The sequence below is a fragment of the Bacteroides sp. PHL 2737 genome, assembly GCF_004115325.2.
GTDB lineage: Bacteria > Bacteroidota > Bacteroidia > Bacteroidales > Bacteroidaceae > Bacteroides > Bacteroides hominis.
In genome coordinates this window covers 3171929-3402614 of the sequence record NZ_CP040630.1, presented here as the reverse complement: position 1 = coordinate 3402614, position 230686 = coordinate 3171929, and the positions used below count along the sequence as shown (strand labels likewise).

The 230686-nt window shown below is 44.7% G+C and carries 203 protein-coding genes, 2 tRNA genes, 1 pseudogene and 1 riboswitch (2 of these 207 cut by a window edge); of the genes and pseudogenes, 89 read left to right on the top strand and 117 right to left on the bottom strand.

Annotated features, from left to right (window positions below; genetic code table 11):
- The 5 genes from DBK98_RS13900 to DBK98_RS13880 all read right to left on the bottom strand — a co-directional run.
- Window positions 1–2634 carry the 5' portion of a glycoside hydrolase family 2 TIM barrel-domain containing protein gene (locus tag DBK98_RS13900; protein WP_032536705.1) on the bottom strand. 54 nt of this gene lie to the left of the window's left edge, so only the first 2634 of its 2688 coding nucleotides appear in the window; its start codon is at window positions 2632–2634; its stop codon lies beyond the left edge, outside the window.
- A 63-nt stretch (window positions 2635–2697) separates the two neighbouring features.
- Window positions 2698–4230 (bottom strand): sulfatase, encoded by a 1533-nt coding sequence (locus tag DBK98_RS13895; protein ID WP_032536706.1) that lies wholly within the window; start codon window positions 4228–4230, stop codon window positions 2698–2700.
- Window positions 4231–4411: 181 nt separating this feature from the next.
- The gene (locus tag DBK98_RS13890) at window positions 4412–6424 is read right to left on the bottom strand and encodes a RagB/SusD family nutrient uptake outer membrane protein (RefSeq protein WP_032536707.1); all 2013 of its coding nucleotides are present in this window, start codon (window positions 6422–6424) and stop codon (window positions 4412–4414) included.
- Between the two features lie 10 nt (window positions 6425–6434).
- On the bottom strand, window positions 6435–9947 hold the full coding sequence (locus DBK98_RS13885) for a TonB-dependent receptor (protein WP_032536708.1): 3513 nt from the start codon (window positions 9945–9947) through the stop codon (window positions 6435–6437).
- A gap of 172 nt (window positions 9948–10119) precedes the next feature.
- Window positions 10120–11136: a FecR family protein gene (locus DBK98_RS13880; protein WP_050496814.1), complete on the bottom strand. Its 1017-nt coding sequence runs from the start codon at window positions 11134–11136 to the stop codon at window positions 10120–10122.
- Between the two features lie 146 nt (window positions 11137–11282).
- On the opposite strand from DBK98_RS13880, the gene DBK98_RS13875 reads away from it, so the two are divergent.
- A complete protein-coding gene (locus tag DBK98_RS13875) occupies window positions 11283–11861 on the top strand; it encodes an RNA polymerase sigma-70 factor (protein WP_032536709.1) in 579 nt (192 codons plus the stop codon).
- A gap of 59 nt (window positions 11862–11920) precedes the next feature.
- Here the strand turns inward: DBK98_RS13875 and DBK98_RS13870 are convergent, their stop codons facing one another.
- On the bottom strand, window positions 11921–12157 hold the full coding sequence (locus DBK98_RS13870) for a hypothetical protein (RefSeq protein ID WP_005805556.1): 237 nt from the start codon (window positions 12155–12157) through the stop codon (window positions 11921–11923).
- Between the two features lie 247 nt (window positions 12158–12404).
- On the opposite strand from DBK98_RS13870, the gene DBK98_RS13865 reads away from it, so the two are divergent.
- A complete protein-coding gene (locus DBK98_RS13865; protein WP_005820049.1) occupies window positions 12405–12845 on the top strand; it encodes a hypothetical protein in 441 nt (146 codons plus the stop codon).
- A gap of 255 nt (window positions 12846–13100) precedes the next feature.
- Window positions 13101–13253 carry a hypothetical protein gene (locus tag DBK98_RS13860; RefSeq protein WP_005820048.1) on the top strand — a complete coding sequence of 51 codons (153 nt, stop codon included), beginning with the start codon at window positions 13101–13103 and terminating at the stop codon, window positions 13251–13253.
- Window positions 13254–13856: 603 nt separating this feature from the next.
- Here DBK98_RS13860 and DBK98_RS13855 read toward each other — a convergent pair.
- Window positions 13857–13930 (bottom strand) — tRNA-Asp (locus DBK98_RS13855).
- Window positions 13931–14102: 172 nt separating this feature from the next.
- Here DBK98_RS13855 and DBK98_RS13850 point away from each other — a divergent pair.
- Complete coding sequence (locus DBK98_RS13850; RefSeq protein WP_005805431.1) at window positions 14103–15419, top strand: pyridoxal phosphate-dependent aminotransferase; 1317 nt, start codon at window positions 14103–14105, stop codon at window positions 15417–15419.
- A 71-nt stretch (window positions 15420–15490) separates the two neighbouring features.
- The gene (locus DBK98_RS13845; RefSeq protein WP_005777059.1) at window positions 15491–16081 is read left to right on the top strand and encodes a YqgE/AlgH family protein; all 591 of its coding nucleotides are present in this window, start codon (window positions 15491–15493) and stop codon (window positions 16079–16081) included.
- 2 nt (window positions 16082–16083) lie between these two features.
- On the opposite strand, the gene DBK98_RS13840 is transcribed toward DBK98_RS13845, so the two are convergent.
- Genes DBK98_RS13840 through recR form a run of 3 tightly spaced genes read right to left on the bottom strand, consistent with a single transcriptional unit; the run spans window position 16084 to window position 17730 of the window.
- Window positions 16084–16620 (bottom strand): GNAT family N-acetyltransferase, encoded by a 537-nt coding sequence (locus tag DBK98_RS13840; protein ID WP_005805429.1) that lies wholly within the window; start codon window positions 16618–16620, stop codon window positions 16084–16086.
- Window positions 16621–16623: 3 nt separating this feature from the next.
- Window positions 16624–17073, bottom strand: coding sequence for a hypothetical protein (locus DBK98_RS13835; RefSeq protein ID WP_005805427.1), 450 nt, complete (start codon window positions 17071–17073; stop codon window positions 16624–16626).
- Window positions 17074–17112: 39 nt separating this feature from the next.
- Window positions 17113–17730, bottom strand: coding sequence for a recombination mediator RecR (gene recR / locus DBK98_RS13830; RefSeq protein WP_005787270.1), 618 nt, complete (start codon window positions 17728–17730; stop codon window positions 17113–17115).
- Between the two features lie 464 nt (window positions 17731–18194).
- On the opposite strand from recR, the gene DBK98_RS13825 reads away from it, so the two are divergent.
- The 6 genes from DBK98_RS13825 (at window position 18195) to DBK98_RS13800 (ending at window position 22861) form a co-directional block, all read left to right on the top strand.
- Window positions 18195–18605 (top strand): hypothetical protein, encoded by a 411-nt coding sequence (locus tag DBK98_RS13825; protein WP_005777052.1) that lies wholly within the window; start codon window positions 18195–18197, stop codon window positions 18603–18605.
- 285 nt (window positions 18606–18890) lie between these two features.
- A complete protein-coding gene (locus DBK98_RS13820; protein WP_032536139.1) occupies window positions 18891–19406 on the top strand; it encodes an isoprenylcysteine carboxyl methyltransferase family protein in 516 nt (171 codons plus the stop codon).
- Between the two features lie 253 nt (window positions 19407–19659).
- On the top strand, window positions 19660–19917 hold the full coding sequence (locus tag DBK98_RS13815) for a hypothetical protein (RefSeq protein WP_005820045.1): 258 nt from the start codon (window positions 19660–19662) through the stop codon (window positions 19915–19917).
- A 255-nt stretch (window positions 19918–20172) separates the two neighbouring features.
- On the top strand, window positions 20173–21618 hold the full coding sequence (locus DBK98_RS13810; RefSeq protein WP_005805420.1) for a sodium:solute symporter: 1446 nt from the start codon (window positions 20173–20175) through the stop codon (window positions 21616–21618).
- Window positions 21619–21639: 21 nt separating this feature from the next.
- Window positions 21640–22245 carry a ribosome biogenesis GTP-binding protein YihA/YsxC gene (gene yihA, locus DBK98_RS13805; RefSeq protein ID WP_005777046.1) on the top strand — a complete coding sequence of 202 codons (606 nt, stop codon included), beginning with the start codon at window positions 21640–21642 and terminating at the stop codon, window positions 22243–22245.
- A 16-nt stretch (window positions 22246–22261) separates the two neighbouring features.
- Window positions 22262–22861 (top strand): DUF4923 family protein, encoded by a 600-nt coding sequence (locus tag DBK98_RS13800; RefSeq protein ID WP_005777045.1) that lies wholly within the window; start codon window positions 22262–22264, stop codon window positions 22859–22861.
- Between the two features lie 139 nt (window positions 22862–23000).
- Here the strand turns inward: DBK98_RS13800 and DBK98_RS13795 are convergent, their stop codons facing one another.
- From DBK98_RS13795 to DBK98_RS13785, 3 genes are read right to left on the bottom strand one after another with little or no spacing between them, the layout of a single operon-like run.
- Complete coding sequence (locus DBK98_RS13795) at window positions 23001–23675, bottom strand: ABC transporter ATP-binding protein (protein WP_032536138.1); 675 nt, start codon at window positions 23673–23675, stop codon at window positions 23001–23003.
- A gap of 18 nt (window positions 23676–23693) precedes the next feature.
- On the bottom strand, window positions 23694–26111 hold the full coding sequence (locus DBK98_RS13790; RefSeq protein WP_032536137.1) for an ABC transporter permease: 2418 nt from the start codon (window positions 26109–26111) through the stop codon (window positions 23694–23696).
- 6 nt (window positions 26112–26117) lie between these two features.
- The gene (locus DBK98_RS13785; RefSeq protein WP_032536136.1) at window positions 26118–27464 is read right to left on the bottom strand and encodes a DUF4933 domain-containing protein; all 1347 of its coding nucleotides are present in this window, start codon (window positions 27462–27464) and stop codon (window positions 26118–26120) included.
- Between the two features lie 226 nt (window positions 27465–27690).
- Here DBK98_RS13785 and DBK98_RS13780 point away from each other — a divergent pair, with 226 nt between their 5' ends.
- From DBK98_RS13780 to DBK98_RS13760, 5 genes are all read left to right on the top strand, one after another.
- The gene (locus tag DBK98_RS13780) at window positions 27691–29061 is read left to right on the top strand and encodes a sigma-54 dependent transcriptional regulator (protein WP_005777038.1); all 1371 of its coding nucleotides are present in this window, start codon (window positions 27691–27693) and stop codon (window positions 29059–29061) included.
- Window positions 29062–29081: 20 nt separating this feature from the next.
- Window positions 29082–30401: a PAS domain-containing sensor histidine kinase gene (locus DBK98_RS13775; protein ID WP_032536135.1), complete on the top strand. Its 1320-nt coding sequence runs from the start codon at window positions 29082–29084 to the stop codon at window positions 30399–30401.
- A gap of 184 nt (window positions 30402–30585) precedes the next feature.
- Window positions 30586–30981 (top strand): DUF1573 domain-containing protein, encoded by a 396-nt coding sequence (locus DBK98_RS13770; protein WP_005777034.1) that lies wholly within the window; start codon window positions 30586–30588, stop codon window positions 30979–30981.
- A gap of 130 nt (window positions 30982–31111) precedes the next feature.
- Window positions 31112–33100: an OPT family oligopeptide transporter gene (locus tag DBK98_RS13765; protein WP_005777032.1), complete on the top strand. Its 1989-nt coding sequence runs from the start codon at window positions 31112–31114 to the stop codon at window positions 33098–33100.
- A 114-nt stretch (window positions 33101–33214) separates the two neighbouring features.
- Window positions 33215–33991 (top strand): N-acetylmuramoyl-L-alanine amidase-like domain-containing protein, encoded by a 777-nt coding sequence (locus DBK98_RS13760; protein ID WP_032536144.1) that lies wholly within the window; start codon window positions 33215–33217, stop codon window positions 33989–33991.
- A 590-nt stretch (window positions 33992–34581) separates the two neighbouring features.
- On the opposite strand, the gene lipB is transcribed toward DBK98_RS13760, so the two are convergent.
- Entirely contained in the window at window positions 34582–35247 is a 666-nt protein-coding gene (gene lipB, locus DBK98_RS13755; RefSeq protein ID WP_032536143.1) for a lipoyl(octanoyl) transferase LipB, read from the bottom strand.
- A gap of 65 nt (window positions 35248–35312) precedes the next feature.
- Here lipB and DBK98_RS13750 point away from each other — a divergent pair, with 65 nt between their 5' ends.
- The gene (locus tag DBK98_RS13750; RefSeq protein WP_005777027.1) at window positions 35313–36152 is read left to right on the top strand and encodes a helix-turn-helix domain-containing protein; all 840 of its coding nucleotides are present in this window, start codon (window positions 35313–35315) and stop codon (window positions 36150–36152) included.
- Window positions 36153–36268: 116 nt separating this feature from the next.
- Here DBK98_RS13750 and DBK98_RS13745 read toward each other — a convergent pair whose 3' ends face one another.
- The 4 genes from DBK98_RS13745 to DBK98_RS13730 form a co-directional block, all read right to left on the bottom strand.
- A complete protein-coding gene (locus DBK98_RS13745) occupies window positions 36269–38479 on the bottom strand; it encodes a cation-translocating P-type ATPase (RefSeq protein WP_005805402.1) in 2211 nt (736 codons plus the stop codon).
- 51 nt (window positions 38480–38530) lie between these two features.
- Window positions 38531–38842 (bottom strand): heavy-metal-associated domain-containing protein, encoded by a 312-nt coding sequence (locus tag DBK98_RS13740; protein WP_032536133.1) that lies wholly within the window; start codon window positions 38840–38842, stop codon window positions 38531–38533.
- A gap of 50 nt (window positions 38843–38892) precedes the next feature.
- Entirely contained in the window at window positions 38893–41109 is a 2217-nt protein-coding gene (locus tag DBK98_RS13735) for a TonB-dependent receptor (protein ID WP_032536132.1), read from the bottom strand.
- A gap of 180 nt (window positions 41110–41289) precedes the next feature.
- On the bottom strand, window positions 41290–41685 hold the full coding sequence (locus tag DBK98_RS13730) for a hypothetical protein (RefSeq protein WP_080714529.1): 396 nt from the start codon (window positions 41683–41685) through the stop codon (window positions 41290–41292).
- A gap of 138 nt (window positions 41686–41823) precedes the next feature.
- On the opposite strand from DBK98_RS13730, the gene DBK98_RS13725 reads away from it, so the two are divergent.
- From DBK98_RS13725 to gcvP, 4 genes are all read left to right on the top strand, one after another.
- Window positions 41824–42678: an RsiV family protein gene (locus tag DBK98_RS13725; RefSeq protein WP_005777018.1), complete on the top strand. Its 855-nt coding sequence runs from the start codon at window positions 41824–41826 to the stop codon at window positions 42676–42678.
- A 94-nt stretch (window positions 42679–42772) separates the two neighbouring features.
- Complete coding sequence (rsmG, locus tag DBK98_RS13720; RefSeq protein ID WP_005777016.1) at window positions 42773–43393, top strand: 16S rRNA (guanine(527)-N(7))-methyltransferase RsmG; 621 nt, start codon at window positions 42773–42775, stop codon at window positions 43391–43393.
- A gap of 19 nt (window positions 43394–43412) precedes the next feature.
- Window positions 43413–44051: an MBL fold metallo-hydrolase gene (locus tag DBK98_RS13715; protein WP_005777014.1), complete on the top strand. Its 639-nt coding sequence runs from the start codon at window positions 43413–43415 to the stop codon at window positions 44049–44051.
- Window positions 44052–44093: 42 nt separating this feature from the next.
- Window positions 44094–46943 (top strand): aminomethyl-transferring glycine dehydrogenase, encoded by a 2850-nt coding sequence (gene gcvP / locus DBK98_RS13710; protein WP_032536130.1) that lies wholly within the window; start codon window positions 44094–44096, stop codon window positions 46941–46943.
- Window positions 46944–47058: 115 nt separating this feature from the next.
- Here gcvP and DBK98_RS13705 read toward each other — a convergent pair whose 3' ends face one another.
- From DBK98_RS13705 to DBK98_RS13630, 16 genes are all read right to left on the bottom strand, one after another.
- Window positions 47059–47628 (bottom strand): nitroreductase family protein, encoded by a 570-nt coding sequence (locus DBK98_RS13705; protein ID WP_033572480.1) that lies wholly within the window; start codon window positions 47626–47628, stop codon window positions 47059–47061.
- 27 nt (window positions 47629–47655) lie between these two features.
- On the bottom strand, window positions 47656–48744 hold the full coding sequence (locus DBK98_RS13700; RefSeq protein WP_032536129.1) for an HpaII family restriction endonuclease: 1089 nt from the start codon (window positions 48742–48744) through the stop codon (window positions 47656–47658).
- A gap of 60 nt (window positions 48745–48804) precedes the next feature.
- Window positions 48805–49422, bottom strand: coding sequence for a YigZ family protein (locus DBK98_RS13695; RefSeq protein WP_022012706.1), 618 nt, complete (start codon window positions 49420–49422; stop codon window positions 48805–48807).
- A gap of 25 nt (window positions 49423–49447) precedes the next feature.
- Window positions 49448–49849, bottom strand: a complete 402-nt coding sequence (locus DBK98_RS13690; RefSeq protein WP_005805382.1) for an FKBP-type peptidyl-prolyl cis-trans isomerase — start codon at window positions 49847–49849, stop codon at window positions 49448–49450.
- A 138-nt stretch (window positions 49850–49987) separates the two neighbouring features.
- On the bottom strand, window positions 49988–51235 hold the full coding sequence (locus DBK98_RS13685) for a DUF1015 domain-containing protein (RefSeq protein ID WP_032536128.1): 1248 nt from the start codon (window positions 51233–51235) through the stop codon (window positions 49988–49990).
- 11 nt (window positions 51236–51246) lie between these two features.
- Entirely contained in the window at window positions 51247–52167 is a 921-nt protein-coding gene (locus DBK98_RS13680; RefSeq protein WP_005777001.1) for an NAD(P)-dependent oxidoreductase, read from the bottom strand.
- A 93-nt stretch (window positions 52168–52260) separates the two neighbouring features.
- Window positions 52261–53328 (bottom strand): 3-phosphoserine/phosphohydroxythreonine transaminase, encoded by a 1068-nt coding sequence (gene serC / locus DBK98_RS13675; protein ID WP_005776999.1) that lies wholly within the window; start codon window positions 53326–53328, stop codon window positions 52261–52263.
- Window positions 53329–53818: 490 nt separating this feature from the next.
- On the bottom strand, window positions 53819–55138 hold the full coding sequence (locus DBK98_RS13670; protein ID WP_022012704.1) for a DEAD/DEAH box helicase: 1320 nt from the start codon (window positions 55136–55138) through the stop codon (window positions 53819–53821).
- 19 nt (window positions 55139–55157) lie between these two features.
- Window positions 55158–56282: a BF3164 family lipoprotein gene (locus DBK98_RS13665; RefSeq protein WP_022012703.1), complete on the bottom strand. Its 1125-nt coding sequence runs from the start codon at window positions 56280–56282 to the stop codon at window positions 55158–55160.
- Window positions 56283–56372: 90 nt separating this feature from the next.
- The gene (nqrF, locus tag DBK98_RS13660) at window positions 56373–57644 is read right to left on the bottom strand and encodes an NADH:ubiquinone reductase (Na(+)-transporting) subunit F (RefSeq protein WP_032536127.1); all 1272 of its coding nucleotides are present in this window, start codon (window positions 57642–57644) and stop codon (window positions 56373–56375) included.
- A 22-nt stretch (window positions 57645–57666) separates the two neighbouring features.
- Complete coding sequence (nqrE, locus tag DBK98_RS13655) at window positions 57667–58293, bottom strand: NADH:ubiquinone reductase (Na(+)-transporting) subunit E (protein WP_005776993.1); 627 nt, start codon at window positions 58291–58293, stop codon at window positions 57667–57669.
- A gap of 28 nt (window positions 58294–58321) precedes the next feature.
- Window positions 58322–58954, bottom strand: a complete 633-nt coding sequence (locus DBK98_RS13650; protein ID WP_005787205.1) for an NADH:ubiquinone reductase (Na(+)-transporting) subunit D — start codon at window positions 58952–58954, stop codon at window positions 58322–58324.
- A gap of 16 nt (window positions 58955–58970) precedes the next feature.
- Window positions 58971–59648 (bottom strand): Na(+)-translocating NADH-quinone reductase subunit C, encoded by a 678-nt coding sequence (locus DBK98_RS13645; RefSeq protein ID WP_005776989.1) that lies wholly within the window; start codon window positions 59646–59648, stop codon window positions 58971–58973.
- 14 nt (window positions 59649–59662) lie between these two features.
- Window positions 59663–60841: an NADH:ubiquinone reductase (Na(+)-transporting) subunit B gene (locus tag DBK98_RS13640; protein ID WP_005776987.1), complete on the bottom strand. Its 1179-nt coding sequence runs from the start codon at window positions 60839–60841 to the stop codon at window positions 59663–59665.
- Window positions 60842–60874: 33 nt separating this feature from the next.
- A complete protein-coding gene (locus DBK98_RS13635) occupies window positions 60875–62227 on the bottom strand; it encodes a Na(+)-translocating NADH-quinone reductase subunit A (RefSeq protein WP_005776985.1) in 1353 nt (450 codons plus the stop codon).
- A gap of 534 nt (window positions 62228–62761) precedes the next feature.
- Window positions 62762–64159 (bottom strand): C1 family peptidase, encoded by a 1398-nt coding sequence (locus DBK98_RS13630; RefSeq protein WP_032536141.1) that lies wholly within the window; start codon window positions 64157–64159, stop codon window positions 62762–62764.
- 162 nt (window positions 64160–64321) lie between these two features.
- Between DBK98_RS13630 and DBK98_RS13625 the strand changes: the two genes are divergently transcribed.
- From DBK98_RS13625 to DBK98_RS13550, 16 genes are all read left to right on the top strand, one after another.
- Complete coding sequence (locus DBK98_RS13625; RefSeq protein ID WP_032536126.1) at window positions 64322–65539, top strand: BamA/TamA family outer membrane protein; 1218 nt, start codon at window positions 64322–64324, stop codon at window positions 65537–65539.
- 135 nt (window positions 65540–65674) lie between these two features.
- Window positions 65675–66424, top strand: a complete 750-nt coding sequence (locus tag DBK98_RS13620) for a TolC family protein (protein WP_032536125.1) — start codon at window positions 65675–65677, stop codon at window positions 66422–66424.
- 13 nt (window positions 66425–66437) lie between these two features.
- Window positions 66438–68657, top strand: coding sequence for a hypothetical protein (locus DBK98_RS13615; RefSeq protein WP_032536124.1), 2220 nt, complete (start codon window positions 66438–66440; stop codon window positions 68655–68657).
- Window positions 68647–69996 (top strand): O-antigen ligase, encoded by a 1350-nt coding sequence (locus DBK98_RS13610; protein WP_032536140.1) that lies wholly within the window; start codon window positions 68647–68649, stop codon window positions 69994–69996. The genes DBK98_RS13615 and DBK98_RS13610 overlap by 11 nt, the downstream gene beginning before the upstream one ends.
- A gap of 149 nt (window positions 69997–70145) precedes the next feature.
- Window positions 70146–71036, top strand: coding sequence for a glycosyltransferase family 2 protein (locus DBK98_RS13605; protein ID WP_032536123.1), 891 nt, complete (start codon window positions 70146–70148; stop codon window positions 71034–71036).
- A gap of 43 nt (window positions 71037–71079) precedes the next feature.
- Window positions 71080–72291, top strand: coding sequence for a glycosyltransferase family 2 protein (locus DBK98_RS13600; protein ID WP_032536122.1), 1212 nt, complete (start codon window positions 71080–71082; stop codon window positions 72289–72291).
- 845 nt (window positions 72292–73136) lie between these two features.
- Window positions 73137–73316 carry a hypothetical protein gene (locus DBK98_RS13595; RefSeq protein WP_032530920.1) on the top strand — a complete coding sequence of 60 codons (180 nt, stop codon included), beginning with the start codon at window positions 73137–73139 and terminating at the stop codon, window positions 73314–73316.
- 71 nt (window positions 73317–73387) lie between these two features.
- Window positions 73388–74332: a glycosyltransferase gene (locus tag DBK98_RS13590; RefSeq protein WP_022011779.1), complete on the top strand. Its 945-nt coding sequence runs from the start codon at window positions 73388–73390 to the stop codon at window positions 74330–74332.
- A gap of 122 nt (window positions 74333–74454) precedes the next feature.
- Window positions 74455–75915 (top strand): lipopolysaccharide biosynthesis protein, encoded by a 1461-nt coding sequence (locus DBK98_RS13585; RefSeq protein WP_005776896.1) that lies wholly within the window; start codon window positions 74455–74457, stop codon window positions 75913–75915.
- Between the two features lie 27 nt (window positions 75916–75942).
- A complete protein-coding gene (locus DBK98_RS13580) occupies window positions 75943–77058 on the top strand; it encodes a glycosyltransferase (protein ID WP_032530882.1) in 1116 nt (371 codons plus the stop codon).
- Window positions 77055–78215, top strand: coding sequence for a glycosyltransferase family 4 protein (locus tag DBK98_RS13575; RefSeq protein WP_032536121.1), 1161 nt, complete (start codon window positions 77055–77057; stop codon window positions 78213–78215). The genes DBK98_RS13580 and DBK98_RS13575 overlap by 4 nt, the downstream gene beginning before the upstream one ends.
- On the top strand, window positions 78212–79123 hold the full coding sequence (locus tag DBK98_RS13570) for an SP_1767 family glycosyltransferase (protein WP_005776893.1): 912 nt from the start codon (window positions 78212–78214) through the stop codon (window positions 79121–79123). The genes DBK98_RS13575 and DBK98_RS13570 overlap by 4 nt, the downstream gene beginning before the upstream one ends.
- A 51-nt stretch (window positions 79124–79174) precedes the next feature.
- Window positions 79175–80029: a glycosyltransferase family 2 protein gene (locus DBK98_RS13565; RefSeq protein ID WP_005776892.1), complete on the top strand. Its 855-nt coding sequence runs from the start codon at window positions 79175–79177 to the stop codon at window positions 80027–80029.
- A gap of 19 nt (window positions 80030–80048) precedes the next feature.
- Window positions 80049–81254 carry a glycosyltransferase family 2 protein gene (locus tag DBK98_RS13560; RefSeq protein WP_005805306.1) on the top strand — a complete coding sequence of 402 codons (1206 nt, stop codon included), beginning with the start codon at window positions 80049–80051 and terminating at the stop codon, window positions 81252–81254.
- Window positions 81255–81266: 12 nt separating this feature from the next.
- On the top strand, window positions 81267–83954 hold the full coding sequence (locus tag DBK98_RS13555; RefSeq protein WP_005805304.1) for an ATP-binding protein: 2688 nt from the start codon (window positions 81267–81269) through the stop codon (window positions 83952–83954).
- A 149-nt stretch (window positions 83955–84103) separates the two neighbouring features.
- Entirely contained in the window at window positions 84104–85189 is a 1086-nt protein-coding gene (locus DBK98_RS13550) for an endonuclease/exonuclease/phosphatase family protein (protein ID WP_032536120.1), read from the top strand.
- Window positions 85190–85406: 217 nt separating this feature from the next.
- On the opposite strand, the gene DBK98_RS13545 is transcribed toward DBK98_RS13550, so the two are convergent.
- The 3 genes from DBK98_RS13545 to ettA form a co-directional block, all read right to left on the bottom strand.
- On the bottom strand, window positions 85407–87290 hold the full coding sequence (locus DBK98_RS13545; protein WP_032536119.1) for a choice-of-anchor J domain-containing protein: 1884 nt from the start codon (window positions 87288–87290) through the stop codon (window positions 85407–85409).
- Window positions 87291–87312: 22 nt separating this feature from the next.
- Window positions 87313–90102, bottom strand: a complete 2790-nt coding sequence (locus DBK98_RS13540) for a TonB-dependent receptor domain-containing protein (RefSeq protein WP_022011057.1) — start codon at window positions 90100–90102, stop codon at window positions 87313–87315.
- Between the two features lie 195 nt (window positions 90103–90297).
- Window positions 90298–91986: an energy-dependent translational throttle protein EttA gene (gene ettA / locus DBK98_RS13535; protein ID WP_005776885.1), complete on the bottom strand. Its 1689-nt coding sequence runs from the start codon at window positions 91984–91986 to the stop codon at window positions 90298–90300.
- Window positions 91987–92102: 116 nt separating this feature from the next.
- Between ettA and DBK98_RS13530 the strand changes: the two genes are divergently transcribed.
- Together DBK98_RS13530 and DBK98_RS13525 are read left to right on the top strand one after the other, a co-directional pair.
- Window positions 92103–92175: transfer RNA gene (locus DBK98_RS13530), tRNA-Lys, on the top strand.
- A gap of 242 nt (window positions 92176–92417) precedes the next feature.
- The gene (locus DBK98_RS13525) at window positions 92418–93638 is read left to right on the top strand and encodes a site-specific integrase (protein ID WP_032536118.1); all 1221 of its coding nucleotides are present in this window, start codon (window positions 92418–92420) and stop codon (window positions 93636–93638) included.
- Between the two features lie 282 nt (window positions 93639–93920).
- Here DBK98_RS13525 and DBK98_RS13520 read toward each other — a convergent pair whose 3' ends face one another.
- The 4 genes from DBK98_RS13520 to DBK98_RS13505 form a co-directional block, all read right to left on the bottom strand.
- The gene (locus tag DBK98_RS13520; protein WP_032536117.1) at window positions 93921–94214 is read right to left on the bottom strand and encodes a helix-turn-helix domain-containing protein; all 294 of its coding nucleotides are present in this window, start codon (window positions 94212–94214) and stop codon (window positions 93921–93923) included.
- A 53-nt stretch (window positions 94215–94267) separates the two neighbouring features.
- A complete protein-coding gene (locus tag DBK98_RS13515) occupies window positions 94268–94561 on the bottom strand; it encodes a DUF3876 domain-containing protein (RefSeq protein WP_032536116.1) in 294 nt (97 codons plus the stop codon).
- Window positions 94548–94862, bottom strand: a complete 315-nt coding sequence (locus tag DBK98_RS13510) for a helix-turn-helix domain-containing protein (protein ID WP_032536115.1) — start codon at window positions 94860–94862, stop codon at window positions 94548–94550. Before DBK98_RS13510 ends, DBK98_RS13515 begins: the two co-directional genes overlap by 14 nt.
- Before the next feature lie 196 nt (window positions 94863–95058).
- On the bottom strand, window positions 95059–95901 hold the full coding sequence (locus DBK98_RS13505; RefSeq protein WP_032536114.1) for an AraC family transcriptional regulator: 843 nt from the start codon (window positions 95899–95901) through the stop codon (window positions 95059–95061).
- Between the two features lie 109 nt (window positions 95902–96010).
- Between DBK98_RS13505 and DBK98_RS13500 the strand changes: the two genes are divergently transcribed.
- From DBK98_RS13500 to DBK98_RS13435, 14 genes are all read left to right on the top strand, one after another.
- Window positions 96011–96520, top strand: coding sequence for a nitroreductase family protein (locus tag DBK98_RS13500; RefSeq protein WP_007478802.1), 510 nt, complete (start codon window positions 96011–96013; stop codon window positions 96518–96520).
- Between the two features lie 13 nt (window positions 96521–96533).
- A complete protein-coding gene (locus DBK98_RS13495; protein WP_032536113.1) occupies window positions 96534–97139 on the top strand; it encodes a sugar O-acetyltransferase in 606 nt (201 codons plus the stop codon).
- Window positions 97136–97786: an HAD family hydrolase gene (locus DBK98_RS13490; protein ID WP_032536112.1), complete on the top strand. Its 651-nt coding sequence runs from the start codon at window positions 97136–97138 to the stop codon at window positions 97784–97786. Before DBK98_RS13495 ends, DBK98_RS13490 begins: the two co-directional genes overlap by 4 nt.
- 66 nt (window positions 97787–97852) lie before the next feature.
- Window positions 97853–98134 carry a hypothetical protein gene (locus DBK98_RS13485; RefSeq protein ID WP_032535907.1) on the top strand — a complete coding sequence of 94 codons (282 nt, stop codon included), beginning with the start codon at window positions 97853–97855 and terminating at the stop codon, window positions 98132–98134.
- Window positions 98091–98522 carry an RteC domain-containing protein gene (locus tag DBK98_RS13480; protein WP_080714509.1) on the top strand — a complete coding sequence of 144 codons (432 nt, stop codon included), beginning with the start codon at window positions 98091–98093 and terminating at the stop codon, window positions 98520–98522. Before DBK98_RS13485 ends, DBK98_RS13480 begins: the two co-directional genes overlap by 44 nt.
- A gap of 129 nt (window positions 98523–98651) precedes the next feature.
- Window positions 98652–98984: a helix-turn-helix domain-containing protein gene (locus DBK98_RS13475; RefSeq protein WP_032535901.1), complete on the top strand. Its 333-nt coding sequence runs from the start codon at window positions 98652–98654 to the stop codon at window positions 98982–98984.
- A 284-nt stretch (window positions 98985–99268) separates the two neighbouring features.
- Window positions 99269–99853 (top strand): BfmA/BtgA family mobilization protein, encoded by a 585-nt coding sequence (locus DBK98_RS13470; protein ID WP_032535903.1) that lies wholly within the window; start codon window positions 99269–99271, stop codon window positions 99851–99853.
- 4 nt (window positions 99854–99857) lie between these two features.
- Entirely contained in the window at window positions 99858–100775 is a 918-nt protein-coding gene (locus DBK98_RS13465) for a DUF5712 family protein (protein ID WP_032535904.1), read from the top strand.
- Between the two features lie 93 nt (window positions 100776–100868).
- Window positions 100869–102101 (top strand): DNA cytosine methyltransferase, encoded by a 1233-nt coding sequence (locus DBK98_RS13460; protein ID WP_032535909.1) that lies wholly within the window; start codon window positions 100869–100871, stop codon window positions 102099–102101.
- Window positions 102098–104200, top strand: coding sequence for an ATP-binding protein (locus tag DBK98_RS13455; protein WP_033572634.1), 2103 nt, complete (start codon window positions 102098–102100; stop codon window positions 104198–104200). The genes DBK98_RS13460 and DBK98_RS13455 overlap by 4 nt, the downstream gene beginning before the upstream one ends.
- Window positions 104201–104203: 3 nt before the next feature.
- Complete coding sequence (locus tag DBK98_RS13450; protein ID WP_033572633.1) at window positions 104204–105526, top strand: hypothetical protein; 1323 nt, start codon at window positions 104204–104206, stop codon at window positions 105524–105526.
- Window positions 105523–106278 carry an HNH endonuclease gene (locus tag DBK98_RS13445; protein WP_032536363.1) on the top strand — a complete coding sequence of 252 codons (756 nt, stop codon included), beginning with the start codon at window positions 105523–105525 and terminating at the stop codon, window positions 106276–106278. Before DBK98_RS13450 ends, DBK98_RS13445 begins: the two co-directional genes overlap by 4 nt.
- A gap of 6 nt (window positions 106279–106284) precedes the next feature.
- Window positions 106285–106713: a very short patch repair endonuclease gene (locus DBK98_RS13440; protein ID WP_032536364.1), complete on the top strand. Its 429-nt coding sequence runs from the start codon at window positions 106285–106287 to the stop codon at window positions 106711–106713.
- 477 nt (window positions 106714–107190) lie between these two features.
- Window positions 107191–108108 carry a site-specific integrase gene (locus DBK98_RS13435; RefSeq protein ID WP_032536365.1) on the top strand — a complete coding sequence of 306 codons (918 nt, stop codon included), beginning with the start codon at window positions 107191–107193 and terminating at the stop codon, window positions 108106–108108.
- Here DBK98_RS13435 and istB read toward each other — a convergent pair.
- The 7 genes from istB to DBK98_RS13400 all read right to left on the bottom strand — a co-directional run bounded on the left by istB (window position 108064) and on the right by DBK98_RS13400 (window position 113659).
- Window positions 108064–108906, bottom strand: a complete 843-nt coding sequence (gene istB, locus DBK98_RS13430; protein WP_032536366.1) for an IS21-like element ISBf2 family helper ATPase IstB — start codon at window positions 108904–108906, stop codon at window positions 108064–108066. The two genes, DBK98_RS13435 and istB, sit on opposite strands and share 45 nt — an antisense overlap.
- Complete coding sequence (istA, locus tag DBK98_RS13425; RefSeq protein ID WP_080714551.1) at window positions 108875–110434, bottom strand: IS21-like element ISBf2 family transposase; 1560 nt, start codon at window positions 110432–110434, stop codon at window positions 108875–108877. Before istA ends, istB begins: the two co-directional genes overlap by 32 nt.
- A gap of 637 nt (window positions 110435–111071) precedes the next feature.
- A complete protein-coding gene (locus tag DBK98_RS13420) occupies window positions 111072–111293 on the bottom strand; it encodes a helix-turn-helix transcriptional regulator (protein WP_050503198.1) in 222 nt (73 codons plus the stop codon).
- Window positions 111290–111559 carry a hypothetical protein gene (locus DBK98_RS13415; RefSeq protein WP_032536367.1) on the bottom strand — a complete coding sequence of 90 codons (270 nt, stop codon included), beginning with the start codon at window positions 111557–111559 and terminating at the stop codon, window positions 111290–111292. The genes DBK98_RS13420 and DBK98_RS13415 overlap by 4 nt, the downstream gene beginning before the upstream one ends.
- A 436-nt stretch (window positions 111560–111995) precedes the next feature.
- The gene (locus DBK98_RS13410) at window positions 111996–112211 is read right to left on the bottom strand and encodes a hypothetical protein (RefSeq protein ID WP_032536368.1); all 216 of its coding nucleotides are present in this window, start codon (window positions 112209–112211) and stop codon (window positions 111996–111998) included.
- A 264-nt stretch (window positions 112212–112475) separates the two neighbouring features.
- The gene (locus tag DBK98_RS13405) at window positions 112476–112718 is read right to left on the bottom strand and encodes a hypothetical protein (RefSeq protein WP_175414014.1); all 243 of its coding nucleotides are present in this window, start codon (window positions 112716–112718) and stop codon (window positions 112476–112478) included.
- Complete coding sequence (locus tag DBK98_RS13400; protein WP_032536369.1) at window positions 112715–113659, bottom strand: amidoligase family protein; 945 nt, start codon at window positions 113657–113659, stop codon at window positions 112715–112717. The genes DBK98_RS13405 and DBK98_RS13400 overlap by 4 nt, the downstream gene beginning before the upstream one ends.
- Window positions 113660–114288: 629 nt before the next feature.
- On the opposite strand from DBK98_RS13400, the gene DBK98_RS13395 reads away from it, so the two are divergent.
- Both DBK98_RS13395 and bfmB read left to right on the top strand, forming a co-directional pair.
- The gene (locus DBK98_RS13395; RefSeq protein ID WP_032536370.1) at window positions 114289–114837 is read left to right on the top strand and encodes a BfmA/BtgA family mobilization protein; all 549 of its coding nucleotides are present in this window, start codon (window positions 114289–114291) and stop codon (window positions 114835–114837) included.
- Window positions 114827–115777, top strand: a complete 951-nt coding sequence (bfmB, locus tag DBK98_RS13390; RefSeq protein WP_032536372.1) for a pathogenicity island mobilization protein BfmB — start codon at window positions 114827–114829, stop codon at window positions 115775–115777. Before DBK98_RS13395 ends, bfmB begins: the two co-directional genes overlap by 11 nt.
- A 16-nt stretch (window positions 115778–115793) precedes the next feature.
- Here the strand turns inward: bfmB and bfmC are convergent, their stop codons facing one another.
- The 5 genes from bfmC to DBK98_RS13365 all read right to left on the bottom strand — a co-directional run bounded on the left by bfmC (window position 115794) and on the right by DBK98_RS13365 (window position 122777).
- Window positions 115794–117398, bottom strand: coding sequence for a pathogenicity island mobilization protein BfmC (gene bfmC, locus DBK98_RS13385; protein WP_032536373.1), 1605 nt, complete (start codon window positions 117396–117398; stop codon window positions 115794–115796).
- A gap of 91 nt (window positions 117399–117489) precedes the next feature.
- On the bottom strand, window positions 117490–117843 hold the full coding sequence (locus tag DBK98_RS13380; RefSeq protein WP_009292204.1) for a hypothetical protein: 354 nt from the start codon (window positions 117841–117843) through the stop codon (window positions 117490–117492).
- Window positions 117844–117853: 10 nt separating this feature from the next.
- Window positions 117854–120934 carry a hypothetical protein gene (locus DBK98_RS13375; protein ID WP_032536375.1) on the bottom strand — a complete coding sequence of 1027 codons (3081 nt, stop codon included), beginning with the start codon at window positions 120932–120934 and terminating at the stop codon, window positions 117854–117856.
- 116 nt (window positions 120935–121050) lie between these two features.
- Window positions 121051–122367, bottom strand: a complete 1317-nt coding sequence (locus tag DBK98_RS13370) for a hypothetical protein (RefSeq protein WP_010992529.1) — start codon at window positions 122365–122367, stop codon at window positions 121051–121053.
- 5 nt (window positions 122368–122372) lie between these two features.
- Window positions 122373–122777: a hypothetical protein gene (locus DBK98_RS13365; protein ID WP_010992528.1), complete on the bottom strand. Its 405-nt coding sequence runs from the start codon at window positions 122775–122777 to the stop codon at window positions 122373–122375.
- 560 nt (window positions 122778–123337) lie between these two features.
- On the opposite strand from DBK98_RS13365, the gene DBK98_RS13360 reads away from it, so the two are divergent.
- From DBK98_RS13360 to DBK98_RS13335, 6 genes are all read left to right on the top strand, one after another.
- On the top strand, window positions 123338–123925 hold the full coding sequence (locus DBK98_RS13360) for an RNA polymerase sigma-70 factor (protein ID WP_010992527.1): 588 nt from the start codon (window positions 123338–123340) through the stop codon (window positions 123923–123925).
- An 83-nt stretch (window positions 123926–124008) separates the two neighbouring features.
- Complete coding sequence (locus tag DBK98_RS13355) at window positions 124009–124965, top strand: FecR domain-containing protein (RefSeq protein ID WP_010992526.1); 957 nt, start codon at window positions 124009–124011, stop codon at window positions 124963–124965.
- A 143-nt stretch (window positions 124966–125108) separates the two neighbouring features.
- Window positions 125109–128492 carry a TonB-dependent receptor gene (locus DBK98_RS13350; protein ID WP_032536376.1) on the top strand — a complete coding sequence of 1128 codons (3384 nt, stop codon included), beginning with the start codon at window positions 125109–125111 and terminating at the stop codon, window positions 128490–128492.
- Between the two features lie 10 nt (window positions 128493–128502).
- A complete protein-coding gene (locus tag DBK98_RS13345; RefSeq protein ID WP_010992524.1) occupies window positions 128503–130140 on the top strand; it encodes a RagB/SusD family nutrient uptake outer membrane protein in 1638 nt (545 codons plus the stop codon).
- A gap of 97 nt (window positions 130141–130237) precedes the next feature.
- Entirely contained in the window at window positions 130238–131797 is a 1560-nt protein-coding gene (locus DBK98_RS13340) for a glycoside hydrolase (protein ID WP_032536377.1), read from the top strand.
- Between the two features lie 476 nt (window positions 131798–132273).
- Window positions 132274–132558, top strand: coding sequence for a hypothetical protein (locus DBK98_RS13335; protein ID WP_005797283.1), 285 nt, complete (start codon window positions 132274–132276; stop codon window positions 132556–132558).
- 312 nt (window positions 132559–132870) lie between these two features.
- Here the strand turns inward: DBK98_RS13335 and DBK98_RS13330 are convergent, their stop codons facing one another.
- The gene (locus tag DBK98_RS13330) at window positions 132871–133950 is read right to left on the bottom strand and encodes a linear amide C-N hydrolase (RefSeq protein ID WP_005797284.1); all 1080 of its coding nucleotides are present in this window, start codon (window positions 133948–133950) and stop codon (window positions 132871–132873) included.
- A 618-nt stretch (window positions 133951–134568) separates the two neighbouring features.
- Between DBK98_RS13330 and DBK98_RS13325 the strand changes: the two genes are divergently transcribed.
- Complete coding sequence (locus DBK98_RS13325) at window positions 134569–134772, top strand: hypothetical protein (protein WP_017141570.1); 204 nt, start codon at window positions 134569–134571, stop codon at window positions 134770–134772.
- A 122-nt stretch (window positions 134773–134894) separates the two neighbouring features.
- On the opposite strand, the gene DBK98_RS13320 is transcribed toward DBK98_RS13325, so the two are convergent.
- A complete protein-coding gene (locus DBK98_RS13320) occupies window positions 134895–135836 on the bottom strand; it encodes a DNA adenine methylase (protein WP_005797286.1) in 942 nt (313 codons plus the stop codon).
- Window positions 135826–136068, bottom strand: coding sequence for a hypothetical protein (locus DBK98_RS13315; protein ID WP_005797288.1), 243 nt, complete (start codon window positions 136066–136068; stop codon window positions 135826–135828). The genes DBK98_RS13320 and DBK98_RS13315 overlap by 11 nt, the downstream gene beginning before the upstream one ends.
- Before the next feature lie 497 nt (window positions 136069–136565).
- Between DBK98_RS13315 and DBK98_RS13310 the strand changes: the two genes are divergently transcribed.
- The 3 genes from DBK98_RS13310 to DBK98_RS13300 all read left to right on the top strand — a co-directional run bounded on the left by DBK98_RS13310 (window position 136566) and on the right by DBK98_RS13300 (window position 139571).
- Window positions 136566–137363 (top strand): ParA family protein, encoded by a 798-nt coding sequence (locus tag DBK98_RS13310; protein WP_010992516.1) that lies wholly within the window; start codon window positions 136566–136568, stop codon window positions 137361–137363.
- 15 nt (window positions 137364–137378) lie between these two features.
- Window positions 137379–137657: a hypothetical protein gene (locus tag DBK98_RS13305; RefSeq protein WP_032536378.1), complete on the top strand. Its 279-nt coding sequence runs from the start codon at window positions 137379–137381 to the stop codon at window positions 137655–137657.
- 69 nt (window positions 137658–137726) lie between these two features.
- Entirely contained in the window at window positions 137727–139571 is a 1845-nt protein-coding gene (locus tag DBK98_RS13300; RefSeq protein ID WP_032536379.1) for a fimbrillin family protein, read from the top strand.
- Between the two features lie 229 nt (window positions 139572–139800).
- On the opposite strand, the gene DBK98_RS13295 is transcribed toward DBK98_RS13300, so the two are convergent.
- The 34 genes from DBK98_RS13295 to DBK98_RS13130 all read right to left on the bottom strand — a co-directional run bounded on the left by DBK98_RS13295 (window position 139801) and on the right by DBK98_RS13130 (window position 165801).
- Window positions 139801–141384, bottom strand: a complete 1584-nt coding sequence (locus DBK98_RS13295; RefSeq protein ID WP_032536436.1) for a hypothetical protein — start codon at window positions 141382–141384, stop codon at window positions 139801–139803.
- Between the two features lie 13 nt (window positions 141385–141397).
- The gene (locus DBK98_RS13290; protein ID WP_032536380.1) at window positions 141398–141706 is read right to left on the bottom strand and encodes an HTH domain-containing protein; all 309 of its coding nucleotides are present in this window, start codon (window positions 141704–141706) and stop codon (window positions 141398–141400) included.
- Window positions 141703–142044, bottom strand: a complete 342-nt coding sequence (locus tag DBK98_RS13285) for a hypothetical protein (RefSeq protein ID WP_005800322.1) — start codon at window positions 142042–142044, stop codon at window positions 141703–141705. Before DBK98_RS13285 ends, DBK98_RS13290 begins: the two co-directional genes overlap by 4 nt.
- The gene (locus DBK98_RS13280) at window positions 142028–142579 is read right to left on the bottom strand and encodes a M23 family metallopeptidase (RefSeq protein ID WP_032536381.1); all 552 of its coding nucleotides are present in this window, start codon (window positions 142577–142579) and stop codon (window positions 142028–142030) included. Before DBK98_RS13280 ends, DBK98_RS13285 begins: the two co-directional genes overlap by 17 nt.
- Window positions 142576–143730, bottom strand: a complete 1155-nt coding sequence (traN, locus tag DBK98_RS13275) for a conjugative transposon protein TraN (RefSeq protein ID WP_032536383.1) — start codon at window positions 143728–143730, stop codon at window positions 142576–142578. The genes DBK98_RS13280 and traN overlap by 4 nt, the downstream gene beginning before the upstream one ends.
- A gap of 548 nt (window positions 143731–144278) precedes the next feature.
- On the bottom strand, window positions 144279–144467 hold the full coding sequence (locus tag DBK98_RS13270) for a hypothetical protein (RefSeq protein WP_032536385.1): 189 nt from the start codon (window positions 144465–144467) through the stop codon (window positions 144279–144281).
- A 1-nt stretch (window position 144468) separates the two neighbouring features.
- On the bottom strand, window positions 144469–144924 hold the full coding sequence (locus DBK98_RS13265; RefSeq protein ID WP_032536386.1) for a hypothetical protein: 456 nt from the start codon (window positions 144922–144924) through the stop codon (window positions 144469–144471).
- 43 nt (window positions 144925–144967) lie between these two features.
- A complete protein-coding gene (traM, locus tag DBK98_RS13260) occupies window positions 144968–145948 on the bottom strand; it encodes a conjugative transposon protein TraM (protein ID WP_032536387.1) in 981 nt (326 codons plus the stop codon).
- The gene (locus tag DBK98_RS13255; RefSeq protein WP_009292229.1) at window positions 145945–146586 is read right to left on the bottom strand and encodes a membrane protein; all 642 of its coding nucleotides are present in this window, start codon (window positions 146584–146586) and stop codon (window positions 145945–145947) included. Before DBK98_RS13255 ends, traM begins: the two co-directional genes overlap by 4 nt.
- Window positions 146587–146605: 19 nt before the next feature.
- Window positions 146606–147379, bottom strand: coding sequence for a hypothetical protein (locus tag DBK98_RS13250; RefSeq protein ID WP_032536388.1), 774 nt, complete (start codon window positions 147377–147379; stop codon window positions 146606–146608).
- 5 nt (window positions 147380–147384) lie between these two features.
- Window positions 147385–147906, bottom strand: coding sequence for a hypothetical protein (locus DBK98_RS13245; protein ID WP_032536389.1), 522 nt, complete (start codon window positions 147904–147906; stop codon window positions 147385–147387).
- A 12-nt stretch (window positions 147907–147918) separates the two neighbouring features.
- Window positions 147919–150339, bottom strand: coding sequence for a conjugal transfer protein (locus DBK98_RS13240; RefSeq protein ID WP_033572632.1), 2421 nt, complete (start codon window positions 150337–150339; stop codon window positions 147919–147921).
- Window positions 150308–150649: a hypothetical protein gene (locus tag DBK98_RS13235; RefSeq protein WP_032536391.1), complete on the bottom strand. Its 342-nt coding sequence runs from the start codon at window positions 150647–150649 to the stop codon at window positions 150308–150310. Before DBK98_RS13235 ends, DBK98_RS13240 begins: the two co-directional genes overlap by 32 nt.
- Window positions 150650–150655: 6 nt before the next feature.
- Window positions 150656–150964, bottom strand: a complete 309-nt coding sequence (locus DBK98_RS13230) for a hypothetical protein (protein WP_009292235.1) — start codon at window positions 150962–150964, stop codon at window positions 150656–150658.
- Window positions 150965–150979: 15 nt separating this feature from the next.
- Entirely contained in the window at window positions 150980–151777 is a 798-nt protein-coding gene (locus DBK98_RS13225) for a fimbrillin family protein (protein WP_032536392.1), read from the bottom strand.
- A gap of 18 nt (window positions 151778–151795) precedes the next feature.
- Window positions 151796–153400: a fimbrillin family protein gene (locus tag DBK98_RS13220; RefSeq protein WP_032536393.1), complete on the bottom strand. Its 1605-nt coding sequence runs from the start codon at window positions 153398–153400 to the stop codon at window positions 151796–151798.
- Between the two features lie 13 nt (window positions 153401–153413).
- Window positions 153414–154376 (bottom strand): fimbrillin family protein, encoded by a 963-nt coding sequence (locus DBK98_RS13215; protein WP_032536394.1) that lies wholly within the window; start codon window positions 154374–154376, stop codon window positions 153414–153416.
- A gap of 17 nt (window positions 154377–154393) precedes the next feature.
- Window positions 154394–155275 (bottom strand): hypothetical protein, encoded by an 882-nt coding sequence (locus DBK98_RS13210; RefSeq protein ID WP_009292239.1) that lies wholly within the window; start codon window positions 155273–155275, stop codon window positions 154394–154396.
- A complete protein-coding gene (locus DBK98_RS13205; protein ID WP_009292240.1) occupies window positions 155262–157325 on the bottom strand; it encodes a hypothetical protein in 2064 nt (687 codons plus the stop codon). Before DBK98_RS13205 ends, DBK98_RS13210 begins: the two co-directional genes overlap by 14 nt.
- An 11-nt stretch (window positions 157326–157336) precedes the next feature.
- Window positions 157337–157879, bottom strand: a complete 543-nt coding sequence (locus tag DBK98_RS13200; protein ID WP_009292241.1) for a DUF3575 domain-containing protein — start codon at window positions 157877–157879, stop codon at window positions 157337–157339.
- On the bottom strand, window positions 157876–158169 hold the full coding sequence (locus DBK98_RS13195; protein WP_032496826.1) for a DUF3127 domain-containing protein: 294 nt from the start codon (window positions 158167–158169) through the stop codon (window positions 157876–157878). Before DBK98_RS13195 ends, DBK98_RS13200 begins: the two co-directional genes overlap by 4 nt.
- A gap of 392 nt (window positions 158170–158561) precedes the next feature.
- Complete coding sequence (locus tag DBK98_RS23295; RefSeq protein WP_229067136.1) at window positions 158562–158897, bottom strand: hypothetical protein; 336 nt, start codon at window positions 158895–158897, stop codon at window positions 158562–158564.
- Between the two features lie 112 nt (window positions 158898–159009).
- The gene (locus DBK98_RS13185) at window positions 159010–159384 is read right to left on the bottom strand and encodes a hypothetical protein (protein ID WP_033572631.1); all 375 of its coding nucleotides are present in this window, start codon (window positions 159382–159384) and stop codon (window positions 159010–159012) included.
- A 40-nt stretch (window positions 159385–159424) separates the two neighbouring features.
- Window positions 159425–159700 (bottom strand): hypothetical protein, encoded by a 276-nt coding sequence (locus DBK98_RS13180; RefSeq protein ID WP_009292245.1) that lies wholly within the window; start codon window positions 159698–159700, stop codon window positions 159425–159427.
- Window positions 159701–159708: 8 nt separating this feature from the next.
- Window positions 159709–159993: a hypothetical protein gene (locus tag DBK98_RS13175; RefSeq protein WP_009292246.1), complete on the bottom strand. Its 285-nt coding sequence runs from the start codon at window positions 159991–159993 to the stop codon at window positions 159709–159711.
- A complete protein-coding gene (locus tag DBK98_RS13170; RefSeq protein WP_009292247.1) occupies window positions 159990–160334 on the bottom strand; it encodes a hypothetical protein in 345 nt (114 codons plus the stop codon). Before DBK98_RS13170 ends, DBK98_RS13175 begins: the two co-directional genes overlap by 4 nt.
- A gap of 7 nt (window positions 160335–160341) precedes the next feature.
- On the bottom strand, window positions 160342–160974 hold the full coding sequence (locus DBK98_RS13165; protein ID WP_032496898.1) for a hypothetical protein: 633 nt from the start codon (window positions 160972–160974) through the stop codon (window positions 160342–160344).
- Between the two features lie 130 nt (window positions 160975–161104).
- Complete coding sequence (locus DBK98_RS13160; protein ID WP_009292250.1) at window positions 161105–161833, bottom strand: DUF2786 domain-containing protein; 729 nt, start codon at window positions 161831–161833, stop codon at window positions 161105–161107.
- A 60-nt stretch (window positions 161834–161893) separates the two neighbouring features.
- On the bottom strand, window positions 161894–162802 hold the full coding sequence (locus DBK98_RS13155) for a toprim domain-containing protein (RefSeq protein ID WP_009292251.1): 909 nt from the start codon (window positions 162800–162802) through the stop codon (window positions 161894–161896).
- 47 nt (window positions 162803–162849) lie between these two features.
- Entirely contained in the window at window positions 162850–163392 is a 543-nt protein-coding gene (locus DBK98_RS13150; RefSeq protein ID WP_009292252.1) for a hypothetical protein, read from the bottom strand.
- A gap of 19 nt (window positions 163393–163411) precedes the next feature.
- Window positions 163412–164521, bottom strand: a complete 1110-nt coding sequence (locus tag DBK98_RS13145) for a DUF4373 domain-containing protein (RefSeq protein WP_009292253.1) — start codon at window positions 164519–164521, stop codon at window positions 163412–163414.
- 38 nt (window positions 164522–164559) lie between these two features.
- Complete coding sequence (locus tag DBK98_RS13140) at window positions 164560–165057, bottom strand: DUF4373 domain-containing protein (protein ID WP_175413771.1); 498 nt, start codon at window positions 165055–165057, stop codon at window positions 164560–164562.
- Between the two features lie 138 nt (window positions 165058–165195).
- A complete protein-coding gene (locus tag DBK98_RS13135; protein ID WP_164932423.1) occupies window positions 165196–165369 on the bottom strand; it encodes a hypothetical protein in 174 nt (57 codons plus the stop codon).
- Between the two features lie 216 nt (window positions 165370–165585).
- On the bottom strand, window positions 165586–165801 hold the full coding sequence (locus DBK98_RS13130; RefSeq protein WP_009292257.1) for a hypothetical protein: 216 nt from the start codon (window positions 165799–165801) through the stop codon (window positions 165586–165588).
- A gap of 748 nt (window positions 165802–166549) precedes the next feature.
- Between DBK98_RS13130 and DBK98_RS13125 the strand changes: the two are divergent.
- Window positions 166550–166765: pseudogene (locus tag DBK98_RS13125) on the top strand (site-specific integrase); the annotation flags it as partial.
- A 242-nt stretch (window positions 166766–167007) separates the two neighbouring features.
- Here the strand turns inward: DBK98_RS13125 and DBK98_RS23290 are convergent.
- The 9 genes from DBK98_RS23290 to DBK98_RS13085 form a co-directional block, all read right to left on the bottom strand.
- Window positions 167008–167370 carry a hypothetical protein gene (locus DBK98_RS23290; RefSeq protein ID WP_050503200.1) on the bottom strand — a complete coding sequence of 121 codons (363 nt, stop codon included), beginning with the start codon at window positions 167368–167370 and terminating at the stop codon, window positions 167008–167010.
- 3 nt (window positions 167371–167373) lie between these two features.
- Window positions 167374–168435 carry a hypothetical protein gene (locus tag DBK98_RS13120; RefSeq protein ID WP_050503201.1) on the bottom strand — a complete coding sequence of 354 codons (1062 nt, stop codon included), beginning with the start codon at window positions 168433–168435 and terminating at the stop codon, window positions 167374–167376.
- Between the two features lie 168 nt (window positions 168436–168603).
- Window positions 168604–170220: a fimbrillin family protein gene (locus DBK98_RS13115; RefSeq protein ID WP_032536395.1), complete on the bottom strand. Its 1617-nt coding sequence runs from the start codon at window positions 170218–170220 to the stop codon at window positions 168604–168606.
- 39 nt (window positions 170221–170259) lie between these two features.
- Window positions 170260–171117: a fimbrillin family protein gene (locus tag DBK98_RS13110; RefSeq protein ID WP_370539150.1), complete on the bottom strand. Its 858-nt coding sequence runs from the start codon at window positions 171115–171117 to the stop codon at window positions 170260–170262.
- Window positions 171118–171175: 58 nt separating this feature from the next.
- A complete protein-coding gene (locus DBK98_RS13105) occupies window positions 171176–172135 on the bottom strand; it encodes a fimbrillin family protein (RefSeq protein WP_032536397.1) in 960 nt (319 codons plus the stop codon).
- A gap of 27 nt (window positions 172136–172162) precedes the next feature.
- A complete protein-coding gene (locus tag DBK98_RS13100) occupies window positions 172163–173059 on the bottom strand; it encodes a FimB/Mfa2 family fimbrial subunit (protein ID WP_050503202.1) in 897 nt (298 codons plus the stop codon).
- Window positions 173060–173082: 23 nt separating this feature from the next.
- Window positions 173083–174207, bottom strand: a complete 1125-nt coding sequence (locus DBK98_RS13095; RefSeq protein ID WP_032536398.1) for a DUF3575 domain-containing protein — start codon at window positions 174205–174207, stop codon at window positions 173083–173085.
- Between the two features lie 23 nt (window positions 174208–174230).
- On the bottom strand, window positions 174231–174542 hold the full coding sequence (locus DBK98_RS13090) for a hypothetical protein (protein ID WP_032536399.1): 312 nt from the start codon (window positions 174540–174542) through the stop codon (window positions 174231–174233).
- A gap of 163 nt (window positions 174543–174705) precedes the next feature.
- Window positions 174706–176475 carry a helix-turn-helix domain-containing protein gene (locus DBK98_RS13085; protein WP_032536400.1) on the bottom strand — a complete coding sequence of 590 codons (1770 nt, stop codon included), beginning with the start codon at window positions 176473–176475 and terminating at the stop codon, window positions 174706–174708.
- A 231-nt stretch (window positions 176476–176706) separates the two neighbouring features.
- Between DBK98_RS13085 and DBK98_RS13080 the strand changes: the two genes are divergently transcribed.
- Together DBK98_RS13080 and DBK98_RS23285 are read left to right on the top strand one after the other, a co-directional pair.
- Window positions 176707–176889: a hypothetical protein gene (locus DBK98_RS13080; RefSeq protein WP_032536402.1), complete on the top strand. Its 183-nt coding sequence runs from the start codon at window positions 176707–176709 to the stop codon at window positions 176887–176889.
- A gap of 77 nt (window positions 176890–176966) precedes the next feature.
- Entirely contained in the window at window positions 176967–177158 is a 192-nt protein-coding gene (locus tag DBK98_RS23285) for a hypothetical protein (protein WP_227559618.1), read from the top strand.
- Between the two features lie 369 nt (window positions 177159–177527).
- Here the strand turns inward: DBK98_RS23285 and DBK98_RS13070 are convergent, their stop codons facing one another.
- Window positions 177528–178577: a ribonucleotide-diphosphate reductase subunit beta gene (locus tag DBK98_RS13070; RefSeq protein ID WP_032536403.1), complete on the bottom strand. Its 1050-nt coding sequence runs from the start codon at window positions 178575–178577 to the stop codon at window positions 177528–177530.
- A gap of 19 nt (window positions 178578–178596) precedes the next feature.
- Window positions 178597–181113 (bottom strand): ribonucleoside-diphosphate reductase subunit alpha, encoded by a 2517-nt coding sequence (locus tag DBK98_RS13065; protein WP_022012188.1) that lies wholly within the window; start codon window positions 181111–181113, stop codon window positions 178597–178599.
- A 60-nt stretch (window positions 181114–181173) separates the two neighbouring features.
- A riboswitch (cobalamin riboswitch) is annotated at window positions 181174–181393 on the bottom strand.
- Between the two features lie 326 nt (window positions 181394–181719).
- On the opposite strand from DBK98_RS13065, the gene DBK98_RS13060 reads away from it, so the two are divergent.
- From DBK98_RS13060 to hemG, 4 genes are read left to right on the top strand one after another with little or no spacing between them, the layout of a single operon-like run.
- On the top strand, window positions 181720–183789 hold the full coding sequence (locus DBK98_RS13060) for a TonB-dependent receptor (RefSeq protein WP_032530253.1): 2070 nt from the start codon (window positions 181720–181722) through the stop codon (window positions 183787–183789).
- Window positions 183790–183806: 17 nt separating this feature from the next.
- A complete protein-coding gene (locus tag DBK98_RS13055; RefSeq protein ID WP_022012200.1) occupies window positions 183807–185036 on the top strand; it encodes an MFS transporter in 1230 nt (409 codons plus the stop codon).
- A 5-nt stretch (window positions 185037–185041) separates the two neighbouring features.
- On the top strand, window positions 185042–186406 hold the full coding sequence (gene hemN, locus DBK98_RS13050) for an oxygen-independent coproporphyrinogen III oxidase (RefSeq protein WP_032536404.1): 1365 nt from the start codon (window positions 185042–185044) through the stop codon (window positions 186404–186406).
- A gap of 2 nt (window positions 186407–186408) precedes the next feature.
- Window positions 186409–187797 carry a protoporphyrinogen oxidase gene (gene hemG / locus DBK98_RS13045; RefSeq protein WP_005819792.1) on the top strand — a complete coding sequence of 463 codons (1389 nt, stop codon included), beginning with the start codon at window positions 186409–186411 and terminating at the stop codon, window positions 187795–187797.
- Window positions 187798–187977: 180 nt separating this feature from the next.
- Here hemG and DBK98_RS13040 read toward each other — a convergent pair whose 3' ends face one another.
- Complete coding sequence (locus DBK98_RS13040; RefSeq protein WP_005776720.1) at window positions 187978–188751, bottom strand: class I SAM-dependent methyltransferase; 774 nt, start codon at window positions 188749–188751, stop codon at window positions 187978–187980.
- Window positions 188752–189154: 403 nt separating this feature from the next.
- On the opposite strand from DBK98_RS13040, the gene DBK98_RS13035 reads away from it, so the two are divergent.
- Complete coding sequence (locus tag DBK98_RS13035; RefSeq protein ID WP_005776719.1) at window positions 189155–189997, top strand: aldo/keto reductase; 843 nt, start codon at window positions 189155–189157, stop codon at window positions 189995–189997.
- Window positions 189998–190597: 600 nt separating this feature from the next.
- On the opposite strand, the gene DBK98_RS13030 is transcribed toward DBK98_RS13035, so the two are convergent.
- Window positions 190598–191968, bottom strand: coding sequence for a S41 family peptidase (locus DBK98_RS13030; protein ID WP_005808750.1), 1371 nt, complete (start codon window positions 191966–191968; stop codon window positions 190598–190600).
- A 129-nt stretch (window positions 191969–192097) separates the two neighbouring features.
- Between DBK98_RS13030 and DBK98_RS13025 the strand changes: the two genes are divergently transcribed.
- The 5 genes from DBK98_RS13025 (at window position 192098) to DBK98_RS13005 (ending at window position 197071) form a co-directional block, all read left to right on the top strand.
- The gene (locus DBK98_RS13025) at window positions 192098–192640 is read left to right on the top strand and encodes a hypothetical protein (protein WP_032536407.1); all 543 of its coding nucleotides are present in this window, start codon (window positions 192098–192100) and stop codon (window positions 192638–192640) included.
- 139 nt (window positions 192641–192779) lie between these two features.
- Window positions 192780–194042 carry a carboxypeptidase-like regulatory domain-containing protein gene (locus tag DBK98_RS13020; RefSeq protein ID WP_032536408.1) on the top strand — a complete coding sequence of 421 codons (1263 nt, stop codon included), beginning with the start codon at window positions 192780–192782 and terminating at the stop codon, window positions 194040–194042.
- Between the two features lie 49 nt (window positions 194043–194091).
- The gene (locus DBK98_RS13015; protein ID WP_005808756.1) at window positions 194092–194643 is read left to right on the top strand and encodes an RNA polymerase sigma-70 factor; all 552 of its coding nucleotides are present in this window, start codon (window positions 194092–194094) and stop codon (window positions 194641–194643) included.
- On the top strand, window positions 194640–195485 hold the full coding sequence (locus DBK98_RS13010) for a FecR family protein (protein WP_022012207.1): 846 nt from the start codon (window positions 194640–194642) through the stop codon (window positions 195483–195485). Before DBK98_RS13015 ends, DBK98_RS13010 begins: the two co-directional genes overlap by 4 nt.
- A 26-nt stretch (window positions 195486–195511) precedes the next feature.
- A complete protein-coding gene (locus DBK98_RS13005) occupies window positions 195512–197071 on the top strand; it encodes a carboxypeptidase-like regulatory domain-containing protein (RefSeq protein ID WP_032536410.1) in 1560 nt (519 codons plus the stop codon).
- 13 nt (window positions 197072–197084) lie between these two features.
- Here the strand turns inward: DBK98_RS13005 and DBK98_RS13000 are convergent, their stop codons facing one another.
- Window positions 197085–197984 carry a DMT family transporter gene (locus DBK98_RS13000; protein WP_032536440.1) on the bottom strand — a complete coding sequence of 300 codons (900 nt, stop codon included), beginning with the start codon at window positions 197982–197984 and terminating at the stop codon, window positions 197085–197087.
- A gap of 98 nt (window positions 197985–198082) precedes the next feature.
- Between DBK98_RS13000 and DBK98_RS12995 the strand changes: the two genes are divergently transcribed.
- The 3 genes from DBK98_RS12995 to mtgA all read left to right on the top strand — a co-directional run bounded on the left by DBK98_RS12995 (window position 198083) and on the right by mtgA (window position 201130).
- Window positions 198083–199426: an MATE family efflux transporter gene (locus tag DBK98_RS12995; RefSeq protein WP_005776709.1), complete on the top strand. Its 1344-nt coding sequence runs from the start codon at window positions 198083–198085 to the stop codon at window positions 199424–199426.
- A gap of 154 nt (window positions 199427–199580) precedes the next feature.
- Complete coding sequence (locus tag DBK98_RS12990; protein ID WP_005776708.1) at window positions 199581–200255, top strand: OmpA family protein; 675 nt, start codon at window positions 199581–199583, stop codon at window positions 200253–200255.
- A gap of 128 nt (window positions 200256–200383) precedes the next feature.
- Entirely contained in the window at window positions 200384–201130 is a 747-nt protein-coding gene (gene mtgA / locus DBK98_RS12985) for a monofunctional biosynthetic peptidoglycan transglycosylase (RefSeq protein WP_032536411.1), read from the top strand.
- 176 nt (window positions 201131–201306) lie between these two features.
- On the opposite strand, the gene DBK98_RS12980 is transcribed toward mtgA, so the two are convergent.
- The 4 genes from DBK98_RS12980 to DBK98_RS12965 all read right to left on the bottom strand — a co-directional run bounded on the left by DBK98_RS12980 (window position 201307) and on the right by DBK98_RS12965 (window position 209895).
- Entirely contained in the window at window positions 201307–203196 is a 1890-nt protein-coding gene (locus DBK98_RS12980; protein ID WP_005808766.1) for a SusD/RagB family nutrient-binding outer membrane lipoprotein, read from the bottom strand.
- A gap of 21 nt (window positions 203197–203217) precedes the next feature.
- Window positions 203218–206595, bottom strand: a complete 3378-nt coding sequence (locus DBK98_RS12975; protein WP_022012210.1) for a SusC/RagA family TonB-linked outer membrane protein — start codon at window positions 206593–206595, stop codon at window positions 203218–203220.
- A 769-nt stretch (window positions 206596–207364) separates the two neighbouring features.
- A complete protein-coding gene (locus DBK98_RS12970; protein WP_032536412.1) occupies window positions 207365–209140 on the bottom strand; it encodes an oxaloacetate decarboxylase in 1776 nt (591 codons plus the stop codon).
- Between the two features lie 251 nt (window positions 209141–209391).
- Window positions 209392–209895, bottom strand: a complete 504-nt coding sequence (locus DBK98_RS12965; RefSeq protein WP_005776700.1) for an RNA polymerase sigma factor — start codon at window positions 209893–209895, stop codon at window positions 209392–209394.
- Between the two features lie 290 nt (window positions 209896–210185).
- Between DBK98_RS12965 and DBK98_RS12960 the strand changes: the two genes are divergently transcribed.
- The 3 genes from DBK98_RS12960 to DBK98_RS12950 all read left to right on the top strand — a co-directional run bounded on the left by DBK98_RS12960 (window position 210186) and on the right by DBK98_RS12950 (window position 212496).
- Window positions 210186–210746, top strand: coding sequence for a LemA family protein (locus DBK98_RS12960; RefSeq protein WP_032536413.1), 561 nt, complete (start codon window positions 210186–210188; stop codon window positions 210744–210746).
- 21 nt (window positions 210747–210767) lie between these two features.
- The gene (locus tag DBK98_RS12955; RefSeq protein ID WP_032531373.1) at window positions 210768–211736 is read left to right on the top strand and encodes a M48 family metallopeptidase; all 969 of its coding nucleotides are present in this window, start codon (window positions 210768–210770) and stop codon (window positions 211734–211736) included.
- Between the two features lie 265 nt (window positions 211737–212001).
- The gene (locus tag DBK98_RS12950) at window positions 212002–212496 is read left to right on the top strand and encodes a DUF4251 domain-containing protein (RefSeq protein ID WP_005776696.1); all 495 of its coding nucleotides are present in this window, start codon (window positions 212002–212004) and stop codon (window positions 212494–212496) included.
- Window positions 212497–212509: 13 nt separating this feature from the next.
- Here the strand turns inward: DBK98_RS12950 and DBK98_RS12945 are convergent, their stop codons facing one another.
- Entirely contained in the window at window positions 212510–213136 is a 627-nt protein-coding gene (locus DBK98_RS12945; RefSeq protein ID WP_005776695.1) for a trimeric intracellular cation channel family protein, read from the bottom strand.
- Between the two features lie 84 nt (window positions 213137–213220).
- Here DBK98_RS12945 and wecB point away from each other — a divergent pair, with 84 nt between their 5' ends.
- The 5 genes from wecB to DBK98_RS12920 all read left to right on the top strand — a co-directional run bounded on the left by wecB (window position 213221) and on the right by DBK98_RS12920 (window position 221951).
- Window positions 213221–214306, top strand: a complete 1086-nt coding sequence (gene wecB / locus DBK98_RS12940) for a non-hydrolyzing UDP-N-acetylglucosamine 2-epimerase (RefSeq protein ID WP_005776693.1) — start codon at window positions 213221–213223, stop codon at window positions 214304–214306.
- Between the two features lie 113 nt (window positions 214307–214419).
- Window positions 214420–216981: a DUF5686 and carboxypeptidase-like regulatory domain-containing protein gene (locus DBK98_RS12935; protein WP_005808780.1), complete on the top strand. Its 2562-nt coding sequence runs from the start codon at window positions 214420–214422 to the stop codon at window positions 216979–216981.
- A gap of 39 nt (window positions 216982–217020) precedes the next feature.
- On the top strand, window positions 217021–219615 hold the full coding sequence (locus DBK98_RS12930; protein WP_032536414.1) for a glycoside hydrolase family 2 TIM barrel-domain containing protein: 2595 nt from the start codon (window positions 217021–217023) through the stop codon (window positions 219613–219615).
- Window positions 219616–219639: 24 nt separating this feature from the next.
- Window positions 219640–220911: a replication-associated recombination protein A gene (locus tag DBK98_RS12925; protein ID WP_005808784.1), complete on the top strand. Its 1272-nt coding sequence runs from the start codon at window positions 219640–219642 to the stop codon at window positions 220909–220911.
- Between the two features lie 83 nt (window positions 220912–220994).
- Window positions 220995–221951 carry a D-2-hydroxyacid dehydrogenase gene (locus tag DBK98_RS12920; protein WP_005776688.1) on the top strand — a complete coding sequence of 319 codons (957 nt, stop codon included), beginning with the start codon at window positions 220995–220997 and terminating at the stop codon, window positions 221949–221951.
- A gap of 2 nt (window positions 221952–221953) precedes the next feature.
- Here the strand turns inward: DBK98_RS12920 and DBK98_RS12915 are convergent, their stop codons facing one another.
- The 8 genes from DBK98_RS12915 to DBK98_RS12880 form a co-directional block, all read right to left on the bottom strand.
- The gene (locus DBK98_RS12915; protein WP_032536416.1) at window positions 221954–223465 is read right to left on the bottom strand and encodes an STM4011 family radical SAM protein; all 1512 of its coding nucleotides are present in this window, start codon (window positions 223463–223465) and stop codon (window positions 221954–221956) included.
- 13 nt (window positions 223466–223478) lie between these two features.
- On the bottom strand, window positions 223479–224759 hold the full coding sequence (locus DBK98_RS12910; protein WP_032531378.1) for an STM4012 family radical SAM protein: 1281 nt from the start codon (window positions 224757–224759) through the stop codon (window positions 223479–223481).
- Window positions 224756–225607: an STM4013/SEN3800 family hydrolase gene (locus DBK98_RS12905; RefSeq protein WP_005808788.1), complete on the bottom strand. Its 852-nt coding sequence runs from the start codon at window positions 225605–225607 to the stop codon at window positions 224756–224758. The genes DBK98_RS12910 and DBK98_RS12905 overlap by 4 nt, the downstream gene beginning before the upstream one ends.
- Window positions 225594–226604 carry an STM4014 family protein gene (locus DBK98_RS12900; RefSeq protein WP_005819752.1) on the bottom strand — a complete coding sequence of 337 codons (1011 nt, stop codon included), beginning with the start codon at window positions 226602–226604 and terminating at the stop codon, window positions 225594–225596. The genes DBK98_RS12905 and DBK98_RS12900 overlap by 14 nt, the downstream gene beginning before the upstream one ends.
- Before the next feature lie 4 nt (window positions 226605–226608).
- Complete coding sequence (locus DBK98_RS12895) at window positions 226609–227673, bottom strand: STM4015 family protein (protein WP_032536417.1); 1065 nt, start codon at window positions 227671–227673, stop codon at window positions 226609–226611.
- Between the two features lie 122 nt (window positions 227674–227795).
- Entirely contained in the window at window positions 227796–228944 is a 1149-nt protein-coding gene (gene cydB / locus DBK98_RS12890; protein ID WP_032536418.1) for a cytochrome d ubiquinol oxidase subunit II, read from the bottom strand.
- Window positions 228945–228969: 25 nt separating this feature from the next.
- Window positions 228970–230523: a cytochrome ubiquinol oxidase subunit I gene (locus tag DBK98_RS12885; protein WP_005776681.1), complete on the bottom strand. Its 1554-nt coding sequence runs from the start codon at window positions 230521–230523 to the stop codon at window positions 228970–228972.
- Window positions 230524–230555: 32 nt separating this feature from the next.
- A protein-coding gene (locus DBK98_RS12880) for a DUF4492 domain-containing protein (protein ID WP_005776680.1) crosses the window boundary here: on the bottom strand, window positions 230556–230686 show its 3' portion. It continues 85 nt past the right edge of the window; 131 of the gene's 216 nt are visible here — the last part of the coding sequence; its start codon lies off the right edge, out of view — the gene reads right to left on this strand; the stop codon is at window positions 230556–230558.

Here is a 230686-nt window from a genome sequence, read left to right as displayed (position 1 = left end):
TTCCTGTTGCAGGTCAAGGACACGCTTTTCACAATCAGAAGAGACAGTAATTGCTTTTTCGTTGTTACGCCCGTCTGTTGATTGGGCTTGTGCCAGTTCCTCTTTGTCCGCTATCAGAGTATGCTCTGAAGGAAAAGTGGAAATAATCAATTCTGCCGGAACGGGAGTCTGTTTGCCTTGCCATACCACCGATGCCCGAATTTTGATTTCTCCGGGTGTAGTAGTTGACCTTACCAGCACCGGGGCAGTTCCCCAAAGTACCGGACGGGGATTGGTAAATGTCGCTTCATCGGCAACGAGCTGCCCCTGTCCTTCAATCTCAAATTTGACTTCGTAGTTATTCAAACGTTTGATATTCCCGTTTTCATCTGCGATGGCAGCTATCACTGTCACCATGTCCGAACCATCCGCTTTCATCTGTACTTTCTCATCGTCCGCCCAAAGCAATAATTTCACGGGACGACGGGCAGGCGTTACTTTATGTGTCACAACCACCTTTCCGTTCATTATTCCTTCCGCCAGGAGATAAGAATCCGCCTGTTTGTTTTGTCGTGCCAACTTTTTGTCGTGCATGACATCAAAGACATCCTTAAACATGATAACCGGTGAAGGCATTCCGGCTTCATTCGCCGACTTATGGTAAGTATATCGCTTGCCTCCCTTACAATAGGTAAGGCGAACTTCATCGCAGTTGCTATATACTGTCACATCTTTTGGGGAGAAAGGAGTCATCGCATTGGCTATGTAAACCATCGGTCCGTTATCGGCTATCAGTTCTTTGTTGGGTTCGGCAGGACGCTGGGAACAGAACATATAATAAGATAGCTTGGGTTGCCGGAAAGCATCCATGATTCCCCCGTAGAACGGATCGGGATGATAGCCTCTCTGGTGGTCGAAGGAGTGCCAGAAGCAACCGCCTATATGTTGTCTGGGAGTCCTGTACAGTATATCATAACTTGTAAGCTGATAATCATTCTTAGCATATCCCTGTGCCTGAATCAGCATAGGCACTTCTCCCCAGCTGCGGTTGACCCGGCTCGGTGAGTTATGAGAGTTCCAGTCGTCCACATTATCTCCCCATTCGCGGGTGAAATAACTGATTTTAGGGTCTAAATCTTTGGAATTAAAGGCTCCGCCGCCACCGTTTATCGGGTGGGTAAATTGGACGGGGAAATATTCATGTCCGCGTGCCGTCGCATCACATCCGGCATAACAATACAGATATGGATATTCTTCTTTGAGAACATCTACTACCTTCTTGGCGAAATCCGCTGGATACCAGGTTTCATTCAGGACCGGTTCCCACATCCATACGCAAGGATGATTACGGTCCCGGCGAATCATATTGCGGATATCACTGAATACTCTCCGGGCAAAGATCGGCTTGTCATTCCAAAACTGCCACCCCGGTGTATTGACAATCACAAAGAGTCCTAATTCATCGCAAGCATCCATAAATGCCGGATCTTGCGGACAATGGGCATTCCGGATAACACGCAATCCGGCATCACGCAACTTTTTCGCATCGCGCCAATGCAGGCTGTTGGGCAGGGCATTGCCTATTACAGCATAATCCTGATGACGATTGGCTCCTATCAGAGGATACGGATACGGCTTTCCATTCAACCAGAAGCCATCTTTTCCCTTGAATTCAATGCTGCGGATACCAATACGGCGGCAATATCCGTCAATGATGTTATCGGCTTTGTCTTTCACATAAATGTGCAGTTTGTAAAGGTAGGGAGTGTCGGGTGACCAGAGGTGAGGCTTTTCGACAGTTGCTTTACAGGAAAACTGTCTGGCAATCCCGTTACTCACTGACAAGCCGGTTTCTTTGGTAAGAATGCATTTGTTATCTTGATCATAGAGTTCATACGTTATTTTTCCGCCAAAAGATTTTCCGGAGTTGTTGCGTATATGGGTGTCCAATTTCAACTGTGCAGACAACTCGGACACTTTGTCGAAGGAGACAAACAGCCCGCCTCCGGCAGCCTCGTCTTCATAATTGGGATCGGTAATAAATACCTGGTTGTGGACTATCATCCAGCAGTCGCGGTAAATTCCTCCAAAATAAGCAAAATCCAATGCGTCCTGTGGTTTTCCGGGAGGATAATCGGGATCATCACCATTGTCCGCCCATACGGCAATTACATTATCTTCTCCGTATTTCAGGTATGGAGTGACATCAACGATTACAGGCAGATAACCACCGAAATGTTCCTTCAGCAACTTTCCGTTCACCCATATTCTGGACTTTCCCATAATAGCTTCGAAATGGAGGAATTGCTGTTTGCCCCTCCAACACGGTTCGGGAGTAAAATGTTTCCGATACCAGACCTCACCCTGATAATTGACGCATCCGCTGGCCTCAGTGGGGAGATACTCTATGCCATCCGGCAATGATACGATATTCCAGGCCTTGTCATTGAATCCCGGCCGTTCCGCTCCTTCGATATTTCCTTTATGAAGTCTCCAGGCGGGATTCATACTATACACCGCACGTCCTGTGTTGGGAAGTGAATAAAAGCCGGCAGTGGAATAAGATGGCTGGTAGCCGTCTGCATAAATACCTGTTGCTCCGGTCAACATCAGACAGATAAGCACAATTTTCCAAAAGATTAAAGAATATCTCATAATTCTTCTATTTTACTAAATTAAGTATTTTTTCTTATATCAATGATAGACTATTTTACTTTCTCATAGAACTTCATCCGGCCAAGGCACTAATTTCTCAGTACTTTTAAATCTCGGACGCTGAGCCTTATTCTTTCTCAAATATTTACCTAATTCATCTGATAATCTTTTCACGATATCGGGATGACTTTGTGCGAGATTCTGTTTTTCTGAAAGATCATTGGCTATGTTGAAGAGTTCTTTCTTTTGCGTACCATAGTAGTAGATCAACTTCCAGTCGCCTTTACGGATAGTACAACTGGCTCCGAATCCGGGTCCTTCTTCCCCCCATCCATTGGGGAAATTCCAGAAAAGGGCCCGATTTTTAGAGGTATCCTTTTTACCGGTCAACAACGGGATAAAGCTGATTCCATCCACACGCTGTACCGTATGGTAACGTTTGATTTTTGCCATTCCAAGAATAGTAGGAAAAAAATCCTCTATAATTACATATTTGTCACATTCAGTCTGCGGTTGAGTTACACCAGGCCAATAGACCATCATCGGTTCGCGGATTCCCCCTTCATGGGCCGATCCTTTTCCACTACTGAGCGGAGCATTCTGTACATACAGAGGCGTGTGCCAGTAAGGCTCCGACGCCAGCCCTCCATTATCCGACATAAAAAGTATGATTGTATTATCCATCAGGTCATTCTTTTCCAGATAATCCATCAGATCCCCAAGGCTTTTGTCCATTCCTTCAATGAGTCCCGCGTAAGCAGCATCATTATCTGATAGTCCTTTCTCCTTATACTTCTTATAAAATCGCTTATCTTTTTCCAGTGGCACATGAATGGCATAATGTGCCATGTACAGGAAAAACGGTTGGTTTGCCTGCTTCACTTTATCGAGTACCCTGACCGCTTCCAAGGTAAGTGCCTCAGTCAGAAAAATATCTTTCCCGCGATACTCTTCAAGACCGGGAGTAGCAAATTTTGATGGCGCATGGCCTTCATAGGCATTTCCGAAATGTGTAAGTCCCTGATAAGTGCCGGGAGCCCCGGGAGCTCCACCGGCAATATTAACATCAAACCCCATATTCAGCGGATTTTCACCCGGTGTTGAACGTGCGGCAAAATGTGCTTTACCACAATGTATGGTATAATATCCATTGTCTTTTAATAACTGTGCCAGCGAAGTCGCATAGGTACAATGCTCAATCTTGTCCTGTTGACAGAATCCGTTTACATTCCATTGTGGATAGATGAGTTTGTCACTTGGAGCATCATTGGAAGCATTTCTATCCAGAGTCCAATTGGTAACTCTGTGACAGGTACTGTTCATACCTGTGAATAAACTTACTCGACTGGGCGAACTGATGCTATTGGCATATGCCTGTGTGAACTTCATACCTTTCCGGGCAAGACGTTCCATGTTGGGCGTCTCGTAACGTTCATTAAAAGGTGTCTTCTGATTCCAAAAAGGTACGGAAGTATCCTGCCACCCCATATCATCTACCAGAAAAAGAAGGATATTGGGACGCTTGTCCACTTGTGTAGCCCCTGAATGTATATTGCTTGCAAGACATAACAAAAATAAGGAAGCAATTCTTTTCATTTGTAGTTTGTTGTTAAAGAAGAAGCATTGCAATAGTCTTCTCTCCCCACTTTTCTTTTTAAAGGAGAAAGAGTGGCTACAAGAAGAGTGGTGGTAGGATATATAATAATGACTATTTGCATTTTCACCTACCACCCGGACCCTTGCAATAACTTCTTTTAAATTGAAATTTTATATGTTTCTATTTAATACCAATCGGTCCTTCATTAGCTACAGTTGGCCACCCCGGATTCTGGTAAATAACAGAAGTACTGAGATCGTTAGGGTCTGAAGCAGTAATTCTGAAATGTGTAATAGCAATTGGATCCAGATAATGTGCTTCACACCACGAATATCCGGCATCATACATTAGATTGCTTGTTTTGGTAGTACGATAAGGGCATAGATACTTACCACTATTAGCATAACTTGAAACATTGGAGTTCGTTTCACCTTCCTGTACTAAAAGATTCTGGCCATCCTTCATATACATATCTTTCAAATCAGATTCCCACAGATTGATACCTTCAATAATGTAACCCTTAACTCGGTCCAATGCTCTCCACCGTTTTAAATCCATCATACGAAGACCTTCCGCCATGAGCTCACAACGCCGTTCACGACGTATATTATACAATAAAGGAGAAACTTCTTTTCCTGCCGAATATACCGCCCAATCTCTCTCTCTGGAAAGATCCGTATTATTCACTGTCACTGCATAATCTCTCGGCAACCCGGCTCTTTCACGGAGATCTCCCCAGTAACCGGCTGCTTCTGAGCTGATAGATGTACCGTTATGTTCCATACAGTCGGCTTCTATATAATTCAGATATGCCTCGGCTGCACGATATACCGGACAACCTTCGATCGCCGTATTGCCATCACGATACCAATGATCGGAAAGCCCTTTGCGAACCTGATAACCTGTTACACATTTCGCTTCTGTTATATCCAAAAGATTCGGAGCTTCCGGTAGCAAATCCGGGGTACCATTCATGATAGTCGGACTCAGTGTTTCACTGGGAGTCATCATGAAAAGTTGCAGACGCAAATCTCGGTTTTTACGTACATTCAGTAATGACCCGTCCCCCTTATATTCATCGCTTGCATAAATCGGTTTGCCGTCACGGCAAAGGAAACTCTCCACATAGTTCCGGGTATATCCTGTATTTCCTCCCACTCGAATATAATAAGGAGCCGAATGCATGATTTTATACTCAAGCAGATTATACTGACGCCACATTAATATTTCCGAATATCCTTCCAGGTTATCTGCGGAAAATTGGGCAAAATAAGGATTGCTCATTTTATACACGTCTTCATCTGTCTTAACTATTTCATCCGTGCAGTCTTTCGCTGTATTCTGTACCAGGGCCGCATTGCCGATCACTTCCTTAGCTGCAGCCTTAGCCTCCTTCAGAAAAAATGCAACTTCTGTATCTATATTAAAACCCGTTATATCTTCCGTCTTTCCCGGCCACCCCGGGCCACCCGGAACTAAAGCCGTACCTTTATGATATGTCAGCCAGGAGGCTTCAAATAAAGCAGCTCTTGATTTCAATAATAAAGCCACGTTTTTGGTTATACGGTTCTTTCCACCGGGAATATTATTGCTTAGCATATCGATGGCATTATCCAAGTCTTGCAAAATAAAACGAGCGACTTTATAACGTGGTTCCCGTTTGCTGGCTCCGACCAGAACTCCGCTTTCGTCAGGCAATGTTTTTGTTATGATAGGAAAATCACCGAAAGTCTGTAATTTAGATAAATAATTTTTAGCACGTAAGAAATACATTTCGCCAATATAATGTTTGATATTGGCTTCCGTACCTTCTATTTCTCCTTTTTCAAAACGGGGTATTACTGTTTCAAGGAAATAATTTGCTTCACGAATAGGCGCAAAAGACCAGGGATCGTTATTAGAATTACTATAAGCTTCCGTCACTTTCCATTGACCGGGAATCCACTTATTATCATAACTGGTAGCAGCCTGATTATCGGTTGCATTATCATTTTTCCAAATACCTGCATTCCATCCGTCATGAGTCGTGAAATTGTAATGTTTCACTGCATAAGCTGCCAAGTCACTTTCATTAAAGAAGAAGTTGTCTGGGATCACACTATCCAAAGGTTCTTTATCCAAAAAATCATTGCAAGAAGAAAGAATAAAACTTCCCCCTGCCAACAAAAACAAATATTGAATTATCTTTTTCATACGTCATCAATTAAAAATTAACACTAAATCCTGTGGAGAAAGTACGAGACAACGGATAAGTCTTTCCTGAAGTATATGAACCTGATCCGTATCCGGTACCGATTGTTTCCGGGTCAAATCCTTGCGGCAATCCCGTAAGTGTGAACAGGTTTTCTCCTGAGAAGAATATACGCAGGTTGGAAATACCCATTTTAGACGTTATCCGTGCAGGTATAGTATATCCGATCGACAAATTCTTCAGCCGTACATAAGCGGCATTTTGCAAATAACGGGTCTGCGCCTGTTGGTTCTTAGCATAATTGACAGATAGTGGTCTCGGGAAATAAGCATTTGTATTAGGACTCCAGAAATCATCGCCTTCACGGAAGAAGTCAAGATGAGGAGTAAAACATGCTGATTGCCATATATCGCCTGTAGCTCCCCAGAACATATTATCACCTAACCATGCGTCACGTTTTGCAACTCCCTGGAAGAACAAACGCGCATCAAAACCTTTCCAAGACGCATTCAAATCCAGACCGAATTTGAATCGCGGAGAGTTATTGCCGATAATCTTCCTGTCTCCCGGGTCATTGAGAGTGGCCCCGGAGGAAATCTTACCATCGCCATTCAAATCGCGGTACATAATATCACCCGCACCCCATTTACTGCCTAAAGCATCCTGTCCGCCATTCGGCAGTGAAGCAAGATGGGCGTCCATTTCTTCCTGACTCTTGGCTACACCGATTGTTTCAAATCCCCATATGTTACCGCTGTACTCACCTGCATACCAAGTGTCAATTTTGCCTGTCTTATTAGGATACTTCAAGATTTTCTGACGGTCGTCCGAAAGTAACAGGTGTACTCCATAATTAAATCCTCTGATTTGGTCCCTCCATCCTAAATCCAGTTCAAAACCGGTAGACTGCATATCGGCATTGTTCACTTTAGGAACATTCGCTCCCAAAGTCACAGGAAGTTCGGGAGCCGGTCCCACCATATTAATGGTTTTCCGATTGAACCAGTCAAGGCTTACAGTCAAGCGGTTGCTCAACAATCCCAAATCGAAACCAATATTCCATGACCGCATGGTTTCCCAGCCTAATAACGCCGAGATCAAATCCGGTGCATTCGCCGTGTTGGGACGCTTGTTTTCAATCAGCCAATTAGAGTTAGGATCTTCAGCAACAAACTTCATCAACTGGATATACGGATATAGATTTGTCGTATTCTGATTGCCAAGCTCTCCCCAAGAGCCACGGACTTTCAAATTATTGATAACATCGTTATAAGGTTCCATAAATGCCTCACGCGCCACATTCCATCCGGCAGAGAACGAGGGAAACAAGTTCCAGCGTTTATTCCTTGCAAAACGTGAAGTTCCGTCATAACGCAGATTTATTTCGAACAAATAACGTTCTTTATAATCGTAATTGAATCGACCGAAAAAGCCAGCTGTAGCCCAATGAGTCAGTTGGGATCTATCAATAGTTGATTTTCCCGTAGCAGCATTTATGTTAGGGATAGATTCTGATATTAAATCCAGCTTCGTAGCCTTCAACTGTCTCCATTTGCTTAATTCAGCCTGAAATCCTGCCATCACTTTCACATGATGTGCCTCTGCAAAAGTTCTGCTATATTCACTATAAATGTTAGCATTGAAATAATTAGTCCGCTCGGCTCCCTCCGTAACACTCGACGTTTTCCTATCACCCAAATATGACTCACCAGCTACATTCATCTGTGTCAACTTCAAATTGTCCGTATGAGAAAAATTATCTATCACTTTATAATTGAGTTCGCCGAAAAATTTCCAGTCTTTAATCGGTTCTACTACCATCTGAAACTGTTGGTATAGCCAATCAGTTTGCGAATTACTATCGCCTCCATAAAGAATAGGACGAACCAGAGAGAACGGATATCCGTTAGGATCTACAGTAGGCTCCATCGGCCAACGTTTGGAAATATTCTGATAAAGAGTATTATCGGTCATAGCAGTAGGCTTGGAATAATCCTTTCTCATGTATTTCATACTATAATTCATATGAAGCCAGGGAAAAAGTTCTGCATTAATCTTTCCTGTCACCGAGTAACGCTGCAATTGATCACGACGGATAGCCATCATGCCTTCCTGCCCCATGTAATTTCCCGAAAAATAATACTGTATTTTCTCCGTTCCGCCACTAACACTCAGCGAATGCTCCTGTGAAAATGCCGTTCCTCCGAATACTACATCATACCAATCCGTATCCGTATTGCCGATCCAGTCCCAAATAGTAGGGGTATTCCTATTAGGCTGAGTAGTAGTGGTAATCACTCCCGATGCATAATCTTTGATAGCTTGAAGGCGGGTATCATCAAACTGTACTGCCGTTACACCGTCATTCCGCTGCATAGTATTGAAATACATAGCATATGTGTATGCATCTGCCACATGCGGCAGATTGATAGCCTGCGACCAACGAAAACTGTTATTGTAATTAACGGTTGCCTTCCCGGCTTTTCCTTTCTTAGTTGTTATCAACACTACCCCGAAAGGTGCACGCGAACCATAGATAGATGAGGCGGCAGCGTCTTTCAGAACTGATATGCTTTCAATATCATTCGGATTCAGCATATTCATATTTCCTTCCATACCATCGATCAGGATTAACGGAGCCGCATTGGAACCAGCGCCGATAGTACCTGTTCCACGAATATTGACCTTCATGTCCGCACCTATCTCACCGCCATTGCCATCGGAAGCATAGGAAAAATTCATTCCCGGAACCAATCCCTGTAAAGCCTGGCTTACGTTGGAAACCGGACGCGACAATAATTCATCAGCATTTACCGTAGATACAGAACCGGTCAGATTCACTTTCTTTTGTGTACCGAAACCTACGACCACGACTTCATCCAATGTTTGCATATCCTCTTTCAGAATAATCGACAAAACTTTGTCACCTTGCGCCTTCACAGTCTGAGATACATAACCTACATAAGAAACTGTGATAGTAGCGTTAGGCGAAGAGACATCCAGAGTGAAATTTCCGTTCAGATCTGTTATCACGCCGTTTTTAGTGCTATTCTCCATAACAGTAGCTCCAATCACCGGATCGCCGGATATGTCCGTCACCTTTCCCTTTATATGTATTGTCTGTTTTACGGAAGATGTATCCGGTATCTTCGTGGACAATATTATTTTCTTGTTATTTATAACATATTTTACATTAGTATTTTTAAATACCTCATTCAATATAGTAAAGATGTTATTGTACCCGGTTGATATTGATACCCGGCGGTTAATATCAACATGACTATCATTATAAAAAAAACTAAATTCAGATTGTGACTCAATTTGGGAAAGTACTTCTTTTACAGTCTGATTTTTTGCTTCCACATTGATTATAGTGCGTTGGGCATAACTGTCGCTGGCACATAGTAAACCAACAAAACAAAAAGAAAACACAAAAAGCAATTTCATAGTTAATGGAAATTTTTTCCAAACGGCAGGCATGGGATTATCCGCCCATAATTGTTGGACATAGTTGTTTTTCTTCATATCTTTGCATGAATTAAAGTTAAGAAATAATTTATTCTGTTTGCGCGCAAACAGTTTAAAGGCTTTCACATACAGGCAGATGTTGGCGCATCATGCCTGTATGTCTTTTTAATTAAGGAGGCTTGTAATGTTTCATAATAGTATCAAATTTAGTTAAACATAAGGGTTCTTTCTAATATATCTCTATAACCCGCTTCTTCTGATCGTTATCTTTTGCCTTAATGACCCGCCAACGAATGCATGATGAAATTTTAAAGTTTTCCAAGATTTCGTCTACATATTGATCTGTAAACATACCGGTGAATGTATATTTGTCATACTTAGAAGTATTTACTATAAAGTCTACATTATAACGTTTCCCCAGCATGCGTAATGCATCCCTCATAGGAGTTCGGTCAAATATCATTTTCATATCTTTCCACGACAATTCCGATTCTCCATTCGTACTCTTTAATAAAATTTCTTCGTTCTTTTTGTTATAAATGGTTTTCTGTCCCGGCTTCATTGTCACTTTACGTTTAGTACCTGCCTGCTGATATATAAATTCTACTTTACCTTCTATCAACGTTGTAGTGACTTCATCCATATTGCCGAATGCTTCCAGATTAAAACGTGTACCCAAAACCTCCACTTTAGAATTTTGAAGCGTTGAAACAATGAATTTGCGAGTGGAATCCTTAGTCACATCAAAATAAGCTTCACCATCCAAGCTTACTTCACGAATATCACCAGTAAAAGCTGAAGGATACTTCAAAACTGAACCAGAATTCAAATATACCAAAGTACTGTCCGGTAATCTAAATGAGGTAATCATCCCAGGCTGTGTACGGATTTCGTATAATTGGGTACGGACAGGCGCAGCAGATCCCGATTGATAGAGCAAAATAAAAATAGTAATTGTCATCGGTATAAGTAAAAACACGGCTACGCGCTGCATCCAACTCCACCAAGGAATATGATACTTGCTTCCCTGCATATGCCCTTTCACTTTGGTTAACTCTTCATTCAAATCTATATTTTCAGCGACTTGCTGTGCGTCGGTCATAAGAAGAAGAGTATAAATGTCAATAGCCTTCTTTTTATTTCCATCTGACGACTTGATCCAGGCTTCTATTTCCCGTACTTCATCTGCTGTCGCTTTACCATCATAATAGCTAATGAGCAAGTCTTCTATATTCGAATAATCCATTTCCATGATAAATTTATTAAAGAGACAACCGGGAAATAAAAAATACTAAACTCATTTTCATAATTAACATTACTTAATATTAATAAACTTTATAATTAACAACAGTGATTGTATATATTTAAAATACAAGCATTATCATTGCAGACATGGAACACAGCAATGAAGATGCATATTTATTAATTGCACTGAGAAAAGGAGAAGTAATAGCTTTCGATAGTATATTTAAAAAATACTACCCAATTCTTTGCGCATATGGGAATAGGTTTGTAGATAATGAAGAGTCAAAAGAAATAGCCGGAGACGCAATTTTGTGGTTGTGGGAACATCGCCAGACACTCCAGGTTGAAACTTCATTAGGTCGATATTTACTCAAATCGGTATATCACAGGTCACTCAACTGCATTAAGCAGAAAAATTTGAAAAATCAAGCTGATACCATATTTTATGAAGAAATGGAAAAGCTAATACATGGTGTAGAAGCATTTCAATTTCAAGAGCTTTCCAGACGGATAAAAGAAGCCATAGATGGCTTACCAACTTCTTATCGGGAGGCTTTTCTTATGCATCGTTTTACCAAAAAGAGTTATAAAGAAATTGCTGAGATTTCCGGAGTTTCAATAAAAACCATTGCTTACCGCATACAACAGGCAACAAAGTTTCTTCGTGAGGATCTTGCAGATTTACTAATCACCACCCTCGTTTGTGTATTGACAATCATCCGTTAGCTATTGAATTAGTTTTTCCTCAGTTGCTGAAAAAGAATTCTTAGAGTAAAAAATTACTATCAGAGAAGTCCCCTTCCAACAAAAGTAGAAAACATTTTAACAGAGGAAAGTCTTGGTTCTTGATTTTTCTCGTTTGCAAATGCAGCAGAAACAATATTTACCCCATACTCAATCTCTTTCCGGGTAATTAGCAGAAGAGGGACTTCTGATTCTGCCAAGTTTCTACCAATGAAGAATGATATTGTTTTTTGTTCTTCTTTTGGCATATTGTCTATCACCAGAGGAAGTCTTTTCATAAAAAGATTTATGGTATGGGTTATGTATTCCTTTGTAGGAAAGTGAAAGATTCCTCATCTTTTTTATTCAATCCTAATCATATTACCCAAATTATAATTAAATTTGTCTGAAACCTTAAAGACATACATCCATGGAGCTAACCAATTATATACCAGTTAATACCACAGAAAAATAGATTTGATAATCAAAGAACTTTTGGAAGAGAATCTACTAAACAATAAAGTTTTCCAATTAAGAGTCATGAATATGATTAATAAATATAAGATACAACTCTATTTCCTTGAACAACTGACTGAACTAAGGAAAATTAAACAGGTCACGCAAAAGAAAAAGGAAGCAGTATGCCAAGAGGAAAAGGAACTAATACGCCAAAAGAATTTTTTAGTTCCCAATCCAAACGATTCCTATAGCCGAAAGAAATTCAAGAATCTAGTTGGAATGACTATCGGAGACATTGCCAAAGCATATAATGTAAAAGTAAACGATATATTGGAACTCATCAAAACAAAAAATCCGTATACAAATTCATGTTTATCCACTTCCAAGTTGGAAATAAGAGATTTATTTATCAATAGATCTTACTTTAAAGGAATAATTTCCAATTATTTATCATTCAAAGCACAATGCAAAATACAGAATAACAGTTTTAAAGGTTCTTCTTCAAATTTGGTGGTAAGGGAAGTGTAAGCCCTCGTTTATAGTTGACAAAAAAGCAAGTATCCCGGCTTTCCCCCGAAAAGTCCATCCATGAGGTGAAGAAGCGAATTTTAGAATAAACCATCTGAAAATCAATATCTTTAAAAAGTAAAATTTCCATCTTCAAAAGCTTTGTTTTAACACAGAGTTAAAGCTTGTTCTTTGGATGTGAATAACAAGTTCTTTAAATGCAAAAGCCTTATTATTTGCGCATAAGAATCTGACAAACTGCAAAAGGCATTAACAATGTTAATTGAAGAAAGGGATAAGGATGAAGATACCGGTTCAGACGGCGCAAATTCACTTCCGAAACTTGAGTTATCTTATTCAGCCGGTGTCTATTTTTTCTTATTAAAGCAAGCAAAAAGGACAATTATCAACTTGAAAATAAAGAAATAAAGAATTTACCACCAAATTTGGAGAAGAACCGTTTTAAAGGAAAGAAACACATGGGAATTTATGAACGTAAAGTTGATATGGTAGAACCATTAAAAGCTGTCCTTATCTCCACTCCTATGGGAGGACTAAACAAAGAAAAAGGTAGAAGATAGATAGCTGTGTCTTGGCATGTTACTCAAAAGAAAGGATTAGTCAACAAACTGAAGTGGAATGGGACACCAATAATACCAAAACAAGACAAAGAATGCATTAAATTGCAAGACTGCTCTGAACGAAACTCCATACTGTCTTTTTTGCTTATATGACATAAGGATCTCATCCTTTTACAAAATCACTTTACATGATAAATGATGGACTTAAGATAGAAAAACGTATTCATATAAGACGGAAGGTACAAAATTTAAAAAGTAACCAATATATAACATTCATTAGTTCAGTTAGTTAAAATACATGAATATTACGCATGGATTGGTCGCACGGGTTACTAATAATTGGTCGCATATTATGCACACCATTTTTAAAAGTGTAGCAAAGGTAAGAACATAAAAAAAGCACTAATATATTGAATATCAGTGCTAAATATTTGTTCTCAATTCTCCTTTGCGGTGCGTACGGGACTCGAACCCGTGACCCCATGCGTGACAGGCATGTATTCTAACCAACTGAACTAACGCACCAGAATTTCATTTCTTAATCGCTATCTCTCTCGATTGCGGTTGCAAAGGTAGATATTTATTTTATATCTGCAATAGCTAAGAAAGATTTTTTTTATCTTTCTTATTCATTTGTTGATTATAAGTAGATTATACCTATCTTTGTGACACAAATTATAAAGCAATAAAAAGAAACATGAAAGATACACCTATCAAACGGCATCTTATTGATGAAACTATCGAAGAATTTCAAATAGCCGACTTTTCAAAAGCAACCATCCGTGAAGTAAAAGCCATAGCAGCGAAAGCAGAAGCAACATCTGGAGTTGAATTTATAAAAATGGAAATGGGAGTACCAGGTCTTCCCCCCTCTTCTGTAGGAGTGAAGGCCGAAATAGAAGCACTGCAAAACGGAATAGCAAGTTTATATCCTGATATTAATGGATTGCCGGAACTAAAACTGGAAGCATCAAAATTCATAAAAGCATTTATCAATATAGATCTCAAACCGGAAGGTTGTGTACCTGTCACAGGATCTATGCAGGGTACTTTCGCATCTTTCCTGACTTGCAGTCAATGCGACGAAAAGAAAGATACAATTTTATTCATAGATCCTGGCTTTCCGGTACAAAAACAACAATTAGTTGTTATGGGGCAGAAATACGAAACATTTGATGTTTACGACTACCGAGGGGACAAATTAAAAGAGAAACTTGAAAGTTATCTGAAAAAAGGAAATATTTCAGCTATCATATATTCGAATCCCAATAATCCAAGCTGGATTTGTTTGAAAGATGAAGAGCTGAAGATTATCGGTGAATTAGCGACCCAATACGATGTGATTATCCTTGAAGACCTGGCATATTTTGCTATGGACTTCCGTCAAGATCTAAGCAATCCATATCACGCACCTTACCAACCTTCGGTAGCACACTACACAGACAACTATATTCTACTTATATCCGGTTCTAAAGCATTCAGTTATGCAGGACAACGTATCGGTGTCAGCTGTATCTCTGATAAATTATATCATCGCCATTATCCCGGATTCGACAAACGCTACGGAGGCGGCACTTTTGGTACTGTATTTATCCATCGTGTACTGTATGCTCTCTCGTCAGGAACCAGTCATTCGGCACAATTCGCTATGGCAGCTATGCTGAAAGCAGCCAATGAAGGTAAATACAATTTCCTAAATGAAGTGAAGATATATGGTGAACGTGCCCGTAAGTTAAAAGAGATATTCTTACGCTACGGCTTCCATTTGGTATACGATAAAGATCTTGAAGATCCTGTTGCCGACGGTTTTTATTTCACCATTGGCTATCCGGGAATGACCGGTGGAGAGTTAGCTAAAGAATTGATGTACTATGGAGTGAGTGCAATTTCTTTAGTTACCACAGGAAGCCATCAACAGGGATTGCGTGCATGCACTTCTTTCATTAAAGAGCACCAATATACTCAGTTGGATGAAAGAATGAAATTATTTGCCGAGAACCATCCTATATCTTAAAAAGAGCACACTAAATCGAAAAAAAGAGGAATATTGTTTGTTCGTGTAAAATAAATCTTTAAATTAGGGGCATGAACATCAATTCCGACATATTTAAGATCCAATCGAATAACGTAATGCCGTCGAGAGGAAAGATTCTGATATCAGAACCTTTCCTCCACGACGTAACCTTCGGAAGGTCAGTAGTATTACTTGTTGATCATACTGAGGAAGGAAGCATGGGATTGATTATAAATAAACAACTCCCATTGATGCTCAATGATATTATTAAAGAATTTAAATATATAGAAGATATTCCGCTACACAAAGGTGGTCCTATCGGAACCGATACCCTATTCTATTTACATACTCTACGCGAAATTCCCGGAACCCTTCCAATCAATAATGGATTATACCTCAATGGAGATTTCGATGCTATCAAAAGATACATTTTACAAGGAAATCCTGTAAAAGGAAAGATACGCTTTTTTCTCGGATATTCCGGTTGGGAGTGCGAACAACTAATTCAGGAAATAAAAGAGAATACCTGGATTATTTCAAAAGAAGAAAACACCTATTTAATGAATGAAGATATAAAAGGCATGTGGAAAGAAGCTTTAGGGAAATTGGGTAGCAAGTATGAAACCTGGTCCCGCTTCCCACAAGTTCCTTCTCTAAACTAAAATTACCGCTTAGGATTCATACATTGCACAAGTACTGCATCTTTATAACCTTCGTGTGTCAACAGCCAATCTTTCAATACCCCACATTGGGTAAACCCACAAGAAGTAAACAATCGTAAACTGGCCTCATTATCTATAGCTATATGGGCATACAATTGTTTCACAAATAAAAAATTAAAAGCATATTCACAAAGCAGCTTCAATGCATCGGCAGCATACCCCTCCTGTCTATAATTCCTATGAACGGCAATTCCGACTGCTCCCCTTGAATGCAAGGGCACAAAATCAGTTATATCAACTGTTCCCAAAGCACGATTGTCATTCCGGCGCATAATCATCAACCTCAGCTGTTTATCAGCAAACATGTCGCTCTGTGAACCTTCAATGTATTGTTTCAGCACAAAACGAGAATACGGAACTGTAAAACTACTGATATCCCACATGGAAGGATCATTTTCCATTTCGTACATGATATCCAAATCCTCCGGTTCCACTGCACGGAGGTATATTCGCTCATTGGTTAAGAAAGATTGTTTCATCATTTATTCTTTGTTGATATGTAGCTCGGCACGTAATCTTTTCTCTCCCGGAAGACAGAAAAAGGAAGCCGTCAGGCCTATAAGTGCACATAGCGCACCTGTACTGCTAAGTGTAAAGTAGTAACCTGCCAGATTAAACACCACTACAAATTCCAGTAAAGCCAGCCGAACAGCACTCCAAAGCATATAGCGGCTCAATGCCACCGGAAACGTCAGTTGATCTATTTTCTTTGTCAAAACAAAACTGAATAATTTAAGAGAAAGTGGTATACAGACAGCCGTTATCAAAATACCGGTTGTTTCAAAAACATAAACGGCCCTTACATTGTCTGCTTTTATTCCAACAGGCAACACACCAGCTTCTCCAAGCAATACCAACAGTAACGGAATGATCCAAAAAGAAATATACTGTATCTTCTGGCTTTTCACAACGCGTTTTATTTGTTCTTCCATTTATTATATATAATGATTATCAATTACAGTAATTCCATTTTAAACGGTTCCGGTAAACGTTGTGCGGTTCACGATACTTCTACCTAATGTTATCTCATCAGTGTATTCCAACTCGTCACCAATAGATACCCCGCGGGCAAGCACACTCAGTTTGACACCCATTTTCTCAAGTTTACGGTAAATATAAAAATTTGTAGTATCCCCTTCCATGGTTGTGCTGAGAGCAAGAATGACTTCATTTATTCCGCCTTCGGCTACCCGACGCACCAGGCTTTCTATCTGCAAATCGCCCGGCCCCACCCCATCCATAGGTGAAATTACACCACCCAAAACATGGTATAGCCCACGATATTGCTGAGTAGCCTCTACAGCCATCACATCCCGTATATTCTCTACGACACAAACCATAGAAGCATCTCGCTGCGGATTTGCGCAGATCTGACAAGTCTCTGTATCAGATATATTATGACACACCTTGCAATATTTCACCTCATGCTTTAAAGTTATAATAGAACTTCCGAAAGCTTCTACCACAGATGTATCCTGACGCAATAAATGAAGCACCAGTCTCATAGCTGTTTTCCGTCCGATACCCGGCAATTTAGAAAATTCTCCGACGGCTTTTTCAAGCAACGTCGATGGATATTGTTGATTCATATACAAACAAGTATATCTATTTAATTTTCAATAAAGTATATATCAATACGCATAGAAGCGACAGATTTAATATAAAAGCACTTCAACTCTCTCATAAAGATATTGTATACTTAATGAAGCACAAAGATACGCATATTTTATAAATGGCAAATCTGCCACTGATAAAATAGGAAACTTATTCAATCGGCATGTTCATTTCTTCTATTACAATTTCCGAGACAACCTATCATTACGGAACTATAAAAACAGCTCAGAATAACGATCACAGACACATACCGCAATCAGGTTCGACACCGCCGAACGATCATTTTCAAGTATCAGATGATGAAAATTAATCTCAAATATTCCTAAATGTTCAGATCATATTTCTTACGACATGAACAAGTGCAGTTCCCGATGGCTACCCCTTATACGTTGAACAACCAACGGCACATTTTTGTTATTATAGCTAAATAACTAAAATTATGAACTTACAAAAGACTACTTTCTATCTATTCACCCTCATTAGTTTAGTGCTTACATCCTGTAGCAGCGATGATGAAAACAAAAATGATACGCAGGTATTAGTCACTGTGATCAGTGCTGATGACAAACCCCTGTCTAACGAAATCGTCCAAATGTTCGATGAAAAAACTTATGAAGAGTTCAAAAAGGATAATCGAACGACTCCTACAGCATATGCATTAACCAACTCTAAAGGAGTGGCCACTTTCATTTTTACTTATGATGAGTGGTTCGAGTCAAGTAAAGACAGATTCTTTACTTTCGCCGTTCAATATGGCAGTGGTACGGAGAACTATGAAATATGGTCTTCGGGACGTACCATACGTTCGGGCTCAGTTACACAAATAGAGTTGAAGTTAAAACCTTTGTAAACGGAAAGCGGTTTTATAAGCGGTTCCAGGTTATAATCTCACGGAATTACTTTTAAAACCGCTTTTTAGATTTTATCTTCAGCAAATTCCTTTTTTCACAAATATCAAACAGATCAGAATGAAAGCCGCATATTTTTAACCAGTATTTAAAAACTCCTATGCCCATCCGCCAATTCATAGCTATTCTGAAATGAACTGAGTTTTGGCTCGTTTGTGCCGGGCATTCCTTCGTCATTTTGAGAACGAAAATAAAAAATTATCTTTGCTCCCTAAAATACAAAAACAATGCAGAATATCATTATTACATTTATCGTCTTTTTTACACTCAGATTGTTGTCCTTGTCCTATTCCATTCGTAACGAAAAACGTCTCCTGAAAAACGGAGCTGTACAATATGGTAAAGTTAATTCGTTATTACTGACATTAGCGCATGTCGTTTACTATTTATCCGCCCTTTATGAAGCGTATATTTCGGGAACTACCTTCAACTGTTTCTCCGTGTGTGGTGTTCTTGTAATGGGCTTTGCCTATGCTATGTTATTCTATGTCATCTATAAACTACACGATGTATGGACAGTGAAACTTTATATTGTTCCCGGTCAACGCATTGAAAAGAGCTTTCTTTTCAGGACGGTGCGACATCCCAATTACTATCTGAATATCATACCTGAGCTAATTGGAGTTGGTTTACTCTGTAATGCCTGGTACACGCTATTTATCGGGCTACCTATTTATGTATGCTTGCTGGCTGTACGTATCCGACAAGAAGAGAAGGTGATGAAAAAACTACTGGAAAACTAAATCCATTTCACCACAGACTACACGGATGAGCACAGATTCTTTAATCTTATTCTCAACGAAATTAATTATCAATCCGTTTAATCTGTGGTGAAATCAGAACCATGACAAATCTGAACTGAATCAGCTCCCACTTCTCACCGCTCCCAAAGTGCCTCAAACAGAAACTTTTTATCCGTAACCAGTATTTGAATCGTTCTTTATCCATTATTATTTCTAAATTTGCCGGACTTATTTATAAAGCACCCCAGTCATAATGAAAACGATATCAAGAATCGCTACCGTTCTCGCGCTATTGGCCAGCATTATTCCTGTCTATGCCGTCATGGGCATCGTATTAGATCCCAATGGCGATGGAAATCTGTTAATAACACTCGGCACCCTGACACCTATATTGGGTGGACTTTTGATGGGTATCGTGAAACTCGTGAAGAAATCACCAAAGTCTGCCACTATTTATTCTATAATAAGCCTCTCAGTTTCGGCAGTTGTTTATGCCGTCATATTGACATAAATATGGTTATTCATCATTTGCTTATCAATCGTTAATATCTAAATAAACGCAGCATAGGCGGGTGTTTCAACTGTTACAAGAGGATGTGTTTACCTGCAACAGAGCGGTGCGGATGATTACCAAACTTTTATTATTTATTCGTCTATAAATATTGCTGATCCATATATAAAATTCCATTATAGACCCGTAGAGATAAATATCAAATTTTAATTAGCAATCATCGTTTGCAAAATAAGTGTTACCTTTGTACCCGTTATGATGATACTTGTCACTATTGTATGTTACTTTGCCATTCTCTTGCTGATAGCCCGTATCACCGGACGGAAAGGAGGTTCGAATGCAGCGTTTTTCAAAGGAGAAAACCAGTCTCCGTGGTACATCGTTGCTTTCGGAATGATTGGCGCATCCATTTCGGGAGTGACTTTCGTATCTGTACCCGGCATGGTAAAGGCGATGGATATGACGTATATGCAAACTGTATTCGGATTCTTTTTCGGTTACCTGGCAGTTGCCCATATACTCCTCCCACTCTATTATAAACTCAACCTGACCAGCATATACACTTATCTGGATACCCGTATCGGAAAGCGCGCCTACCGTACAGGAGCTTCTTTTTTCCTTCTTTCGCGTATGCTGGGCACAGCTGCAAAACTATACCTCGTCTGTCTGATTCTATATACCTATGTGTTTCGCGACATGGGCATACCATTCTGGAGTATTGCTGCCGGATCGGTAGCCTTAGTCTGGATATACACTCACAAGAGCGGTATTAAAACTATCGTCTGGACAGACACCTTACAGACCTTCTGTCTGATTGCCGCACTGATCTGTATCCTTGTTTTTGTCACAGCAAAACTAAATCTTGACTTCAGCGGAGTCATACAGACAATCAGTAACAATGAACACAGCCGCATTTTTGTATTTGACGACTGGATGTCACGCCAGAATTTCTTCAAGCAGTTTCTGAGCGGGATTTTCATTGTTATCGTTATGACCGGACTCGATCAAGACATGATGCAAAAAAACCTTTCTTGCCGTAGCCTGCGTGACGCACAGAAAAATATGTATTGTTATGGCTTCGCATTCGCCCCGCTCAACCTGCTGTTCCTCGGCCTTGGCATTTTATTACTGGTCCTTGCTCAAGAGATGCAGCTGGAACTTCCGGCAACCGGTGACGATATCCTGCCTATGTTTGCTACTCAAGGGTATCTGGGAGAAGGAGTGCTGATTCTATTCACAATCGGTATCATTGCCGCCGCCTTTAGTAATTCGGATTCGGCTTTGACCGCCATGACAACGAGTTTTTGCATCGATCTGCTCGACACAGGGAAAGACACAGAAGGAATAGCCCGTAAAAAACGAAACCGGGTACACATCGGGCTCTCCATCCTGCTTGTTTTCTTTATCTGCCTTGTCGATGCATTGAACAATCAAAGTGTTATTGATGCCATTTACATCATAGCTTCCTATACGTATGGCCCTCTTTTAGGAATGTTTGCTTTCGGTTTGTTTACCCGACGGCAAACAAACGATCGGTACATACCGTTTATTGCGATAGTTTCACCGCTGATATGTTACGCAGCCGATAGGCTTGCCCGTCAGGAAACCGGCTATCAGTTTGGTTATGAATTACTGATGCTGAACGGTATGCTTACTTTTGCAGGAATGTGGATCGCATCAAGAAAAGCAACTAAAAAATGAATTTAAAAACTAACAAGAAATATGGAAATAACCAATGCTGAGTTTGTAATTAGTAACACGGACGTGAAAAAATGTCCTGCAGGCACCTTTCCCGAATACGCCTTTATCGGCCGATCCAATGTGGGCAAATCCAGCCTCATCAATATGCTGACCGCCCGAAAGGGACTGGCCATGACTTCCGCCACTCCCGGTAAGACAATGCTTATCAACCATTTTCTGATCAATAACAGTTGGTATCTGGTTGACCTCCCCGGATACGGATATGCCAGACGAGGCCAGAAAGGACAGGAGCAAATACGCACTATCATCGAAGACTATATCCTCGAGCGGGAACAGATGACCAATCTTTTCGTATTGATAGACAGTCGGTTGGAGCCCCAGAAAATAGATATAGAGTTCATGGAATGGTTGGGTGAGAACGGAATCCCCTTTTCCATTATCTTCACCAAAGCAGACAAGCTAAAAGGAGGACGACTCAAAATGAATATCAACGCATATCTGAAGGAGTTACGGAAACAGTGGGAAGAACTCCCCCCCTACTTCATCACTTCATCGGAAGAATGCCTTGGTAGAACAGAAGTATTAAATTACATCGAATCAATTAACAAAGAACTTTATTCAAAGTAAAAACAGAGATATCAAAATGAAAAGAGAACTATTATCATTGGCAGTTCTTGCCACACTGCTGCTTGTACCGGCCACAGGTCGTGCACAATCCATTAAAGATCTATTCAACAAAGACAATATTTCCAAAGTGGTCAATGCGGTCACCGGACATACCGAAACAGTGGATATGACCGGAACCTGGCGTTATACCGGCTCCGCCATTGAATTCGAATCGGAAAATCTGCTGAAAAAAGCCGGAGGAACGGTTGCCGCTTCCGCTGCCGAACAAAAACTGGATGAACAATTAGCCAAACTCGGCATAAAAGAAGGGCAACTGAGCTTTACGTTCAACACAGACAGTACTTTTGTCAGCACTTTAGGCAAACGCAAGCTGAACGGTACCTACTCTTATAACCCCACAACCGGTATGCTCCAGTTGAAGTACATGAAATTGATCCCCATGAACGCAAAGGTCAACTATACGACCCAGCAAATGGATCTTCTGTTTGAAGCAGATAAGTTACTGAAATTAATCACTTTCTTATCCAGTAAAAGCAGCAGTGCCACTCTCAAGGCCATCAGTTCATTGGCAGACAGCTATGACGGCATGATGCTTGGATATGAACTGAAACGATGAGAGCTCTTGAATGATGAACGGTAAACAACGATCAACGATGAATAATAAAGTAATTAGCGAGTAAAATAGGTTATCATAATTCTCTCTGTTAATCACATTATTCATCGTTGATCGCTTATTGCTTATCATTCAAAAACCTTCATCGTTTGCTTTCCGTCAAAATACACCCATCCATCATCCTCACAATACGGTTGGCCTCCCGCGCATTCTCTTCCGAGTGGGTCACCATTACAATAGTTGCCCCATCCTTATTCAACTCTTTCAACAAGGCCATCACCTCATTACCATTGGTAGAATCAAGATTACCTGTCGGCTCGTCCGCTAATATAATCCGCGGATTCGTCACAATGGCCCGGGCTATAGCTACACGCTGCTGCTGACCTCCGGATAGTTGTTGAGGATAATGTTCCGCACGATGGGCAATCTGCATTCTTTCCAACGCCTTGTTCACACGTTTCACACGTTCACGAACCGGTACTCCGGCATACAGCAATGGCAATTCCACATTTTCAAACACAGTCAGCTCGTCTATCAGATTAAAACTCTGGAAGACAAAACCAATATTCCCGTTCCGCATATCCGTCCGATCGTTTTCCGAGTAGCAGGAAACCTCTTTGTCAATGAACCACAGCTGCCCCGAAGTAGGATTGTCCAGCAAGCCCAACATATTCAGCAAAGTTGATTTTCCACATCCCGAAGGCCCCATGATTGCTACAAATTCTCCTTCTGATATTTCGATGCTAATTTCGTTCAATGCGGTAGTCTGCACACTTTCTGTACGGAATATCTTTGTCAATCCAATTGCTTTTATCATAATCTTTCAGTTTTTTTATTATTCATATCTCAATGACTTTACCGGATTTTGTGAAGCCGTCCGCCAAGTCTGGCCAATCACCGTAAGCAAGGTGATACCAGCTATAATCAGTCCCACCAACGGAAACAGCCACCAGCTGATCGCTGTTTGATAGGCAAAATCGCTCAACCAATAGTACATCAGGAGATAACCCGACGGACAAGCAATCACAAAGGCAATGCCCACCCATTTCAGGTATTCCAGACAGAACATCTTTACAATCCGATCCGAATGGGCACCATTCACTTTACGGATACCGATCTCTTTAGTACGCTGCCGGGTAGAGAGTGAAACCAGCCCGAACACTCCCATCATGGCTATAACAATAGCAAGTACGGTAAACGAAAACAGCATCCGGCCTTGTTGTCGCTCTTTCTCGTAATTCCGATTCAAAGCATCTGAAAAAAACTGATACTTAAACTCCTTGACAAACAGGGGAGCCATCTCCTCAAACTTCTTTTGAATAAACGCCAAAGTTTCCTGCTTATGCTCCGGAGAGATCTTAATGTGTATATTCACCAGACATTCCGGACTGTACATCAGGTATGCCGGTTTAATTTTTTCACGCAACGATTGAAAATTAAAATCCTGCACAACGCCCACAATACGTTTCTTAAAACTCCCCACACCAAAACCTCCGCTAATCTCCATACCCACGGGATCAGACACATTCATTGCCTTCCAGGCTGTTTCATTAATAATTATCGGAAAATCATACACTCCACTAAAATAAGCTCCGCCATCTGCCTTTAAAATCTCTCCTTTCAGAAGTTTCAGTCCGAAGGTATTCACAAAATTGCCATCAGCCCAGATACACATCATCCGCAGTGAATCGACCTTTCCTTCCGCATCCGTCCACTGCAATACATCACCCTGCCCCTTGCTATCTTCCATATAATCGGCAATTTCAGCCCCCATCGAAACACTGAGGATATTCGGATTCTTTAGAATTTCTTGTCGGAATCCATCAACGTTATACCATAAACTCGTATAGACAGAAACTATATTCTCTCTATTCAGACCTAAATCTTTATTCTGTAAATAATTCAATTGTTTGAATACAATGCCGGTATACAACAGCAGCGTGATGGCAATAACAAACTGTACGCAAAGCAGACCGCGTATCAGGCCTCCCTTTTTTCCCGACTTTTGTCCTCCTTTGAAAGCCATCAGCGGATTTATGGCCGAGAGATAAAATGCCGGATAACTGCCGGAAAGACATCCCACACCGACAATTCCCACAACAATATAGACCAATACACTCCAGCTGAATTGCAGGGTAATATCTTTACCCATCATCTGATTGAAGAGTGGTAAAAGCAGTTCTGTCAGGGCTAATGCCAACACCAGTGAAATGAACGCCTGCACCAGACTTTCGGAAAGAAACTGCACAATCAGTGTTTTACGCTTGGCACCGGTCACTTTCCTCACTCCTATCTCTTTATAACGTAACGCTGCCCGGGCTGTAGAAAGGGTAGTGAAATTAAATGCCCCCATAAAAACAATCAATACGGCCAAAGCTATAAACAGGAAAATGGAAGTCATATTGCCGTGATTCCGGACAGATACATCCACAAAGTCGGTCTTTAAATGTATATCATTCAAGGGCTGAAACCGTAGTAAACGTTCTGCATGGACACGGTTACTCAACAAACGACTCATTTGGTTCCTGTCTGCATCGGACATCGACGAACCGGAACGCATTTTCACGTAGACATTCGCTTCTCTGCGATCCCAGTCTGTGCCGCTCCGGTAGATGCATACATTCTCGTTCATCTTATCAAATAATGCCTGTCCGACGACAGCATCAAATTGCAGATGACTCTTACGGGGCACTTTTACCACCCCGACTACCGTAAGGCTGTACTCAGTATCCATACCTTCGGTATATATCAGCTGTTGTCCGATTGCCGAAGCTGTACCAAAGAACTTTCGGGCCATTTTCTCGGAAAGTACTATATGGTTGAAGCCCGATTTGAGTTTGGAAGGATCACCTTCTGCCACTTTGAAGGGAAACATATCAAAAAATGTCGTATCGACACATATCATATCGGCAGAAAGATTCCGGTCCTTCAAGCACAAAGACCTTAACTCCCTGGCTTTAACGTATGTTGCCTGTTCCACCTGAGGGAACTCTTTACGAAAAGCTTCGGCCAAGGGTATGGCTGTAAAAGGGCTTTCCACTATTTCCCCACTCTCAGTACAATTGGCTTCAATCACCCGGAATATCCTCCCTGCATCCGGATTATAATCTTCAAATGTCAATTCATCCACTACCCACAAATAAATCAGGAATGCAGCTGCCATGCCCAATACAAATCCCAACATATTAATGGTAGAAAACAGGAAGCTCCGTTTTATCAACCGAAGAGCTACTTTTAAATAATGGCTTATCATATTTACCTATTTAATAATTAACCAGATATTATCAGCCTCACTCAACTTCTCCACTTGCCCATTTTCCCGCATCTGGGCCGGATACAACTCTAACAAAGAACTTTTAGAGAAAAACCGGGCCGGATTGCCTTCTATACTCCGGTTGGGCCAGAAAGGTAAACTTTCCGGCAAATCGGCAATGATAAGCGGCTGCTCCGGATTCACTTTATCAGACACCACAGGCAAGGAGAAAAACTCTCCGCTCCGCTTGTCATACACCAGAGAATAAAGTTTCACACTCCTGTTTTTACGGGCATTTATGCTATCATATCCTTTATCGATACTTAAGAAAAGGAAGCGATCCGTATCAACGCACGAAGTGAGGAAATAAGAGTTACCCACATCAGCCCCACCGACCACCCGGGCCCCTGTCAGGTGGGGCAATGAACCGAAATCGAGTTTATAGGCAACTTCCAGAGTCGAAGCATTTTTTATTCTGTATATCTTACCGCCATACGCATGGTAGAACATGGTGTTGCCTTGATAATAGTAAACGATATCCCCTTCAGCCTCAAAAAGCCGGGCCTTGTACCGCTCGTTATCCCCCAATACGAAATGGCAAAGCGTATCACCTTTCAATCCCATCGTATAAAGTTCATCCGAACAACTGACACGCATTCCATAACCGTCGGGCATGGAAAAAAGATAATTTCTGTCTATCGGGAGCTTACTGCGGATAGACTTTAACTCTACCGGCTGAGGAGATGCCAGCAACTCTGCCCAGGGAGTAACCACTAAATGCGCTTTGCCCGTCTTCATATTCTGGCATGTAAATCGCAATTGTTCCTTGGCAGAATCATAATAAAAATCTCTCAGGAAATATCCTCCTTCAACTTTCACTGAACCACCTCCGCTGTGAATAACCTTTAAATCCGAACGAACCAGCATTTTCTTTTTCTCAAAATCCCGGTCCAGCAACCAAAGTCCGTCTTCGGCAAACACCAGAAAGTCATCATCAATCCTAATCAGTGAGCTCCCATCACATCGGGGTTCCATCTTTTTATAATTCACCTCCTTCCCCAAATCACTGAGCCGGAAAGGGCGGACATTCTTCAATGCCGATTCAACATTCAGCACAATCGCACCTTCAGTCATGATCCGGGGCTGATATTTGATACCCGGAGGAGCCTGATAATCTTCCGCAAACTCCGATGGTGCGCTTTCTTCAACCGGAGAATCCTTTTGAGTTCTGCCTTTGACAAATTCTTTTTTCAGTTCTTCCTTACTGACTCCCGGATTCTTACTGCCACAAGCTGACAAGCAGATAATGCCTGCCAGAAACAAACTTTCAATATAACAACATCTTCTCTTCATACCGTTCTTCTTATTTCCTGTTCATACTCCGATGCCCCAATGCCATGCGTTATTTTAATAAGATAATGACAAGAAGCATACCAAATAAGCACTCCCTTATTTATCAGCCGATTGACGCAAACAGCAAACCGGTATTTTGCACGATACCGTGCACTTTTTGTACGATATCGTACACCGCTTATTCAAACATATTCCCTATCTTTGTCGCTATACAAGACATCCGACTATGACACTAAAGCGAGGAAGAATACTGATTGCGGACGACAATGAAGACATCCTCTTCACGTTGAAGATGTTGTTGCGTCCCATTGCGGAAACAATAACCGTCACCACCGACCCGCGGGAATTGTTGCCGATTCTCTCACGTACCCATCACGACGTAATACTGCTGGATATGAACTTCCGCAGCGATGCCGTAAGCGGACGTGAAGGTTTCCGATGGCTGGAAGAGATTCTGAAACTCGATCCCAAGGCCGTAGTAATATTTATCACCGCATACGCCGATACGGAAAAGGCCGTACAGGCCATCAAACAGGGAGCCACCGATTTTATAGCTAAGCCCTGGCAGAATGACAAGATGATAGCTACGGTATCTGCCGCACTGCAACTCAGTTTCAGCCGCACGGAGGTGGAATCTCTCAAAGAACAGAAAGAGGCTTTGGCAGCACCCTCGCCCGAACCCACCCGCATTATCGGTGAATCGGCCGCCATGCAAACCATCTTCCAGACCATCCGTAAATTGGCCGATACGGATGCCAACCTTTTATTGTTGGGCGAGAACGGTACTGGGAAGGATTTGATAGCCCGATATGTATACGAACAGTCGCCCCGCAAAAACGGGATATACGTACCGATCGATTTGGGTAGTATCCCCGAAACACTGTTCGAGAGCGAACTTTTCGGATATGAAAAAGGAGCATTCACGGATGCACGGAAAAACAAACCCGGCAGGCTGGAAGTGGCTTCGGGAGGTACGTTGTTCCTCAACGAAATCGGCAATCTCAGCCTTCCGCTACAAGCCAAACTGCTTTCGGTCATCGAGCAACGGAAGAGTTCCCGACTGGGAGCCACTGCCTCTTACCCGGTAGACGTGCGGCTGATATGTGCCACCAACACCGACCTCTATACGGCTATCGACAACGGACAGTTCCGGCAAGACCTCCTCTACCGCATCAATACCATCGAAATACGCATCCCTCCATTGCGTGAACGGGGAAACGACTTGTTCCTGCTGGCCGACCATTTCTTGCAACATTACCGGAAGAAGTATAAAAAGGAAGTCCGTACCATCTCGAAAGAAGCCCGCAAGCGCATGCAGCTCTATCACTGGCCTGGCAATGTACGCGAACTGGAACACACCATCGAGCGGGCCGTCATTCTCTCAGGAAGCTCCACCCTGACACCCGACGATTTTATGCTCCGTCCCGCCCTGCAGGAACAGCCCTCCGAAAAAGAGAGATACAACCTTGAACGGCAGGAACGGGAAACTATCGATGAAGTACTCCGCCTTTGTGCCGGCAACATCACAGTGGCTGCGGAAATGCTGGGTATCACCCGTACATCGCTGTACAGGCGCATTGAAAAGTACGGATTATAAGAGCACCAAACAGAAACAACATGAAACAAAAATGGGTGAAACATCCCCTCTTATTAACGGCAGCGTTGCTGCTCTGCTGTTTTATCACCATCTGGCTCGGCATGCACGGGTTTTATATCAGTCTGCTTGTCGCAGGCTGTGTCACCCTTTTCGTGGCTTACACCATTTACCGGTATATCCTCCGTTCCGCACGTGCCATGGCACAACTCATCTGGGCCATTCGTTATTCCGATTTCCTCTCCTTGCCCGCACAGCGAGAAGAGCACCTCCATTCGCTCCCTGCAGAACTTTGGGATGAACTGAACGAAGCCTTGGACTTCTATAAACAGAATCTTCAGAAAAAAGAGAGCCAACTCCAGTATTTTCAGGCTCTGGCCAATCATATCGACCTGTCGGTCCTTGTCTACACCCCTTCCGGAAAGATAGAATGGCTGAACGAAGCCGCCAAAAGATTACTGGGAAAATCCACACTGAAAAGTGTCGAAGATCTGGCCGACTTCCAACCCGAACTTCCTTCGCGGCTCTATTCGCTCAAAGCCGGAGACCTGTCTGTATTGCAGGTGCAAAAGGAAGAAGAAAGAATACAACTCGCACTCTCAGGCATGGAGTTCGTCATACAGGGACGTCCCCTGATCGTAGCAAGCATGAAGAACATACACTCTGTATTGGACAATCAGGAGACGGAAGCCTGGCAAAAGCTGATCCGGGTACTGACGCACGAAATTATGAATTCCATCACTCCGGTCACCTCTTTATCGGAATTGCTGGAACAGCAGATAGGCAACTTCGACGGTGATGCCGAAGAACGGAAAGAAATACTCCAGATGTTACAGACCATCCGCCGGCGGGGCGACGGACTGATCCGGTTCGTGAACAGCTACAGGGAAGTATCCCATCTCCCACAACCGCTCCTGAAAATATATACAGACCGGGAATTACTGGCAGGGATAGCACAACTGATGCATACAGACCGGGATGACTTGCACCTGGTATTGCCGGACAAGCCCCTGCGTCTTATTATAGACAAGGATCTGATAGAACAAGTACTTATCAACCTGATCAGGAATGCCCGCGAAAACGATGCGACCGACATTCGGCTGTCGACCGGATTAAGCTCCGGCGAACGTCCGTATATAAGGATTGAAGACAATGGGACGGGAATCGAGCAGGAAGTGCTCGAACGTATTTTCGTACCGTTCTTCACTACCAAAACTACCGGTTCGGGTATCGGACTGACCATCTCACGACAAATCATGCACCTGCATCACGGCACCATCACCGCTTCGTCCGAAACAGGTAAAGGCAGTAACTTCACCCTCCTGTTTCCACCCCTTTTTTAAGGAGGGTGTAGCCATCCGGGGCATTGGGTGTAGCCATCCGCACCTTAGGGCTACACCCTATACACCGGATGGCTACACCCTCTCCATCAGACGGTTTTTAATACAATTTCACCGTCATACGACACCATTTATCAAAAAAAGCCTTAACTTTGTCGCCCACGAAACCATAAAAAAGAAATAGAAAATGAAGAAAATACTATTTTTTATCACTATGATGGTACTGAGCGTCGGTCTTGTCCAGGCTCAAGGTAAAGCAGAAATAAAGTTTGATAAGACAACACACGACTTCGGGACATTCTCTGAAAACAACCCGATTGTCAGTTGCACATTCAAGTTTACGAATATCGGCGATGGTCCGCTGGTCATCCATCAGGCAGTGGCATCATGCGGATGCACCGTACCCGAATATACCCAGGAACCCATCATGCCGGGAAAAACAGGTACAATTAAAGTGACTTACAACGGAACGGATAAATATCCGGGACACTTCAAAAAGTCGATTACCCTGCGTACAAACGCCAAAACAGAGATGATACGTCTTTTTGTGGAAGGCGACATGACGGCCAAAGACGCAAAGTAAGCAAAAATAAATAACAACAAAGAGGAGAATCTTTCGGGATTCTCCTTTTTTTTTGCTTACTTTGAGGCTGTTTTGAAAAACCAACCGTTTGGAAATCCGATAAACTATACATAAACTACAAAAAACAATTATGAAACAAGAAGAAGACAAATTTACGGGCTTGCCCGAAAACGCGTTCCGGGAACTAAAGCCGGGAGAAGTGTACAACCCGCTGATGAGTCCGACGAAAACGTATCCGGAGGTCACTCTCTGGTCGGTAGCATGGGGAATCGCCATGGCCATCCTCTTCTCTGCTGCCGCAGCCTATCTGGGGCTCAAAGTGGGACAAGTATTCGAAGCAGCCATCCCCATCGCAATCATAGCAGTCGGTGTGTCCGGTGCAGCCAAGCGTAAAAACGCACTCGGCGAAAACGTAATCATCCAGTCCATCGGTGCCTGCTCGGGTGTCATCGTAGCAGGAGCCATCTTCACACTGCCTGCCCTCTACATCCTGCAAGCCAAATATCCGGAAATGTCAGTCACCTTCATGCAAGTATTTATCAGTTCACTGCTGGGCGGTGTGCTGGGTATCTTGTTCCTGATTCCTTTCCGCAAATACTTCGTAAGCGATATGCACGGTAAATATCCTTTCCCGGAGGCAACAGCCACTACACAGGTGCTGGTGTCGGGCGAAAAGGGCGGCAGCCAGGCAAAACCATTGCTGATGGCCGGGTTAATCGGAGGTCTGTACGACTTTATCGTGGCAACTTTCGGCTGGTGGAACGAGAACTTCACCACCCGCGTCTGTGGTGCGGGTGAAATGTTGGCAGAGAAAGCCAAACTGGTATTTAAAGTAAACACCGGTGCAGCCGTACTGGGTCTGGGCTATATCGTAGGATTGAAGTACGCTTCCATTATCTGCATCGGTTCATTGGCCGTATGGTGGATCATCGTACCGGGTATGTCCCTTTTCTTCGGCGACTCTGTACTGAACCAGTGGAATCCGGAAATCACCGCCACTGTAGGTTCCATGAGTCCGGAGCAGATCTTCTCCCATTATGCCAAAAGCATCGGTATCGGCGGTATCGCCATGGCGGGAGTGATCGGTATCATCAAATCATGGGGCATCATCCGCAGCGCAGTGGGACTGGCAGCTAAAGAGATGGGAGGAAAAGGAGACGTGGAGAAAAACGTCATCCGTACGCAACGCGACCTCTCCATGAAGATCATTGCCATCGGTTCCATCATCACGCTGATCCTGGTAGTGCTGTTCTTTTATTTCGACGTAATGCAGGGTAACCTGGTACATACACTGGTAGCCATTTTACTGGTAGCCGGAATTTCATTCCTGTTCACCACCGTAGCGGCCAACGCCATCGCCATTGTAGGTACCAATCCGGTATCGGGCATGACGCTGATGACGCTGATTCTGGCATCGGTTGTAATGGTAGCCGTCGGGCTGAAAGGTCCTTCGGGCATGGTTGCCGCATTAGTGATGGGCGGTGTAGTCTGCACAGCCCTCTCTATGGCAGGCGGTTTCATCACCGACCTGAAGATCGGCTACTGGCTGGGCAGTACGCCCGCCAAGCAGGAAGCGTGGAAGTTCCTCGGAACAATCGTATCCGCTGCCACCGTAGGCGGTGTAATGATTATCCTGAACAAGACATACGGATTCACAAGCGGACAACTTGCCGCACCGCAGGCCAACGCGATGGCTGCTGTAATCGAACCTTTGATGAGTGGTGTAGGCGCCCCCTGGCTGCTGTACGGCATCGGTGCGGTGCTGGCCATCATCCTGACGTTCTTTAAGGTTCCTGCACTGGCGTTTGCGTTGGGTATGTTCATCCCGCTCGAACTGAATGTACCGCTCGTAGTGGGCGGAGCTATCAACTGGTATGTCACCACCCGCAGCAAAGACAGTGCGCTCAACACCGAACGGGGCGAAAAAGGGACGCTGCTGGCATCCGGATTCATTGCCGGAGGTGCCCTGATGGGTGTAGTCAGCGCTGCCATGCGCTTCGGCGGAATCAATCTGGTGAACGATGCATGGCTCAACAATACCCTCTCACAGTTGGCTGCCCTGGTAGCTTACGTACTGCTAATCCTGTATTTCATTAAAGCATCCATGAAGGTAAAATGAAGTATATAGCTGAATTTCATGCATCCGGGAGGAGCGTATGTCAATCCGGCTCCGCGACGGAGTGAAATTCTCCAGATGACATATAAAGAAACTCACGAAACAACATTTATAAAGATGAAAACAATTCGTACACTTTTGTTATGTACCAGCCTATTGGCCGGAACAGTTGCAGCACAGGAGAACAGTCTGGTGCTGAGTAACGGACTCGGGTTCGTTGATACCCCCTATAAGGCAGGTACCCTTGAAGTAGACGATGCAGAAGACCTCATTATCAATTGTGACGAGGTGGACTGCACCACTTTCGTAGAATATGCACTGGCAATGGCACTCTGCCCGCAACAGGGAGACGACATGCAGGAAAGTGACTTTGCCCGTAACCTGCAACGTATCCGCTATCGCGACGGAAAAATTGACGGTTATACCTCTCGTCTGCATTATATATCCGACTGGATCAATAATGGTGTCCGCCAAGGCTTTCTTGAAGACGTAACGGCTGCCCACAGCCCTTTCACGCAGAAACTGTCGATCTCTTACATGAGCACACATCCGCAACTCTACAAATCGCTGAAGAACTCTCCGGAAAATGTAGCGCAGATGGCAAAGTATGAAAAGGCACTGAGCCGTAAAGAGGTTCATTACCTGCCGAAAGACAAACTGGAGCCGGACGGATTGCCCTGGATCAAGAATGGGGACATTATTGCCCTGACCACCAATACTCCGGGGTTGGACGTAAGCCACATGGGCATTGCCATTTACATCAAGGGACAGCTGCACCTGCTGCATGCTTCGTCCAAAGAAGGCAAGGTAATAGTAGACAAGAGTGCACTGAGCCAGATGTTGAAAGACAGAAAATCACTGACAGGTATCAGAGTGCTGAGAATGAAGAAATAAACCGGAAACAAACCATACCGGACTTATCTGATCCCCGAAACCATTTTGATGCGTTTCGGGGATTTTTCTTTTCAGTAAGAAAGAGAATAGCCTTATTTCCTGACAGCCCCTTCTGCTTTTCAACGGCAACGGGAAGCACAGAAGACGGAAAACAGGACTTTTCTTCCCGAAAAGCCGGGGTTTTGCGTCCGGAGAGCCGGGGTCTGCCCCGAAAAAAGCCGGGATTTCTATGAAAAGAAGTAAGCATTCGGCCCGAAAGACGGTTGCATTCCGCTGAAATGCTTACTTCTTTTCAAATTATCTCTATATGTTTTCCCACTTTACATCTGTTGTTATGGTTTTATCGTTAAAAAGAGAAGGATTATTCTCTGGTTGCATACCGTAAACGAACAAGTCCCGACTGTCAAAAAGAAAGCCGTAAGCATCCATTGATACAACTCTTCACGCATTTAGCTTCGCCACACTTACATCATGCCAACTCTTAAAGTCTTTCCGCATCAAACATAAAATCGCCAACCTGTAAGGAGGGCGATTTTATCAGGCAACCGTATCATTGGATGCAAACAGAGCAAACCAGAGAGGTCTGATTATCATTTTGACAAAAGGAAAGTAAGCAGTTCGCTCCCCAGCCTCTCTTTTACCTCGTCCATATCAACACTGTGTCCGAGTTCTTTCTGAAGGGAAGTCACGCCTTTATCAATAAAACCGCAAGGATGAATGTAACTGAAATAGCGTAAATCGGTATTCACATTCAGCGCCAGTCCATGCATCGTCACGTAATGACTGCTCCGAACCCCTATCGCACATATCTTACGGGCACGGGGCGTATCACCTTCCAGCCAGACTCCTGTCGCCTTCTCTAAACGGCCGGCCTCGACGCCGTAAGATGCACAGACACGGATAACGGCTTCCTCCAGTAAGTGTACATATTCCTTCAGCCCCAATCCGAACTCCTCAAGATTAAGAATCGGGTAACACACCAATTGCCCGGGACCATGATAGGTGATATCGCCGCCACGGTCGATGTGATAGAGGGTGGCACCGATAGCCTTCAGTTGCTCCTCTCCCAGCAGCATATTATTTTCCTTTCCGCTACGCCCCAGGGTATAAACGTGCGGATGTTCACAAAAAATGATGCGATTCTCGTACTTTTCTCCGCCCTGCTTGGCATGGACGAGGGCATCGAACCATTCCGTCTGTCGGCTCCATGCTTCAGAATACGGAATAAGTTCCCAATCGGTTGTAATTGTTTTCATACGGACAAAGATAAAGAAATAAAAGAAAATGTGTATATTTGCGTGATTCAAAAAAAGAAAGTAATATGAAGTTTGACTTTCCACAAGTAGATCTCCCATGCGAACTTCTGGCATGGAATGATGTAACTGAAGATATCTTGAATATCTACAAACAATCGTGCAGGCTGAAAGCCGGCATCTTTGCTATTTGTACGGAAGGTAAGATGACCGCAACCATTAACCTGATCGATTACGAAATAAAACCGAACGATCTGATCACACTGCTGCCGGGCACTATCATCCAGTTCCGCGAACGGACAGAGAAAGTACGTTTATGCTTCGCCGGATTCTCGTCGGAATGTGTAGAACGAATCAACCTGATAAAATCGATGGTCAGCTCTTTCTCTAAGATAACCGAGTGCCCGATTGTGGAATTACAGGAGGATATAGCCAGTTATCTAAAAGATTACTTCTCCCTGTTGGCACGAGTGACATGTGATGAAAGGTTCTCTCTTCCCTCCGAGATGACGGAAGTATCTTTGAAATCTATTCTGACCGCCGTCGGACTGATTTATCAGAAATATTCCCGGAAAGATCACAATACGAACCGTAAAGAAGAAATCTGTCGCGAATTGGTAGGATTGGTCACAGAGCATTATGCGGAGGAACGCCGTGCCCAGTTCTATGCAGACAAGTTGGGAATATCACTGCAACACCTCAGTACCACAGTCAAACAAGTGACAGGACGCAACGTACTGGATGTGATAGCCTATGTGGTCATTATCGACGCGAAAGCCAAATTGAAATCGACTCACATGACCATTCAGGAGATTGCCTATTCGTTGAACTTCCCCAGTGCTTCTTTTTTCGGAAAGTACTTCAGGAGATATGTAGGCATGAGTCCGCTGGAATTCAGAAACAGCTGACACCTTTCGTGGCAAAAAGATTTTCACCACAGAGGCCACAGAGTATTCATGTTGATCATCCATGACTTGAAGTTTACTCTGTGTCCTCTGTGGTGAGTTAGTTTTGAAAGGACTTGTTATTTTCTGGCCAGACTCAATGAATTCAGTACTACACTAACACTTGAGAATGCCATTGCCGCACTGGCAAGCATCGGGTTCAGCAACAGTCCGTTGATAGGGAACAGGATGCCGGCTGCAATAGGGATACCTATGAGATTATAGATAAATGCCCAGAACAGATTCTGGTGAATCAGTTTCACAGTCTGTCTTGACAACTCGAAGGCGCGGGGGAGCAACAGCAGGTCGGATGTCATCAACGTAACCATTGCTACATCCATGGCTATATCCGTCCCTTTCCCCATGGCTATGCTGACATCGGCCAGTGCCAACGCCTGTGAGTCGTTAATTCCGTCACCTACCATAGCTACGGTTTTTCCCTGCATCTGGAGTTCACGCACAAACTCTTCTTTATCATCCGGCAAGGCATCTGCCACAAAGCGGTCGATGCCCAACTTACCCGATACGGCAAGTGCCGTGCGTTGTCCGTCGCCGGTCAGCATACAAATGTCGATCCCCTGACGTTTCAACTCTTTCACAGCCTCGGCCGAAGTCGGCTTTATCTGATCGGCAATGGCAATTACGGCAAGCACCTCACTGCCACGGCCAAAGTATACAATGCTGTTTCCATCCGATTCGTATTGCACCATCATTTCGGCAAGCACATCAGAGAGCGAAGCGCTGAAATCTTTCAGTAACTTGTGGCTGCCCACCCAATAAGTCTCCCCTTGATAAACCACCTTGATTCCTTTTCCGGTGATACTCTCAAAGCTGTCCAGTTGGGCAGGAACTATTTTCTCCACTTCCTGCAGAGAAGAGACAATGGCTCCGGCAAGCGGATGTTCGGATTTAAGTTCGGCCGCCAACAGGACATTCTTGAAATGTTCTTCCTGCACCTGTGCCCAAAGCCATCCGGAAACCGTGGGATGTCCCTCGGTCAACGTCCCGGTTTTATCGAGCACCACTACATCTACTTTACGCATCTGCTCAAGGGCAACCGCATCCTTAATCAGGATATGATTACTGGCTGCTTTGCCTATGCCCACCATCAGAGCGGTAGGTGTGGCAAGTCCCAGAGCACACGGACAGGCAATGACCAGTACGGATACTGCCGAAAGCAGGGCATGTGAGAAATAATCGGTACCTCCCACCAAAAGCCAGATAACAAACGTCAGCACGGCAATACAAAGCACGACAGGCACAAAGATTCCGGTCACCCGGTCTACGATGCGCTGTACGGGCGCTTTACTCCCCTGAGCCTCCTGCACCATGCGGATGATGCGTGCCAGCACCGTCTCGCTTCCTACACTCGAGGCTTTAATCACAAAAGAGCCTTTCTGGTTGATAGTTCCCGCCAATACACGGTCGCCCGTTTTCTTTTCTACGGGAATCGGTTCGCCGCTGATCATACTTTCGTCTACATAAGATTCTCCTTCGGACAACCGCCCGTCTACGGGAATCTGCTCACCGGGACGTACCACCACCAAGTCGCCTGCCTGCAACTGGTCTATCAGGATATCTTCTTCAACTCCTCCCCGAAGCACACGGGCCACACGGGGTTGAAGTCCCATCAACTTCCGAATGGCAGTAGAGGTATTCCCCTTGGCACGCTCTTCCATCAGTTTACCGGTCAGCACAAAAGCGATGATGACTACTGCCGCCTCATAGTAAACGTGAGGTTCAAGTCCGCGGTTATACCAGAACTCGGGAAAAAATGTGTTGAAGACGCTGAACAGGAAGGCGATGGAGGTACTGAGTGCCACCAAGGTATCCATATTACTCCTCCCCAAACGTGCCTGCCGCCAGGCATTGACATAGAAAGAACCTCCGAAGAAAATCATCACGGGAAGGGCGAGTATCAACTGAATCTCGTTAGAGAAAGGCACATGCATCAAGACCATAGAAAACAGCAACATGGGGACAACGAAGATCCATGCACCGATGACCTGCCGCTTCAGCAGTCGGTAATGTTTCTCCTGGGCCTCCTCCTGACGCTCCTCTTTCAGGGCCTCTTCCACTATCAGGTCATAACCTGCGGCAAGTACGGCCGCACGGATTTCTCCGGGAGTCAGCTTGTCGGCTTCGTACGAAACGGACAGTGTGTTTGTGGCGAAGTTGACCGATGCGTCTACCACACCGGCCAATTTCTTCACTGTTTTTTCCACATTATTAGCGCACCCCGCACAGTGCATGTTCAGTACAGGAAACGCTTTCTTTATAATATTACCCATAATCTATTATTATATATACTATCTAATAAACAATGAGGTAAAGAACAATGTTCACTTCTTGTCCGTTTCCTTTGCTTCCTTTATGACTACAGCTTCGTATTTAAATTTCCGAAAGCCTTCTTTCAGTTTTTCAACATTCGTCTTTTCCGCATCGTAAGTGATGGTGACGGTTTGAGTTTTCAAATCAGTCTTAAAGTTTTTAAGTCCTTTTTCGAACTTGATATTGTTCTTCACCTTTCGTTCGCAGTTGGCGCACTCCATCTGTACCACTTTGAAAACAACGGTACGAAAGTCTTTTGCCGCAACGGCAGTCACCGAAAGTAAAGCCACCACCAGTGTGGCAATCATTTTTTTAGTCTTCATGAATGTAAGTATTAGTAATCAATAATTTTAGTCGTTCGTTTTACTCTCTTTCAATCTCGTGCCAGGTTAAACCTCACTCCGATATATCCCTTTGCTCCATGTACCGGTCCCCATATCATAGTCGAGTCAAAATGATCTCCCCAAGGATTGGCTGCATCGATAATCGGATTCTTTTGTTTGAAATTTGTCAGGTTCTCACCTCCAATGTATACCGACCAGCGTCGGAAATAGCGCGTCACCTGTGCACTAAGCTGACTAAAGCCTTTATAACGGGCATCCCACGAAGGAGTGCCGTCAGCAAGTGTATACGGATCGGGCATACGTCCTCCTCCATTCATCTGCCAGGTGGCATCAAACTGCCACAAGCCCAGCGGAGTCTGATAAGAAGCGGTTACAAGTCCTTTGTATTTCCCGGTCAGCGGCTTCTCCATCAACCGGTGATTGTAAGTCGTCTTGGCGTCTGTCCAACGATAGGCAGCTGTCAGCGAAAAACCCTGAAAGAACGGATAGGTAGCCTCCACCTGAAACACTTGTGAATACGACCGTCCGTCGAGATTGTAGAATGCCACCTCATGGGGATTCGTATCCATATCGACAACGACCTGTTTCAGGAAGTCGGTGTAATAGTATTCCAGATTCAGGTTCAGCGTTTTCCCGAAAAGCGGAATGTAACCCGATATACTTGCGCCATAGTTCCACGCTTCTTCCTGGTCGAGGTGACCGGCAATACTTACCTTCCGGCTACTTGCCATCAGATAATTGTTTTCGGCAAGCACGTGATTCGTACGATACCCTTTTCCGGCAGAAAGACGGAAATGAACAAAGTCATTGGGGTTGTATTTAATGTGGGCACGTGGAGTCACGAAAAAGCCGTACTCACTGCTATGGTCGCCACGAAGTCCGGCCATCACCACCAGTTTATTCTCCAGATTAAAAGTGTACTGCGCATAAGCTCCTCCTACCGATTCGCGTGCAAAAGCCTTCGTCAGCGGAGTGTCAGCATTGTTGGTCAAACGGTAATGCTGGTCATATCCGTCATAATTATAACTGAATCCCGCCGAAAGACTGTGTTGCTTTGTAAATTCGGTTTCAAACATCAGCGAAGCATAAGCGTTGGACTGGTCAACATCATAAATCTTACGTCCATAAAGCGCATCCTGGTTGTGCAGCGTACCGGACAGAATCAGCGCAAGATTCGTATTCTTCTCCTTATTAAATATATAGGCATTCTTGGCAAAAGCCTCGTAACGGCGGGTTTCAATATCGATAGCATAGCGATCGGCTGCCGGCACGCCGCTATGACTCACCTGACCGCCTTTTCTGCTTTCGTCCAGCGCTTTGATGCCTGCCTGAAACACATAGTGGTCACCCATATAGGCCCAACGGTTCCAAAAATTATACTGCTCTATCCGGGGAATATCGGCAAAGCCGTCATCGTTGCCGTCATGTGCTTTCGTTTCATTTTCGTAATGTGCCAGCAACGAAGTACTCCATCGTTTGGAAAGTTTCACCGTGGCATCCGCATTCGCCTCATAACGATTGGTGGTACTGGCAAAAAGATTGGCCGAAACCCAATCCGCCTCAGGCAGTTGCGGCTTCTTAAATTCAACATTGATCTGTCCGGTAAGGGCTTCATAACCATTCTTCACGGACGAAATCCCCTTGGATACTTGTATGCTGTGCATCCAGGGACCGGGAACATAACCCAACCCGTAAGGAGAAGCAGCACCGCGATAGTTCGGAATATTCTCGGTCAGCATCTGTACATAAGTTCCCGATAGTCCGAGCAACTTGATCTGCTTCGCTCCGGTAGCGGCATCCGAATAGCTGACGTCCACTGAAGGATTGGTGACAAAACTCTCGCCAAGATTGCAACATGCTGCACGACAGAGCTCGTCACTGGTAATGATCTCTTCGTTCATCACGCTGTTGCGCAGCTTCAGTGTGCTCAACTTACGACTGACAATATTCACTTCACTCAGTTCCATCCCCTCGCGAAGTACTACGTCCAGAACGGCGTTCTTGTCTTTCACTTGTATGGTATCGTTTTCATAACCTACAAAACTTACAATGAGATGACTGCCCCTGTCGGGTTTGGATATGGAAAAAGTACCGTCCTCACGAGTGGCTACCCCACCGGGAATATTCTTCCAGAAAACGTTGGCACCGATAATCGGTTCGCCGGCCTGATCTTTCACCGTACCGCTCACTTGCGCTTGTACAGTCAGACTGCCGAGAAGCAGTCCGGTCAATAATATATATTTCATTAAATAACTTCGTTTGTCTTTTTTATTTGGTTTATATTCAATAAGAAATAAGTAGGATTCACCACAGATTACACAGAAGAACACAAGTTGTCCCGCTTCAATAATTAACGGTATTACCCCTTAAATAGTGAAAGCCTGTGCAATCTGTGATGCAATCCAAACAGTAAAATATTGAAGAAACTAAATAAGCAAAGTAGAATAAAGAGCTAAATAATGCCGGGAACTGGTTTTAGGTGGCGGTACTACATAAGGAGTTTCCAACACCCCGTCACGGAAAAGCGCACACAGCAGATCCGATACCTGGTTACAAAGGAATACGCTGACAGGAGCAGGGACAGAAGATTCGAACGCCTGCTTCACCAGGTCAAGTTTATAGATAGTCGCCGTACATCCCTCACCCCGGCACGATTTATGGAATTCAAAATCGAACTTATCACAGAAGCCGCATTTGTCGGCACAACAGCAATTTGCCGTCTCACAACCACTGCAACAATATTGAACGACAGAGACTCCCGCCCCTACATATACTATAAGGAGGGAAAGAATAACAGCAAGTATATAGCGGAATCTCTTCATAACGGTTGCAAAGATAAGCAGATTTAACCAGCTCTCCTCATTCTTTTTTCTTTTTTTATGCTGCCGATTCACTAATATGAACTATATTTGTCGATAGTGAACGATTATATAAATGTTGAATTTAAAGAAGAACCCCTTATGAAAAAACAATATGTCAGTCTGCTTGCGATAATACTTGCTACAAGTGGCTTTTTATTTTCTTGTGGTGACAAGATGAACAAGAATACCGGTGCGCTGGAATTCGACAGCATACAAGTGAACGAAACGGCACATCTCTTCGGAGATACGGCAAAGCCGGCATGTAACCTGACCATCAATTTCACGTATCCGGTGAAGTCATCGGACAACAAATTGAAGGATAGCCTGAACAGCTACTTTATAGCTGCCTGCTTCGGAGAAGGATATATCGGTGAAAAACCGGCAAAGGTGGTAAAGGAATATACTGAACATTACGTAAAGGAATATCGCACAGACCTTGAACCCATGTATGCCGAAGACGAAAAGAACAAAGAAAGCGAAGGGTCCATCGGCGCATGGTATTCGTATTATAAAGGAATAGAGAGCCACGTGCAACTCTATTATAAGAACCTGTTGGTTTATCGCATCAACTACAATGAATATACCGGAGGCGCGCATGGCATTTACATGACAACCTTCCTCAATATGGATCTGATAAACCTGCGTCCACTGAAGCTGGATGACATTTTCACAGGTGATTATAAGGAAGCACTGACCGACCTGTTATGGAACCAGCTGATGGCAGACAAAAAAGTAACGACCCATGAAGCACTTGAAGATATGGGCTACGGTTCTACCGGAGATATCGCCCCGACAGAAAACTTCTACCTCGACAAAGACGGCATTACCTTCTATTATAATGTATACGACATCACTCCGTATGCCATGGGACCGGTAGAAATTAAGATTCCATACGAGATGATGGAGCACATGCTGGGCAGCAACCCGATCATCGGAGAGATGAAAGCTCAATAGATTAACCCTTTTTATTAAAATACAGATATATTACAACCTTATGGATACAACAGAACAAACTTCCTCCCTCCCCTCTACCGGAGGGGAAACCGGAGTGGAGCTTCTTCTTAAATACTTTCCTGACTTGACGGAAGAGCAACGCAAACAATTCGCAGCTCTTTACGAACTTTACATTGACTGGAATTCTAAAATCAACGTAATCTCGCGCAAAGACATCGAAAACTTGTACGAACATCATGTGCTCCATTCACTGGGAATTGCCCGTGTCATTCGTTTCCGTCCGGGTAGCAAAGTTATGGATCTTGGCACCGGAGGCGGATTCCCCGGTATCCCGCTGGCTATTCTTTTTCCGGATACAAAGTTTCACTTGGTGGACAGCATTGGAAAGAAAGTACGTGTAGCAACCGAAGTGGCCAATGCCATCGGTCTAAAGAACGTCACTTTCCGTCATGCCAGAGCCGAGGAAGAAAAACAAACATTCGACTTTGTCGTAAGCCGTGCCGTGATGCCCCTGGCCGATTTGATAAAGATAATCCGGAAGAACATTTCGTCCAAACAGCAAAATGCCCTCCCCAACGGGTTAATCTGCCTGAAAGGCGGCGAGTTGGAACATGAAGCAATGCCGTTCAAGCACAAGACAACCATGCATAGCCTGAGTGAGGATTTCGACGAAGAGTTTTTCCAGACCAAGAAAGTGGTATATGTAACGATTTAAACGATCAAACAACATAGTCATGAAAATAAAGAGATTTGAGTTCAATATGTTTCCCGTAAACTGCTATGTGTTATGGGATGAAACGAACGAGGCAGTCGTGATAGACCCAGGCTGCTTTTATGACGAAGAGAAACAAGCTTTAAAAAACTTCATCGTCACCAACCATCTGAACGTAAAACATCTGCTGAACACTCACTTACATCTGGATCACATCTTCGGTAATCCATTCATGCTCCGTGAGTTCGGACTATCTGCCGAAGCAAACCAGGCGGACGAGTACTGGATAGACGAAGCTCCCAAGCAGAGCCGCATGTTTGGTTTTCAGCTGAACGAGGCACCTGTGCCATTGGGAAAATACCTGCATGACGGGGATATCATAACTTTTGGAAATACAACGCTGGAGGCAATCCATGTACCCGGACACTCTCCCGGAAGTCTTGTATATTATTGCCAGGCAGAAAACTGCATGTTTTCAGGAGATGTATTGTTTCAGGGAAGCATCGGCCGGGCAGACCTGACCGGAGGCAACTTTGATGAACTGAAAGAGCATATTTGTAGCCGACTGTTCGTGCTGCCCAACGAAACAATCGTTTATCCGGGGCACGGCGCACCGACTACCATTGGGATAGAGAAGGCGGAAAATCCGTTCTTCAGGTAAGAGAATATCAACAAACCTTATTATAAATAAATCATTAATAACATGAAAACCGATTTATTAGCCTGCCGTCACATCGGCGTCAACAAAGCGGATGCCGAAGTAATGCTCCGGAAAATTGGAGTTGGTTCGCTCGACGAACTGATTGATAAAACCATTCCAGCCAATATCCGGCTCAAAGCACCTCTGGCACTGCCTGCGCCGATGACCGAATATGAATTTGCCCGCCACATTGCCGAGTTGGCAAGCAAAAACAAGTTGTTCACGACCTATATCGGCATGGGGTGGTACAACACAATCACTCCGGCAGTCATCCAACGCAACGTCTTCGAAAACCCCGTCTGGTATACTTCCTATACTCCTTACCAGACAGAAGTTTCGCAAGGCAGACTGGAAGCTTTAATGAATTTCCAAACCTCCGTATGCGACTTGACTGCCATGCCATTGGCCAACTGCTCTCTGCTTGATGAAGCAACCGCCGCTGCCGAAGCTGTGACAATGATGTACGCTCTGCGTTCACGCAACCAGCAAAAATCCGGAGCCAATGTGGTATTTATCGACGAGAACATCTTCCCACAAACCCTGGCTGTCATCACTACCCGAGCCATCCCGCAAGGAATTGAAATCCGTACCGGAAAGTTCCATGAACTTGAATTTACAGACGATCTCTTTGCCTGCGTCTTACAGTATCCCAATGCGAATGGTAATGCGGAAGATTACCGTGAGTTTACGGAAAAAGCACATGCAGCCAACTGCAAAGTGGCTGTAGCCACCGACATCCTGAGCCTCGCCCTGCTTACACCTCCGGGAGAATGGGGGGCAGACATCGTATTCGGCACTACACAGCGTTTGGGTACTCCGATGTTCTACGGTGGTCCCTCGGCTGGCTATTTCGCTACCCGCGACGAATACAAACGTAACATGCCGGGACGTATCATCGGATGGTCAAAAGACAAGTATGGCAAACTCTGTTACCGCATGGCACTCCAGACGCGCGAACAGCATATCAAACGGGAAAAGGCGACCTCAAATATTTGTACCGCACAGGCATTACTGGCTACGATGGCCGGATTCTATACCGTCTATCATGGACAGGAAGGTATCCGTAACATTGCTTCACGCATCCATAGCATCGCTGCTTTCCTTGAAAAAAATATCGGAAAACTGGGATATAAGCAGGTAAACAAACAATACTTTGATACCCTCCGCTTTATCTTGCCCGATAGCATCTCAGCACAGCAAATCCGCACCATCGCTTTAAGCAAAGAGGTGAATCTGCGCTACTTTGATAATGGCGATGTAGGCTTGAGCATTGACGAAACGACCGATATAGCAGCCGTTAACGTCCTATTGTCTATCTTTGCTATTGCTGCCGGAAAAGACTTCCAGAAAGTGGATGACGTACCCGAAACAAGTACCATCAGCAAAGAACTGAAACGCCAGAGCCCCTATCTGACACACGAAGTATTCTCTAAATATCACACGGAAACGGAAATGATGCGCTACATCAAGCGCCTTGACCGCAAAGATATTTCACTGGCGCAGTCAATGATTTCACTTGGCTCCTGCACCATGAAGTTGAATGCAGCAGCCGAAATGCTACCGTTGAGTTGTGCCGAGTTCATGTGCATGCATCCGCTTGTTCCGGAAGACCAGGCTGCCGGTTACCGCGAACTGATCCACAACCTGAGCGAAGAGTTGAAGATTATCACCGGGTTTGCCGGAGTGAGCCTGCAACCCAATTCCGGTGCTGCCGGTGAATACGCCGGACTACGCACCATCCGCGCTTATCTTGAAAGCATCGGACAAGGACACCGGAACAAAGTATTAATCCCTGCATCTGCCCACGGGACCAATCCGGCATCTGCCATACAAGCAGGCTTCACTACCGTGACTTGTGCTTGCGATGAACACGGAAACGTAGACATGGACGATCTCCGCGCCAAAGCTGAAGAAAACAAGGAGGATCTGGCTGCGTTAATGATCACCTATCCCTCCACACATGGTATCTTCGAAACGGAAATTGTCGAAATCTGCCAGATCATTCACGATTGCGGAGCACAGGTATATATGGATGGCGCCAACATGAATGCTCAGGTAGGATTAACGAATCCGGGATTTATCGGTGCAGATGTTTGCCATCTGAATCTGCACAAAACATTTGCTTCTCCTCACGGTGGCGGCGGTCCCGGTGTAGGCCCGATCTGTGTAGCCGAACATCTGGTACCATTCCTTCCGGGACACGGACTGTTCGGAAACTCACAGAACGAGGTTTCTGCCGCTCCATTTGGCAGTGCAGGCATTCTGCCCATCACTTACGGCTATATCCGCATGATGGGAACCGAAGGACTGACAATGGCAACCAAAATAGCAATCCTGAATGCCAACTATCTGGCAGCCTGTCTGAAAGATACATATGGCATCGTATACCGGGGAGCCAATGGCTTTGTGGGACACGAAATGATCCTGGAATGTCGGAAAGTATATGAAGAGACAGGTATCAGTGAAAATGATATTGCCAAACGTCTGATGGATTATGGCTATCATGCTCCTACCCTCTCCTTCCCGGTTCACGGCACACTGATGATTGAACCGACTGAAAGTGAGAGCCTCGCCGAATTGGATAACTTCATCCATACGATGTTGACCATCTGGAATGAAATTCAGGAAGTGAAGAACGGTGAAGCCGATAAGGGGGACAATGTGCTTATAAATGCTCCACACCCCGAGTATGAAGTAGTAAGCGACCGGTGGGAACACTGCTATACGCGTGAAAAAGCTGCATACCCGATAGAAAGTGTACGTGAAAATAAGTTTTGGGTGAATGTAGCCCGTGTCGATAATACATTAGGCGACCGCAAACTATTGCCGACATGCTATGGCTGTTTCGACTGAAATTAATTTGATTCACCACAGAGTTCACAGAGTATCACAGAGTTTATCTCTTGTAATTTCTACTCCGTGATACCCTGTGTTACTCTGTGGTGAATTTAAACTTGAATCCGATACTCTATTCCACAATGGTTATTGTACCTTCTTTCACCGTTTTTTCCTTCAACGATACACCTTCTGCCTGATATCCCAAAGCTACGCAACCGTAAACTTTATGGTTCTCGGGTACTCCAAGAGAGGTCAGATACGCCCGGACTTCCGGATCATCGCAAGTCGTCCCGAGTTGATTGATCCAGCAAGAACCGATGCCCAAAGAACGGGCTGCCAAAAACATATTCTCAATGGCACAGGCACAGTCCATCCCGGCCCACCACTGGGTAGGGTCATTAGAAACAATGACCAAACTCGGAGCATGATAATAACAACAATAAGTCTCACTATGTCCACGTTCCTGAAGGCGCTTATCGTCACTTTTAGCAAATGCTCCCTTGATACGATTGTTCAGTTCTTCAAGTTTCGCCGCATTACGGACTGCCGTAAAATGCCACGTTTCATAATGCATGCCGCTCGGTGCATAGGTAGCTGCCTCCAGTATGGCATTCAAGTCTTCCGACGGTACCTGCTTTTTATCATAGACACGCACACTACGGCATGCCTTAATCGTTTCTAAAACTTCATTGGTTTTCATCATGAATATCTATTATTATTGTATTCCTTATCTTTTAATTAAACCAATCTTGGCATTCAGTTTGAAATAGTATACACCGTTCTCCCTTTCAAGGAATCCATACTTGTCTTTATCAACCGATCCTTTTTCAAGACGTGAATTCAGATAAAGGAAGTCTTCAAACGTTTTCTTTTCCGACTTATGATAGCACAACACCTCGCCACTGCCATCAACCAGTAATATACCTTCAACAGCCGAGTCCATCCCGTTGTATATCTTTGCCGGACGCATACCCAAAGCGAGCGCCAATAAGAATTGCTTCATTTTAAATTCATAAAAACCATGCTTACTGATCAACTCTTCTTTTATCTTGAGAGGATTTACTGTCTTCATCAGTTCGGTCAGTTCACTGATACGTGTGATGCCGTCCAGATGCATCGTACGCACCATCTCTGCCAACACACGGGGAAAATGCAAGTCAATCATCAGCAAGTTACAGCGAAACACACGGTCTGCCACATCCGAGTATTTCAACACGCCTCCCAGACGTTCGATCATCATCATGCGCTCGGCAACCTCCGTAGGCGATTCGGGAAGGGCATTAATTTTATTTACGGTAGGTGCAGCAAACTTTACACCGGATTGCTCCAATTTCAGGTTTGCAGCACGTCCCCCATCCAGCAACGGATTCATCGCACTCAGACGCGAACGGACATTGAAACCGGCTAACGGAGCTTCGGGATGCCAAAAGGCGATTGAGAAATCGGTACGATCTTCCGTCCGTGCTTCAAGATCAAAGATTCCGGCTTCGTCCAAAAACTCCTCCACCCCATCGGGAGAAGTGACTTCATCGGTAGACGAACCTTTTATCGCATTCAGAATCAGGTCAGCCACCGTTGCAAAATCTTCGCGGGGCAAGCTTTTTCCGACTTTCTCACCTTCCATCCGGATATCTTCTCCTTCGATATAATAACACCGGGTGCCATCATGCTCCTCACGCTGAATCATCGCAATGGGCCAGCACTTTTCATCTTCTTTCTTTGCTTGTGGAGTTCCGAGAGAAACTTTTCCGTCCGCCAGCAGACGAAAAAAAACATATAGCTCACTCCACTCTCTTTTTGTTGCTTCAAATGCCATTCTATCTATCTTTTTATTATGTGTGGGAAGAAAACCTCCCCCCTGTCTTATTTCTTTCTCTTATTCATTTCCTTCTTCTTCATCTAAAATACGTGCAGTCTCCACTTTTTCCAACCGAGACCTTAAGCGAGGCATCGCCGACTGTCGGATGCGAAGTGTCATGCTGCAATCCATATCATACGACTGGGAGAGAATTTCCGGTTCCTCCTCTTTCACAATCCGCATCACATCGTTCATAAACGGATATTCAAAAAGCACGGTTACTTCTTCATCCACCGTTTTCTCTACAACAGTGGCAGCGGCAATAGCCTCGGCGGCGGCGGCTTTATAAGCCACAATCAATCCACTGGTTCCCAACTTGATTCCCCCGAAATAACGAACCACGATAATCAGAATATCCGTCAGTTCGTTGGAATTAATTTGTCCCAGAATCGGTTTGCCGGCCGTACCGGAAGGTTCTCCGTTGTCGTTTGCACGAAAGTTTTTACGTTCGTGCCCCAACATATAGGCATAACAGACGTGACGGGCATCGTAATATTTCTTCTGATACGTCTCCAGATGATTCTTAATCTCTTCCAATGTACGCACTGGAAGAGCAATGGCAATGAACTTACTACGCTTCTCGGTATAGGTACCTTCTGAAACTTCAGTGATGGTTTTGTATGTATCTTCTGACATGATATCCGGAATCATTTTTAGTGGTTCAGGCTATACCTAACAACTGTACTTCAAAAACCAGGGTCGAAAAAGCCGGAATAGGACCACTGGTACGTGTCCCATACCCCATGGTATACGGGATGTAAATTATCCAACGATCTCCCACCCGCATTTTCTGCAAAGCGATCTGCCATCCCTCGATGACCTCACTCAAACGGAAAGCTTCGGGACAGTTCCGTTTCCAGGAATTATCAAATTCCCGTCCATTGATCAGTGTCCCCCTGTAATGGACAGACACCACACTGCCGGGCCGGGGAGTAGCGGTACCACTACCTTCCTCCAAAACCTTATATAATATGCCACAAGGCAATTCGTATACATCCGCTTCGGCACGTAATGCCTGCATGAATTGCTCGTTCTGCAACTTGTATTCTTCTTTTCGTCCCATAGATCTATTCAGATAATAATTACTTCGGTCACAAAGATACGGAAAAACGTACATATTTGGATAGCCCGGAATACAAAACGAGGATGTTCCTCTGTTTTAGAGTAACATCCTCGTTCTTTTTCTACATCGATACGCTCTTTATTCCAACTCGTGTATCACCAGTCCGGAACGCAGTTTCGGCTCGAACCAAGTGGTTTTCGGAGGCATAATGTTTCCCGTATCGGCAATATCCATCAGTTGCTTCATTGAAACGGGATAAAGGGCCAGTGCCACTTTCATCTCTCCGCTATCCACCCGTCTGCCCAGCTCACCCAAGCCACGGATACCTCCCACAAAATCGATCCGTTTGTCCGAACGCAAATCTTTGATACCCAGTATTTCATCCAGAATCAGATTGGAAGAGATCGTCACGTCCAATACCCCAATGGGATCATTGTCGTCATAAGTTCCCGGTTTGGCTGTCAGGCTATACCATTTACCTTCCAGATAAAGGGCAAAATTATGCAATGCAGCGGGTTTATAAATCTCTTTCCCCTTCTCCTCTACCACAAAATTCTTTTCAAGAGCAGTCAGGAATTCGGCAGGTGTCAGACCATTGAGATCTTTCACCACCCGGTTGTAATCAATAATAGTCAACTGGTTCGCCGGAAAACATACAGCCATAAAGTAATTATATTCTTCGTCTCCGCGATGACCGGGATTCTGTTTCGCCTTCTCGGCTCCAACCAGAGCGGCAGCGGCCGAACGATGGTGTCCGTCGGCAATATAAAGTGCCGGCATAGCAGCAAACTCTTTTGTGATCACAGCAATGTCATCGTTATCATCAATCACCCAGAAAGTATGCCCGAATCCGTCACCGGGAGCAATAAAGTCGTATACCGGTTTTTGAGCCGTATACTTCCGGATGATAGTGTCGAGCACTGCATTATCGGGATAAGCAAAGAATACCGGTTCGATATTGGCATTGTTCACACGAACATGCTTCATACGGTCTTCTTCCTTATCACGCCGGGTCAGTTCATGCTTTTTGATAACGCCGTTCATGTAATCGGGCACATAAGCGCCTACCACCAGTCCGTACTGCGTCTTGCCGTTCATGGTCTGGGCATAGATGTAATAATTCTCTTTATCATCCTGCACCAACCACCCTTTATCGCGAAACAGACGGAAGTTTTCTGCCGCCTTGGTATAGACTTTCTCGTCGTGTTCGTCTGTTCCGACCGGAAAATCTATTTCAGGTTTAATGATATGATACAGTGATTTCTCGTTTCCGGCAGCTTCTGCACGAGCCTCTTCTGAGTTCAACACATCATACGGACGTGATGCGACCTGTTCTACCAAGTCCTGTGGAGGGCGGATGCCTTTAAATGGTTTTATTGTTGCCATAAAACTGGGGATTATTTGTTCACTCTAAATTTTTCGCAACCCTCTTTCAGGAAGCCTACAATCTGTTTCGCCGCAGCAATACCTGCATTGATATTTGCCTCGGCAGTCTGAGCACCCATCTTCTTCGGTGTTGAGAAATAACGTCCGGCAAAGAGTTCGGTAAACTTCGCATTGGCAGCAGGCATAATATCGGTGATGTATTTAAAGTCCGGACGTTCTTCCATCAGCTGAATCAGTTCATCCTCATTGATCACCTCTTTACGGGCCGTATTGACCAAAATAGCTCCTTTCGGCATATTCTTCAGTAAATCACGGTTAATGGAATTCTTTGTTTCGGCTGTAGCCGGAATATGCAGTGAGACGATATTACAAATTTTGTAAAGTTCTTCGGCCGAGTCGACGGCTTTCACTCCATCTTTTTCAATCACATCTTTCGGGCAGAAAGCATCGTAAGCGTAAAGCTCCATGCCGAATCCTTTGGCAATACGTGCCACATTGCGTCCCACATTGCCATAAGCGTGGATACCCAGTTTCTTTCCCATCAGTTCCGTACCCGACGTTCCATTATAGAAATTGCGGACGGCATAAACGAGCAGCCCGAACACCAATTCGGCCACGGCATTCGAATTCTGCCCCGGAGTGTTCATTACGCACACACCGTGTGCGGTAGCGGCGTTTAAGTCCACATTGTCATATCCGGCACCTGCACGGACTACTATTTTCAATTCCTTCGCAGCCTCAAGCACTTCCGCATCGATGATATCGCTGCGAATGATAATGGCATTCGCATCTTTCACCGCATCAAGTAATTGAGCCTTATCTGTATATTTTTCAAGCAGAGCCAATTCGAATCCGGCTCCTTCTATTTCTTTCTTTATACCATCTACGGCAATTTTGGCAAATGGTTTTTCGGTTGCAACAAGTACTTTCATTTCCTTTGTTATGTTTTGGGGATAATTCACCACAGAGGGACACAGATTTGTCTTTCTTCTTCAATTATGGCACTCTGTGGTGAAATCACATTATTAATGAAGTTTCTCAAATTCCTGCATGCAGTCAATCAGCGCCTGTACACTTTCCTTCGGCATCGCATTATAACAAGATGCACGGAAACCACCTACAGAACGGTGTCCTTTAATGCCGGACATACCTTTGTCCGTAGCGAATTTCAGGAAATCGGCTTCAAGGTCTTTGTATTCCGGTGCCATTACGAAACAGATATTCATGCGTGAGCGGTCCTCTTTAGCAGCCGTTCCCACAAACATCTTGTTGCGGTCTATCTCGGCATACAGCATATCTGCCTTTTCGGTAGCCCGGCGATCCATCTCTTTCACGCCACCCTGAGCTTTGATCCAGCGCAAAGTCTGCATCGCAGAATATATAGGCAATACGGGAGGTGTATTAAACATAGATCCGCCGTCAATATGGGTTTTGTAATTCAACATACTCGGGATGTAACGTGACACTTTGCCCACTGCATCGTCCTTTACGATAACAAAAGTGACACCGGACGGAGCCAGATTCTTCTGTGCACCACCATAGATACAGATGTACTTCGAAACATCTACCGGACGAGAGAAAATATCAGATGACATATCGGCAACCATCGGAATTGGTGAATCGAGATCTCCCTTCAACTCTGTACCATAAATCGTGTTGTTGGTTGTCACATGGAAATAGTCTGCATCAGCAGGTATGGTAAAGTCTTTAGGGATAAACGTATAGTTTGCGTCAGCCGAAGAAGCTACCTCAACCACTTCGCCAAACCCTTTCGCTTCTTTCATCGCTTTCTTCGCCCAAACACCGGTGTTCAGGTAAGCAGCTTTCTTTTCAAGGAAGTTGTAAGGTACCATACAGAACTGCATACTGGCACCACCGCCCAAAAAAAGTACCGAATACCCTTCGGGAATATTAAGTATTTCCTTAAACAAAGCTACGGCTTCGTCCATGACTGCCTGAAAATCTTTGCCTCGGTGGCTGACTTCCAAAACAGAAAGACCTGAACCGTTGAAATCGAGAATAGCTTTCGCTGTTTCTTCTATTACTTCGCGAGGGAGAATGGAAGGGCCTGCACTGAAATTATGCTTTTTCATTTGATGAGTGTTTTTGGTTATACAATTTCGTTATTTTATGTCTACTGACATGGCGAATTTACGAATTTATTTCCTCTCAACAAACGTTTCTCTATAAAATTACAATCTCAGAGGGCATTTATCTTTCTTTTTAATGGTTTATGCAGGAATTATACACCATTTTGTTATCCATACATGCCAAGATGGTAGAAAAAAGTTCAAACTGATATTATTACAAGGCTATCTGTTTTGAAATGAAAGAGAGAGTGACTAAAAAGTGAATATTTATAAGAAGAAGAGGCAAAGACCGTAAAGAACCGGGGGCGGACAACCGGAGCGCCGGGGTACAATGCCCGGAGCGCCGGGATGTAGGGAAGGAAGAGCCGGGATCCGAAAAGCTGTTTCACCACAGAGGACACAGAGGGCACAGAGTTTTAATCTCCTGTTTAAAGATCTATTCTCTGTGCCCTCTGTGTCCTCTGTGGTAAAATAGCTATCAAATAAATCCGTTTTAATCCGCCTCTTCAATCACCGTCTTCATCCCTTTGATCTTCTCACCGCGTATAAGCGTCAGCAATTGCTTGACCTTAGACCGCCGCACGGCTACAAAAGCATAATGGTCCTTCACATCGATTGCTCCAACATCTTCACGCGCCAGATTTCCTTTCTTATAGAGGAATCCGGCAATATCGATCTTACTCAATTTGTCCTTCTTCCCTTTACCTATATAAATAGTTATCCACTGAGGTTTAGACGGACGGGGCGCGTTCTCCGGTAAGTCAAAGATATCGAGTTCCGAAGGTATATAATCCGGCACGCGTTCCTCCGGATTCAATATCAGATAAGAAGTACCCGTCGCATCCCAGCGGGCAGTACGTCCGTTACGATGAGTAAAAGCTTCTTCATTCACCGGGATATGATAATGAATGATATGCTCCACCTCCGGGATATCAAGTCCGCGGGCAGCCAAGTCTGTAGACACCAGCACCGGACAGCTGCCATTACGGAACTTATACAGTGCCCGTTCCCGATCCGGTTGCTCCATACCTCCATGAAAGCGTTCATTGGAAACTCCTTTTTCCGTTAGTAAGGCACTCACACGGTCCACCGCATCCCTGTGGTTACAGAAAACAATACTCGAACTGCTTCCCAACGTACAAAGCAACTTATAGAGGGTTTCTATCTTATCTTTAGCAGGCGAAACCACCTTCATCAACCGCAAACGTGATTCCTCCACATCGTTTGTCAGGAAATCAAGCTTTATCGTACGGTTCAGTCCTGTAAATTGCGGAATCTCTTCCGCATCTGTTGCCGAAGTCAGAAAACGCCGTTTCAAGTCGGGCAACTGTCCGATAACCGTTGCCATCTCTTCCTGAAAACCAAACTCCAGGCATTTATCAAATTCATCGATCACCAACAGGGCCACTGTGCTTGCATCGAAGTTCTGCTTGGAGAGATGGTCGTTCATACGGCCGGGCGTACCGATGATAACCTCCGGCTGCATTCCTTTCATCGTCCTATGCTCTTCCATTGCCGGACGTCCGCCATAACAACTCATTGCCTTGAACTCTGTTCCCATCGCCTTGAACACCTGCTCTATCTGCAACGCCAACTCGCGCGAAGGCACCAGCACCACAGCTTGTACTCCTTTCACATCAGCCCTCAGACTACCGACCAACGGTAACAAGAAAGCAAGGGTCTTGCCCGAACCTGTGGGCGAAAGCAATATCAGGTCTTCGCCACCTTTATTAAATGCCTCAATAGATGCTTCCTGCATCGGATTGAGCTGTTCTATTTTCAACCTATCGAGTATCTCCTTCAATCCATTCATTGTTTTTTCTTTCTCTTGTTTAATCCTTTAATTGATATATAAAGTAAGGGTCATCATTATAATAAGTAATCAGCATCAGGCGGTTCAACCGTCCGTCCACCATCATAGAAATGCTGAAATTATCCAACTTATACTTTCGGACCGGATTACCATTCCAATCGTACTGCTCTACGTACATATAGCGATTTCCTTTATCATTGTCACTGCCCACTGCATAAGGTGTACGTCCCGAATAGGAAATATACACATAATCTCTCGTCGGAGACACCTGCATATAATGCGTTACGTTCGCATCCAATCCATCAGCAATGTTTAAAGTTTCATCATCAAAACCTTTTTGCTGGAAGTTCAGAGTCCGGACGCTATCACCTTTCATATTCATGAACTTCACTATCTTGAAGTATTTATAAGCATAAACCATCCGATTTCTCTGCGGATTGGCAGCCAAAGATCCCAAAACCGGTGATTTTCGAGCGAACCTCAATGTCAACGGATAGCGTTTTTCTTCTTTCAATGAATCACCCTCCACCTTGATTGTACGTATATAGCGTCCTGACTGATAAACAAATTCATTCTTGCCAATCTCTTGCAAATCGTTTACTCCCCATTTTTCTGTAGGAAATAACGTATAGAGATACGTTTGGTTCAGTTCCTTATCCAACCGATATATCCTTCCATTACTTCTTTCATACAGACAGCATAATGCTTCCTTATCAACCGAAGGCACCACCTCCGGTATAAGAAATTCATCCGGTCCGTTACCCTTTACCCCCACAGTCTTTATGTAGGTCATGGCCGGATAATGGAAAACAAAGTAAGGTGCCCTATAATTTTTCTGCACCAAAATACTGTCCGAGCAGAGTAACATCCTGTCTTCGGACGTCTTGAATATAAAAGTATCGGGCTCAACGATCTGCTGCCCCTTCAGTTCGACAACTTCCCCAAACGGATCCTGATCTTTCAGAAAGACCTCGCCCGTCTCCAGTGGAGCTAAAGAAACGATATCCTTCTCCATTGCTTGGGCAATGACACTGTCCTGCACCTGTACTCCGTCTCCGGCTGCACTTTTCTGTCTTCCGCCACACGATAGTAAGTTCACGCCCAATAGAACGAAACAAACTGAACTGACAACTCTGTTTTTCATAGCTGTTTCAATTTTAATGATGACACAAAGATAAAAAAAAACTGCTTCCGGACAGCCGAAAGCAGTTTCTTTATTATAATTCCCGAAGGATTATCCACCGAAGTTATCAAACATCAGGTTCTTAGCCGGAACACCAAGATCGTCGAGCATCTTCTCAACAGCCTTGCTCATCGGGCCAGGACCACACATGTAATATTCAATGTCTTCCGGAGCTTCATGGTTCTTCAGGTAAGTTTCGTAAATCACGTTGTGTACGAAACCTGCTGTATACTTCACGCCGGCTGCGTCTGCTGCAGGGTCCGGACGGTCGAGTGCCAAGTGGAACTTGAAGTTCGGGAAATCTTTTTCAATCTGCAGGAAGTCTTCCAGATAGAATACTTCGTTCAGTGCACGGGCACCGTAGAAGTAGTTCATCGTACGGTCAGTGATATGCAGTGTCTTCGTCAGGTGCATAATCTGAGCACGCAACGGAGCCATACCTGCACCACCACCAATCCACATCATTTCGTTCTTCGAGTCGAGGATCGGGTGGAAGTCACCGTAAGGGCCACTCATGGTCACCTTGTCACCCGGCTTCAGCGTGAAGATGTAAGAAGAAGCGATACCCGGCATCACATCCATAAAGCCCGGTCCCTGGTCTTTCGGTTTGAAAGGAGGAGTAGCGATACGTACAGTCAGCATGATGCGGTCACCTTCAGCCGGATAGTTGGCCATAGAGTAAGCACGGATAGTCGGCTCGTCATTGCGGCACTTCAAGCCCAGCAGACCGAATTTCTCCCATGCCGGAAGATATTCGTCACCGATCAGGTTCTTATCGATATCCTTATCATAATCCATTGAGAAAGTAGGAATCTTGATCTGAGCATACGAACCCGGCACGAAGTCCATGTGTTCGCCCGGAGGCAGAGCCACGATAAACTCTTTGATAAACGTAGCCACGTTCTTGTTCGAGATCACCTCGCACTCCCACTCTTTCACACCCAGGATAGACTCGTCGATCTTGATAGACATATCCTGTTTCACCTTTACCTGGCAACCGAGGCGCCAGTGATCGGCCTGTTCTTTACGAGAGAAGAAACCGGTTTCGGTAGGCAAAATCTCGCCACCGCCTTCGAGCACCTGGCAACGGCACTGTCCGCACGAACCCTTACCACCACAAGCCGATGAAAGGAACACATTGTTGGCAGACAACGTACCCAGCAGTGTACCACCCTGAGATGTTTTCAGTTGTTGCTCTCCATTCATCGTAATCGTAACCTCGCCCGAAGGAGAAAGATAGCTCTTCGCAACGAGCAGTATAATGACAAGCAGGATGATCACCACAAGGAAGACTCCGATACTTGCTAATATTAAAGACGTCATTGTTTTATTCTTTTTACTTTAGTTATAACTTCAATCCAGAGAAACACATAAAGGCCATAGCCATCAGTCCTACTGTGATAAACGTAATGCCCAGACCTTTCAGCGGAGCGGGAACATCAGAGTAGGCCATCTTTTCGCGGATAGCAGCCAGACCAACAATAGCCAGTAACCAACCGATACCCGAACCGAGCGCGTATACCACAGCACTACCTACACCGGTGATGGCCTGCGGGTTCGACGGATCCATCGTGATTCTCTGCTGCATGAACAGTGAAGCACCCATGATGGCACAGTTAACGGCGATCAGCGGCAGGAAGATACCCAGTGAAGCGTAGAGCGAAGGGCTGAATCGTTCCACTACCATTTCTACCAACTGCACGATACCGGCAATAACGGCAATAAAGAGAATAAAACTCAGGAAGCTGAGGTCAACACCTTCAATGATAGCATTGGCAGCCAGCACCTTTGTCTGAAGCAAGTAGTTGACCGGCAACGTAACGATCAAAACAAAAGTTACGGCGATACCCAGTCCTACAGCAGTTTTCACATTCTTCGACACAGCCAGATATGAACACATACCCAGGAAGAAGGCGAATATCATGTTGTCCACAAAGATGGAGCGGACGAATAAACTTAATAATTGTTCCATAATTTTTCTTTTACTTTCTTAGGTTGTATTACTTTTCCTGGAGTTCTTTGCAACGGCTGCGCTGATACCAGATGATACAAGCACAGATGATCAGTGCCATCGGCGGCATCAACATCAAACCATTGTTGATATAGCCCATCTTGTAGAATGACTCAGGGATAATACGGAAGTTGAGCAACGTGCCCGATCCGAGCAATTCGCGGAAGAAAGCCACGATAATCAGAATCTTGGCATATCCCAGACCATTACCCACACCGTCGAGGAATGACTCCCACGGGCCGTTTGCCATGGCAAATGCTTCCAGACGTCCCATCAGGATACAGTTTGTAATGATCAGACCTACATATACCGAAAGCTGTACGCTTACGTCGTATGCAAATGCCTTCAGCACCTCACTTACTATAGTTACCAACGCAGCTACTACCACCAACTGTACGATGATACGGATACGGTTAGGAATCGTCTTACGCAGCAAAGAGATAACGACGTTTGAGAAAGCCGTAATCACAGTTACCGAAAGACCCATCACGATAGCCGGTTCCAGTTTGGCCGTTACAGCCAGCGCCGAACAGATACCGAGCACCTGCACGGTTACCGGGTTATTCAATCCCAGCGGAGTAGCGAATACTTCTTTATTCTTTTTAGAAAATAATTGGCTCATATTCTATCGTTCCTCCTTAATTATTAGTTAAAAATTTATCGTACTGGCTCAGACAAGCTTTGATCATGGCGTCCACACCTTTCGAAGTGATTGTACCACCCGAAATACCGTCCACCTGATAAGCAGGGTCTGTCACCTTTCCGTTTTTCTCTACAGCCAGTGCAACCTGTCCGTCTTTCAACACCTTCTTGCCCGAGAATTCACCCTGGAAAGCGGTTGTCGCAATTTCGGCACCCAAGCCCGGAGTTTCGCTGGCATGCGAGAAATAAACACCATAAACAGTGTCCTTATCAGCATTTAAAGCCACATATCCCCAGATAGCGCCCCAAAGGCCGGCGCCATAAACCGGTACCACATACTTGGTCTCTCCGTCTACATCACATACGAAAACGTGCAAACGATTGTTTTCCTTTGCTTCTTTTTCGTAGCTGATAGAGAAACCATCCGTATTTTCTGTCAGAGTGCCATCTACGTTCATCAGCATGTCACCCTTTACATATTTATTATATTCAGCATCGGCGTCCTTCACATCTCTGATGTTCAAAGCAGCCAGAATTTGCTTCTTCGTATCCAGCTCCTGATTCTTGTTCTGAATCGCTTTCAGTGAAGAGCTGACGAATGCGAGCAGGAATGCCACGATAACAACCATTACCGAAGCATAAATGATAGTATAAGAATTACTATTTGTATTCATCTTTCTTGTTCGGTTTAATTGTTAGACTTAATAGCGCGTTTTTCACGCAGTTTGATGTTGCTCTGAACCACACAGTAGTCAATCAGCGGAGCGAAGATGTTCATCAACAGGATAGCGAGCATCATACCTTCGGGATAACCGGGGTTCAGCACACGAATGATGATGGCCATCGCACCGATCAGGAATCCGAAGATATACTTACCGGTCTCCGTACGTGCAGAAGTCACAGGGTCGGTAGCCATAAATACGGCACCGAAGCAGAAACCACCCAGCACGAGGTGTTCGTACCAAGGCATGTGAGCCATGGCAGTGTCCGGACCTACAGCATTGAAAATCCAGCCCATAAAAGCACCACCTACGAATACGGAAAGCATCGTTTTCCAGCTTGCGATACCTGTCCACAACAGGATAGCAGCACCAATCAGAATAGCAATCACACTGGTTTCACCGATAGAGCCCGGAATCAGACCGGTCACCATATCCCACGAGAAAGCCGGGAACCCGTTCGGATCGGTAGCAGTAGATGCTACACCCAACGAAGTGGCCGCTGTCAGTCCGTCTACCGTATTACCCAGTCCGAAGATACTGTCTTGCGCCACCCAAACGGCGTCACCCGACATCTTGGTAGGATATGCGAAGAATAGGAAAGCACGGGTAACGAGCGCAACATTGAACACGTTCATACCTGTACCGCCGAATACTTCTTTAGCGAAGATAACAGCAAATGCAGTAGCTACCGCCAGAATCCACAACGGACAGTCCACCGGTACGATCATCGGAATCAGGATACCCGAAACGAGGAAACCTTCCTGAATTTCTTCCTTCTTCCACTGTGCTACGACAAACTCGATGCCCAGACCCACTACATAAGATACGATAATCTTAGGCAGTATGGCCAGGAAACCGTAAATGAACATTTCGATGAAACCACCCTGAGCTCCGGTGTGAGTGAAATGCTGGTAACCTACGTTGTACATACCGAACAGTAAAGCCGGTATCAACGAAATAACCACAATCGACATGATACGTTTGCTATCAATCGAGTCGTGGATGTGCGCTCCCGATTTCGAAGTGGTGTTTGGCACGAACAAGAATGTTTCGAAACCGTCGAACACCGAACGAAACGCGTGGAGTTTGCCGCCCTCTTCAAAGTTCGGCTTTATCTTATCGAGATAATTTCTTAACGCTTTCATTAATTATGAATTATATAAATTATGTGTTATGAATTACATCATTTCAGCACGAAGCATATCGAGTCCGGCACGAACGATGCGTTGCAATTCCAGTTTCGAAGAGTCGACAAACTCACACAAAGCAAAGTCTTCGGGCGCTACTTCGTAGATACCCAGAGCTTCCATGCGGTCGATGTCTCCGGCAATGATTGCTTTAATCAGGAATTCAGGCAGAATGTCCATCGGGAACACCTTGTCGTATTCGCCGGACATGATCATATGGCGTTCGCCTCCCTTGATACGGGCATCGAGCACATACTCTTTCTTATTCCCCATCAACCAGCTGAAATACGAACGGTTCACGCTGAACTGATTGAAACGTGGCATAATCCATCCCAACATTTCGTGGATGTCGTCGCCTTCGGGAATCACGGTCAACTGACTGTCGAAAGCACCGAGGAATCCGTTTGGTTTCACCTGCTTGCCTGTCAGCACATTACCGCTGATGTAACGCAACTCCTTATCTTTTGTCACGTTTCCGGCAAACACATTGGTCAACAATGCACCTACTTTCAGTTTGCAATAAGCCGGTTTCAGGACTTCAGAGCCTGTAACGGCTACAGTGCGTGTCAGATCCACCCGTCCGGAATTGAACAGACGTCCGATGAAGATCACAGCTTCTGCGCCGATGGTCCACACGGTTTCACCTTTCACCACAGGAGCTACATGATTGATTTGCACCCCTACATTTCCGGCAGGGTTCGGTCCGTCAAATACGGTTACCGTGACATTTTTAGCCTGTGTCAAGGCTGTCGTTTTTTGTTTGCTGCTAATACCGAGATACGTCTTGGCGATCTTAGCCAGGGCATCCAGTCCAGTCTGGAAATTAGCTTCTTCCCCTTTCAGAGCGAACTCAAAATCGGGTGCCAGCGGGTTGCTGTCGAAAGCAGAAATGAAAATAGCCCGCGGAGCGACTGTCGGATCGGCAATCACGTCATACGGACGCTGTCTCATAAATGCAAACATACCAGCTTCCAAGAGTGCAGCTTTCACAGCCTCACCGTCGAGTTTGGATACGTCCTTCTTGCCGAATTCTTCATAATCCTGCTCAGCAGCGGCTTCAACCACGATGTTCAGCACCTTACGGCGTGCACCGCGCTCCACGCTTGTTACAACGCCGCTAACGGGCGAAACAAATTTAACTTCAGGATGGTTCTTGTCGATAAACAAGGGTCCCCCGGCCATCACATATTCCTGTTCTTTCACCACCACCTTCGGAGTCACTCCTGGGAAATCATCGGGTACGAGTGCGTAGAATCCCGGTTCTTTCACCGTTGAGAGCTCTTCAGCAGCTTTTCCTTTCAGGTTGATGTCAAGGCCTTTACGTAACTTTATTACATTTGCCATGTGATTATATAAAATAATGGTTTCATAATTTGCCCGCAAAAGTAATAAATAATAATGTGAATAAAGAGGAAATGTGAAAGGAATTAAGGAGATATTTCTTTAATTAGCATCGTTAACGATCACAAAGATACTAAAAAGGCTAAAATTATCACTGATGAACGGTCAACAAAGAACGAGGAACAGGCTATGCTGAATGAATTATTGACGGCGAACAGGGGATGCCGGAAAGTATAAATTATGGGGGGACATAGCCATCCGGAAAGAAGGGTATAGCCTTAGTTGTAAAAGGGTGTAGCCCTATGGATGAAAGGGTGTAGCCCCAACAGCAAAAGGGTGTAGCCATCCGCGGAGGACAGCTACACCCCTTTTTATTTAGCGTCGATCGTTTTGAACCCTTCAATCGATATATAAAGATATGTATTCAATCTCCTCTCCCCCCCAAAGGACGCTCCCCTTATAAACCGGGGGAGAATGAAGGCAATACACAAACCTGTTGACCGTTTATCATTCAGAGTTCATCGGTCAGCGTTCCTTTCACTCTTCCGGAGCAAACATCGGGTCCCAGGCAGGCAAACGAACAGGTTTCTGCTTCAGAACTTCCAACACTTTGGAAGTTGCGAATTTCTTTTCTACCACCAGGCGGAACATATATTCGTTGAACCACTGATCCGTCATAATCAAGTGTCCCTGATAGCCATTGGCAGCTCCCCAACTGTTTTCCACCATCCATTTCACCGGTTTGCCATCCTTAATGTCTACCGCCATCAGAGTCATGGCATGGCTCGATCCACTGGCAAATGTCTGCACACGCTGTTTCTTATCCATACCGAAAGTGGTACCCATCAACGAAGCATAGTCATAGTTGTTCACATCCAGCAACCCGCGTTCCGAGTTCAAGAATTTACCTACATCACACGAAAAATACATCATCGTACTATCCTTCAGCGAAGCGATGGCCATCTCCTTGATTTCATCGGCCGGCAGGTTAACATACGTCCAGTTACGTCCGTCATAACGGTGACGGTCAAAGTCGATTTCATAACACTTATAATATTCACGGCTCGGATCGTTCATCAGCATCACGTAATTGTCCAGCAGATTCTTGTCGCCGTATTTTTCGAGGAACGATATCGGTGTGTATTGTGCAGTCTCCACCGGATTTCCTTTTTCATCTTTACGCGTCCAGGTAAACTCCGTAGGCGGAACCCCCAGATTCAGCACCAGCATGCGGTATACGGTGCCCAGCATTTCCGTTTTACTGTTTTCAAGCGCAGGCAGTTTGTCTCCATTTGCAGCCTGATCACGCAGTTGCAGACCAAATTCACGCAATTTTTCAGCAATCAGCCCAGCCATACGTGATGTATTCTCGCTGCTGTTCGTCTCAGGCATCACCTCTTTGGGCACCAGACCATATTTAGAAACGATGTCGGCTACACCTGTAAACGTACCTCCGTCACTCAGCGGATTACGGAACAGCCACTCCACCATTTTGTCGTCCATCGGCTTCTCACGGGTGTCGATGACACCTTGCAGGAAAAGATTCGCTTTCTCCAGTTGATCCCAGAAGAAGTTGTAATTCTGAGAAAACTCAAACGATCCGAGTCCGTACCGGGCGATGGCTTTGGCGCGCATCACATTCAGGCCGGTGAACAGCCAGCAACGACCGGACGATTTCTGGTCTGTAATTCCTTTTGAGTCTACTTTAATAGAAAAATGGGTATCCATTCCCTTCAGGTTGTCCTGATTCAGAGCCAACTTACGGATATCGTTGTTACCGATCGCGTTACGGATGGCCTTGTCGGTTGTCGTGCCCTGGTAGTTTTGTTTAATCCGGTTCAGCATTTCGGGGCTGATACCTCCCTTGTCCTGCTGTGCATACACACTTAAGAATGCGGCACTCAGAACAAAAACAGATAATATTCGTTTATTCATGTGGTAAAGTAATTTGGTTAATAAAGGAGCCTTCTCCTTTTTCTTTGCAAAAATAGCATCCTTTTCCGGATTTTTTGTCACAGTATTTAGATTTATTATCTATTCGAATGAAAACTAATCCAAATAAAATAGTTTCCTTTGCACCCATATTCGTACAAAGCAATGAAAAAATATATAATAGGTATATTGATGGCGATCATGCCCGCCACATTCACTGTGGCTCAAGAAGAAGGCACTACGCTCAGCACTGACACGACAAATCAAGACAGCATTCCCGCCCTATCCAAGCGCGAACTACGACGTCAGCGGGTGGCCCGCCGTAACCTTCACTACAATATTCTCGGAGGTCCCAGCTACACTCCCGATTTCGGTCTGCTGATTGGCGGCAGCGGGTTGATGACCTTCCGGATGAATCCCAGCGACACCACCCAGCAGCGCTCTGTAGTGCCCGTAGCCATTGCCCTGATGTTCAATGGCGGACTCAACCTGTTCTCCAAGCCGCAACTTTTCTTTAAGGGCGACCGTTTCCGTATTTTCGGACAGTTCAGTTATAAAAACACACAGGAAAACTTTTACGGCATCGGTTACAGTACCAATAAGGATTATGTGCGCAGCGACACCACCAGCCAGTATCGTTACAGCGGATTGCAGATCAACCCTTGGTTCCTGTTCCGCCTGGGCGAAAGCAACTTCTTTGCCGGTCCGCAAGTCGACCTCAATTATGACCACATGTACGATCCGGCCAAATACCTTGTCGACCAACCCTCTTATAAAGCGGCCGGCGGCACAGAGAAAGGCTACAAGAACTTCAGTTCAGGTGTCGGTTTCCTGCTGACTTATGATACACGCGACGTACCCGCCAATGCCTATCGCGGCATGTATCTCGACTTCCGAGGCATGATGTACCAAAAATTCCTGGGAAGCGACAACAACTTCTACCGTTTGGAGATAGACTACCGCCAGTACAAAACGTTGCGCAAACGCGGTGTGCTTGCATGGACCGCCCAAAGTAAAAACGTATTTGGCGACGTTCCACTCAATAAATACGCGCTAAGCGGCACTCCGTTCGACCTTCGGGGATATTATATGGGGCAATACCGCGATAAATCGTCACACGTCGTCATGGCCGAATATCGCCAGATGATCAATACGGACAAGGGCAACTGGGTGAAACGCATGCTCAGCCATGTAGGCTATGTGGCTTGGGCCGGATGCGGATTTATGGGTCCCAATCCGGGAAAAATAGAGGGTGTTCTGCCCAACATGGGCGTGGGTCTCCGCATAGAAGTACAGCCCCGTATGAACGTCCGTCTCGACCTGGGACGCAACATGGTGAACAAACAAAACCTGTTCTATTTCAACATGACCGAGGCATTTTAAATAAATTATATTCAAATTCAATGCTATATTTATAAAAAAAAGGGGTATATTTAGGGCATTAGTTGCAGATTTGTCTTATCTTTGCACAGATTTCACAAGCATACAGACAATATATACAAATAAATATACCCGTTTATGAAAAGAATCCTATTCATATTCATTAGTATACCCCTACTCTTATTTGGTGCAGCTTCTCTTGTATATGCGCAGGAAACCAGCGATTACTCTAAACTGACTACGGAAGACTATACTAATATTTCCCTCCCCCCACTCGACCTTCTGTTCGAAAATGCCAAAGGAGGACCGATCTATGAACTGGCCGGTGTAAAAGAGCAGATAGAGCGCAAACTGCTGGCCAAGGAAAGACGCGCGTTCCTGAAGTTCTTCAGTGCCCGGGGTAGTTATCAGTGGGGAAAAGTAGGTATGGATAATACCTTTACTGATGTATCTACGCCCATCATGTACAACTACAATACATCCAAACAAACCATGTATACGATAGGTGGCGCTATCAACATCCCCTTTGACGAATTATTCGATCTGTCTCCTCGCGTTAAACGCCAGAAGCTGAATGTAAAAGCCGCTGCCTTGGAACGGGAAGTAAAGTTTGAAGAGATGAAGCGGGAAATCATCGAAATGTACGCAACCGCAACCTCTCAACTCAATGTATTAAAACTGCGGGCGGAAGCCTTGGAGTTAGCAACTATGCAGTATGATGTAGCCGAGAAGAATTTTGTAAACAACATCATTGACACGGGAAATTTGTCTGTCGAGAAGCAAAGACAATCCGCTGCATTAGAAGCTTTCGAAAAAAGTAAGTTTGAAGTAACCAAAAGCCTGATGATTCTGGAAGTCATCACCCGTACACCTATTTTAAGAAAATAAACAATTATACATTATGGACTATGTATTTTATCTGCTCCGTTCCCTCTATCGCGTGAAATGGTGGATCCTGTTGGGTACGGCCCTTATTACCGCTTTTGTATATTTCCGTATAGGACGGATGCAGGGAGGTTACAATGTGGAATCCACTCTTTATACAGGGGTTGTATCGGGCTATGGCATTGAAGAAGAGACTAAAGTAGACTGGGCGTTGGCTCAAAACTCAATGGACAACCTGGTCAATATCCTACAATCGGAAAGTACCCTGAAGCGTGTCTCCCTACGTCTTTTCTCACGCGTCCTGGTAAAAGGGAGGCCGGATAAAGACAACGAAGGAATCACCGCCTCCAGCTATAATTATACTTACAATCACATGAAGAACAGCAAGGATGGTAAAGCGCTGGTTGCCTTGATTGATCGGAACAGCGAAGACAAGACCATGGAGAACTTCATGAAATATGAACGTCCGGACAAAGAAAATTACATTTACGGATTGTTTTATTTTCAGCATGTATTTTACAGCTTTCAAGCCCTGAAGAAGATCAAAGTAGAACGTAAGGGAAACAGTGATTTAATCAAGACCAGCTATCAGTCCGGTGATCCGGGCATTGCCTATAATACGATTGACATCCTGATGAAGGAATTTGTCAACGAATATCAGGCACTCCGTTACGGAGGCACCGATAAAGTGATTGAATACTTTGAAGCTGAATTGAAACGCATCGGCAAAGAACTTGCCGGACAGGAAGATAATCTGACTCAATATAACGTGGACAACCGGATTATCAATTATTATGACGAGACCAAAGAGATAGCTGCCATCAATAAAGAATTTGAATTGCGCGAACAAGATGTCGAGTTTGCTTACAACAGTTCGAAAGCGATGCTTATGGAACTCGAGAGACAGATGGATGCAAACTCCAAGCTACTGATCCATAACGTGCAGTTAGTGGATAAGCTAAAGCAGACGAGCAATTTAACCGGAAAAATCACTGAGATGGAAACAATTTCATCGCCAAGTGACAGTACCGGAACCAAGCTCCAAGCCTACAAAGACCGCTTAGCGCAGAATCGGAAAGAATTGTCAAGCATTGCCAGCCGATACGTGAACGGACAACATTCCAAAGAAGGAGTTGCCCGAAACACCATCGTGGAACAGTGGCTCGACCAACTGCTGCTTTTTGAAAAAGCGAAAGCCGAACTGAAAATCGTACAAAAAAGCCGTAACGACCTGAATGCGAAATACACTCACTTCGCTCCGGTGGGCACCACCATTAAGCGCAAAGAACGCATCATCAACTTTACTGAACAGAGCTACCTGACCAATTTAAAGAGCTATAACGATGCCCTATTGCGCAAAAAGAATCTGGAGATGACAGCCGCCATCCTGAAAGTGCTCAATCCGCCTGCCTATCCGATCAATCAAGAATCTGTAGGACGCCGGAAAATTGTAGCGATGGCATGTGTCGGCACCTTTATCTTTTTAGTGGCAGTATTCCTATTGATAGAACTGATTGACCGCACTCTGCGTGACACGACCCGTACGCGCAAGCTGACAGGCGGCATTGTACTGGGCTCCTATCCTGCTCCCATGAAGCCCGGTCCCGTCAATAAACAATGTGAGGATATGGCCACCCGTTATATGGGCACCGCTATTCAACGTTTCTTTACCGGACGAGCAGAAGGGCTTCCTTTTATTCTCAATCTTCTCAGTACCGAAGAAGGCAGTGGCAAGTCCTATTTGGCAGAGCGCCTTAAGAACTATTGGGAATCGCTTGGCCTGAAAGTACGACTGCTGACCGACGGGATTGATTTCGACTCCGGTTCACCCGGCTTCATATTATCCCAAAGTCTGAAAGACATCTATACGCCTCAGTCCGAAGAAATCGTGATTGTGGAATACCGCAATCTGAAGCAAATAAACATACCGACACCCTTGTTGCAAGAAGCTCAATTGAACTTATTGATTGCTTCGGCTATCCTTGGTTGGAAGGCGACTGACAAGGTATTACTCCAAAAGCTCAGGTTACAGATAGGAAAGCCTCCTTATTTCTACCTCAACCGCGCGCCGAAGTACGAAGTAGAGACTTACACCGGTATGCTTCCGCCATATACCTGGATGCGCAAACAGATGTATCGGATCTCTCAACTCGCACTGACAGAAAGGTCTCTATACCGCCTCCGCAGCAAGAAAACCTCCAAAGACAATCTCCAGGATGACGATGATGACGAATGATGAAGAAATCTATAAAGAACGGGATCCGGATACATCCGAGCCCGTTTTTTATCTTTTGTTTGCCTCTCAGTTGATACTGATGTTGATGGGGATGTTCATGTCTGTCAAAATGGGTCTGGTCACTCTTCCGATAGTTACCGTATTGGGTGTGATTGCTTTAGGCAGATGCAGCAGCCGGAGTACAGACTGGAAACGGGGAAGAAACTTAATGGCAGGACTTATCCTGATATGGGGGCTCTATTGCCTGTTCGAAATAGGCAATCCTAACCACGTGCAGGAAGCCTGGAACATAGCCATCACCCAATACTTTTTCTATCCGTTGCTTTGCGCATTCTTAGTGCCCCTGACCATCCGTAACTATAAAGGGATAGAAGCTCTGCTGCTGATTTGGTCTGTTTTCGTTTTAATAGCCACCCTGAAAGGTTACTGGCAAAAAAATCACGGCTTCAACGAACGGGAACTCTATTTTCTTTACGTATTGGGCGGATATCGCACCCATATCATCTGGTCCGGCATCCGCTATTTTTCCTGCTTTTCCGATGCAGCCAACTATGGAGTCCACGCAGCCATGGCCGCCACCACATTCGGCCTGTCCGCCTTCTTCGTCCGTAAAAAGTGGATGAAGATATACTTCGGTGTCATCACCCTTTGCGCTCTTTATTGCATTGGCATCTCGGGTACCCGGGCAGCCGTAGGCGTACCGTTGGGAGGAATCCTGCTGTATGTTTTAATCTCTAAAAACTGGAAAGGATTTGTGCTTGGAGTCGTTTCACTGTTTGCCGTCTTTTCATTTTTTTACTTCACTAATATCGGAGACAGCAACCAGTATGTCCGCAAAATGCGCTCTGCCTTCCGCCCCAACAAAGATGCGTCCTATCAAGTAAGGGTTGAGAATAAGAACAACATGAAAGCATTGATGGCAGTAAGACCCATCGGTTACGGGCTCGGCCTGTCGAAAGGAGCACGTTTTCAGCCCCGGGAGCTGATGCACTACCCGCCCGATTCGTGGTTGGTGAGCGTATGGGTAGAAACGGGAATCATAGGACTGGTGCTCTATCTGCTTGTTCATGGAGTACTCTTTGCCTGGTGTTCCTGGCTATTGATGTTTAAGGTGATGAACAAGCGCTTGAGAGGCTTGTTGGCCGCCTGGCTTTGTATGGCTGCCGGTTTCTTCGTTGCCGCCTATGTAAATGATGTGATGCAATATCCCAACTCCATTATCGTTTATACCGGTTTCGCCCTTTGCATAGCGGGTCCTTATATCGATCCCGTGATGCAGAAAGAAGAAGAGGAACTGAAAAAGAAGAAAAATAAGACAGAGCAAGAAGAATTTTATTAATAATTGAAATAGAAATGAATACGATTCACCACAGATTACACGGAGGACACAGAGTTTTAATCTCTTGTTTATTAAGATGTTTAAGAGAAAGATATTCTCTGTGTTCTCTGTGTCCTCTGTGGTGAATAATACTCAAAACCGTTACATAAATGAAACAAACATCTCCTATCATCTCTTTTATCACCATCTGCTACAACGGCTTGAATGACACTTGTGAGCTGATAGAGTCGCTACGCACTACCATACACTCCGTCAGTTACGAAATCATTGTGGTGGACAACGCGTCCCGGCAAGATGAAGCCCGGATGATACAGGAACGATACCCCTTTGTGCGTACCCTCCGCAGCGAGAAGAACCTCGGATTCGCGGGAGGCAACAACCTCGGGATACAGATAGCGCAAGGACAATACCTGTTCCTGATCAACAATGACACTTACCTGACCGAAGACGGGTTGCCCGCCCTGATAGAACGGTTGGAGAGCAACCCCCGCATCGGGGCCGTATCACCCAAGATCCGCTTCGCCTTCCCACCGCAAAACATCCAGTTTGCCGGCTACACCAAGTTGAGCCCCTATACGATGCGCAACAAGGCTTTGGGTATGGGATGTCCGGACGATGCTACTTTCAGCACGCCCCGCCCCAGCGCCTACCTTCATGGAGCCGCACTGATGCTGAAACGGGAGGTCATCTGGAAAGCCGGGCTGATGCCGGAGATTTATTTCCTCTATTATGAAGAACTGGACTGGTGTACCAGCATGACGCGCGCCGGCTATCAGCTTTGGTACGAACCGCGCTGCACCGTTTTCCATAAAGAGAGCCAAAGCACCGGCAGGCAGAGCCCCCTTCGCGCTTTTTACATGATGCGAAACCGAATGCTTTACGCCTGGCGCAACCTGTCGGGAATGGAACGTTGCCTGTCCATCGTTTACCAGATGCTGGTAGTAGCTCCCAAAGACAGCCTGCGCTTCGCCCTGAAAGGACAGCCCAAGTTAGCAGGGGCCGTCTGGCGCGGAGTGAAGGATTTCTGGACGCTGTGCTGAATCGTCCGTATAAATGTTTAAACAATAACCCAATATCAGACTTATGATACTAACCTTGATCGACTGGATTTTATTCATTCCGCTGGCACTCTGCGTCAGCTATCTGCTGGTGTATGCCATCGCTTCCAAATTCTATCGTTCCCCCATCTATCCGGAAGCGGACAAGTTGCACCGCATCGCCGTATTCTTCCCCGCTTACAAGGAAGACAAAGTCATCATCGACTCCGTACGCTCTTTCCTTGAACAGGACTACCCCAAAGAGATGTACGATGTATACGTCATCTCCGACCACATGCAGGACTCCACCAACGAAGCCCTTCGGCAGCTCCCCATCCGCCTACTGACAGCCACCTACGAAGACAGTTCCAAGGCCAAAGCTCTCCTGCTGGCCATCCGTGCCATCCAGGAGGACGGAAAGGCAAGCGGGCTAAGCGACTACCGGCTGGCTTACATGTATGACATCGCCGTGGTAATGGATGCCGACAACGTAACCGTCCCCGGTTTCCTTTCCGAAGTAAACCGTGCCTACTCTGCCGGAGTAAAGTCGATGCAAGCCCACCGCACAGGCAAAAACCTGAATACGGACATCGCCCTGCTGGACGGGGTGAGCGAGGAAATCAACAACGGATTTTTCAGGAAAGGGCACAATGTCCTCGGATTGTCCGCCGGCTTGGCGGGTTCGGGTATGGCTTTCCAGTATTCCTGGTATTACGAGGCTGTGGATCAACTCAAAACGGCGGGCGAAGATAAGGAGCTGGAGCTTCTGCTGATTGAGTACGAAATGCATACCGTCTACTTGGATCACCTGCCCGTCTACGACGAGAAGACGCAAAAGAAAGAGAACATCAAGAATCAGCGCCGGCGCTGGATGGCAGCACAATTCAGCATTCTGCTCAGGGCGTTGCGCTTCATAAGAGACGTCAAGGAGGATGCGGGATGGTGGCGATGGTGGCCGGAACCGGATTTGACCAATAAAATCGTCCAATGGATGCTCCCCCCGCGCCTGGTGCAACTGACGGCCGTTTTCGGGCTGACACTGCTCGCCACATTAGTGAGCTGGCAGGCGGCACCCAAATGGTGGATATTGTCGGCAGCACAGATGGCAGCCATGTTCATTCCCGTCCCCGCCCGTCTGCTCAACGGCAGACTGCTGAAGGCACTGATGCAAGTACCCTCGCTGGCACTGGGAACCATCGCTAACCTGTTCCGGCTCAAAGGAGCTAACAAGAAATTCATACATACCGAACACGGGTGAGTGATAAATCACCACTCCGTGACACTGAGTTTCACGGAGTTTCAGTTCGCCACAAATTTCACAGATGAACACAAAGAATTTATTTTCTTTTGGATACCCATAAACGAAAGACTGGAACTCTATGAGCTTCTGTGATAAATCATCCTCTGCGAAACTCTGTAAGCCTCTATAGTTAATTATCACTGAGTTTTGCAGTTCCTTCTGTTCCTCGTTCACCGTTCCTTGTTCAAAAACGCTCATCGTTGGTGCAATAGACGCAATCACCGATTTGAGAATCAAGATCCATCTTTTAATCAAAACAGTTTCGGTCAATATGTTCATAAGATTTCATTTTAAAAAGTTGAGAGTATGCCTTCCTTTCGGGGAACGACCGGACAAAGCTAAGCATTGGAAGTAGAGAATACAAAAAAGTGGTGCAGATTGGTGCATTTCGGTGCAAAAGAGCACAGCGCTTTCCCGATGAAACACACCCTCTACCCAGGTTAAACAGAGCCTCTTTTACTCCCTTTTGAACCTTCCATTTCCACCATCCAGAGCCTCCAAAACACCAACACGGAGACCAGCATGCTTTCACACCCGCAATACTCTTTCAATCAGCTGTTTATAAAGACTGCATCGAAACCTGCCAACATGAAAACCTGCACATAAATAAATAATAAACAAAAAAGATATATTAAAATATATCAGCAGAATTTGCGATCGGAGGACGATTTTTCACTATCATCTGATCTCACTGCTCCCGAAACAAATCCAGGGCCCAGCATCATAAATCGCACCAGACTGTCCCGGAACTATTGGCAAGCTTACGAAAAAAAGCGAATTTATCTACCACACAGGCCTCCGAGATGATGGAAATAAGCCGCAGCTTGCTATGCAAACTGGAGCACGGCAAAAACATGTCGACTGAAAAACTGGCAGACATCATCGCTTACTACATTGCTTTCATAGAAGAAAACTCGGAAGTGAAAATCAGTTGCCGGGAGATACTGAACGAAATCATCATGCAGGCCTCACCTTTTTCCTGAAGGAGAAAAAGACTTTATTTAAATCTTTTTGTGTATCTTTGCTCTATTGAACCGTACCTCATACAAACAACATGGAACAACCTAACGGGCACCCCAAGGTGAGTGTCATTATCCCTGTATATAACACCTGCAACTACGTGCAGGAAGCACTTGAAAGCATTTGCCGGCAGACATTGACGGACTTGGAAATAATCGTGATAGACGATGGGTCGACTGACGGAAGCCGGGAAGTTATAGACAAGATAGCTGCCACAGACAGCCGTATCCAGGTATACGGACAAACGAATCAAGGATTGTCTGTCACACGCAACGAAGGCCTCAAATATGCTGTCGGAGAATATATTTATTTCATGGATAGTGATGACCTCTTAGAGCCGGACGCACTTGAGCTTTGCTATAACAAATGTATAGCAGAGGCTCTCGACTTCGTCTTTTTTGATGCGGAAACCTTTAGCGGTGAAGCCAATACAGGCAATAAGCCTTTCGATTATAAAAGAACCTCAGGACTATCTGAAAAAACATATAAAGGCACAGATATATTGAAACAACAATTAGAAACCTACAAGTTTAAGTCATCAGTCTGCCTCAACTTATTCCGACGGGAATTTATCAGCACTGAAAAGCTTTCATTCTATCCCGGAATATTGCATGAAGATCAACTTTTCATGGCACAAGCCTATCTGCATGCTTCACACATAGGATTCATCTGCCGTGCGTTTTTTCACCGCCGTGTCAGAACAGACTCTATCATGACCCGAAAATTTACATGGAAAAACATGGAGGGATACCTTACCGTAACCAACGAACTATTGAATAAAATCCCAACTTATCCCAAAGAATGCCATTACATCATATCCCTCTTTTTGCGACAGATGCTCGATGCTGCCGTATGGCAAGCCCATACATTACCTTTACGACAGCGCCTCAAGCTATGCCTGCTCTGCCTGCGGCATTACAAACGATACGTCAGCACACGGACACTGATGGTGCTGATGCTAAAAAAACAAAAGTTATGAATCCATTTCACCACGGAGGACACTGAGGACACAGAGAATATCTTTCTCTTAATTTTCTTGATAAATAAAAGATTAAAACCCTGTGTCCTCTGTGGTGAACCAAACTCAAAAACACCATAAGAATGACGTCTATCAAACATCAACTTTTCTCCGGAGTATTCTATACCGCCCTTGCCAAATACAGCGGCATAGGGGTGTCACTCGTCGTCGCGGGCGTATTGGCACGCCTGATTTCGCCGGACGACTTCGGCGTGATGGCCATAGCCACGGTGATCATTGCCTTTTTCAACCTGTTCACCGACGTAGGCCTGTCACCCGCCATCATCCAGCACAAAGGATTGACCCGGGAGAACCTGTCCGGACTCTTTTCTTTCACCATCTGGACAGGCATCGGCCTGGCACTGCTTTTCGCCGCTGCCTCGTGGCCCATTGCCGCCTACTACGACCGGGAAATACTGCGGACGCTGTGCCAGCTGCTGGCCGTCAACCTGTTTTTCGCCTCTGCCACCATCGTTCCCAACGCACTGTTCTACCGCAACAAAGAATTCAAATTCATCGCCCTGCGAAGCTTCGTCATACAGATCGCCACCGGTGCGGCAGCCGTAGTGGCGGCTCTGTGCGGAGCCGGATTGTATGCGCTGGTCATCGGGCCCATCCTGTCGGGCATCCTGATTTTCGTGGTCTCCATACGACGCTATCCGCAGCGCCTGAGGCTTACGTTGGGGCTCGACGTGTTGCGCCGGATATTCTCCTACTCTGCCTACCAGTTCCTGTTCAACATCATCAACTACTTCAGCCGGAACCTCGACAAACTACTGATCGGCAAGTACATGGGAATGTCTCCCCTGGGTTATTATGAAAAATCGTACCGCCTGATGATGCTGCCGTTACAAAACATCACACAGGTGATCACCCCGGTGATGCACCCCATCTTCAGCGAATACCAGAACGACCTTGAACGCCTGGCATCGGGTTACGAACGCATTGTCCGCTTTCTGGCCTTCATCGGACTGCCGCTGAGCGTGCTGCTGTACTTCACGGCCGGCGAAGTGACCCTGATCCTGTTCGGTGACCAATGGATGCCCTCCATCCCTATATTCCGGATACTCACGCTGTCGGTAGGCATACAGATCGTCCTCTCCTCCTCCGGATCCATCTTTCAGGCGGCAGGCGATACGAAAAGCCTGTTTGTGTGCGGCCTGTTTTCATCGGTACTCAACGTGGCGGGCATCCTGCTGGGCATTTTCCGGATAGGCACACTCCAAGCCGTAGCCACGTGCATCACACTGACGTTTACCGTCAACTTTGTGCAATGCTACTGGATGATGTACCGGGTGACACTGCACCGCAGCCTGCGGCATTTCGCGGTTCAGCTTGTATCACCATTAGCGGTCAGTGTGCTGCTGATAGCCGTACTCTATCCGCTCAGCCTGCTGACAGAAGGAGGCAACATTTTTCTGACCCTGATTGTAAAAAGCATTATATTTTTCTGTATATTTGGGTGCTACATACAGTTGACCGGTGAATATGACATCATCGGCAAGGCAAAAGGCATCCTGAACAAACGTAAAAGCAGGGGGTGAAAGCCCATCTTAAAAACAAAACAAACAATGAAAGCACTGTTTCTTATCTTCCACGGATTCGAAGAGGCAAACGGGATCAGCAAGAAAATCCGTTACCAGATAAAGGCACTCAAAGCGTGTGGCTTGGAAGTAGATACCTGTTGGCTGGATGACGCCCACGACCACAAACGGCGGATGATAAATAACCATGTCCTCCGGGATTATGGCAACGGAATCCGGGGAAAAATTCTGAAACGCACCGAATTAAACAGCATCGTCCATTATGTAAAGACAAACGGAATGCAACTGGTTTATGTAAGAAGCGACCACAATACAACTCCTTTTTTGATCTGCATGTTGTGGCGCCTCAAGCGGGCCGGCGTAAAAGTTGTCATGGAAATACCCACCTATCCCTATGACCAGGAATACAAAGGTCTTCCATGGGCATATCGGCGTGTATTAATGGCAGACAAGTGCTTACGTGGATTAATGGCCACGCAAATCGATAAGTTTGTCACTTTCTCAGACCACAAAACCATCTTCGGCCGCCCTACGATACAAATATCCAATGGAATCGATTTTGACTTCATTCCCCTCAAACAGAGCACTGCCACTACCCGCGAACTGCACTTGATAGCCGTAGCCACCATACACCCGTGGCACGGATTCGACCGTGTCATCCGGGGATTGACACACTACCTCCGGCACGAGCATCGGGAAGATGTCAAGCTACACATCGTAGGTCAGGGCGTACCGGCAGTCGTCGACGAATACCACGCCCTGGTGGAGGAAGGGGCAATAGAACAAAACGTTATCTTCCATGGCCCCTTGTTCGGAGAACCTCTGAACCGGGTATTCGACCAATGTCAAATAGGAATAGGCAGCCTGGGGCGCCATCGAAGCGGAATCACAGACCTGCGGTCACTGAAAAATCGCGAGTACGCTGCCAGAGGTATCCCTTTCATCTATTCAGAAACAGATGCGGACTTCGAATCGATGCCCTACATCCTGAAGATATCGGCAGACGAATCTCCGGTAGACATCGGACAAGTGGTCCGATTCTACCATTCGGCAAAAGAGATCCGACCGGCTGACATACGAGCCTCCATCCGGAATAAACTTTCGTGGGAAGTGCAAATGAAACATGTAATCGAGGAACTATGAAACAACCCATAAAAATAGCCTACTGTATCCCCGAACTCACTGTCGCAAGTGGCATGGAGAGGGTACTTACATTAAAAATGAACTATCTGGCCGACGTTTTGGGATATGACATATACGTCATCCAGACTGAAAATAAAGAACTGCCTCCTTATTATCCTTTATCAGAGAAAGTCCACATCATCCATCTGGACCTCAATTTCAATCACATATACACAACCGCCAAGTATCTGTGGCAGCGATTGTGGAAATACAGCCAACTGCAAAGAATCTATAAGAAACGGTTGACTGAGGCATTGATGCAAATCCGTCCGGATATTACAATTTCCGTTTTGCGGCGAGAGATTAATTTCTTAACTTCCATCAAAGACGGTAGCCTGAAAATCGGCGAATTCCACTTCAGCCGGCATAATTACCGCAGCCTGGAACACCAAAAGTTCCTTCCACACTTCGTCCGCCGGAAATTATCAGAATTATGGATCGGGCAACTGATTAATAAACTGCGTAAGCTGGACCGTTTTGTCGTGTTGACAGATGAAGATAAAGAGATGTGGCCGGAACTGGACAATGTCATTCGCATATACAACCCGATCTCTTTTAAAGTAGAGCATACAGCCGAAGGGACGGCACACCGGGCTATTGCCGTCGGGCGATACACCTACCAAAAAGGATTCGACATACTGCTGCCTGCATGGCAGATCGTCAGCCGTAAACATCCGGACTGGGAACTGGAGATATTTGGCGCAGGCGACCGAGCTGCTTATCAAGAACAAGCCCGGAAACTGGATATAGAAAAAACATGCCATCTGAACGGCATTACCAATGACATAGCAACAGAAATGCGCCGAAGTTCTATTTTCATACTTTCATCACGTTATGAAGGGTTTGGCATGGTCATAACAGAAGCTATGGCATGTGGAATCCCTCCGGTAGCATTTGCCTGCCCATGCGGTCCACGCGACATCATTACAGACGGAAAAGACGGATTGCTGGCCGAAAACGGCAACATCGAATCCCTGGCCGAAAAAATCATCTACCTGATAGAGCATGAAGCTCAACGACAGCAGATGGGAAAACAGGCACAACAAAGCATACGAAAATTTCATCTGGATACAATCATGCAACAATGGGACGAACTCTTTAAAAAACTACTATCATGAACATAACGCAGCTTATAACCCGGATATACCATAAATTGAAATATGGCAGTACGGTGGAGTGGTATAACTTTTGGTATATAGTTCTCCGCAGACGGCAAAAGATTATCCCTCAAGTGGCATCAATAGATGAAACGATCCGGAAAATAATACAAGACCGATGCTCCGTCAGCCGCTTTGGTGACGGAGAAATGTTATTGACCAACGCCCACAAAAGAATTGGTTTCCAAGAAGGTAATCCCCAACTGGCCCAGCGGCTCAAAGAGGTGTTGACCAGCGATAATGATAAACATTTAGTATGCATATCCGATGTTTTTCAGCATTTGGAACGCTACAACCGGAAAGCGCGAAGATTCTGGCGCACTCACTTCTTTATCTACGGCCCGTGGTGGGACCGGCTATTACTTCCCGGACGAACCTATTATAATACATTTGTCACACGTCCTTATATGGATTTTAAATCGAAAAGAGAATGCGGGAAATGGTTCCATGACATGAAAGGCATTTGGGAAGGCAGAGACATCATATTTATCGAAGGCGAAAAAAGCCGTTTAGGGGTGGGCAACGACCTCTTTGACAATGCACAGAGCATCCACCGGATTTTATGCCCGCCCTGTAACGCTTTCAACTCTATAAATCGCATCCGGGCAGAAGCATGCAAACAAAACAAAAACGTGCTCTTCCTGATCGCATTGGGCCCCACAGCTACAGTATTGGCCTACGATTTGTTCAAAGCGGGATACCAAGCTATCGACATCGGGCACGTGGATGTGGAATATGAATGGTGGCGTATGGGCGCGCGACGCAAAGTGAAACTCGAACGCAAATATGTGAACGAGGCCCTGAATGGAAGCCAAGTAGCCGATGCGGGAGAAGAATATAACAGACAAATAATCACAAAAATAAATTAAGAGAATAAAAAAACATTATTTGAAACATTAAAAGTAACAAAAGAGTAAATGATGAAGTGGTATACAAAATATTTGCAAGTATACGAAAAACCTTTTGCTGAAGCACCGCAAAATGTCATTGACGAAGTTCGTGAGAATTTGAGAAAGCTACAGTCGGATTCTCCGGTTGTTACAGTCTCCGTCATAGGATATAACGAAGAGAAACGTTTATTGGCAAGCCTGTGGTCCTTAAGTGAGATGAAGTGCAAATATCCGGTAGAGATTATCGGGACAGACAATGATTCTAAGGACCGGACGGCAGAAATCTATGAAGCGACAGGGGTACCATATGCGATAGAATATCAACACAGCTGCGGACACGCCCGACTTTGCGGATTAAATCGTGCGCGGGGAAAATATCACATTAATATTGATTCCGATACTTTGTACCCTCCGCACTATGTCGAGACAATGGTTAACGCATTAGAGCGTCCCGGAGTTGTGGCGGTAAGTTCACTATGGAGTTATATACCCGACAAAGAACACTCCCGGACCGGATTAAAAGTATATGAGTTTCTCAGGGATATTCATCTATGGATACAATCAATCAAACGCCCGGAATTAAGTGTAAGAGGACTGGTATTCGCATACCGCACGGATTACGCCCGCCAAACAGGGATACGCACAGACATCAAACGGGGTGAAGACGGATCGTTGGCCTTACGGCTCAAAGAGTATGGAAAAATATACTTTATACGTAAAAAGAAGGCACGTGCGGTCACAGGATATGGCACCATAAGTGCTGACGGATCATTAGCCGGCAGTTTCAAAGTGCGGGCGATCAATGCTCTCAGAAACATAGGAGGAATATTCACCTCCCGAAAAGAATATAAAGATGAAGACGACAACCTGATTCAACCTAAATAAAATTAAAATAAAAAATACTATGATCACCGTACAAATTCTTTTCTGGCTTGCCCTCTTCCTCGTATTCTATACCCACTTGGGATACGGAATACTGCTTTACACACTGGTCAAGCTCAAAGAACTCACTGTGAAACCCGTCAAGCGGCAACTCCCGCCCGACAAGCTGCTGCCGGACGTGACACTTTTTATCACAGCCTTTAACGAAGAAGACGTTGTGGACGAAAAAATGCGCAACTGCCTGAAACTGGACTATCCCGAGGACAAGTTGCACATTGTGTGGACCACCGACGGAAGCAACGACTCTACCAACGAACGACTGAAGGCATGGCCGCAAGCCACCGTCCACTTCCAACCCCTGCGGCAAGGAAAAACCGCTGCCATGACACGGGGGATGACACTGGTGGACACGCCACTTGTGGTATTCACCGACGCCAACACAATGCTGAACCGGGAAGCGATACGCGAAATCGTGTTGGCTTTTGAGGATCCGGGGGTGGGATGCGTGGCCGGAGAAAAACGCATCGCCGTGCAAGAAAAGGATGGAGCCGCAGCCGGTGGCGAGGGCATATACTGGAAATATGAATCGACACTGAAAGCACTGGACGCACGTCTGTATTCGGCTGTGGGAGCCGCAGGCGAGCTGTTTGCCATACGCCGGGAGCTGTTCACGGTGATGGAACCGGATACACTGCTGGATGACTTCATCCTGTCGCTGCGCATCGCCATGCAGGGATACAAGATAGCCTATTGCACCCGGGCATATGCCATCGAAAGCGGATCGGCAGACATGGGCGAAGAGCAGAAAAGAAAGGTGCGCATTGCCGCCGGCGGACTGCAATCTGTCTGGCGGCTGAGGGAACTGCTCAATCCCTTCCGTTACGGAGTGCTGAGTTTCCAGTATATATCACACAGGGTGCTGCGGTGGTCGGTGGCCCCGGTGCTGCTGTTCGCCTTGCTCCCGCTCAACGTTGCCATACTGCTGATGGGGGGCTCTCCTATCTGGTACGGCACCATTCTGGCACTTCAGGTATTGTTCTACATCTTAGCGATGGGAGGCTATTACCTGTCTGCCCGGCAAATAAAAAACAAGCTGTTATTCATCCCATATTATTTCCTGTTTATGAACATTAACGTGATGAAAGGTGTTAACTACCTTCGTAAAATGAAAGGAACAGGAGCATGGGAAAAAGCCCAAAGAACGAAAACAGAATCCTTAAACCAATAAACCAAACGAAGCATGGATAGAATACTGCATGACGTAAACAATGCCCATAAGATATTGCAACTGACAGCTGACACACTGATCTTGGTGGACAAAAACGGCACGTGTCTGGACATCGACCCGCACAGCGATTTGTGGTTTCTGCAAGAAGACAGGCTCTTGGGAAAAAATCTGTTCAATCTGCTTCCCGACCATACCTTCCAGAAACTGCTGCCGGACTTCCGCCGGGTGACCCAACAGGGGATAACGGTGAACCGCAACTACAGGCTGCCGTTGGAAGGAGGCGAAACGTACTACTTCAAATGCATCATGCAGCCGTATGACGGCGACAAGGTGTTGTGCCAATATCGAGACATCACGGCACGGAGCAACGTAAAGCTGCAACTGGAACGTACGAATTACGAACTGAAAGAGATACAAAAAGCGGCACAGATAGGGCAATGGAAATATTCATCGCGCGAAAAGACATTCTATTATCGGGGATACAACGGAATAGTATGTACGGAAGAAGAGCGGAGCATCAACTTTCAGGATTATTACGAGACCATTCTGAGCGAAGATCTGCCTGCCGTGAACACATGGATGGAGGCAAACCGCCGTAAACTGGTAAAGGAGTACATCGAATACCGCATTCTGCTGGAAGGACAGGTATACTATATGCGCCAGCAATGCTACCTGAGGGGTGAAGAAGAAGACGGTAACATCATTCTGGAAGGATATATACAGAACATTACGGACATCCAGCGGAAGAGGAATGACATCAACACGCTGACGCATGCCATCAACAATGCCAAAGAAAGTATTTATGCGGCACGGAAAGACGGCACGCTGATATTTGCCAACAGACAGTTCAGGCTCAACCACCGGATCGCGGAACAGGCGGACCTATCGCAAATACGGATTTTCGACATTGTAGGCGACATGGACAGTCCGAAGGATTGGGAAGAACGTTACCACAGCATACGGGAAGGACAGAATTTCAACTTCCTGGCCTACCACCCGCTGAAGCATGATAAAAGCACATTGGCGTTTGAGGGTACGATGTACAGCGTGACAACGGATGACGGAGAAGAAACCTTTTGGTCGTTTACACACGACATATCGGAACGTATACGGTACGAATCGCAGATAAAACGGCTCAACCGCATCATGGATACCACGATGGAAAACCTCCCGGCGGGGATCGTTGTGAAGGATATAGAGAATGATTTCCGGTATATCTACCGAAACCGGGAATCGTATAACCGGGATATCAGCGCGGAAAACGCCATCGGTATGAACGATTTCGATTATTATCCGCTGGAAATGGCACAGCAGAAACGGAAAGAGGACATGGAAATTGCCAATACCGGAAAAGGGATGCACTGGATCATGGAAGGTAAAGACAAAAATGGCAATCTGCTGATTCTGGACAAACAAAAAATCATAGTAGAAAGTGAAGACTTCTCGCCCATCATTGTCAGCATCGAGTGGGACATTACTCAGCTGGAACTGATGCGCCGCGAACTGATGGAATCGAAAGAGAAAGCAGAGACGTCGGATAAACTGAAGTCGGCCTTTCTTGCCAATATGAGCCACGAAATACGGACACCGCTCAACGCCATCGTAGGATTCTCACGCATCATCTCGGAGAGCGAAAACCCGGAAGAGCGAAAAGAATATTATGAAATAGTGGATGCCAACAACGAACGGTTGCTGCAACTGATCAATGAAATACTGGATCTGTCGAAAATAGAATCGGGCATCGTGGAGTTCACTTACGGACCGGTAAAGCTGCACACGCTTTGCAAAGAGATTCATGATGCACATGTGTTCCGCTGCCCGCAAGGAGTGGAACTGAAATTCGACTCGCCGGACGAAGCTTTGAGCATTCACTCGGACAAGAACCGGATTTTCCAGGTATTCTCTAACCTGATAGGAAATGCATTTAAGTTCACGACACAAGGCAGCGTGAGCTACGGCTACAGGCAAGAAGCCGAAAAAGTGGTGTTTTACGTAAAAGACACCGGACTGGGCATCGAACCGGAGAAGTTGGGACGGGTGTTTCAGCGCTTTGCCAAGCTCAATAACTTTGCTCAGGGCACGGGGTTGGGACTGTCGATATGCAAGACTATCATCGAACGTCTGGGAGGAGAAATATCCGTTTCTTCGGAAGTGGGGACAGGTACTACATTTACCTTCTGGCTACCTCTGGAAAGCGCAATGCAAGATGTGAAGGCCGATAAGGAAGAACATCGGGACGGAGAAACCGACAACCGGCAATATCCGGAAGCCGACGACCGGACAAAAGAGCCGGCGGGAAGCAAGGAGGAACGTAAATCCATGGAAGTAACGGAGGCGGAAACCGATAAGGCTACCATCCTGATAGCAGAAGATACCGACAGCAATTATGACTTGCTAAATGCGATCCTGGGCAGGAAATACCACCTGGTACGTGCCAGAGATGGCATGGAAGCTGTAACCATGTACGATGAAGCGGAACCGGACCTGATATTAATGGATATAAAAATGCCCAATCTGGATGGGCTGGAGGCTACCAGGATCATCCGGCAATTGTCCGCAGATGTACCTATCATCGCACAGAGTGCTTATGCTTATGAATATGACCGGAAAGCTGCCGAAGAGGCAGGATGCAACGATTTCATCTCGAAACCGATTGCTCAGGAAAAGCTGAAGGAGATGATAAAGAAATGGTTGAGATAAAGAACCTCACCACAAGTTCACCACAGAGGACACAGAGGACACGGAGTTTTTATTTTCCAGGTTTATAGAAAGATCTTAAATTCTTCCTCTGTGAACTCTGTGTCCTCTGTGGTGAACTTATGGTGGACTAAAATGCAGAATTTAAAACAATGGGAAAGAAAGCCGTATCCAAATTATTTTATTATACCTCTGTCGCACTGACTTTTGCTTTGGCTGGTGTCACCGTCACCGGTGCATTTGCCGGGCATGTTCCCCCGGAAAGTTCGACTTTAATACCTTTCATCGGGCTCTTGCTGTCGGGGCTCTTGTTAATCAACCTCGCTGCGGCCATCTATTGGGGCATACGCCGCCGGTTCTGGATAGTCATTCCGCTGATAGCCATAGCTGCCAACTGGCAATATCTGGGACGGATATTCCAACCACCCTTTCCGGCGGAAAAAGGAGGTGGAAAAACTTTGAAAATAGCAACGTATAACGTAGACAGTTTCGGTAACGAGCAATCGGGGTACTCGTGCAAAGAAATCGCGAAATACATGGAAGAGCATCAAGTGGACATCGTCTGTCTTCAAGAGTTTGCCGCTAACCGATATTTCACCGCAGACAGCATACGAAACACTTTTGCAAACTGGCAATACGTCATTATCCCGCAAGCTCCGGACAGCATCTCCATCCTGCAGATAGCTTTATTCAGCAAATATCCGGTGAAGGACAGCAAACTGATCACTTATCCGGACTCAAGGAATTGCAGTATGTGGTGCGACCTGGACGTAGACGGACAAACGGTTCGTGTTTTCAATAACCACCTGCAAACAACGGAGGTCAGCCAAAATAAGCGCAGACTGGAAAGGGAACTGGCTAAAAACGAACTGACAGGCAGAGAGGAAGCAGCGGCCAGGCAATTGTTGGAGGGACTCAACGAGAACTTCAGGAAACGTGCGGCACAGGCAAAGACTTTGGAACAATTAATCCGCACCACCCCCTACCCTATACTGGTTTGCGGTGACTTTAACTCTCTCCCATCGTCCTACACATACAGTACCGTGAAAGGTGACAATCTTCAAGACGGATTCCAGACTTGCGGACATGGGTACATGTATACGTTCCGGTACTTTAAACGCCTGCTGAGAATCGACTATATTTTCCATTCCAAAGAATTTAAAGGGGTAGACTACTATTCGCCTGACCTCGATTTGTGCAGTGATCATAATCCGGTAGTGATGGAGGTGAAGATGTAAACGGGAGTGTATCAAAATGCCTTTTCACCACAGATCACACAGATTATCACAGATACCATAGATTAAAAATATTAATAATCAACGAATTAAGCTCACTCTATGTTACTCTGCGTCCTCTGTGGTGCGTTTCACCCCCATAACTCTCTCGTTATAATATAAAAGAAGGCCGTCCTGATTACTCAGAGCGGCCTTTCTTATTATAAATGAATTAGTTTCCTTATTCTACTTTCTTCAAAGAGTCTGCAACATATTCAAACTGTCCTTTACCTGTCACTTTATACTTAATGGTATATTGTGTGGTAGAAGAACCGTCGTAAATGGCGAAGTTAATTGTATAGAACACATCTACGCCTTCTACCACATCAGCACTGCCGTAGATTGCTTTCAATCCCGGAAGGAATGCTTCTGGCAAACGTTCGAACATCAACTTAGTAAGATCGGCATCTGACATCGAGCCATAAGCGGAAGCACTTTGTGCCTTCCATGCGGAGGGACGGAAGTCGAAATTGTTATTGTAAGCCGAACCACCATAATAATAATCGTTGTTACCGTATGAAGTCACATACTCAGGATGGTTCTCTTTCACCCAATCGGTGATGGCCTGATAGAACGCAGCAGACTCCGCATTACCCTTCTCAGCCTTCAACGTGATTACTGTACTCGGGTCAAAGTTCCACTTACCGTCAGACAGTACAAACTGCTCTGTCTTATCAACAATACGTGTATTCAACTCCCATCTCGCTTTTTCGGCAGAATAAGTGTATTCATCACTGTAGATATTCAAAGCTTTGCCGTTATAGAATCTGTAAACTACTACACGTGCATCGCCATCAACAGGATATGCCACCATCTTAGACAAATAAGCAGGCAGATAATTCACAGCCGGAACATCAGAAGTAAAGTAACGTTTGCTCTGTCCCATATCTCCATAATCGGCAAATGTGGGAACATATACGTTATTGTTCTTATCCTTCCAGCTCTTACCATCGTACACTTTCACTGCGTAAGCAGGAGTAGAAAGACTGTTAGCCGGGATAGAAGTACCTACCATGATGTTATCAATCTGATAAGTAGTAGTCTTTTTATTGGCACCATCACCTACATACTTAAAGGCTACATAAACCTTCTTGCCCGCATAAGCTGATAAAGACATCTTACCGGCAGATGCAAATGTACCGTAACCGCTTGTCGGCTTGGTAGGGATGTTGAAATCCGAAGTTACGTCAGTCCAGTGAGCAGCTTTAACATCTTTACCATCAAAATCTTCTGAGATAAGCACTGACAGACAGTTGGCATTGTAATAACCCACAGTTACATCAAAACCAAGATAATCACCGGCAACAACAGAAACAGCAGGGGTAACCATCCAAGCTATACATTCACCTTCCATCTTATTGGCCGAGTATTGCACATACTGATTATCATCATAAGAAGTCACTTTCCACTCGGTTCCACCAACAGAACTGAGAAACCAGCCTTTCAGCTCAGTTAAGTCTCCGGTAGGAAGTGCTTCAAAATCCTGCCACATCAACGGATTCTCCAACTGTCCCTCGCCCAACTTATAGTCAACGAAAACAGCAGTTCCTTTTTCAGCATCTTTAAACTTCTCGTTCAATATCTTATACATTTGGCCTTCAGTCTTTTCATTCAGATAAGGCGCAAACGCATCCTCACCATAAACCAACTTGTATTCGGCATCCGTCGGTTTCAGATATTTCACCGAAGCATACTCAGACAGCAAAGAAGACATCGCTTCTTTGTACTTATAAGTAATCTTTGCACTCGAGCCCTTATCGGCGGTGTAATACTTATCAAGCAAGAAAGCAGGGATATAGGTGGCTCCTGTAATCTTCTCTGTCAGATAAAGATTGGTCTTGATGTTCTCAAGATCTTTAGATACACCACCTGCTTTGGCGATATCTTTATTAGTAGAGTTCGTACTGATAGTTGCATAATCAGCATCAGTCAGCGTATATTCTATCTTCATCAAATTCGTCGGTTGGGTCATCTCGTCCAATCCTTCGAAGTTGTCATCATTATATTTACAGCCGGACAGCAGAATCAACGATACCGCTACAGGCATTAATAGATTTCTATTCATAATTTAAACTTCCTGTTTTAGATTAGAAATTAACTTTTAATCTCAAGCTATAAGTACGGCCAAATCCGTAGAACACATTATAAGCGGTCTTCCAGTCGTGATTGCTACCATCTGTAGCATCAGAAATATAAGTCTGGTCGAATAAGTTGTTCACGTTACCTGACAGCACTGCATTCAACTTACCAAAATTGAATTTATAACTTGCGTTCAAGTCGAATGTGCTTGCTGACGGAATACGCCAGGGAGTAGAAAAGTCTTTTTCACTGTTCATCACCAGGTCGTTTGAGGTTAATGCCCAGTCAGCATAGTTACGTGCGTATAAATTCCAGTCGATACCCAGACGAATGGCCTTATCAATCTTGAAAGTAGCACCCAAAGCAGCAGTAGTCTGTGCCGATCCTCCCACTTTCACATCTTTCAGGTTCAGTTTCATTGTACCCGGTTCCAACCCATTGGCTGCGGCATTAACAAGAACTGTTATATCCTTACCATCATTTCCCTTAATAGATGCACTGTTTACAAATTGACCTTCAACAGTGAAACTTCCTGATGCATTGCTATCCCAGCGCCAGTTACCGATAGAGAACATACCGCTCAAATCCAGCCATTGGAAAGGTCTTGCAACAAAATCAAGTTCAACACCCTGGTGTAAGGCGTTTACACCTTGCATATTGATAACAGATTTGGTAGAAACCAGCTTACTTGCATCATAAGGCTCGCTAAGACTACCTTCGTAGTAATTATTAATATCTTGCGAACGAGTAGTAGTCTTATCCATCCAGCGAGTGTGGTAAGCATTGACATTCACCGTCAAATACGTTGAACGGTAACCATATCCGATTTCGAAAGAGAAAACTTTTTCGTTTACTGCATCCGGATTAGTCGCATTGCTGGTAGTTGAATTCAGAAAAGCACCGCCCGAGAAGAAAGGAGCACGGCTGATATAACCGATATTAGCAAAAACGTTATGATTTTCGGTAAGGTTATAATTCAAACCTCCTTTTGCATTCCATCCGATAAAGTTGGTGGTTTTTGATTTAGCGTGTGCCTTGTCATAATAGAAGCGGTCATAACGCCAGTAACCGGTATTAGAAACCGAACCGGAAATGAAAGCACTCAGCTTATCTCTGTTGTATTCACCCTGGGCAAACACACCTTCAGACATTACATAACCATCGTAGTCACGATAAACCACATCACCCACTTTCAACTTCTGATTTACGAATGCCGAACCGGCAGCAGCAGCGGCATTGTTGGAAGTAAGCACATTGGTTCTTGAACTGGAATCTACATAAAAGTCACCACCATAGAGGTCAACCAATTCATTCGTATGCGTACCTTTATAATAACGGTAGTCTATACCACCATAAAAATCAAAATAGTCACCAATCTTGGTTGTATAAGTAGAGAGCAGACCATACCAGTTATGGAAGTTCTTAGACTTCGACATAGCCATAACCGAACCGTTCTCGCTGGCTTCGTTCAGAGCATAGATTTCATCATAAGCAAATGTTCCGTCAGCTTTACGGAATGTCATATTCAGCTTTCCACTGTTACTACCATACCAGTTGCTACGATCAGCACTGGTCAATCCCTGACCGGAATAACCATATCCACGACCGATAGAAGCATACAAGGCTGTACTTAAGCTTGATTTATCATTAATCTGCCATAAGTGGTTCAACGACAACTGAGGTTTATTATATACATTATATGCAGATGATTTTCTTTGTCCATTCAATCCAAAACCGTAAGTAGGATTATAACGATAAGGCTTTTCACCATTCATATAGTTTTTAGCAACTTCTTGCCATCCCTCGATAGTAAGTCCGTCTTTATTTCCACGCTGATTGTGCCACTGAGGAGCAGCAAAAGCAGTAAATGACAATTGATGATTGTCGTTGAAACGTTTTGTGATATTCACAAACCAGTTATAAGCCTCGTAGTCGGTTCCCTGGATATAACCATCTGCCCAGGTCTTACCTCCCAAAAGGGTCATAGCCCAACCTGACTTAGTCAATCCGGTAGATACCTTGAACAGGATCTTGTTTAATCCGTCATTACCCATACCATAAGATACGAAACCGCCCTTATTGGCATCAACTGTATTTGTCACGATGTTGATAGAACCACCCACAGAAGGAGCTGCTACCTTTGACGCACCCAAACCACGCTGTACCTGCATGCTACGAGTCACATCACTCAAACCGGCCCAGTTAGACCAGTAGATACCACCCCACTCCATATCATTCATCGGAACACCATTAATCATCATAGCAGAGTTCTCAGTCTTGAAACCACGTATGTTTACTTTGGAGTCACCAAAACCACCACCTTGCTTAGTTGCATAGATACCCGGAGTTGACTTCAGAACTTCAGGAAATTCCTGCGTTCCGAGTTTTTCTTCGATAAAGACGGGGTCAACTGTTGATACAGCTACCGGAGTTTTACGCGAAACAGCAACGGAAGATGTAATGATAACGTCGTTCAATACCATTGCATCCGGTGCCATTTTAATCACGCCCAAATCTTCAGTACCCCCTTTGTGGGTGATCTTCTTACTGAAGTCTTTGTAGCCAAGGTACTTGATAAGCAGTGTCGAACCGGAGGCAGCTTTCTGTGTAAACTCACCATCCAGGTTAGTCACACTACCTTGGGTAGTACCGACAATCGTTACGGCTGCACCAATCAATGGCTCACCTGTTTCCGCATCCACAACTTGACCTTTCACTGTTACCTGGGCAATAGCCGTAGCGGCAGAGCATACCGTCAGTACTGCAACCAGCAGGAAATGAATTAGATGTCTTCTCATAATTCTCTTTGTTAGTTAATAGAACTTGTTAATTAATAAATTGTAAATAAACGTTTTGGAGCACAAAGGTAATTAATATTCTTTATATATACATTACAAAGATGCTACAATTTTTTAAGAGAGATAAACATATTATAGCTCTATGAAACAAAAAAGCCCCGCAATTAATTTGCGGGGCTTACACATTGTTAAGTATTAGTCAGCTATCAGCTTTCTATATCTCACGCGCTTAGGCTCTTCGTTGCCAAGCCGTTTCAATTTATTCTCTTCGTATTCCGAGTAAGAACCTTCAAAATAGAACACGTTCGAATCGCCTTCAAAAGCAAGAATATGAGTACAGATTCGATCGAGAAACCAACGGTCATGCGAAATCACAACGGCACAACCGGCGAAATCTTCCAAACCTTCTTCAAGTGCACGCAAGGTATTGACATCAATATCATTGGTCGGCTCGTCGAGCAATAATACATTTCCTTCTTCCTTCAATGCCATGGCAAGGTGCAAGCGATTACGCTCACCACCGGAAAGTACTCCACAAAGCTTTTCCTGATCAGCACCCGAAAAGTTGAAGCGTGAAAGATAGGCGCGTGCGTTAATGTCACGCCCTCCCATGCGGATCAAATCATTTCCGCCGGAAATTACCTGATAAACACTCTTATTCGGATCAATATCTTTATGTTGCTGGTCTACGTAAGCCACCTTCACGGTCTCCCCTACTTCAAATTCACCCTTATCAACTGTTTCCAGTCCCATAATCAAACGGAAAAGAGTTGTTTTTCCGGCACCATTCGGACCGATAACTCCCACAATACCATTAGGAGGAAGCATGAAGTTGAGATCGTCAAACAACAGTTTATCACCGTAAGCTTTAGCCACATGTTTAGCCTCGATCACCTTATTACCCAAACGAGGACCGTTCGGTATGAAGATTTCCAGTTTCTCTTCTTTTTCTTTCACGTCTTCGTTCAGCAATTTATCGTACGAGTTCAAACGGGCTTTGCCCTTAGCCTGACGTGCCTTGGGTGCCATACGTACCCATTCGAGCTCACGTTCCAGAGTTTTGCGACGTTTGCTGGCAGTTTTCTCTTCCATTTCCATCCGTTTGGTTTTCTGCTCCAGCCAGCTGGAATAATTACCCTTCCAGGGGATACCTTCGCCACGGTCAAGTTCAAGAATCCATCCGGCCACATGGTCAAGGAAATAACGGTCGTGTGTCACAGCAATTACCGTACCTTCGTATTGCTGCAAATGCTGTTCCAACCAGTCGATAGACTCAGCATCCAAATGGTTGGTCGGCTCGTCGAGCAATAAAATATCAGGTTTTTGCAATAACAAGCGGCAAAGCGCCACACGGCGACGTTCACCACCCGAAAGATTAGCCACAGACTGATCTTCGGGCGGACAACGAAGAGCATCCATTGCACGTTCCAGTTTACTATCCAGATTCCAGGCATCCGTCGCATCAATAATATCCTGCAACTCTCCTTGCCGTGCAAAAAGCTGATCCATCTTGTCCTGATCTTCATAATATTCAGGCAAACCGAACTTCTGATTAATTTCTTCGTATTCGTTCAGTGCATCAACAATGGGTTGCACACCTTCCATTACGATTTCTTTCACTGTTTTAGTGTTATCCAGATAAGGCTCCTGTGCCAGATAGCCTACTGAATATCCGGGAGAAAAAACCACCTCTCCCTGATAAGACTTCTCCAGACCGGCAATAATCTTCAGCAAAGTAGATTTACCCGAACCGTTGAGACCGATAATACCAATCTTAGCTCCATAGAAGAAAGAAAGATAAATGTCTTTTAGCACATTCTTGTTAGGTTGGAAAGCTTTGCTTACTCCCACCATCGAGAAAATTATTTTTTTATCGTCAGCCATATATAAATAATGTGTATTGATATTTATGGCACAAAGATAACAAAAATGTTCGGAATTTATTTGCAATTATAAAAAATAGCTCTATCTTTGCACCCGCTTAACAGCAATAAAGGATTGATTCGCTAGCTCAGCAGGTAGAGCACAACACTTTTAATGTTGGGGTCCTGGGTTCGAGCCCCAGGCGGATCACTGAAAACAAAAGAAAAATCAAGCAAATCCCTGATAGTCAGACATTATCAGGGATTTCCTTTTTCTGGCAGGTAGCAGAAAATAGCTGTTTCAAGCATATTATCGGTGGATAAATCGTGGGACTAAAATTTAGTTCGAAAAAGTCCCACGAATTTGCATCTTTCTCACTGATTCATAGTATTTTGCATGGTCGTACTTTGGAAGAGAATACATAGTTTTGTAACTCTAAAAACGATGTAAAAATGGCTAGAAAATCATTTTCTGTTTTGTTCTTTATCAAAAAAGCCAAGTTATTAAAGAACGGAGAAGCGCCTGTGTGCATGAGAATCACTGTAAACGGCTGTATGGTAGATATTTCTATCAAAAGAAGTTGTCCCGTAAACCTATGGAATCAGGCAAAAGAGAATTCAAAAGGCAAAGACCGCATGTCGGTGGAACTGAACCACTACTTGGAAATCACACGTTCTCGCATACACCAAATTTATAGAGAATTGGAAACTTCCGGCAAGGTGATCACTGTTGATCTTGTGAGAAAGTTGTTTTATGGTGTGGACGAAGATAACAAAACACTATTGCAGGTATTCAGGGAGCATAACGAACAAAGTCGTAAGCTGATCGGCAAAGACTTTGTAAGCAAGACTGTTCAACGGTATGAAACCACTACCCGATATTTGGAAGAATTCATTAAGAAAGAATACCAGCTATCGGATATTGCTCTGAATAACTTGGAAGCCAACTTCATTTCTAAGTTCGATGCTTTTTTGAAGATTGAAAAGGGTTGTGCGCAGAACTCTGCTATCACCCGATTGAAGAACTTGAAGAAGATTATCCGCATTGCTTTGGAAAACGACTGGATAAAGAAAGATCCGTTTGCTTACTACCGCTTCAAACTGGAAGAAACAGATCCTGAATTTCTGACGATGGACGAAATTAAAATCATTCTTGCCAAAGAGTTCACCATTAAGCGAGTAGAACAGGTACGGGATGTTTTTGTTTTTTGCATTTTTACCGGTTTGGCGTTCAGTGATGTAAAAGACTTATCACCTGAACACTTGGTAAAAGACAACAAAGGAGAGCTTTGGATAAGGAAGAATCGCCAAAAGACAAAAATCATGTGTAACATTCCTATGTTACCAGTGGCAGCTTCCATACTTGATAAATATAAGGATGTGGCAGAGTGTACCGGAAAACTATTGCCAGTATTGAGTAATCAGCGCATGAACAGTTACTTGAAAGAGATTGCCGATGTATGCGGAATTCATAAAAATCTTAGCACTCACACGGCCCGTCATAGCTATGCCACAAGCATTTGCCTTGCAAATGGCGTGAGCATGGAGAATGTTGCTAAGATGTTAGGTCATGCAGATACAAGCGTAACAAAACACTATGCAAGGGTATTGGATCAGAATATTTTCAAGGATATGCAAAAAGTAAATAGCTGCCTGTCAGAATTGGCTATATAATAAAGATAGTAGCTAATATTGAAAAAGGATTGGGAAGAATGAATTTCATTTTCTCAATCCTTTTCTTTTATAGTAAGTTTTCCAGAACTCAATATGAAGCATTGACAAAGGTAAGTTCCGTATTTAGCCTGTTCAAGTCCGAGCCTTCGGTTTAGATGAAAATCTTCCTCTCACTATGTTCGAGCGTATTTTCATCTAAAGACTTGCACAGACTAAATACTTCACCGAGAAAGTCAATGATTCAAATTAAATTCCGAAAAACAATGTTTTGGGCTTGGCAGGTTACTCTTTCCAACTTTCAAAGTAGTGCTTTTGGAACAGTTTATCAATATCACTCTGACGGTAGATGATTTTACCTTTTATCTGGATAAAGGGGATTAGACCTGTATCTCGCCATTCTTGCAGGGTTCGCAAACTGACATTCAGTTTCTTGGAAACTTCATGGTTGGAAAGAAAGCGTTCCCCGTTCAGGTGGGGCTTGTAATGCTTGACTATAGACTCAATGCCGTTCAGCATCGAATCAAGCAAAGAAATAAATTCTTTGACTTGTGGGGTATCTTTATTTATTAATTCCATGATTGAAAGATTGTTTTATTGAAATCTTGATTTCAAGATTGCTATATGGCTGATTAGTTGCGCAGATAGTCACCAAGTGATGAAATACTAAGTACATCTTTTGCCGGATCATAATCTACATAGAGCCGTTTGGATGCAGCAGCAATAAAATACTGGCTACCATCTTGCTGTATCTCATAAGTAGCAGGCGAAGCCTGTTTGGTTGTTTCCGATACATATATAATAGAAAGAAGGTACTCTTTATCGCTCCGATAAATGATTATCGTAGGATTCAGATTAACGCTTTCCCATGTGCCGACAATGGAAAACAGGTTGAAGGACGGGTAATCTTCTTTAGTTCTTTTCATAAGGCATAATTTGTTTGGGTAATTGATTTTGTGTTTCACTGTCCGCAATAATTCTTTCAATATCGGAAGACTTATAATAAATCTTGCTCCCTATTTGAGAATAAGCCAGTCGTCCACTGCTTCGGTAATATTGCAATGTTCGTTTGCTAAAACCTAACAACAGGCACACTTCTTGACTATCCAGCCAGTTTTCTACTTTCTGGGTATGAGTGCTGCACAAACTTTCTATTCGTTTGGCAAACTCGGTGAACCGTTCGCAGACATACGAAAAGGTTCTCTTTTCAATGGTTACTACTTCCATACTTTCTCTTTTAAATGGTTTATAAAACGTGTTGATTCTATTTTCATCGGCAAATGAAAGAAGAATCAAGAGACGTTTTAAAAACTGTCTGGAAGTGGTGGCATTTGACTATTACAGGCTTCTTATTGAAATAAGAAAACAGATAAATAGTATATATGTTATCGCTGAAACATATTAGATTAAGAATAGATACGCATCATATTGCCTTATTATTTTTTCTGAAACTTGAAGGACTACAGCCTTTGTTTTTTCTAAAGAATTTACTCAAATGGCTTTCATCGGTAAATCCTAGTTCTTCGGCAATCTCATTTATTCTCATTTGACTATGTAACAATCTGCTTTCGACCAATTTTAGCTTATAGCTTAATATGTATTGCTGCATTGTTTCGTTGGTGTGCTTTTTTATATAACGTCCCAAGTAACTTTCAGATATACCAAAATGCTGACTGATTTCTTTTGCCCTAATTTTACCTGTTTGATAGATATTTGCTTGGATATATTGAAGAATATCGAGAGACTTATCATCTGAACATTCATCGACTTGTTGAGGTAAAAACATAGCTATATTTCTTGCCACAACAATAATTATAGTATTTATCAACTGCGTGATAATCTCTTTATTATACAGATTCCTATTTACATACTCCCGAATAATTGCTTCAATCATTGGTTTCACTAATAACTTATCCACCTTATTTCTAAGGATGCAACCCGGTTGATGATTTGCATGTTGTAAAATAAATTCCAATCTCTGGATGTTCTCTGAACCAAATATGGCTGAATGTATATAGATGTCATTAAACTTGATGTTAATGAATTTTGTAGTTGTGTGAATCTCAAAGGAATGAGAATCATTTGGAGTTATCAAGAACAAGTGTCCATCATGATATGGGAACATACTATTGTTAATCCATTGAATACCTGTTCCTGTTAAGATGTAGACTAGTTCAAAAAAAGTATGCTCATGCTCAGTTAATAACGATTCACTATGCTCGTTAAAGCTGATCTCAAATGGTTGATGAAGATTTTCTTTTTTCATACCTCAAATATAACACATAAAGCGGAATTATACCAATATAGCGAAAATATATACCTATATTTAGAACAAAATAGGTATAACTTTGCCATAAATCAAAATTAGATTACTTATGAACTTTTTAGAACTATCAAAACAACGTTATTCAGCAAGAAACTATTCTTCTGATATGATTGAGCAAGAAAAACTCGACTACATTTTAGAATGTGCCCGTTTTGCTCCTTCTGCTGTAAACTATCAACCTTGGCACTTTTTTGTCGTAAAAAGTAATAAACCCAAACTACTGATTCAACAATCTTATCCACGTGAATGGTTTACCGAAGCTCCACTCTATATTGTAGTTTGTGCTGACAATTCAATATCTTGGGTGAGAAAATCAGACAATAAGAACCATGCAGATATTGATGCAGCAATAGCGACTGAACATATTTGTTTAGCCGCAGCAGAACAAGGATTAGGTAGCTGCTGGGTATGTAATTTCGATCCTGATATGCTAAAGGATAATCTTCATTTATCTCCCAATATGTACCCTGTGGCAATTATTTCATTAGGTTATGTAAAACAACCACCTGAAAAATCATCTAAAAGAAAAGATATAACCGAAATAGTTTCAATCTTATAAAAATGTAACAATTATGAAAACAGAAATGGAAAAATGTCTGGCTGGTGAATGGTATGATTGTCATAACCAAGTTTTCTTGAATTTAAAGACCCGAACACATAAGTTATTAATGAAATATAATTCATTACCTTATGAGGATAAAGAAGAAAAACACAGCTTGCTAAAAAAGATGCTAGGTAGTATCGGAATGAAAGTTTCGGTTGCCAGTCCATTTATTTGTGATTATGGCTGCAATATACATATAGGGGATAATGTTACTGTAAATACTGGTTGTACCTTTGTGGATTGTAATAAAATCACTATCGGAAGTAATGTTCTCATTGCCCCTAATGTTCAGCTTTATACAGCAACTCACCCTATTGATTTAGATGAACGGCTAGCACCTGTTGAAACAGAAGACGGAATAAAACGAGTTCGCCGCACTTACGCTTTGCCTATTACAATTGAGGATGGATGCTGGATTGGTGGAGGTGTAATAATCCTTCCCGGAATAACAATTGGGTACGGTAGTGTAATTGGAGCAGGTAGTGTTGTTACAAAAGATATTCCGGCAAATAGTTTAGCCGTTGGAAATCCATGTAAAGTGATACGTCAAATCAATCAAACTAAGAAACTATGATAAAATTGGTCGCTTTTGATTTGGATGGTACAATTGCCGATACAATCCCAATGTGTATCGAAGCCTTTAAGCAGGCAGTATCTCCCTATGCATCAAAAATATTGTCAGAAGATGATATTGTGAAAACATTCGGACTTAATGAAGAGGGAATGATTAAAGAGGTCGTTTCAGAAGATTGGGAAAAAGCTCTGATTGATTTTTATGTGAAATACAAAGAAATGCACACAGTCTACATTCAACCATTTGCAGGGATAAGAGAATTGATAACAGAATTGAAGAAGAACTCAATTATTGTATCTTTAATAACAGGTAAAGGTCAAAGGAGTTGTGATATTACGCTTCACCATTTTGAAATGGAAGCTCTTTTTGATAGTATTTCAATCGGATCGCCAGATAGAAACACAAAAGCAGAATCAATGACGGAACTAATGTCAAAATATAATATCCAACCAGCAGAAATGGTATATGTTGGAGATGAATTTTCCGATATTACCGCTTGTAGTAAAGTTGGAATACAATGCTTATCTGCTGCATGGATAGCCTCACTCTCAAAAATGAAGAAATTAGAAAAGGAAAATCAAGGATATGTGTTTAGTTCTATCAAATCACTTCATTCTTTTCTAAAGAAAGAAGCTCATTTAGTTTAGATTCATATTCGTAGATTGATTTTAGTATTTTCTGGCATAATGGATATTTATTGGAAATATAAAAGCATGAAATCAAACGTTAAGTCTTTCTATATAATACTTACCATTAAAATTATGCTTATGAATGTATTGTTAAACATGAGGATGTTCGGACTATTCTCTGAAACCTCACAAGAAGTAACTAATAATGAAATGCAAGAAGCCTATGGCGAATTTGTTGAACAGATTAGAACTATAAGTAATGGAAATGATTATTCAACTACTTATCGAATTCTTGCAGCTACCCGTATCGAGATAGCTTTACTTGAAACAATACCTCTTTACGGGCAGGGGGAAAAATGCGCTTAAAAAGCTGTTCATACAAAAGGTACAGGCTACTATTACCGCAGAAATGGAACTGCTGAATCTAAAAATTCAGTACCCCAGCCAATTTCAAAATAGAATAAACAGCCTTCCACCTTCACCACTCTATTTGACCGACAATACCAACCTAGTTGAAATCATGGAGTTGATTAGTGGACTATTCCTATCACAAAGAGTAGTAACCCATGCCGGAACAAAATCTCCATTAACAGAAATTGGGAGAGCATTTGAACACCTCTTTAATATCAAATTAGGAGATGTTCACAAGAAGCACGAAAGCGTCATAAAGCGCAAGCCATCTAAAGTAACTGAATTTTTAGATACACTTCGCAAAGCTATTGCCGAAGAAAGTAAAAAGAAAGGCTATCTATAAATCAAGAACTTACCAACAATTGTTAGGGGAGTAGATATACTACACCCCTAATTTATTTGCATCCATTTACCGTACTTTGCTTCATCAATCGATTGAAAATAATAATGTTGAACTAAAAAATGAAGCAAAATGTATATAGACAATGAAAACTTCGAGAAGTGGATGGAGAAGCTATCTAAGAAACTCACTGAGATAGGACAAGACTTAAAATCCCTTATCAATACCGATCAGGTATTAGATGAAAATGAACGATTACTTGATAACCAGGATTTAGCATTTCTGTTAAAAGTGTCTTTCAGAACTTTACAACGCTATCGACTAAAAGGTAAGCTCCCCTATTTTACTATTGGGCATAAAACCTATTATCGGGCTAGCGATATTAGAGCTTTTGTACTTGAACGAGCCGATTATCAAACTTATAAACAGTTTGAAAAAGTTAATCAATTAGAAAACAAACCCTGACTGCAAAATGCAGCAGAGGAGAGAAGCTTGTGTTTAAGCTATCACTTTGTGTTACCACCCCGATTTAGCAGAAACCGCTTCACCTATCGGTTCAGCCCGTTTCACTAAATCGAGCAAGAGGGAACTGGACAAGTCCTGTTCTTCCCTCTTGCCCTGCGGGGCAAAGCCTTCGGTTTTAGCGTGTTACAAAAACACGCTGTAATGACACCTGTAATAAGTATTTTCTTTGAAATGCTTATTATCAGATATTTATCTATTCATATTTCTATAAAAAAGTAATTATCATGCCAAACAGCAGTCGAAAAACGATATTCACGACCATTTCCATAGACAAGGAAACGGCAGCTTTGGTAGAGAAGATATGCAAACGCTATTCACTGAAAAAGAGCGAAGTTGTAAAGTTGGCGTTCGGGTATATAGATAAGGCGCATATCAATCCATCCGAAGCCCCTGAATCGGTAAAATCAGAACTGGCGAAAATAAATAAGAGGCAGGATGATATTATCCGTTTCATCCGTCACTATGAGGAAGAACAACTGAATCCCATGATACGGGCAACAAATTCCATCGCTTTGCGCTTCGATGCTATCGGCAAAACTCTGGAAACTCTTATACTTTCTCAACTGGAAGTCAGCCAGGAGAGACAAACAGCCGTGCTTAAGAAGTTAAGCGAACAGTTCTGCAATCATGCCGATGTAATAAACAACCAATCCAAACAGATTAATGCACTTTACCAGATACACCAACGGGATTATAAAAAGTTGCTTCACCTAATACAGCTCTATTCGGAGTTATCCGCTTGTGGTGTGATGGATAGCAAAAGAAAAGAGAACCTGAAAGTTGAAATCAACAATCTGATAAATACATAGGATTATGCACATAGACTTTGCCCCACCATCTAATGGTATATATAATAATGTTGGTAGTAGCCGACAACTAGCAAATTATATGGAACATGAGGATTTGGAACGGATGGAGAAAGGAACCTATATTGATGGATTTTTCAATCTGACGGAGGATAACATCTATAAATCAAAGGTCATAAAAGATATGGATACCAATATCGGACAACTTCTAAAAACAGATGCTAAGTTCTACGCTATCCATGTCAGCCCATCGGAAAAAGAACTTAGAGCAATGGGGAATACAGAACAGGAACAAGCCGAAGCAATGAAAAGATATATTCGTAAAGTATTTATTCCTGAATATGCCAAGAACTTCAATAAAGGATTATCTGAAATTGATATAAAGTTCTATGGTAAGATTCATTTTGACCGTAACCGTTCCGATAACGAACTGAATATACACTGTCATTTGATTGTCAGTCGGAAAGATCAAGCCAATAAGAAAAAGCTATCACCGCTTACCAACCACAAGAATACCAAGAAAGGGACAGTAACAGGTGGTTTTGACCGTGTGAACCTATTCCAACAAGCAGAACAGGGCTTTAATAAATTATTTGGCTATGACCGCCAACAATCCGAATCGTTCAACTACCACAACACTATGAAGAATAACTCCATATTTGAGCAACTTAAACAACAAGAAGTTCAAATCTGTGAAAAAAAAACAGAAAACAAGGAAAACAACAATCAAGAAAGCTTGTTATCTATCAATCCTGAAAACAATATAACCGATGGTCAGGCTTCCAATATCACAACTAAACATGAAAAGCATACTTCTTCAGCTAATTCTCTTTTTCCTTTTTTCTTGCCTAAAACCAGTTCAACAGATGAAGAGAATCTGCTCATAACCAAGAAAAAAAGAAAAAGAGCACTTCACAAACGGTAGAAAGCATCTATCTATCAAAAAAAGCAATACCAATCAACAAAAACCATATACGATATTGTTCTAATTAAAATGAATATATTATTTTTGCATATTATGAATTATATAGATCTCTTTGCTGGAGCAGGTGGACTTTCCGAAGGTTTCACTAAAGCTGGTTTTAATCCGATCGCGCACGTTGAATCGGACAAAGCAGCGTGTTTTACCTTAATGACTCGACTTGCTTACTATTACTTATCTTCTAAAAATCAGCTTGATATATACAACTCATATCTCAAAGGCGAAATTTCGCGTGATTATTTGTATGGTCTTCTTCCTGAATCCATTTCTAAATCAGTCATAAACAAATATATATCAAGTGATAATAATATCGATATTTTTGCTCAAATAGATAAACTTCTTGGTGAAAATGAAGTCGATCTAATCATTGGAGGTCCCCCTTGCCAGGCATATTCAAATATTGGTCGAGCAGCGTTAAAACATGTCACAGACGATCCAAGAAAAAAATTATATATTGGATATGGTAGCTTTTTATCGCACTATCGCCCTAAGTTATTCGTATTTGAAAATGTTCCCGGACTAAAGTCATCAGATGAAGGAATACATTATCAAAATATTAAATCTTATTTCAAAGAACTTGGATATGTTGTTGATGATAAACTTTTAAATTCGTTAGATTTTGGAGTGATTCAAAACAGAAAACGCTTAATTATTATAGGATGGCGTGAAGATATAAATTTCAATTATCCGGAATTTGAAATAGAGGAAAATGAATACACTTCTAAGGATTTATTTAGAGATCTCCCTCCCCTAAAACCAGGAGAAGGAAGTAGATGGAATGAATACACAGAACCAGCAAATTTATATCTGCAAACTAGTGGAATAAGAAATCAAAATGATATCTTAACACTACATATCGCAAGACCTCACAATGAAAAAGATTTGAATATTTATAAATTAGCTATCAGTAAGTATGAAGAAGGTGTTTTTTTAAAGAATGATTTAATACCTGAACAGCATAGAACACAAAAAAACACTAAAGACTTTCTTGATAGATTTAAAGTTGTAGGTAAAATTCCTCACACACTGATAGCTCATATAGCAAAAGATGGACATCATTTTATATATAATAGTTTAGATCAAATTAGGTCTATATCTGTTCGCGAAGCAGCAAGAATTCAATCTTTTCCGGATAATTATTATTTTGAAGGGGAAAAAGAAGTGGGGAATCGAACTTCTGCTTTTAAACAAATAGGTAATGCTGTTCCTCCATTAATGGCTCAAAAAATAGCATTGAAAATACGAACTCTTTTAAATGACATACCATGAATCAACATATTTTTTCTTTTAAAGCTAATAGTCATATACTAAGTTTATTAGGCGATGAATTAATAGGTAGCGATAATCTTGCAATATTTGAATTAGTGAAAAATTCGTATGATGCAGACGCCAGCCATGTAAAAATAATTTTCGACAACATCAATACTCCTGAAGCAACTATAACAATTGAAGATAATGGATGTGGTATGTCTCTCGAAACAATTGAAAAATCATGGCTCGAAATAGGGACAGACTTCAAAAGAGGGAAAAATAAAAAAATCAGTCGCAAATATAAACGAAATTCATTAGGAGAAAAAGGAGTGGGACGGCTAGCTGTACACAAATTGGCTACTGCTATAGTTTTAGAAACTAAGGAAGAAGGTGTTCTATTTGGTCATACTTTTGCTATAAATTGGAAAGACTTAATAAAAAACACAATGTATATAGAAGATACAAAAGTTTCTGTTTCGGATTGTCCCAATACAACTTTTATAAATAAACAACATGGGACACGAGTCATTCTATCCAATCTAAGAAGAAAGACATGGCTAAGAAAGGATTTCAGAAATTTAGCTAGAACCATCAATACTTTAATCAGCCCTTTCGAAAAAAACAAAGACAATTTCTCTGTAGAATTAGTATTACCAGAAGAACAAGAGAACTGGATAAAAGACATATTCAATATTAATGATATAATTGAATCGGCTATTTATCATTTCAAATTTTTCATCAATAAGAATGGAGAGTATACTTGGATATATAAATTTGTACCCCCTTCAGTATTTGGGCTTGAATGTTCTAAAAAAGCCGTATACCATGATAAACTACTACTTGATAACAATAAAAATTTAACATTAAAAGCTAACGACTTAAATCAAATAGGAACAGTTGCTGGAGAGTTTCATGTATTCAATTTATCATCGGATATATTGAATACGTTTAACCAATCCGAAACGATCAGAAAATATTTAAAAGAAAATGCAGGAGTCCGCATTTATAGAGATGGTATACGTGTTTACAATTATGGTGAGCCCGGAAATGATTGGATGGGATTAGATATAGGTCGTACGAATAACCCCAGTTCAAAATTTAGTAATAATACGATCTTAGGTGCATTCAGTCTGGATTTAAAAACGAGTACAGGGCTTCAAGAAAAAACAAATAGAGAGGGATTTGATGAAAATGAAATATACGAACATTTTAAAGACTTATGTTATAATATTGTAAATGATTTCGCAATAAAGGCACAACGTGATCGAGAAAAACTTGATTTTGCAATAAAAAAAGATAAACCTATAAAAAAAATCGGCTTTTCAGAGTCGATTAATGAACTTAAAGAACAGGTGCAAAAAAGAAATCTTGAACCTGAGTTAGGAAAAACGATTCTCAAAGTAGAAAAAGATTATCTCGAAATGCGGGATGTTATGATAAATTCCGGCATGGCAGGATTGAATCTTGGGTTAGTTTTCCATGAAGTTGAAAGAGAAATAAGATATATAAACGAAGATATAAAAAGGGGAAGTGACTTGCACGAGGTATCAGTTAAAATAACCAATATTATGCAACTGCTTGATGGATTTGCTCCAATACTCAGACAGCAAAATCGCTCAGCAGAAAATATATCAGCAATTTTCCAACGTGTATACAAACTAACTAAAAGCCGTTTTAAATACCATAGAATAGTATTTTCTTCACCTTTATTGTCGAAGGAGTCTGAAGATTTCCAATTAGTTGGGCAATCCAATTTATTAGTAAGTGCAATTAATAATTTAATTGATAATTCAATATATTGGACTAGAATAAAAAGAGAAAAAGAAGAAAATAGCGAATATATACCATATATATATGTATCTACAAATACAACAGAGTTTAATGGACCTGCTTTAATTATTGGCGACAATGGAGATGGATTCAAATTACCACCTGAAGATTTAACTCGCCCTTTTGTCACCACTAAGCCTGGTGGAATGGGATTAGGATTGTATTATGCTAGTTTAGTAATGGAAATGTATGGAGGAAAACTTTTATTTATAGATCCCAGAGATTACGATATACCGTCCACTGTAACAGGGGCAGTCTTAGCCTTAGAATTTAAAAAAGAACACTAGAATATGACAGACTCTAATTTTCAAATAATAGCAGTTGATAACGACTCTAGGGAGTTGGATAAAATAAGAAAGGCATTTGATTTATTAAAGACGCCATGTCTCCCTATATTATATAATGAAGGTGATAATATTGATGAGAAATATTCAAATATAAGAATTGCTTTCTTTGATATAAATCTCGGAGGGCTAGGCAATCCTGCAGATCCTCTCCTTTGTAATATAATAGCATCAGCATTAAAAGAGATTTTGGATAAAAATAATGGTCCATATGCTCTTATTTTTTGGAGTCTACATATTAGTAAATTACCAATAATAAAAAAATATATAGAAGAAAGAGAGAAAGATGATATCCCCAGTCCGCTAGTTATTGATACCATCAATAAAGCACTAATCAACAATGTTGATGAACTAAAAGCGGAAATACAAAGAGTATTGGCAAATTCGACTCTTAATGCGATGTTAGATTACGAGAAGAAAGCCCATGATGCAGCTTCAAAAACAATAAATTCCCTTTTTTCATTAATTCCTAGAGGAAATGACAAATGGGGAGAAAATATTATCTTTGAAAATAATTTTGATCTTATCTTTTCCAAAATGGCAGCTAATACTATGGGCATAAAACTTGCAAGAAAGACACCTGCAATAGCCATTCAAAGAACTTTATTTCCTATATTACAACATAATATAAAAAAAGCAGACTTATCTTCCGTTTGGATTAACAAATTATCCTCATTAAATCAGGATGCCAAGCTTAAATTTCCTTCCGATTTTAAAACGGAAGCATTAAATACTATCTATCATATAGATAATGATAAGTCACACTTGAAGAAAGATGAGAGAGGTGTTGTTATTAAAGTAAAGAAAACCTCTACACTATTCAAAAATATATTTGGGAAAAAGAAAAATGAACTTATAAAAGAATACTTTAGTTTTCCTTCAATAAAAGGAAAAAAAGAGGAAGAAGTTGAGAGTATTAGACTCCAATATATTGAAAAATGTATTCCTGTATTTGTAGAGATTAGTGCTAGCTGTGATTATGCTCAACAAAATCCAAGAGCTTTAAAATATTTGTTTGGTATTAAATATCCAATAGATCCAACAATAGCTAAACCTTCTAGTGGTGAATATAAATTTTTCACTCCTTCTTTTCTTCTAAATGATGAAAAGTTCGCTATCATATTAAATTTTAGATATATATATGGCTTTCAGATAACAAATGCGATTCTAGATGAAATAATATTTAAGTTAAGTGACAACTTAATTAATCAAATAGGAAATAGATATGCCAATTATGCATCAAGAATAGGAATTATATCACACGAATGAAGAATATCTGGACATATGAAGAGCATATTTTGGCATTTAATCTTTACTGTAAAATTCCTTTCAGCAAGATAAATGCTAATTATCCACCTGTAAAGGAGTTGGCTAAAATTATTAATCGTTCTAATAGCTCTGTCGCTATGAAACTTGCTAATTTTGCAAGGTTAGATCCTGCATTGAAAGCAAGAAATATTTCAGGTTTAACCCAAGGAGCCAAGGGAGAAAAGATTATCTGGGAAAAATTCAACAATGATTGGGAACAATTATCTTATGAAAGTGAATGTATACTTGCTAAATATAAAAATAAATCTATCGAATATGAACTATATGATATTCCATTGTACCTTGAAGGGAGAGAAAGGGAGATTATCGTCAGACAAAGAGTAAATCAATCTTTTTTCCGAAAAATGATCTTAGCATCTTATAATAATAAGTGTTGTGTTACAGGTAGTAATTGTGTTTCTCTTTTATCAGCGTGTCATATTAAACCTTGGAATAAGGATGTTAAAAATAGGATGAACCCACAGAATGGTCTTTGCATGAATATATTACTTCATTATTCATTTGACCAAGGACTATTTACAATAACAAATGACTACAGAATTTTGCTATCAAGAGAAGTATACAGCCTAAACGACCCTTTTATGTCAAAAAATCTTCTTTCTTACGAAAATTGCAAAATAACTTTACCACAGAAATTCATTCCTGAAAAAGTATTCTTAGAGTATCATTATGACACAATATTCAAAAAATAGTATTCAATGACCGATATTTACACAAAGGATAAACGTTCTAAAATAATGTCTAATATTGGCTCTGTAAGCACGAAGCCTGAAATAATTATTCGTAAATCACTTTTTTCAAAAGGATTTCGCTATAGGATTAATTACAAAAAATTACCTGGAAAACCCGATATTGTACTCCCCAAATATAGAACAGTAATATTTGTGCATGGTTGTTTTTGGCATGCTCACTCTAATTGTAAAGACTCCCATCTCCCAAAATCGAATATTGAATTTTGGGAAAATAAAATATCATCAAATATCAATAGAGATAAAAACAATATAGAGCAACTAGTTGATTTAAAGTGGAATATTATTGTTATATGGGAGTGCGAAATTAAAAAGAAAAGTTTGGAAAGTCTTATTGAGGAAGTTGCAAATTGTATATTGACTAAAACATCAAGGTAATATCATATCAAGAGTTTTTTGATCTTATTAGTCATATCTTTCAGAATATTCATTATCTTTACCCCCAGTATTCTCCATGAGCAAACTACCGCAAAAGCACGTAGCAAATTAGTGGGATAATTCATGGGATATGCTTGAAGCTAAAAATATAACGTTTTAAATATCAGTGTGGTAACTCTATTAGGAGAATCCCAGGCGGATCACATAAGAACAAAGCCAAACGGCGACAAAAAAGAGACAAGTCCTACAATATCAACGTATTGTAGGACTTTTTTTATTGTTTCAGTCTTGCTTAAAAGACAAAAAAGGGGCACGAAAAGACACGGTTGAGTATCCAAATCGTACCCCCTTCCCCAAAAAACGATTAGGGGGTACGATTGTCGGAAAATGGCTTACTTTTGACGTGATTTGTCTATACTCTATTTATCTCATTTACAGTGATTAAAATTAGTTTTGCAATCTAAAAAAAGTGAGATTATGAAGTATAAAAAAAGTACTTTCAGCGTATTGTTTTACCTGAAAAAAGACAAGATGAAAAAGAATGGTTTAGTACCCATTCATGCCCGTATCACAATCAACGGCAAACAGACCCAATTCAATACCAAGTTAGAAGTATTAGAAACTAACTGGAAATCCGGCAGAGCCATAGGTAAATCAATGGAGATACAAAGGCTTAATTCCATGCTGGACGACATCAAAGCAAATATCCGTTCACACTTCCACAATCAATTAATGCGGGATAGCTATGTTACACCCGAAAGCGTGAAAAATGCACTATTGGGAAAAGAGGAAGAAGCAAATACCATTATTTCTTTTTTCACCCAGCACAACGACCAATACAAGAAAAAGGTCGAAGCAGGAGAAGCCACACCCAAAACGTACAGCCGATACGAACTGACAAAGTTACGCTTAACCCAATACATGAAAGATGAATATCGTGTATCGGATTTGCCGATACGCCAAATCAACAAAGTATTTATTGAGAATTTCTACCTGTATATAATAAAAAACCACGATTGTTCACCCAATACGGCAATGAAGTTTATCCAGCGTTTCCGCACGGTGGTAAACTTTACAGGATTGATAACAGCCGCCCCGTTCGCCAATTATAAACTGAAATTCGAGTATATAGAAAGAGGGTATCTTGACAAAGACGAGATAAGCAGGATATGCAATAAGGATTTTGCTTCAAAGCGATTGGAGCAGGTACGGGATATTTTCATTTTTAGCTGCTCTACGGGAATTTCATACGTGGATATATGCGAATTAACCAGCAACGACATACGTTTGGCATTTGATGATAATCTATGGATGTACCGAGCAAATTTACAGGTCCCTTTTTTGTGCAATTTAACAGTACCCACTTTCCTTAGTTCTCTTCTTTACTTTCATTAACCCTTTTTGAGGTGCAGTCCCTATCTGTTGATTGCTAAAAATTGTTTTCCTGTTTTCCATGCGGTAGCTTTTTCCTGATAGCCTGATTATCTCACAACAATAGAGTAGTCTGTCCAGTAGAGCTGCCGCACAAACTTCGTCTCCTGCCATCTCCAGCCATCCGGTAAGATCCCGGCTTGCGGCAATGATAAGTGATGTCTTACCTTGAACGCAATTCACCAGTTTAAACAGCAGCAGTACATCTTCTCCTTTCAGGGGAAACAGCGTAACATCATCGATTGCCAGCAGCTGCGCTTTCATTATTCGTTTGTATGTTTTCATCGCGGGTCGTGATATCTCCTTAGTCTTCAAACAGACAAGCAGTTCTTCCAAGGTCAGCAGGTATGCCTTATAACCCGCTTTCACTGCTTCATGGATAAGTCCTGAAGCAATGAATGTCTTTCCGGTTCCGGAATCTCCTACCAGCAGAAGATTATATGTCCTTCTTATCCATACCAGTTCACGCAATTCGCGCATCTGCCTTTGGTCAATCCCTTCGGTACGTGAGAAATCATATAGATCCAGATCATACCTTGCAGGCAATCCTGCAAATTTCAACCTGGTCAGATAACTTCTCCTTTCCTTGTCCCGAAGTTCCCGCATCAGACAAGTTGACAGAAACTCGGAGTAAGTCTGTTGCTTTTCCTGTGCTTCATGTAGTATTTCATCCAGGTGTTCTGCCAGGAATGGCAGCTTCAGGTTGCGGGCACATTCGGTCAGTTCTTTCTTATACCTTGCCATTGTTTCTAAAGATTTCATTATATGTTTTTACCAATCCGGTTGACTGTGTCCGGGAGGCAGGATTTTTTCCTACATCCGATTCTCCCATTTTCTTCTTCCATATATGTCCGCACAGGCTTTTAACGGACTCACCATTATAGATTCCCTTGTCCAGACATACACTAACCGCTTCTGTCAGGATGGCTTTGTCATATCCGGGAATTATGCGTAGAATTACCTCCAGATTCTCCCTGTAATAACGTTCCTTCTTTCTCTGCAGGTTCTCAAGCCATAAGGCGACCTCTCTATTGTACGATACATAAATAAGAATGCGTTCAGCCAGCTTTTGTGCTCCGATATTTCTTTGCCTTCTGTGTCCTTCACCATAGATAGTCTTTCCCTTGAGTTCGCACAGATCATGCCGGCAGACAAGCTTTCCCGTCTCCTTATTATAAAGCTCCAGGCATCCGTCTGTTTCATGGAGCCATACTGTCGTTTCTCCTCCCCGATAGGTTCCGCATGGCAGGCTATAGTAGTTTCCCCTGTACTGTACGGTATTGTCTTTACGTACATGATATTCCTTCATTTCTCCACCGGGTGAATGCGGAGTACCGTGATAGGGTACAAGGTATTCTCTTTCCTGTGCAAATTCCTCAAGGGGAATCCGGTGTGTGGTACCATGTTCCTTCCCGTTTCCCGTTCTTTCAAGCCAGAGACGTGCTTCTTCATTAAGTCTGTCTATATTCTGAAAAATACGTGCCGTGAGGAAATTCGTCTTCACATATTTCACAACATTCTCTACCTTCCCCTTTGACTCCGGATCGGCCTTGTGACAGAACACGGGATGGAAATGCTGCTCTTTTACAAATGCCTGAAATTTGCCGGTCAGTATCAAATCCCCCATGTTCGCCCGTGCTATAAGTACTTTATCCTGGTCGTAAATGATCTTTTGCGGCCTGCCTCCGAAGTATTCGAAGGCAAGTTCATGGGCATAAACCGCAAGCCCGGTGTCAAAGGGCCTCCGGCTAAAATAGATAAATTTATATCGTGAACGGGACAGGACAATAGCAAAGAAGTACACTTTGATGGACTTCCCGTTTTCAGTGCGCATCCATTTCTCCCCAAAATCCGCCTGTGCGTATTCCCCGTAGGGAGTATCAGGCTGCTTCTCGTAGTTTCGCTTATGCGTTTCAACCTTTTTCCCGATGCCGTATTTTTTGCGTACCCTTTCCACGAAACCGGATACGGTTCTGTTACATACACGGGGGAAGTCCGGATAGCATTCCTTCAGCCAGTCATGTATCCTGGCGGCCGATATATACGGGTATTCTTCCAGGTTTGCACGTACATATTGCTCGTAGTTTTCCAGTTTCAGCCTGTACTTGCGGTGAGAACTTTGTTTTTTAACAAACTCCTCCATAGTCATATTCAGATACCGTCGTACAGTCTTACGGTTCACACCCAGATATATTCCAATTTGTGTTTTGTTCAGTCCTTTCAACTGAAGCTCCCTTACTTTATGCCACATATATTGTTTCTCCTTAAAATATTGTTTCCTTATTTCCATTCCGGTGTCTGTCTCTTTGTTGAGCCGGCAAAGATAGACATTCTCGCAGGGCAGAAAAATCATGCCCCTGTAAAAGTGAGACATACCACTTTCCGTTTTTCCACTGGTAAAGTTACAATCTACATCTGTGGCTTCTTGTGAAACGTGAGATGGAATCCGGTATATAATTCGAAGGCAATATTGTAATAGGAAAAGACAACTTGTACAGCCTTACACATGTACTCACAATGGAACACGTAAATTTACTGTTGAATATTACCAGGAAACAGTTTATTAGGAAAACTCAAAAAATGCCATTAAAAGAAAATGATATGGAAGACATGAAGTTTTAACCTTTGAAGAAATAGAAAATAAGTATCTGGGGAGAAGGGTACTCCTAAATGGAACAAATACGGAGCGACCCTGCATTCGTCTCCGATTGGGTAAGCGATCAAACAAACCCGGCAATCAAATTACCTGACCAAAAAGGAATCAGTAATTTGATCGTGGTGCAAAGGACACGTCTCTTCCGGATCGGGGGAATCCCCAAGAAAGGAAAAATACCGCATCCGTGCAAGGGGCACAGTGCTCTCGAATCAAGTGTGGGAAAACCTGGCTGTTTCTACTATTTCCAGAGTGAATATATCAATATGCCCTTTTATCTGAAAAGACTTGAACTTGTTTCCCCTTCCCCGGAATCCTTTATAACGAGCTCTATATTGAGAAATAGAAATATCATTTCTATTTTTTCTTGTCCCAGGTTCATTTTACCATTAATGAACATGGACATGGTACTTTTATTGATTCCGATATGTTCCGCAAGGTCTTTTGCTTTGATCTTGCGGACTTTCATTGCTTCTTTGATAACTTCTCGTATCATATCTCTTTCACGGAATACACATTAGGATCATTAATAAGTGCTCTTGTGATTATCTCCATCCATTCTTTTGAATGGAACTCAATCACGGCACGATCGTGTATTCCAATGGACTCACGATATTGGACCGAAAAGTCCCCATCAAACGAGGCCCAGTCTTCCGGAGCTTCATTCCAATATAGCTCCTTACATTTATTTATTAATCTCTCTCTTCCGTTAGAGAAAGTCAAACTTCCATTTTTGTAAATCACTTCGAATTTATACCCCATAATATTATTTTTTAAATTGTTATTACTTGTTTATTTTGATACTACAAAGATACGAAAAGTTTATGTAATACCGAACTTTTGAGTAGAAAAAGTTTGCGTAATACCAAACTTTAACATTTTGTTACATATAAACAATTTAAGCATGTTATAAAACATACTCAAATTGTTTTGATATATAAAAAATAATCACTTTCTTTGCACTGTTACAAAGAATTAATCGTACCTTATGGAATTGAAAAATTGACTAAAATAACTTTGTAACATTTTAATCGTACCTTATGGAATTAAGACTTTATAGAGTTGAGCTAAAGTCAAAAAAGAGCATCCCCTTTGAAAAGGATGCTCTTTTTTATAGAGCCATTCAATATTGTGTTTTATACCTATCCTCTCTTAAGCAGTCACCATTCCCGTAAATTAGAGAGTCCACAATATAAGGTCACTTCCTGCCGCTACCGGCACGCAGAAGTCTTCCGACCTTAATGATAGCTCTGGATGTAGTATGCACCGACGTCTCTTTCCACCGGACGTTCCGGAGCGTATGGTAGCCAGCTCCGACCTGTTCCGCGCTCAGGTGGTCATAAATGGCGGCGATGCTGCCGAAGAAATAGTCTTTCTTCTCAAAAACGAGATGTACATATACCACTTTATTCATTGTTAGTTATTTTTCTGCGAATATATGCAAATAATTAATATATGCATTATTTCTCAATAAAAACATGCAAATAATTATTATTTGCATATAGAGGCAGTAAATATTGAAAAGTGTATTTTACTTTCTAAGTAAAATACTTATAAAAACACTAAAGTAAATAAATATTTAAAGTATCTGTTAATGATTACTTGTATGAATAGAAAATCCCCGTCTTCCCTTGAAAGGAAAAACGGGGAGGTGTAATAATAAAGGAAATAGCCTCCGTTACATCTCTTTGGCGTATCCTGTCCGAATCAAATCGGCAAGGAAATTCTCCGGTGTATCAGTGGCAATCTTCACACCTGCCTGAATCACGTAACGTTCGGCAAAATTGCACATATACTGTTCATCTGTGCAGTTGGAATCCATCCAACTGCCCGTCCGAAGTTCATGTACAAACTCTTTGGCATCGGAGGCTGCTATGCGCTCATCCCCCGGCAATATATACATCTTCTTATTCATATTCATTCCATTAATTTTTTTGTTCTTAATTTATAATATAATTTTTGTTTTTCCTCCAAGAAAGGAAAATCCTCCAGTCTGATTCCCGCAGGAAGCGAAGATGTAGATGCAAAGATAATCAATCTTCCCAAGAATCTAACCCAATTCTCTATTTTTGTGAAATTGATCGTTCCCGAGTGTTGTCTGAACTCCACTGTCCTGTGACGTGAATAAGCTTCAAGGTTTACTTTCATGTACCTGCTTCCGAAGAGTCTTTGTAGTGACTCGATACTTTCCGCCGATCTGATATCTTCATCGGAGAACGCTCTGAGAGAACGGCAGTAGGTACTTCTGTTTCCCCTGCGTGAGGCAGGCATGAACTTGTCTATTTCAGTTTCGGCATGTTTGTAGGAAAGGATTAAGTTCTGCCAAGTTGTAAGATTAAAGTCACCCGCATTAAAATGCACATGGACTCCACAGCTGCTATTTATCTTTACATTGTATGCGTCCAGCACCCAGCATACCCTCTCCAGTACCTCCAAACCCTGCTCACCGCAGAGGATCGGGCTGACCAGCTCAAAAGTATGGCTTCCCTCCAAACTTCCGTCCGTGGTCAGTTTCCAGTTGCTGTTGGTCTCGGCATTACGGCTTCCAATTTCCACAGGGATGCCAGCCTCCCGAAGCGCATCCGTCAAGGTCTGTCTCGGGCAGTTGTAGGCTTCGATCTCAACCCCGAAGCAACGGTTGAAAGTATAGTCGGGTTCTGGTCTTAAGACAGTCGCTGTCTGTGAAGCGGGAAGCAGGCCCTCGTCCCTCATTCTCTTATAGACGTTCCACACGAAGCCACGGTTTCCACGGGTAACGAGGTCGGCAATTTCACGGTGTGAAAGTCCGATCAGAAGAAGCTTACGGATTTTTGAGGTTTTTGTTCCACTCTCGGCTAAAATGCGTCTAATTGTTTCATTCATAACTTGTTATCTCCTTTATTATTATATAACAAAGGTAATGATTTTTCTCCGTTCTTGCAAATTCAAGCATGCTCTTTATCAGCATATTAGCTTACTTTCGCTTCTGCTAAAAGTTGTATCCGTCCCACCGGAAACAGGGTGTTTTTTCTTTCATGGGGGGGATTTTTTTGGGTGTCCCGTCGCTCTCCCTTGCAGCCTTCCCACCCTTTTGCGATGTCATGTCTTTTCAGGGGAGGAAGTTCACCGGCAGTCATGCCCCTGCCTGATGTTCCGGGCCTCTCGGAAGCGTCCCGGGCTAAGGGCCGGAGGTCCCTTAGTAAATTCCTGATAAGGAAGAGCAAGAGGAGTTCCCGCACACGGGAACACAAATCAACGCAAAGCGCTGATAATAAAACAATTATGTGTGTGCAGCTTATACTTCGGTGTAGACAAACGTATACAAAAAAGACTTATTTTGTTGATTATTAAACAAATAGAGTCTCTACATTCGGTAAATTTTCTGTAAACGGCTTTTTATTTTACTAATTTTCAAAACATTAGAAAACGTTATCCCCGGAGTGACAGTGTAACGCTTGACTCCAAAAGTCCTTTCATATACCTTTGTCCCAGAATAATAGCCAGTAACAAAAATGAATACAAACAAGGAAAATTCAACAAAAATGATCCGAATCTCTCCAAGTGTTAAAAAGCGTATGGAGATTTTTCAGGGAGGTGATTCTGCCAATTCCTGTATCGACAGGATGATTACTTTTTTTGAAATCACAGGGTTCAATCCCCGCTATGCGTCCAGAAACCCCACAGCATTAGTCGAAAAGAGGATTGAGGATGTTGTCAGGATTATCAAATCCCAGGAACGGGATATATTCAAGCCCATACTTGAGAAACTCTCCGGCATAAATGCTGCCCCGCAGGAGTCACCTGACTATGCCCGGTTGATGAATGAGCTCCGGGATCTGAAAGATGAAAACCGGAAATTGAAGGAACGGATGCAGACGGAAGATCTTCAGGCGGAGGGTGCCGCCATATACAAGGACAAACTCAGGCGGTTGGCCGAACTGGTAAAATACCAGCTCGATCCCGGTAAGTTCCCTATGATAAAACTCAGTGATGATGTCAGGGTTCCCATTAACACTTTGCAACTGCTTATCAAGAAAATCAACGAGGAATATGTACTGTAAACCGCACCGTCCCGTAAACACTCCGCAGGTATCGGACAATAAGGGAAAGTGTACCCAACTGGTGGATTATCTCAGCAAGGAGTCCCGGGACGAACGTCCTTACTACGACAATTTTTTCTCACATCAAAAAGATTATGTGACTCCCTATGCTGTCAAGAATCATATAGACAACAACCACAGGACCCTGAAAAGCAACGATGACAAATTCTATATGCTTTCCATCAATCCCAGTGGTGACGAACAGAGACATCTGATAGAAAGGGTGACCGGGCGGAAGGTCGGGGAGTTTTCGGAACTGACTCCCGGGGAGCAGGAGAGTGTACTGGCACAGATGAAGGGATTCACCCGCGAATGTATGGATGAATATGCCCGTAACTTCTACCGTGAGAAAATAAAATCAGGGGATGACCTGGTCTGGTACGGACGCGTGGAAACGGAACGCCACTATAAGAATGATGATCCGGAGGTTAAGGCCGGCAGGGCAAAGGCGGGAGATAAGAAGCCCGGGCTCCAGCTTCATGTGCATGTGATCGTTTCCCGCATGGATAGGACGCAGACCGTATCACTCTCCCCGCTGTCAAAAAGCAGGGGAAACCGGCAGGTACTTGAAGGCAGGGAAGTTGTGGTAGGTTTTGACCGTTCTCAATGGTCCTCCCGGTGCGCTTCACGCTTCAATCAGTCATATGACTATTTCCCTAATTACTATTCCAGGGATGAAAGCTTGAGGAAGTACTCCGAGAATTGGCAGGCCAAAAACGAACTGAAGAACGAGGCGGTATCAAAGCTCAAACAGGAAGTTCTCAAAGGGGAGCTGAAGGAAGAAAGACGTCTGTATGCCAACACCTTCCGGATTTACCGGTTTGTGGTAAATCCCAGGAAGGCAATTATTCAGGAACTTAAAAGGCTGGGGACGGATCTTCTTTCCGGAAGGGATCTGTAGCCCCGGCCTGTCCTTACTATTCACATGGGAAAAGGGAGCGTACCTCCTCAAGGATCCTGGCAAAATTCCCGGATATTTCTCCCGGTTCCAGGACCCGGACGTCGGGCAGCGGTTTTTCATCCTTTTCTTTAAACTCCCCGAGCATCACCTTGAAATATCTGACATTGGCACGGGTGGCGGATCCGATGAACTCTCCCGGCTCGAGATCCGCAAAATCCCTTCCCTGGTAGATATCCTCTTTCTGGGAAGAGATGGTAACGCTCCGGTTCGAACTGCTGCCGCTTTTTCCCGTGCTCCGGGATTTTCTTTCCTTTTCCTCCTTACCGAACATCTGCGGATAATATTTCAGGGCTTCCACATCCTTGGTACGCCCGAAGAACTGGATTCCGAAATTGGCTTCCACGGAGGCCCGGTCGAGTTTACCATACAGGGCTTCCAGTTTTGCGCCGGACTGTGTAAGCAGCACAAAGCCGACCTTGTATTCGCGCAGGACCGAAGGCAGCGTCTCAAAGTTCTTGATATTGACCGTTGTCATTTCATCCAGGAAATAGACGAAAGGCACTTTGTTCTGCATGGTGAACTGGCGGGTGGATATGCTCATAAGCATGCCTATCACCGGGGCATAGACCGAATTCTTGGAAAAATTGTTGCTGATGGCAAAGAGTTTCGGATCTTCCGGATCGATCAGGTTGAAGTCAAAATCATCCCCTGAAAGGATATAGGCTATCTCTTCATTCTGTGAAATGGTCGACAGGTTGTTACACAGGGTGGAAAGGTAGGATGCCTGGGTCTTTTCGGAACCTTCGGCCTTGAGATACGCGCCGGCCATCATTTCCGCAACGAGGTTCTGCTGCAGGAATATGGACAGCTGCCTGGTAGAGGCGGTCATGATAAAGGCCATGATATGGGGCAGCGTGCAATACTCGGGAAATTCATCCCAAAAGCGGAAGGCTACCCCGCGCAGGATACCCAGCCCCCCGGCCACCCATTCATTCTGCTTTTCCCCCTTGGGAAGCAGTGCGAGCAGGACATCTTCCATGAGCTGCATCAGCTCGGTACGGTCCTTTACCACCTTGAGCGGGTTGAACCGGTATGAACGTTCCGGCTTGTCGAAACTCACGTAGTAAAACTTGTGCGGGTAGCCGTACTTCTTTGTCAGGTTATAGGCCGTCTGCGTGTAGTCCACGTCCTTAAAATCGTAGATGAACCCTGCGAAGCCCAGCCTGATATATTCCTCCAGCAGCCATTTGCCGATACTCTTTGTCTTTCCCGAACCGGCCCCTCCATAGACCAGGAAATTGGAATAATAGTAATAGAATTCCAGATGGCGGTATGGAACCCCGGAAATGACGGGCAACCTGATCGGGGACTTGTTCTCTTTCCGTCCTGAAGGCTTGAGATGTTCCCATGCGGTGGAGAAAGCGAATATGGCCACCGAACCGCAGGCCGGCCATAATGCGTATGCGGGAAAGAACAGGTATGCCATGAAGGTCTCGCCCGCTATGCATATAAGAAAGACAGGCAGGTTGACATACCATTTCCGGTTCAGGGTGCAAACTCCCGTCACCAGGCAGGCCAGTGCCAGAATAATAAGCTTGATATAAGGAATAAGATTCTCCATAACAATTTACTTTAATGATTTACTTCAATAATCTGATTACTTTAATTTGATTGATATACGATTTACTCTTTAAGTATTTACATGTGTCATACTACATTTCCGTCTGGAAAGCCCTGTTCCTGCCCCTGGTTATTTCCAGGCACCTGAGAGTATATCCGGATGGGGCTTTGAACAGCATGAACGGCTTTTCACAACCCGGCAGGCGTGTAGGCTGCCCCCGGAGCAAAGAGATCCACCTGGCGGGAGAGAGTTTCCCGGGATCTACTCCGGATCCGCGGAGAATATCCAGCATCGGCTTCGTGTCATAGGGTATGCCCCCCACATACAGGCTGATTTTGTCTGAGGAAATGGTAAACTCCCTGTTTCCCCAGGAAAAGGAACGCAGGGTCGTATGTCTGCCCTCCTGCAGGGGCCCGTCGAAAGAATCATTCTTATCCATATTCATAATCCAAATCTTATATTTCCATTTCTGCCGTTTTGATACTCCGGAGAGCCGGAGCGGTTATCTTCAGTCCATATCCGGCCGGTTCCTTTACGGCCATAAGCATCCTGCCGTCGGGAAGCGCTATTCCTTTACCGCTGAAAAGAGATTTCCATTCCTCCGGACTGAGGGAGGCCGGCTTCAGCCCGGCCCTCTTCATCTCCTTCAGGAACGGTGTGACATCCCGGACTCCGTCTTTACTTCTGAGAGATCCGGCGGCATATCCGGGGGTAAGCTCAAGTTCTCCTTTCGGGGTCTGTATCTTTTCCGGTATGCGGGTGGCCGCCGTTCTCTTCAGGTTTTCCCGGCTGGCCGCGAGCAGACCCTTCAGCTCCCTGTCATCAACCTTGATGCTGAAACCTAACTTCCGCAGAAGGTTCCTGAAGGCAAGGCGGATCTTGTCCCATACACGGGCATCCGCCCCGCTTTCGGCCATACATGCCAGGTATTCTTCCGTTGCGGTACGTATATCCATTTTTCCCGTACCGGCCAGCCGGATAATCTCCCCGCGCACCTTTTCCCCGCATCCGGCGAAGATGTCATCCAGGAACGCGTCCATATGCTTCCGCCCGGCCAGTCTGCGCAGGCCGTAATGCCCCACTCCTTCGTGCAGCAGGGTACGCTCGATATCCTCCTTGCCGCGCGCTTTGGGCAGGTACAGGCAGATACGGTCCGAAGGGATGTCATACCAGCCCCTTATATCCTTCCCGCCCGCAATAAGGGCACGTACTTTGGGAGAATCCACCTCGCCGATGGAATGGATGATGTTCACGGGGATGTGCTGTTTGCGGGCCAGGAAAACGGCATGGCGGGAGAGTTCCGCCATCCGTTCATCCCCGGAAAGGAAAACCTGCCCGCTTGCTGTACAGGCAGGAGTGAAGGCTCCCGTCCCACCCGCAAGCCGGAACCGTACACCTTTAATTTCCGACGCCAGTTTCACAGCCTCGTTTCTCGAGGATTCATCCTTGGGTTTATAAACAAACACTTGCAGCCCGCTTTCACGGACCGCTTTGGAAACGTCTTCACTTACATTCTCCGGCACGACCGCTGCTACAAATTCATTCAAATAGACCGGACGCTCGAATTTGGTTTCAAAATACATGGCGGGATATTCATTTTGTATGGCATCAACCATCTCTTTAAGTTGCCGTACATCCTCCCCGGTAAGTTCCACCCCGTACTCACGTTTGGCAAAACTCCCGGGATCAGGTTTCAGCGCGATATCCCCCACACGGTAAAGGCCGGTATCATCAAAGGTGCCGCCGCCCGGGTTAAGCTTGATTCCCAGATTAAAATAGACCTCCTGCCATTTGTCCCTGAATGCCTCCAGATCACTATGGTCAGTGGTCAGTCTTCCTTTCTGCCGGCGAATACCGTCCAGTGTGCCGACCGGCTTCATAAGAGCGGCCGCGAATTCAGAGAAGGAGCCTCCCCAGCCGGTTGCGGCGGCCAGGCCCTGCCGTTTCATTAACCCGGAGACATTCTCCAGGGTATGGGGAAGATAGATCCTGATACCATCCGGAGTATAACCTTTGAAAAGTACCTCCTTGATACCGTATTTGTCCGCAAGGCTTTCCTTCCACTCCGCATACTGCCTGCTCAGCGCTTCCGATCCGTCGATCTTATCCAAGGCATCCTGCAGGGTATGGTAGGTATCAACACTGCCGGCCTGGCGGATATCTGCCTTCACCCTGTCATAGAAGTCTTGTACGGAACTGTATTCATAGCCCCTTTCTTCTATATCATTCAGCTTCTGGACCGCTTTTCTGTAAGCCAAACCTTTTTGTTTTTGTTCCGGGAACGCTTGTATTTTATCCTGTAATACCCGTTTCCTTGTTTCGATATAATCTTTGAATTTTGTTTGATCACCACCGAAATTCTCTTCTATATAAACCTCCAACAGGGCCGTGTTGCGTTCATCATAGTCATCGAGCGCGTCGATGGCGGATATCCGGTTCCGCAGATGTTCCCCAAAGAGCGGCTCCACCTTCCTGAATTCGGGTGCCTCGCCCCTTTCATATAAAAACTGATAAGCGAACGCACTCCCCTCGTCGCGCCCGTCCATGTAGCTGTTCCAGGCACTGCGTACATTCGGTTGCATCTCTTGCGGCAGCCTGGAAATGGCATCCCGGACACGCCCGCTACCGTCACCGGAAAACTGCCTTTCTATTTGCGGATAGACGGGGGTCCACGCGTCCCCGCTGAATGTTCCGGCATTCCTTCCGGTACGTTTGTCAATCATGGAAGAAGGGAGTATCAGGGAAATCTCCCCGTATCCTTCATGTGACTGCCTGGCTATATCAATCACGGCGGCACTGGGATTGGCAAGCCCTCCAAGCTTCAAGGCTTTAAGCAGCTTCTCCTCAGTGATATTATGAAGGCCCACCAAAGACTTGCCGCCGTCATCCTGGATGATCTCCCTGAACCGGATGTCATCCTGACTCTCAAGGAAGCTGCCCGTATTCCGGCTGGCGGATTTTATCTGGTTGGCGGCAAACGAGATATAATCCACCGTGCGGTCATTTCCGGAACCCATGTCGGCACTGTCCGCCACATCTGAAATCACCACTCCGTCATACCCTTCCATTTCCGCCAAATTGCCCAAATCGGATGCCGCCACTTTCTCGCCACCGTATTCTATGGAGGAGAAATTTGCCCCTTGGGCATCCACTTCCAAAGGGTTGCGCAAGTTCAGGTACACATCATAGATGTTGCCGCCATATTCTGAGGCGTTCTTCCTGTCCGGGCTGAAAAAATGCCCACTGTTTATAAGACCGTCTGTCCACCGCTTGAATTCGTAAAAGTTTTCTCGGCTTCCATGATACACCACCAGAGGCTCTCCATTGGCATCTCTGACCTTGGATGCTTCATCCGGACAGTTCTCCCAATCCCCGAACCACTCCCTGAATGCCCGGGTACGTACCTGTGCCCACTGCTTTTCATTCAGGTTGGTTGCCTGTCTGTTCGGAGCTTTCATGTAACTGCCTTCCGCCTTACTGCGGGCTATGATTGCCTGCTCCTCGGTTGTAAAAAGATATTCGGATATTTGTTCCATTCCATGAAAGAATAAGTATGATACATGATTTAACTGGTTTATTATAAAAAGAGAAATACTTGTTTACTTAAGCAGGACTCAAGTAAACAAGTAAATTCAAGAAACATGTTTTTATGTTACATGTCGGCACTGGCCTGCCGGGTCAGGCTGTTGACCGTATTCACAGCTTTTACCGCATACCCGACCGGAGTCTTGGTAAGCATGAAGGAGGCTCCCTTTGCGGCCGGCTTGGACGCTCCGGATATAAGGGAGGGTTGTATGGCCTTTCCATTCATCAGGGAGTGCCACTCTTCGGCTTTCATGGCTTCCACCTTGACTCCCTTCCCGCGAAGATCCTTGAGGATGCTCTCCACGTTGCACCCTTTCTTTTCGGGGACGGCGGATGAATTGAATTCCTCAAAGGCCTTGATAAGTCTTTGCTCCCTGTCCTTACCCTGTGGGAGTTCCCGGATTTCCCGGAGCTCCTTATCCAGTTTGGTTATTGCCGTCTTAACCTGCCTGGCGGAAGGTTTTCGCGTGGATTGCGTACTCTGTTCGGTCTTTTTTCTGGGTGTGCGCCGTGTTGCGGAAGATTCCGGCGCTTCGGATGACGGCTCCGCTTCCCGGTCCGCCGGCTTCTCCTGCTTCTCCAGCTTCAGCCCGTACATCTCTTCGGCCTGTTTCCTGACTGCCTCTGAAGGAGAGCTGATAAGCGCAGCCGCCTCCCTGTCGGCATGCAGGACGGAGAACTGGACTTTCTCCGTAGGATTTTCAATATACCGTATATTCAATGGATTGCTTCTGACGGCAGCCAGTTGTACCACCTCCGAGGGTTCGGACACATACCTGATGGTTTCTCCTTTGGCTTGGACTGCCGCCAACTGTACGGTATCTGCCGGGGACTTGATGTGCCGCAGGGTATCCGCGTTGCCTTGAATAGCCATATGCTGTACTTTCACCGTAGGTGATTCAATGTGGCGGATGTATTCAGGGTTCTTCTGGACCGCCGCCAGTTGTACCTTCTCGGCCGGTTCTTTGATGGAGGCGATATGTGCCGGATCTTTCAGGACAGCCATTAACTGTACCTTTACCGCAGGCTTGCTTATCAGGGAGATACATTCAGCCCTCCTTTCAACGGCTGTCAATTGTGCTTTTTCCGTTGGATTGGAAATAAAGCCGATGTAGGCCGGCCTGCTCCTGATAACGGAGAGCTGCACCCTCTCACCGGGCGAAGCGATGAAATGAATATTGTGTGGTGCATTCCTGACTGCGGCGAGCTGTACTTTTTCCACCGGCTTGTCTATAAAGCAGATGACACTTTTATCCCTCCGGATGGCGGCCATCTGGACCCGTATGGAAGGATTCTCGATCATACTGATGGCACGCGGATTGCGGAGGACGGCCCGCATATCCCGGCTGAACAATGCGGCCAGGCGTTCTAAAATGGTAGGCATGGCGATTAGTTTTTAATGGGTTTGACTTCATCCAGGAATTTCTCAATGGCGGCTCCGCTTGATCTTCCATCGGCTTTATCCTTCTTCATCTGCAGTATCAACTCCCTTGCCGCATTCAGGACACCCGGCACGGGAAGAAGTTCCGCTTTGAGCATCCGTTCCACGGCCATGAAGCAGGCGGCAGGTGCGGGAGTATCTACAAGCAGGATGCTTTCCGGGCAGGCGATAACCGCCGCAAGCTGCACCTTTTCTCCCGCAAGCGGCAAGCTGGCGATCAGCTCAGGTTTCTTCTGTACGGCAGCCATCTGCTGCTTCAGGGAAGGATTCTCAATTTTCAGGATCATGTCTGGATCGTCCAGGATCCTCTCGGTCAGGATCCGGTCCGAGGACCGGTTGTTTTCATTCAACATAACATGGTTTGTTTGGGGTTATACATTTATGATTTCGGGGACAAGATACGGCAGTTCGTTGCAATTATATTGCGACATACGTTTTTTCTCAGGAAAGAAGCATTTTTATCGTTAGAACAGTTTTCTGTAATTGGCTGATAATAAAAAATGCCTGAGCCTATCCGGCCGGACACAAAAAAACGGCAAGGTACTGAACCTACTGCCTAATGTTATTTTTTATGGTATCTTTTTATTATTCTACAATTCGCGATCGTTTTCCCAAACTGTTGTGGATCCTAGATTGAATCATATTCTATATAAAAATGTAATATATATATTGTTATAAGAAAAAAATTTGTGATCGCCCCCAATGATTGGAATCGCAACAGCTTCAATTGTCAGCTGCTTGATATCACCGAATAATAAACAATAGGGAAAAGGCATATACATGTAAACGTTTTTAGGGGGTAATACTACTTTCCTCTAGTTAAGAATGAATACTGAAAGAAATATGCAGTCAGATTGTTACTTTTGCAAAAAAAAACTATTTTTGCGAATTGTTTATCTTAAAAATACATAGAATGTCGACACATGGTAGCCTTTCGGAAGTGGAACGATTCAATCTTTTGTATAAAAGTTCGTTTAATAAGGTTTGCAACTTTGCATGCTTTTATGTGCGCAATAAGCAAGCTTCTGAAGACATCACTATGGACGCCTTCCTGCAACTGCTCGAAACCATGAAGGTGGAATCGGTTGATAACCCCATGGCTCTCCTTATCACCATCGTGAAACATAAATCGTTGGATTATCTCAAAACACAAGTACGACGGGAAGATACCAAAGATGATCTTATACAATGGAAACAGCGCGAACTAGCTATCCGAATCTCAAACTTGGAAGGCTGTAATCCCAGCTATATTTTCTCACAGGAAATCAAATCTATCGTAATGAAAACCCTCAACCAATTACCGGAACAAACCAAAAAGGTATTCATTATGAACCGCTTTGAAAATAAATCGGGAAAGGAAATTGCCCAAACTCTGGGCATCTCGGTCAAAGGGGTAGATTATCACATGAACAAGGCCCTTAAAGAACTTCGTGCTGCCCTCAAAGACTACCTCCCTATCTTAACTTGGCTCTGTTTTATGAACCCAATCAATAAGGGGTGAATTTCTTAATAGAAGTTAATTTCCTGAATCAACACTAGGGAATCCCTTCCTTCAGTCGCCATTATTACAAACGATAAAGAATTATGGACGACGAATTATTAATAGCTTATTTTAAAGGAGAGGTTTCGGATGAAGAAACTCAACGAATTACTGAATGGATAGAAGCGGAGATAGAACACCAGCGTTACTACCAACAGCTTTGCCGTCTGTTTGAAATGAGTTACTGGATTGAGGACATGTCCGAACAAACAGAAGTTGCCCTCCCCAAAAAAGCTAAAATCCTCCCGTGGAAACATTATGCCATATCTTTCATGAAGGTAGCGGCTATCTTCGTGCTGGGCTTTGCCCTGCACTTCTTCTTGAACCGGCAGACAACAACAACCCACCACGAACTACAACACCAAATCCATGTACCAACTGGACAGCATGTAGAAATAATGCTGGCCGACGGATCCAAGGTATGGCTGAACTCCGGCAGTACCCTGACCTTCCCCTCGAAATTTAACGGAAAAAAACGCCTGGTAGAACTTGACGGTGAAGGATTCTTCGAAGTAAAATCCGACAAGGAGCATCCCTTTATCGTTTCTACTTCTAAATATCAAGTAAAAGCGGTAGGTACTTCCTTTAATGTATACGACTATCAGGATTCTCCTCAATTTGAAGCGGCCCTATTGAACGGTAAAGTGGAAGTCACTACTAATGCAAAAAAATCATCGGCCGTAATTCTTACCCCCAACCAGCGTGCAGCGCTATGCCAAGGAGTATTGAAGGTCAAACCGATTGAAAATACTAACAATTATCTGTGGCGCAAAGGGATACTCTATTTTAACGAACCTCTGTTGGAAGTGTTCGACAAACTGCAAGAATACTATGATGTTGAATTCCAAATCAGAAATACTTCTTTAACCAGAAAATCACCCTACTGCACCGGTAAGTTCCGTGCCAAAGATGGACTGGAACACATCATACGAGTGCTGAAAGAAACCAATCATTTTGACTATCAAATTGATTACGAAAATAAAAAAATTATCATCTTATAAATTGTGTAACTTATAAATTATAAAATGCCTATGTAAAACACCCTATTGTAGCGTAACGTAAGGCGGTTCCGAAAATAATACCGCCCGTGGCTTGAAGCCATCTGATCTTAAACAAAATACTAATGATTAAATTAAAGTAAATTATGGATTTTAATTCCTACAAAAAAGTTATTTCAAACTGTAACCATATCGTTAAAGTTGGTATGGTTTCGGCTTATGCTCTTTTTTTAGGCGTAAATACTGCCCTGGCGAGTGTAACCGAGTACATGGATCAAAAAGTATCCCTTAAGACACAGAATTATACCATTGAATCTGTGATTCAACAAGTTGAGAAACAAACGGATTATTTGTTTGTATATGACAAGAACGATGTGGACGTAAAACGCACCGTATATGTAAATGGAAGCAATACCGATGTAATAGAGCTGCTGAAAGGCATCTTTGACAACACCGATATTGATTGCAAGGTGCTAGGTAACAATATAACTCTCTCTAAAATTACTAACGTAGCGACTAGAATTGCTCAACAAGACAAGAAAACAGCCAAAGGTAACGTTATCGATTCTACTGGTGAACCGGTAATCGGTGCTTCAGTAGTAGAGCAAGGTACTACCAACGGCACTGTGACCGACATCAACGGTAACTTTACACTGAATTTGAGTACCCCAAATGCCAAAATTGAAATTTCTTTCATCGGCTACAAAACTCAGGTACTGACTGCACAATTTGGCAAACAGATGGCTGTAAAGCTGGTGGACGATACCGAATTACTGGACGAAGTTGTTGTAGTAGGTTACGGTTCGCAGAAGAAAGTTAACATGACCGGCGCTGTTGCTACGATTGACTCTAAATCATTGGCTTCTAGACCAATATCCAATATATCTCAGGGATTGCAAGGTTTAGCACCGGGTGTAACTGTAACCAATGCCGGCGGTCAGCCAGGTCAGGATACCGGTAAAATTCTAATCCGTGGTTTGGGTTCATTCAATGCTTCTTCTCCGATGGTTTTGATTGACGGTGTAGAAGGCGATATGAACGTGGTTGACCCGAGCGATATCGAAAGCATCTCTGTATTGAAGGATGCTTCTTCAGCTGCCATCTACGGTTCTAAAGCTGCTAACGGTGTAATCTTGATTACTACCAAGCGCGGACAGAGTGGTAAACCCAAATTGACTTACAGTGCTTTGTTCGGATGGTCAAAACCTGCCGATTTGATGGACCGTACCAACTCTGCTGAATTGGCTGAATTGACCAATGAAGCTGAATACTGGGATGCCATCTCTCAAGGCGCTTCTTCTGAACAAGCTGAAAAGAGAAAACCCTACACTCAAGAAGACATCCGTAAATATGCCGAGGGTTCTGACCCATACGGTCATCCCAACACTGACTGGTACGACTTGTTCTATACCGGCTCTGGTTTCATGAACCGCCATAACATAGGTATGGACGGTGGTTCTGAATGGGCGAAGTATAGAGCTTCCCTGGGTTATGTAAAACAAGAAGGTATCGTTGAAAACGCTTCTAACAGACAGTTCAATGTTCGTACCAACTTAGATCTGAAGCTGACTGAACGCTTGAAATCAAGAATCAATCTGGACTTCGCTAATACATTGATGAAAGAGCCTACTGACCCGATTTCTTGGTCAGACGGTGCTGCTTATCAAGTATTCAGACAAGTAAACCGTATCTCTCCGATGGTTCCTTACAAAAATGAAGATGGTACTTATGGTGCCATTGCCGATGGTAACCCCATTGCATTCCAAGACTTGGGTTCTACCGGTGATACAGACAAAGATTACTTGAATGCTTTCGCTGAATTTTCATACGATATCTGGGACGGTTTGAAAATTACCGCCAACGGTTCTTATAACGTAGTGAACAAGAGTTACAAGCTGTACAGAAAAGACTTGCAATATAATGCAAACAAATACGACGGTCCAATCCGCCTGACTAAGAGCCACACTAAGGAAATCCGCAGACAAGGTGATATCTTGTTGAACTACGACAAGACCTTCGCCCAGAAGCACACCGTAAACACTTTGGCTGGTTTCCACACAGAACTCTATTCTTATGAATATGATGATGCTTACAGACAAAACTTCCCGTCATCAGACGTAACTGATATGAATGGTGGTTCAGTAGTAGGTATGAGAAACTCTGGTTATACTCGTGAACTAGCAATGAATTCTGTATTCGGCCGCTTGAAATACAACTACATGGACAAATATCTGTTCGAAGCTAACGCGAGAGGTGACGGTTCTTCCCGTTTTGCAGAAGGCAACCGTTGGGGATGGTTCCCCTCATTCTCAGGTGCTTGGCGCGTAACTAACGAAGATTTTATACAAGGTACTGCTTTCAACGAAGTAGTAACCGACATGAAAGTAAGAGGTTCTTGGGGAATGCTCGGTAACCAACAGATTGGTAACGACTACTATCCGTACATCAATACATATGCTACCAACGCGAAATATCCATTCGACAACAAGGTAAGCGGTGGTGCAGTACAAACTGAAAATAAAATCCAGGATATCTCTTGGGAAAAGACTACTACTTGGGGTGCAGCTGTAGACATGACTTTATTCAACGAACTGCAGGTCACTTTGGAATACTACAACAGAAAGACAACTGGTATCTTGATGCAGGTAAATGTACCGAATACTTATGGGTATCCTGGTTACTGGGACAATGTGGGAGCTATGAGAAACCAAGGACTTGAGGTTTCTTTGGCTTGGCATAAAACACTGGGTGGAGTTCAGCTGAACTTTGGCGGTAACTTTACTTACAACAAGAACGAAATTTTATCACTGGGTAATGTAGACGTTCAGAAAGATGCCCGTACTATTCGCATGGTAGGTAAGGAATTTAATGCCTTCTATGGTTACAAATCAGACGGTATCTTCCAAAGCAAGGAAGAAATAGCAAATGCTCCGAAATACACAATGATAAGCAACGACCGTTTAATTCCTGGTGATATCAAATTGGTAGACATAAACGGAGATGGTGAAATCAACCCTGATGATAAGGTAATCTTGAGCTCAGAAAACCCGAAATATACTTTCGCATTCAATCTGGGTGCCAGATGGAAAATGTTTGATATCAACTTGTTCTTCCAAGGTGCCGCTGGCGTATCACGCTACTTCACTGATGAATTCTACGGTGAATTTAACGGTGACTCTGGTCATCCTTCAAATCACTGGTTAGGCCGCTGGACCCCGGAAAACCCAACCAACAAATGGCCTAGAGCTTCTAAATTCAGAACATATAACTTGCCGGAAACTACCTGTTCAGACTTCTGGTTGGTAAATACCAACTACTTGCGTCTGAAAGATATCCAAGTTGGTTTCAATGTTCCTAAAGAATGGCTGCAAGCTGTACGCTTGGGATCTGCTAGAATTTACTATAGCGGTACTAACCTGCTTACATTCAGCAAGACTCCTCAAGGTATCGACCCTGAAGCTCCGGCAGGATGGGGTGCATACTATCCGCACGTGAAGACTCACTCTATTGGTATTAATATTACATTATAATTTAGCAACTATGAGAAATATATATTTGTCACTTATTTCAGGTCTCTTATTCACAGCTTGTTCGCTGGATAGAGTGCCGTACGATGCCTTATCTACCGCTACTTTCCCAAAAACAGAAGCAGATGTAGAAATGTTAGCTGTAGGTTGTTATGATGACTATGCCAACCAAGATTATACTATATACAATGACGTGTTCAGTGATAACGGTTATTGTGCCATCAATACTAACTGGGCTGTTTTTGCCAATGGTACAGCTACTCATGCCGTTCCAGGCATCAACTGGTATAACTACACTCTAATTACCCGTTGTAACAACTTCTTGCATCAGGTTACTACCAAAGAAATTCATTTCAATGATCCCAGACGTTTGGAAGTGTTGAAAAACGAAGTTCGCTTTCTACGGGCTTGGCGTTACTACATGATGGTAACTGCATATGGTGACATCCCCTTGGTTACAGAAGTGGTTCCTTCTTTGGAAGATGCCAAACTGCCGGCTACTCCAGAAACTGATGTAGTGGAATTCATCCTTGATGAACTAAATGACATCACCAAAGACGGAGCACTGGACGTAAGTCCAAAACAGAAAGGAAGAATTACACGCGGTGCTGCTTTGGCCTTGAAGGTAAGATTGTGTCTGTTCTACAAAAAGTATGATGAAGTGATTGACGCTGCCAATGAAATCAAGAGCTTGGGTGTGTATAATCTGTACCAAGAAGGTGAAGTTCCTTACTCTGAATTGTTCAAAGAAGCCAATGAAGACAACTGCGAAATCATTCTGGCTGTAAAGAAAGTAATGAACGACTACAAAAACCAAACCATCATTGAATTCTGTAACGTAATCGATGGCGGTTGGTCGGCATTCGTACCCATCCAATCTCTGATTGATGCATATGAAATGAAGGATGGTCTGACAATCGAAGAAGCTCAGGCTAAAGGTGAGTATAATCCAGAACATCCTTACAAAGATAGAGATCCTCGTTTCTATGCTACAATCCTTTACTCGGGTGCTGATTGGATGGATAACAAGGGTAGAAAGAGAATCTATAATACGCTGGACAGAAACATTAACGGTGAACCTAACAAAGATCATCGTCTTGATTCTAGAAATGCTTCTCAAACTAGCTATTCTATCTGTAAATACATGAAACCACTGACTCAATATTCAGATATAAACAACACTGGTCTGGATATGATTGTGTTCCGTTATGCTGAAATCCTACTCTCAAAGGCTGAAGCTATGATTGAAAAGAATACAGACCTTTCGGGTGCTACTGACTTGATTGACCTGATCAGAGAAAGAGCTGGCATGCCAAAAGTAGACAGAGCAAAATATAATACACAAGCTAAACTGAGAGAATTGCTCAGAAGAGAGCGCCGTGTAGAATTTGCTTTCGAGGGCTTGAGAAGAGATGATATCATCCGTTGGGACATTGCCAAGGACGTACTGAATGGTCCAATCTATGCTTCTAACCAAGGTACCGTAGATATGGATACAAGCATTCCCCAAGAGGAGCGTGCTACAATTTTCCAAGGTGAAAAGAACCAGGTGGTACTCGAGATCCGTAAATTCAGGAACCGTTACATGCCGATTCCACAAGCTGAATTGGATAAGAACCCGAACTTGAAACAAACTAACTTCAAAATATAATTTTATTAAGTAGTCCTAATATTTGTTGGGTCCCTATGCTATGATGGATGCTTGGTGTCGTCATCGAGTATAGGGACTTACTTTTTAATTGTATACCATGAGAAAAATATCAATTTTAATTGCGGCTTTAACCCTCAGCATAAGCCTGAAACCACTTGCCGCTCAGAATAAAAAGGTTTTTATCATCGATAAACAGACCGTCTATCAAGAAATAGACAACTTCAGCGCCTCAGACGCTTGGCGCTGCGCCTTCATTGGTAAAAACTGGCCTCAAGAGAAAAAAGAAAAAATTGCCGACTTACTATTCAAACGTGAATTTGACGAAAAAGGTAACCCCATCGGTATGGCCTTGACTAACTGGCGCGTAAACATCGGAGCCGGAAGCTACGAAAACCGTGAAGCAAAGGAGGTGGATAACTCCTGGAACCGTACCGAATGTTTCCTCTCACCCGATGGTAAATATGACTTTACCAAACAAGCTGGACAACAATGGTTCATGAAAGCGGCCCGTGAACGAGGCATGAACAACTTTCTGTTTTTCACGAACTCAGCTCCCTACTTTATGACTCGTAGTGCTTCTACAGTTTCTACTGACCAAGATTGCATCAATCTGCAAAATGATAAATTCGATGACTTTGCCCGTTTCTTGGTGAAGAGTGCCCAACATTTCCGTGAACAAGGCTTTCACGTAAATTACATCAGCCCGAACAATGAGCCAAACGGGCAATGGCATGCCAATTCCTTCCAAGAAGGCAGCTTTGCCACCAAAGCCGACCTTTACCGCATGGTAGAAGAATTGGATAAAGCAATCAGCGAAGCTCAAATCGACACAAAAATTCTAATTCCAGAAGTAGGTGACATGAAATATCTATTTGAAATTGATTCGATAGCTAAAACTCCAGATGATATCATCCACTCTATGTTCTACAAAGACGGACAATACAGCGTGCTGAAGTTCAAAAACCTGTTTAACTGTGTAGCAGCACACGACTATTGGTCGGCCTACCCCGCTACCTTGCTGGTGGATATACGTAACCGAATTCACAAAGAGCTCTCAGCCAACGGTCACAACACCAAATTTTGGGCATCAGAATACTGCATTCTGGAAAAGAATGAAGAAATTACTATGCCAGCCTCTCCGGAACGCAGCATTAACCTAGGCTTGTATGTAGCCCGCATCATCCACAATGATCTAACTTTGGCAAATGCTTCGGCTTGGCAATGGTGGACTGCCGTATCACTAGGCGAGGATGTGCCCATTCAGCTATTGCCACTTGAAGGTTCAAACGGATTGTCACTACAATATGACGGTGAAATCTCTACCACCAAAATGCTGTGGACTACTGCCAACTACAGTTTCTTTGTACGTCCGGGTATGAAACGTATCGCCATAAAACCTACCTATAAGATAAGTGACTTGGAAGCCGCTACTTCACTGATGATTTCATCGTATACTGATGGGAAAGAAGTGGTGACCGTAGCCATCAACTATTCAAAGGAAAATCAGGTGATTAGCCTAAACTGTGACCATGCCCAAAAAGGAAAAGTTTATCTGACCACCATCGACAAGAATCTGCGATACATGGGTGAACAACCGCTGAAAAAGTTGCAGCTGCCAGCACGTTCGGTAGCTACCATTGTAGTCGAAGACAACTAATTAAACCCGTTGGCGGAATTAACTTAGTATATATTTAACTCTGCCAACGGGTATCTTAAATAAAATAGAATAATAAAAACGAACTCTATTGATCTGTAAATTGGCCATTCCAAACGGAGAGCCACAGAAAAAAGAATAATTCAAAAGATTGGATAATCAATGCACTAAAGAGAAAAATAAAAGATAAATAATTAATTTTACATATTAACTTTTAATCATTTCTTTTGTATACTTGTGAAATCTCACACCTAAAAATACATAATAAAAGCCTATTGTTTATTTTTATCTTTTCTTTATTAGTTCTTGTAACAAAAACTCTTTAAATGAGAATGTAGCTCAATAAGAAGAAGCTAAGTTTTCTATTTCTAAAGGTGATAATTACAGAAGCTATCAAACAACTTTTTTCTTCTCACACATCCCAAACGCTCTCCCTTGAAAGTAGGACATTATTAGACGAATATAATTTCACAAAATCCATGATAGCAAATCTTTTGGATAAACAAGAAAAACTCTACCTTGTACCCTCTACTAAAAAGGAAAATGAACTTTTAGCAGGGATTATCCTTAATGATGAAATTATTTATCTACTAAAATTTTCAAAGGCATCTGATAACATTTATACTCTTTACAACGAAACAAACGAACCTATATGCGATGTCAAATATGATTTTGAAAAACAAAATATAGTTATTATTAGCAACTATGGAAATGATGCTATCCCCCCTACAACACAAGTTGGTACAGTTTTGTTTGTAATATAGGCATTGGATCGCTGCAGGTGCACTTGTGGCACCAACAATGAGAGCCAGTGTTGGTATGGTTGTATATAAGGTATTAGTACAGATGTTGATGTGCTAATAGCTACTTTTTTATTCAAGTCGCTTCAAATATAAAAAATGAAAAACAAACAATTAAAATAAAAAGCGATATTGATTATATTGGATTCTATCGTTTTTTTACACTATCTACATTGCAATACCTATTTCCAGAACATAAATTATCTCTGTTCTCCAACTCATAGTCAATACCGACTTCCTATTCCGCCTGCACCACTCCTGTTAAAGGATCAGTAGCTATTTTATCACTTTCATTTCCACCGGTTGCTCCTTCGTTTCATCCAAAGGATCCGCTTGATATTTTACATTGTCGAAATTTATCGTTTTCAAATCAATGCAACGGATGTTGCTGTTGTACATGGTACGATAATAAACCTTCTGGTCCCGTATATCGCACGCAACGGTAAACTGGGTGGCACTCGGTACATTGGCTGACGCCTTTCCCCAGGGCTGTTCACTACCCGTCGGAATATCAAAGTTGTTCAGAATATGGAACGCTTGGAACACACTTCCTTTTGCATCGGGTTGTTGTGGTGCCGTAAGTTGGAAAAAGGTGGCACGCACAAAACGGGATGGAGGTGTAAAATCACCGGGAAGTCCCAGCAGACCACTGCCATGCCCGAAAGACTTCGGCTCCAACGGCCCGAAGTTATGTTCAGGTAACGTGCCCGGTTGTAGGTTGATGTAATTGTTCAGATTGGTCCAATGCCATTCAAGACCCGGTGAATTGGTTAACACGCCCAATGGATTGTCGTAGAAGTTCATCATTTCATTTACAATCTCCAACACCACCTGTCTTCCGGATGCTTCGGTAAAGCGCCAATGCACCGTGGACGAACGGGGATCAATATTGATGACACGCACCTGCGAAAGGGCCTCCTTCACTTCATCTACCGTGCTGCATTCTGCCAGCACATATGATACCAACTGAAAATCCGCAAGACTCTTGTCCCTCTGTGCCGCATCATAAACAGGATACCTACCATAGTTCGGAAAATAGTATAATCCGGCGGAAAGTCCCTTTTCGTTCATGCCCTCCACCACAAATTCCTTCTGCTCTACCGCCAGGCCCACAAAGCCATGCTTTGCCCTGAACTTAAGTCCATCCATACCGGAGGGAGTCAGTGACTGCAACTCTTGAGCGCGCGGCACAACCACATACATACAGTTCATTACACTTTCCGCCCATTCAATGGTACGTGCGACAACGGTTGCACCATCCTTGCTCTTCAAGGTAATACCCGTACAGGCTCCCGCCGGTATTTGCGGAACGCTACATAAAACTGACATCAATAATGCTGATAATTTTGTATTCATACTTTCTATTTTAATGGTCGTTTATGGTAGTGTAACACATTCCATTCCCGAAAGGTTGATTACAATAGAGAGGAATTATTCATTTTAAACAGACAGGGAGATATGAATATATTTTCCTTAAATGGCAGCATACAGCAGAAAAATGCAAGGAAGAGGACATATCCCCAAGGAATAGACCACTCTAAATATTACATTTGAGTATTATTTGTAAAAGCTGGTTTTACAAACTTATCTTTTGTCGTGGTGAATTTTACCAGTGGTGAGATACGAATATCAAAATTAGATGTCTGAATATCACGAGGTGTTACTGCCCGACCACAGATAGGGCCCATAAAACTGTCATCTGTAATTAGTTATTAATAATAAAAGGTGACAAAATTGAATCAAATTGCTCTTCTGTATATTCCAACCCTGTGTGGACTGTATACGTCATTTGTTGCTTTCGTTGTGCTGCAACATAGCCAATCTGCTAACCACAGAACTGTATACATGGCAAATGGTAAAGAGAATGTCAAGCGTAACCGTATGAAAGGGTCGGACAAGACAAAGTACTAATTTTACGATATGTACAAAACGGAAGCTGGCAGGTACGGTAATTGAAGCGTGTTTGTTGCCAGCATGAAACGGCAGGGTGTAGAAGTGCATTTCAGGCACATGGAACAGAGCAATAAGCTACAGGACATCGTATTCACTATGGACAGCTACCATTTCAATGGTTCCAAAGTGGGCAGGCGTTTCAGTTATTCTAAGTTTGGTACAACTCTTTTTTCGTGGGCTGTACCGCCTCTGTTTGCCAGTGGAAGCCTCTGCTGCCGGATATGAGTTTATTTCCATATGATATGTCTCTTTGGCTGTACTTCTTGCGACATGCCCAAAAACAGCGGTCCCCGTCTACATCCGGAGTATCCGCTGGAGAAGAATTCAAGGTGGAGTATAGGGCTTTCTCAGGCCGCCCTTGGCAGGTCTTTGTAGAGCATGATATCGGTATAGGAGGAGTTGTAATTCATCCGTGCGGTAAGTGTGGACCGGCCGGCTCCCTTGAAAGGATTACCGATCCCGGGATGCTCTTCCATCCAGCGGCAAAAATCCAGTATGGGGGATTTCCCGGAAGTGAAATAGACAAACGGGTGTCCTTTCAGTACCAGCAGGACATCCAGGTAATCCGCCAGCTTCCAGTCCATCTTGTATGTACTGATATCCGTTCCCATATAGGGGGGATCAACCAGGAATACCACTCCCGGAAACACCCCGTATGTGTCTGCCAGTTCCTTATAGTCGTAGCAGACTACCTCAAGCCCGTCCAGATAGCCGTCACACCGGTAGTCAGACTGGCGTATCTTGTTATAAAAATACAATCCTTCAAGTTCCTCCATGTTTTGTGCGTATTTTCCGGAAAACAGTAGGGAAGTAGAGAGGGTAAGATAGTCCACGAAACCGGTTGTCTCCTCCAGCCTGATGCGTTCAAGGAAAGCCTCGCGCATTTTTCCGGTAATCTTCTGATGGCGGGGATATATCCCGACTATTTTACGGAGATCTCTCAGCAGGGTATTGGTCCGGTCAATGTTTTCCAAACGCTCGCGGTAGTTGTCATGGTCATTGTATATGACCACCGCATCCGGCCTTTCACGTTTGGTAATGTGTGATAGCAGGCCGGAGCCGCCGAACAGGTCGACAAATATCGTTTTGTCATCAAAATGTTTCAGGATCTTTTTGAATTCCGATACGAACATGCGCTTCTGCCCCACGAAAGGGAGCGGAGCACGGGAGTAAGTCTTTTCCTTTTTCATAATCATTTTGTCGTGTAATATATGTGTTTGTATTTCCGGGCAGCAAAATTCTTCAGTTTTTCCCATGAAAACAAAAAACGGACGGCATTTATACTGCATGGAACGTACACTCCTTTTTGAATCTTCCGACGATTTCATAGATCTTCCGTTCACAGACGCCGTGCCGGATGGAGAGAACGGCGACGCAGTACGTCACCTTATCACCCTGCCGGCGCATCTGTTCATACTCCTTGTACAGGTCGATATATTTATAGTCATCCGGTTTGAAACCCATGCGGGTCAGACGTTCCAGTAGTTCTCTATTAAAATTTAAAATCTCAAATAGTGTCATAGCGAATATTTTTTTATCTTTGCAAAGCCAATCATTCATATACAGATAAAAGCGCATCCCGCGACAAGGGTATTTACCCCCGGTCGTGCGGTGATGCGCATCTGTATGTTAACGAGTGATTGGCGTTGCTTTTTAACAGGCCGGGGGCTTTTTCTTGAACTGCCCACAGTGAATTCCCTGATCTGGAAATCCCCGAAACTCCTGTCCGTATATGACCTGATGTCTTTTGCGCCCGCAAGATAAGACAGAAAGTCGCAATTTTATTGCGATGTAGCTTTTCCCATGAAAGAAATACGTTATTTAACCAAGTATTCTACTTAAAAGAGTATATTACTAATATAGCATAATACATCACATATACATTGTTACTATTAAAGTATTATACTATTAAATGTATTTAAATATAAATACTATTAAAGTAAAACATGACAAAAAGTTTGGTCAGCTCCCCAAAAACAGTTACATTTGCAGGGTAATAATCAAGGAGGTGCAAACGTATGAAAACAATTACAACGGCATGTGTGAACCATAAGGGAGGTGTCGCAAAGACAACCTCGCTGCTGAACCTGGCAGCCGGGATCGCACGGATGTATAAGAAAAGGGTCTGCATTATCGATGCGGATCCGCAGGCGAATACGACAATGGCAGCGTTCGGGGAGGAAATGGCAAGCCTTCCCCGGGAGGTTCTGCTCGAGAGTGCGCTACAGGACTGTATGCAGGACACTCCGCCGGAGTTAAAGCCGCAAAAGTGGCTGGAGAAGGTGGACATACTGCCGGCCTCCCTGGATCTGGCGGCTACGGAAGTGATCATGTACACCACACCCGGAAGGGAATTCCTTTTCAGGGAAATAGTAAAGGGGCTGGAAGAGAAGTATGACCACATACTTATCGACTGTCCCCCATCATTGGGGATCATCACGCAAAACGCGCTGATGGCAAGCGATTACGTGATCATACCTACGGACGGAAATTACTTCGCCATGAAAGGAATTGAAAAGATACACTATATCATCGGCCTGCTCAAAAGGAAGCTGGGAGCCGATGTCCGGGTACTCGGATACTTTATGACCAAGTACAATGCCAGGAGAAAGCTGGATGTGGATATCAGGGAGAGTCTGGTAAGAAGTTTGGGAGATGGTGTCTTTGAAACGGTAATACGAAGCAATGTTGCCCTGGGAGAGGCACAATACAAGGCACAGAGCATATTTGACTATGCGCCTTCGTCAAACGGGGCTGATGACTACAGGGAGCTGGTCAAGGAGTTCCTGGGCAGAATTAAAAAAATAAATAAATAGAAGAAAGGCAGGATTATGAAAGACTTTACATCGAAAGGAATATCCCTGGAAAACATGGTGGGAGAAACCCCGGGAAAAGAAAAAGGTATGACAGAAAAAACATCACCCAAAACGAACCAGACCGTCGCGCTGACGGAAGATCTGAAATGGGAGTTACGGACGTTCGCTTCGGACCATCGCTGCAGGGGAGTCAAGACACTGCTTGAAACGATGATAGAATGTTTCGTCAGGGAAGACGGTACGCTTGACCGGGATAAGCTGGAAAGATTCTGGCGGGAATACGTTAAGAAGTAAAATCTGAAAACGCATAAAGAAGTAACTTCCAATAAAAGTAAAACACTGGGTTTTGTAAAAAGTAAAATAATGAAAATATTTAGATATATATTGCTCGCCTCGCTAACCTGCACGCTTTTCTCATGCGGCCCGGATGAACTGATACCGGAATCCGTGCCACCGGTGGTGAATCCCGGGGATAAGGACGAGCCGGGTGAAGAACCGGAAGAGCCGGAAGAGCCGGAAAAGATACAGTTAGCCATCACGGCATCGTTGCAGGACATGCAGCAGACCAGGGGAATCATAGAGGCTTTTGCTCCCGGCCATGAAATGGGAGTGTTTATCAGCACAGACCGGACGGATGAAGCGGCAGGTACAAAGAACGCCTCCTATCTTTTTGACGGGAAAGTGTGGAATGCCGGACAGGATGTACCGGTGGAAGCGGACGCCGATGTGGTCGCATACCTCCCATATAACCGGGAAGTGACCGATTTCAAGAGCGTGCCTTTCGATCTGGCAGCCCAGAATGACATCCTGTACGGAGTGGCCAAAGTGACCAAGGATGTACCGACGGCCAGCCTGATGATGCAACACGCCATGACACTGGTACGTGTGCGGCTGATGAAAAACGAATATATGGGCACCGGGCTTGTCTCGGATATGACATTCGCCGGTGTATTTATATCAGGAACAGTCAACGCCCTGACCGGAACGGTTACAAAAGATTATAATCACGGCCGGGGTTCGGTAAAAGTCGGGGGGAACTATATGCTCAATGACGAAAGTCCCGTCATTGTCGATGCCATCATGATACCAAGATCCTCTTATGAAGAACAGGCGGCTTCTGTCAGCTTTGTCATCGACGGGCAAAAGCACACGTACACTTTTCCCATACAGCATGAATGGAAAGCCGGCATGAAATACACCTATACCCTGAAGATGACAGGAAACTACAATGCGCCGGTCAATAAAGAGCAGGTGGATATCGATGTTGAGTATTGGGGACAGTATGGCAAGACCGATGATATTGTACTCAATCCGAATCCGGAAGATTACGAGTTTACCATCTGGCCCAATTATACGGAGTACGGATATGACTGCTACCAGAATGAAGGCAAGGTATTCGGGACATTCTATTACCCCTGGTGCGGCACTTCGGAAGGTGAAATGCGTTTCGTGTTCATGAAACAGGGTACGAATGAAATTGTGGAAAAGTTCCAGCCGATCGACATCAAGACGAATGGTGGATGGGATGGCAAGCGCATCCAGTGCTACATCACCTCCGTGCCGGGAACATACCAGCTCGTTCCGTTGTTCCGCAGGAAAGGAGAAACCATGTGGTGTAGGGCAGCGGATTATGATCACGGCAGTACGGATTGGGAGTGGCTCTATGAAGTCAAAGCACCCGCACCGGATGATCTGCCGGCATTGCGCATGATGGAGGTGGAAGGACAGGGATATACCTCAATTCTTGTATATCCCGTCCCTGACGAGACTTCATGGAATCTGGTATATACTTTATCCAATAAGGGAGAAAAAGCCCTGAGAGGCGAAATAAAAGCGGTCTGGGAGAGGGAATTCAAGCTGAAGTCCAACTCGTATCGGCCAAGTGACAAAAAAGAAGGTGCTATTAATGATGATCAGTGGAGAGATGAAGTAGGCCGTGTATCGGTTAATGTTCCGGTAGGAACCCGTTTTTGGAAGGGAATTATGAGTTGCCAGTTTCCGGAAAGGCGATTAGAACCTAAGCATGGAGGTATTGGATATGCAAGCCCTATTATACACTTGTACTGGAAAGCTGAAGGTTCTGGTGAATGGGTTTTACTTCGTTGTGATGCTGATTATTTATTCAATCGCAATTACGGTGAAGGATACATATGGGATGAAACAACGAATTTTATAAGAATAATGCCCCAAAGTTGGCAACAAAAATAGAAAATATGACAATATTTACAACAGATAATCAACTGAAGTAAGCAAAATATAATGTAATTCATTTGGCATAAAATGAATTTAAGGTGGAGAAGTCCCCGCTGCAGTGATGCACCGGGGCTTCATTATTTATGATGATTTATGGCATGGCACTCTTTTACTTAAAGAGAGTGCGTCAAAACTTACCTTTTATGCCTTCTATCGTCGTTGCAACCTCCTGTCTTGCTATTTACTACTTCCAAGCGGGCGGTACAGCACTGTAATTAGAGGCCTTATTGCAATTTTTCGCAAATGCATTATAAGCCTTTATTTTGGGATAGAGGGAGGTATTCCACATTTCCGGCAAAGATGTTATCCAGGAACAGTTCTCAAAGCAAGAGGATACATTTTCAATCGCCCTGCAATTCTCAAAAACATTACCGGGTACAGTAGTAACATGGGACTGCCGGAAAGTTCCCCTGAAAAAAGTCGCCTTTACGCATTTTGCGAATAAACGTTCGGGGACCGTACTTATGTTCAGCAGCTCAAAAGTGGAAGCAAACTCTTGCGCATTTACGCAATCATCAAACAATCCTGCCGGAATTGATAAAATATTAGGTATAGCCGAGAAGGTAGAATTAAACTTTACGGCAGAGGAACATCCCCTGAATGTATTGGCAGGAATAGAATTTAGGGCTGTGTAATGGAATGCTAAAGAGAAATCAGTGCATTTATCAAAGCCTTCAAACAATCCATTATAAATGGTATGCAAATTTGTACATTGATCAAAAATATTAGCGCAGGTTGTCACTCTTCCTTTACAACTTTCAAACAAATCACATTCTATGCTTTCCAATGATTTCATTCCGCTAAAAGCATTCTCCAGTGACGTTACACAACTTATATCAATCGTGTTCTTTAAAATAGACTTTGCCGGACAGGGATTTGTATACTGAAGATCACTGTTACGTGTACCTCTAAATGAAAAAGCAGTAGCAGTCGGTCCCTTGATTGTAACAGTGTACTCCCCATCTGCTGAGTATGTATGGTAACTGCCTGGATATTGGGTATATCCGGGAGCACGAAGGTCTACCTCTTGGGCTACTGTACCATCTCCATAATCGATAATATAAGGACCGGAACCCAGAACCGGCATCGGTACAATTTTATTTGCACTGGCACGTACGGTAAATACCAACTCAGCGCCGGATTTAAAGTTTGCGGTAATCGTACTGTTGCTATTATGCAGGGTCGCGGTGGTAGCCGGGCTGCCCGGGTTCTCAATCGTTACATCACCCTCTGTGACCGTCCAACCGGCAAATTCGTACCCGCTCTCCGGGGTGGCCGTAATGCTGATCGGCTTCTCCACGCGGTAGCTGTTTGTACCTGATGGGGACACCGAACCTCCGGTTCCGGCATTCACTGTTAGATCACGCTTCTTTTCTTTAAAGCCACAGTGAAAAGTGTGATCCTGGCCTTCTAAGTAAACATTAAAAGCAGATGTTCCTGACTGTGTATAGTCATACTTTTTAGGTTGGTTTTGCGGACCGCCATAGAAATAATTAACTTCATAGCCGGCATCAGGATGGGCTTCCACTGGAATGGCTTTTTTACCATCATATAGCCCTGCTCCGGTTGCATACCCCCCTTCGAAATCCACTCTTCCGTCCGAGGATCTGGTTACCGGGCCTATCATCCCTTCTCCCTCGATGATGATACGCGTATCACCGGTAGGGGTTGGTTTGTTGTTATCCAACTCTTGTTCCGCCACTTCTTTCTGGCAGCCTGTAAACATGGTCACCATTGCGCCCAACAGTAAAAATCTTACTTTTTTCATAATGAATCGTTTTTTAATGTTTGTTATAATTGTATGTATCATACTCTTTTTCTTTAGGCGTATCCAATACATCGGCATCGATACGGGCTTCAACCGTTGCATGTAATACGAAATTATTTCCAAAGTAATACGTATTACGCCTCCTGCTGAACCTTATCTCGGCTCCCATCAGGCGGAGCTCCTCCAGATAATTGTTGATTGTCCGCCTGCTTACCCGCAGCAAGGAGGCCAGTTCGTCCAGGCTTCCGGTCCTTTCCATCCGGATCAGCCGGTACACCCGGTTGATCCTCTCTATATAGCTGATAACTGAAAGGGTGGTCATAATCCATCCTCCTGTCCGGTTGATTCCAGGAACTTGCGGAAATATCTCTCTTCCAGGTACAGGCATTTCATCAGCTCCGCTTTTCCTTCCCGTTCATACTTCTGCCGCAGCAGGGGAAAATCCGTCGAATAGAGGTACCATCTGATCAACCCTTTCGCCTTACTGTCGAGAACCGTCGTATCCGTCCCTTCCATCGCGTATTCCAGGGAAAAGAAATACAGGTTCTTCAGTCCGTATTTCTCAAGGAAGGCAAGGTCTTTCGGGCAGGCCTTCAGCCCGTCCAATGCGATACACTTCAGTACCAGCTGTTCTATTTCCTGTTCAATCGTCATAGCCATACCAGTATGGTTTTATAGGTTTACCGTTTTTTCTGATTTCATAATGCAGGTGGTAGCCCGTACTCTTTCCCGTGCTTCCCGCAAACGCGATTACAGCCCCTCTGTCGACTTTTTGACCTTCTGTGGTGTAATACGCGGCTAAGTGAGCGTACAGCGTTTCAAAGCCATAAGAATGGCGTATAATGACACATCTTCCGTACCCCCCTTTCCTTCCCGCGAAAGAAACCGTTCCCGAGGCGGTGGCGTAAACCGGGGCTGCCAGCTCCACGCCCATGTCAATACCTGAATGGAAACTGCGTTTGCCGGTTATGGGATGGATCCGGATGCCAAAGCCGCTGCTCTTCCTGAACCTGTCTTTCAGGGGACAGGCGAGCGGGAGCTTGTCGGACACTCCGTACCGGGAGAGTATATCCCGGTAGCTTTCCAGTGTCTCCAGGCGTTCGCACCTTTCCAGTGCCTTGTCGAGTAGTTCCTTTCCGCCGTTTGAGCCATTGAAGGGGAGGCAGAAAAGCAATAGGGGCAGCAGTAGTTTCATCGGGCTATCCTCCTTAATATTTTGTCGGCTTCATCCTCCGTTTCCTGTTGCTTTCTGCTTCTGAATACCTCCTCTGCTGTCAGCAGCGACTTGTTCTTCAGTTTGTACAGGAAATGCCGGCCGCCGTTCCTCTCCTGGATCTCGATGATAAGCCGTTTCTTATCCGGGATGGTGAACTTGTTCATGGCCACAGTGAATGTCCGGCTCTCATGCGCCGGTATCTCTTCCGGATAATCGAAAGTGAACAGGATGTTCTGCTCGAGCTGCTGCACCGCCGTTTTTTTGCGGATCTTGGCATCCTGGATATAGAAGCGCATGAAATCCGTCGTATAGCCGATCTGTGTACGGTTTGTCAGTGTCATGCGCAGCAGCAGGACATCCCCGTCGATGAAGATATTTCCGACTTGGAACTCCATGCCGGAATTCTTGTCCCTGAGTCCCAGATCCAGCGGGGCACGTTTCGCGACAGCCTCCCTGATCCTTTCCTTCTGCCCGTAAGAGCGTTCCTTCTCGTCAAGTATGGCCACCCTCTGGGTATCCTCCTTGTCGATGACGAAGCTGAAACGCTCCGGAGCGGGCACATAGCGCAGGTCGAAAGTGTAGAACTTTCCCCCTTCAAGCACGACCGATATGTTCGTATCCTCCTTATAGGGCTGGACAGCTTTTACGGCCAGGATATTATCCACCCCCTCGGCCTTGTCTACCTCCACGTTCGTGCTTCCATAATCCACGTAGGTGATACCGGCAGGGAAGATAAGGAACAGCTGCTTTTCTTTTCCTACCGGCAGCGTATGCGGTGCGGGGGCTTCTCCGCCTATACGCACATAACTCTGAGCCGGATGTGCGTTGTAGCTGATGGAGTACGAATAGAACTTTGTGTCGGCCGTCACCACCGACAGGGTTGTTTCCCCCGGGAAGTTCTCTTCCGCCGCCTTCAGGCGTATGATTCCCGGGCAATTGACCACTTTCTCACCGATGACGTAATCCCCTCCGATGCTGTAATACTTCACTTCAGTAGGGAAGATCAGGTGCAGGGTCTTTTCATACCCGATCTGCAGAGGAACTGCGGAGAGTTCCTCGATCTTCTGCGCTTTCCCTGAAAGGAAAAACAGGAGAAGCAGGGTGGTGATGTAAATTGGTTTTAGTCTCATATCTACTTATTAAATTTTGTTTTAATTACTTTGTCCGTTAGAGTTATTACGCAGTTTTATTACTTTTGTACTCAGTTAAGTATTCATCATAAAATATAATCTCAATGGCACAAACAACAAGTCTTTTTAAGGACCTCTCTGAAATAGTGACAAAATTCCCAGAACATTATCAGGACTTTATCAGATGCTTTATTATCTGCTCTTTCATGTTGTATCCAACATTTTTTCTGTTTTCATCTTCCTTTGAATCATATACATTATATACACAACTTTTACTCGTAGTGGGAGGCTCTGCCATATATACGGCTATTTTTATCCCCCTATTTGTCATATTGATCGGAAAAGCAGGAATGAATTGTCCGCCTTTTATATTGTCCTTGTTTCTTGGTTATACTATTTTTAAATTCCAGTATGAATTGGGCATCTCGAATGAAGCTCGATTTTTTATGAATCTTTTAGTTGTCAGTACTATTGCTGGTTATATTATAGTTTTTCTTAAATGGTGCGGAGATTCAATATATAAGAAAATAAAAAAACGAAAGAAATAGCTATTCATTCTCCTTGGAATAGTTTTCGGTATTTTTCGGTTTTTCTTTCTTTTCTTCTCCATCCACAGATGCCTTTTCATCACTTCTGTATATAGACAGTATTAGAATAACTCCACAATAGAAGCTTAGAAAGAGTATGTCGCTTCCCGATAACTCTTTTATTTCATTTATAATTTCCTGTATTGTCATATCACATCGTTTTTAAATTCTTTATTTGATCAAACTCCTTCAGGTACCGGGCTACATCCGCCGCCATCGGGCAGATTCCGTCAAATAGCTTATACATCAGTTCCGGTCTCTGCGGCCGGTTCTGATATACTATCACTTTCTTTCCGGCTCCCTTCATCCATCCCGCCTCGGAATGTGCCGAAGCTCCGCAGGGAAGTACAAGTACACATACATCCGCCCACTGCATGGCATCGAAATCCGAGCGGAATCCCGCTTGTGCCAGGGGATGCTCCATCGCATCCAGATAGTCCTCCGGATTCATATTTTCCCAATTTTCATTGACCTGCGACCAGTGGAAGTCCGTTTTTCCTGCCGGGTGACGAAAATCATACACTTCGTGTCCCCTGTAGCGCAGGAAATTTACTATGTACGGCTGGTACGGGTTATTCCAGCTGCTTGCCACATATATTTTTGCCATCGTTTTCCTCCTTTTCCTTATTGTTTCATGACTTTTTCCTTCCTCACTCTTTCGGTTGCCTGAGCAGTATGCGGTAGTTGGTTTTGATTGTCACCTTTACCTTCCGGATATTCTTGCTTGCTGCCGACTTGGTCGCGTTGATGACGCTGTTGGCCGCTCCCGCCACGAGCTGGCTTCCCATATCAAATCCTCCGGAGATATTGGTATTCGCGCCGCTTATTCCTGCCGCCTGGGCTTCCTGTGCGGTTTCCGCCTTCACATTGCCCGGCACATAGATTCCCTGGATAGCGTCCTCGGAATAGACCTGCTTTTCAAAGGGGAGTATGTTCCCACTTAAGTTCACCGAGACGATTTTTACCAGGACGCGCTCCCCGTCGATGCCCGTCACCTCCCCGAATACGGGGGTTCCTTTGCGGATGCGCTGCCCGTCATCGGTCAGGCAGTTCTCGGCCAACTGCATCTTGAGCGTGGAACCGACCATGACGGTCTGTGTGGAATGTACGAATGCCTTGATGACATTCCGTTCTTCCTGTCTCACGAGCCGGACCGTGTTGAATCCCCTGCGGGCCGGTACCTGGGGCACACTATCCACGGCTTTGCGGTGCTTGGGCTGCACTTCCTCTTCCTTCTTTTCCTGCAGGCCGGTGTTTTCCTTTCCCCTGGAAGAAACCGGTTGTTGTACCGGGACCGTAATTCCCGCTCCGAGCTCCCGCTCGTTATCCCGGATCAGCTCCTGGATACGCCGGATCTCCCTTTCATTTCCGGCCGTGTCCGCAGGCTCCTCCGTAACCGAGTCGAAACCTGAAAGGGAAGCGGATTTGCTTGTATTTTCCTTCTCGACTTTTTGGAGCATGTCATCCAGCGTAAAGCTATCCTTGATCCGGGTTCTAAGGATTACCTCACCCGTTTCCGGCCCCTTGCTCCCGGAGCCGGACAGGCTGGCGATGAATGCCCACACCAGCAGGACAACTACAATCCCTAAGCCCGCCAGTATGGCTATTCTGCTTTTCCCGTCCCGTGTCATAAGAGTTCGTATTGCTGGTTATAGGTACGGAAGAAGAAACCGGACGTATTTTCCGGAAAGCGCGGAGTGGCATGGATGGCGGTACCCTCACTCACAATCCGTACTTTCCTGATGTCATCGCCATTAATAATGCTCAGGATGGAGGAGAACCTGACATGGTACTCCTCACCGTCGGCACGTATATCGATGATCTTTTCAAACTCCGTCTTGTAGACAACCCCGAGTTCCAGCGCATCTCCATAGGCGCGGTCCGCCTGGTATTTGGCAAATACGGTATTCGCGTCTGGCTTGTTGACCAGGAACAGGGCACGGGCACGGTTCTCCTGCAGGGAAAGCCTGTCAAAGCTGTTCAGGAAATAGGCCGTCCGGCGGCAGTGCCCTCTTAGGAGGCTTTCGTACAGCAGGTCCTGCTGCATGGACTTGAAATGGACGAATTCCCCTCCTTCATTGACCACCAGGATCTTGTTCATCGCATTGTTCACCACGCTGTGTGCGAAGAACAGGACCATCGCGATGGTTATCCCGCAGAAAATAAATACCAGTTTGGTGCGGAACGTATGGTTCTTTCTGGCTTCCGCCAGGCTGGAGAAATCCTTGAGTATGCTTTTTACTTTGAGTATGCTTTTTGTTGCTTTCATGGAAGTTTCATTGTATAATTTATAACCATTTGTTTACTGTGGCCTTTACCGTGCCAAGCATCGTGAGCTTGAGCAGGAAAGAAAAAATAACCATCAGCAGCACCGACCAAGATCTTTGCAGGACATAGTTCGTGACGATCAGGTCCGAGAAAACGCTGGCAAGGATAAACCCCGGATAGAGCATGTAGCATCCTAACATCTGTTTGACCCATGTGTAGAAGGAGCTGCGCGTGTCATTGTTGTACAGGCAGGCTATCGCTATGGGAGAAATGATCTCGAGCAGTAGCAGTATCAGGTAGCGGGTACAGAGGAACAGCAGCATGATGTAATCATAGGCCACTCCGAAGAGACTGCCTATCGTTCCTGAGATAAGTGACCATTTCAGGGTATCGAGCCCGTTGACGGCTATGTCGGTGATGTCCCCGTTCATTAGTTCGTCCAGCATGGCACTGATCGGATCTTTCCAGATATTGTGCGGGTTGTAGACTCCTCCGTTGGCGAGTGACTTCATCAGCTCGTCGGCGCCATAGGCCAGTACTGTCTCGAGCGTTCCTAACAACACGGGCATGATACATACCAGGCCTATGCAGAAGATGTACTCCCTGCCCAGCTCGTAGAAGTGCTTGGCATTGAATCCTTTTCCCTCGCTTGTCATCTCCTTGAGGATTCCCACGAGCTTGAAGATGAAAGTCGTTATGACAAATCCGGCGACAAGCGCATAGAACCCTTCTATGACTACCATACCCTTTATATGCAGGTACGCGGCGTTCAGATTTCCGTATGCTTCTTCCATCCCCGTTATCTGAATGCCCTTTTGAGCCGTTCGTACTGACTTATGATCTGGGAGATCTTCGCTATTTTCCTTTCCTCCTCGAGAGTCTGTTTCTCTATGTTCTGCAAGGTAGACAGCCGCTCGGCGTCATTCATCTTCACGCTTGTGGAGAGGATCGTCCTGGACAACTGGATCAGTCGCCTGTTACCGGCCATGATCTGTTCAACGCTGCCGGTGAGTGTCTTCAGCGTCGAGGAATTCAGTTGCTTCCCGCTGACCAGGTCAACGCATTTTTGGGAGAGCCTTGCCTGGCGCTCGATAATATACCGGGTCGTCTCACAGTCCGACACTACGGAGTTGACCTTGCGCATCAGGTCCAGGCTTTCGTCCAGCTTGTTCTTCTGTTCCTTGAGGTAGCCTACCTGTTTTTGCAGCTCCTTGAAGTTTTTAAGGTTCTGGCTTAAATTGCCGGCATCCGTCACGGCCCATTGTGCTGATGCGGTGGCTGCCGCCATCAGCACGATTAAGGATAAAAATAATTTCTTCATACGGTTCTTGTTTTAATGTTCGTTTATATATTCTTCAATAGCTTCCTGCATGGACTTGCCGCTTCCGGTTTTGTCCTCAAGGTCGGACCAGATCTCGCCTTCCGTCTGGAAAGCAAGAAACTTCTCCCTGGAAAACTCCAGGCGGGTAACCGTCGCGTAATTCTCACCCATGCGCATGAAGCATTCCGAGTAGGGACGGGAGGCGGCGAAGTTGTTCCGCATGGATTTCATCAGGGCTATCTGGCCGGGCTGCGTCAGCTTGAACTTGTCGATGATGCTCTGGTAGATAACCTCCTTGGTCGGCAATACGAACAGCATGTCCGTGTTGCTGATGATGTTTTTCGTGTTCTCGTCATCGGGCAGCTGGTCAGGGGTCTGGACAATGGTATATACGGCTCCGTTCTCTTTCCGTATCTTCTGGTAGCAGAAGGCCACGGAACTGTGTATGCCGCTGCCTGTGGCCGTATCCACCATCTGTGCGGTTTCGGCATACTCGTCGAAAATCAGTATGCCGCGCTTTCTCCTGTCACTGAGCAGCTTTTTCTGGATAATGGTGAATATCATGCTCATGACCAGGTTTGAAAGGAACCTGTCCTGCTTGATCTGTGTAAGCTCGAACACGATAAACTTCTTTCCGGAGAAATCGATTTTCATATCCTTGCAGACATTCTCATACCGTTGCCCGGGCATGAATTCCCCGCAGTTCAGTTTGAAGGATTCGAGGGTGAAATACGTACCGGGAATATGTTTTCTCTCGAGGATCTCATTGTAATTGTCTATAACATAATTATAGAAACTCTCAAAGTTATGCCCTTGCCGGACATGTTCGTAATAGTCCTGGATAAACTGGGTCAGGGCGACTTCCTTCTCCGACTCGTCCTTGGTGAACATGTGCTTCCAGTATCGCTGTACGATGCCGGAGAGCATTTCCAGGTCATTATTGTCCAGTTCCTCTCCCTGCAGGTCAAACGGGTTGATCCCTAAGGGGGTCTTGCCGTCATAGTCCACATGCAGCGAGATATCCGGATAGAGTTTGCACAGCTGGCTGAATGATTTTCCGAACTCCACGACAATGGTCGTATAATCCTGTTCGATCAGCTGCTGCGTGAAATTCAGGGTGAAGGCTGACTTTCCCCCGCCCGTGCCGGCAATAACCATCCCGTTGCGGGCATTTACCCTTTTTTTTGCCGCGTCCCAGATATCCTTGCGAAGGGGAACCTGGTACATCCTGTCGTGCACGTAGATCCCTTCGGCATCATTGCTGAACTTGCTGCACTGGAGAAAGAAACAGAGTGCTATGGGCAGGGTAGTTAGGAAGAGATACTCTACCGGCATCAGGCTGATCTGTCCGGGAACACAGGCGAAGTGCATCTTTGCCAGGTTCTCGTAGCCCGGTATATAATATTTAAACCGGTTCAGGTTCAATACCTCCCTGACCCTTTTGTCCGCTTTCTCCAGTTCGGTATCCGACCCATCGAAAACACAGACCGAAAAGAAGGAGCGCACCAGCATCTGGTTGTCCTCAATGATCTCTTTCTGGAGTTTGTCCAGCTCTTTAAATTCCCTTTCGATGGTCTTGTTCATGGAAGAATTACTCCCGTAAATGTCTATGTTACGTGCGATCCGGGAGCGCAGTTTCTCGTTTCCCTCAAAATAGATGACCTGGTTGACGATGTGGTTGTAGGGAAGGTACATGCCTAACTGTTCCATCAGGGGATGGTACAATTGTGAAGCGGCCGGTGGCAGCGACTCGTCCCTGACATAGGATTCGATACTTCCTTCCGGAAGGAAGGTCTCGTCGCATACCGCATAGCAGCGCGCGTGATTCTTTCCCACATGCAAGCTCCCGTCGATATGTATATCCACCACAGCGTCCGTATCACCGAACAGGCCGGAGTATGCGTGGGTGAATGCGGATATCCGTTCATGGGACATGGGCAGCACCGAAGTCCCGCGCATGTTCTGCAGGATACTCACGGCATTGTCAATCCCTTCGAGAAACGCTTCCAGCTTCTTGTAATCCTCCCTGTGCAAATGTTCCTTATAGGCCAGGGGGGAGGATACATACGCCTTTTCCAGGCTTTTCAGTCCCGCAAGTACAAAATGCAGGATACAGGTATGGTCGATGTACAGGCGCCCTTCAAAGTGGCGTGCATCGGCACGGTCCAGGAAAGAACCGGTACCTTTGCCGCGGTGGTAGTCCTTTTTAAGGAATACATCCTGTTTGTGTACGTAGGTACCGTCGGGCATGTGCCTGAAGGCTTCCCGGTACATCCCGTCCCTTTCGTCGATGTCTTCCGGGGAAAGGGAATAGCACTCCGGCTGCCGGAGCTCGAACGGGATACATATGCTGCCGCTCCGGGTCAGGATCACGCTTTGTCCTTCAGACTCGCTGATAATGTCAAGTATGCTGTATGCTTCTTCTTCTTTCATCTTGTTTCTTCTTCAGAAGTTGTCTGTTTATGGTTAAGTTACTCACAGTCATGCCGTACTTTGATTCCCTGAATTTCGTAGACTGTGCCTTTTTCCTGAGTTTGTGCCTCAGTACCGGCAGTACCAGCAGCGAGACAAAAAGAACCAGGAGTGCCTGGGTCCAGTCGCTATCCATGATTCCGATCCTGACACTCAGGAAAAGCAGGATAAGCGCGGCGGCACAGCAACCCACGAAAATCCAGTAGTCCGATGAAAGGAAGCCCCGTATCATGCAGGGGCTTTCCAGTCCTTTCCTGATGGTGTATTTCATATCAGATTATATGGATAAATCAATGCCCGATACCGCGGCTTTGACCCCTGTTATCACAATCCCTGCAAGCAGGGCATAACCGACATACCAGGCTATGGCGAACAGGCCGTCCCTACGTGTTCCCCGGTTCTCCTTGTCAATGATGTTGTCCCACTGCTGGGACAATCCCAAAACAACGGCGAAAAGTGTCAGGGCAATAAAAAGCGGCACGGCGAAACCACTCATTATTTTATTTAATGCACTCGTGGCATCCTGTGCGTGCCCGCGCAGGGTTGACGCAAGCAGAAAGGCAAACAGTAGAAATTTTCTTTTCATGATGGTTACTTATTTTTAGGGTTGGATGGTTCCGGTATAGTCTCCTCCTGTTTCCCAGGGGCGGGCACTCACCCCGGAGAGCATGAGCACCCCTTCTTTACTCAGGGTCAACGCGTAATCGTACCTCTTTCCGGCTTCAAAGGTATTTGCCGGAAGATACCAGTCATAGCTATGGTCCTGATAGCGGACCTGTGCCTTCCTGTTTTCAAGCCTGCCGGGCAGGAGCAGCAGCATGTTTGTGCCGGAAGAAATAGTTCCGTTTCCCTGTTTTACGGACAATATACCACCTGTAAGGTCGTATGTGGCCTCTGTAGGTACGGCTTCCACATTCAGGCTGCACGCCTGGCTTCCGTCCACGGTAAAGGCCAGAAGGGAGAGCAGGTGCTTCATTTCGATACTCGCCAGGCGGTTCTGCCAATCCAGACGCACTTCATCCGATGCCAGGTAATCCGTCTGGGGACTCAGGCTGACAGCCACTTCCTTTCCCGGGATACTCCGGAACGGGGAGAAAGCGAACAGCCGGCAGGTTTTCTGGGTAAGTGTCACCTGCGGAAAATTCCAGCTCTCCCCATAGGTCACATGCAGCGGATTGCTGACACCGGTATATGAGCCGCCCGTTTCATCGAGCAGCACCATGCCGAAGTCCTTTACCGGAACATGGCCCGTATCCGTACCGGTACTGCGACTGAAACAGTTTTCTATCTCAAGTCCCGCCTCTCCTGTCCCGGGGAGGGAATCTTCCTTGCCGGAACAGCCCGTAAGGGCCGCCGGCAAAAGAAACATGACTATGTGTTTATACACTTTTATTTTCATTTTTTGCTATTCATTTAATTAAGGATTGATATCAATTGAAGTTTTACCCTTCTGTCTGACGGTCAGTGTCAGTGTCTTTCCGCTTTCTGCCTGTGTAAGGGTCACGCTTCCGCTGCGGATCTCCTTGGTCGGATTCTCGTCATAGCTGACCGAGCTGCCCGATACGTGAATCCAGCTGTCACCCGACGCACTCCAGGAGAGCTCTTTGATGCTGTTTCCTATAGTCTTGCGGCTCGTTATACTTAGCAGGAATGAACCTGCCCCCGCTTCCGTACGCTCACTGTGAGCCACCGTTCCGTCTGAATACTCGAAAACATAGCTGACCGGGGGAGCTTCCTGACTGATGGTGGCCGTAGCGGAACTACCGCCATGACTTGCCGTAAATACGCAGCTGCGCGCGGATGCCGTATTGTTCTCCGATACGCTCACCGTGTTCCCTGAAAGGAAAAATCCTTCCGTACCTCCACTGATAGAGGGCGAACCTCCCTGGAGAGTCTCTTTAACCCCATTGACGAACACCTCACGTGAGGCGCCCGCACTGAGCGTCGAAGTCCCCCCTTTCCAGGAAATGGCGGAAGGATTGGCCGTCAGGGTAACTGTCCAGGATCCGTAATTCCGGTATTTAGGCTCGAGGGTACGGTCCGCAAGCACCTCAAAGCTGTATTGTGCGGTACCGGATACGATCCTTCCCCCTTCATACCAGCCGGCAAACTCATAGCCCGGCTTCACGCTCGCCGACACCGTACAGTTGCTTCCCGTATTGTACAGTCCCGCACCTGTGGTGGTTCCTCCGGGGGTATAATCCAGGATGGTAATCTGTTTTTTGTAGTCCATCCGGTAATTATGTATTTTCCCTTCTTCGGTGACCATGTCGGAGGTTCCGCGGAGCTTGATGCCGGTGGTTCCCGTAAGGGACACATAGTTGGAGGAGGTCGTAAGCCTTTGTGCGGGGATGGTTACCCGGAACACTGTGGTTCCTCCCGCCTCCGAGTACTTGTACATCGTACAGTTTCCCTTGCTTTCATCCGTGCTGATTCCCCCTGTAAGAAGATTGAAACGGCTTGTACGTTTCACATTCTCCATCGTGGCTTCCCTCACACCGTCATTTCTCTCGATCCTGACCTCTACGGTCGACATCCTGTGTTTGAAATTCAGTGGGACCGTGTAGTCCCGGATAGGATCGGTATAGGTCGCTGTCATGAAGTCTGCGGAAATCCAGCCCGCCTTTTCGTTCTGGTTGCCGGCGGTATGGGAGATCCCGGTTATATCGGTCTGCCCTGTCTTGAAAGGGTAATACACATAAAAATCAAAGTCGGTTCCTACCGTTACTATGATATTGTCCGCTTCCGCCTCCGGCTTGAATTTCTGTCCGTCATACGTATACTTGTTGTTCACCGCCCAGTACACGCCGGTCTTCGGTTCGATGGCGAATACGCCTATGGCATCGCCTGTCTCGAAACTGCCTTCCTGGCTGCTTCGCGTTTCCCCTTGTCCGGTCATGGCGGTAAATGTCACGATCCCGCTGCCCGGAATGGTTTCCTGCGGCCCGGTATCTTCCCGGCTGCAGGAAAAGGACAACAGCAGAAGGAAACTGCAGACAATCGTTGTTATTGCTCTTACCATTATTCTCTTTTTATTATTTGACCGGAACAAGGGTGATGTCTTCTTCAGTGGAGGTCCAGCCTTCTATGGTTACCGACTGTCCGTTTTCTCCTCCGATCTCCGCATCGTTGGAACGCATGGTGATCGAGTAGATGTATCTCTTTCCCGCCTCCCAGGTTATTTGTGGGATGGCATAGGTATAGGTTGCACCGTCGATCACCACTTCAAGCGACACCTCGCCCGCGGCCAGCGTCATCGGATAAATGGCTGCGGCATAATCCACCGCCTGCTGTCCCTGTGCCGGAACGGTTGTATTCGGGCTCCAGGTCAGCTCCGTGCTGGTAGGTTGGAACGTAATTTTTCCCCCGTCGTTCAGGTTCATGGTTCCGGTAGTGGCGAACTTGGCACCTGTCGCCTTGAGTTTGGCCGAGGTCAGGTTTCCGTCGTTATGGTACTCGGGTGAAACTTTCAGCCGCACGACAAACTGTGAAAGCGCATGCTTCATCGGAATCCTGGCATCCGTCTCGATTACGGATACCTGGTTGGTGCTTTTGCCCCACATGTAATCGACGGAGGTACCGACATTGATAGGAACCGGTATTTTAGTACCGTCCGTCACGGCCTGGTTATACGGATAATAGGCCCATATGGTGGCCTTGTCTACCAGCAGGTACACCGGGCTGGCCTGTGACCAGCCGTTCGCCTGCCTGGTCGACTTGTTGTTCTGGGCATCATAACGCGGGTAGGCGTCTCCCCAGCCGCTGGACTTGTACATGAACAGGCCCATCGCGTCGCCTGCCGCCCAATCTGTCTTGGGATCGAAACCGGCCCTTGTTTCGGTGCTTTCGGAACTTACGGTAGGTACGATATTCAGCTGTGCCCCCGAATGCTCGCCGTCCGTCACTTGCTCATTAAAAACTTCTTCACTGTTGCTGCATGAAGCCAGCAGGCCTGCGGCCATTACCGCTGAAAGAAAAAAACTTGTTTTCATTTTCATCTGAAAAAAATAAATAATTAATTATAGTTTGGTAATTCTGTTTCCGGGATATCCTCCCAATCCGGAATGACAACCGGTTCTCCTATGGTCAGTTCCTTGCCGATGTGCAGGTCCAGTTCCAGAGAAAGTTCATCGCTGTCAAATCCCCGGAGATACGGGGTCAGGTCCACCTTCTGCTCTTCGTTGAATACCGAATCCTTCCCGTCCATTTCAATCTTTACCGAAAGGATATTCTCCGCCGCGGGGTTGAACCCGAAAGCGTACAGGCTTGTCTTCCACCGGTCGGTTTCCGGTTTACGCGAGAACAGGCTTGTGACACTTGCGTTTCCAGTCCTTTCCCGGGAGACAAGGTACCGGCCGGTGGAAATACCGGTGAGGGTACCTTGCAGGCCGGCCAGGGGAGTGATATTACCCGAGACGTTGATCTGGATATTCAGCCGTTGGACGAATGCGGACGGTGTTATGGGAACGCGCTTGGGCCTCTGGTACTCCAGGCGCTGGCTGAAACCGGCCGAACAGCAGAACTTCTGCACGCCGGAAATGTATACCTCGCCCTCCAGGGTATCTGTCCGTGCCATAAGGCGGGCCTCGTGATAATCCCGGATGTCGCTCACTTCATAATTCCCGGTATAAAATAGGAATTGGTATTCACCTTGTGGAATGCTTTGGCGCAGGGTATCCTGCGTAAATGTCATCTGTTCCCCGGAAGGAATATCCATACCGGAAGGGAATGCTATGATGTGCCTTTCCTCCGGTACGGGAGGTGTTTCCCGGATCCCGCTGAAATCACACCAGGCGACCAGCTCCCCGTTCCTGATACAGAAATCCTCGTTGAACTCGCAGCCGCTGAGAACGGCCGCAAGGACTGTAAAAGATATGAATCTGTTAGTATAGTTCATCTTTATATAAATTATAAGTTACTATCAGTTTGTTGATTTCCGGATCGAGCTTGCCCCTCCAGATCTTGGAGTCATCCTGGTCACAGGACCTGACATACATCTTCAGGGCTTCTTTCTCCCGTCCCAGACGGCTGTAGAGGATAGAGAGCAGGTAGTTCCTGTCAGAGGTATCCGGCTGTTTGAGCATGACATCCAGGGCACGGCTGTCATAGCCTAAGGACATCAGGCAGACCGCCGTATTGTAGTCCTCCCCGTAGAACTCTTCCAGCATGGACAGCGCCTGCTTGTATTGCCTGTTCTCGATCAGGCTGACCGCGTGCATGTAGGTACTGTCGATGACCGGCATCACAATCGTATCCTGGATCATATCCCGGCGGTGGAGGTGGAAATTGAATTCCACACAGCGCAGCAGCGGATAATACCTTTCCCGGATGCGTTTGTAGTCGGAAGCATATTCGCGCAGGGCATGTTCCCGGCTGTCGGGATTCTTCGTCTCTTTCAGGATACGTAAAATGCCGGCCTTGTTTGCCAGGCTGTCATCTGAAAGGACCAGTTCGTGCAGCCTGCTCCAATCCTCACCGGTCCAGCGCGGGCGGAAAAGCGTATCGACCCCTTCCCGGTCTTCCGTGCGTGCGGCAAGGTATTTCTTCAGTGCCAGCGCACGTTCCCTGGAAAGGGAAAGGTTCATTTCGGAGCCGCCCTCGGGGGACGAAGTGGCCGTCATGCGGATGCTGTCTATGAGGAACTCTCCCGTATAATTGATTCCACGGATGGTCTCGAACACCTTGTCGATCTCCGCCTTGTTGTTCCCGGTCTTTTCATCGAACCCGGTGCTGCCGGTCTTATAGGTCACATAGGCCCGCAGGCTGACTTCATCCTTGCGGGTGATGATCTTCTTCCTGTAACGCGGCGTGCGGTCGAGGAACTGCACCATGCTGGAGATATAATAGGTGATCGTGTCCGATGGCGGAAGCTGGGTCCGTACCTCGTCCCTGGAGAGGATCTGTCCGTCAAGCGTCAGCTCTATCTTCTTCGTGTTTTCGGTGGCGGGAAGTTCCTGCTTGTAATAATACACGAAGCTGTTGCCTTGCCTGATGACCGTATCCAGGCGTGCGGGCTCATAAGGAAACCGCACATACTTTTCGTACATCGCACCGGCCTGCTCCTTTCTTTTCTGGTTCTCGGCTATCTTCTTGTAATCGGTAAAGCGTTCCGTTATGGCCGCCGAATCTTCCGGGGTGATGCTTCTCGTGCGGATTTTATAATTACCTTCGGCAAACATCTTCCATTTGGAAGGAATGTATTTGCCGTCTATTTCCCGGCGCATCCAATAGGCGGGAAGGTACTCCAGGATGGAATTGTATCCGGCAATGGCCTGCCGGTTACGTTCCATCTTGTAGTTGAACAGTGCGAACCGGGCATTGGTCTTGTCTGACCAGTCGACCCAGCGCTCCTTGGCGATGACCTCGTGCTTCCAGGCCTGGAAGTATTCCTCCTCCAGCTCGGCCAGTGCCTTCTTGTAGCCTTTGCTGTCGAGCAGCCGCTGCATATACAGGCTGTCCGGGATGATGGAGTTCATGAACGCCCGGTAGCGCATGTACCCTTTCTCCTGCATTTTGGCAAAGTCGGCCCCTGAAAGGAAGATCTTGTCCAGGTACAGGGTGTCGGACGGTTTATAGGCTACGGGAGTGAGCTGGACCTGCCACTTGTTGTTGATCAGCTCACCGGGGACCGTTACGAGAAAGTCCAGGTTGATCTTTCCGTTTCTCTCGGCTACCTGTTTGCTTTTTGCCATGACAGTAACTTCCGAGAGTTCGATAAGGGTCATATTTTCGCCCGTGACACTGTCATGGGATACCTGTTTGACCAGGTGTTCTTCACCTTTGTCATCCGTCCAGGCAATTTGACCGGGCAGCTGTTTGCCGGTATCCGCAACCGTCTCCTTCATCTGCGGCTGAGAGATACGTACGCGTGCCAGACGGCGCTCTGTGGTGCATGAAATCAGTAATCCGCAGAAAACAAAAGGTATGATACGTCTCGTCTTTCTCATTTTCTTAAAAGTTAGAACAGGTACACCAGATTCACCGCTGCCCGGGTGGGAAGGAAATGCCAGCCATAATTTTTGGATACAAGGTCGCCGCAGCGCTTACACAGGTACTTGTCATGGCCCAGCCATACCGCGCCGGCGCCGATTTCCCACTCAACGTTCCAGCGCGTACTGAGCTGGTAGGCTTTGCCTATGCTCACGCCCACACCGTAGCCTTCACCTTCATAGCGGTACCTGCTGCCGAAGAGGTTGCCCACACTGTATGTACCGGCGGTGCCGTGCATGCCGATAAATGGCCCCATATAGCTCTCGAGCAGCCAGTAGCGTACACCCGGAGCGACATATAGGTTACGGAACTGCCGGTTCCTGCTGAAGCGGAACGGGTTATACTGCACGGGCAGGTGAAGCGACCATTTACGGCCCAGGGTCATGGATGCCTCCAGGTTCAGGTTGGTCGTAGCCAGACCCAGGACGTTGGTACGCAGGGAATAGGACTGGGCCGATACCCCTAAGGCAAAGGCAAGCAGGCTTCCCAAAAGAAATGATCTCTTTTTCATGCCGGCTGTTCCTCCTTTTGCTTAATGACAGTCACTTCCCAGGCTGTCAGCGTATTGAACCAGCGGTTCTCCCACTGGCGGGCGGAGATGTCAAACCGTACGTGTACGGTCATACCTACCTCGACGGCGTACCGCTCGATGTTGGCGTTCATCAGCTGCAGGCATACGCTCTGCGGTTTGCTCTCTTCTGTCTCCAGAACGAATTCCCGGCTTTTCCATTCATTGCCGGAAGTCTTGCCGATCCCGTCCTTGACGGGAAGTACGGCGATGATTTTTCCTCGTATTTCCATTTTTATCAATATTGGGTTTTTAATGCTCTGTTTATTTTCGCACTCCCTCCGGCAGGCTGTCACAGCTTACCGCAGGGCTGCGAAAAGGAAAGGATACACCCTGACTGTTTTATTTGAGATGAAAGAATGAATGTGTCACTTTAAACAGGGGTATCCTGATTCTATATATTACTGGTTTTTAGATCGCTGTTTTATATTTGGCCGGCACGCCTATTCTTTCCATACGGCCAGAAAACGCCTGTACCGTTCCCGGGCCCTGACTTCGTCGATAACCTCCATTTCTATAACCTTGCAACCCTCTGACCTTTCTCCGGTCTCTTTATGAAAGGAACCGCAGGAAATTGTCGGGATACTTAGCGGGTAGAAATAGGTTTCGAAGCTCTCCTGCCTGTTCAGGAACCGGTCGGATAGCAATACATATTCAAGAGATTCTCTTTACCGTGCATGACCTTCCCGAATTGCCCGATTATCAGCTTGTCGGGAGAATATGGAATGTAGTCGGCCTTTCCGGCTTCTTCATTTAGTTCGGCATACAGGTCAGCCTTAAGATCATCCGGCGGAAGATCCTCTTTTTTATCGGGCATGACCGCACCTGTCCTGTCCCCGATTGGCTTGCCTATTGCTGTCGCGGGCTTTCTGCGGGCTCTTATCCGCATATATATAATGTAGGGCAGAACGACAGCCAAACCACCCAGACAGCCCCAAAATACACTGTTCAGAATATTCATATACTTCTTGTTTAGAGGGTTATTTCACATTTGTTATTAACCATGCCATGCTTCTTTCATCTGCTGTTTTTGAACTATACGGTAAATGGAAATCTGCCACATAGTTGGTCTGTTATTTATTTCTCGACGCTTCTAAAACCGGAAGATTGGTCTCCGTTGGTATGTATATCACTGTTTTATCATTTAAATTGCTTTGCTGACGTACCCATAAATATTGGATATATGCAGGGGTAATACTCCCATTCTCTATTCTGATGGCTTCTGCGGCACCTTTGGCACGTTCAACTTCGGCCTGGGCATTCAACTTTTCTGCTTCCAGATTAGCTTTCGCCTCTTCAATCTTAATCTTACGGTTCTGCTCTGCTTTTGCAAACTCTGCTTTACCCGACATTTCCTGTTGCCACACATTGTAATAAGGGACAATAAAAAGACCTCCCGTCATCATCGTAGCCACCAGGATGACTGTCACAATTCCTAATTTATTCATATAATGTTCATGTAGGTTTTATAAAGCCGCCCAAGGCTGTTTAATGCGTTTCTGTATTGTTTCTATCTTTGGTACAAAGCAGGTATGTGCCGTAAACGAAAGGAAAACAGATACTCAGTAAAAGGAATATCCGGCTTCCCACGGAAGGGGTGGAGGACAGGAGTTCCGCTCTTGCGGCGAGGATACAAAGGACTGTCGCTCCATATACCAGATAAGTTATTCCCAAGGCTTTACGGTTCATAATCATCTTATAAAAGATGCTGTGTTTCTTTCCCTGGGGGATACTCTTTTTTTTGTCACAATCTTGTTCCTTCATTTTTTAAATCATTTGTTTTTTTCTTTCCGGGGGAAACGGAGATATTTTCTCAGGATATAACCACAGCTCTTTGACAGGCGCAGGCGGAAGGTCTCCTCACAGGGGAGTACCTCCAGTGTTACCACTACGGGCGAGTCCTGCCAGGTGATTTTAGGAAATACTTCCTGGAGTGTCCCTTGGGAAACCTGCAGGGCTTCCTCTCCATTCCAGATCCCGGTATCCCTTTCGGGCTTGTAGGTAAAAAGATGCCCCGTGCCGGCATAGTCCACGGCATACCAGTATGTGCCCTTCATTCTTTACCTCCTGTCTTTTCCCCGAGAAAGAAACCGCTTCCTTCTCCCAGAAGGTTTCTTACTTTCGTAATCGAAATAATACATACCAGGTTATCCGGCTTTCCTTTCACGTGGATGGTCCATTGGATCTCCCGGTTGCCTGCCGCATCCAGATGCAAGGATTGTGTACGTGGATACTTGGCGTCAAGTTCCTCAATCCGGCAGTGGAGTTCCTCTTTCAGGTCATCCAGAACCTCCCTGTTCTTTATCAGGCTGTCCTTAAGCTTCAGGACATATTCCTGGAGCTCGCTTCCCTTCCGGTTCACCGATGTATAGGTCTGTATGGAGTGTATGAAATACATATGGCTGTTATTTAATGGGTTCCTGTCTTTTATCCTGTATCTCCATTCTCCGCGTGATACGTCTACGGTTTATATGTCTCAGACAGGCCGTTAGTAACATGAGGGCTATGATTACCATAATTCCGGCCGGTACAAGAGGGGATCGTTCCAGATTAAACGCAAAGGGTGCCGTCAATATTCCGATAGCCAAAAAGATAGAAACTACAAACAGAAGTGGCCAAAAGATGGAATTCTCGGGCCTTTCCTTTTGGATCATTCCCTCTATAAACCCGTTCCGAAGATACTTTCCGGCAGGCAGTATTTCCTCAAATTGGATGGACCGGTTGTACCTGCATCGCAGTTCGCCTCCTGAGACTGTCTTGAAAAAGCAGACTACACTCCCCACAAAAGGGGTATCACCATTAAAGGAGACATGAAATGTGATGACTACGTTCCGTAGCACCTGGTTCATTTGGGAGATTGTATCGGAGCACTCCCGGCTTTTTGCTTCCAGAAAAGAGCGGAAGTCGGGGGTTGACAGTGCGTACTCCCAAATATTCCGGCTTACTTTCCGGGAGAAAATGTGCACTTTCGTTTTACCGGCGGGCATGTCTTTCTCGTGGTATGTGTAAACTGTCTGTATGTTATATGTAATTTCCATTTCTGTCATTTTATGCATTATTCTATTTCTTCGCCCCATAACTCCACGTCAGTAGGGGCATGTTTGATTTGGTATCCCATCCATAAGATGACCGGGATATACAGGACGGTAAGCGGTATCCATACTGTCATCATACATTTCCTCCGTTTATTTGTCGGTGCAGGCTGATACTCCGTCCGTCACCCATTCCGGAGCTATAAGCCGAATAGTCGGTCTTTGACTTTCTTGGCTGCACTTTGGAAGGACTTGTCCCGATTGTTTCCAGGTATCTCTCGATAAGGGCATTATGGCAATGCACCAGAGCGGTTTCACGCACTTCCTCCGCCGGAGCGCACCGGAGTGCTTCAAACTGGTCTCTTAGTCCCGGTGTCACGCCTTCGAGGTACGAACGTATATACTTTTTCCTGTACTTCTCAGTACGGTAATATCCCCGTTTGGTCGATACATACTCCATGTGCCTTTTATCTGCCAGGCGGCGGAAAGCCGTACGCAGGTAGTCATAAAGTACGGTTACAGCGGCAATATTCTCCTGCGTACCCACAATCAGCATGTCGGTGGTTCCCTGGTAACGGAGCATCCGGCAGTAATTGTATTCACACAGCACGCGCAGCAGGTCACGCTTCCAGTAGTTGCCGAATGCGTCCTTATAGCTGATCGCTCCGGACTCCCTGATTTCAAACACCGTCTCCGGCCGCTTTTCGTTCACGTCAAGCAGAGAGAGGTTATATTCTTTCAGAAGCCGGTTCACGTGCGTGGCGGCGGCTTTGGCTTCGCCTTCCGACGTGGTTGATTCCTTCAGGCGTATCAGTTTCCGGATACGTTCCAGGATCTTGTCCGGTATGTCATTTTCCTGTTTCATTATTCTATTTTGTTATCGATTCGTAAATCCTGCCGGTTAAATGTCCCGTTTACCGGCTCTTCACATTTCCCGCCCGCTTACCGGGCACTTGATTTTCTGCAAAAACTCGTTGAAGTCATTGCATGACGGATACAGGCGTTCCGCCTCATTCACCAATACCGTGTCCTTGGGAAGGAAATGCCGTATCTTTCTCAGGGCCTCGCGTCCCGGAGCGTCGTTGTCCAGGAAAGCGTGTACCTTTTCATACCTTGAAAGAAAATCCTTTGACCTGTCAACGATTGCTGTGGAGTTCAGTACGCACAGGTCCAACTTTCCCAGTGCCGGCATCTCAGGATGATCCTTCGCGTATTGCTTGAAACTCAGCAGGTCGAAGAACCCTTCAAAAACGGCACAGGACTTGTTACCCGCAGCAAGGCCGGTAATGTCCTTGGCAGTGGCACATCCCTTAAACATGCTGTTACGCAATTCGAAACCTCCGTGATCATTGGGGAACCCTAACGCGTATTTCTCGCGGGGATTCTTCTCGAAGCAGTAATGCACCTCCACGCAGTGGCCACGGACGATATCCGCATCGATGCCCCGTGAAGCGGCATAGTCAAGCAGGTGCCTGTTCTCCAAAGGAATGACTTTCAGAATGGTCATTGAAGAAGCCCGCTGTACCGCTTCCTCCGCCGCTGCCGGCCTTTGTACCGGGACTATGCCGCCGAAGCCTAATTCCCCGATCTCTTTCATAGCCTGCGGGAAAGAGCAGTTCTGGATGCGCATGACCAGATCCACGACCCTGCCGTGACTGCCGTCCCCAAAATCATACCACCGGTTCTCGTTCTTGAAAACCTTGAAACTCGGAGAGCTGTCACGTCGGAAAGGGGAGCGGTACATGTCGTATCCCCCGTACCGTCTGGACGGTTCGTAACCGTAGCGGGAAAGAATATCTCCCAACGGGATTGAATTGGCTTCCTGTGATGTCATAATCATATAATTGTTATAGTTCTCTAAGAATTCACTCTTCGGGGGCTTCAGGAAGAAACCCGCTGTACCGATAAAAATATTGCCGTAAAAAATGCCATTATGGAAGGCACATACAACCAGAATATTGTCGGACTGAGCCCGAAAAGAGGGACAACAGCAAATCTGGCAAGCAGAAAAAGCAGAATCGCCGCCAACATGAGGTACCTCGCTTTTTCCATGACACAGGAGACGGATTCTTGCGTCTTTCCGGAGAGTTCCTCCAGATAATTTCTGAATTCCGTCCCGGGAAGGGCACAGTGTTCATACCGGCAAATAAAACCTGGAGGAAAGCTCTTGTACCGGTAGAAACTGATACTGACTATCGGTTCCCCGGTATTCCTTGCATCCACCCGTAGAATGGCGTATACCCTGGCAAGTCTTTCGTTACCCCCGGCCTCCCGGATATTCCTTGTGAAGAATTCCGGAAAGTCCGGCTGACAGGCCACGGAGTGCCATACCTTCTCCAAACTTCCATCCGACAGATGGATGCTTCCGGAAGGAAAGTTGCAACTTCCCCTGAGTATTTCGACTTGTATTTCTTTGAATTCCATATGATTAATCTTTTGATATTTATGCTGATACGGCCTTCCGCATCCGGCTCAGGAGGAACATGGTAGGGCTTTTGATCTTTTTGTTTCCCCAGGTTTCCTTTAAGGCTGTATCCAGCACTAAGGGTGCAACGGAGGCAAGCTGGAGGATTTCCTGCTGGTCCTTCACCGGAACGCCCAGGAGCTCGAGGGTTTTACGCCGGGTGCGCAGGATCTCCTCCTGTTGCCTGGCACGCTCTTCACTTCCGTGTTCGGCATTATACTTGGCTATATAGTTCTTAATCAGGGGATACAGGTAATTTTCCTTGGTCAGTTGGAAATTGCTTTGCTCCATGTCAGAGATCGCCTTTTCGATAGGGAAATCCGGATAACGGCTTTTCAGGAGCCGTACCCATTGAATGATGTTGGAATCCACGCCCAGATATTGGAGCTTCCCTGAAAGAGAATTTCTCTCCTCCTCCCTCTCCGGAGTGTAGCCGGACTCTCCGGAGGGGTTTGGGGAGGATATATTTTCTTTTCTTTTATTTTGTGGTCTATTTTCGCGAATTATTCCCGATTCTTCGCGAACTACCCCGGCGGCGCTTTCCGGTTCTTGCAGCCTGCGTTTAAAATCCGCAATGGCTTGCATCAGTTCCGTATCCTTCTCTTTTTCGCCACTCCGCACGGGTTCCGCAACAGGTGCCGTATGGGTGGCGGGACAGGGAGCGGCAACCTGCGGGGAAGAGGTGGTGGCCGGGGCAGCCGCGTTCAAAAGCAGGTAGTCATCCGAGATGGAAGGCTTGCGGTGGATCGACTTGCAGATGCCCATATACCTGTTCTGTATCTCCTCGCTGGTGAGGACCTGACGGCTCCGCCAAAGCCCTTTGTCGAAAAGCCCCAGCTCGGCGCAATAGTCGACAATACCCGCGATGCGTTGCTCGTCCATGCGGGAATAGTCCGAGACGTCGAACAGGCCGTCGGAGTCCATGATCATGTAATAGCCTTCCACGCGGTGGATCTCGTTCACGATGAAATGGAACACGGCCCAGCCTTCCATGCCGAATTTATTTTTGAGTCTCTTGACTTTGGGGTCATAAAAATGATCGGTATCGAACCCGTAATAGGTGAAACCTTTTTTAGCTGTTCTTGGCATAAACTTATGTATTTATTAGTGGATAATAACCTTATGAATCAACTGGCCGAAAGAGCGAACTCCTCCTGGATGTAGGTCATGCCGCATAACTTGAGGTAGTCCTGCTGGATGGCGGCAGAAGTCAGTACTCTGTGCTTCCTGTACAGTTCGTCATTGAACAGGCCGACCTGTACGCAACCGTCCACGATCCGGGTAATGTCTTCCAAAGAGGCATTCCAGTAAGAGGCAACCGCACGCGCGGTCTCCTCACACCAGGGAAGGAAATACTCCCCCTTGTAGAGGGCCTCACTCACCAGATAACGGTAGATGCTGTATCCACCGAATCCGTAATTACGCGTCAGTCTCCTGACTTTCATATCAGAAAATTGCGAAGTGCTGATCTCATAAGAGGGACGGACCTCGCGCCCATGCCGCTGTGCATGCCCCGAAAGAGAGCGGCAGGTACCGGTTTGACGTTGGGTATTCATATATTTAGTTTTAATTATTGTTTCTCTCCATGAAATAAGAGGATAGCCCTCTGTATTTTCAATAGCCATTCAGGGAGGTTGGTTTTTGCGTCTGCTCATCCATTTTTTTATCTGCTTTCTGAGTGTTCAGGCCCAATATCCGCCGAAGGCGAATGTGTACAATACTTACACATCTCACATAAATGGATCTGAGTCATTTCTATTCGGTTAGGAATTAAGTTTTGATAAAATAAAATCAGCTAATTCTTGCGTCTCTTTTTCGGTTTCTTGTTTTTGAACTTGACAAATGAACCTCTTTATATTAAAGAACTGGCCATCAGATGAACCTTCAATGATATAAGTGCCTTTACGGTCTGTCGTTTTTACAAATTTTGTTTTCATTGCTGTATGGTATTGAGGGTTATTTACTAACACACTCCGGCGATTTGCTGCCAAGTGGATTCATATTCTCATCATAGTAAGTCGCAGTGTACATAGTTTCTTTAATCTTATGCTTACCACACTTACTGCATATATAGGTAAATGGAGCATCGAAAGGCTCTACCCATTTATGACGATGTTTATTTGTTGATTTATTCATATCTGTATAGGTATTCGTTAATCTCTGGATGAGTTAATATCATCTCCATTCTCTTCAAGTATCTCTGTAATCAAGGACTGAATATCAGTTCCAAGAGTCTTATAACATGCAATCTGTTCTTTTACAGTACCATTGCCCTCAAGTGACGTTTTTTTGAAGCCACCAGAAAGAATATAAATTAATGTATCTAAATCACTTAACAGAGTCCTAAGTTCATTTACCTTATCTTTCATAATGTTCCTTCCTTCAAGTTTAGAGGATTATTTCACAATCGGATTCAATAAGAAAAAAGATCTCTTTCGTGTCTTTATAAACTCTACGTTTCGCACCAAGAGCTTTCAATTTCTTATGCGAGATTACCACTCTGGCATCTTCAACTGAATCTATACCGTCAATGCAGGTATGAATCTTAAGATTCTTTTGGGTTACCATCCAGGCCATATTTATCCTTTATTTCTGATCAACTTATGATGTTTGCTATATTAAAGATGTGTATATGATGATCCGGAACCCGCTATTAATAGCAGGACCGGACTGTTATCTGCCCGAAGGAATATCATATTTCTTTCGGATGAATTGCACGTAATTATGTACAGTCTTCTCACAGACTTGTGGGAAGGAGGAAAAGTGTTCCTTTAAATGGTCGTGGACACGGCTGCTTGAAATGGAAGGAAAACTGATAAGTAAAGAGAGGATCTCACGCTCGTAGTTCTGGAGTTTATATCTGTTTCCCTCTTGGGTCTGACACTCCCGAACAAGTTCATCTGAAGTTAAAGATTGCAGATGTCTCACTGTATCGCGTGAAACACCAAGACGATGTGCGGTTCTTGTTATATTGATACCTCGAGAACGAAGATCAACGATATTACTCCATAAAGTGTATTTTTTCCTTAAAATTTCGGTATCCATGATCTACTAAATAGATTTTGCATATGGGACATCCAACTATGCAAGAAAATGATACCGCTAAATTAACGCCTACATCTATGGATTATAAAGAAACGTCACAAGACTAAAGTAACATCAAACATCCGCTTGCTGGATATTTCTAAAGCCATCCTGAACAAATACGAAGGAAAACTGAAAAACGATCAGTTGTTACCTGCAGTCAGCCATGCGGGGCAGGAACAGTATATCGCCCCCGTGCAACGTCTCTTCGCGGAACAGGCTGCTTGTTCCTGGCAGAATACAATATAATTCACACCCTTGTTCTTATTGCTAAATGTTTCACCGATTGAATAACATGCTAATAAAAAGTTGCAATTATTCGGTGTCTCATCACATGGTAGTAATAATTTGTTGTTTTTGCTCATGGTCACTCATTTATTTCTTTTTATTCCCGGTTTCAAATGCGCCCCCAGACTATTAAGGCAGAACCTTAGATAATACTGGATGGCACATATCTGAATGTTTGGTAACCGAAATACACCGAAAGAGGGTTAGTTCTCACTTCCAGAGACATCAGGTTCCAGATGGTGTATGGATATTTTCCTTTCAAATTCAGCTAACAAGTCATTGACTTTTTTTATTAGTTCTGTTTTATCATCATCGACAAGAAAAGCATAAGTAATACTGTTCAGAACAAATGATTTTATTTCTTCATACGAGAATCCATAACGTAAAACTGCCAAGGTATATTGCTCCGTGAGCGAGGTGCGCAGAATGCCGGGGTCGTCCGTGCAGAGAATCACGGGCACTCCCGCCTTATGATAGAGTGCGACGGGATGTTCCGAGTCCTTCACGCCGAGGATGAACTCATTGCTCGTCAGGTTTATTTCTACCGGAACCGGGCTCTCTGCCATCGTCTACAACAACGCGTCGCTGTCCTGCTCGAACGGCAGGTCTACGCCATGACCGATGCGCCGCACCCGGGCCGTGTTCACCGCCTGGCCGATGTGATAGGTCAGGTGTTCGGGGCGTCCCAGCCCCAAGGTCAGCTCTCCGGCATGCAGCGAAGTGTTCACCGTGGGGAACTCCCGGGCAAGCCGGGCAAATATCTCCATGTGCAGCCGATAGTAGAGCATGGACTTCTCTCCGTTTTCCGCCGCCACAATGTTGCAACCGGTCAGCAGCTTGCCCTCGTCTTGCACGCATGCTTTGTGCACCACGTAGAGTTGGGCAAACACCTTGAGGGGCTCGCTGCCGCACGAACTGTATCCCTGATAGCGGCACACTACCTTATTCGTATCCACATCACGGAGGTGGCTCTCCAACTCATTGCTCAGCTCGTCCAGTTTGTGTATAAAGTCGATATAAGTGCCTACAACCGTGTCTGCGTTTTTGTAGAACAAGTCGAGAATTTCGTTAAACACTTTCTGCAAATCCTCGCCATACGTTCCGCTTTTCACACAGTCTTTCAGCCGCTTGTCCAGCTTCGCGTACTCCGCTCCCAGACAACAGTCCGTGGGCACGCCGGGCGAAGTGGCCATCACTTCCAGATATTGCACATTCTCCTTCACTGCCCGCACTTTCAACTCGTGCATCAGATAGGCAAGGTTTTTCACATCCCCCGTCAGTGCCGAGAGCAAACCGAACGTACCGAAGAAGTATTCGTCCGGGCCCAGCGGATATTTGTAGGGCTGGAAGTTGCGGATGCTCCATTTGTCGATAAGCGCCATGCGGTAGTTGTGCAGGTCGTCCATGTCTTTGGAAAGCCGGATGGTTTCAATATCCACTGGCTTTTTGGCATAGAGACGGCCCGTTTCCGGATTGACGAACATTCCTTTGCTTGCCGCCAGCTCGAAATAGGTTTCGGCATAAGCCGATCCGGTCAGGTGGTTGTGAACGTCGCCTCCTTTGGGCATGGCGGTGAAGAACTGGCGGAGTGCCGCATGGTTGCCTTTGATACTTTCAAAGTATTCCTGCACCTCTTTCGGAGCATTAATCCTATTCTATTTTCGTCATAATTGTTTCTTTTTTAAAGTTTATAACCTTTTTCGAGAATTGTTGTTCGTCCTGTAGCTGTGTGTCCTCCTTTCTTTGGCGGGACGGGGGTTAATAAATCGTTTTATCTCGCAGCTTCCGCACGCAGGCCGCTAAAAGGCCAGCACGGCACGGACTTTATAGGTATCGGTTTTGGGCTTCGTGTCATAGTAGGGAGAGGCAAGATTTACAAACCAGACAACAGTACTCGATTCGTAGCTGCTCCAATACTCCCCGGTAAGCTCATCCCCGGCTGCCTTATCAATCTGGGGATTGATTTCTTTGAGCATCTTCAGATCCTTGTAACAGTCAACAAAACCAGTAGGCATACCGAAACACAGCGTGGCAAGCTCATATATGCCCGGTAAGAACCACCCGCTGCTGCCTGCGGGCGCGGGGTGCTCGCCAGCATAAGTGGCTATCGCATTGCGGGCCGGAAAGGTGGTGTCGCTGTGCCGAGAGCCGTACAGTGCCATTAAACGGGATCTGCAATAACCGAAACCTGTATCGGATTTCTGTATTTCTTCCCAATCGGCCTGCTCTCCGGTTGTGAATTCGTTGAATGAATCGGCCCAAGCATAAGTAGACTTAGTCGCCCCCTGTTCGGTGGCCCACACCGCCCTCTGAGAGGCATCGTGCATCGCAACGACCATGCCGTGCACACACTCCGGATGGTCGTGCATCAGCAGGTGGTCGCCTGCTTTGTCGCCGGTCGGCGTCCAGTGTATCCCCTTGTTTTCACCCACCCAGAAGACTACGCCGAGACAACTCTTCCGTAGTTCATCACGGAACGGCTTGACATCTTCATCCCCGGGCAGGATGCTGCCGTCCTGCATATAGTAGTCACCCGCCTTTAACGGCCGGAACTTTTCTGTCACCTTACTGTCGCCAAGCGTGTGGACGGTGTATTTTCCGGGCTGAAGATTTAATTGGGAATAGTAAAAAATGAAAGTCTCCTTAGCTCCGTTGTAGTAATACTTATATGATCCCTGAACCGAGCCCGCGGTTTCTTTAGTGTTCACCAGCCGGCGGGCCGTACAGGGGTTCTCCTGCCAATATGAATTTTCACTGATCACCGCCGTGTAGCGGTAATAACTCTTAGAAATCTCTTGGCCGTCTATCTTTTCGGTATAGGTATATTTCGTAGCAGGCACCTGAAGGATGAGCAGGGACATGCGGTGTTCCATCGCGAAGCTGAGCGTGTGGTTGTTATACACGCCACGGGCCGTCATCAGGTCGGAGGCGGTGTATTGGGCGTAGGTACTCTGGTTGTCTTTAACAGACCAAGCCTCGACTAAAAGCTTAAAGAAGTCTTTGTCGCCGGGCGATACCTTGCCGTTCATATCGCTATCGTTCCGGTAGGGATAATAGGCATGATAACTCTTATCGGGTGAGTATAAGAGCTGGGAAGCGCCGGCAGGCAGCGTCCACTTGCCTCCCTGTAGGGTAAGGCAGAGGTTTTTCACCTCCAGGGTTCCGTCCTTCACCACGTAGAGGCCGATGCAGTCGCCTTCGGTGAAGACGGTGCTGTAACCGCGTTCCTGGGCGCGGGTTTGCCCGGTGGCGTACATGCCGCCGTCGCTCACGGTGATGGTGAGGGGGCGGGCATCGGGGTCGGTGCCGGCAGGGGGCAGTTCGTCCAGTGCATCGGACGTGCATGCCGCCAGCATCAGGATGAGGGCGCAGGCCAGGGATGCTGCCGGGGGAAATATGGAATGATGTTGTTTCATACGGTTTCTTTTTTATTGATGAATTTAGTTGCTACTGTTCTACTCGACCGGCTGCCACGTACCTCCTTCTTCTTCCATGTTGATATTTTTGATACCTTCCGAGGTCACGGTGAGGCGGTACTCGTACATCTTGCCACTGAAGAAGTTCGCTTCGCCTGCGGCGGGGGTGTAGTAGAAGGTCTTTCCTCCGATGACTATTTTCACGAACTTCCGTCCCGACATATTTTGGGGAGGAAGCAGGGCGCGCACGGTGCGTACGTATTCGTCGGCGGCAGGGGTCACTTCGTTGGGGGTGATGTGGTCGGTGCCGGGGGTCACTTGCCGTGCGGTTCCATTGTCGGAATCGATTATCCCTCCCTTGCACGTGAGGTTTTCAAAGGTTACAGTGGCGGTTCGCAGTTCATCGTCGGTCACGCCGTTGCCCTTTTTGAGGTGTACCACCACTTTAGCTGTGACGTGGCGGAAGACGAGGGTCTTATCGGGGGACGTTACGGTGATGCAGATTTTGGGAGCAACCATGTAGTCGCTATCCTGATATCCTTCATTGTTCTGGTCGGCCAGTACAGAGAAAGAAGAAGATGTCGGCGAACGATATATTCCATAAATCTCCTTTTCTTCATCCGGGCTTTTCCAAGTGCAGCCGACATCATTTGTAATCAGCTTTCCATCGGAATCGACGTCGAGGGATGATGCCCAAGTCATACCCCCGATCTTAATCCGCAGATTCACCACTTCTCCCCCTTCCCACCTATTTTCAGTGGTAGCCCGTGTCTGGGCGTTGGCGGAGGAATATCCCTCTACGGCGGCGTAGAGTTCCAGCGGCACGCCGCCTTCGGGCCATGCCGCGTCGTCATCGCCTGTGCAGGCAGCCAAAACCAAGGCTGCCCACAGGTACATTATATATATTGGTATGTTCGTCTTCTTCATTTTTTTCTTTATATTTATTGTTTATGGGTTACTCCTGAAATGCAGAGCCTTCTACGGGTGCGCCTATGGTTTCCCAGTCCTCGATTTCGGTTTCCAGCCTCAGTTCCTTATAGTCCACGGTTATCTTATAGATGTACCGCTTGCCGCTTTGCAGCTTCAAGGCATCTCCGGCGGGAATTTTGTAGACGAAATTCGTGTTGTCTGCCAGCTTCACGCGGATGAAGACGGTGCCTGCGGTTAGTTCTTGGGGCACCACGATGGCTTCGGCGTACTGGAGATTGGTGGCGTTAAAGTCTGTCGTCACCAACGTGGGGATGGTAATCGGAGCGGCGGGGTTGGGGTCGGCAGCGAGGGCTATCATCGCCTGGCGTTCGGTCTCGCTACTCATGTCGGCGGCTTTCTCGGGGGTGAAGGTGGCCTTCAGGGCGGTGTTCTCCAGGGTCACGGTGGCACCGGTGAGGTCGGGGGCGCCGTTGCCGCGCTTCAGCACTACTTCTACTTTAGATAGCAAATGGTAGAAAGTGAGAGCCACCTTAGAGGCGGTGGGGGCCACGTTCCGCTTGGTGGAATAGAGCAGGTCGGAAGCGGCGTAGGCGGTTTTCGTGGTCTGGTCGGCCTTCACTTCGTGGGACACCGATGCGGGGAAGCTGTCTCCCACCGGGGCAGGGTTGGCATGGATGGCATAGATGTTCACGGGGTCGGGCGAGATGTAGTACATATCGGTGGCGTAAGTGAAGCCTCCGGTGCCGTCGGCGGTGAGCACGTTGTTCTGGTAGAGGGGGAGGTTTTTGCTGTCGTCCACCCAGGCAGATACTTCCAGTCCTGCGCCAAGCTGTGTGTCGAGGCCGTAGGAACGGGTCTGGGAGGTGATGCCGCTGGTGAGGCGGATTTCGCCGTTCCAGTTGTCGGTGACTGCTTCGTTGTCGTTGTTGCAGGCGGCAAGCGCAAGGGCTGCTGCGGCAATGATTGATAAGTTTCTAAGTTTCATAATCTTACTTTTTTTAGTATTATTGATTCAATTGTTCGTCTCCATTCCTGCCGAGCCTTCTTCACTGTTGCCCGGTGTCCAGTCGGTAATGATAGCGGAAAAGTCCGCTTCCGTAGGCGTCTCTACTATTTTCCCGCCCAAAGCAAGTGGCTTATGCTTGTCGGCGTTGAAGGCGGCAAGCTCCGTGGTGAGATCACTGTCGAGGGTGACCGGCCCGGGATTTCCTCCTGCAAAGTAGAGTTTGGCGTTCAGCTTCTGCTGCTCACCTGCTACGCCGAGCAGACGCACCGTGGCCGCCCATTTTCCAGCATTGGCACCTTCTGTCACTTTCGCGAACGCCAGTACCACGTTCAGCGGCGTACCGTGCGTACCGTTGTCCATATCCAGCGTCGAGGCAACCCCCGAAAGGTAGCCTTCGATTCGCTCTATCCTATCCGTGGTGTTGCCCGTCGGCTCAATGAAAAGCGTCAGCCGGCGTATTTGCTGCTGCATCGCAACGGTAAGGGTGTGGTCGGTGTCCGCTTCTATCGTAGTTTCCGTCACGCCCGTAAACAACCAGTCCGGCATCTCCTGCACGAAGGGACCCGCTCCGGCTACGTTGCCCGAAGCCCCGGCGACGGTTGCCACGCTGCCGCTCATGGTGATATGCTTCGGCGTGTTGTAAACACACAAGTGGCAAACACCCGGCTCAAAAAGGCGGTCGAGCGTGTTGGTGACATCGCTCACGGTAGCCATGTATTCACCGGATGCCACCGTGTAGTTTGCCGGTATATCCACGCCCGTCGTGCGTCGCATCCAGTCTGTTGTCAGGATGATTTGCCCTTTGTCAGGATGCGGAGTGTTGTAAATCGGGTCTTTCACATCACAACCCGCAAGGAGGAGAACTGCCGTCCAGATACAAAGTAATGTAATCGAATTTCTCATATATCGTATTTTTATAGTTCTACTTATTTGCTGCCAATCGTCCACACGAGGCTGATGCCAGCCTGTGTCGGTCCCCATAGGTTCTTTGTTCTGTTCCGTTTCTTATATACACGTATGCCATCGGTCATGCCGAAACTGTCATATTCGGAACGGGTGTAGCCCAGACCGAGGTTGAAGTCGATGGAGAAGCCGCGGGACAGGTAAAGCTGGTAGCCCACGGTCAATCCCGCATTCCACAGCTTGCCCTGATAGCCGGTATCCTTTGAAACGATACCGCCCAACATATACTTATATAGGTTATACTCCCCATAGCTGCCCGATATCCCTGCATAGAAACGCTTTTTATCCCAAAGATACCGGCGCACTTCGGGGTTGACGAGCCACATTTTCTGCACTTTGCCGCTGCTACCGCCCCACCATGTGAGACCACCGTCGAGTTTAATGCCGACATGCTCATTTATCCGCCATTCCACGCCGAGCGTAGGCAGCAGCAGGGCGTCATACAGCAGGTTTGTGCGCACTGCAAAGCGATAAGGTTTTTCCGTTTCCCGGATGCGTTGCTCCGATACGGGGGCAGGCTGTTGTTCCACTGTGGAGGGTTCGGATGGTTTCTCCACGGCAATTTCCGTTTTTTGTTCTACGGTTACTTGTTTTTGTTGGGGTTCTTCCCATTTTACTTTTTCTTGGGCGGGCATCGTCTCCGATGTAGCCTTAGCCGAAGGGATACGGAGTGTCACTACCACCAAGTCTTTATTATTATGATACGCACGCGCGTAATTGGCGGTGATGAAATCCGCTTCTTTCAGCCCTTTCTGCGTGATAAGTTCCGACTTTACCCGGTTGGCGCGGGCGAATGCCGTGTTCAGGTTCTCTTTTGCGGTGGGCAGTGAGGCGCAATAGCCATCTACATAAACGGGCATTCTACCTGCCGTAATCTCCGCCCTGTGTTTGTCAACCAGCATGTAGAGCCGTTCCAATTCTGCCTCGTTACCTTTGAGAGAAAACATTTCCTCACCCGGAAGAAAGCGGAAAACGACCACTTTATCCGGTATCTCTTGTTTATCCGGTGCCTCTTGCGCGTAAGCTCCTGTTCCGGACAATAAAGCCATCAGAAGCAAAGCCAGTAGTTTTTCTTGTAATTGTTTCATAAAGTTCATTTGTTATATGTATATTAAATGAAATAGGTTATCTCTATCCGCGATATCTGTCTCTTACAGTCAGTCGTACAGCCATCGTTTTTTTCCCCTGCCATGGAAGATTTAACAGCTTCCGACAGTTCTGCTTTAATCACCTTTTCCATCATTTCTTTTTCTATGCGTGTTCGTTCCAATTGTTTAGCTAAACAGTCCTGCTCACGGATGCCTTTCGCTATATAATAATTGCACTTCTCAACTATCTTCCGGCAATGCAAAAAGACCAAAGCCACAATTGCCAGCGAGCAGAAAACAAGCCCCAGTGCGATAAGGAAAATGTAATTGTCCATAGATATTTCTTTTTCTTGGTGCAAAGTATGTGAAATACGGGCTGAAAACTATTGCATTTTGTCCCAAGTTTGTGGCATTTTGTCCTTTTCTGCCGTTTTTCAAGCTTTCGGACATAAAAAAAGCACGGTGAATCCGTGCTTTTAAGTTTTGGAGCAGTATTTTTTATTTTTCTTGGGACGTTGCCATTTTCCGGTATTCTGTCGGGCTAATGCCATATTGTTTGCGAAACAGACGATAAAAAGTGCTCGGTATATTAAAACCACAACTGAAAGCTATCGCTTCAATCGTTAATTCGGGATGGCTGTCGAGCTTTCGGCGTGCCTCTTCCACTTTCAGAGTACGCATATACTCCATGGGAGATTTTCCCGTAACGGCTTTGACGGCATCTGTCAATGCATTCTTATTGGTGCCAAGTGCGGAGATTATATCATCGCGGTTAATGTCAGTATTGGACAGGTTATCATCGGAGAGCAGATACTCCTGCAATCGAATAACCAGATTCTGCTGTTCGCCGGAAGGTGCAAATAGTTCCGTAGCTCTGGCTGTTTTGCCGGAATCCTTAAGTGAGGATTCCGATTGGCGGGCATTCTCCAATCGGAATAATTCGTCCGCTAATCGGTCTTGTTCTTTAATTCGTTCATACAACTTACGATTCTTGAGGGCAATAGTCCGGTTGTAATAGAAAGTACCTGCCAAGAGCAAAGCGAGAACCAGACAAATGGCAAGAGCAAAAAGGAGGTAATGGAAATTACGCTCTTTCTCGGCAATATGTTTTTCCACTTCATATTGGGTACGTAATTCGTCGAACTGGGCATTGACCTCCACGTTTTTTATAGTATCATTGGTAGCTATAAACTGATCCAATAGTGCTAACGCTTCGTCAACACGTCCCATCCGGGCAAGTATCTCCATCTTTATTTTTCTGGTATCATTGAGGCTGAAGTCCGATTCATCAATCCCGACCGTTGCACTGTCTATTACGGCAAGTGCTCTGCGGTAGTCTCCCTGTGACTGAAAAATCAGTGCCTTTGCGCGCGCCAACTCATATTTGGAAATATTGTTATTGACAATACTTTCCAATTTGGAGAGATATTCCCCGGCTTTGTCGTAGTCTTTCGTATCTATGTATGTATTCATCAATGCTACATAGAGATTTCCCCGCGCTTCGGGCTGTGTTCTTCCGGATGATTTCTCGAATCGCGCAATCGCTTTTTCATAGTCAGGCACAAGTTGCAATAGTTTATCATATTGTGCCTGTGCCCGGAGAGCAGTGCATAAGAACGCATAGGATTGTGTCAGGATATTGTCGTATCCCGAAACTTCCCATAATAAGCCGGCACACTCTCTGAAACATTCTTCTTCCTCTTTCCACCTATTCTGAACATTATAAGTGATTCCGGTAGCATAGAGCGCCAATGCCATCCCTGCCTTATCCTCCCGCTTCCTGGCACGGTCGAACATGAGTTCCGCCGCTTCGGCTGCCTGTTTATAATCCCCTTTCAGATTATAGGCAGTGATTAGCTGCATATTGATCTGATAATAGAACTTCCACAACTCGTGCCGGATATAAAAGTCAAGATAGCCGGGCGCTTTTTGAATGATTTCGTCATACTCCTTCCGGTTTATATGAGATATGATGGTATTTCCATACACCATTCCCTGCATTTCTACGTTTCCCTGCTTTATGGCTTCGGCTTCAACCCGGCTGAACAGCCTCAGCAATGTATCCATCTTTTGGTTGTCGGCAACTTCCGACATATACAAATAGTACAATCTATTGTATGACTTCAGTTTATCAATACCTTCAGAGTGTTCGATCACTTGCCGCAAAGAGTCTTTTTGACGTTGTAGGTTATTTTGTGCTAAAACAGGTAAAGTGAAACATAAAAGGCTTCCCCACAAAATAGCTATCAGACTGGTTTTATATTTCATATTGGTTGTGTGTTTACATAAGTTCTTGATTTATAATTTTTCAAAAATACAAAAAATATCATCAGATGGAACAAACATGAAAGAATTTATAATAAATCACCAAATTATGCCACAAGCAGCCACTTTAGTGCCACTTGGTGCCACGCTATTCAGGTTCCATTGAATTACAAACACTTGCATCTACTTTCGCCCCGCATTACGATAGATGCAAGTCACATAAAGCAAATTACAATGAAAGAAAATCAGAATGAAAAAGAAGTATTACTCGTGGCCGACAAGGACGACGACGGACGTGTTTACCGACATGCTGGGATATCCCGAAAACAACAGGATCTCATCGACCTGTACAAGATCAATCCGAATGATTATCCGATACTGGTGCAGGAGCAGAAATCTCCCACCGCAACGGAATAACAGTCGTTTACCGGTTCCTCCCCCGGACAATCCGAAGCAGGGGAACAAGTCCGCAACCGTTGGGCTTTGAGAACCGCATGGATTGGGAACAACTCGCCCGTCTGGGCTTCACGTCGGATTGTTTAGTGGAATATTCTATTATAACAGTGGCTACAGCCTCGCCTGTTCCGCCTTTGGCGCAGCAGAGCATTTGCTATAGTCTTTACCAACTTCAGGATCAACTGGATTGTGGGCACACAGTCCTGCGAGTTCGGGATGAATCGGAATAGCTTGATTATCTTTTTTTCTGCCACCAGAGTAATTACCGGAACCGGAGCGTAGTGCAGCGATGCAGTCCGTTGAAGGAGGTGGTTTCTTTGATGATGGCATTTATATTGATGGCAGTTCCGGGAAGTGTTGTATTACCGCAGGATCTACGTTATGAAAAAAACTGCTTGAAGGAAGACTACACCGGAATTCAAACCATAAATTTGGTCGGGGTTCCGGTGTTTTGTCTTCTACGGAGAGTTACTATCCTTTCTTATCTTCTGCCCTGTCTTCTGCGGCAGAACCAGGTTCGGAAGCGAATGGAAAATCATCGAAATGGAAACTTTTGTGAGGAGTGAAGTGAAGGATTATATCTTTCATTTATGTACCAATTACAAATCATCTTCCAATGCTGTACTTTTTGCATAAGCAGTACTCTTAGCCTCAAAGAAATCAGTCTTTACCATATTGGCATTGGAATATTGTGATACCCAACGCATGCTTTCGGGTTCTTTTAAATTGTCTTCATACAATGGAGTAAATCCAAGACTGGTCCAGCGGAGGTTTCCTAAATAACGAATGTAGTCTTCTATCATTTTCTTATTCAATCCCTGGATCTCGTCACCTATCACATATTGCCCCCATTCTATTTCCTGTTTCACTCCTTCACGCATCATCGCTTCGTATACTTTCACCCTATCAGAAGTAAACAATTCCGGTTCTTCCTTCTTCAATTCCAGAATGATATTACGAAACAGCCAAAGATGGGTATTTTCATCCCGATTGATATAACGGATTTCCTGAGCAGATCCAGACATCTTTCCGTTACGACTCAGGTTATAGAAAAACATGAAGCCACTGTAAAAATAAATACCCTCCAGTATATAATTGGCTATCAATGTTTTCATCAACGTAAAACTGTCCTGGCTTTCCTGAAATTCATTATAGCAATTACCTATAAAAGTGTTTCTTTTTAATAGATGTTCATCTGTTTTCCATTGATACAGAATGTCATTGCGCTCCTTCGGACTACATATAGAGTCCAGCATATAACTGTAACTTTGGCTATGGACGCACTCTTGAAAGGCTTGAATATGCAGGCAGAGATTGACTTCATTTGCTGTAATGTATTCACTGATAGTAGGCAGATTGTTACTCTGCAGGGAGTCAAGGAAAACAAGGAAGCTCAATATCTTGTCATAAGCTGTCCGTTCCGCCTTATCCAGATGTGGATAATCCTTTGTATCCTGAGTAAGATTGATTTCTTCGGGTATCCAGAAATTATTCATGGCCTGACGATACCAGTCACTTACCCATTTGTAGTGCATATTGTTGAAATCATTCAAATTAGTTGTATTCCCGCCAATCATTTTTCTGAGACGGAGTTCGGTATCACCCTCGGGATTGAAGAGGGCATTCTTCTTTAATTTCTTTATTTCCATATTTATTATTTAATGTTAGTCAGGATGCACAACTTTCACATTCTTCCACTTCCAGCGATTTACTGCGTACATAGTACACTGTCTTCACTCCGCATTCCCATGCCAACAGATAAAGGTTTAATACCTGTCTCATGGTAAAATCATTGGTGATATACAAATTCAAGCTTTGTGCCTGATCAATATGCAATTGCCGGATACCCGCAGCACGTATGCTCCATGTCTGGTCTATCCGGTAAGCTCCCTTATACAACCAATACGTCTTATCAGACAATGACGGAGCCACTCGCGGAAGCATGGCACCCTTCTTTTCTTCAAGAAAAAAACGTTTCATGACCGGATCTGTTCCGGCAGTTGTTCCGGCAATGATACTAGTGCTGCTGGTAGGAGCAATAGCCAGAAGATAAGCATTTCTCATGCCATCTGCCGCAACCTTGGCCGCCAAATCTTTCCATTGAAGAGAATCATAACCACGTTTCGCAAAATAAGCTCCGGTTTGCCAGTCACTTCCTTCGAAATAAACATATCTTCCTTTTTCCTTAGCAAGCCCGGCACTTGCTTCGATGGCGGCATAATTGATACACTCAAATACTTTATCAATGAAATTAAGATGCTCCACGCTTTCCCAACGGATACCGCGCAATGCAAGTGCGTGATGGTAACCGCTCACCCCTAAACCGATGCTACGGTACCGATGGTTTGTTATCCGGGCAAAAGGGATAGGATAGAAATTCAAATCAATCACATTGTCAAGCGCACGTACTACAACAGCTATTTTTTCTTTCATCTGCCGTTCATCCTCCAATGGAAGATGTCCAAGCGACAAGCTGGCAAGGTTACAAACGACAAAGTCACCGGGACGGACGGTATTGACTACAACCGTATCACCACCTTCCGTACGGACCTCAGTGGAAACAGTTTCAATGGATGACATATTCTGAGCTATTTCCGTACATAGGTTAGAACAATAAATAATCCCCCGATGCGAATTAGGATTAGCCCTGTTCACTGTATCCCGGTTGAATGTGAAAGGCGTCCCTGTCTCTACGGCAGAGCGTAGTATCAACCGGACAATATCTTTGATGTTCAGAACCCGCTTAGAGAGAAGGGGATCGTTTATACAATCCAAGTATTTTTGCTCCCACTCTTCTCCATAATAATCCTCCAGGCAATACCCTTTGACATTCATAATTTCGTTGGGACAGAACAAGTACCATTGCTGATTCAGGTCTTCCTTTGCCATACGCCAGAACAAATCAGGATAGCATACGGCAGGAAAGATATCATGTGCCTTCATCCGGTCGTCTCCATTATTGGTGCGGAGTTGCAGGAATTCGGGCAAATCTTTGTGCCAGACATCCAGATATACTGCTACAGCTCCCTGACGCATACCCAGTTGGTCGACAGCTACGGCAGTGTCATTTACCAGTTTCATCCAGCGTATCACTCCGCCTGCCACTCCCTTAAACCCTCGTATATTTCCTCCTGCCGCACGCACCTTACCAAAATACATTCCCATTCCTCCGCCAAACTTACTGACCATGGCAAAATTATCGATACTGCGATAAATCCCCTCCAGGCTATCGGGCACTGTATCAATAAAACAACTGGATAACTGGTGATAAGGCTTGCGGGCATTGGACAGTGTAGGGGTTGCCATGGTTACTTCTAACCGACTCAGCATATCATAGAACTTCTTTACCCACTGCAATCTATCACACTTTTCGGACATACCCAAATGAAGCGCAATCCCCAAATACATTTCTTGTACCGATTCCATTGGTTCATGTGAGTGCGTACGGATAAGATAACGTTTCGCGAGAAGATCCAATCCCGAATAATTGAAAAGTTTATCACGTTCGGGACACATAAACCCGGCAGCCACTTCTATTTCTCGTGGAGAATAAGCGCTCAGGATATAGTCACCATACAAACCTTCATCCGTCAAATAGCGCAGCTTGTCATAAAAAGAATAAATACCGGCAATTTCTGCCTGTACCTTTAACTTCTGCGTCAACTGAAAATTAAACAAACGGGCAGCAATAAATTCCCAGTCAGGCGCCTCTTGCGTAGTAAGCTCTACGGCAGCCTTAATAAGAGTCGTCAACCTCTCTTCAGCTGTCATATCGGTTTTGCAGAGGTTTACAAACTTCTCTGCCAGTATCACCAAACTATATTCATTGGCAACAAAATCCTTTTGAATATCTTTCAATGTGTCAGCCAACGCTTCAGAACCTATACTGCTGACAATATGGTTAAAAGCTTTTCTCCGTTCCGTACGTTGCCAACGATAAAGTATATAGTTTTTAGCTTCGGCATAAAAGCCATGTTCCATCAAACTACGTTCTACCTCATCTTGAATCTGTTCCACGCTACGGTGTACTTCATCACACAAAAAGAGTTCTACTTCATCTACAATTGTGTAAACGGTTTCGTCCGGTACTTCTCTTCCGGTACTGGCAAAACTCTTCCGTATCGCAACGGCTATCTTTTCTCTATTATATGGTTCCGTTGCCCCATTCCTCTTGATTATTTGCATGAAATGTTCTTGAAATGAATTATTTTATCGTTTCGCACCGTTTCCCTACCCCCCGAGTAGAAACAGCCTTTGATGAATGGCAGGTCTTCTGACTGACTCCTCCTTTCCGATGCCTTCCCACACTTCTCCTCATCTACTTGGGCAATGCAGTGGCAATAAGTTTAGTATCGGTAAGTCTACCGGAGTTTCACAGCAGCGGGACTGTCCGGGATTTACACCCGATTCCCTTTTAATCACTTATGCAGAAAAGCATAAGTGAACCAATTCGCCACAAAATAACGAAAGACTTCAGTAATATACAAATAATTCCGTAGTTAAAAAAAGTTGCCATAAAAATAGGTATCCATGCCCCAGCCGCTTATTACCGGAACTCCTTAAATTTTCCTTCTACCGAATTACACAGATGGATTATGCGCAGATTATCCACCCCAGCTGAATTTGTTATATACCAGAAGAAAACATGAAAAAGGCACACGACCAATAATGTCAGAATAAAAGATAAAAACGATTAATGCAAGGCAAACTGAAACTGGTAGATAAAATCCTAAGAAATGAGGATTGCCCGCTCTGGAAACATGGTCTACCTTTGCCGCAAATTCTAAAAATATGATAAGAAAACTATTTTTCCTCCTACCCTTTTCCACAATGGTTTCAGCTAATGAACCCGATACGGTATTGGTTAAGCCTATCAATCTGGATGAAGTAACGATAGTAGGTTTTAAACAGAACAGTCCCAATCGTGAACCACTTTCTATTTCTACCTTAGATAATCGCTTCCTTAAAGAAAATGAAATATCGGGAGCTAAAGACTTAAGCTCCTTACTGCCTAATTTCTATATGCCCGATTATGGATCTAAACAAAACTCTCCGGTTTATATCCGAGGCATAGGAGCAAAAAAAGATGCTCCATCGGTGGGGTTTTATGTCGATGGAATTCCCCATTTTGAAACCTCAGCTTTCGATGTTGACTTGTCGGACATAAGTAGTATAGAGGTGCTTCGCGGCCCACAAGGCACTCTCTACGGACGTAACTCCATCGGTGGAATTATCAATATATACACCCATTCACCCCTTGATTATCAAGGTACACGTTTTCGGTTAGGATATGGCAGTTACAATGATATTCGATTGATGGCTTCAAACCATACAAAGGTAAACGAACAACTGGGCTTATCCATTAGCGGCAATTACCACCACAATGATGGCTTTTTTACAAACCTGTATACCCATAAGAAAGCGGACAAGCTTGATAATGGAGCAGGACGAATCGGACTGATATGGAAACCTGCAGCCCATTGGACCACCCGTTTCATAACTTCCTACGAGTATTCGAATCAGGGAGGATATCCATACGGATTGTACAATGCCGATAACGGAACAACAGAAGCCGTAAACTACAATGATGAAGGACTGTATCGACGAAATCTGTTGACTTCCGGGGTTAATGTACGCTACGATGGTTCCCGCATTAGTTTCAACAGCCAAACCTCCTATCAGTATATACAAGATAAAATGGGGATTGATCAAGATTTCTCGCCCCGCAATATATTCTACGGGCAAAACCGGATACGACAGCATATGTATTGCCAGGAGTTTACAGCAAAATCTGTCAATAACAGTCGTTATCACTGGATAACGGGGCTTTTTGCTTTCCGGCAAACGGTAGATAGGAAAGTTGACCTCAGTCGTTTTACAGATACCACCCGGCATCTTACTAATAGTGAGATCCCCACTCAAGGGATTGCTTTTTATCATCAATCCACACTCGATCTGTTCCAAGGTTTGTCCTGCTCTGTGGGTTTACGTTACGATTATGAACAGGCCCGATGCGATTTTTCCAAAGTGCAACAGCCGTTGGATGGTAAGGGAGAAACAAAATCTCTCGGACAATTCGACAGATCCCTTCACTTCAGCCAGTTTACTCCCAAGTTCAGCTTGCAATATCTCTCATCCCACAATCAATTGCTTTACGCTTCCGTATCCAGAGGATATAAAACCGGAGGATTTAATGTTTCTTTCCTCAACGATGACGAGTATATCTATTCACCCGAATATAACTGGAACTACGAAATAGGCGCCAAGCTATCTTTCCTGAATGGTCGACTGACAACCGACTTAGGATTGTTCTATATAGATTGGCGCAACCAGCAGATAACCAATACTATTCCAGCTGTAGGTAATATAATCCGAAACGCCGGTCGCTCTCGCAATAAAGGCGTCGAAATAAGTTTGCAGGCTCGTCCGGTAAATTCATTGGTCGTACATATGAATTATGGATATACAGATGCCCGATTTGTTCACTATAAGAAAGAAGAACGTGGCACCCTAAAAGATTATGGGGGTAATTACCTGCCTATGGTCCCCTGTCACACCTTCTCTTTAACAGCCGGATATACATTCTACAACATCTGCTCCTGGATCGACCGCCTTACACTCAATGGTGGCGTATCGGCAACAGGCCCAATCTATTGGTACGAAGACAACCAAGCCAAACAAAACCTGTATGCACTGGTCAATCTGAAAATTGGTGCGAGTAAAGGAAACTTTACGTGGGAAGTCTGGAGCAAAAACCTCACCAATACCGACTATCTGAGCTACTACTTCGTGACAAGCAAAGCCTATGCGCAAAAAGGAAAACCCATCACCCTGGGGACATCTGTCAGCGTCCGTCTTTAATCAAGCAACATCAAAAAATGGAAATAAACAGATTTTTCCCACTATCCCAGAAGACACTGAACCTTGGTACGTTTTTCTGTCTATATATCGCACAGGCCATCCCGATGAGTTTCTTCTCTACTGCCATACAAGTATTGATGAGACAGGCTGATTACTCTCTTTCGTCCATCGCCTTATTACAGCTTATCAAACTTCCATGGATATTGAAGTTTCTTTGGGCACCACTCATCGACCGGCATTGCATCACCATGAAAGACTATAAACGCTGTATCATTTCATCCGAAATAGTATATGCTTTACTGATCCTTTTAGTAGGGCTACTCGACATCCAGACAGACCTTTACCTCATTATCGGATTGGTGTTTCTATCACTTGTAGCTTCAGCTACACAAGATATAGCCACAGACACACTTGCTGTACTTTCTTTTGACAAGCGGGATAAAAGTTTGGTCAACAGTATGCAATCAATGGGTAGCTTCGGAGGTACATTAATAGGAACGGGCGTGCTGCTTCTTGTTCTCCAACACTATGGCTGGCATGCAGTGATACCGTGCTTATGCATTTTCGTACTATTGGCAGTTATCCCGTTACTGAAGAATAAGCGCATGAAAATGACTGTCAAGGAATCTGCAAAGCGAGCACGACTTACCGATTTTATATGGTTCTTTGCCCGCCGCAGTATCTGGAAACAAATAGGATTCCTACTACTTTACTACGCCAGCATTATCGGCATTTTATCGGTACTGCGTTCTTACCTGGTTGATCTGGACTATTCGATGAAAGAGATAGGCATTATGATAGGCATCGTAGGTACCGGAGCCGCTTTCGCATCATCTTTTCTGGCCGGATTACTGGTTCGCAAAATCGGACGATATTATTCCAGAATACTATTCGCGATATTCATTCTGTTTACCACACTCTATTTTATGTGTATTTCGTGGACGCCTCCCTCACTCCCAATGCTCTGTTTGGGCATCGTACTATTGTGGAGTGCCTACGGTATGGCAACCATTGTGGTATATACCACTGCCATGGATTGTGTACGCAAAGGATGCGAAGGAACTGATTTTACCATTCAAACTGTACTCACACACCTAAGTGGTCTGCTTATGGCCTTTCTTAGCGGAGTGGTGGCCGACAGGGTTGGTTATCACGGTCTATTTATCTTCGAAGTCGTATTGGCTTCCATATCGCTGATCTATATCTTTTGTTTCTTCAGAAAAGAATCTCAAACTATTCATTCTTAACACATATGTATACTGAAATAATCAATAAATACAATGTACCGGTACCCCGATACACCAGTTATCCACCGGCCAATTATTTTGAACCGTTTACCAACAGCCGCTACCTGGAGGCTGTGCAGCAATCGAACAAGGTTTCAGAACGTGCGTTATCGTTTTATCTGCATATCCCGTTCTGTCGACACTTGTGTCACTATTGCGGATGCAACTCATATCCTATGGCACGTCCCGAAGTCATTGAATCCTATGTAAAGGCCTTGCATCAGGAGATGGATCAAATTCTTCCTTTGTTGGACAAGAGCCGCCCGATCGCACAAATACATTATGGAGGCGGAAGCCCCACAGCCATTCCTATAGCCTTGATCAAAGAGCTGAATGCTCACCTATTATCATCATTCCGGATGATCGATCGTCCGGAAATAGCCATTGAATGCCATCCCGGATATCTTTCTGAGAAAGATTGGCTACAGTTAACCGAATGTGGTTTCAACCGTGTCAGTATTGGCGTGCAAGACTTTAACATCGAAGTCCTGAAAACAGTGAATCGCCGCCCTTCCTTAGTAGCGATGGAAGATATCTTTGCTCTGCTACGTGAAAGGGGGGTAAGCATCAACCTTGACTTTCTTTATGGCTTGCCCAAGCAAACAGTAGAAAGCTTTGCCCGTAGTATAGAGCAAGCCATTTCCTTATCACCCGACAGACTGGTCACATTCAGTTACGCCCACGTGCCTTGGATCAATAAACGACAGTTGATTCTGGAGAAATCAGGTCTACCCGATAATCGTGAAAAACGGAATATGTTTGTCACTGCTGCCAAGCTATTGCTTGAATCCGGTTATCAATCTATCGGAATGGATCACTTTGTACGCCCAAACGATGAACTGAGTATCGCCATGCAAACCAAAAAATTACACCGCAACTTTCAGGGTTATTGTACCCGACGCACTACTGCACAGGTATATGGCTTGGGCGTAACTGCTATCAGCCAACTCGAATCGGCCTATGCTCAAAACACGAAAGATATTCCCCACTACATCGAGATTATCGGCAAAGGCGAACTATGTATTACCAAAGGCTACGCCCTTTCTCCAACCGAGCAATTAACCAGAGAAGTGATTGAAACCTTAATGTGCAATGGATGCATCGATTGGAAAGCTCTGTCAAACCGTTTGCACGTATCAGTACCGACTCTAAAAGCCGCTACAGCCTATGATGAACAGAAACTGTCGGTCTTTGCCAATGACGGGCTGATTTACTATACTGATGACTATCTTGAGATGACAACCGAAGGTTCGGCATTTGTACGTAACGTAGCCGCTTCACTTGACAAGCTTATGCTCCATACCCCACACTCATATTCAAAACCTTTGTAAAAATGAACCAACCAGAAACAAAAAATTATCGTTTGCGAGACACGATTATCATTGGTGCAGGTCTCACCGGACTGACTATCGCCTATTACCTCACTCGCAAGGGATGTGATGTCGAAGTAATCGAACAACAATCCCGCACGGGCGGTCAGATATGTACCTACCACGAAAGTGGCTTCACCTTCGAAAGCGGACCGAATACCGGTATAATCTCTCACCCTGAAGTAGCCGAACTTCTCGAGGCACTCTCTCCAATCTGCCGTTTAGAAACAGCCCGCGAAGCTTCCAAACAACGTCTTATATGGAAAGGTAATCGTTTTCACCCTCTCCCCTCGGGACTGTTCAATGCAATTACCACACCGTTGTTCAGTACAAAAGATAAATTAAATATCCTATGCGAACCTTTCCGCTCAAGAGGAAACAATCCTGACGAAACCATTGGCGAACTGGTACAACGTCGCTTGGGCACGTCTTATCTGCATTATGCGGTAGACCCGTTCATTTCGGGTGTCTATGCCGGTGACCCCATGCGGTTGGTCACCCGTCACGCCCTCCCTAAGCTTTATCAGCTTGAACAGACCTATGGCAGCTTCATTCGCGGTGGCATTGCAAAATCGTTTTCACCCCGAAACCAACGCGATCGACTGGCCACACGAAAAGTTTTCTCTACCCATGGAGGCCTCAGTAATCTGACAGGAGCATTGGAACAGGCCATTGGAAATAAACGATTCTCATTGGGAGCCACCTCAACATCCCTGATACCTTGTGAGCGTGGTTGGTTGGTTTGCTTTACAGATGCCAACGGAAAGGTCGATCAAATTCGTTGTCGGAAGGTGATAACCACCATACCTGCCTATGCCCTGCCTCCACTTCTTCCTTTTATCCCCACCGAACAAATGAACCGGATTAGCAATCTTACCTATGCTCCCGTTATGCAAGTCTGTGTGGGTCTGCGTAATACTTATGGAAAAGAGTTCCCTGCCTTTGGGGGATTGGTTCCTTCCTGTGAACAAAAATCTGTTTTAGGTATTTTGTTTCCATCGGCTTGCTTCAGCAACCGTTCTCCAAAGGATGGCGCCTTGTATTCATATTTCCTGGGCGGAACAAGGCATCCCGAACTCCTGACAAAAAGCAATGACGAAATTACCACGTTAATTGGCACTACCATGCACGAGATGCTGAATTATCCTGTTGGAATAATACCCGATCTGATACGCATCTTCCGGCATGAAAAAGCCATTCCCCAATACGAAAGCAGCAGCGCCGACAGGTTTACCACAATTAACGAACTACAAAAGCAATATCCCGGATTGGTATTGGCAGGAAATCTCAAAGGAGGAATCGGTATGGCCGACCGCATCAAACAAGCTGTCGAGATTGCCCGCGAAAAATAAACCTTTCTTATCGCCTACCTATATTTACAAACAGTCTGAAAAAACACCTATCAATCCTTACGACACTACTTAAAAGAAAGGATTGGGAAAGATGAAATTCATTTTCCCAATCCTTTTAAAGGTATTTATCAATACCATAATAATAACCTTTAGAGCCTCTTTAACTTTTTGACAGGAACATCAGATTTTCTTTCCTATGTAGAACACATACCCATAATATTCCTTATACTTATAGTAAAGTTGGGTCTCATGACGCTGGTTGGCAATAAAATCCACAGCAGCTTTATTACCGGCATATTTTTTCAGAAAATTCTCCTGGGCTTCTACTTGTGGAGTATAAAAATGTTCTATCCAACAGTTTTCAGGTAAAATAAAACAGGCAACAGGGATATACCCGGCCCTTTGCATTTGGGCAACCTTATTGGGAATAGTATCTATCTCAGGATAAGCATCCATCCAGAAGTCATTAATCTCGGCAGGCCGTTTATCAGTAAACCAGGAAACTTCTGAGACAGCGATATAGCCCCCTATTTTCAAATATTGCCACCACTCTTTCAGCCCATGCTGAAAACCTATATTATAAATTGCTCCTTCGGACCAGATCAAGTCCAACTCTTCTCTACTGAATGGAAGATTGTCCATTGAACCTACAATTCCCTTTACCCGATCTTGTAAGCTCAACTGACTGGCATGGTAGTTGAAAATGTCTATAAAAGCAGGAAACAAATCTAAACCTATGATTTGTCCGGATGTATGCCCGGCTAATGTCATTGTCTGAGTGCCTGTACCACAACCAAGATCAGCTATACGAGAATTTTCGTTCAGATCCTCAATAAAACTAAGAGCTTTAATGGTCACTTCAGGACTGCCAGGCCCCTGTCGTTTTATACTTGAGAAATATTCGCAGATTAAATCGAAATCGAATTCGTGAATTGATTTATTATCGTTATTCATGATGCTTTAATTTATTAATGTATATATATGAAAATATCTCAGACAAAAAATATGCCTGAGCCAGAATTGCAGCATAACCTCAAACTTACGTTTAAAAGGTTATTTACTTCACGGAATCCTTCTTAAGTTTAAACATCCAAACTTTTTTAGTAGAACGCAAAGATAACCACAATTTTTATTATGACAACAGTTGGAACAAGTTTATCTTATAAGTGTTTTCAAACCATCTGGTAAACATAATGCAATAATACTTTTTAATCCGTAATAAAGGTAATAAAAGCTGTAATCCATATCCTATATCAACGAACAAAACCGACTATTTTTGCATTTGAATCAAAAAGGCAAAAAACAACTGAATGATCAGTCTAATGCCGGTAAATGTGTAATCTAATAATATATGATTATGGAATATGTAAAACTGAACAATGGCATTGAAATGCCGATTTTAGGGTACGGAGTATATCAAGTAACTCCCGAAGAGTGTGAAAGATGCGTATCAGATGCTATCAGTGTAGGGTATCGGCTGATCGATACAGCCCAAGCCTATGGAAACGAAGAAGGCGTGGGAAATGCCATCCGAAAATCAAACATTCCCCGCAAAGATCTATTTATCACTACGAAAGTTTGGATATCGAATGCAGGCTACGAAAAAGCAAAGGCATCTATTGAGGAATCTCTGCAAAAATTGCAAACCGACTATATCGATTTGCTTTTGATTCACCAACCTTTCAATGATTATTATGGCACTTATCGCGCCATGGAGGAAGCAAACAAAACAGGTAAAGTGCGAGCTATCGGAGTCAGCAATTTCTATCCCGACCGCTTTGTCGATCTGGCAGAATTCTGCGAGATAAAGCCAGCGGTGAATCAAATGGAAACCCATGTATTCAATCAACAAAGAAAACTACAGGAAGTCATGCAGGAATACGGCACAGAACTAATGGCTTGGGGACCGTTTGCCGAAGGTCGAAATGATTTTTTCACCAACGGGACTTTGGCCGCCATTGGTGTCAAATATGGAAAGTCGGTTGCACAAGTTGCTCTACGTTTCTTAATCCAGCGTGGCATAGTAGTAATACCCAAGTCTACACATAAAGAACGTATGATTGAGAATTTCAATGTCTTTGACTTCAGTTTGACAGAAAGAGAAATGACGGTTATAGCCGCACTTGACAATGAAAAAAGTCTATTCTTCTCACATTATGATCCGGAAATGGTAAAATGGCTGATTAACTATGTGAAATAGCTGCAAAGTATATATCTGTATCTACACTTGACGATTGACATTATACAAGCAATATCCTCAGATCCTGATCAGAAAATCGTAGAAAGTCCATTTTGACTAACTATTCATTTTTCAAAAAACAGCGAAACAGGAATGAATCGGCAAGTAAGATGCAAATATTCCGCATATTTATAGGATGAAAGCCGGAAGTCGTTAACAAGAAGTTAACATCGTAAAAATAAAGAACGAACTTCTTATCAAGAGAAAATTAATATCCTGAAAACAGAAAGTTAACTTTCTGTTTTCAGGATATTAATTTCAGAAAGCAAAACAAGGTCAAGTCGTGAGAAAAATGATAAACCGAACCAAAAAAAGGCAATTTTCTTCCAGAATTCAACTATAGATGAACATCTGGAGAATAGCATTTTGGAACCATTCCGCTATTTCAGCATTCAATTTTATTACAACATTCGTCAATTGCCCTTCATCGTGGGCACAATATTTCCCAAATGCAAAACGCATGAATTATGCTATTGCAAAATCCACGCATTTTTATTCTATTTGTCATCGTCAGTCCGTAAAGAAACGTCTCTCCGCATTTCTAAAATACAAAATGACAGATTACTTTTCCGATATTCCCAAAGTCAATCCGCGGCGAGGATGGAATTTCATAAGTCTCTTCGTTACAACCATACGTGTTGTTCCCTCTCCTCCTCCGTTTTCCGATACACCACTCATTGTTTTCAATGCTACACTCAGCAATGTCTCATTCGTATTACCAAAAGGCAGATAAGTGCTTAAATAAGAATCCTCGTTATATTCATATGCAGGTTTGAAACCGTTGACATAATCCGATTTTTCTTGTACGTTGAATACATTACATACAGCTAAATTCAGGATGAACCGATCCGTAGGATGAACAAAAGGCTCTGTAGCAACATATTCTCCCGCAGTTTGAGTTCCTATCAATATCACCTTCATATAAGGGTTAAGGCAATTGATAACCATCTCCGCAGCTCCTCTCGTAGCATTGGTAGTCAATACATAAACAGTAGATAAGTTGAGATTTGCACCCGACTGGATAAGTTCCGGATTGAACGTCAGATCCTGATTCGATTCTACACGTTTATCATTATACCTCAATAAAGCAAGCAATTGATTCATTTTATCAGCCGGTGCAAGCATAGTGCAGAGCAGCTGTACACAATCTAAACTGCCACCGGTGTTATATCGGAGATCTAACACAAACTCATTTACACCATCTGTCTGGAATTTCCGGAAAACTTTCCGTAAATCGTCATTATAGGCCTGGCTATCCGCTGTTGATCCCGCTTTAAACTCATTGTACATCAGGTACCCAACCGTTTTTCCATCCCAAGGGATAACATCGAAATAATGGACAGGCTTATCGGTCAAAGAACGTGAAGCAGATATCGTTGTGTCCCCTATCGGTACGACACTACCAGTTGTTTTGCCATCTTCCCCAACTACCTCTTTATATACACCTATTTGAAGCGTCCGGACACCTCCTTGTTGCAATTCCGGCTCTACCTTTTTGGTGATATAATCTCCATCCAGCATCATAATCCAATGCCCACGCTTCAATCCGGCCTCTTCGGCCGGTGACCCTGGAACAACATAAGAAATCAGAGCATTATAAGCCGTATCGTTATCAAGCACTTTGTATAAGCTATAGTCGAAGCCATAGCTTGGGATAGGCTCGTCAAGCAGAGAGTCAATATTACTGAAGCCCTTATCCATGGAAGCAACAGCCTTTTTTAGAAATTCTGCCGGCTCCTGAAAGTAATCCGGAGCGGCAGGTGAAGGCATGTCTTTATACCATAAATACTCCTGACGCATCACACTATCTATCCAAATGTCACGTCCCGTCTCCGGATAATATTCCGGCCAGCGGTCTACACCACAGGAAAAAAGACTTGTCAGTATAAGGGTTCCCAATAAGGGAAGTATCAATAGTTTTCCTCTTTTCATAATCTATCAGCAATCATAATCTGCGCAAATGTAGTGAATACTTAGCTTTCATACCACTATTACGATATAAAAAAACTATCTTTGCTTTCATTCAATAACCGGATATAAAATACAAAACACCTTATTACTATGATTGTACAAAATTTAAATTTTGATCAAACGGTTGCATTAGCAAAAGCCAAAGCTGAAAAAATGATAGAAAACGGACTTTATTCACGTTTCAGGTTATCCGATAAAGAGAGATTGGATAAAGCTCTGTTAGGCTGCATCGGAGAGTTAGCATTCCAACAACATTTAAGTAATCTGGGAATTCCATTCGAATTGGATCATACAGACTTCCAATCCCATCATACCGATGAATTTGACGTAAAAGTAAACGGTGCCAAAATAGATATCAAAGTGGCAAAGAAAACAACCGCCAATCCTCCATCCGACAACTGGACCTATGGTTATCCACAGGAACAGCACCCCGAAACAAAAGATTACGTCGTTGTAGGGTGGGTAGACTTCAACAGAAAAGAAGTTGGCTTTTATGGTTGGATCAGAGGGGAGCAAATAGTAAGATTTAAAGTTGTCACCCGCAATTCTTATGCCAAGTACCCTTATCTGACACCTAACCATGAATTCAAATGGGGATGTCTCACTAAAGATTTGAACGAGATTTTGAAGTAAAACGATTAGATTGTCCCTGAAAAACACTCTTCATTAAAGTTTTTTTCATTTTTCTCCAGAAACTCGTAGGGTATTCTCTGTTTGAACGATCTTATGTATAGGAAGCAAACTATTATTCACCCTTTAAACTCTGAAAAAGATGAAAACGCAATGGATAAAATCAATCGGATGTGTACTGGCAGTTTTGATTCTGTCGGGTGTTATTCCACTGGCAGCACAGGACAATGTGGAAAAATATACGATAGTCAGTGGCGTAATCAAGGATAAATCGAATAAAAAGAAGCTGGAGCATGTCAATGTCTCGATACCGGAAAGTAATATCGGTACCATCACCAATACTGACGGAGAATTCTCTTTAAAAATTCCCGAATCGATTCAAGCTAAAGACATAGAAGTTTCGCATATCGGTTATCTCAATGCCCGAATCCCCCTGAAAGGAGAAAGCCTCACGGAACAGACCATTTGGCTCTCTCCTTATGCCAACTTACTCAGCGAGATTATAGTACGGGCCAGAGATCCACGAAGCATTGTGGAAGAAGCACTTCGCAAGATTCCAACCAACTACAGTCCGAAAAGCAATATGCTCAAGGGATTCTACAGGGAAATTGCCCAAAAAGGACGACGGTATATCAATATATCGGAAGCCGTAATAGACATTTATAAAACACCCTACAATGAAACAGCCGAACGAGACCGGGTTCAGATTTCCAAAGGGCGCAGACTGCTAAGCCAAAAGCAAAGCGATACACTGGCTGTAAAATTACTTGGAGGTCCCAATATGGCCATTTATATTGATGTAGTAAAGAACCCTGATTGCCTGTTGGCTAAAGAAGATTTATTGTTCTACGAATTTCGTATGGAAGACCCGACCAGCATCGGTGACCGGTCACAGTATGTCATCAGTTTCCGCCCTAAAGTAAAGTTGTCTTATCCTCTGTGCTATGGTACACTCTATATTGACAAGGAACGCCTTTCGTTCACGCGGGCAGAGTTCAATCTCAGTATGGATGACAAAAACAAGGCGACTCAAGCTATTCTGAGGAAAAAACCTTTCGGACTGCATTTCAAGCCGGTAGAAGTATCCTACCTGGTATCGTACAAGAATCAGGGAGACGTTACTTATCTGAGTTATATCCGGAACAACATTCGTTTCAAATGTGACTGGAAACGCAAACTCTTTTCTACCAATTACACGATCTTATCGGAAATGGTAGTGACAGACAGGGAAGAAAACAACATAACAGCCATTCCCTATAAAGTCGCTTTCAAACAAAACCATGTATTTTCCGACAAAGTGGATAACTTTACCAATGACAACTTCTGGGGAACTTATAACATCATAGAACCCACCGAATCATTGGAACATGCGGTAAACAAACTGAAAAAGCAACAGAAACAGTAACCACTTTTTTTAGTATCTTTGACGAATTCTAACTCCCAATACCCCCGATATGCTGAACGACGTATTCGTACTCACTCAAATAAAAGAAGGAAATATAAAGGCGTTTGAAACATTATTCCGCCAATATTATACTCCGCTTTGCCTGTACGCCGCCAGCATAACGGGAGAAACAGACGTAGCAGAAGAAATTGTTGAAGAATTGTTCTATGTACTCTGGAAAGACCGTGAAAAACTTGAAATCTTTCATTCTATCAAGAGTTATCTCTATCGGTCTGTACGCAACCGTTCCATCCAGTACTGCGAACACCAAGACGTCAGAAAACGCTATCAGGATGCGGTTCTATCTATTCCGGAAAATGTGGCTTCAGCCGATCCACAGGAACAGATTGAATACAAAGAACTGCAACAGCTGATAGACAAAACCCTTAAAAAATTACCGGAGCGCCGTTTCCAGATCTTTCGTCTGCACCATACAGAAGGAAAGAAGTACTCTGAGATAGCTTCCCTCCTCTCACTATCGGTGAAGACTGTGGAGAAAGAAATGACCCGGGCACTCCAAACATTACGAAAAGAAATTGAGAACTATATTCAGACATCATGAATCGAATAGAAAAAAACAAGATCAAAACAGACCGGGCGTGGAACAAGTTATATAATCGCCTGGAGACAGATGGGCTGCTACCTGCCGAGGGGCACAGCTCCGCCATACGTCCGGTTGTATGGATCAGCACAATATCGATTGCAGCAATCATATTCCTATGTATCTATCTGCCCATAACATTACGAACCGACAGCCAACCATCTACCGGTGAGTTACTGGTCAAGGCCAATAAAGAAGAGAACATACTGGTCACCACTCTTGAAGATGGTTCTGTAGTCTATCTTTCCGGACAAACCTCATTGCAATATCCTAAACACTTTTCTGAAAAAAGAAGAGAGGTAAGCCTAAAAGGGAATGCCCTTTTTGATGTAGCGGGCAATCGTGCACGTCCTTTCTTCATTGAAACCGGAAAAGTACAGATTGAGGTGATAGGTACAGCCTTCCATGTAAAAAACAGTGGTAATTCTCCATTTGAGTTATCCGTCCAGCGAGGCGAAGTAAAAGTCACTCAAAAACAGAACGGACAAGAAATACACGTCAAAGCAGGAGAAACTGCCACTTTATTACAGAATAAATGGCACCTGACTGCAACCAAAGATTCCAAACAGTTTGCCCGTTATATGCAAAAGATGTGCTTTAAAGACGAACGGCTGGACAATATCCTGCATGCCATTAATCTACGCCAGTCAGAGATCCATTTAGAGAGTTCCCCGGAATTGGACGAACATTTGCTGACAGTTTCTTTTTCGGATGACTCCCCTGAAAAAATGGCCGAATTAATTAGCATGGCACTGAACCTGAAGTGTACACGTAAGCATAATGTAATCACTCTTACTAAGTAGCTCCGGAACTTAAAGAAGAAAAAGAAATGAAAACTTTGAAAAGTCTCTCCCTGCAATATTTATTCACTTGTCTGCTATTGTTTATGGCAGTTCGGGTGAAAGCAGACGGCTCCGGTATCTTCGACCGCATCATCCGGCTTCCAAGAACTGAAGCAACAGTCTATCAATCTTTGGCCAAAATAACAGAAGAGACAGGATATCTGTTTATCTATGACAGCAAACTGATTGACAATGAACGTAAGATAAAATTAAAAGGCGGAAAACGAACCGTACGTCAGGCCATTTATGACATCATCGGCAGCGACAGTCTTCAACTCCGCTCTGTGGATAAGCACATTATTATCAACCAACCGGAAACCATAGCAACAACTGAACGGGAAGCAAGCTCGCACAAAGACAACACATTCTTTTTCACCCTTGAGGGAATATTAATAGACCAACTTTCCAGAGAACCGATTCCCTATGCTACCGTAAGTGTGCAGGGAACCTCTATCGGCAGCGTTAGCAATCAAAATGGAAGTTTCAGACTTAATCTGCCCGACTCTCTCCAAAACAGGCGGATTCACTTTTCACATCTGGGCTATGTGCCACAAACGACGGACGCTTCCCTCCTTGCCGGACGAAGCGGTACTTTTGCATTAGAACCCAAAGTAATTCCTTTGCAGGAGGTTATCGTACGTATTGTCAACCCGGTACGCCTGTTGAGAGAAATGCTCAAATTGCGAAAAAAGAATTACTCACAAAATCCTGTCTACCTGACTTCTTTTTACAGAGAAGGAATCGAACAAAAGAATCGGTTTGTCAGTCTGACAGAGGGAATTTTCAAGATATACAAAGCTCCTTCGGACGATCCGGAGAAGGCTGATCAGGTGAAGTTACTGAAAATGCGACGCATCACCAACCAAGCCGTAAAAGACACTTTAATTGCTAAAATGAAATCGGGTATCCACGCCTGTATCGAATTGGATCTTATCAAGAGTCTGCCCAATTTCCTACTTCCGGACTCCAAAGAGTGTGTATACGTTTATACTTCCAGCGATCTTGCCGTAATCGATAACCGGCTTGCCAACGTGATCTACTTCAAACAACATCCGGGCATCAAGACCCCATACTATTGTGGAGAACTCTATATCGATACTGAAGATGGTGCCCTGCTACGCGCACGATTCGAATTGATTCCCCGGTATATACACAAAGCCGCCAACATGCTGGTAGAAAAAAGAAGCCGCAATATCCGGATTATTCCACAAAAGGTAGTCTATACGGTATCTTATAAGCCCTGGAATCAAACGTATTACATCCACCATGTCCGTGGAGACTTACACTTCAAGATAAAACAAAGGAACAAATGGCTCAGCAATACAAACCTGCATACTTGGTTTGAAATGGTCACTTGTAAGATAGAAACGGGCAATGTCAGCCGTTTCGCTTACAGTGACCGACTGGCTACACATACCATTTTTGCAGAAACTCCATTTGTATACGACAAAGATTTTTGGGAGGATTTCAATATAATTCCTCCCGAAAAAAAGTTAAGTGAAGCCATCGAGAAAATTTCTTCAAAAATAGAAGAGACCGAAAACTGAAGACCATACAGATCTACTTTTTCTTGCCTACTCCTCGTTCGGCAATATAGACTCCACTCAAAATCAATGCCGATCCCAATAGAGCAACTATCGTGATTGTCTCGTCAATCACGATAGCAGAAGTCAGTAAGGTAATAAGCGGAACAACGTAAATATAACAGGTAGTGCAAACCACTCCCAATTGTTTCACTGCCGTATTCCACATAATGTAGCACAGCATCGAAGCAATCACTCCCAGAAAAAGCAGGTTTAAAACAACGACCGGTTGGAAAAGAATATGTGTATCCATCTGCAAAGGAGAGACAAAAAAGAGAGGTAAAAGGGTCAGCAGACCATAAAAGAAAACCTTCCGTGTTATGAACAACGTTGGATAATGAGTATTCATCCGCCTGAGAAGTAAACAATAGAAAGCCCACATCAATGCTGCCGCCAGAGTCAGAATATCGCCAACCGGACTAAGCTGCAGAATGAAACTGCCATTGAACACAACCAGTCCCACTCCAATGAGTGCTATCAAAGAGCCACCTACCAAACGGGCCTTCAATTTGTCACCTTTATAAAAGAAAGGAGCCAGCAGCGCTGTTAAGACAGGAGTTGTACAGATAATGAGTGATACATTTGAAGCAAGCGTCATCCCCAACGCAGTGTTTTCGGCAACAAAATAGAGTGAGCCTCCACACAATCCAAGCCCCACAAACCGCAGTTCGTCCTGCCAACTTTTGGCCCGTAACACACGGGGAGAGAAAAACCAGATACAGATATATGCCAATAAAAAACGGTAGAACAGAATATCGACAGGCGACAGACCATATTTTATCAGGACCTTGGTAGAAACAAACGTAGTTCCCCATATCATTACCGTCACCGCCGCCATCACGTGATACCATCCGGCCGTTTTTAAAGTTGTTTTCATATTTGCCCGATTTGCTATAAAATTTTCTCCGCAAAGATAAGGATTGCAGACGGAAGAAAATCGTATCTTTGCCATTCATTTTCCACAAAAATACCATTATGCAAGGAATCAAGAATCTGACTCAAGGTCCTATCAACAGACAACTGTTCAACCTGGCTATGCCCATTATGGCAACCTCCTTTATCCAGATGGCATATAGCCTGACAGATATGGCCTGGGTAGGACGCCTCGGAAGTGAAGCCGTCGCTGCCGTAGGCTCAGTAGGCATTCTTACATGGATGTCCGGTTCCATTTCTCTATTGAATAAAGTAGGTTCTGAGGTTAGTGTCGGACAATCCATAGGTGCACAAAATTACGAAGATGCCCGTTGTTTTGCTTCGCACAACATTACCATTGCACTTGTTATTTCACTCTGCTGGGGCGGACTGCTCTTTCTATTCGCCCGTCCCATCATCGGCATTTACGAGCTGGAAGCACACATCACCGAAAATGCAATTGCTTATCTGCGCATCATTTCTACCGGACTGCCTTTCATATTTCTTTCGGCGGCCTTCACCGGTATTTATAATGCGGCTGGAAGAAGCAAAATCCCATTCTATATCAGTGGCACCGGATTATTACTTAATATTATCCTCGACCCACTTTTCATTTTCGGTTTCGGATTGGGTACCAACGGAGCGGCCTATGCTACCTGGATTTCACAGGCAGCAGTATTCGGCATTTTCATCTACCAATTACGTTGCAGAGATGCTTTGTTGGAACGGTTCCCGTTTTTCACGCGGCTAAAAAAGAAATACACCCATCGCATCCTGAAACTGGGGCTACCGGTAGCTACTCTCAATACTCTGTTTGCTTTCGTCAACATGTTCCTTTGCCGTACTGCATCCGAACAAGGAGGGCACATCGGACTGATGACTTTTACGACCGGAGGACAAATAGAAGCCATTACCTGGAACACATCGCAGGGATTCTCCACAGCCCTGAGTGCTTTTATCGCCCAAAATTATGCAGCCGGACGAACGGACCGCGTAATAAAGTCATGGCATACGACTTTGTTGATGACTTCGGTTTTCGGTACCCTTTGTACCTTACTATTCGTCTTTTTCGGGAACGAAGTATTTGCACTTTTTGTCCCCGAGCAGGCTGCCTATGAGGCCGGTGGTATTTTTCTCCGTATCGATGGCTATTCACAGCTCTTCATGATGCTTGAAATCACGACACAAGGAGTATTCTATGGCATCGGACGAACAATTCCGCCTGCCATCATCAGTATTACATGTAACTATATGCGTATTCCACTTGCTATTCTGTTTGTCCGTATGGGCATGGGTGTAGAAGGCATTTGGTGGGCCGTGTGCGTCACTACAGTTGCTAAAGGACTGATATTGGCAGGGTGGTTTGCTCTGATTAAACGAAAAGTACTGTCACGCCCCGTAGTCTGAAAAGAAATTGTTCAACTCAGGCAACAAAAGTATATACCTTCTTGTTTTTTTTACAAGGCAAATGACAGGCTAACCAAATAATCTGTATATTTGCCATGTTTTTATAAAATGGAGGTATCCATTTAATTATTAACTATATAAAAAGAGCTTAATTATGAAGAAGATTAAATTTATGGCTTTGTTTCTGAGCATGGCCCTCGTTTTCGGAAGTTGTGGAAGCATGAACAATACAGCTAAAGGCGGTGTCATCGGAGGTGGTTCGGGAGCTGCTTTGGGAGCTATCATCGGTGGTATTGCCGGTAAAGGAAAAGGTGCAGCCATAGGTGCGGCAGTAGGTACTGCCGTAGGTGCCGGAGCAGGTGTGTTGATTGGTCGTAAAATGGACAAAAAAGCTGCCGAAGCTGCAAAAATTAAAGATGCGCAAGTGGAACAGGTTACTGATAACAACGGACTGGCTGCTGTAAAAGTAACTTTCCCGTCAGGAATACTTTTTGCATTCAATTCTTCCGCACTGAGCGCAGCATCCAAACAATCTTTAGCTGAATTTGCCAATATTCTGAAAGAAGATCCAACAGTCGACGTAGCCATTATCGGTCATACAGACAAAGTAGGTACTTATGAAGCGAATCAAAAAGTATCTTCCAACCGTGCATATGCAGTAGAAAATTACCTTCAGTCTTGTGGTGTTAAACCTTATCAATTCAAAAAGGTAGAAGGTGTAGGCTATTCGCAGTACAACGAAGCTGAAACACCTGAACAAAACCGTCGTGTAGAAATATTCATGTACGCCAGTGAGCAAATGATTAAAAACGCTGAGGCTGGTAAATAATAATTTCATAACGCACCCATAGGTGTTTTATGCCATGTGCCAATATACTGATTAATCCTGAATGATGGAGGATATATAAAATCGGTACATTGGCACATTCGTATACCGAACCAACAATATCACACACAATGAAACTCCGGAAACCCTTTCGCATTCTGCGTAACCTGATCCTCTTCTTTTTTATCTCCTCGATCGGCGCAGTCATTTTCTATCGATTCGTACCGGTATATGTCACTCCGTTAATGATTATCCGTTCTGTTCAGCAACTCACTTCCGGAGAAAAAGTGATATGCAAACATACATGGATACCATTTAATAAAATCTCTCCCAGCCTGCCAATGGCTGTGATTGCTTCCGAAGACAATCGCTTCGCTTCACACAACGGATTCGATATGATAGAAATCAAGAAAGCGATGAAAGAAAACGAAACCCGGAAAAAGAAACGGGGCGCCAGTACCATCAGCCAGCAAACTGCAAAAAACGTTTTTCTTTGGCCTCAATCTTCATGGATAAGAAAAGGATTCGAAGTATATTTTACGTTTCTGATCGAAAGATGCTGGTCGAAAGAACGGATTATGGAAGTCTACCTAAACTCCATCGAAATGGGTAAAGGCATTTATGGCGCACAGGCAACAGCTAAATATAAGTTCAAAACTACAGCCGCCAAACTCACCAGGGGACAATGTGCCCTAATTGCAGCTACTTTACCCAACCCAATACGATTTGATTCGGCACGCCCTTCACCTTATATCAAACGACGTCAGGGGCAAATTCTGCGTCTGATGAATCTGGTTCCAAAATTCCCTTCTGCCGATAAGAAAAAAGAGCAAGGAAAAGATACGAAAAGCCCTCAAAATAAGAAAAAGAAAAAATAACAACTTTAAAATAAAAAGACGATTAATTTGATCACAGAAACATTGTTCAATAATAGCTCAAAAGTCTCAGATCATGTATACGGAGAAAAAACTCCTTAAAATAAAATAATATAAGAATAATAAAGAAGGCTGCCTCTGTGAATAGAAGCAGCCTCAGATTTATGTGAAACAGGAAATTACTGTTGAGGTCCCGTACCAAAAGCCGGTGCCTCTTTATCATACCAAACACGTTCTTTGCTCAACGTTACAGGCGAATTACTCATTTCGCCCTCATACGTATATCCCTGTGCTTGATAAGCTGCAATCGTAATGTCACGGAGCAAATCAGAATCAAGAGGTTTACTTACCGGGAAGCGTCGTGGAATTACGTACTGGTCGCCCAATAACGGATCGAAGTCCTGATATGGTAACAAGGTACTATTCTTCATCGGTACTCCCGAACGGCGAGCAGTAACAAACATATCCATCGGAAGCATCAGATAATGAATGTATTGCTGAATATAAACCTTCTCAAGATCTTTATTCAGATCACCGGTCAAGTGGTAAGCATCATGTGACAGCATTTCATCAATCATACCTTCCTTCAGACTGATTGTTTTATCATGTACATCGTTCGCATAGGTTTTATCATAGTAAGGAATATGATTCTTACCGGCAACAAAATCATAACCGCGGACAGACATTTCCACGCCTGCGTTCAAATACTGTTGTGCGGTCATCGGCAGATTGGCTCCTAACAATTTGAACTCCGCCAACAAAAGGTTTGTTTCACCCGCAGAGAAATACAAACCATACCATCCGTACTCTTCCTTATCCTGTACAGGAGCTACATCGGGCACATCGGGGAACGTGTAAATAAGCAAACCTTTAATATTTTCTGTATTCCGGTAAGCAATCGGAGTATAGGTCTTTTTCGCATCGTCTTTGCTCAGCAAATAGAACAACTCGTTGTTGGGATCGAAATAATCTTTATATTCATCCTTTTTATTGATATCCACCTGACAAGGAACCCCATAATAGCGTACCCAAGGCTCTCCGGGAGCCTTCCAGCTCTCAAAATGTTTCTTTCCGTCAGCATCGACCGTATAATTCACATTGGCCTCTACATAAAATGGTAAGGCTCTTTTCTGATCAAAGAAACCTTGAACTACATTAGAGTTATAATCATTCTTCTGGAAGAAATAGAACAGACGTGGATCGCGATTGCTCACCATAAAATCGATCAACTGCTTGGTTCCTGCACCAACGGAAATATCATTGTTCCAATTATTATCTCTCTTACCTTTATTGAAAACAAAATCATCATCAAGGGATAAAATAAGACCGGCCGGATTCTGGACAGCTTCATTCACAATGGCAATTGCACGGGCCTTGTCTTTATTAATCAGACGGGCAGCAATTCTAAGCTTCAATGAATTAGCCAGTTTGGCCCATTTGTCAAGCTTTCCTTTATAAATAAAATCCTGGGCACCAAGCACGTCCTGCGGATTTTTTTCTTTCAGATAGTTAATCGTTTCGTCAAGCTGTTTCAACCAAAGCTCAAACAATTCTTCCTGCGTATCGTATTTCGGAGTCAGAGTCCCACCGTAGCGAGCCATTTCTGCTTCTGAGTACTGACGGGAACCATACATGTCCGAGTCTTCAAGTCCCAGATATACCAACATCGGGTTACATAGATAAGCAATATATTCATACTTTTCCTTCTCGTCATCCGGCATCAGACTGATCTGATACTTTATTTCATTGGTATAACGAAGCACTTCGTTGACCTGATAGCCACAGCCGGTTTGAGTTACCACATTCAACTTGCTGGAGTTTCCACCTCCCGCTGCAGTTGCCTGTACCCAGGTAGACATTGCATCGAAGCCGGCAAACCACTGAAGATAATCGGCCGGTTGAAAACTCATGGCACATTGAGTAAATAAATAGCGTACGTTAGGTTTAGAAACTGTAGAGGGATCGGTATTCTGCCCGGCAAACTCGTCTTTACAAGACGACATCAGGAACCCTGTACCTACAACAGTCATAGCTGCAAGATATAGATATTTTTTCATTATTCGTTTCATACTAAATATCACATTAAAGGTTTAGAAATCTAAATTAACAGTCATCATATAGTTAGCCGTATAAGGTTCATAACCACGGATACGGAACTCAGAAGCCGTATTACCACGGACACTCTCAGGATTCAGATGGTTAGGTAATGAATTATACAGATATCCCAGATTGCGTGCAGAGAAACTCAACCCCAATCCCTGAGCGCCAAACTTACTTGCCACCGATTTCGGAAAGCGATACGACAATGTGATCTCACGCAACGCAATGTAATTCAACTCATGTACCCAAGTGTCGAATATTGTATTCTGTCCCCAAGCTGCACGATTCACATGATAAGTTCCGGCATGTGTGGGTTCCAGTTTTCCTTCTGCCACCAGCTGTTTATAGGACATACCACTTACATCCATTTTAGTTCCGTCTACAAGTGTTGCGAACGTACCGTTCTTAAATACTCCGTCAGGGATAACACCATCACCATAAGAGATACCTTTGCTATCGCCATACTGACTGGTCCAAGACAAGCCACCATGTTCAGGGTCACGCCATTTCAAAGAACTCTTGATCCATCCGGCCTGTGTGCCATACAAGTTGGAATAAGAGGCTACCAACCCGCCAAAACGCATATCAGTAGCAATATGCAAACTAAGGTTTTTCCAGGACAGCGTAGTGGATAAGGACCCTAAAAAGTCAGGAGTCATTTTACCCACTTCCTGTACTTTTCCGCTACGTGCTTCATAAGCCCCTCTCCAACTGTCGTCCCATTCCAACAGTGTTTCTCCTTTGTCATTTTTGGCAGGGAGAATGTCAGACATCAACAATCCGTAGTCACCACCTACTCTGGCAACCGAACCGATATGGTAATCGTAATCATTAGCATAACCGCTCAGCGCAATGTAATCGGCTACGTTTTCATGTAATGAAATAATAGTATTTTTATTCTTTGTATAAGTCATTGCGACATCCCACTGCCAATCCTTGTTTTTATATGGAGTGGCGTTTACAGCAATCTCAATACCTTTATTCTGAATATTACCTGCATTTATCAACTGAGTGTTGACACCCGAAATAGCAGGAACTTCAATCGACATAATCTGATCCCTCGTATTTTCCTTATAATAGGTAACGTCAAAATTCAAACGGCTATCAAACAAACGCAAGTCCAGACCAATCTCCCAAGCATTCTTACGTTCCGGCTTCAACTTCAGACTCTTCATTGTTTTATCCAGAGTGTTCACATAGATATTGCCATCATACATTTCTTTGGTTCCAAAACCATATACCGAATTCACATAATAGGGATCGGTATCGTTACCGACCTGTGCCCACGACCCACGTACTTTGGCAAAAGTGATCCAACGCGGCAAATCAAATGTTTCATTAAGCAGCCATGAGCCGGATACTGATGGGTAGAAATAAGAATAAGTACCCATTCCGCTTTGATATACCAAAGAAGAAGACCAGTCATTACGCCCCGTTATATCTAAATAAACTTGATTTTTCCATCCCAGATTCAGGGCAAAAACAGCAGACATCATTCGCTTAGTATTCGAGATGCTGGCTTCCGACTTTTTAGGATTCTTTGAGTTATCGACAAACCACTGTCCCGGTACTACCATACCACCATCTGTATATACTTTGTATGCCTCCGAACGGCTCGTATAGTACTCGTACCGCGCAAAACCACCTACACTGAAATCTTTTATCTGCTTATTGACAGTAAATGTTCCGCCAAAAGTAGCTTGCTCTTTCGTAGTTTGCCCCATTGTGTACTTACCGCCTTCATTTGCATATCCACTACCCAACTGTTTTTCTTCAAATTTAGTATAATAGTAGTTCATATTAGCATCGGCCTTAAATCTCAACCAATCCAGAATCTGTACGTTCACTTCCATCTGGGGGCGAACTACGGTCTCTTTCTGAGAATAATCGTATTTGTCAATCATGAAAAACAGATCACGTCCAGGAACAGAACCATACTTATCACCATAGCTTGTAGATGCCAGTCCACCATGCTCACCCAGATATTTATCACGGAAATAATTCACATCCAGCATCGGAGTCATAATGGTGCCGTTCGGATTGACGAAACGTTCTCCCACCGTTCTCGGAGAGTTCTTCGGATTCGAATTAGTAAAACTCATAGCTGCCGAAACCTCCACCCGGTCACTGATCTTATGCGAACCTTTCAACAAAAACGAATAACGTTCGAATGTATTTTTTTCGCTGGTAGATCTTGCTTTTTTATAAGAAAGAGAGGTGTAATATGATGTTTTATCATTCCCACCGCGAATAGCCACATTCGTATTGGAGTTCAGTCCCAATTGATACAGGTCCAGCATATTGTCCTTATGAGGTGAATAGTTGGTCCAAGTACCGTCATAATTACGGATCGGCTGACCATCATATTTAGGTCCCCACCCGTAACTACCCGCACCAATCAAGGTCCGGTCTCCTTTATCATCAAGTTTAAACTGAAAAGGATCCCATACAGAGCCATTGTTGTCCGTGTCTTTCCAACCAGGCATTACCCCTACTCCATATTCAGTCTGGATATCCGGTGTTCTGTAAGCATGATCGATACCAAATGTTTGAGATACGGAAACTCCGAAACCTTTAAAGCCTTTACCCGATTTGGTAGTAATTACTACAGCGCCGTTCAGACCACGCGAACCATAAAGTGCAGTCGCAGCTGCACCTTTCAGTACCGAAACTGTCTCAAAGTCATCCGGATTTAAATTCTTCAATTCATTTCCATAATCATTTGCGTTATTGTTTCCGGCATCCCAGTCCATTGTTGTATTTCCGGAAGTCGAGTTATCAAGGATAACCCCATCAATGACATAAATAGGCTGGTTATTGCCTTTCAAGGTAGAGGCGCCACGAATCTGAATTTTTGTAGCTCCGAACATACCTCCGTCCGACTGACGAATCTCGACACCGGCCACTTTTCCTTGTAAAGCAGCCACCGGAGAAATCGTATTGGCAGCTTTTAAATCGTCTCCTTTGACCTCGGTCACTGCATATCCCAAAGCTTTCTGTTCACGTTTCAAACCTAAAGCTGTCACTACAACCTCGTCCAATATCTGGGTATCTTCTTGAAGCACAACATTAATAACGGTTTTACCTTTTACGTTTACATCCTGTTTCTTCATACCGATATAAGAAAATTCCAAGACTCCTTCTACAGGAACATTAGATAAGGTGTAATTGCCATCAATATCTGTCACTGTACCATTTGATGAACCTTTAACAAGTACACTCCCTCCGATAATCGGTTCACCGGTTCCATCTTTTACAATTCCTTTCACTGTTATATTCTGCGCAAAAGCAGTAACAGATAAAAAAGACAGAACAAGCACGAACATTTTCTTCATCAATCTCACATTGATAATTTTCGAGTTATTCATTCATTTTTCTTTTTTAGTTAAACAATATGTGTTAATTTAGGTTATAATAAAGATTATAGTTCTCTTAGAACTTGGTTATTCTTGAAAAACGTAAATTATATACAATATTAACCTCTTTATTGCAGCGTAATTTTACATTTGTCAATGAGATTTAGTTGTATATTCTAAAATAAGGAGTTGCCAATCTTATTTTGCGGAGTAAATATAGATATAAAGTATCAAAATACAATAAATATACTATAATATTTTTAAATACTAATTTCTACTTTTTCCCCTTCGGCAATTAACAGCCACCAGAATCCCTATAGAAGTGCCTATAATGTATCCAAGAACTGAGTTCTAAGAGAACTTAGCTTATATGTTTTTCTACTCGCCCAAGATGGGTTTGAGATGTATATGTCATTTCTCAGATTAACTTCATCCATAAGGTTTGATCACTATTTACAAGTAAAAGTTCTATCCATACTTAAAAGCTTAGAAAAGATTCCTTATTTCTTTTTTGAATATAAAACCAATATTTATTTACTAACTACGAAAAACAATCAATAGATTTCTACCCAAACAGGATATTACAAATGTAATATCTAACCGAAATCAAATATTATAGCAAATATGACAGTCAAATATAGCTATCAGACTTTCTTTAATTGACCAGACAACCTACAGAAAATAGGCATCTAACTTGAGGAAAGGGCAAAAAAACAAGGACCGCCCCGGTTTACACCGGGAACGGTCCTTATCCACTCTATAACAATACAACTTTTAAACGTTATGCCGGTTCTTCACATCTTTCTACATAAGCCAATGCATCTCCCTTATTGACCAAAGCACCCTGTTTGGCACACACCTCAATGATACGTCCGCTAAAGTTGGCCAATACCCTGTCATAAGTATGCCACGGAGTGGCAATATAACAGAATACATCATCCGGCTCATACTTATGCCCTACTTCCGGAGGCATAGAAGGTGACTCCACATCAATTTCCCAAATGATTCTTCCTTTTTCCATCGCGGTTATTGGTTCCGCCTTGGCACGCTTCATTCTCTTCACGTCTTCTTCAGAGAAACCTTGTTTGACTAATGCCGCATCTTTGGCACGTTGCAAATCCTCTTCAAACCTTTTTTTAGCTACCCCCGACTTATAGTCACGATATTGCCTGTCATGCATAGCCAGTTCAAAAAGTTCTTCGTCGTCAGGTCCGAATTTCCATCCGTTCTCCAACATTTCTTTCCGGTACTCTTCAAGCTGATCAGGGTAATTCTTCTGTGGATCTTCATCCGTAAATTCATATCCTTTTTCTTTTGCCAAAGCTATAATTTCGGGATCCAAAGGTCCGGGCAAACGTCCGCTTTTCCCCAGAATCATCCCCCAGGTATTATTATCTATCATACTCCAACGCTCCTCACCCTTCACATGTGCCATTACGTTCATCAATGCCACGTTCTTCACGTACTGGCTAAATGGAGTCACCAACGGAGGATAGCCCAACTTGGGCCACACATATTCTACTTCGTCGAACAGCATCACAAGCAGATCGTCAATGCTGAGCTCAGGTTGATTATTATTCCGAAGTATCATATTGATACCGGCATGTACTCCTTTCAGATCGGCCATCATAGACCCCATCATCCCACCCGGTAAACCACATTTCAACAATAATGAAGACATATGCTTGTTGGTCGGATCCATGAAATAGCCGAGGAAATCATCAATGAATTCCTGTGTCATGGCACGTGCTTTCATATATGCTTTCATGTTGATCTCAGGAACACGGAAACCGGCATCTTTCAACATGGCCTGTACGGAGATCACATCCGGATGAACTTTACCCCAGGATATGGGTTCCATGGCTACGTCAATAATATCAGCACCATTCTCGCAAACTTCAAGAATGGAAGCCATTGATAATCCGGGACCACTATGCCCGTGATATTGAATCAAGACTTCAGGATGACGCTCTTTTATAGCTTTCGTCAATCGCCCTAACATGACAGGACGTCCTACTCCCGCCATATCTTTCAGGCAGATTTCAGGAGCACCGGCCTCAATCAGTTTGTCGGCAATGGCTGTGTAATACTCCACCGTATGTACCGGCGAGAAGGTAATACACAAAGTCGCTTGTGGAATCATTCCCCCCTCAAGCGCATAGTGTATAGAAGGAATAATATTCCTCACTTCATTCAATCCACAAAAAATACGGGTTATATCTACCCCTTGAGCATGCTTGACTTTATACATCAACCGACGGACATCGGCAGGAACGGGATACATCCGCAAACCGTTTAGTCCCCTGTCGAGCATATGGGTTTGTATTCCGGCATCATTGAAGGGTTTGGTAAAAGCCCGTACTGCTTTGTTAGGATTTTCACCATAGAGCAGGTTGACTTGCTCAAAAGCTCCTCCATTGGTTTCCACACGGGCAAAACATCCCATTTCAATAATCAAAGGTGCAATTCGTACTAACTGGTCGACACGGGGTTGGTATTTACCGGACGACTGCCACATGTCCCGATATACGAGACTGAATTTAATTTCCTTTTTCATTGCCGTAAGTTATAAGTGATTTCACATTCATAGGTTAACTTGTCATTACAAATATACTGAGATATCTGACATAAAGACAAAAATCAACCTTAAAAAGTTTCCATAAAAGATATGTTATATATCATATTGTCACAAAAACAAAGGAGCAAGGAGGGGTTCCCTCGCTTACTCCTTCTTTTGCACAACTAAAAATCTACACTAAATCAGTATCTAAAAATCAATCTTTCTAATTATAATCAGTATCACCTTAATTAAACGAAGTCCTTCAATTCCTGTTGCAGTCTCTGCCGGGTAAAAAAGATCCGGCTCTTAACCGTACCGAGTGGCAATTCTAATTTTTCAGCTATTTCACGATATTTAAATCCGGAAACATGCATTGAAAACGGTACTTTATATTCTTTAGGCAACGCATTTACTACACGGTGCATTTCTTTCAAGTCATAGGCTCCTTCGGTACTTTCAAATCCGGAGTCTTGCGGGAGATTCAGATGGAAGAGGTTGTCGGTTTGGTCTACATAAGTTTGGTCACGCACAACTTTGCGGTAATTATTAATAAAGATGTTGCGCATGATTGTATACATCCAGCCTTTAAAATTAGTATCCGGCATAAATTTATCTTCATTATCTAATGCTTTCAATGAAGTTTCTTGTAACAGGTCATTGGCTTCTTCGCGATTGGCTGTGAGTTTATAAGCAAAACGGAGTAACTCTTCTTGTACTCCTATCAGGTCTTTTCTAAAACTTAAACTTTTCATACGTTGCGGTTTTTAAGCGGTTAATATTTCGTTTCTTTCTCGATGATGCAAGTTTAAGGCTTATTTTAGATTTCAGTAGGGTAAATTTCACCAATCTTTGGGGTAAAAACTATCAAATGATAGTTTTTGGGTGCTATTTGACAGTTTTTGGGTGTTATTTCAGGAAAGTTTCAATACACTTCGAGAGGTTTGTTTGATAATTAATGTTTTTTATTATGCGCTTTTTGTAAATAGAGACTGAATCACATACCTTTGGATCAAGTTTAACAACGTTAAGAATCAAAAGAATTATGAACTTACTTATCATTTTCGGGATTGTAGTCATCCTCGCCATTATCATTGCTTCCATGTACAACTCGCTGGTAAAACTGAGAAACAACCGTGAAAATGCATTTGCCGACATCGATGTACAGTTAAAGCAACGTCACGACCTTATCCCACAATTGGTAGATACAGTAAAAGGATATGCAGCTCACGAAAAGGACACACTTGAACGCGTCATTCAGGCTCGCAACGGAGCTGTCAGTGCCCGAACAATCGATGAAAAGATTACAGCAGAAAATCAACTTAGTTCCGCCCTCGCGGGATTGAAAATCACCTTGGAAGCTTACCCCGATTTAAAGGCCAACCAAAACTTCCTCCAGTTGCAGGAAGAGATTTCGGACGTAGAAAACAAACTGGCTGCAGTACGCCGCTACTTTAATTCAGCTACCAAAGAACTGAACAATGCAGTACAGACATTCCCTTCCAACTTGATAGCCAACATGTTCGGCTTTCATAAAGAAATGATGTTCGATTTGGGTACTGAACAACGTGCCAATCTGGAAGAAGCCCCGAAAATCAAATTCTAATCCCCAGGAAAGTATATACACATGCAATACGTCGGAATACAGACACAACAGAGCCGGAATAACCTACGTTCCGGCATCTTACTGTTCCTTTTCCCTTGCCTGGTGGCAGTACTGACTTATTTGTTCAGCTACCTGCTCATCACTTTTACCGTGACAGATGATTACGGGCAATACGACACATTGGCAATGACCAATCAAATGTTTATTAATCTGATTCCTTATATTATAGGAGGCGTTCTGGTCTGGTTTATTATTGCCTACTTTGCCAATTCCAGTATTATCAAAGCAGCTACAGGGGCACGACCATTGGAACGTAAAGAAAATAAACGCATCTACAATTTAGTGGAGAATCTCTGTATGTCGCAAGGGATGAAAATGCCTAAAATCAACATAATCGATGACAATTCACTCAATGCGTATGCCAGCGGAATTAACGAACGTACTTATACGGTCACCTTATCAAAAGGAATCATCGAGAAACTCAATGACGAAGAACTCGAAGGGGTCATTGCACACGAGTTGACACATATCCGTAATCACGATGTCCGACTGCTGATTATCTCCATTGTATTCGTAGGCATCTTTTCGATGTTGGCACAAATAGCACTGCGCTCCGTTTATTACTCTTCGTGGACACGCAGCCGGAATGATAAAAACAATGGTGCCATCCTCATCTTGGTTTTAGCCATGATTGTAGCCGCCATCGGCTATTTCTTTGCCACGCTGATGCGCTTTGCCATCTCCCGCAAACGTGAATACATGGCCGATGCAGGAGCAGCAGAAATGACAAAGAACCCATTGGCTCTGGCCAGTGCTTTAAGAAAGATATCTGCAGATCCCGATATAGAAGCTGTGGAGCGCGAAGATGTAGCGCAGTTATTCATACAACATCCTGGCAAACAGGCTAAAAGCGCATTGAGCGGGCTAAGCGGGCTCTTCGCCACCCATCCGCCAATCGAAAAACGAATTGCCATTCTGGAACAGTTCTAACAGAAATATCCTCCACCCCCATATAGACCCAAAAGTCTTCTTCGCCACAGGTTATACAGATTAAGCATTATGTAAACGACGATTTAAAATTCATTCTGTGTTAATCAGTGCAATCTGTGGTAAGTTTTGACATGCCCTCCTTTTTTATTCTTTGTGAAATCCCATCCGGTAAACACGAAATAATATTAAATCATTTGTCTGCTTTATACATTTTATCTCTTCCGACCGTTATCTTTATGTAAACATCCGAAAAACAATCATTGATATGAAAACAAGCAAATGTATCATCCTTCTGATGTTGCTCATCATCGGAACAGGAGTTTGCCCGCTTCAAGCCCAAAGCCGGAAAGAAAAGAAAGAGCAAAAAGAGCAAACAGTAAAAGAGCTGATCGAATCGGAAAACTACCGGATTGACGTATCTACAGCATACCCACGCCGAGGGCATATGATTCCACTGACCTCAGTTTATTCTGTGGTAGTTCGAAACGATTCGGTCTTTTCACAACTACCCTATTTCGGGCGTGCTTATTCTATTCCCTATGGAGGAGGGCAAGGACTGATGTTCAAGGCTCCGATTGACAAATATAATATGGTCATGGGCAAACGCGGAGCAGCAAAGATAAACTTCACCGCCAGAAACTCCGAAGATCAGTTCAAGTTTAGAATCACTATCTATTCTAATGGTTCGTCCAGCATAGATGTCGATATGCAGAATCGTGAATCAATCAGCTTCTCCGGTGATCTGATACTGCCGGACTAAAATTAGTATAAGTCTACTCCCCTTTCAGGATAGGCAAACAGATCTGATATTTCACAGCCAATGCGCGTACCACAAAAATGCAACAGCCACTGATGACCTGTGTTAAAGCAGCATCAACACCCAGACGGTCGAGTCCCCAATAAATGACTCCGCCAATAACGCATGCCATGGCATAAATCTCTTTACGGAAAATCAACGGAATCTCGTTGATAAACACATCGCGGATTACGCCACCGGCCGCTCCGGTCATTGTGCCCATAATGATGGCCACCCAAAAGGCATAGCCCAAATCGATCGTTTTGCTGATACCAACTACCGTAAATAATGCAAGCCCAATGCTATCGAAGATAAAAAACGTGTTGTGCATATGAATCAGATGCTTCCGGAAAAAGATAACCCACAGAAGGGCCAGCGCCGAACAGATAAGATAAATGGGATTCGTCATCCAGAACGGAGTAACGTCCAGCAATACGTCACGTATAGTACCACCGCCAATGGCAACAGCCACACCGGCTACATAAGCACCAAACCAGTCAAACTGTTTGGCAGATGCAAGACGAATGCCACTAATGGCAAAAGCAAATGTCCCGATAAACTCCAGAATCTGGATAAAGGTCGGAATCTGAAAGATTGTTGGCATATATCAAGTTTTTTGTGTGCAAAGAAACAAATAATTCCGCAAGAAAGTGTACATTTGTTCCTTGAAAATTGTAAGAATACGAAGATGAAGATAACGATTGTTGCCGGGGCTCGCCCTAACTTTATGAAAATCGCCCCTATCACCCGGGCTATCGATGCCGCTAAGGCACAAGGTAAACGCATTTCTTATCGCCTGGTTTACACAGGGATAGAGAATGACACCAGTCTGGATGCATCCTTATTTGCAGATCTGCATATGAAAGCTCCCGATGCCTATCTGGGCGTAAACGGCAATAACCCTACAGAACTTACTGCGGGAATAATGATCGCCTTCGAACGTGAACTGACGGAAAACCCTACGCACGTAGTTCTGGTAGTCGATGACCTCACTGCAACTATGAGTTGTGCGATCGTAGCCAAAAAACAAAATATAAAAGTGGCACATCTCGTAGCCGGCACCCGTTCGTTCGATATGTCCATGCCCAAAGAAGTCAATCGTATGATAACAGACGGACTTTCCGACTATCTGTTCACAGCCGGCATGGTGGCCAATCGTAACCTGAATCAGACAGGAACAGAAAATGAAACAGTCTACTATGTAGGCAACATCCTGATCGATACAATACGGTATAACCGCAACCGCCTGATAAAGCCAATATGGTTCTCTGTCCTGGGACTGAAAGAGCATGAGTACATCCTGCTGACCCTCAACCGCCATGTGCTGCTGAACAACAAAGAAAATCTGCGGAAATTGATAGAGACCTTACTTGAAAAGGCAAACGGCATGCCGATTGTGGCACCACTGCACACTTATGTACGCAATGCGATCAAAACTCTCGATATCACAGCTCCTAACCTGCACATCATGCCCACACAAAGCTATCTCTCTTTCGGGTATCTGATGAACCAGGCAAAAGCCATTATAACAGATTCAGGCAATGTGGCGGAAGAAGCGACCTTCCTGGGAATTCCCTGCATCACCCTCAACACCTATGCCGAGCATCCGGAAACCTGGCGCACAGGCACCAACGAACTGGTTGGTGAAGATCCGGCAGCATTGGCTGCCAGTATGGATAAACTGATGAACGGAGAATGGAAACAAGGCACCCTGCCCGAACGCTGGGACGGACGGACCGCAGAACGAATTGTACAAATATTATTGGGGGAATAATGCCGGATTCCCCCTCCTTACAGGACTCAAAAGATACACAAAAAAGGTTATATAGTCCGTTCAATCAAAAGGAATTTATTACCTTTGCAGTCTCACGATGAGATGAAGTGTGTATGAAACAACAATATTCTAAACTATTAATAGTAGTCTTCCTTATCCTCTCTGCACCACAGGCTTTTGCACAGTTGAAGGGAGTAATCACTGATTCTATTTCACATGAGCCGCTAATGTACATTTCCGTTTTCTATGAAGGAAAAGGCGTAGGCGGTATATCCAATGCTAACGGAGAATATCAGGTAGAAACCCGCAAAGGTTGGAACGAACTGACCTTCTCTGCAGTGGGGTATATCACCAAGAAAGTGAAAATTCCGGCAGGTGCCAAAGAACTGAATGTGGTGCTCTCACCAGATGATGTCATGCTGGACGAGGTGGTGATAAAACCTAAAAAAGAAAAGTATTCCCGGAAAAACAATCCCGCTGTGGAGTTCATGCGAAAGGTCATCGACCACAAGAAAGCTCAGAAGCTGGAAACCAACGACTATTATCAGTACAACAAGTATCAGAAGATGAAGATGTCACTCAATGACGTGACACCCGAAAGCCTTGAAAAAGGAATCTATAAAAAGTTTTCTTTCCTCAAAGACCAGGTTGAGGTTTCGCCTGAAACCAACAAACTGATTCTGCCTATCTCGGTGCAGGAAACGTCTTCCAAAACCATTTACCGGAAGGACCCGGAAAGCAAAAAGACCATAATCGAAGGTATGAACTCCAATGGCGTGGAAGAATTCTTCTCAACAGGTGATATGCTGGGTACCATCCTCAATGATGTATTTGCCGATATCAATATCTATGATGATGATATCCGCCTGTTGCAACGCCGTTTCGTAAGTCCAATCGGAAGCGGAGCCATCTCTTTCTATAAATTCTACCTGATGGACACTGTGATGGTGGATAAAGATAAATGCGTGCATCTCACCTTCGTCCCACAGAACTCTCAGGACTTCGGATTCACCGGACACCTGTATGTACTGGACGACTCTACCTATGCAGTGAAAAAGTGCACCATGAATCTGCCTAAAAAGACAGGAGTAAACTTTGTAGAAAATCTGGACGTCGTACAACAATATGAACAGCTTCCCAATGGCAACTGGGTGCTGACAGACGACGATATGACTGTGGACCTTTTAGTCATGAAAGCTATTCAGGGCATCCAGGTAAAACGAACAACCAAATATAGCAATTATGTCTTCGACCCCATCGAGCCACGACTTTTCCGTTTGAAAGGAAGTGTGATCAAAGAGGCGGACATGCTGACCAAAAGTGACGAATATTGGGCCGGAGTACGCCAGGTGCCTCTAACAAAGACCGAGAGCAGCATGGATCTTTTCATGAACCGGCTGGAACAAATACCCGGATTCAAATATGTGATATTCGGAGCAAAAGCGTTGATAGAAAACTATGTGGAAACCGGGACCAAAGAACATCCGAGTAAGTTTGACTTCGGACCGATCAACACCATGATATCGAGCAATTATGTGGATGGTACCCGTTTCCGTCTCAGCGGTATGACTACCGCCAAGCTGAATCCCCACTGGTTCTTCAATGGATACGGAGCGTACGGACTCAAAGATAAAAAATGGAAATATGAAGGTAATGTGACCTACTCTTTCCGCAAATGCGAATTCTTCCCCTGGGAATTCCCGAAGCATTACATCTCGGCCTCCTACCGCTACGACGTCATGTCGCCAATGGATAAATTCCTCGACACGGATAAGGATAACGTATTCGTAGCGTGGAAAACCACAACCGTCGACCAGATGTCATACGTACGGGACGCCACACTGAGATATGAAATGGAAACTTTATCGGGTTTCTCGGTTGCGGCCATGGCGCGACACCGGGAAGATACTCCGGCAGGCAAGTTGCAATACATCCGTAATGATGCTGCCAAAACCATCGTACCCGATATAACTACCGCCGAATTGGGGCTGACCTTACGTTATGCGCCGGGCGAGACCTTCGTCAATACAAAGCAACGCCGTCGTCCGGTATCGCTGGATGCTCCCATCTTCACCCTCTCCCACACTACCGGATTTAAAGGTGTTTTAGGAGGAGAATATAATTTCAACCTGACGGAGGCAAGTATCTGGAAGCGCTTCTGGCTCTCGTCCTGGGGTAAAGTAGATGTTACCTTAAAAGGAGGTGCACAATGGAATACCGTTCCGTTCCCATTACTTATTTTGCCAGCCGCCAACCTATCGTATATCACACAGAAAGAAACGTTCAACCTGATCAATAATATGGAGTTCCTCAACGACCGTTATGCATCGCTGGCACTCACATATGACATGAATGGTAAACTTTTCAACCGCATCCCGCTGATTAAGAAACTGAAGTGGAGAGAAGTATTCCGTTTCCGCGCTCTATACGGCAACCTGACGGATAAGAATAACCCGTTTAAGAGCAATAATCCGGAACTGTTTGATTTCCCGCAACGGGACGGCAGCTACACCAGCTATGTGATGGATCCGAAAGTACCTTACCTGGAAGCCAGTGTGGGTATTTACAACATCTTTAAATTGTTGCATATCGAATACGTACGCCGTCTGACTTACCTGAACCACCCGGGAATCAACAAACAAGGTATCCGGTTTATGATTCAGGTAGTATTCTGATCCGCCTATCTATCATTCACACTATAAAACCTCAATACGATGAATTTCACAGTACACACCTGCAATGGCATGAAGCTATGGTTGGTTTTTCTTATGTTAAGCAGTGCAATCCATGTTTGCCGGGCGGATTCCCCACGACAAACCATCAACTTCAACCGAGAATGGAAATATTGCCGGGGAGACTTCAAGAGTGCTTCCCGACCGGATTTTGACGATTCCGACTGGGAAAGGACGGGACTTCCCCACTCTTTCAGTACTCCATACTTCATGTCGAAAGATTTTTATGTAGGTTACGGATGGTACCGTAAAGCCTTTCCGATAAAGAAAGAAGTGCTTGGCAAAAGGAGCTTTCTTGAATTCGACGGTGTATTTCAGGAAGCAGAAGTTTTTGTGAACGGACATCGGGCAGGAACCCACCAAGGAGGATATACCGGATTTTCCATTGATATATCGAACTATCTGAAAGAAGGAAAAAACCAGATAGCGGTTCGGGTTAACAACTGCTGGCGACCTGACCTCGCTCCACGTGCAGGCGAACATGTATTCAGCGGAGGCATTTACAGGAACGTACGCTTAGTGATCAAAGAACCGACCTATATCGATTGGTATGGCACATTGGTCACCACACCGGACTTAGGAGAAAAAAAGGGAAAGTCAGGGAGCGTCCACATACGGACAGATGTATGCAATCGTTCCGGAAAAACAGAAACTTACCGACTTCTGACCACTGTTATCGATCCCCGAGGCAAAGAAGCGGCTTCTGTTTCTACATCACAATCATTGCCGGACAACGCAACCTACACATTTGAGCAGCAAACCCGCGAGATTCAAGCACCGGAACTGTGGCATCCCGATCATCCTGCACTTTACAAAGTGGTCAGCTCGCTTTACCACGGAGAAAAATTGATAGACCGCTATGAAACGTCTTTCGGATTCCGCTGGTTTGAATGGACACCGGACCGGGGATTCTTCCTGAACGGGGAACATTATTATTTTAAGGGAGCCAATGTTCATCAGGATCATGCCGGATGGGGAGATGCCGTGACCGAAACCGGTATGCGAAGAGATATCCGTCTGGTAAAAGAAGCCGGCTTCAACCTGATACGAGGTTCGCATTACCCCCATTCACCGGCTTTCTCACAAGCATGCGATGAAATAGGTATGCTATTCTGGGCAGAGAATGCATTTTGGGGAATCGGAGGTCACAAAGGAGATGGCTACTGGAACGCAAGTGCATATCCCGTAAATGAAGCAGACAGGGCAGGATTTGAGAGCAGTGTAAAAGCCCAACTGAAAGAATTGATCCGCATCCACCGCAACCATCCTTCTATTGTTGTATGGAGTATGAGTAACGAACCGTTCTTTACCGCACCCGAAACGATCGACCCGATGCGCAAGTTACTGTCAGAAACCGTCAAACTCTCCAAGCAACTCGATCCAACCCGTCCGGCGGCCATTGGCGGTGCTCAACGTCCGTTGGGAGAGAAACGAATTGACAAGTTGGGTGATATAGCCGGATATAACGGTGACGGTAGCTACATCCCCGAGTTTCAGCAACCGGGCATACCGACGGTAGTTTCAGAGTATGGCAGCACGACAGCCGACCGTCCGGGAGAGTACGATCCGGGCTGGGGAGACTTGGCAAAGAATAATGCGCAAAATGGCTTTGCCTGGCGTAGCGGACAAGCCATCTGGTGCGCATTCGACCACGGGAGTATAGCCGGAAGTGCTCTTGGGAAAATGGGAATTATCGATTATTTCCGGATTCCCAAACGTGCCTGGTATTGGTACCGCAATGCCTACAAAGGGATTGCTCCGCCGAAGTGGCCAGAGGCAGGAACACCTGCACGCATTGCCCTGACAGCCGATCAAACGAACCAGATAAAGACAGACGGGACAGATGACGTTATGTTGTCGGTAACCATTCTGGATGCAGACGGTAAACCGGTCAACAATTCTCCGGCAGTCAGCCTCAACATCATATCCGGTCCGGGAGAGTTTCCTACCGGTACCTCGATCCTATTTGAAAAAGAGAGTGATATCCGTATTCTCGATGGGAAAGCCGCGATTGAATTCCGGTCGTACTATGCCGGAGAAACCGTGATACGGGCTACCTCGCCGGGGCTCGAGCCTGCCGAGATCACGCTCCGGTTCATCGGAAGCACTCCCTATACCGAAGCCTTCAAAGTGAAAGACCGACCTTATACACGTTTTGAGGTTCAGGATAAAACAGATAACCTGCAAACCTTCGGGCCCAATAATCCGACCTTCTGCAGTTCATCGGCCGACGGACACTCGTCCGCATTTGCTGCCGATGGAGATGGAGCCACCTATTGGCAAGCTGCCGGCAACGACCCGGAACGCTCCTGGACATTGGACACAGAGAAAGGTTTGTCCATACGCCACATCCGAATCGCATTTCCGGATACGGACCATTACCAATACAAAGTGGAGGCATCGATGGATAGAGAACACTGGACACTTATTCCGGATCAGACCAACTATAAACAAAACGAGAACATTCGGATGATCCAGGTTGTTCCGGGTATACAGGGACGTTTCATACGTATCAGTTTCATCGGAGAAAAAGCCGCTATCACAGATGTACAGGTGATGGGGACGGTGATCGACTAATAAACAGATTCATTACAAATAGATATGCAACCATTAGCGGAAAGGCTACGGCCAAAGACATTAGATGATTATATCGGTCAGAAACACCTTGTGGGACCGGGTGCTATCTTGCGCAAGATGATTGATGCAGGACGTATCTCTTCATTTATCCTGTGGGGGCCTCCGGGAGTCGGTAAAACAACACTGGCCCAGATAATAGCCAATAAGCTGGAAACCCCTTTTTATACACTGAGTGCCGTAACATCGGGCGTGAAAGACGTGCGCGAAGTGATAGATCGCGCCAAAAGCAACAAATTCTTCACTCAGTCCAGTCCCATCTTGTTTATCGACGAAATACACCGATTCAGCAAATCTCAGCAGGACTCGTTGCTGGGAGCTGTCGAACACGGGACAGTTACTCTGATAGGTGCCACCACGGAGAACCCGTCTTTTGAGGTAATCCGTCCACTCCTCTCCCGTTGCCAGCTCTATACACTGAAGTCTCTGGAGAAAGAGGACCTGCTTGAATTGCTTCAACGTGCCATCACTACCGATACCGTACTGAAAGAACGTAAAATAGAACTGAAAGAAACCAGTGCCATGCTTCGTTTTTCGGGAGGCGATGCCCGCAAGCTGCTGAATATACTGGAACTCGTAGTAGAGTCGGAAACGGAAGAGACCGTAGTTATCACTGACGATCTGGTAACCGAACGCTTACAGCAGAATCCGCTGGCTTATGATAAAGACGGCGAGATGCATTACGATATTATTTCGGCATTTATCAAATCGATCCGGGGCAGCGATCCCGACGGTGCCATTTACTGGCTGGCACGTATGGTAGAAGGAGGAGAAGACCCGGCATTCATTGCCAGACGTCTGGTCATCTCGGCTTCGGAAGACATTGGCCTGGCCAATCCGAATGCACTGCTATTGGCTAATGCCTGTTTTGACACGTTGATGAAAATAGGCTGGCCGGAAGGAAGAATCCCATTGGCGGAAACCACCATTTATCTGGCAACCAGCCCTAAAAGCAACTCAGCCTACAATGCTATCAACGATGCACTGGCATTGGTGCGCGAAACCGGCAACCTACCGGTACCTCTGCACCTGCGCAATGCTCCCACCAAACTGATGAAGCAGTTAGGATATGGCCAGGAATATAAATATGCCCATAATTATGAAGGTAATTTCGTAAAACAGCAATTCCTGCCAGACGAAATCAAGAATAAGCAAATATGGCAGCCCCAACACAACCCGGCTGAACAGAAACATGCCGAACGAATGAAACAACTCTGGGGAAATGAAAAGAACTATTAAACATCTGTAATTGTTTTATTAGATAAAGAGTTATTAATTCAGTATTCAAGTACACAAACTTAATACTTAACACCTAATAATTTATGAAGATAGTAGTTTTAGACGGCTATGCCGCCAACCCCGGAGATCTGAACTGGGATGAATTGAGAACTTTAGGTGAGTGTGAAATCTATGATCGCACAGCCCCCGAAGAGGTGCTTACACATGCGAAGGACGCCGAGGCCATCCTTACCAACAAAGCCGTGATCACCGCAGAGCACATGGCCTCTTTGCCTAACCTGAAGTATATCGGCGTAATAGCCACCGGATATAACATTATTGATATTGCGGCAGCCAAAGAACGCGGTATTGTGGTTACCAACATCCCGGCTTACAGCACTCCATCCGTCGGACAGATGGTTTTTGCCCATATCCTGAATATCACTCAGCGAGTGCAACACTATGCAGACGAAGTGCGTGGAGGGCAGTGGACCCGGAATCAGGATTTTTGTTACTGGGATACCCCGCTTATAGAGCTGTTAGGAAAGAAAATCGGTCTTATCGGACTGGGACAGACCGGATATAATACAGCCCGTATCGCAATCGGGTTCGGAATGAAAGTGTGGGCCTATACCTCCAAGTCACGGCTTCAGTTGCCTCCCGAAATCAGAAAAGCGGAACTCGACCAGATTTTCCGTGAATGCGACATCGTCAGTCTGCATTGTCCGTTAACGGAATCAACCCGTGATCTGGTTAATGCCCGCCGCCTTGAACTGATGAAACCAAACGCCATCTTAATCAACACCAGTCGCGGCCCTTTGATCAATGAACAAGACCTGGCAGACGCCCTGAATAATTATAAGATTTATGCTGCCGGATTGGATGTACTCTCCACCGAGCCTCCACGTGCGGACAACCCATTGCTGACTGCCAGAAATTGCTATATCACCCCGCATATAGCCTGGGCTACTTCCGCCGCCCGTGAACGTCTGATGACCATTCTGGTTGACAACCTGAAAGCATACATCGGTGGAAAACCCATAAACAACGTAGCCAAATAAAGTCAGATATCAAAAAAGACAGGAATACTATCGGGATTCAAAATATATCCCGATAGTTTCTTCAACTCTTCTTCCGCATCCATCACTGCACAAGAATAACCGGCAACAGACATCATCGGCCAATCGTGCATCGTATTACCTACCACCAGAATCTCCCGCAAAGAGATTCCCAACCTCGAACATAGAGTCATCAGTCCATTCTTTTTTCCCGCCCTGCTGTCCACCACTGTCAGCAACCGGCCTTCCTGATACAGTTGATATGCCTCCCCCTCCAATCCGGCCGACAACCGAGTAGCTTCCCGGACAGTAGACGCAAGCACGGCATACTTAAAGATTTCCCCTTTCCAAGTATAACGAGTGATCCGGCAACCGGGGAAATCAAGAGTCACAGGATGTTCAACCGGAACACATTCAACGGTATCTTCATAACACAGAAAGCCCCCATCGGCAAAAACCCCTCCCGAAAACAAGTCGAACACATCACCAAGCCGCTTCTTGGCGTGTGCCATCGGCAAGGCAGTACTCAGGTACAGAGGTAAGCGACCGGACATATATTTTAGTGCAGAAACGGTACGCCCGGGAATCCTCCCCTGCACATCTGTCAATGTACCGTCAATATCAAAGAATACAGCCCTGACCTTTTTCCTCTCCGGTATACGCCACAATGCCCCTTCTCCCATCATTCTCCTCAGAGGCGTATCCCGCAGATTGCTGAAAGCAATATAGCAATCGCATACTTTACGGAGACAAGAAGGCTGAAGGAGCGAAGCAGAATCATCGTAGAAATTCCCTGTCCGCACCCCACTTCTCGGGCAGGCATACATCCCCCCTTCCCGGTCAACAAACAGACTCTCTCTGCCTCCGGAACAATTATTCAAACATGCTTTTGCGTTCCGCCGATCATAATCGAACAGATTATCCATCTCGTTAAAAAAGCGGACATCTTCCTCCGAAAGCGGCTTCCGTAAACCTTGCATTGCGTTCACAAACAAGTAAACCGACGGATCCAGCAGCAGCCTCAACCTCCGGATCTGTTCCTTTGCCGAAGGATCACCAACCACTCCCGCACAGACCTCAATACCAGCCGCATGCAGTTTTTCTATTTTAGACGCAAAATCTGTGACATCCGCCATTTCAGGATGGTAGCTCCCCCAGAATTTGATTTTGGTGACATCTGCCCGAGCCTCTTCAACTTCATCCAGAAAACGGGAAACTGAAAAGGACAGGTTGGTCTGACAAGAAACCCCGGCCACATGGGGCATGGCAGCCAGACGAATGATACCTTCTCTGTAATACCGATGTATCATCGCTTCTCCATAAGGGATAATCAGAATACGCAACGCCCCATGCTTCCACTGACCGATACGTGAAATAAAACGGTGCAGCGCTTCCCGGTCACTATCCGTATCGGCAGATGCGGATTTCCTGCCAAACGGACAATACGAACATGTATAGTTGCAATATTCCAGACTGCCCCTATAATAGATATTCCGGATAGTACTCAAAGCCCCCATCGTGCAAAGTTGATCAAGGATATATATACTCAGACATCAGTCTCCTTACGGCAGGTGAAACAAAAGACTGGCCGATGTAATCGGAATAAGCCATTCCTTCCTCCGTAAGAAGCAGAACCCGGTTTTTCTCTTCAATCCACCCACGGTCTGTAAATTCCCGGAAGAGCGTTCTGTCCGGCTCCTTACCAAAACGTTGTTCATACTCCGCCGTGTCCAGCCCCCGATAATACATCAGGTTCTTTATAATAAACCTTATTTGTACCTCTTCCGCGGAAAGCAAATAACCATTGGTTACCGTCAAAAAATCAGCAGTCCGGATATAACGGTCTATCTCTCCGGCTATGGCTTCCTGCCGCACAGCGTATGGAGTGGCATAATGTAAATCTCCCAGATAGCTCCGTCCCCCGGAACCACAGGACAGCATGGTTTCATCGCCACAGGAGAACTCCAGTTCCACTGTTTTCCGTTTAACAAAGCGACGCATGGAAGTCTGCACAAATCCCTGCTCCACCAACAGTTCACGAGCTGACCTGTAAATAGCATAACACATGTCATCCGTTGAGCGTACATCGATACGTGTACCCGGCCGGACATAAAGAGGATAAATAAATAATTCGTCGGGGCGATAAGTAAGCGCAGTGGTAAGCGAGTGAATAAAGCTATCCACCGTCTGTCCCTCAATGCCATAAATCAGGTCGAGGTTCAACTGCGGGAAGTCCGCTTCCCGAATATTTTGAAGTGCATCGATCACGGTAGCAAGCACAGGCCTCCTTTTCAGTTTTTTCAACTCCGCATCATTGAAACTCTGTACACCCATGCTCAACCGTTCCACCCCCCTCGTCCGCAATTGCCGCAAAACTTTCTTGTCGGCATACTCCGGTGAAGTTTCGATGGAAGTGAATACCTCCGAAGGACGTACGCCGAACAGCTCGGCTATGCAAAACAGTTCATCCAACTGCTTTTCGTTCAGAATAAGCGGAGTACCTCCCCCAACTGCAAACGAAGTAAATTTCAGATCTTGTGCCGCCACGGACAACTGTTCTGCCTGACGGCGCATCGTACGGAGATATGCCGAGATACGCCCTCCATCACAGCTCTGCTGTGAAAACAGATTGCAATAACCGCACTTATGGGCACAGAAAGGGATATGAAAATATAGACTTGCCTGCCCCCCTGCCAACCGTTCAAAATAAGGGGCAAGAGAGACCGGAGGATTAAAAGTACGGTAAGCCGTCTTATGCGGATAACTGTACATATAGCTGATATATCGTGAAATCTGCTGCTGATCGTTCATTTTCTGAGAATAAAATGTTTATAAGGCACCGTATATACCTTCTCGTGGGAAATGCAGTGATACTCGTAACCGTCCTCACCATAACAGGTGCCATGATCGGACAAAGCAATGACCAATGTATCCGAACGTCTTCTGAAAGCCTCGAACAAGCGGGGCAACTGACTGTCAACGTATCGTAAAGCCGCAGCATGTGACTCTTTGTCGTCTTTCTTCTTACCCTCTACATAATGGCAGTTGGGATAATGGATGGCCGAGAAATTGATATACATGAATACTCTCCGGTCCGCCGGATACTTTTCCAGTTTACTGACAGCAAAGTCCACCTGATTGGCGGCACTGTTCTTATCCGTGCAGCCAAAAGCAGGCAGCCAGTAACTTTTATTGAAATAACCGGGAAATACCCTTCCGATGTCATTCCGTTTACTGAAAAAGCTGACTCCGCCGATACAGATGGTTTCATAACCGATATTGGACAGGCTCTGTACGAATGTAGCTTCTTTAAAAGCATAACTGCCCTCCGGAGGTATGCGCCCCGTGCCGGCCTGAAAAGGGAAAAAAAGCCACTTCCGGCTGCGCAACACATGGGGTTCGGCAGGTGAAGGCAAGAATCCGGCAAAAATGGCGAAATGCGAGGGATAGGTAAAATTGCCGGGAGCATGCCTCTTCTCCCAGCCACTGCCATAGCTATTCAGTACGGGAGTTCCCCCGGAAGCCTCTTCGGCCACACTGACGTCATAGCGCAAGGTGTCGAAACAGAGCATCAGTATGTCATGCGTGCCCACAATTCCATTCATATCTATATCCGGTTTCCGGTCTTGCTTACCGGATGGCAGTTCATCTATTTCCATTGAAAAGTGATTCTATCGTTCTTATCTGATTGGTGTATATCTTATTCTCCGTAAACATATCCTGATAGATATGATCTCCCTGTCCGTTCACCTCTATAATATAAGGTGTATCCGTGTTCCGTGCAATCAGCACATCTATGCCTGCATACCGCAGTCCCAGAGCCCGCGTGGCGGCAATGCTCCGGCAAAAAAGCTCCTCACGGACGGAAGGTGCAAGCGAAAGCTCTCCGAACAGCCTTGCTTTGTTGTTCAGATGAAGATTGGTTATGGCACCTTTGCTACAACGTACCACGACATAGTCGACTTCATCTTCCCTACAGACAACACGCAAGTCATAATTCTCCCCTTCCAGTTTTTCTTTTACCATCCACTCTTCAAGGACAGCTCCGCATCGCATGACTTCTTCTGCCAGCACAGCAATCTCTTTCCGGTTTGTCAACCGGCAGATACGTTTTTCATTACAAGCATGATCTCCCGCCCAACGCATGGTCGTATAAGCCACCCATTCGTCCCGGCGATGATTGTATCTGACAGCCATTACCCCTCCGGCTCCGGAGCCATAGCGAGGTTTAAGAAACCCTCCCCTCTTCTGTCGGTAAAGCAGTTCGGCCAGTTCATCAAAAGTGCGTAGTGCCGCCGAGAACAACGGGGTTGTTTTCAAGCCTGCCCCGGCCAGTTTCTGCTGAGTGCGGACCTTATCCAAAGCACAGAGAATTGCACTCGGCTCGTTCAGAAAATGCACGCCCTCCGGTCTATCCACAGCGGCTAAGCGCCTCAACATCTTCCTGTAATCCCGGCAAAGCGAATTGTATTTCCGGAAGTCCGTTTCCTGAAACACCGGAGGTTCCAGCTTCACAACCGTATCACGATACTCCGGAAGAGTAGCCATCAACTCATCGTATGTGACAAAGCAGGTATCCGCCCCGAGGCTTCTACCCGCTTTGATAAAGTAGTCCGTACGTTTTGAAGTCGAATTACTGACAACACATATCTTCATTCATTTACTCCGTAATCATTGGGAAACTGTAATCATCATCATACTCTTGTGAGTCGGAAACGTCGATCTTCACCGGCAGTGCCTTCTGCAACTCCTTTTTCATCTCGTCACTCAGGTAATTGTATTTCATATTGATAAACTTCAAGTGGCTGATCTTGTCCACATGATCCAGCAACAGTTGTGCTCCCTTGTCTGTCAATACTCCGGCAGAGATATCCATCGTCTCCAGTTGGGGAAGAATATCCGATTCGAGGAACATCTCCACAACAGCATCTTGTTCTTCCGCATCGACAATGCCCAGCCATTTCAGTTTAGGAAAACGGTCTTTGGAGAAGAGAGGCTTGAATACAGCCAGATCACCCTCAAATCCGTAGTCTTCCACTCCTACATAAAGGACCAGCTTTTCAAGGTTAAAGAGGTCGGACCCCAGAATGTCCTCCACCACCGAATCGGGCAGGCCACCACTGATAATCTCAAGTGACTTCAGGTTGGGACGAGGTTTCTTGCCAATGCTCAGATTATTGGTGCCTTTAATCTTGAGATTGTTCAGCAAGGGCATCACGTCCAACACCGGACCTAAATCCACCTGCTCAATCCAGGAGATCTCCTGTTCTTCAGAATCCATGTCTCCCCAGAACAGGCCCTCAAGATGGGCAAACTTTTCCTTATTCGCCACAATGCCGTCGGCAATAGCCGAGCAGTCCTCTCCGTCGTACCCCCAACAGCCGATCGTGATCTGCCTGAGCGACGGCAGCTTTTTATCCTTCAATATCCTATCCATCAAGTTCACGCCTTCTTCTGCCTCGTCATAGCTCAGCGCATACTTTTTAGCTTCCACCTTCATTTCCTTGGCAACCTCTTCCCGGGTTTCCACATATCCTTTCTTCGTCTTCTCCGCCACTAATTTGGCAGCGGCCTTTTCGGCCTCTTCGACCGACGAGAAATTCTTTACTTGTGTTTGTCCGTCTGTTCCCAACTTGCCATAGTTCACAACAACATCGGTTCCCCGAACATCGATGCTCCAGAACTTATGAGACTTAAAGTCTTGAAATACAAATACTCGTTTCATAGTATGTCTGTTTAATTACTGATAAAAACAATGCTTATCCGCCTTCGTTTGTCAAGAGCAGATAAGCATCGCTACAAAAGTAATAAAATTCCGATATCCTGTACTTCTATCTGATAAAAATCTTAGTAGGCATGTCCGCCTTCGTCCATTTCCTTTGCATCGATCTTACGATTGTCGATGCTGCGCCAGGCGTAGAAGATGTAGGCGATGACAAACGGAACCAAGATAGAAACGTAAGCCATGGTTTTCAGCGTAAACTGGCTGGAACAACTGTTGGCAAGGGTGAGAGAGCTTTGTATATCCGTGTAAGACGGATAATAAGCTGTATTGTTATATCCGGCAGTAAGCAACAGTGCCAGGACGGTGAGTACCGTACCAATGCCGGCAAACCAGATCCCTTTATCGAATGTCTTCTTCAACATTGTTTTGCCAATGCCGAACAGCACCAGCACAACCCCTGCAAGGAATATAATCAGCACTACCGGCATTTCGATAAAGTTATTGAAATACTTATAAGGTTCCATATAGATCTCCTTTGTTTCCGGATTGACAGCATATCCGTCGGCCAGCAAAGTGCGGATCACAAAAGTTAGGAAGAACACCAGAAACAGGGCTGTATTCGCAATCAACGAACGACGACACTTGCCGACGAGTTCCTTATCGGCTATGTTATTGATGAAATAGAGAGCTCCCAGGATGCGTGCCAGAAAAAACACGGCCAGTCCCAGAATCACATTCCAGATATTGGTCAGCGCATCGAGCCCATGCCAGCCGTTGCCCCAATGGCTGATGACAGGCATAATCTCGTTCACCATATTGCCCTTATTGATATAAAAATCGGACCCTGTGAAGAAGGTAGCTACCGCACCTCCCAAGAGCAGAGGGCCGACCACACCGTTGATCACCAGAAAAGTACGGTAAGTCTTCTTCCCGAGCAGGTTGCCCGCTTTGCCCTGAAATTCGTAGCTGACAGCCTGCAATACGAAGCTGAAGAGAATGATCATCCAAAGCCAATAGGCGCCGCCGAAACTGGTACTGTAGAACAGAGGAAATGAAGCAAAAAACGCGCCACCGAAAGTGACCAGTGTGGTAAACGTAAATTCCCACTTACGTCCGGTGGAATTTACCATCATCTTGCGATGCTCCTCCGTTTTACCCAAACAAAACAGCAGAGAGTTGCCACCCTGCACAAACAGCAAGAATACGAGTATAGCCCCGAGCAGTGAGACTACCAGCCACCAATATTGTTGTAGAAAAATGTATGTACCCATAGTTTAAATGATTAATGGTTCGTGATTAATGATTAGCCGCCGGTCCCTTCTTGATCTCCCGGACCATGATGCCGATTTCCGCAATCAGCATTACCGTAAACAGAATAAGGAATATGAAGAATGTGGCCTGTACAGAGCCTACATCCAACTTTGAGATGGCTGCCGACGTGGGCAGCATGTCCCGTATCGCCCAAGGCTGGCGACCACATTCGGCCACTACCCATCCTGCCTGTCCGGCAATGTAAGCAAACGGAATGGTCCATAGTCCGATGTATTGCATCCATCGCATTTGCGACAGGTCTTTCTTATAGACAAAGAAGAGAATCGCAATGAAGAACAGGATAAAGTATCCACCCAAGATCACCATCACGCGGAAGGCATAAAAGTTGAGCGGCACATTGGGAACCAATTGGTTCACATCCTTAATATAACCATAACCAAAATAGGCAACATTCTCTTTCAGCGTGGCGGATGCCTGCTGCATAGCAGCCTCGTCACCGTCTTTTTTAGCCGCACGATAGGTGCCCAATGCAGTAATCGCTTTTTTACCCCGTTCTATTTTCTCGGCAGCCGAAAGCGCTTTCGTGCCGTCTTTCAGTTCGTATCCCCCCTCAATGATATTTTTGATGCCCGGCACAAAAGCATCTGCTTTACGCTCGGCCAGGAAGGAGAGCATCTTTGGAATCTCTATACGGAACAAAAACGGATTCTGACCGTCGTCATAAGTCTTCTTATCAGGATTCAGCACCCCGACAGCTACCAGCCCGGCTCCGTTCTGTCCTTCGTAATATCCTTCTACCGCTGCCAGTTTCATCGGCTGTGTTTGCGCAACGGCATAACCGGAACCGTCGCCGGTCCACACCGTCAGCACCGAAGCTACCAACCCGAAGATGGCACCAATCTTAATGCTGGCTATGGCAAACTCCTTGTCTCTCTTCTTCAGCAAGAACCAGCAACTGATGCCTATCACGAAAACAGCTCCCAGCACCCAACTCGAGAGCACCGTGTGGCAAAATTTATTAACGGCGACAGGCGAAAAGGCAACTGCCATGAAATCGACCATCTCGTTGCGCACTGTATCGGGATTGAACTCCATACCTACCGGATGCTGCATCCAGGCATTGGCTACCAGAATCCACCAGGCGGAGATCGTAGCTCCCAGTCCTGTGAGCCAGGTAGAAGTCAGGTGGAAACCTTTGCTGACCTTATCCCACCCGAAAAACATGACGGCAATAAACGTGGCCTCCATAAAGAAAGCCAAAATGCCCTCGATGGCAAGCGGCGCGCCAAAAATATCACCTACAAACCAGGAATAGTTACTCCAGTTGGTTCCGAACTCAAACTCAAGGATCAGTCCCGTGGCTACACCTACGGCAAAGTTGATACCGAAAATCTTCATCCAAAACTTGGCTGTCCGTTTCCAGAACTCATTGCCTGTTTTATAATAAAGGGTTTCCATGATACCCATAACGACTGCCAAGCCGAGAGTGAGCGGCACAAAAATCCAATGGTACATGGCTGTCAGAGCAAATTGGGCTCTCGACCAGTCAATAAGTGAAGTGTCAATACTTTCAATCATATCATTAGTAGTTAGAGTTAAACTTCAGCCGTTTATTGCCCGCGTTGTATCAGTTCGCCTGCAACGTATTCTTCCTTGTCCTTGTCGGTAGGCTGGCTGCTCAGAAAGTTAGGAAAGAAAAAGAGGCGGAGAATGAAGAACATGATGAAGAGTTTCACCAGTA

Coding starts and splice junctions, on each gene's coding strand:
- DBK98_RS13695 (WP_022012706.1), bottom strand. CDS start 49,422: ATGTCAGAAGATACATACAAAACCATCACTGAAGTTTCAGAAGGTACC.
- DBK98_RS13490 (WP_032536112.1), top strand. CDS start 97,136: ATGATAAAATTGGTCGCTTTTGATTTGGATGGTACAATTGCCGATACA.
- DBK98_RS13705 (WP_033572480.1), bottom strand. CDS start 47,628: ATGAAAACCAATGAAGTTTTAGAAACGATTAAGGCATGCCGTAGTGTG.
- DBK98_RS13090 (WP_032536399.1), bottom strand. CDS start 174,542: ATGGACAATTACATTTTCCTTATCGCACTGGGGCTTGTTTTCTGCTCG.
- bfmC (WP_032536373.1), bottom strand. CDS start 117,398: ATGGAGAATCTTATTCCTTATATCAAGCTTATTATTCTGGCACTGGCC.
- DBK98_RS13565 (WP_005776892.1), top strand. CDS start 79,175: ATGAAGTGGTATACAAAATATTTGCAAGTATACGAAAAACCTTTTGCT.
- hemN (WP_032536404.1), top strand. CDS start 185,042: ATGTATACTGAAATAATCAATAAATACAATGTACCGGTACCCCGATAC.
- yihA (WP_005777046.1), top strand. CDS start 21,640: ATGGAAATAACCAATGCTGAGTTTGTAATTAGTAACACGGACGTGAAA.
- DBK98_RS13310 (WP_010992516.1), top strand. CDS start 136,566: ATGAAAACAATTACAACGGCATGTGTGAACCATAAGGGAGGTGTCGCA.
- DBK98_RS13670 (WP_022012704.1), bottom strand. CDS start 55,138: ATGAATGGATTGAAGGAGATACTCGATAGGTTGAAAATAGAACAGCTC.
- DBK98_RS13730 (WP_080714529.1), bottom strand. CDS start 41,685: ATGAAGAGATTCCGCTATATACTTGCTGTTATTCTTTCCCTCCTTATA.
- traM (WP_032536387.1), bottom strand. CDS start 145,948: ATGACACGGGACGGGAAAAGCAGAATAGCCATACTGGCGGGCTTAGGG.
- DBK98_RS12910 (WP_032531378.1), bottom strand. CDS start 224,759: ATGAACGATCAGCAGCAGATTTCACGATATATCAGCTATATGTACAGT.
- DBK98_RS13395 (WP_032536370.1), top strand. CDS start 114,289: ATGAATACAAACAAGGAAAATTCAACAAAAATGATCCGAATCTCTCCA.
- DBK98_RS13550 (WP_032536120.1), top strand. CDS start 84,104: ATGGGAAAGAAAGCCGTATCCAAATTATTTTATTATACCTCTGTCGCA.
- DBK98_RS13315 (WP_005797288.1), bottom strand. CDS start 136,068: ATGACACTATTTGAGATTTTAAATTTTAATAGAGAACTACTGGAACGT.
- hemG (WP_005819792.1), top strand. CDS start 186,409: ATGAACCAACCAGAAACAAAAAATTATCGTTTGCGAGACACGATTATC.
- DBK98_RS13835 (WP_005805427.1), bottom strand. CDS start 17,073: ATGGAAGAACAAATAAAACGCGTTGTGAAAAGCCAGAAGATACAGTAT.
- DBK98_RS13645 (WP_005776989.1), bottom strand. CDS start 59,648: ATGAATACAAATAGTAATTCTTATACTATCATTTATGCTTCGGTAATG.
- DBK98_RS13285 (WP_005800322.1), bottom strand. CDS start 142,044: ATGGCTATGACGATTGAACAGGAAATAGAACAGCTGGTACTGAAGTGT.
- DBK98_RS13080 (WP_032536402.1), top strand. CDS start 176,707: ATGAAAGAAAATCAGAATGAAAAAGAAGTATTACTCGTGGCCGACAAG.
- traN (WP_032536383.1), bottom strand. CDS start 143,730: ATGAGACTAAAACCAATTTACATCACCACCCTGCTTCTCCTGTTTTTC.
- DBK98_RS13325 (WP_017141570.1), top strand. CDS start 134,569: ATGAAACGGCAGGGTGTAGAAGTGCATTTCAGGCACATGGAACAGAGC.
- DBK98_RS12925 (WP_005808784.1), top strand. CDS start 219,640: ATGCAACCATTAGCGGAAAGGCTACGGCCAAAGACATTAGATGATTAT.
- DBK98_RS13210 (WP_009292239.1), bottom strand. CDS start 155,275: ATGAACTATACTAACAGATTCATATCTTTTACAGTCCTTGCGGCCGTT.
- DBK98_RS13845 (WP_005777059.1), top strand. CDS start 15,491: ATGAACATCAATTCCGACATATTTAAGATCCAATCGAATAACGTAATG.
- DBK98_RS13885 (WP_032536708.1), bottom strand. CDS start 9,947: ATGAAGAAAAACAACTATGTCCAACAATTATGGGCGGATAATCCCATG.
- recR (WP_005787270.1), bottom strand. CDS start 17,730: ATGAATCAACAATATCCATCGACGTTGCTTGAAAAAGCCGTCGGAGAA.
- DBK98_RS13700 (WP_032536129.1), bottom strand. CDS start 48,744: ATGGCATTTGAAGCAACAAAAAGAGAGTGGAGTGAGCTATATGTTTTT.
- DBK98_RS12955 (WP_032531373.1), top strand. CDS start 210,768: ATGCAATACGTCGGAATACAGACACAACAGAGCCGGAATAACCTACGT.
- DBK98_RS13405 (WP_175414014.1), bottom strand. CDS start 112,718: ATGAATATGAATAAGAAGATGTATATATTGCCGGGGGATGAGCGCATA.
- DBK98_RS13060 (WP_032530253.1), top strand. CDS start 181,720: ATGATAAGAAAACTATTTTTCCTCCTACCCTTTTCCACAATGGTTTCA.
- DBK98_RS13350 (WP_032536376.1), top strand. CDS start 125,109: ATGGATTTTAATTCCTACAAAAAAGTTATTTCAAACTGTAACCATATC.
- DBK98_RS12995 (WP_005776709.1), top strand. CDS start 198,083: ATGCAAGGAATCAAGAATCTGACTCAAGGTCCTATCAACAGACAACTG.
- DBK98_RS13180 (WP_009292245.1), bottom strand. CDS start 159,700: ATGAAGGAACAAGATTGTGACAAAAAAAAGAGTATCCCCCAGGGAAAG.
- DBK98_RS13340 (WP_032536377.1), top strand. CDS start 130,238: ATGAGAAAAATATCAATTTTAATTGCGGCTTTAACCCTCAGCATAAGC.
- DBK98_RS13515 (WP_032536116.1), bottom strand. CDS start 94,561: ATGAAAAGAACTAAAGAAGATTACCCGTCCTTCAACCTGTTTTCCATT.
- DBK98_RS13555 (WP_005805304.1), top strand. CDS start 81,267: ATGGATAGAATACTGCATGACGTAAACAATGCCCATAAGATATTGCAA.
- DBK98_RS13870 (WP_005805556.1), bottom strand. CDS start 12,157: ATGAAAAGACTTCCTCTGGTGATAGACAATATGCCAAAAGAAGAACAA.
- DBK98_RS13380 (WP_009292204.1), bottom strand. CDS start 117,843: ATGAATATGGATAAGAATGATTCTTTCGACGGGCCCCTGCAGGAGGGC.
- DBK98_RS13160 (WP_009292250.1), bottom strand. CDS start 161,833: ATGAAACAGGAAAATGACATACCGGACAAGATCCTGGAACGTATCCGG.
- DBK98_RS13295 (WP_032536436.1), bottom strand. CDS start 141,384: ATGAAAAAAGTAAGATTTTTACTGTTGGGCGCAATGGTGACCATGTTT.
- DBK98_RS12900 (WP_005819752.1), bottom strand. CDS start 226,604: ATGAAGATATGTGTTGTCAGTAATTCGACTTCAAAACGTACGGACTAC.
- DBK98_RS13195 (WP_032496826.1), bottom strand. CDS start 158,169: ATGGAAATACGAGGAAAAATCATCGCCGTACTTCCCGTCAAGGACGGG.
- DBK98_RS13280 (WP_032536381.1), bottom strand. CDS start 142,579: ATGAAACTACTGCTGCCCCTATTGCTTTTCTGCCTCCCCTTCAATGGC.
- DBK98_RS13795 (WP_032536138.1), bottom strand. CDS start 23,675: ATGATAAAAGCAATTGGATTGACAAAGATATTCCGTACAGAAAGTGTG.
- DBK98_RS13570 (WP_005776893.1), top strand. CDS start 78,212: ATGAACATAACGCAGCTTATAACCCGGATATACCATAAATTGAAATAT.
- DBK98_RS13560 (WP_005805306.1), top strand. CDS start 80,049: ATGATCACCGTACAAATTCTTTTCTGGCTTGCCCTCTTCCTCGTATTC.
- DBK98_RS13215 (WP_032536394.1), bottom strand. CDS start 154,376: ATGAAAATGAAAACAAGTTTTTTTCTTTCAGCGGTAATGGCCGCAGGC.
- DBK98_RS12920 (WP_005776688.1), top strand. CDS start 220,995: ATGAAGATAGTAGTTTTAGACGGCTATGCCGCCAACCCCGGAGATCTG.
- DBK98_RS13585 (WP_005776896.1), top strand. CDS start 74,455: ATGACGTCTATCAAACATCAACTTTTCTCCGGAGTATTCTATACCGCC.
- DBK98_RS13450 (WP_033572633.1), top strand. CDS start 104,204: ATGACAGACTCTAATTTTCAAATAATAGCAGTTGATAACGACTCTAGG.
- DBK98_RS13820 (WP_032536139.1), top strand. CDS start 18,891: ATGCAGAATATCATTATTACATTTATCGTCTTTTTTACACTCAGATTG.
- DBK98_RS12965 (WP_005776700.1), bottom strand. CDS start 209,895: ATGAAAAGTTTAAGTTTTAGAAAAGACCTGATAGGAGTACAAGAAGAG.
- DBK98_RS13685 (WP_032536128.1), bottom strand. CDS start 51,235: ATGGCAACAATAAAACCATTTAAAGGCATCCGCCCTCCACAGGACTTG.
- DBK98_RS13680 (WP_005777001.1), bottom strand. CDS start 52,167: ATGAAAGTACTTGTTGCAACCGAAAAACCATTTGCCAAAATTGCCGTA.
- DBK98_RS13635 (WP_005776985.1), bottom strand. CDS start 62,227: ATGGCAAATGTAATAAAGTTACGTAAAGGCCTTGACATCAACCTGAAA.
- DBK98_RS13130 (WP_009292257.1), bottom strand. CDS start 165,801: ATGAAAGATAAGGTAAATGAACTTAGGACTCTGTTAAGTGATTTAGAT.
- bfmB (WP_032536372.1), top strand. CDS start 114,827: ATGTACTGTAAACCGCACCGTCCCGTAAACACTCCGCAGGTATCGGAC.
- DBK98_RS13590 (WP_022011779.1), top strand. CDS start 73,388: ATGGAACAACCTAACGGGCACCCCAAGGTGAGTGTCATTATCCCTGTA.
- DBK98_RS13300 (WP_032536379.1), top strand. CDS start 137,727: ATGAAAATATTTAGATATATATTGCTCGCCTCGCTAACCTGCACGCTT.
- DBK98_RS13420 (WP_050503198.1), bottom strand. CDS start 111,293: ATGATACGAGAAGTTATCAAAGAAGCAATGAAAGTCCGCAAGATCAAA.
- DBK98_RS13320 (WP_005797286.1), bottom strand. CDS start 135,836: ATGCAGTATAAATGCCGTCCGTTTTTTGTTTTCATGGGAAAAACTGAA.
- DBK98_RS13085 (WP_032536400.1), bottom strand. CDS start 176,475: ATGAAATATAAAACCAGTCTGATAGCTATTTTGTGGGGAAGCCTTTTA.
- DBK98_RS13445 (WP_032536363.1), top strand. CDS start 105,523: ATGAAGAATATCTGGACATATGAAGAGCATATTTTGGCATTTAATCTT.
- DBK98_RS13170 (WP_009292247.1), bottom strand. CDS start 160,334: ATGTATTTCATACACTCCATACAGACCTATACATCGGTGAACCGGAAG.
- DBK98_RS13770 (WP_005777034.1), top strand. CDS start 30,586: ATGAAGAAAATACTATTTTTTATCACTATGATGGTACTGAGCGTCGGT.
- DBK98_RS13485 (WP_032535907.1), top strand. CDS start 97,853: ATGAAATCAAACGTTAAGTCTTTCTATATAATACTTACCATTAAAATT.
- DBK98_RS13505 (WP_032536114.1), bottom strand. CDS start 95,901: ATGAAAAAAGAAAATCTTCATCAACCATTTGAGATCAGCTTTAACGAG.
- DBK98_RS13470 (WP_032535903.1), top strand. CDS start 99,269: ATGCCAAACAGCAGTCGAAAAACGATATTCACGACCATTTCCATAGAC.
- DBK98_RS13875 (WP_032536709.1), top strand. CDS start 11,283: ATGGAACACAGCAATGAAGATGCATATTTATTAATTGCACTGAGAAAA.
- DBK98_RS13625 (WP_032536126.1), top strand. CDS start 64,322: ATGAAAAAATATATAATAGGTATATTGATGGCGATCATGCCCGCCACA.
- DBK98_RS13055 (WP_022012200.1), top strand. CDS start 183,807: ATGGAAATAAACAGATTTTTCCCACTATCCCAGAAGACACTGAACCTT.
- DBK98_RS13500 (WP_007478802.1), top strand. CDS start 96,011: ATGAACTTTTTAGAACTATCAAAACAACGTTATTCAGCAAGAAACTAT.
- ettA (WP_005776885.1), bottom strand. CDS start 91,986: ATGGCTGACGATAAAAAAATAATTTTCTCGATGGTGGGAGTAAGCAAA.
- DBK98_RS13250 (WP_032536388.1), bottom strand. CDS start 147,379: ATGGAAGAAGCATACGGAAATCTGAACGCCGCGTACCTGCATATAAAG.
- DBK98_RS13775 (WP_032536135.1), top strand. CDS start 29,082: ATGAAACAAAAATGGGTGAAACATCCCCTCTTATTAACGGCAGCGTTG.
- DBK98_RS13115 (WP_032536395.1), bottom strand. CDS start 170,220: ATGAAACAACATCATTCCATATTTCCCCCGGCAGCATCCCTGGCCTGC.
- DBK98_RS13615 (WP_032536124.1), top strand. CDS start 66,438: ATGGACTATGTATTTTATCTGCTCCGTTCCCTCTATCGCGTGAAATGG.
- DBK98_RS13240 (WP_033572632.1), bottom strand. CDS start 150,339: ATGAAAGAAGAAGAAGCATACAGCATACTTGACATTATCAGCGAGTCT.
- DBK98_RS13815 (WP_005820045.1), top strand. CDS start 19,660: ATGAAAACGATATCAAGAATCGCTACCGTTCTCGCGCTATTGGCCAGC.
- DBK98_RS13740 (WP_032536133.1), bottom strand. CDS start 38,842: ATGAAGACTAAAAAAATGATTGCCACACTGGTGGTGGCTTTACTTTCG.
- DBK98_RS13840 (WP_005805429.1), bottom strand. CDS start 16,620: ATGAAACAATCTTTCTTAACCAATGAGCGAATATACCTCCGTGCAGTG.
- gcvP (WP_032536130.1), top strand. CDS start 44,094: ATGAAAACCGATTTATTAGCCTGCCGTCACATCGGCGTCAACAAAGCG.
- DBK98_RS13890 (WP_032536707.1), bottom strand. CDS start 6,424: ATGAAAAAGATAATTCAATATTTGTTTTTGTTGGCAGGGGGAAGTTTT.
- DBK98_RS13810 (WP_005805420.1), top strand. CDS start 20,173: ATGATGATACTTGTCACTATTGTATGTTACTTTGCCATTCTCTTGCTG.
- DBK98_RS13745 (WP_005805402.1), bottom strand. CDS start 38,479: ATGGGTAATATTATAAAGAAAGCGTTTCCTGTACTGAACATGCACTGT.
- DBK98_RS13270 (WP_032536385.1), bottom strand. CDS start 144,467: ATGACAATACAGGAAATTATAAATGAAATAAAAGAGTTATCGGGAAGC.
- DBK98_RS13245 (WP_032536389.1), bottom strand. CDS start 147,906: ATGAAGAAATTATTTTTATCCTTAATCGTGCTGATGGCGGCAGCCACC.
- DBK98_RS13580 (WP_032530882.1), top strand. CDS start 75,943: ATGAAAGCACTGTTTCTTATCTTCCACGGATTCGAAGAGGCAAACGGG.
- DBK98_RS13605 (WP_032536123.1), top strand. CDS start 70,146: ATGAAACAAACATCTCCTATCATCTCTTTTATCACCATCTGCTACAAC.
- DBK98_RS13790 (WP_032536137.1), bottom strand. CDS start 26,111: ATGATAAGCCATTATTTAAAAGTAGCTCTTCGGTTGATAAAACGGAGC.
- DBK98_RS13095 (WP_032536398.1), bottom strand. CDS start 174,207: ATGAAACAATTACAAGAAAAACTACTGGCTTTGCTTCTGATGGCTTTA.
- DBK98_RS13265 (WP_032536386.1), bottom strand. CDS start 144,924: ATGGCAAAAATATATGTGGCAAGCAGCTGGAATAACCCGTACCAGCCG.
- istA (WP_080714551.1), bottom strand. CDS start 110,434: ATGGAAATAAGGAAACAATATTTTAAGGAGAAACAATATATGTGGCAT.
- DBK98_RS13475 (WP_032535901.1), top strand. CDS start 98,652: ATGTATATAGACAATGAAAACTTCGAGAAGTGGATGGAGAAGCTATCT.
- DBK98_RS12950 (WP_005776696.1), top strand. CDS start 212,002: ATGAAAACAAGCAAATGTATCATCCTTCTGATGTTGCTCATCATCGGA.
- DBK98_RS13690 (WP_005805382.1), bottom strand. CDS start 49,849: ATGGGACGAAAAGAAGAATACAAGTTGCAGAACGAGCAATTCATGCAG.
- DBK98_RS13005 (WP_032536410.1), top strand. CDS start 195,512: ATGAAAACTTTGAAAAGTCTCTCCCTGCAATATTTATTCACTTGTCTG.
- DBK98_RS13410 (WP_032536368.1), bottom strand. CDS start 112,211: ATGAATAAAGTGGTATATGTACATCTCGTTTTTGAGAAGAAAGACTAT.
- DBK98_RS13020 (WP_032536408.1), top strand. CDS start 192,780: ATGAAAACGCAATGGATAAAATCAATCGGATGTGTACTGGCAGTTTTG.
- DBK98_RS13220 (WP_032536393.1), bottom strand. CDS start 153,400: ATGGTAAGAGCAATAACAACGATTGTCTGCAGTTTCCTTCTGCTGTTG.
- DBK98_RS13145 (WP_009292253.1), bottom strand. CDS start 164,521: ATGCCAAGAACAGCTAAAAAAGGTTTCACCTATTACGGGTTCGATACC.
- DBK98_RS13455 (WP_033572634.1), top strand. CDS start 102,098: ATGAATCAACATATTTTTTCTTTTAAAGCTAATAGTCATATACTAAGT.
- DBK98_RS12895 (WP_032536417.1), bottom strand. CDS start 227,673: ATGAAACGAGTATTTGTATTTCAAGACTTTAAGTCTCATAAGTTCTGG.
- DBK98_RS13825 (WP_005777052.1), top strand. CDS start 18,195: ATGAACTTACAAAAGACTACTTTCTATCTATTCACCCTCATTAGTTTA.
- DBK98_RS13880 (WP_050496814.1), bottom strand. CDS start 11,136: ATGGATTATTCGAATATAGAAGACTTGCTCATTAGCTATTATGATGGT.
- DBK98_RS13370 (WP_010992529.1), bottom strand. CDS start 122,367: ATGCCTACCATTTTAGAACGCCTGGCCGCATTGTTCAGCCGGGATATG.
- DBK98_RS13595 (WP_032530920.1), top strand. CDS start 73,137: ATGATGGAAATAAGCCGCAGCTTGCTATGCAAACTGGAGCACGGCAAA.
- DBK98_RS12915 (WP_032536416.1), bottom strand. CDS start 223,465: ATGGGGGCTTTGAGTACTATCCGGAATATCTATTATAGGGGCAGTCTG.
- DBK98_RS13760 (WP_032536144.1), top strand. CDS start 33,215: ATGAAAACAATTCGTACACTTTTGTTATGTACCAGCCTATTGGCCGGA.
- mtgA (WP_032536411.1), top strand. CDS start 200,384: ATGAAACTCCGGAAACCCTTTCGCATTCTGCGTAACCTGATCCTCTTC.
- serC (WP_005776999.1), bottom strand. CDS start 53,328: ATGAAAAAGCATAATTTCAGTGCAGGCCCTTCCATTCTCCCTCGCGAA.
- wecB (WP_005776693.1), top strand. CDS start 213,221: ATGAAGATAACGATTGTTGCCGGGGCTCGCCCTAACTTTATGAAAATC.
- DBK98_RS13155 (WP_009292251.1), bottom strand. CDS start 162,802: ATGACATCACAGGAAGCCAATTCAATCCCGTTGGGAGATATTCTTTCC.
- DBK98_RS13610 (WP_032536140.1), top strand. CDS start 68,647: ATGACGAATGATGAAGAAATCTATAAAGAACGGGATCCGGATACATCC.
- DBK98_RS12885 (WP_005776681.1), bottom strand. CDS start 230,523: ATGATTGAAAGTATTGACACTTCACTTATTGACTGGTCGAGAGCCCAA.
- DBK98_RS13105 (WP_032536397.1), bottom strand. CDS start 172,135: ATGAAACTTAGAAACTTATCAATCATTGCCGCAGCAGCCCTTGCGCTT.
- DBK98_RS13100 (WP_050503202.1), bottom strand. CDS start 173,059: ATGAGAAATTCGATTACATTACTTTGTATCTGGACGGCAGTTCTCCTC.
- DBK98_RS13010 (WP_022012207.1), top strand. CDS start 194,640: ATGAATCGAATAGAAAAAAACAAGATCAAAACAGACCGGGCGTGGAAC.
- DBK98_RS13030 (WP_005808750.1), bottom strand. CDS start 191,968: ATGAAAAGAGGAAAACTATTGATACTTCCCTTATTGGGAACCCTTATA.
- DBK98_RS13620 (WP_032536125.1), top strand. CDS start 65,675: ATGAAAAGAATCCTATTCATATTCATTAGTATACCCCTACTCTTATTT.
- DBK98_RS13665 (WP_022012703.1), bottom strand. CDS start 56,282: ATGAAAAACAGAGTTGTCAGTTCAGTTTGTTTCGTTCTATTGGGCGTG.
- DBK98_RS13865 (WP_005820049.1), top strand. CDS start 12,405: ATGATTAATAAATATAAGATACAACTCTATTTCCTTGAACAACTGACT.
- lipB (WP_032536143.1), bottom strand. CDS start 35,247: ATGAAAACAATTACAACCGATTGGGAACTTATTCCGTATTCTGAAGCA.
- DBK98_RS13335 (WP_005797283.1), top strand. CDS start 132,274: ATGATAGCAAATCTTTTGGATAAACAAGAAAAACTCTACCTTGTACCC.
- DBK98_RS13735 (WP_032536132.1), bottom strand. CDS start 41,109: ATGAAATATATATTATTGACCGGACTGCTTCTCGGCAGTCTGACTGTA.
- DBK98_RS12945 (WP_005776695.1), bottom strand. CDS start 213,136: ATGCCAACAATCTTTCAGATTCCGACCTTTATCCAGATTCTGGAGTTT.
- DBK98_RS13135 (WP_164932423.1), bottom strand. CDS start 165,369: ATGAAAACAAAATTTGTAAAAACGACAGACCGTAAAGGCACTTATATC.
- DBK98_RS13510 (WP_032536115.1), bottom strand. CDS start 94,862: ATGGAAGTAGTAACCATTGAAAAGAGAACCTTTTCGTATGTCTGCGAA.
- DBK98_RS13575 (WP_032536121.1), top strand. CDS start 77,055: ATGAAACAACCCATAAAAATAGCCTACTGTATCCCCGAACTCACTGTC.
- DBK98_RS13025 (WP_032536407.1), top strand. CDS start 192,098: ATGATTGTACAAAATTTAAATTTTGATCAAACGGTTGCATTAGCAAAA.
- DBK98_RS13435 (WP_032536365.1), top strand. CDS start 107,191: ATGAAGTATAAAAAAAGTACTTTCAGCGTATTGTTTTACCTGAAAAAA.
- DBK98_RS12935 (WP_005808780.1), top strand. CDS start 214,420: ATGAAACAACAATATTCTAAACTATTAATAGTAGTCTTCCTTATCCTC.
- DBK98_RS12980 (WP_005808766.1), bottom strand. CDS start 203,196: ATGAAACGAATAATGAAAAAATATCTATATCTTGCAGCTATGACTGTT.
- DBK98_RS13780 (WP_005777038.1), top strand. CDS start 27,691: ATGACACTAAAGCGAGGAAGAATACTGATTGCGGACGACAATGAAGAC.
- DBK98_RS13765 (WP_005777032.1), top strand. CDS start 31,112: ATGAAACAAGAAGAAGACAAATTTACGGGCTTGCCCGAAAACGCGTTC.
- DBK98_RS13365 (WP_010992528.1), bottom strand. CDS start 122,777: ATGTTGAATGAAAACAACCGGTCCTCGGACCGGATCCTGACCGAGAGG.
- DBK98_RS13460 (WP_032535909.1), top strand. CDS start 100,869: ATGAATTATATAGATCTCTTTGCTGGAGCAGGTGGACTTTCCGAAGGT.
- DBK98_RS13235 (WP_032536391.1), bottom strand. CDS start 150,649: ATGAAATACACCATCAGGAAAGGACTGGAAAGCCCCTGCATGATACGG.
- DBK98_RS13800 (WP_005777045.1), top strand. CDS start 22,262: ATGAAAAGAGAACTATTATCATTGGCAGTTCTTGCCACACTGCTGCTT.
- DBK98_RS13205 (WP_009292240.1), bottom strand. CDS start 157,325: ATGAGAAAGACGAGACGTATCATACCTTTTGTTTTCTGCGGATTACTG.
- DBK98_RS13165 (WP_032496898.1), bottom strand. CDS start 160,974: ATGGAAATTACATATAACATACAGACAGTTTACACATACCACGAGAAA.
- DBK98_RS13640 (WP_005776987.1), bottom strand. CDS start 60,841: ATGAAAGCGTTAAGAAATTATCTCGATAAGATAAAGCCGAACTTTGAA.
- DBK98_RS13375 (WP_032536375.1), bottom strand. CDS start 120,934: ATGGAACAAATATCCGAATATCTTTTTACAACCGAGGAGCAGGCAATC.
- DBK98_RS13255 (WP_009292229.1), bottom strand. CDS start 146,586: ATGAAAGCAACAAAAAGCATACTCAAAGTAAAAAGCATACTCAAGGAT.
- DBK98_RS13415 (WP_032536367.1), bottom strand. CDS start 111,559: ATGGGGTATAAATTCGAAGTGATTTACAAAAATGGAAGTTTGACTTTC.
- istB (WP_032536366.1), bottom strand. CDS start 108,906: ATGAAATCTTTAGAAACAATGGCAAGGTATAAGAAAGAACTGACCGAA.
- DBK98_RS12960 (WP_032536413.1), top strand. CDS start 210,186: ATGAACTTACTTATCATTTTCGGGATTGTAGTCATCCTCGCCATTATC.
- DBK98_RS13525 (WP_032536118.1), top strand. CDS start 92,418: ATGGCTAGAAAATCATTTTCTGTTTTGTTCTTTATCAAAAAAGCCAAG.
- DBK98_RS13150 (WP_009292252.1), bottom strand. CDS start 163,392: ATGGAATTCAAAGAAATACAAGTCGAAATACTCAGGGGAAGTTGCAAC.
- DBK98_RS13725 (WP_005777018.1), top strand. CDS start 41,824: ATGAAAAAACAATATGTCAGTCTGCTTGCGATAATACTTGCTACAAGT.
- DBK98_RS13715 (WP_005777014.1), top strand. CDS start 43,413: ATGAAAATAAAGAGATTTGAGTTCAATATGTTTCCCGTAAACTGCTAT.
- DBK98_RS13040 (WP_005776720.1), bottom strand. CDS start 188,751: ATGAATAACGATAATAAATCAATTCACGAATTCGATTTCGATTTAATC.
- DBK98_RS12905 (WP_005808788.1), bottom strand. CDS start 225,607: ATGGAAATAGATGAACTGCCATCCGGTAAGCAAGACCGGAAACCGGAT.
- DBK98_RS13540 (WP_022011057.1), bottom strand. CDS start 90,102: ATGAGAAGACATCTAATTCATTTCCTGCTGGTTGCAGTACTGACGGTA.
- DBK98_RS13140 (WP_175413771.1), bottom strand. CDS start 165,057: ATGGCTATTGAAAATACAGAGGGCTATCCTCTTATTTCATGGAGAGAA.
- DBK98_RS13850 (WP_005805431.1), top strand. CDS start 14,103: ATGAAAGATACACCTATCAAACGGCATCTTATTGATGAAACTATCGAA.
- DBK98_RS13895 (WP_032536706.1), bottom strand. CDS start 4,230: ATGAAAAGAATTGCTTCCTTATTTTTGTTATGTCTTGCAAGCAATATA.
- DBK98_RS23295 (WP_229067136.1), bottom strand. CDS start 158,897: ATGAATATTCTGAACAGTGTATTTTGGGGCTGTCTGGGTGGTTTGGCT.
- DBK98_RS13545 (WP_032536119.1), bottom strand. CDS start 87,290: ATGAATAGAAATCTATTAATGCCTGTAGCGGTATCGTTGATTCTGCTG.
- DBK98_RS23285 (WP_227559618.1), top strand. CDS start 176,967: ATGGATTGGGAACAACTCGCCCGTCTGGGCTTCACGTCGGATTGTTTA.
- nqrE (WP_005776993.1), bottom strand. CDS start 58,293: ATGGAACAATTATTAAGTTTATTCGTCCGCTCCATCTTTGTGGACAAC.
- DBK98_RS13065 (WP_022012188.1), bottom strand. CDS start 181,113: ATGCAAATAATCAAGAGGAATGGGGCAACGGAACCATATAATAGAGAA.
- DBK98_RS12930 (WP_032536414.1), top strand. CDS start 217,021: ATGAATTTCACAGTACACACCTGCAATGGCATGAAGCTATGGTTGGTT.
- DBK98_RS13520 (WP_032536117.1), bottom strand. CDS start 94,214: ATGGAATTAATAAATAAAGATACCCCACAAGTCAAAGAATTTATTTCT.
- DBK98_RS13495 (WP_032536113.1), top strand. CDS start 96,534: ATGAAAACAGAAATGGAAAAATGTCTGGCTGGTGAATGGTATGATTGT.
- cydB (WP_032536418.1), bottom strand. CDS start 228,944: ATGGGTACATACATTTTTCTACAACAATATTGGTGGCTGGTAGTCTCA.
- DBK98_RS13070 (WP_032536403.1), bottom strand. CDS start 178,577: ATGGAAATAAAGAAATTAAAGAAGAATGCCCTCTTCAATCCCGAGGGT.
- DBK98_RS13305 (WP_032536378.1), top strand. CDS start 137,379: ATGAAAGACTTTACATCGAAAGGAATATCCCTGGAAAACATGGTGGGA.
- DBK98_RS13785 (WP_032536136.1), bottom strand. CDS start 27,464: ATGAAGAGAAGATGTTGTTATATTGAAAGTTTGTTTCTGGCAGGCATT.
- DBK98_RS13860 (WP_005820048.1), top strand. CDS start 13,101: ATGTTAATTGAAGAAAGGGATAAGGATGAAGATACCGGTTCAGACGGC.
- DBK98_RS13630 (WP_032536141.1), bottom strand. CDS start 64,159: ATGAATAAACGAATATTATCTGTTTTTGTTCTGAGTGCCGCATTCTTA.
- DBK98_RS13290 (WP_032536380.1), bottom strand. CDS start 141,706: ATGACCACCCTTTCAGTTATCAGCTATATAGAGAGGATCAACCGGGTG.
- DBK98_RS13355 (WP_010992526.1), top strand. CDS start 124,009: ATGGACGACGAATTATTAATAGCTTATTTTAAAGGAGAGGTTTCGGAT.
- DBK98_RS13440 (WP_032536364.1), top strand. CDS start 106,285: ATGACCGATATTTACACAAAGGATAAACGTTCTAAAATAATGTCTAAT.
- nqrF (WP_032536127.1), bottom strand. CDS start 57,644: ATGACGTCTTTAATATTAGCAAGTATCGGAGTCTTCCTTGTGGTGATC.
- DBK98_RS13035 (WP_005776719.1), top strand. CDS start 189,155: ATGGAATATGTAAAACTGAACAATGGCATTGAAATGCCGATTTTAGGG.
- DBK98_RS13175 (WP_009292246.1), bottom strand. CDS start 159,993: ATGAAGGGCACATACTGGTATGCCGTGGACTATGCCGGCACGGGGCAT.
- DBK98_RS12970 (WP_032536412.1), bottom strand. CDS start 209,140: ATGAAAAAGGAAATTAAATTCAGTCTCGTATATCGGGACATGTGGCAG.
- DBK98_RS13225 (WP_032536392.1), bottom strand. CDS start 151,777: ATGAAAATAAAAGTGTATAAACACATAGTCATGTTTCTTTTGCCGGCG.
- DBK98_RS13600 (WP_032536122.1), top strand. CDS start 71,080: ATGATACTAACCTTGATCGACTGGATTTTATTCATTCCGCTGGCACTC.
- DBK98_RS13330 (WP_005797284.1), bottom strand. CDS start 133,950: ATGAATACAAAATTATCAGCATTATTGATGTCAGTTTTATGTAGCGTT.
- DBK98_RS13110 (WP_370539150.1), bottom strand. CDS start 171,117: ATGTACCTGTGGGCAGCCTTGGTTTTGGCTGCCTGCACAGGCGATGAC.
- DBK98_RS13650 (WP_005787205.1), bottom strand. CDS start 58,954: ATGAGCCAATTATTTTCTAAAAAGAATAAAGAAGTATTCGCTACTCCG.
- DBK98_RS13185 (WP_033572631.1), bottom strand. CDS start 159,384: ATGAATAAATTAGGAATTGTGACAGTCATCCTGGTGGCTACGATGATG.
- DBK98_RS13750 (WP_005777027.1), top strand. CDS start 35,313: ATGAAGTTTGACTTTCCACAAGTAGATCTCCCATGCGAACTTCTGGCA.
- DBK98_RS12990 (WP_005776708.1), top strand. CDS start 199,581: ATGAAGAAGATTAAATTTATGGCTTTGTTTCTGAGCATGGCCCTCGTT.
- DBK98_RS13015 (WP_005808756.1), top strand. CDS start 194,092: ATGCTGAACGACGTATTCGTACTCACTCAAATAAAAGAAGGAAATATA.
- DBK98_RS13400 (WP_032536369.1), bottom strand. CDS start 113,659: ATGAATGAAACAATTAGACGCATTTTAGCCGAGAGTGGAACAAAAACC.
- DBK98_RS13000 (WP_032536440.1), bottom strand. CDS start 197,984: ATGAAAACAACTTTAAAAACGGCCGGATGGTATCACGTGATGGCGGCG.
- DBK98_RS12975 (WP_022012210.1), bottom strand. CDS start 206,595: ATGAATAACTCGAAAATTATCAATGTGAGATTGATGAAGAAAATGTTC.
- DBK98_RS13345 (WP_010992524.1), top strand. CDS start 128,503: ATGAGAAATATATATTTGTCACTTATTTCAGGTCTCTTATTCACAGCT.
- DBK98_RS13230 (WP_009292235.1), bottom strand. CDS start 150,964: ATGAAAAGAAAATTTCTACTGTTTGCCTTTCTGCTTGCGTCAACCCTG.
- DBK98_RS13360 (WP_010992527.1), top strand. CDS start 123,338: ATGTCGACACATGGTAGCCTTTCGGAAGTGGAACGATTCAATCTTTTG.
- DBK98_RS13200 (WP_009292241.1), bottom strand. CDS start 157,879: ATGAAAAAGAGATCATTTCTTTTGGGAAGCCTGCTTGCCTTTGCCTTA.
- DBK98_RS23290 (WP_050503200.1), bottom strand. CDS start 167,370: ATGGCAGAGAGCCCGGTTCCGGTAGAAATAAACCTGACGAGCAATGAG.
- DBK98_RS13465 (WP_032535904.1), top strand. CDS start 99,858: ATGCACATAGACTTTGCCCCACCATCTAATGGTATATATAATAATGTT.